This window comes from Nitratidesulfovibrio termitidis HI1, from assembly GCF_000504305.1.
GTDB lineage: Bacteria > Desulfobacterota > Desulfovibrionia > Desulfovibrionales > Desulfovibrionaceae > Cupidesulfovibrio > Cupidesulfovibrio termitidis.
Genome location: NZ_KI632512.1, coordinates 27,307 through 253,513 on the forward strand (window position 1 = coordinate 27,307; position 226,207 = coordinate 253,513).

General features: G+C 65.3%; 210 protein-coding genes, 11 tRNA genes and 2 pseudogenes (1 of these 223 cut by a window edge). 141 read left to right on the top strand and 82 right to left on the bottom strand.

All coding sequences use genetic code 11. The features are described 5' to 3' along the window. From DESTE_RS00165 to DESTE_RS00195, 9 genes are all read left to right on the top strand, one after another. The coding region (locus DESTE_RS00165) for a DUF2586 family protein (protein ID WP_035063805.1) at positions 1–389 on the top strand (389 nt) is incomplete at its 5' end. Between the two features lie 12 nt (positions 390–401). Further along, positions 402–872: a hypothetical protein gene (locus tag DESTE_RS00170; RefSeq protein WP_035063807.1), complete on the top strand. Its 471-nt coding sequence runs from the start codon at positions 402–404 to the stop codon at positions 870–872. Between the two features lie 191 nt (positions 873–1,063). Further along, a complete protein-coding gene (locus DESTE_RS17815) occupies positions 1,064–2,362 on the top strand; it encodes a hypothetical protein (protein WP_156925218.1) in 1,299 nt (432 codons plus the stop codon). A 151-nt stretch (positions 2,363–2,513) separates the two neighbouring features. Continuing rightward, entirely contained in the window at positions 2,514–2,870 is a 357-nt protein-coding gene (locus tag DESTE_RS00175) for a DUF6848 family protein (protein ID WP_035063810.1), read from the top strand. 47 nt (positions 2,871–2,917) lie between these two features. Continuing rightward, the gene (locus DESTE_RS18145) at positions 2,918–3,055 is read left to right on the top strand and encodes a hypothetical protein (protein ID WP_198015302.1); all 138 of its coding nucleotides are present in this window, start codon (positions 2,918–2,920) and stop codon (positions 3,053–3,055) included. Positions 3,056–3,062: 7 nt separating this feature from the next. Further along, the gene (locus tag DESTE_RS00180) at positions 3,063–5,408 is read left to right on the top strand and encodes a phage tail tape measure protein (protein ID WP_035063813.1); all 2,346 of its coding nucleotides are present in this window, start codon (positions 3,063–3,065) and stop codon (positions 5,406–5,408) included. Beyond that, positions 5,405–5,950, top strand: a complete 546-nt coding sequence (locus DESTE_RS00185) for a hypothetical protein (protein ID WP_035063816.1) — start codon at positions 5,405–5,407, stop codon at positions 5,948–5,950. Before DESTE_RS00180 ends, DESTE_RS00185 begins: the two co-directional genes overlap by 4 nt. Further along, the gene (locus tag DESTE_RS00190; protein WP_035063818.1) at positions 5,950–6,750 is read left to right on the top strand and encodes a hypothetical protein; all 801 of its coding nucleotides are present in this window, start codon (positions 5,950–5,952) and stop codon (positions 6,748–6,750) included. Before DESTE_RS00185 ends, DESTE_RS00190 begins: the two co-directional genes overlap by 1 nt. After that, positions 6,737–7,462 (top strand): hypothetical protein, encoded by a 726-nt coding sequence (locus tag DESTE_RS00195; protein ID WP_035063820.1) that lies wholly within the window; start codon positions 6,737–6,739, stop codon positions 7,460–7,462. Before DESTE_RS00190 ends, DESTE_RS00195 begins: the two co-directional genes overlap by 14 nt. 2 nt (positions 7,463–7,464) lie before the next feature. Here DESTE_RS00195 and DESTE_RS17820 read toward each other — a convergent pair whose 3' ends face one another. Beyond that, positions 7,465–7,965 carry a hypothetical protein gene (locus DESTE_RS17820; RefSeq protein ID WP_156925219.1) on the bottom strand — a complete coding sequence of 167 codons (501 nt, stop codon included), beginning with the start codon at positions 7,963–7,965 and terminating at the stop codon, positions 7,465–7,467. Positions 7,966–8,011: 46 nt separating this feature from the next. Here DESTE_RS17820 and DESTE_RS00200 point away from each other — a divergent pair, with 46 nt between their 5' ends. The 7 genes from DESTE_RS00200 (at position 8,012) to DESTE_RS00235 (ending at position 13,322) form a co-directional block, all read left to right on the top strand. Continuing rightward, positions 8,012–8,449 carry a GPW/gp25 family protein gene (locus DESTE_RS00200; RefSeq protein WP_051384243.1) on the top strand — a complete coding sequence of 146 codons (438 nt, stop codon included), beginning with the start codon at positions 8,012–8,014 and terminating at the stop codon, positions 8,447–8,449. Between the two features lie 115 nt (positions 8,450–8,564). Then, positions 8,565–9,677 (top strand): baseplate J/gp47 family protein, encoded by a 1,113-nt coding sequence (locus DESTE_RS00205; protein WP_051384244.1) that lies wholly within the window; start codon positions 8,565–8,567, stop codon positions 9,675–9,677. After that, positions 9,677–10,348 carry a phage tail protein gene (locus DESTE_RS00210; protein ID WP_035063822.1) on the top strand — a complete coding sequence of 224 codons (672 nt, stop codon included), beginning with the start codon at positions 9,677–9,679 and terminating at the stop codon, positions 10,346–10,348. The genes DESTE_RS00205 and DESTE_RS00210 overlap by 1 nt, the downstream gene beginning before the upstream one ends. Beyond that, positions 10,345–11,538, top strand: coding sequence for a phage tail protein (locus tag DESTE_RS18275; RefSeq protein ID WP_051384245.1), 1,194 nt, complete (start codon positions 10,345–10,347; stop codon positions 11,536–11,538). Before DESTE_RS00210 ends, DESTE_RS18275 begins: the two co-directional genes overlap by 4 nt. A 10-nt stretch (positions 11,539–11,548) precedes the next feature. Then, on the top strand, positions 11,549–12,112 hold the full coding sequence (locus DESTE_RS00225; RefSeq protein WP_035063825.1) for a hypothetical protein: 564 nt from the start codon (positions 11,549–11,551) through the stop codon (positions 12,110–12,112). A 261-nt stretch (positions 12,113–12,373) separates the two neighbouring features. Beyond that, positions 12,374–12,583 (top strand): Com family DNA-binding transcriptional regulator, encoded by a 210-nt coding sequence (locus tag DESTE_RS00230; RefSeq protein WP_425411679.1) that lies wholly within the window; start codon positions 12,374–12,376, stop codon positions 12,581–12,583. Then, positions 12,567–13,322 carry a DNA-methyltransferase gene (locus DESTE_RS00235; protein ID WP_035063828.1) on the top strand — a complete coding sequence of 252 codons (756 nt, stop codon included), beginning with the start codon at positions 12,567–12,569 and terminating at the stop codon, positions 13,320–13,322. The genes DESTE_RS00230 and DESTE_RS00235 overlap by 17 nt, the downstream gene beginning before the upstream one ends. Before the next feature lie 66 nt (positions 13,323–13,388). Here the strand turns inward: DESTE_RS00235 and DESTE_RS18715 are convergent, their stop codons facing one another. From DESTE_RS18715 to DESTE_RS00260, 5 genes are all read right to left on the bottom strand, one after another. Continuing rightward, positions 13,389–14,189 carry a DUF4875 domain-containing protein gene (locus tag DESTE_RS18715; RefSeq protein WP_084559286.1) on the bottom strand — a complete coding sequence of 267 codons (801 nt, stop codon included), beginning with the start codon at positions 14,187–14,189 and terminating at the stop codon, positions 13,389–13,391. Positions 14,190–14,479: 290 nt separating this feature from the next. After that, a tRNA-Gly gene (locus tag DESTE_RS00245) sits at positions 14,480–14,554 on the bottom strand. A gap of 57 nt (positions 14,555–14,611) precedes the next feature. Continuing rightward, a tRNA-Gly gene (locus tag DESTE_RS00250) sits at positions 14,612–14,686 on the bottom strand. A gap of 8 nt (positions 14,687–14,694) precedes the next feature. Then, positions 14,695–14,769, bottom strand: a tRNA-Cys gene (locus DESTE_RS00255). 13 nt (positions 14,770–14,782) lie between these two features. Next, positions 14,783–14,857, bottom strand: a tRNA-Gly gene (locus DESTE_RS00260). Positions 14,858–15,311: 454 nt separating this feature from the next. Between DESTE_RS00260 and dksA the strand changes: the two genes are divergently transcribed. From dksA to DESTE_RS00280, 4 genes are all read left to right on the top strand, one after another. Beyond that, positions 15,312–15,674, top strand: a complete 363-nt coding sequence (dksA, locus tag DESTE_RS00265; protein ID WP_035063833.1) for an RNA polymerase-binding protein DksA — start codon at positions 15,312–15,314, stop codon at positions 15,672–15,674. Between the two features lie 174 nt (positions 15,675–15,848). Beyond that, a complete protein-coding gene (locus tag DESTE_RS00270) occupies positions 15,849–17,870 on the top strand; it encodes an NFACT RNA binding domain-containing protein (protein ID WP_035063834.1) in 2,022 nt (673 codons plus the stop codon). Positions 17,871–18,033: 163 nt separating this feature from the next. Next, positions 18,034–19,479: an EAL and HDOD domain-containing protein gene (locus DESTE_RS00275; protein ID WP_084559287.1), complete on the top strand. Its 1,446-nt coding sequence runs from the start codon at positions 18,034–18,036 to the stop codon at positions 19,477–19,479. A gap of 2 nt (positions 19,480–19,481) precedes the next feature. Beyond that, entirely contained in the window at positions 19,482–20,861 is a 1,380-nt protein-coding gene (locus tag DESTE_RS00280; RefSeq protein WP_035063835.1) for an L-serine ammonia-lyase, read from the top strand. A 305-nt stretch (positions 20,862–21,166) separates the two neighbouring features. On the opposite strand, the gene gap is transcribed toward DESTE_RS00280, so the two are convergent. From gap to surE, 3 genes are all read right to left on the bottom strand, one after another. Next, a complete protein-coding gene (gap, locus tag DESTE_RS00285; protein WP_035063838.1) occupies positions 21,167–22,165 on the bottom strand; it encodes a type I glyceraldehyde-3-phosphate dehydrogenase in 999 nt (332 codons plus the stop codon). 21 nt (positions 22,166–22,186) lie between these two features. Further along, positions 22,187–23,110 carry a class II fructose-1,6-bisphosphate aldolase gene (gene fba / locus DESTE_RS00290; RefSeq protein WP_035063841.1) on the bottom strand — a complete coding sequence of 308 codons (924 nt, stop codon included), beginning with the start codon at positions 23,108–23,110 and terminating at the stop codon, positions 22,187–22,189. 332 nt (positions 23,111–23,442) lie between these two features. Further along, positions 23,443–24,258, bottom strand: coding sequence for a 5'/3'-nucleotidase SurE (surE, locus tag DESTE_RS00295; protein WP_035063843.1), 816 nt, complete (start codon positions 24,256–24,258; stop codon positions 23,443–23,445). A 362-nt stretch (positions 24,259–24,620) separates the two neighbouring features. Between surE and DESTE_RS00300 the strand changes: the two genes are divergently transcribed. The 5 genes from DESTE_RS00300 to sucD all read left to right on the top strand — a co-directional run bounded on the left by DESTE_RS00300 (position 24,621) and on the right by sucD (position 31,023). Further along, entirely contained in the window at positions 24,621–25,715 is a 1,095-nt protein-coding gene (locus DESTE_RS00300) for a 3'-5' exoribonuclease YhaM family protein (protein WP_035063846.1), read from the top strand. Between the two features lie 60 nt (positions 25,716–25,775). Further along, positions 25,776–26,438 (top strand): dTMP kinase, encoded by a 663-nt coding sequence (gene tmk / locus DESTE_RS00305; RefSeq protein WP_035063849.1) that lies wholly within the window; start codon positions 25,776–25,778, stop codon positions 26,436–26,438. Between the two features lie 30 nt (positions 26,439–26,468). Beyond that, the gene (locus tag DESTE_RS00310; protein WP_035063852.1) at positions 26,469–27,788 is read left to right on the top strand and encodes a histone deacetylase family protein; all 1,320 of its coding nucleotides are present in this window, start codon (positions 26,469–26,471) and stop codon (positions 27,786–27,788) included. A gap of 204 nt (positions 27,789–27,992) precedes the next feature. Next, positions 27,993–28,667: a lactate utilization protein gene (locus DESTE_RS00315; protein WP_035063855.1), complete on the top strand. Its 675-nt coding sequence runs from the start codon at positions 27,993–27,995 to the stop codon at positions 28,665–28,667. Between the two features lie 235 nt (positions 28,668–28,902). Then, positions 28,903–31,023, top strand: coding sequence for a succinate--CoA ligase subunit alpha (sucD, locus tag DESTE_RS00320; RefSeq protein ID WP_035063857.1), 2,121 nt, complete (start codon positions 28,903–28,905; stop codon positions 31,021–31,023). 129 nt (positions 31,024–31,152) lie between these two features. Here sucD and DESTE_RS17370 read toward each other — a convergent pair whose 3' ends face one another. Both DESTE_RS17370 and modA read right to left on the bottom strand, forming a co-directional pair. Further along, the gene (locus DESTE_RS17370; RefSeq protein WP_084559288.1) at positions 31,153–32,727 is read right to left on the bottom strand and encodes an ABC transporter permease; all 1,575 of its coding nucleotides are present in this window, start codon (positions 32,725–32,727) and stop codon (positions 31,153–31,155) included. Between the two features lie 9 nt (positions 32,728–32,736). Continuing rightward, entirely contained in the window at positions 32,737–33,540 is an 804-nt protein-coding gene (gene modA, locus DESTE_RS00330) for a molybdate ABC transporter substrate-binding protein (RefSeq protein WP_084559289.1), read from the bottom strand. Positions 33,541–33,967: 427 nt separating this feature from the next. Between modA and ipdC the strand changes: the two genes are divergently transcribed. Beyond that, positions 33,968–35,692 carry an indolepyruvate/phenylpyruvate decarboxylase gene (gene ipdC, locus DESTE_RS00335; protein WP_035063859.1) on the top strand — a complete coding sequence of 575 codons (1,725 nt, stop codon included), beginning with the start codon at positions 33,968–33,970 and terminating at the stop codon, positions 35,690–35,692. A gap of 145 nt (positions 35,693–35,837) precedes the next feature. Here the strand turns inward: ipdC and DESTE_RS00340 are convergent, their stop codons facing one another. Both DESTE_RS00340 and DESTE_RS17825 read right to left on the bottom strand, forming a co-directional pair. Beyond that, a complete protein-coding gene (locus DESTE_RS00340) occupies positions 35,838–36,398 on the bottom strand; it encodes an ABC transporter C-terminal domain-containing protein (protein WP_035063861.1) in 561 nt (186 codons plus the stop codon). A 222-nt stretch (positions 36,399–36,620) separates the two neighbouring features. Beyond that, a complete protein-coding gene (locus tag DESTE_RS17825) occupies positions 36,621–37,163 on the bottom strand; it encodes a GNAT family N-acetyltransferase (protein ID WP_156925220.1) in 543 nt (180 codons plus the stop codon). Between the two features lie 1,070 nt (positions 37,164–38,233). On the opposite strand from DESTE_RS17825, the gene DESTE_RS00350 reads away from it, so the two are divergent. Both DESTE_RS00350 and DESTE_RS00355 read left to right on the top strand, forming a co-directional pair. Beyond that, on the top strand, positions 38,234–38,509 hold the full coding sequence (locus DESTE_RS00350; RefSeq protein ID WP_035069256.1) for a hypothetical protein: 276 nt from the start codon (positions 38,234–38,236) through the stop codon (positions 38,507–38,509). A 261-nt stretch (positions 38,510–38,770) separates the two neighbouring features. Continuing rightward, positions 38,771–40,507, top strand: coding sequence for a sensor domain-containing diguanylate cyclase (locus DESTE_RS00355; RefSeq protein WP_035063863.1), 1,737 nt, complete (start codon positions 38,771–38,773; stop codon positions 40,505–40,507). A 114-nt stretch (positions 40,508–40,621) separates the two neighbouring features. Here DESTE_RS00355 and DESTE_RS00360 read toward each other — a convergent pair whose 3' ends face one another. From DESTE_RS00360 to DESTE_RS00380, 5 genes are all read right to left on the bottom strand, one after another. Continuing rightward, positions 40,622–42,046: a sigma-54 interaction domain-containing protein gene (locus DESTE_RS00360; protein WP_035063866.1), complete on the bottom strand. Its 1,425-nt coding sequence runs from the start codon at positions 42,044–42,046 to the stop codon at positions 40,622–40,624. Positions 42,047–42,200: 154 nt separating this feature from the next. Continuing rightward, positions 42,201–43,124, bottom strand: a complete 924-nt coding sequence (gene hpsH, locus DESTE_RS00365; RefSeq protein WP_035063869.1) for a (2S)-3-sulfopropanediol dehydratase activating enzyme — start codon at positions 43,122–43,124, stop codon at positions 42,201–42,203. 145 nt (positions 43,125–43,269) lie between these two features. Next, positions 43,270–45,765: a (2S)-3-sulfopropanediol dehydratase gene (hpsG, locus tag DESTE_RS00370; protein WP_035063873.1), complete on the bottom strand. Its 2,496-nt coding sequence runs from the start codon at positions 45,763–45,765 to the stop codon at positions 43,270–43,272. Between the two features lie 124 nt (positions 45,766–45,889). Continuing rightward, positions 45,890–47,770 (bottom strand): TRAP transporter large permease, encoded by a 1,881-nt coding sequence (locus tag DESTE_RS00375; protein ID WP_035063874.1) that lies wholly within the window; start codon positions 47,768–47,770, stop codon positions 45,890–45,892. Between the two features lie 160 nt (positions 47,771–47,930). Continuing rightward, positions 47,931–48,938, bottom strand: coding sequence for a TRAP transporter substrate-binding protein (locus tag DESTE_RS00380; protein WP_035063877.1), 1,008 nt, complete (start codon positions 48,936–48,938; stop codon positions 47,931–47,933). Between the two features lie 567 nt (positions 48,939–49,505). Here DESTE_RS00380 and DESTE_RS00385 point away from each other — a divergent pair. The 6 genes from DESTE_RS00385 (at position 49,506) to DESTE_RS00410 (ending at position 57,820) form a co-directional block, all read left to right on the top strand. After that, positions 49,506–50,348, top strand: a complete 843-nt coding sequence (locus DESTE_RS00385; RefSeq protein ID WP_035063881.1) for an amidohydrolase family protein — start codon at positions 49,506–49,508, stop codon at positions 50,346–50,348. A 62-nt stretch (positions 50,349–50,410) separates the two neighbouring features. Further along, on the top strand, positions 50,411–51,148 hold the full coding sequence (locus tag DESTE_RS00390) for a sulfite exporter TauE/SafE family protein (protein ID WP_035069259.1): 738 nt from the start codon (positions 50,411–50,413) through the stop codon (positions 51,146–51,148). A gap of 315 nt (positions 51,149–51,463) precedes the next feature. Further along, positions 51,464–52,759 (top strand): homocitrate synthase, encoded by a 1,296-nt coding sequence (nifV, locus tag DESTE_RS00395; protein WP_084559291.1) that lies wholly within the window; start codon positions 51,464–51,466, stop codon positions 52,757–52,759. A gap of 11 nt (positions 52,760–52,770) precedes the next feature. Then, the gene (locus DESTE_RS00400; RefSeq protein WP_245590670.1) at positions 52,771–54,567 is read left to right on the top strand and encodes a sigma-54-dependent Fis family transcriptional regulator; all 1,797 of its coding nucleotides are present in this window, start codon (positions 52,771–52,773) and stop codon (positions 54,565–54,567) included. 92 nt (positions 54,568–54,659) lie between these two features. Further along, on the top strand, positions 54,660–56,102 hold the full coding sequence (locus DESTE_RS00405) for a radical SAM protein (protein ID WP_051384247.1): 1,443 nt from the start codon (positions 54,660–54,662) through the stop codon (positions 56,100–56,102). Between the two features lie 626 nt (positions 56,103–56,728). Further along, positions 56,729–57,820: a type I restriction endonuclease gene (locus tag DESTE_RS00410; RefSeq protein ID WP_035063883.1), complete on the top strand. Its 1,092-nt coding sequence runs from the start codon at positions 56,729–56,731 to the stop codon at positions 57,818–57,820. A gap of 75 nt (positions 57,821–57,895) precedes the next feature. Here DESTE_RS00410 and DESTE_RS00415 read toward each other — a convergent pair whose 3' ends face one another. The 8 genes from DESTE_RS00415 to DESTE_RS00455 form a co-directional block, all read right to left on the bottom strand. Next, on the bottom strand, positions 57,896–58,465 hold the full coding sequence (locus tag DESTE_RS00415) for a gamma-glutamylcyclotransferase family protein (protein WP_035063886.1): 570 nt from the start codon (positions 58,463–58,465) through the stop codon (positions 57,896–57,898). 245 nt (positions 58,466–58,710) lie between these two features. Further along, on the bottom strand, positions 58,711–60,099 hold the full coding sequence (anfK, locus tag DESTE_RS00420; RefSeq protein WP_035063888.1) for a Fe-only nitrogenase subunit beta: 1,389 nt from the start codon (positions 60,097–60,099) through the stop codon (positions 58,711–58,713). Positions 60,100–60,434: 335 nt separating this feature from the next. Further along, a complete protein-coding gene (gene anfG / locus DESTE_RS00425) occupies positions 60,435–60,800 on the bottom strand; it encodes a Fe-only nitrogenase subunit delta (protein WP_245590671.1) in 366 nt (121 codons plus the stop codon). A 25-nt stretch (positions 60,801–60,825) separates the two neighbouring features. Beyond that, the gene (gene anfD / locus DESTE_RS00430; RefSeq protein ID WP_035063889.1) at positions 60,826–62,385 is read right to left on the bottom strand and encodes a nitrogenase iron-iron protein, alpha chain; all 1,560 of its coding nucleotides are present in this window, start codon (positions 62,383–62,385) and stop codon (positions 60,826–60,828) included. A gap of 76 nt (positions 62,386–62,461) precedes the next feature. Next, entirely contained in the window at positions 62,462–62,833 is a 372-nt protein-coding gene (locus DESTE_RS00435; RefSeq protein ID WP_035063890.1) for a P-II family nitrogen regulator, read from the bottom strand. A 37-nt stretch (positions 62,834–62,870) separates the two neighbouring features. Next, positions 62,871–63,164, bottom strand: a complete 294-nt coding sequence (locus tag DESTE_RS00440; RefSeq protein WP_245590672.1) for a P-II family nitrogen regulator — start codon at positions 63,162–63,164, stop codon at positions 62,871–62,873. Between the two features lie 292 nt (positions 63,165–63,456). Continuing rightward, the gene (gene nifH / locus DESTE_RS00445; protein WP_035063892.1) at positions 63,457–64,284 is read right to left on the bottom strand and encodes a nitrogenase iron protein; all 828 of its coding nucleotides are present in this window, start codon (positions 64,282–64,284) and stop codon (positions 63,457–63,459) included. A gap of 533 nt (positions 64,285–64,817) precedes the next feature. Continuing rightward, a tRNA-Thr gene (locus DESTE_RS00455) sits at positions 64,818–64,893 on the bottom strand. 306 nt (positions 64,894–65,199) lie between these two features. On the opposite strand from DESTE_RS00455, the gene DESTE_RS00460 reads away from it, so the two are divergent. Further along, the gene (locus tag DESTE_RS00460; protein ID WP_035063895.1) at positions 65,200–66,522 is read left to right on the top strand and encodes a MerR family transcriptional regulator; all 1,323 of its coding nucleotides are present in this window, start codon (positions 65,200–65,202) and stop codon (positions 66,520–66,522) included. Positions 66,523–66,653: 131 nt separating this feature from the next. Here DESTE_RS00460 and DESTE_RS00465 read toward each other — a convergent pair whose 3' ends face one another. Further along, positions 66,654–67,544 (bottom strand): UPF0280 family protein, encoded by an 891-nt coding sequence (locus DESTE_RS00465; protein WP_245590673.1) that lies wholly within the window; start codon positions 67,542–67,544, stop codon positions 66,654–66,656. A 255-nt stretch (positions 67,545–67,799) separates the two neighbouring features. On the opposite strand from DESTE_RS00465, the gene argF reads away from it, so the two are divergent. The 5 genes from argF (at position 67,800) to DESTE_RS00490 (ending at position 72,870) form a co-directional block, all read left to right on the top strand. Further along, complete coding sequence (gene argF / locus DESTE_RS00470) at positions 67,800–68,702, top strand: ornithine carbamoyltransferase (RefSeq protein ID WP_035063896.1); 903 nt, start codon at positions 67,800–67,802, stop codon at positions 68,700–68,702. Positions 68,703–68,770: 68 nt separating this feature from the next. Then, complete coding sequence (locus DESTE_RS00475) at positions 68,771–69,976, top strand: argininosuccinate synthase (protein WP_035063897.1); 1,206 nt, start codon at positions 68,771–68,773, stop codon at positions 69,974–69,976. Between the two features lie 162 nt (positions 69,977–70,138). After that, positions 70,139–71,521: an argininosuccinate lyase gene (gene argH / locus DESTE_RS00480; protein WP_035063898.1), complete on the top strand. Its 1,383-nt coding sequence runs from the start codon at positions 70,139–70,141 to the stop codon at positions 71,519–71,521. 165 nt (positions 71,522–71,686) lie between these two features. After that, on the top strand, positions 71,687–72,325 hold the full coding sequence (locus DESTE_RS00485; protein ID WP_035063899.1) for a hypothetical protein: 639 nt from the start codon (positions 71,687–71,689) through the stop codon (positions 72,323–72,325). 278 nt (positions 72,326–72,603) lie between these two features. Beyond that, on the top strand, positions 72,604–72,870 hold the full coding sequence (locus DESTE_RS00490) for an RNA recognition motif domain-containing protein (RefSeq protein WP_012611219.1): 267 nt from the start codon (positions 72,604–72,606) through the stop codon (positions 72,868–72,870). 221 nt (positions 72,871–73,091) lie between these two features. Here DESTE_RS00490 and DESTE_RS00495 read toward each other — a convergent pair whose 3' ends face one another. Together DESTE_RS00495 and DESTE_RS00500 are read right to left on the bottom strand one after the other, a co-directional pair. Further along, on the bottom strand, positions 73,092–73,967 hold the full coding sequence (locus tag DESTE_RS00495) for a substrate-binding periplasmic protein (protein ID WP_084559292.1): 876 nt from the start codon (positions 73,965–73,967) through the stop codon (positions 73,092–73,094). 434 nt (positions 73,968–74,401) lie between these two features. Then, positions 74,402–74,495 (bottom strand) — tRNA-Sec (locus tag DESTE_RS00500). 349 nt (positions 74,496–74,844) lie between these two features. Between DESTE_RS00500 and ftsH the strand changes: the two genes are divergently transcribed. The 11 genes from ftsH to DESTE_RS00550 all read left to right on the top strand — a co-directional run bounded on the left by ftsH (position 74,845) and on the right by DESTE_RS00550 (position 89,442). Next, on the top strand, positions 74,845–76,869 hold the full coding sequence (ftsH, locus tag DESTE_RS00505; protein ID WP_035063902.1) for an ATP-dependent zinc metalloprotease FtsH: 2,025 nt from the start codon (positions 74,845–74,847) through the stop codon (positions 76,867–76,869). Then, the gene (folP, locus tag DESTE_RS00510) at positions 76,866–77,888 is read left to right on the top strand and encodes a dihydropteroate synthase (RefSeq protein ID WP_035063904.1); all 1,023 of its coding nucleotides are present in this window, start codon (positions 76,866–76,868) and stop codon (positions 77,886–77,888) included. Before ftsH ends, folP begins: the two co-directional genes overlap by 4 nt. Further along, positions 77,888–78,631 (top strand): diadenylate cyclase CdaA, encoded by a 744-nt coding sequence (cdaA, locus tag DESTE_RS00515; RefSeq protein ID WP_035063907.1) that lies wholly within the window; start codon positions 77,888–77,890, stop codon positions 78,629–78,631. The genes folP and cdaA overlap by 1 nt, the downstream gene beginning before the upstream one ends. Before the next feature lie 2 nt (positions 78,632–78,633). Beyond that, positions 78,634–79,533 carry a CdaR family protein gene (locus tag DESTE_RS00520; RefSeq protein ID WP_035063909.1) on the top strand — a complete coding sequence of 300 codons (900 nt, stop codon included), beginning with the start codon at positions 78,634–78,636 and terminating at the stop codon, positions 79,531–79,533. A gap of 428 nt (positions 79,534–79,961) precedes the next feature. Then, positions 79,962–81,314: a phosphoglucosamine mutase gene (gene glmM / locus DESTE_RS00525; protein WP_035069281.1), complete on the top strand. Its 1,353-nt coding sequence runs from the start codon at positions 79,962–79,964 to the stop codon at positions 81,312–81,314. A 404-nt stretch (positions 81,315–81,718) separates the two neighbouring features. Further along, positions 81,719–82,594 (top strand): UTP--glucose-1-phosphate uridylyltransferase GalU, encoded by an 876-nt coding sequence (galU, locus tag DESTE_RS00530; protein WP_035063912.1) that lies wholly within the window; start codon positions 81,719–81,721, stop codon positions 82,592–82,594. Positions 82,595–82,696: 102 nt separating this feature from the next. Beyond that, complete coding sequence (priA, locus tag DESTE_RS00535; RefSeq protein ID WP_035063914.1) at positions 82,697–85,117, top strand: replication restart helicase PriA; 2,421 nt, start codon at positions 82,697–82,699, stop codon at positions 85,115–85,117. A gap of 33 nt (positions 85,118–85,150) precedes the next feature. Further along, the gene (locus DESTE_RS18155; RefSeq protein WP_196609137.1) at positions 85,151–85,318 is read left to right on the top strand and encodes a hypothetical protein; all 168 of its coding nucleotides are present in this window, start codon (positions 85,151–85,153) and stop codon (positions 85,316–85,318) included. A 173-nt stretch (positions 85,319–85,491) separates the two neighbouring features. Further along, positions 85,492–85,884 (top strand): response regulator, encoded by a 393-nt coding sequence (locus DESTE_RS00540; RefSeq protein ID WP_035063917.1) that lies wholly within the window; start codon positions 85,492–85,494, stop codon positions 85,882–85,884. Next, complete coding sequence (locus DESTE_RS00545) at positions 85,881–87,659, top strand: response regulator (RefSeq protein WP_035063919.1); 1,779 nt, start codon at positions 85,881–85,883, stop codon at positions 87,657–87,659. Before DESTE_RS00540 ends, DESTE_RS00545 begins: the two co-directional genes overlap by 4 nt. 493 nt (positions 87,660–88,152) lie before the next feature. Beyond that, the gene (locus DESTE_RS00550) at positions 88,153–89,442 is read left to right on the top strand and encodes an OmpP1/FadL family transporter (protein ID WP_035063922.1); all 1,290 of its coding nucleotides are present in this window, start codon (positions 88,153–88,155) and stop codon (positions 89,440–89,442) included. Positions 89,443–89,980: 538 nt separating this feature from the next. Here the strand turns inward: DESTE_RS00550 and dsrP are convergent. From dsrP to DESTE_RS00585, 7 genes are all read right to left on the bottom strand, one after another. Then, entirely contained in the window at positions 89,981–91,144 is a 1,164-nt protein-coding gene (gene dsrP, locus DESTE_RS00555; protein WP_035063925.1) for a sulfate reduction electron transfer complex DsrMKJOP subunit DsrP, read from the bottom strand. A gap of 11 nt (positions 91,145–91,155) precedes the next feature. Further along, positions 91,156–91,935 carry a sulfate reduction electron transfer complex DsrMKJOP subunit DsrO gene (gene dsrO, locus DESTE_RS00560; protein WP_035063928.1) on the bottom strand — a complete coding sequence of 260 codons (780 nt, stop codon included), beginning with the start codon at positions 91,933–91,935 and terminating at the stop codon, positions 91,156–91,158. Continuing rightward, positions 91,935–92,315, bottom strand: a complete 381-nt coding sequence (gene dsrJ, locus DESTE_RS00565) for a sulfate reduction electron transfer complex DsrMKJOP subunit DsrJ (protein ID WP_035063930.1) — start codon at positions 92,313–92,315, stop codon at positions 91,935–91,937. Before dsrJ ends, dsrO begins: the two co-directional genes overlap by 1 nt. Positions 92,316–92,317: 2 nt before the next feature. After that, complete coding sequence (dsrK, locus tag DESTE_RS00570) at positions 92,318–93,928, bottom strand: sulfate reduction electron transfer complex DsrMKJOP subunit DsrK (protein ID WP_035063933.1); 1,611 nt, start codon at positions 93,926–93,928, stop codon at positions 92,318–92,320. Between the two features lie 9 nt (positions 93,929–93,937). Next, positions 93,938–94,945 (bottom strand): sulfate reduction electron transfer complex DsrMKJOP subunit DsrM, encoded by a 1,008-nt coding sequence (gene dsrM, locus DESTE_RS00575; RefSeq protein ID WP_035063934.1) that lies wholly within the window; start codon positions 94,943–94,945, stop codon positions 93,938–93,940. 15 nt (positions 94,946–94,960) lie between these two features. Further along, the gene (locus DESTE_RS00580) at positions 94,961–95,506 is read right to left on the bottom strand and encodes an RsbRD N-terminal domain-containing protein (RefSeq protein WP_035063936.1); all 546 of its coding nucleotides are present in this window, start codon (positions 95,504–95,506) and stop codon (positions 94,961–94,963) included. Positions 95,507–95,923: 417 nt separating this feature from the next. Further along, positions 95,924–97,000, bottom strand: a complete 1,077-nt coding sequence (locus DESTE_RS00585; protein ID WP_035063939.1) for a hypothetical protein — start codon at positions 96,998–97,000, stop codon at positions 95,924–95,926. A gap of 338 nt (positions 97,001–97,338) precedes the next feature. Here DESTE_RS00585 and DESTE_RS00590 point away from each other — a divergent pair, with 338 nt between their 5' ends. Then, positions 97,339–98,166, top strand: coding sequence for a M48 family metallopeptidase (locus DESTE_RS00590; protein WP_035063940.1), 828 nt, complete (start codon positions 97,339–97,341; stop codon positions 98,164–98,166). 283 nt (positions 98,167–98,449) lie between these two features. Here DESTE_RS00590 and sat read toward each other — a convergent pair whose 3' ends face one another. Next, complete coding sequence (sat, locus tag DESTE_RS00595; protein ID WP_035063942.1) at positions 98,450–99,736, bottom strand: sulfate adenylyltransferase; 1,287 nt, start codon at positions 99,734–99,736, stop codon at positions 98,450–98,452. A gap of 1,049 nt (positions 99,737–100,785) precedes the next feature. Here sat and rpsL point away from each other — a divergent pair. The 32 genes from rpsL to rplQ all read left to right on the top strand — a co-directional run bounded on the left by rpsL (position 100,786) and on the right by rplQ (position 118,663). Continuing rightward, positions 100,786–101,157, top strand: coding sequence for a 30S ribosomal protein S12 (gene rpsL / locus DESTE_RS00600; RefSeq protein WP_007521010.1), 372 nt, complete (start codon positions 100,786–100,788; stop codon positions 101,155–101,157). Positions 101,158–101,172: 15 nt separating this feature from the next. Next, positions 101,173–101,643 (top strand): 30S ribosomal protein S7, encoded by a 471-nt coding sequence (gene rpsG / locus DESTE_RS00605; protein ID WP_035063946.1) that lies wholly within the window; start codon positions 101,173–101,175, stop codon positions 101,641–101,643. An 18-nt stretch (positions 101,644–101,661) separates the two neighbouring features. Then, positions 101,662–103,737 carry an elongation factor G gene (fusA, locus tag DESTE_RS00610; protein ID WP_035063947.1) on the top strand — a complete coding sequence of 692 codons (2,076 nt, stop codon included), beginning with the start codon at positions 101,662–101,664 and terminating at the stop codon, positions 103,735–103,737. Between the two features lie 785 nt (positions 103,738–104,522). Further along, a complete protein-coding gene (rpsJ, locus tag DESTE_RS00615; RefSeq protein ID WP_007521013.1) occupies positions 104,523–104,840 on the top strand; it encodes a 30S ribosomal protein S10 in 318 nt (105 codons plus the stop codon). A gap of 12 nt (positions 104,841–104,852) precedes the next feature. Then, complete coding sequence (gene rplC / locus DESTE_RS00620) at positions 104,853–105,482, top strand: 50S ribosomal protein L3 (RefSeq protein ID WP_035063949.1); 630 nt, start codon at positions 104,853–104,855, stop codon at positions 105,480–105,482. 18 nt (positions 105,483–105,500) lie between these two features. Next, positions 105,501–106,121: a 50S ribosomal protein L4 gene (gene rplD, locus DESTE_RS00625; protein ID WP_035063951.1), complete on the top strand. Its 621-nt coding sequence runs from the start codon at positions 105,501–105,503 to the stop codon at positions 106,119–106,121. An 11-nt stretch (positions 106,122–106,132) separates the two neighbouring features. Next, positions 106,133–106,423, top strand: coding sequence for a 50S ribosomal protein L23 (gene rplW / locus DESTE_RS00630; protein ID WP_012611248.1), 291 nt, complete (start codon positions 106,133–106,135; stop codon positions 106,421–106,423). 3 nt (positions 106,424–106,426) lie between these two features. Next, positions 106,427–107,257: a 50S ribosomal protein L2 gene (gene rplB, locus DESTE_RS00635; protein ID WP_012611249.1), complete on the top strand. Its 831-nt coding sequence runs from the start codon at positions 106,427–106,429 to the stop codon at positions 107,255–107,257. Between the two features lie 9 nt (positions 107,258–107,266). Continuing rightward, entirely contained in the window at positions 107,267–107,548 is a 282-nt protein-coding gene (gene rpsS, locus DESTE_RS00640; protein WP_035063953.1) for a 30S ribosomal protein S19, read from the top strand. A gap of 12 nt (positions 107,549–107,560) precedes the next feature. Next, a complete protein-coding gene (gene rplV, locus DESTE_RS00645) occupies positions 107,561–107,899 on the top strand; it encodes a 50S ribosomal protein L22 (RefSeq protein ID WP_035063955.1) in 339 nt (112 codons plus the stop codon). Positions 107,900–107,902: 3 nt separating this feature from the next. Beyond that, positions 107,903–108,544 (top strand): 30S ribosomal protein S3, encoded by a 642-nt coding sequence (rpsC, locus tag DESTE_RS00650; protein WP_007521024.1) that lies wholly within the window; start codon positions 107,903–107,905, stop codon positions 108,542–108,544. Further along, positions 108,544–108,957, top strand: coding sequence for a 50S ribosomal protein L16 (gene rplP / locus DESTE_RS00655; protein ID WP_012611251.1), 414 nt, complete (start codon positions 108,544–108,546; stop codon positions 108,955–108,957). The genes rpsC and rplP overlap by 1 nt, the downstream gene beginning before the upstream one ends. Position 108,958: 1 nt before the next feature. Continuing rightward, the gene (rpmC, locus tag DESTE_RS00660) at positions 108,959–109,144 is read left to right on the top strand and encodes a 50S ribosomal protein L29 (RefSeq protein WP_007521028.1); all 186 of its coding nucleotides are present in this window, start codon (positions 108,959–108,961) and stop codon (positions 109,142–109,144) included. Between the two features lie 4 nt (positions 109,145–109,148). After that, the gene (rpsQ, locus tag DESTE_RS00665) at positions 109,149–109,415 is read left to right on the top strand and encodes a 30S ribosomal protein S17 (RefSeq protein WP_007521031.1); all 267 of its coding nucleotides are present in this window, start codon (positions 109,149–109,151) and stop codon (positions 109,413–109,415) included. Positions 109,416–109,424: 9 nt separating this feature from the next. Continuing rightward, positions 109,425–109,793, top strand: coding sequence for a 50S ribosomal protein L14 (gene rplN / locus DESTE_RS00670; RefSeq protein WP_007521033.1), 369 nt, complete (start codon positions 109,425–109,427; stop codon positions 109,791–109,793). Between the two features lie 10 nt (positions 109,794–109,803). Then, positions 109,804–110,127, top strand: coding sequence for a 50S ribosomal protein L24 (gene rplX, locus DESTE_RS00675; RefSeq protein ID WP_012611253.1), 324 nt, complete (start codon positions 109,804–109,806; stop codon positions 110,125–110,127). A gap of 11 nt (positions 110,128–110,138) precedes the next feature. Continuing rightward, positions 110,139–110,678, top strand: a complete 540-nt coding sequence (rplE, locus tag DESTE_RS00680; protein ID WP_035063959.1) for a 50S ribosomal protein L5 — start codon at positions 110,139–110,141, stop codon at positions 110,676–110,678. 12 nt (positions 110,679–110,690) lie between these two features. Beyond that, entirely contained in the window at positions 110,691–110,876 is a 186-nt protein-coding gene (locus DESTE_RS00685; RefSeq protein WP_007521040.1) for a type Z 30S ribosomal protein S14, read from the top strand. Positions 110,877–110,894: 18 nt separating this feature from the next. Beyond that, positions 110,895–111,275 (top strand): 30S ribosomal protein S8, encoded by a 381-nt coding sequence (rpsH, locus tag DESTE_RS00690; protein ID WP_012611254.1) that lies wholly within the window; start codon positions 110,895–110,897, stop codon positions 111,273–111,275. A gap of 9 nt (positions 111,276–111,284) precedes the next feature. Beyond that, positions 111,285–111,821, top strand: coding sequence for a 50S ribosomal protein L6 (gene rplF / locus DESTE_RS00695; RefSeq protein WP_035063962.1), 537 nt, complete (start codon positions 111,285–111,287; stop codon positions 111,819–111,821). A 14-nt stretch (positions 111,822–111,835) separates the two neighbouring features. Further along, positions 111,836–112,195, top strand: coding sequence for a 50S ribosomal protein L18 (rplR, locus tag DESTE_RS00700; protein WP_035063964.1), 360 nt, complete (start codon positions 111,836–111,838; stop codon positions 112,193–112,195). A gap of 18 nt (positions 112,196–112,213) precedes the next feature. After that, the gene (gene rpsE / locus DESTE_RS00705; protein WP_035063966.1) at positions 112,214–112,705 is read left to right on the top strand and encodes a 30S ribosomal protein S5; all 492 of its coding nucleotides are present in this window, start codon (positions 112,214–112,216) and stop codon (positions 112,703–112,705) included. Between the two features lie 9 nt (positions 112,706–112,714). Beyond that, positions 112,715–112,885, top strand: a complete 171-nt coding sequence (gene rpmD, locus DESTE_RS00710; RefSeq protein ID WP_035063968.1) for a 50S ribosomal protein L30 — start codon at positions 112,715–112,717, stop codon at positions 112,883–112,885. Beyond that, positions 112,885–113,334, top strand: coding sequence for a 50S ribosomal protein L15 (rplO, locus tag DESTE_RS00715; RefSeq protein ID WP_012611257.1), 450 nt, complete (start codon positions 112,885–112,887; stop codon positions 113,332–113,334). The genes rpmD and rplO overlap by 1 nt, the downstream gene beginning before the upstream one ends. A gap of 3 nt (positions 113,335–113,337) precedes the next feature. After that, positions 113,338–114,651 (top strand): preprotein translocase subunit SecY, encoded by a 1,314-nt coding sequence (gene secY / locus DESTE_RS00720; protein WP_035063971.1) that lies wholly within the window; start codon positions 113,338–113,340, stop codon positions 114,649–114,651. A 1-nt stretch (position 114,652) separates the two neighbouring features. Further along, entirely contained in the window at positions 114,653–115,447 is a 795-nt protein-coding gene (gene map, locus DESTE_RS00725) for a type I methionyl aminopeptidase (RefSeq protein WP_035063974.1), read from the top strand. An 85-nt stretch (positions 115,448–115,532) separates the two neighbouring features. Beyond that, positions 115,533–115,646 (top strand): 50S ribosomal protein L36, encoded by a 114-nt coding sequence (gene rpmJ, locus DESTE_RS00730; protein WP_007521055.1) that lies wholly within the window; start codon positions 115,533–115,535, stop codon positions 115,644–115,646. A 17-nt stretch (positions 115,647–115,663) separates the two neighbouring features. Continuing rightward, positions 115,664–116,032: a 30S ribosomal protein S13 gene (gene rpsM / locus DESTE_RS00735; RefSeq protein ID WP_012611260.1), complete on the top strand. Its 369-nt coding sequence runs from the start codon at positions 115,664–115,666 to the stop codon at positions 116,030–116,032. Between the two features lie 151 nt (positions 116,033–116,183). Continuing rightward, a complete protein-coding gene (gene rpsK / locus DESTE_RS00740; RefSeq protein WP_007521058.1) occupies positions 116,184–116,573 on the top strand; it encodes a 30S ribosomal protein S11 in 390 nt (129 codons plus the stop codon). 16 nt (positions 116,574–116,589) lie between these two features. After that, positions 116,590–117,216, top strand: coding sequence for a 30S ribosomal protein S4 (gene rpsD, locus DESTE_RS00745; protein ID WP_035063976.1), 627 nt, complete (start codon positions 116,590–116,592; stop codon positions 117,214–117,216). 12 nt (positions 117,217–117,228) lie between these two features. Further along, positions 117,229–118,272 carry a DNA-directed RNA polymerase subunit alpha gene (locus DESTE_RS00750; protein WP_035063978.1) on the top strand — a complete coding sequence of 348 codons (1,044 nt, stop codon included), beginning with the start codon at positions 117,229–117,231 and terminating at the stop codon, positions 118,270–118,272. Next, on the top strand, positions 118,262–118,663 hold the full coding sequence (gene rplQ / locus DESTE_RS00755) for a 50S ribosomal protein L17 (RefSeq protein WP_035063981.1): 402 nt from the start codon (positions 118,262–118,264) through the stop codon (positions 118,661–118,663). The genes DESTE_RS00750 and rplQ overlap by 11 nt, the downstream gene beginning before the upstream one ends. 464 nt (positions 118,664–119,127) lie before the next feature. On the opposite strand, the gene selD is transcribed toward rplQ, so the two are convergent. Continuing rightward, the gene (selD, locus tag DESTE_RS00760) at positions 119,128–120,180 is read right to left on the bottom strand and encodes a selenide, water dikinase SelD (protein ID WP_084559293.1); all 1,053 of its coding nucleotides are present in this window, start codon (positions 120,178–120,180) and stop codon (positions 119,128–119,130) included. Next, complete coding sequence (locus DESTE_RS00765) at positions 120,177–121,139, bottom strand: selenium metabolism-associated LysR family transcriptional regulator (RefSeq protein ID WP_035063986.1); 963 nt, start codon at positions 121,137–121,139, stop codon at positions 120,177–120,179. The genes selD and DESTE_RS00765 overlap by 4 nt, the downstream gene beginning before the upstream one ends. 306 nt (positions 121,140–121,445) lie before the next feature. Here DESTE_RS00765 and DESTE_RS00770 point away from each other — a divergent pair. The 5 genes and pseudogenes from DESTE_RS00770 (at position 121,446) to lon (ending at position 128,204) form a co-directional block, all read left to right on the top strand. Continuing rightward, positions 121,446–121,530: transfer RNA gene (locus DESTE_RS00770), tRNA-Leu, on the top strand. Between the two features lie 81 nt (positions 121,531–121,611). Continuing rightward, positions 121,612–122,910, top strand: coding sequence for a trigger factor (tig, locus tag DESTE_RS00775; protein ID WP_035063988.1), 1,299 nt, complete (start codon positions 121,612–121,614; stop codon positions 122,908–122,910). Between the two features lie 602 nt (positions 122,911–123,512). Beyond that, positions 123,513–124,121, top strand: a pseudogene (gene clpP / locus DESTE_RS00780) (ATP-dependent Clp endopeptidase proteolytic subunit ClpP); the annotation flags it as partial. Positions 124,122–124,128: 7 nt separating this feature from the next. Further along, positions 124,129–125,382, top strand: a complete 1,254-nt coding sequence (gene clpX / locus DESTE_RS00785; RefSeq protein ID WP_035063993.1) for an ATP-dependent Clp protease ATP-binding subunit ClpX — start codon at positions 124,129–124,131, stop codon at positions 125,380–125,382. Positions 125,383–125,744: 362 nt separating this feature from the next. Then, a complete protein-coding gene (gene lon / locus DESTE_RS00790; RefSeq protein WP_035063995.1) occupies positions 125,745–128,204 on the top strand; it encodes an endopeptidase La in 2,460 nt (819 codons plus the stop codon). Between the two features lie 283 nt (positions 128,205–128,487). Here lon and DESTE_RS00795 read toward each other — a convergent pair whose 3' ends face one another. The 3 genes from DESTE_RS00795 to DESTE_RS00805 are packed head-to-tail and all read right to left on the bottom strand — an operon-like array spanning position 128,488 to position 130,305. After that, entirely contained in the window at positions 128,488–129,063 is a 576-nt protein-coding gene (locus tag DESTE_RS00795; RefSeq protein WP_035063998.1) for a FlgO family outer membrane protein, read from the bottom strand. 22 nt (positions 129,064–129,085) lie between these two features. Next, on the bottom strand, positions 129,086–129,367 hold the full coding sequence (locus DESTE_RS00800) for a YfgM family protein (RefSeq protein WP_245590674.1): 282 nt from the start codon (positions 129,365–129,367) through the stop codon (positions 129,086–129,088). 2 nt (positions 129,368–129,369) lie between these two features. After that, positions 129,370–130,305: a FlgO family outer membrane protein gene (locus DESTE_RS00805; protein WP_035064000.1), complete on the bottom strand. Its 936-nt coding sequence runs from the start codon at positions 130,303–130,305 to the stop codon at positions 129,370–129,372. 681 nt (positions 130,306–130,986) lie between these two features. Here DESTE_RS00805 and DESTE_RS00810 point away from each other — a divergent pair. The 7 genes from DESTE_RS00810 (at position 130,987) to DESTE_RS00840 (ending at position 138,386) form a co-directional block, all read left to right on the top strand. After that, positions 130,987–131,256 (top strand): TM1266 family iron-only hydrogenase system putative regulator, encoded by a 270-nt coding sequence (locus DESTE_RS00810; RefSeq protein WP_035064003.1) that lies wholly within the window; start codon positions 130,987–130,989, stop codon positions 131,254–131,256. Between the two features lie 33 nt (positions 131,257–131,289). After that, positions 131,290–132,699, top strand: a complete 1,410-nt coding sequence (gene hydG / locus DESTE_RS00815; protein WP_035064005.1) for a [FeFe] hydrogenase H-cluster radical SAM maturase HydG — start codon at positions 131,290–131,292, stop codon at positions 132,697–132,699. 127 nt (positions 132,700–132,826) lie between these two features. Continuing rightward, positions 132,827–134,398 (top strand): aspartate ammonia-lyase, encoded by a 1,572-nt coding sequence (locus tag DESTE_RS00820; protein ID WP_084559294.1) that lies wholly within the window; start codon positions 132,827–132,829, stop codon positions 134,396–134,398. Beyond that, positions 134,395–135,438 (top strand): [FeFe] hydrogenase H-cluster radical SAM maturase HydE, encoded by a 1,044-nt coding sequence (gene hydE, locus DESTE_RS00825; RefSeq protein WP_245590675.1) that lies wholly within the window; start codon positions 134,395–134,397, stop codon positions 135,436–135,438. The genes DESTE_RS00820 and hydE overlap by 4 nt, the downstream gene beginning before the upstream one ends. Beyond that, positions 135,360–136,610, top strand: coding sequence for a [FeFe] hydrogenase H-cluster maturation GTPase HydF (gene hydF, locus DESTE_RS00830; RefSeq protein ID WP_035064007.1), 1,251 nt, complete (start codon positions 135,360–135,362; stop codon positions 136,608–136,610). Before hydE ends, hydF begins: the two co-directional genes overlap by 79 nt. Positions 136,611–136,734: 124 nt before the next feature. Next, complete coding sequence (locus DESTE_RS00835; RefSeq protein WP_035064009.1) at positions 136,735–138,000, top strand: [FeFe] hydrogenase, group A; 1,266 nt, start codon at positions 136,735–136,737, stop codon at positions 137,998–138,000. An 11-nt stretch (positions 138,001–138,011) separates the two neighbouring features. Then, positions 138,012–138,386: an iron hydrogenase small subunit gene (locus DESTE_RS00840; protein ID WP_035064012.1), complete on the top strand. Its 375-nt coding sequence runs from the start codon at positions 138,012–138,014 to the stop codon at positions 138,384–138,386. Between the two features lie 323 nt (positions 138,387–138,709). Here the strand turns inward: DESTE_RS00840 and DESTE_RS00845 are convergent, their stop codons facing one another. From DESTE_RS00845 to DESTE_RS00860, 4 genes are read right to left on the bottom strand one after another with little or no spacing between them, the layout of a single operon-like run. Beyond that, positions 138,710–139,177: a Fur family transcriptional regulator gene (locus DESTE_RS00845; RefSeq protein WP_084559296.1), complete on the bottom strand. Its 468-nt coding sequence runs from the start codon at positions 139,175–139,177 to the stop codon at positions 138,710–138,712. Continuing rightward, entirely contained in the window at positions 139,174–140,025 is an 852-nt protein-coding gene (locus tag DESTE_RS00850) for a metal ABC transporter permease (protein WP_035064014.1), read from the bottom strand. The genes DESTE_RS00845 and DESTE_RS00850 overlap by 4 nt, the downstream gene beginning before the upstream one ends. Then, positions 140,025–140,945, bottom strand: a complete 921-nt coding sequence (locus tag DESTE_RS00855) for a metal ABC transporter ATP-binding protein (RefSeq protein ID WP_084559297.1) — start codon at positions 140,943–140,945, stop codon at positions 140,025–140,027. Before DESTE_RS00855 ends, DESTE_RS00850 begins: the two co-directional genes overlap by 1 nt. Before the next feature lie 6 nt (positions 140,946–140,951). Further along, complete coding sequence (locus DESTE_RS00860) at positions 140,952–142,001, bottom strand: metal ABC transporter solute-binding protein, Zn/Mn family (RefSeq protein WP_035064015.1); 1,050 nt, start codon at positions 141,999–142,001, stop codon at positions 140,952–140,954. A 364-nt stretch (positions 142,002–142,365) separates the two neighbouring features. On the opposite strand from DESTE_RS00860, the gene ispG reads away from it, so the two are divergent. The 7 genes from ispG to dxs all read left to right on the top strand — a co-directional run bounded on the left by ispG (position 142,366) and on the right by dxs (position 151,238). Next, positions 142,366–143,457 (top strand): flavodoxin-dependent (E)-4-hydroxy-3-methylbut-2-enyl-diphosphate synthase, encoded by a 1,092-nt coding sequence (gene ispG / locus DESTE_RS00865; protein WP_035064016.1) that lies wholly within the window; start codon positions 142,366–142,368, stop codon positions 143,455–143,457. Further along, positions 143,457–145,193, top strand: coding sequence for a proline--tRNA ligase (locus DESTE_RS00870; protein ID WP_035064018.1), 1,737 nt, complete (start codon positions 143,457–143,459; stop codon positions 145,191–145,193). The genes ispG and DESTE_RS00870 overlap by 1 nt, the downstream gene beginning before the upstream one ends. Before the next feature lie 223 nt (positions 145,194–145,416). Next, positions 145,417–146,916, top strand: coding sequence for an exodeoxyribonuclease VII large subunit (gene xseA / locus DESTE_RS00875; RefSeq protein WP_035064019.1), 1,500 nt, complete (start codon positions 145,417–145,419; stop codon positions 146,914–146,916). A 107-nt stretch (positions 146,917–147,023) separates the two neighbouring features. Next, complete coding sequence (locus DESTE_RS00880) at positions 147,024–147,965, top strand: M23 family metallopeptidase (RefSeq protein ID WP_245590676.1); 942 nt, start codon at positions 147,024–147,026, stop codon at positions 147,963–147,965. Positions 147,966–148,037: 72 nt separating this feature from the next. After that, positions 148,038–148,280: an exodeoxyribonuclease VII small subunit gene (locus DESTE_RS00885; RefSeq protein ID WP_035064023.1), complete on the top strand. Its 243-nt coding sequence runs from the start codon at positions 148,038–148,040 to the stop codon at positions 148,278–148,280. Next, positions 148,264–149,199, top strand: a complete 936-nt coding sequence (locus DESTE_RS00890; protein ID WP_035064026.1) for a polyprenyl synthetase family protein — start codon at positions 148,264–148,266, stop codon at positions 149,197–149,199. The genes DESTE_RS00885 and DESTE_RS00890 overlap by 17 nt, the downstream gene beginning before the upstream one ends. 86 nt (positions 149,200–149,285) lie before the next feature. Next, positions 149,286–151,238: a 1-deoxy-D-xylulose-5-phosphate synthase gene (dxs, locus tag DESTE_RS00895; RefSeq protein WP_245590677.1), complete on the top strand. Its 1,953-nt coding sequence runs from the start codon at positions 149,286–149,288 to the stop codon at positions 151,236–151,238. Positions 151,239–151,398: 160 nt separating this feature from the next. Here dxs and DESTE_RS00900 read toward each other — a convergent pair whose 3' ends face one another. The 7 genes from DESTE_RS00900 to dnaE form a co-directional block, all read right to left on the bottom strand. Continuing rightward, positions 151,399–152,679: a TRAP transporter large permease gene (locus DESTE_RS00900; RefSeq protein WP_035064029.1), complete on the bottom strand. Its 1,281-nt coding sequence runs from the start codon at positions 152,677–152,679 to the stop codon at positions 151,399–151,401. 4 nt (positions 152,680–152,683) lie between these two features. Continuing rightward, complete coding sequence (locus DESTE_RS00905; RefSeq protein WP_051384248.1) at positions 152,684–153,235, bottom strand: TRAP transporter small permease; 552 nt, start codon at positions 153,233–153,235, stop codon at positions 152,684–152,686. 106 nt (positions 153,236–153,341) lie between these two features. Beyond that, positions 153,342–154,334 (bottom strand): TRAP transporter substrate-binding protein, encoded by a 993-nt coding sequence (locus DESTE_RS00910; RefSeq protein ID WP_035064031.1) that lies wholly within the window; start codon positions 154,332–154,334, stop codon positions 153,342–153,344. A 523-nt stretch (positions 154,335–154,857) separates the two neighbouring features. Beyond that, on the bottom strand, positions 154,858–157,173 hold the full coding sequence (locus DESTE_RS00915) for a methyl-accepting chemotaxis protein (RefSeq protein ID WP_035069305.1): 2,316 nt from the start codon (positions 157,171–157,173) through the stop codon (positions 154,858–154,860). A gap of 177 nt (positions 157,174–157,350) precedes the next feature. Next, positions 157,351–157,968 carry a MarC family protein gene (locus DESTE_RS00920; protein ID WP_035064034.1) on the bottom strand — a complete coding sequence of 206 codons (618 nt, stop codon included), beginning with the start codon at positions 157,966–157,968 and terminating at the stop codon, positions 157,351–157,353. 179 nt (positions 157,969–158,147) lie between these two features. After that, complete coding sequence (queD, locus tag DESTE_RS00925) at positions 158,148–158,540, bottom strand: 6-carboxytetrahydropterin synthase QueD (RefSeq protein WP_035064037.1); 393 nt, start codon at positions 158,538–158,540, stop codon at positions 158,148–158,150. Between the two features lie 79 nt (positions 158,541–158,619). Next, a complete protein-coding gene (dnaE, locus tag DESTE_RS00930) occupies positions 158,620–162,144 on the bottom strand; it encodes a DNA polymerase III subunit alpha (protein ID WP_035064040.1) in 3,525 nt (1,174 codons plus the stop codon). Positions 162,145–162,514: 370 nt separating this feature from the next. On the opposite strand from dnaE, the gene DESTE_RS17085 reads away from it, so the two are divergent. From DESTE_RS17085 to DESTE_RS00945, 3 genes are all read left to right on the top strand, one after another. Continuing rightward, the gene (locus DESTE_RS17085) at positions 162,515–162,880 is read left to right on the top strand and encodes a hypothetical protein (protein WP_051384249.1); all 366 of its coding nucleotides are present in this window, start codon (positions 162,515–162,517) and stop codon (positions 162,878–162,880) included. 2 nt (positions 162,881–162,882) lie between these two features. Next, complete coding sequence (locus tag DESTE_RS00940) at positions 162,883–163,752, top strand: HD domain-containing protein (RefSeq protein WP_035064042.1); 870 nt, start codon at positions 162,883–162,885, stop codon at positions 163,750–163,752. 88 nt (positions 163,753–163,840) lie between these two features. Further along, on the top strand, positions 163,841–164,494 hold the full coding sequence (locus DESTE_RS00945) for a class I SAM-dependent methyltransferase (protein ID WP_084559299.1): 654 nt from the start codon (positions 163,841–163,843) through the stop codon (positions 164,492–164,494). A 188-nt stretch (positions 164,495–164,682) separates the two neighbouring features. Here DESTE_RS00945 and DESTE_RS00950 read toward each other — a convergent pair whose 3' ends face one another. The 3 genes from DESTE_RS00950 to DESTE_RS00960 form a co-directional block, all read right to left on the bottom strand. Next, a complete protein-coding gene (locus DESTE_RS00950) occupies positions 164,683–165,222 on the bottom strand; it encodes a hypothetical protein (RefSeq protein WP_035064048.1) in 540 nt (179 codons plus the stop codon). Positions 165,223–165,335: 113 nt separating this feature from the next. Beyond that, a complete protein-coding gene (locus DESTE_RS00955) occupies positions 165,336–166,058 on the bottom strand; it encodes an HAD family hydrolase (RefSeq protein ID WP_051384250.1) in 723 nt (240 codons plus the stop codon). Further along, positions 166,058–167,323 (bottom strand): DUF3179 domain-containing protein, encoded by a 1,266-nt coding sequence (locus tag DESTE_RS00960; protein ID WP_035064051.1) that lies wholly within the window; start codon positions 167,321–167,323, stop codon positions 166,058–166,060. The genes DESTE_RS00955 and DESTE_RS00960 overlap by 1 nt, the downstream gene beginning before the upstream one ends. A 230-nt stretch (positions 167,324–167,553) precedes the next feature. Between DESTE_RS00960 and galE the strand changes: the two genes are divergently transcribed. After that, positions 167,554–168,609 carry a UDP-glucose 4-epimerase GalE gene (gene galE / locus DESTE_RS00965; protein WP_035064054.1) on the top strand — a complete coding sequence of 352 codons (1,056 nt, stop codon included), beginning with the start codon at positions 167,554–167,556 and terminating at the stop codon, positions 168,607–168,609. Between the two features lie 136 nt (positions 168,610–168,745). Here the strand turns inward: galE and lpxB are convergent, their stop codons facing one another. From lpxB to rfbB, 4 genes are all read right to left on the bottom strand, one after another. Continuing rightward, positions 168,746–169,975 (bottom strand): lipid-A-disaccharide synthase, encoded by a 1,230-nt coding sequence (gene lpxB, locus DESTE_RS00970; RefSeq protein ID WP_084559300.1) that lies wholly within the window; start codon positions 169,973–169,975, stop codon positions 168,746–168,748. 10 nt (positions 169,976–169,985) lie between these two features. Beyond that, positions 169,986–170,969, bottom strand: a complete 984-nt coding sequence (locus tag DESTE_RS00975; RefSeq protein ID WP_035064056.1) for a hypothetical protein — start codon at positions 170,967–170,969, stop codon at positions 169,986–169,988. Positions 170,970–171,036: 67 nt separating this feature from the next. Continuing rightward, complete coding sequence (gene rfbD / locus DESTE_RS00980) at positions 171,037–171,918, bottom strand: dTDP-4-dehydrorhamnose reductase (RefSeq protein WP_035064058.1); 882 nt, start codon at positions 171,916–171,918, stop codon at positions 171,037–171,039. After that, positions 171,915–172,937 (bottom strand): dTDP-glucose 4,6-dehydratase, encoded by a 1,023-nt coding sequence (gene rfbB / locus DESTE_RS00985; protein WP_035064060.1) that lies wholly within the window; start codon positions 172,935–172,937, stop codon positions 171,915–171,917. The genes rfbD and rfbB overlap by 4 nt, the downstream gene beginning before the upstream one ends. 620 nt (positions 172,938–173,557) lie before the next feature. On the opposite strand from rfbB, the gene DESTE_RS00990 reads away from it, so the two are divergent. Then, positions 173,558–174,400, top strand: a complete 843-nt coding sequence (locus tag DESTE_RS00990; protein ID WP_035064063.1) for a sirohydrochlorin cobaltochelatase — start codon at positions 173,558–173,560, stop codon at positions 174,398–174,400. Between the two features lie 380 nt (positions 174,401–174,780). Continuing rightward, complete coding sequence (locus tag DESTE_RS00995) at positions 174,781–175,689, top strand: hypothetical protein (RefSeq protein ID WP_245590678.1); 909 nt, start codon at positions 174,781–174,783, stop codon at positions 175,687–175,689. 72 nt (positions 175,690–175,761) lie between these two features. Here DESTE_RS00995 and DESTE_RS01000 read toward each other — a convergent pair whose 3' ends face one another. Further along, positions 175,762–175,965: a twin-arginine translocase TatA/TatE family subunit gene (locus DESTE_RS01000; RefSeq protein WP_035064065.1), complete on the bottom strand. Its 204-nt coding sequence runs from the start codon at positions 175,963–175,965 to the stop codon at positions 175,762–175,764. Positions 175,966–176,090: 125 nt separating this feature from the next. Between DESTE_RS01000 and DESTE_RS01005 the strand changes: the two genes are divergently transcribed. The 12 genes from DESTE_RS01005 to DESTE_RS01060 all read left to right on the top strand — a co-directional run bounded on the left by DESTE_RS01005 (position 176,091) and on the right by DESTE_RS01060 (position 186,462). Next, positions 176,091–177,983 (top strand): FAD-dependent oxidoreductase, encoded by a 1,893-nt coding sequence (locus tag DESTE_RS01005; RefSeq protein WP_035064067.1) that lies wholly within the window; start codon positions 176,091–176,093, stop codon positions 177,981–177,983. After that, positions 177,980–178,486 carry a hypothetical protein gene (locus tag DESTE_RS01010; RefSeq protein WP_051384252.1) on the top strand — a complete coding sequence of 169 codons (507 nt, stop codon included), beginning with the start codon at positions 177,980–177,982 and terminating at the stop codon, positions 178,484–178,486. Before DESTE_RS01005 ends, DESTE_RS01010 begins: the two co-directional genes overlap by 4 nt. Positions 178,487–178,553: 67 nt before the next feature. Continuing rightward, positions 178,554–179,495, top strand: a complete 942-nt coding sequence (locus tag DESTE_RS01015; protein ID WP_245590679.1) for a hypothetical protein — start codon at positions 178,554–178,556, stop codon at positions 179,493–179,495. 293 nt (positions 179,496–179,788) lie between these two features. Continuing rightward, positions 179,789–180,529: an HAD family hydrolase gene (locus DESTE_RS01020; protein ID WP_035064069.1), complete on the top strand. Its 741-nt coding sequence runs from the start codon at positions 179,789–179,791 to the stop codon at positions 180,527–180,529. A gap of 144 nt (positions 180,530–180,673) precedes the next feature. After that, positions 180,674–180,976 (top strand): YggT family protein, encoded by a 303-nt coding sequence (locus tag DESTE_RS01025; protein ID WP_035064072.1) that lies wholly within the window; start codon positions 180,674–180,676, stop codon positions 180,974–180,976. 9 nt (positions 180,977–180,985) lie between these two features. Further along, the gene (locus tag DESTE_RS01030) at positions 180,986–181,495 is read left to right on the top strand and encodes a DivIVA domain-containing protein (protein WP_035064075.1); all 510 of its coding nucleotides are present in this window, start codon (positions 180,986–180,988) and stop codon (positions 181,493–181,495) included. Further along, a complete protein-coding gene (locus DESTE_RS01035; RefSeq protein WP_035064078.1) occupies positions 181,482–181,820 on the top strand; it encodes a DUF167 domain-containing protein in 339 nt (112 codons plus the stop codon). Before DESTE_RS01030 ends, DESTE_RS01035 begins: the two co-directional genes overlap by 14 nt. Positions 181,821–181,832: 12 nt before the next feature. Beyond that, complete coding sequence (locus DESTE_RS01040) at positions 181,833–182,063, top strand: hypothetical protein (protein WP_035064080.1); 231 nt, start codon at positions 181,833–181,835, stop codon at positions 182,061–182,063. Continuing rightward, a complete protein-coding gene (ilvB, locus tag DESTE_RS01045; protein WP_035064082.1) occupies positions 182,064–183,752 on the top strand; it encodes a biosynthetic-type acetolactate synthase large subunit in 1,689 nt (562 codons plus the stop codon). Positions 183,753–183,764: 12 nt separating this feature from the next. Then, positions 183,765–184,256 (top strand): acetolactate synthase small subunit, encoded by a 492-nt coding sequence (ilvN, locus tag DESTE_RS01050; protein ID WP_035064085.1) that lies wholly within the window; start codon positions 183,765–183,767, stop codon positions 184,254–184,256. Between the two features lie 335 nt (positions 184,257–184,591). Continuing rightward, positions 184,592–185,584, top strand: coding sequence for a ketol-acid reductoisomerase (gene ilvC, locus DESTE_RS01055; RefSeq protein ID WP_035064087.1), 993 nt, complete (start codon positions 184,592–184,594; stop codon positions 185,582–185,584). Positions 185,585–185,895: 311 nt separating this feature from the next. Beyond that, complete coding sequence (locus tag DESTE_RS01060; RefSeq protein ID WP_035064089.1) at positions 185,896–186,462, top strand: NADPH-dependent FMN reductase; 567 nt, start codon at positions 185,896–185,898, stop codon at positions 186,460–186,462. A gap of 223 nt (positions 186,463–186,685) precedes the next feature. Here the strand turns inward: DESTE_RS01060 and DESTE_RS01065 are convergent, their stop codons facing one another. The 3 genes from DESTE_RS01065 to DESTE_RS01080 all read right to left on the bottom strand — a co-directional run bounded on the left by DESTE_RS01065 (position 186,686) and on the right by DESTE_RS01080 (position 187,965). Next, complete coding sequence (locus tag DESTE_RS01065; protein WP_012611313.1) at positions 186,686–186,901, bottom strand: hypothetical protein; 216 nt, start codon at positions 186,899–186,901, stop codon at positions 186,686–186,688. Between the two features lie 206 nt (positions 186,902–187,107). Then, positions 187,108–187,428 carry an IscA/HesB family protein gene (locus DESTE_RS17380; RefSeq protein WP_084559301.1) on the bottom strand — a complete coding sequence of 107 codons (321 nt, stop codon included), beginning with the start codon at positions 187,426–187,428 and terminating at the stop codon, positions 187,108–187,110. 243 nt (positions 187,429–187,671) lie between these two features. Beyond that, positions 187,672–187,965: an adhesin gene (locus DESTE_RS01080; protein ID WP_035064099.1), complete on the bottom strand. Its 294-nt coding sequence runs from the start codon at positions 187,963–187,965 to the stop codon at positions 187,672–187,674. Between the two features lie 228 nt (positions 187,966–188,193). On the opposite strand from DESTE_RS01080, the gene pyrR reads away from it, so the two are divergent. Then, positions 188,194–188,727, top strand: coding sequence for a bifunctional pyr operon transcriptional regulator/uracil phosphoribosyltransferase PyrR (pyrR, locus tag DESTE_RS01085; RefSeq protein WP_035064100.1), 534 nt, complete (start codon positions 188,194–188,196; stop codon positions 188,725–188,727). Between the two features lie 261 nt (positions 188,728–188,988). Here the strand turns inward: pyrR and DESTE_RS01090 are convergent, their stop codons facing one another. Then, positions 188,989–190,716: a putative bifunctional lysylphosphatidylglycerol flippase/synthetase gene (locus DESTE_RS01090; protein ID WP_035064102.1), complete on the bottom strand. Its 1,728-nt coding sequence runs from the start codon at positions 190,714–190,716 to the stop codon at positions 188,989–188,991. An 821-nt stretch (positions 190,717–191,537) separates the two neighbouring features. On the opposite strand from DESTE_RS01090, the gene DESTE_RS01095 reads away from it, so the two are divergent. Next, the gene (locus tag DESTE_RS01095) at positions 191,538–192,788 is read left to right on the top strand and encodes a DUF4910 domain-containing protein (RefSeq protein ID WP_245590680.1); all 1,251 of its coding nucleotides are present in this window, start codon (positions 191,538–191,540) and stop codon (positions 192,786–192,788) included. A 219-nt stretch (positions 192,789–193,007) separates the two neighbouring features. Here the strand turns inward: DESTE_RS01095 and DESTE_RS01100 are convergent, their stop codons facing one another. The 4 genes from DESTE_RS01100 to DESTE_RS01115 all read right to left on the bottom strand — a co-directional run bounded on the left by DESTE_RS01100 (position 193,008) and on the right by DESTE_RS01115 (position 195,666). Then, positions 193,008–193,571 (bottom strand): heme-binding protein, encoded by a 564-nt coding sequence (locus tag DESTE_RS01100; protein ID WP_156925222.1) that lies wholly within the window; start codon positions 193,569–193,571, stop codon positions 193,008–193,010. A gap of 268 nt (positions 193,572–193,839) precedes the next feature. After that, complete coding sequence (locus tag DESTE_RS01105; protein WP_084559302.1) at positions 193,840–194,880, bottom strand: IS3 family transposase; 1,041 nt, start codon at positions 194,878–194,880, stop codon at positions 193,840–193,842. Between the two features lie 96 nt (positions 194,881–194,976). Next, positions 194,977–195,465, bottom strand: coding sequence for a hypothetical protein (locus DESTE_RS01110; protein ID WP_035064106.1), 489 nt, complete (start codon positions 195,463–195,465; stop codon positions 194,977–194,979). A gap of 107 nt (positions 195,466–195,572) precedes the next feature. Then, a tRNA-Ser gene (locus DESTE_RS01115) sits at positions 195,573–195,666 on the bottom strand. Between the two features lie 273 nt (positions 195,667–195,939). On the opposite strand from DESTE_RS01115, the gene DESTE_RS17385 reads away from it, so the two are divergent. Next, on the top strand, positions 195,940–198,045 hold the full coding sequence (locus DESTE_RS17385; RefSeq protein ID WP_084559304.1) for an ATP-binding protein: 2,106 nt from the start codon (positions 195,940–195,942) through the stop codon (positions 198,043–198,045). Positions 198,046–198,119: 74 nt separating this feature from the next. Here DESTE_RS17385 and tadA read toward each other — a convergent pair whose 3' ends face one another. Both tadA and DESTE_RS01125 read right to left on the bottom strand, forming a co-directional pair. Beyond that, positions 198,120–198,551 carry a tRNA adenosine(34) deaminase TadA gene (gene tadA / locus DESTE_RS01120; protein ID WP_051384546.1) on the bottom strand — a complete coding sequence of 144 codons (432 nt, stop codon included), beginning with the start codon at positions 198,549–198,551 and terminating at the stop codon, positions 198,120–198,122. A gap of 402 nt (positions 198,552–198,953) precedes the next feature. Beyond that, complete coding sequence (locus tag DESTE_RS01125; RefSeq protein WP_035064108.1) at positions 198,954–199,610, bottom strand: LOG family protein; 657 nt, start codon at positions 199,608–199,610, stop codon at positions 198,954–198,956. A 426-nt stretch (positions 199,611–200,036) separates the two neighbouring features. On the opposite strand from DESTE_RS01125, the gene DESTE_RS01130 reads away from it, so the two are divergent. From DESTE_RS01130 to DESTE_RS01165, 8 genes and pseudogenes are all read left to right on the top strand, one after another. Beyond that, positions 200,037–201,647: an MBL fold metallo-hydrolase RNA specificity domain-containing protein gene (locus DESTE_RS01130; RefSeq protein ID WP_035064111.1), complete on the top strand. Its 1,611-nt coding sequence runs from the start codon at positions 200,037–200,039 to the stop codon at positions 201,645–201,647. Between the two features lie 109 nt (positions 201,648–201,756). Then, positions 201,757–202,329, top strand: a complete 573-nt coding sequence (rsmD, locus tag DESTE_RS01135) for a 16S rRNA (guanine(966)-N(2))-methyltransferase RsmD (RefSeq protein ID WP_035064112.1) — start codon at positions 201,757–201,759, stop codon at positions 202,327–202,329. Continuing rightward, a pseudogene (gene coaD / locus DESTE_RS01140) lies at positions 202,305–202,835 on the top strand (pantetheine-phosphate adenylyltransferase); the annotation flags it as partial. The gene rsmD and the pseudogene coaD, both read left to right, overlap by 25 nt. 272 nt (positions 202,836–203,107) lie before the next feature. After that, positions 203,108–204,040, top strand: coding sequence for a tRNA (adenosine(37)-N6)-dimethylallyltransferase MiaA (miaA, locus tag DESTE_RS01145; protein ID WP_035069332.1), 933 nt, complete (start codon positions 203,108–203,110; stop codon positions 204,038–204,040). Between the two features lie 175 nt (positions 204,041–204,215). Then, positions 204,216–204,731 carry a YeeE/YedE thiosulfate transporter family protein gene (locus DESTE_RS01150; protein ID WP_035069335.1) on the top strand — a complete coding sequence of 172 codons (516 nt, stop codon included), beginning with the start codon at positions 204,216–204,218 and terminating at the stop codon, positions 204,729–204,731. 2 nt (positions 204,732–204,733) lie between these two features. Beyond that, positions 204,734–205,258, top strand: a complete 525-nt coding sequence (locus tag DESTE_RS01155) for a DUF6691 family protein (protein WP_035064117.1) — start codon at positions 204,734–204,736, stop codon at positions 205,256–205,258. Positions 205,259–205,741: 483 nt separating this feature from the next. Further along, positions 205,742–207,049 carry a transglycosylase SLT domain-containing protein gene (locus DESTE_RS01160; protein ID WP_035064120.1) on the top strand — a complete coding sequence of 436 codons (1,308 nt, stop codon included), beginning with the start codon at positions 205,742–205,744 and terminating at the stop codon, positions 207,047–207,049. Between the two features lie 167 nt (positions 207,050–207,216). Next, positions 207,217–207,726, top strand: a complete 510-nt coding sequence (locus tag DESTE_RS01165) for an OmpH family outer membrane protein (protein ID WP_035064122.1) — start codon at positions 207,217–207,219, stop codon at positions 207,724–207,726. Between the two features lie 174 nt (positions 207,727–207,900). Here DESTE_RS01165 and DESTE_RS01170 read toward each other — a convergent pair whose 3' ends face one another. The 5 genes from DESTE_RS01170 to DESTE_RS01190 all read right to left on the bottom strand — a co-directional run bounded on the left by DESTE_RS01170 (position 207,901) and on the right by DESTE_RS01190 (position 210,534). Next, positions 207,901–208,752, bottom strand: coding sequence for a substrate-binding periplasmic protein (locus DESTE_RS01170; RefSeq protein WP_035064125.1), 852 nt, complete (start codon positions 208,750–208,752; stop codon positions 207,901–207,903). 292 nt (positions 208,753–209,044) lie between these two features. Beyond that, positions 209,045–209,911: a substrate-binding periplasmic protein gene (locus tag DESTE_RS01175; protein WP_035064128.1), complete on the bottom strand. Its 867-nt coding sequence runs from the start codon at positions 209,909–209,911 to the stop codon at positions 209,045–209,047. 254 nt (positions 209,912–210,165) lie between these two features. Further along, a tRNA-Arg gene (locus DESTE_RS01180) sits at positions 210,166–210,242 on the bottom strand. A 77-nt stretch (positions 210,243–210,319) separates the two neighbouring features. Next, positions 210,320–210,396 (bottom strand) — tRNA-Arg (locus tag DESTE_RS01185). A 61-nt stretch (positions 210,397–210,457) separates the two neighbouring features. Then, positions 210,458–210,534, bottom strand: a tRNA-Arg gene (locus DESTE_RS01190). A gap of 492 nt (positions 210,535–211,026) precedes the next feature. Here DESTE_RS01190 and DESTE_RS01195 point away from each other — a divergent pair. Beyond that, on the top strand, positions 211,027–211,719 hold the full coding sequence (locus DESTE_RS01195; RefSeq protein WP_035064131.1) for a phosphoadenosine phosphosulfate reductase family protein: 693 nt from the start codon (positions 211,027–211,029) through the stop codon (positions 211,717–211,719). Positions 211,720–211,878: 159 nt separating this feature from the next. On the opposite strand, the gene DESTE_RS01200 is transcribed toward DESTE_RS01195, so the two are convergent. Continuing rightward, complete coding sequence (locus DESTE_RS01200; RefSeq protein WP_035064132.1) at positions 211,879–212,097, bottom strand: dual CXXC motif small (seleno)protein; 219 nt, start codon at positions 212,095–212,097, stop codon at positions 211,879–211,881. A 256-nt stretch (positions 212,098–212,353) separates the two neighbouring features. On the opposite strand from DESTE_RS01200, the gene DESTE_RS01205 reads away from it, so the two are divergent. The 4 genes from DESTE_RS01205 to DESTE_RS01220 all read left to right on the top strand — a co-directional run bounded on the left by DESTE_RS01205 (position 212,354) and on the right by DESTE_RS01220 (position 216,297). Continuing rightward, complete coding sequence (locus tag DESTE_RS01205) at positions 212,354–212,869, top strand: ferritin (RefSeq protein ID WP_035064135.1); 516 nt, start codon at positions 212,354–212,356, stop codon at positions 212,867–212,869. 130 nt (positions 212,870–212,999) lie between these two features. Further along, positions 213,000–214,691, top strand: a complete 1,692-nt coding sequence (locus DESTE_RS01210; RefSeq protein WP_035064137.1) for a 2-oxoacid:acceptor oxidoreductase subunit alpha — start codon at positions 213,000–213,002, stop codon at positions 214,689–214,691. A gap of 271 nt (positions 214,692–214,962) precedes the next feature. Next, a complete protein-coding gene (locus tag DESTE_RS01215) occupies positions 214,963–215,814 on the top strand; it encodes a 2-oxoacid:ferredoxin oxidoreductase subunit beta (protein ID WP_035064140.1) in 852 nt (283 codons plus the stop codon). Positions 215,815–215,949: 135 nt separating this feature from the next. Next, positions 215,950–216,297 carry a hypothetical protein gene (locus DESTE_RS01220; protein WP_035064141.1) on the top strand — a complete coding sequence of 116 codons (348 nt, stop codon included), beginning with the start codon at positions 215,950–215,952 and terminating at the stop codon, positions 216,295–216,297. A 241-nt stretch (positions 216,298–216,538) separates the two neighbouring features. On the opposite strand, the gene DESTE_RS01225 is transcribed toward DESTE_RS01220, so the two are convergent. The 5 genes from DESTE_RS01225 to DESTE_RS01245 form a co-directional block, all read right to left on the bottom strand. Next, entirely contained in the window at positions 216,539–217,018 is a 480-nt protein-coding gene (locus DESTE_RS01225) for a hypothetical protein (RefSeq protein ID WP_051384255.1), read from the bottom strand. 351 nt (positions 217,019–217,369) lie between these two features. Next, positions 217,370–218,353 (bottom strand): class II fructose-bisphosphatase, encoded by a 984-nt coding sequence (gene glpX, locus DESTE_RS01230; protein WP_012611343.1) that lies wholly within the window; start codon positions 218,351–218,353, stop codon positions 217,370–217,372. Positions 218,354–218,719: 366 nt separating this feature from the next. Next, positions 218,720–219,574: a formyltetrahydrofolate deformylase gene (purU, locus tag DESTE_RS01235; protein ID WP_035064146.1), complete on the bottom strand. Its 855-nt coding sequence runs from the start codon at positions 219,572–219,574 to the stop codon at positions 218,720–218,722. Between the two features lie 186 nt (positions 219,575–219,760). Next, positions 219,761–220,165: a hypothetical protein gene (locus DESTE_RS01240; RefSeq protein WP_035064149.1), complete on the bottom strand. Its 405-nt coding sequence runs from the start codon at positions 220,163–220,165 to the stop codon at positions 219,761–219,763. A 169-nt stretch (positions 220,166–220,334) separates the two neighbouring features. Further along, positions 220,335–220,574, bottom strand: coding sequence for a hypothetical protein (locus DESTE_RS01245; RefSeq protein WP_035064152.1), 240 nt, complete (start codon positions 220,572–220,574; stop codon positions 220,335–220,337). A gap of 514 nt (positions 220,575–221,088) precedes the next feature. Here DESTE_RS01245 and hrpB point away from each other — a divergent pair. The 4 genes from hrpB to DESTE_RS17390 all read left to right on the top strand — a co-directional run. Next, positions 221,089–223,947, top strand: a complete 2,859-nt coding sequence (gene hrpB / locus DESTE_RS01250; protein ID WP_084559306.1) for an ATP-dependent helicase HrpB — start codon at positions 221,089–221,091, stop codon at positions 223,945–223,947. Between the two features lie 188 nt (positions 223,948–224,135). Then, positions 224,136–224,834, top strand: a complete 699-nt coding sequence (locus DESTE_RS01255) for a hypothetical protein (protein ID WP_156925223.1) — start codon at positions 224,136–224,138, stop codon at positions 224,832–224,834. Between the two features lie 591 nt (positions 224,835–225,425). Next, positions 225,426–226,070, top strand: coding sequence for a YczE/YyaS/YitT family protein (locus DESTE_RS01260; RefSeq protein WP_035064154.1), 645 nt, complete (start codon positions 225,426–225,428; stop codon positions 226,068–226,070). Positions 226,071–226,201: 131 nt separating this feature from the next. Further along, a protein-coding gene (locus DESTE_RS17390) for a methyl-accepting chemotaxis protein (RefSeq protein WP_084559307.1) crosses the window boundary here: on the top strand, positions 226,202–226,207 show its 5' portion. It continues 402 nt past the right edge of the window; 6 of the gene's 408 nt are visible here — the first part of the coding sequence; its start codon is at positions 226,202–226,204; its stop codon lies off the right edge, out of view.

Here is a 226,207-nt window from a genome sequence, read left to right on the forward strand (position 1 = left end):
GCGATTCGCGCACCATGGCCGAGGTGACCAGCGACTTCCAGTACGAGGAAGTGCTGCGCGTGGTGTTCAAGGCCGTGCGCAAGCTGCGCATCGCGGCGCTGAAATCCATGTACGACGAACTGGGCGACCCGCTGGTGCCGGAAAACGCGGGCGGGCTGGAATACCTGCGCACCAACCTTGAAACCGCGCTGACCACCATGACCGCCGCCGTGCCGCCGGAGCTGGCCGCCTACGTGGTGGCCATCCCGCCGGGGCAGGACTACGTGAACAACGGGGTGGCCGTGGAAACCACGCTCATCGGCATCCCCATCATCCGGCAGATCAAGCTGTTCGCCAACTACGCCTACGCGGGCAGTTCGTTCGACCCGCGCCTGACGGCTACTGCCTAGGAGGCATGCACCATGGCCATCAACGGCAAGAACTACGACTGGGAAGACATCACCGTGCGCCTGCCGCAGGGCGAAACGGTGGGCATTACCGACATCAGCTACAAGGACGGCCAGGGCGTGGAGCCGCGCTACGGGCGCGGAGCCACCCCGCGCGGCTATGGCCGCAAGAACTACGAGGCGTCGGGATCGTTCACGCTGGACCGCGACGAGTTCGAGCGGCTGAAGAAGGAACTGGCCAGCTCCGGCGCGGGCGGCATCTACGACCACACGCCGTTCCCGGTGGTGGTCAGCTACGCCAACAGCGACCAGCCCACCATCGTGGACACCCTGCCTGCGTGCAAGGTGACCAGCCACGACACCTCGTCCGCCCAGGGCGACGACAACGCCGGGCAGGTGAAGTGCGAGATCACCATCCTTTCGCCCATCCTGTGGAACGGGGTGCCCGCCAAGGTGGACCGGAAGGTGAGCAGTTTGACGGGGTAAGAGGAGAAGAAAAGAGGGAAAAGAGAAAGGCCGGGGAAACCCGGCCTGCGTTTGTTCGGCAGCTTATTAAATGATTCTGACATTAATAGAATATGCGAATAACTATCTTGCTTTTTATTTGGAGTAGTGCTTTTAAATGAACAATAATGTTCAAAAACTACACTTAAGAATAATCTGTCGTGGAGGCTGCTATGTCTTTTGAAATTAAAGAGTTTGCTAAAAGCTTTTCAGTTTTTGAGGCTGGCGTTAAAGCACAGGTTGGCAACGATGCGTACAACAAGCGAATCTCGGATATTATTGAATATTTACTGGGGTCTTCCGCAGTATTTCGCGAGTGCAACGACAGGCTGTTTTTGTATTTGGTTTTTGGGAGAGCGTTGATCGAGGAAAACTATATTTTTTACAATCTATTTGAAGGCGCTCGAGTAATCCCAATGCTTTTCAAGTTGTCATCTAATTGGAATTCAATAGAAAGTATTGCAAATTTTGAGGCAAAGTTGGAAGACTTGTGCAGAGTTACAAATAGAGATGTTGATGCAGTAATTTTTGAATTGCTTGTTGCCTCTGCATATAAGAATTCCGGATATACGGTTTCATTCATTCCTGAGGCTCCGCCGGATAGAACTCCAGACATCATGATAGAAAAGGATGGAGTTACAAGATATGTTGAATGTAAAAAAATGCAGCGCGGAAGTGACTATTCGTACAAAGAGATGGATAGGTGGTACGATATTGCTGACATTGTACGCGACATCATATTAGAGAGCAAAATATCTGCTCATTTCCATTTTAAGTTTAAATCCGAACTGCTTGATATAAATCCAAAGCGTATCATTAGAAAAATACGAAAAAAGATTGAAACATGCAAAAACATATCAACACAATTTCACATTACAAAGAATGAAGATTTTACGATCAAATTCAAACCGATCGACAAATCAAAATTTAATACCGAACTCGACCCCATGAGAAATTTCGGTGGTCCATCGTTTGCTGAATACCTAACAGGTTCGTATAAAAATGAATACGGTTATAAAATAATAGGGGATGTCAAAATTGAAGAGCCACCTTTTGTATCGATTGTAAATCATGCATCTGTTATGTCGCATCAATTTGTGGGAAGCAGAGCCGCATACAAAAAAGCTGTACACGCAAAAAGAAAGCTCATTGACGCATCAGGCCAACTTACATCAACAATGCCAGGCAATATACACATTTTGGTAGAAGATTGTCAGGGCCTGACTGTTCACGAAAGTCGCGCAATGAGAAATATTATTGAGATATCTAACTTTACGGACACAAACGGAGGTGTTGAAAACATACACCTTCATGTGTGCAAATACGTAACACCTCTCAATGAATTATTTGATGTCGAGGAGACTGTAATAAGTTTCCACGCACCGAACTGTGTGCCGCAGGTAATCCCCCCTGTGTGGTTCCATACAGAACAAATCGAAGAAGGATTTGGAACCCTGTTACAAGAGCACTAAGAAATTAGAAAATCAGTTTTCAGCCGCCCACCGGGGCGGCTTTTCATTTCCCCGCATATCTCCCACTGCCTCCGGCCCCGCCTTCCGGCCTCCGCTAGGGTAGCGGCGTAGCAGGTTCACCTGCCCAAACGCCAACCCGCATGGAGGCATCATGTCCGACCCCGCCAATACCTCGCAGGCCATTTCCGCCACCCCGGCAGACGCCGAAGGGGCCGCCCCTTCCGGTCGCGCCTACGCCGCGTTCGAGCACAGCTGGACCGACCGCTGGGCCGACACGGAAGTGTCCGTGTCCTACCGTTTCGCCAAGCCCTCTCCCACGCACATCAAGCGGTTGCAGTCCACGGCGGCGCGCAACCCCGCGCAGGCGTCGCGCGCGCTGATCCTGGACGTGATCCACCCCGACGACCGCGAACGCTTTCTTGCCGATGCGGACCGCTACCCCGGCCTTGTCACCACCATGAGCAGCGCGCTCATCAAGGCGGTGGGCCTCGGCGACCTGGGAAACTGATCGACGCCGCCCGCCAGCGGCTCGGCGGGCTCGGGCAGTATGACGCCATGATCCGTCACTGGCTGCATGCCGAGCCCGCCGACGACTGGGAAGTCTGGGCCGGGCAGGTCGCGCAGGCCCTGTTCCTCGAAGAACGCCACATCAAGACCCTCGCCCACATCATGGGCGCAAGGGCAAAAGCATAGGCCCGCCATGGAAGTGTTCAACGTCTTTGCCACCATGTCGCTCATGGACATGATTTCCGGCCCGCTCGGCTCCATTGCTTCACGCATGGACATGCTGAAGCAGCGGGCCGTGGGGCTGGGCGACCGCATGGGCAAGCTGGCGGTGGCCATGGCTCCTGTGGCGCTGGCCGCCGCCGTGCTGCTGGCCACGCTGGGCCTTGCCGCACGCGAAGCCATCGCCTTCGAAAGTTCCATGGCCGACGTGGCCAAGGTGGTGACCTTCGAAAGCGCGGGCGAGCTGCAATCCATGTCCGACGCCATCCTGGAGATGAGCACCCGCATTCCCATGGCGGCGGACGGGCTGGCGGCTATCGTGGCTGCCGCCGCGCAAAGCGGCGTGGCCAAGGCCGACCTGACGGAGTTCGCCGAGCAGGCCGCCAAGATGGGCGTGGCCTTCGACCTGACCGGAGACCAGGCGGGCAAGATGATGGCGGCTTGGCGGGCGGGTATGGGGCTAACCTTGCCGCGCGTCTACGCACTGGCGGACGCCGTGAACCACCTGTCCAACAGCATGAATGCCGAGGCCCCTGCGCTGGGCGAGGTGATCCAGCGCGTGGGTGCGCTTGGAATGGCGGCGGGCCTGACGGAAACGCAGGTAGCGGCGCTGGGTGCGGCGTTCCTTTCCGCCGGTAGTTCGCCAGAGGTGGCGGCCACGGCATTGAAGACCTTCACATCCACGCTGGTGCAAGGCGTGGCCATGAGCAAGGACGCGCAGGCGGCCTTCGGATCGTTGGGCCTCTCGGTCACGCAGATGGCCAAGGACATGCAGACCGACGCGCAGGGAACCATCTTCCGCGTGTTGCAGGCTCTGGCCGACAAGCCCAGGGAATTGCAGATGTCGCTGCTCACGGAAATGTTCGGGACGGGAGCACTGGATAGTATTGCCCCGCTTTTGCAGAACATGGGCAACCTGACGCAGGCGTTCGAGCTGGTGGGCGATGCCTCGGCCTATGCGGGCAGCATGCAGGCGGAATTCGACACCCGCAGCAAGACCACGGCCAACACCCTGATCCTGCTGGGCAACAAGATGAAGGCGCTGATGATCGTGGCGGGCAGCTACTTTCTGCCGGTCATCGCGCGGGTTGCCGAAGGCATGGGCGGCTTCGTGGACGTGCTGCGCGGCGCGGCGCAGACCGTGGCCGGGGAATTCGCGCTCAAGCTGCTGGCGGGCATCGCCACCGCCGTGGTGGCCGCCACGGCCCTGTCCGGGGCCATCTGGCTGTTGTCCGCCGCCGGTCCCATGCTGACCAAGGCCCTTGGCCCGCTCAAGGCGGCGCTGCTGGGCCTGTCGTGGCCCATGTGGGCGCTCATCGCCGTGGGCGCGGCGCTGTACGTGGCCTATCGCACCAATTTCGGCGGCATGGCCGACACCATTGACAGTTGGTGGTCGCGCATCTCGCTGGTGTTCCGGGGCGTGGCCGCCGTGTTCGCCACCCTTACCGACGGCGTGGGCGAGATTCGCGGCCAGTTGGCCACGGACATTCGCGCCGCCGGGCTGGAAGGGCTGGTTGCCGCCGTGGCCCGCGTGGTGTTCCGCATCCGCGAGTTCTTCACCGGCATGGTGGATGGAGTGGCCCCGGTGGGCCAGCGCATGGCGGACATCCTTGGGCCGTCGTTTTCGGCCATTGCCGCCACGCTGGGCCGGGTCTTCGACGCGCTGGGCCGGGTTGCCGTTGCCCTGTTCGGAGCCGGGGCCGCCACCGATGCATCCGGCTGGCAGCGCTTCGGCGAGGTGCTGGGCACCTTCGTGGCCGGTGCCGCCGAAGGGGTGGCCATTGCCGTGCGCGCGCTCATCGCGCCCATCGAAATGGCGGCGGGCGTGGTGCAGTTCTTCCTCGACATCATCAACGGGGTGAGCCTGTTCGACGCCGGGGCGGCGCTGCTGGGCACGTTTGCCGACGGCATCAAATCCATGCTGGCCGTGCCCATGGAAGCCGTGCGCGGGGCTATGGATCTTATTGCCAAACTGCTGCCGCATTCGGATGCCGACGCGGGGCCGCTGTCCACGCTGACCGCATCCGGTCGGGCCACCCTGACCACCATGGGCGAGGGCATGCAGGCCGCCGCGCCGGATCTTAACGCCGCACTGGATGACGCCCTGGGCGCGGCGGTGCCCCCCGGCACGCTGGAAGCCATGGCCGAGGTGGGCGTAACGCCCGCCAAGGGCCGCGAGGGTCGCACCGGCGGGCGCGGGGTGACCATCCACATCGGCAGCGTGAGCCTGCCGGGCGTATCCGACGCGCAGGGCTTCGTGTCCGAGTTGCAGGCCCTTGTGGCCGAATACGACGGCGTGCCGGAAGGGGGCATGGCATGAGCATGCTGACCTTCGAGGACGGCGTGGTGCGCCTTGGCGGGGTGGCCCTGCCGGGCATCCTGCGTGCCCAGCGCGTGGCCTGCGCCGTGCGCTTCGACGAGCAGAAGGTGGACGGCGTGTCCGGCAAGCGAAAGACCCCCCTCGGGTGGGAAGACGCCGAGATCACGCTGACCCTCGACCTGCTCACCGACGACGACGCCACCTGTTACGACCGGCTGGAAACCATCAACGGGGCCTTCCGGGGCACGGACAGCCGCACGAACCCCAAGGTACTGGAGGTGGCCAATCGCCATCTGCTGGCGCGGGGCATCCGGCGGGTGGTGTTCAGCCGCCTTGAAAGCGAGGAAACGGACGCCGACGACACCCTGCGGGCCACGCTGGCCTTCGTGGAGCATGTGCCGCCCATCGTGCGGGTGGAACAGGCCGGGGCCAAGACCCCGCGCGCGGCAGAGGCCGCCGCGCAGGGCAGCAGCGCCGCGCCGCAGCAGGAGGCATCGCTGCTGGTGGACGTGTCCGGCAGGAAAGCCAGGGGGAACCGCTGATGGACATCACCGGCGTGGACATCATCGTGCGGGTGGGCGGGCTGGAAGTGCTGCGCTCCCCCCGGGCCGAGGTGGTCAGCCGCCGCCGCGCGGTCATCACGCGGGCCGAGGTGGAACTGCCCGACCCGGACGGCTCGGTGCGGGCCGCCCTGGCTGTGGGCCAGCCCGTCTCGCTGGGCTTCGGCTACCGGGGCGGCCCCATGCAGCAGTTCACCGGCACGGTGGACGGCTTTCGCCCGGCAGGGCCGGATGCTGTGGCCGTGCTGGCTGCCGGGCAGGAACTGGCCCTGTCGCGCACCACCATCACCGAATCCTTCCATGGCGAACCCGCCGATGCGGTGGCCCGGCGTATCCTGTCCCGCAGCGGGCTGGCCGTGGCCGCCGTGGAAATACCGGACGTGACCCTGCCGCACATGGTGTTCGCCACCGTGCCGCTGTGGCGCGCGGTGCGGCAACTGGCGGAATCCATCCAGCGCGGGAACGGGCACGACCTTTCGCGCCACGCCCTGTGGCTGGGGGCCGACGGCCTGCGCTGGAGCGCGGGCGACGAACCCGGCCCCCTGTACACGGTGGCCACCGGCGAAAACCTCATCAATCACGAGGTGGCCACCACGCCGGGCGCGCTGGCCGAGGTGGAATCGGTACTGCTGGCGGGCCTTGCCCACTCCATGCCGTTCCGGCTGGAGGACACGCGGCGCGGCATCAGCGGGCAGTTTCGCGCGCAGGAGGTGCGCCACGTGCTTACGCCCGGCGGCAACAGGACGTTCATCCGGTACGGGGCGGACCATGGCTGGGGGTAACGGCGGCGCGAACAGCGCCAACCTGCTGCAACTCATCCGCCGGGCGGTGGAGCTGTGCATGCCGGACCTGCGCCACTACTACCGCGTGACCCGCAAGGCGCGGGTAGTAGCGGCCTACGCCAGCGACGGGGCCTACTACGCCGACGTGCAGCCCCTGCGCAACGACGAGACCGACGACCCCGCCGAGCCGGTGGTGCCGCGCGTGGAACTGCCGGTGCTGTGGGGCGGCCCGGACCGTGGCGTGGTGTGCCCGCCCGTGGTGGGCACCCTGTGCGACCTTTCCTACTACGATGGCGACCCCAACTACCCGCGCATCAGCAACATCCGCTGGCAGGGGCACGGCGCGCCGCTGGCCGCAGTGGGCGAATTCGTCATTCAACTTGAGAAGGGCGTGGAGATCCGCATCGACACCGGCAAACGCATCGTGTCCACGACCCCGGCGGACTGGCTGGTGCAGGTGGGCGGCAACGCCACCGTGGAGGCGGCGGGCTCCATCACCTTGCAGGCCCCGGAAATCATCCAGCGCGGCAACGTGACGGGCGAGGGCCACGACGGCGGCAAGGGCACGGTGAGCGAGCACGCGGACCGCACCATCACCGGCAGCCTGACCATCAATGGCCCGGTGGCCATCAAGGGCGGGCTGTCGGTGGATGGTGACAGTACGGTGAGCGGCAACAGCCACGCGGGCAGCCGCAGCGGGGGGACGGTGTGAGGCTAGAAGGGCAAGCCTGACTTTACAGCGGCATGAACTCCAATTTTTATCAATTCTTGAAGTGCCGTTTTCAAAGAATCTCCTGTCAGGTTGAGCAGTGCTTTGGTTTTTGATTCTTTCTCTGAAGATGTGAGGGATGATCCTGATATGCAATCCTCAACGATTTTTTTAATGGTCTCTTCGCTGAATTTAATAGTCACCACATTGAGCTCTGCAGTAAGTCCACCGTCAGGCTCTAGGTAGTCGCGCCCGTCCGCTGTGATTTCTAAAATTCTTGAATTTTTATGTCTGACTGGAGTTTCAGATCGTATAAGTCCCTTCTCCATAAGGTGCTGTAATTCCCTGACTGCTGCATGATTAATAATGCCTTGCTCATCATGAATTTTCTCGCCCGAATGAATATGGAAATCTGGGAAGGACTTTTCATTAAAATCCAAAACACCTGTCTTGCTATTTTCTAGCGTTTCGAGAATATACCGCTGCAAAATTCTATTGGTAGCCATATGCACCTCCTTGAAATTCTACAACTAGCATGTTGAGGACTTTAATGTGTCCGCAGAATTAATAAATCTATGGGGTCAAGATATTGCCATCGACGATACAGGCCAAGCCCTCGTCGCCGCAAGCGGCGAGTTCATCCTGACCGAAGGTGTGGAAACGGGCCTTCAGGACATCCGCCTGCGCCTGTTCACCCGGCTGGGTTCGCTCTTCTACGACCAGGGTTGGGGCAGCCTGATCCACGACTGGATTTTCGAGGAGAACACCGAGGGTGCCCGCATCGCCTTCGAGGCGGAGGTGACCCTGCGGGTGGAACTGGATCCGCGCGTGCAGGTGGGCAGCGTGCGCACCACGGTCTTCACGTGGGACGAGCGCACCGTGCAGGCCGAGGTGTCGTGGACGTTCATCGGCGAGGACCAACCCTCAAACCTCATCCTGCGCGCCGACAAGTCCGTGCGCGAACTGGTGGTTCAAGATGTCAGCCTATGACACGGGGGGCGCTGCCCCCCAGACCCCCCAGAGTTCCGGCGAAGGCGTACTTCGCCGGTCCTCCCTGCGTCTCTCTAAATCGCTGGAGCAGATCCGCGGGGAACTCTACGCCCGCATGGAAGCCGTGCAGGACGAGTACGCCGCGCAGGGCTGGCTGCCGCAGCGCCTGAACCTGAACAAGGGCATTGCGCGCGGCCTCATTGAACTGTTCGCGTGGGGGTTGTGGCAGCTCTACCAGTTGCTTGAGCAGGTGTTCCAGCAGGCCGTGCCCGCCAACGCCACCGGCGACTTCCTCGACCTGCACGCGGAGCAGATCGAACTGGCCCGCAAGCAGGCCACGCAGGCGCGGGGCACGGTGACCTTCCACCGGGCGGCCACGTCGGCCAGCGGCGGAACGGACACGCCCAACGTGCGCATCCCCGCCGGGCGCATCGTGCGCACGCTGCCGGATGGCCGGGGCATGGTCTACCGCTACGTCACCGAGGCCGACGCGGTGCTGCCCGCCGGGGCCGGTGCGGTGGCCGTCATGGCGCGGGCCGAGGAATACGGAGCGGCGGCCAATGCGGCCCCCGGCCAGATCGTGGAACTGGCCACGCCGGTGCCCGGCATCGGCGCGGTAAGCAACGCGGCGGGCTGGCTGGCCGAGGAAGGGGCCGACGCGGAATCCGATTCCCTGCTGCGCCGCCGGTACGCGCTGGCGTGGCAGGCGCGCGCGGGCATCACCAGCGCCGCGTACAAGGCGGCGGCCCTGTCCGTGACCGGCGTGGTGGACGTGTACGTGGACGACCAGCACCCGCGCGGCGAAGGCACCGTGGACGTGGTGGTCAAGGGCGCGGCGGGCCAGCCCACCGAGCAGTTGTTGCAGGCGGTGCGCGCCGCCATCGCCGCGCAGATCCGCATCAACCACGACATGGTGGTGAAGGCCCCCACGCCGGTGGGCGTGGACGTGGCCATGGAACTGGAACTGCTTTCCGGGGACGCGGACGCCACGGTGCTGGCCGCCCGCGCGTGGGTGGAGGCGCTGTTCAAGGGCGACCAGCCGGAGGTGCCCGCCTTCGGCATCGGGCACGACGTGGTGCGTGACCGCATGGCGGCGGGCATCGTCTCCATTGCCGGGGTGAAGCGCATCAGCTGGGCAAGCCCGGTTGGCGACATGGACATTCCCGCCGACGGGCTGGCCACCCTGAACAGCCTGACCGTGACCGCCCGCTGGGTGACGGAGGCATGATGTCGGGCCTGTTCTGGTCATACTTTCGCGAGCGGCTGGCGTGGCCGTGGATCTTCCGTCCGGGGCCGCTGGCCGTCATCGCGCGCGGGCTGGCCGACTACCTGGACACCGTGCGCGAGGACATCCGCTGGACGCGCGACCAGTGGATCGTGACCACGGCGGAACAGGCGCTGATGCAGGGCTACGGCGCATCGCGCGGCGCGCCGCGCACCCGGCACGATGACGACACCCGTCACCGCCGCCGGGTGGAGCGGGCCTACGCCTGGCACGCCATGGGCGGCACCGTGGAAGGGCTGCCGCGCATTCTGGAAGAGTACGGCTACCCCGGCGGCAGGGTGCGCAACCTGCGCGACCACGACGCCGAGCTGTGGGCGCACTTCGACGTGGAGCTGCTGAACCCGCCCGCGCTGTTCGGGCAGGCCGACATCGAGGCCGTGCTGGATCTGGTCAACGAATACAAGCCCGCGCGCTCGGTGGTGGGGCTGGTGCAGTTCACCGGTCGGGGCGCGGCACCGCTGACGCTGGGGGCCGTGCTGACCACATCGGTGGTGGTCGAGCACGTGGTGGCCACCGGCTCCGAAGCGCCGTTCCCGCCCGCCCCGCTGCAAGCCGGGGTGGTGGCCGTGCAATACATTTTCGTCCGACACGAAGTACGCGAGGTTACGTCATGAGCGATGAGCTGAAAGGCATCTGGACCGCGAAGGGGTTGGAAAAGCTGGCGGCGGCCTACGCCGGGGGCGCGCCCCTGGTGCTGCGGCAGATTGCCGTGGGCGACGGCGGGGGCAGCGTGCCCGCGCCCGCGCCCAGTTGGACCGGCCTTGCGGCAGAGAAGTGGCGCGGCAACGTCAACGCCGTCATGGTCAACCCCGACGCCCCCACCGAGGTGGTGGCCGACGTGGTGCTGCCCTTCAACGTGGGCGGGTTCTTCATCCGCGAATGGGGCCTGTTCGACGAGGCGGGCGACATGGTGGCCGTGGGGCCGCACGCGGAAACCTACAAGCCGCTGATAGCCGAGGGCACGGCGGTGGAGGTGACCGAACGCATCCGCCTGCCGCTGACCAACACCTCCGCCGTGACGCTGGCCATCGCCAGCGCGGCCATGGCCACCCAACAGTACGTGCGCCAGTACGTGACGCAGGTGGTGGAAGGGCATGATGCGGATGGGGACGCGCACGCCGGGCGGCTGGATGCGCTGGCGGAGGCGCTGGCCACCCACGGGCATGCCTATGCCACGGAGGAAACGCCGGGCTTCGTGCGCCGGGCCACGGATGAGGAGGTCGAGGCGAGAACCGGCAACGGGTATGTTTCGCCGTCCCAGTTGGGCGAGGCGCTGGAATCTGTCGATGTGGCGGCAGCCATGCGCGACATGCTGGCCGGTGACATCGTGATGTGGGGGAACGAGGTCATCCCCGTGCTGGCCGACGGATTGCCCAAGGGGCTGGAGCTGAATGGCGACGTGGTGTCGCTGGAAACATTTCCCCGCCTGTTGCGCAAGTGGTGCGGCGCGACGGCAAACGCCACGGCCGAGGCGTTCTACCGTTGCACGGATGCCGGGGTGCGGGAAGTGGCGGGCAACCACATGCGCTTGCTGGACATGCGCGGCGTCGCGCCGCGTGGGTGGGACCATGGCAGGGGCATGGATGCCGACCGCGTGCTGGGCAGCTTTCAGGCCGACGAATTCGCCAGCCACGTGCACACCCAAAGCCGGAACAGTGCCAGCGGCTCTCTGGGCAACAAAGGTTGCCAGGGCACGGACACGAACAACAACGGCTACAGCTCGGGATCCAACGGCACGGGTGCCACCGGCGGCACCGAAACCCGCATGAAGAACGCCGCCGTCATGTTCATCATCTACGTCTAGGGAGCAACACATGCCCATCATCCATATCCATGACAGGCAGACGCGCGAGTACCTGCGCACCGAGGACTGGACCCAGACCGCGCCGTGGGTGGCGCTTCCGGCCGATGCCGTGTCCGCCGAGACCGTGCCGTTGCCCCCCGCGCGCGCGGGATTCGCGCGCGTGCTGACCATCACGGGCGACGCATGGGAGTACGTCGAGGACCACCGGGGCAAGCAGGGCTGGCGGGATGATGGCACCCCGCAGGTTGTGGAAACGCTGGGGCCGCTGCCGGACGGCTGGAGCGGCACCGCGCCCGTGCCTGCGCTGGAGGCAGTTCATGCCGCCAAGCAGGCCGAGATCCGCGCGGGATATGATACGGCCCTCGCGGGCGTGCTGGCCGGGGCGGAAGCGACCGCCACCGGAGTGGCCGTTGGCTCGGCCCTGATGGCCGTCACGGATCCCGACGGACTGGAATATCTGGTGGAGCGGCTGACCGCGCGCCGGGTGGAACTGGAACAGGGGCTGGCGGCCGCGCAGGTTGTCGCCGATCCCGTGGCCGCCGTGCTGGCCATCGTGGTGAGTTACCCCACGTAGCGCGGCCCCCGGTAGGACGGGCTCGTTCACTGACAATCGAATAGGGACGGAAAGGAAAGGCCCGGTCGCGTCAGCTGCAAGAGGCGGCGCGACCGGGCACGAAGCCGAGAGGAACAGGCGGGGGCGTTGGCGCGCCCCCACTGGACCGGCGCAGGCACGCCGGACCACGGCCCCCGGAGGGTAGCAGCCCGCCGGTTCGTTCCGCTGCTCCATGGTCCCTCGTCCGAAAGACAAGGGGGGCCACGGTTGTAGCAGGGGCGAATGGCCATCACCACCAGGCACGACATGACGGGACACACGCAACGGGAAGTGCGCTGCGGCAACTGCCGCCGCCTGCTGGCCAAGGGAGAGGCCATCGACCTCACCATCAAATGCCCGCGCTGCGGGTGCATGAACCACGTGAGGGGCACGACCCCCGGCACGGAAGGCCAGCGAGCCTCGAAGGAGACTTCGCATGGACCGACCGATTGAACGCATTGGCGACGTGGCTACCATCATCCAGGGCGATGCCCTTACCGTGCTGCGGGATCTGCCCGGTGAAAGCGTGGACGCCGTGGTCACCGACCCGCCGTATTCCAGCGGGGGGATGACCCTGACGGCCCGGCAGGCCGACCCGGCGACCAAGTACCAGACCAGTGGCACAAAACGCAGCTACCCGGCCATGCTGGGCGACAACAAGGACCAGCGCAGCTTCACCACGTGGGCCACCCTCTGGCTGACCGAATGCTGGCGCATGGCCCGCGACGGTGCGCCGCTGCTGGTCTTCACGGACTGGCGGCAACTTCCGTCCACCACCGACGCGGTGCAGGCCGCCGGGTGGCTTTGGCGAGGGCTGGTGGTCTGGCACAAGCCGTCCGCCCGGCCCCTGCTGGGGGAATTCCGACGTGATGCCGAATTCCTCGTTTATGCGGTGAAGCGCAAGGCCAACCCGGCCACGCGCAACTGCCTGCCGGGCGTGATGAGGCACAGCGTGAACCCGGCAGAGAAGGTCCACCTGACCGGCAAGCCCGTGGCCCTGCTGCGCGACCTGCTGGCCGTGACGCAGCCCGGCGGCCTTGTGCTCGACCCGTTCACCGGGGGCGGCACCACCGGCATGGCCTGCATGGCCACCGGGAGGCGGTTCCTCGGCGTCGAGCTGTCGCCCGAATACCACCGTATCGCTGCCGACCGCATCGCGGCGGCCCACCACGACACGCTGGCCACAGAATAGAACGCAAAGCCCCCGGCAGGGGAGAACTTGCCGGGGGCTGTCGGGCTAATGGATGGGGAGTGAAAACTACCGTGCGGGTCCGGTGGGCGGGACTGCCACAAGTTGATCGGGCGAAAGGGGCACCGGTTCCGCCAGAACGGCTGCCAGGGTCACTTCGCGGACAGATATCCCCATGCGCTTGGCGATGGCGGCGCGTAGCGCATCTTCGTCGGTAAAGCCGTCCTTCTGGTAATGGCCGCGCATCTCGGCCCACATGCTGGCCATCTCGCGTTCCTGCGGCGTAAGACCCCGATTGCCCGCCACAACGCTCCAGACCTTGCCGGTTTCGCCGCCAGCGCCCTTGCCGTCAGGCGAATACTCCGCCCGCGCAAGCTGGGTTGCGGCATGTGGCCGCCGGTCGGCCTGCGATTCCAGAATGACCTGAACGAGGGCGGCCCCGCCCGTCTCAGCGTAGTGCTTGGCGGCGGCAATGACCGTGGCCGCCATGTTCTGTCGCGAAAGCTCGGACTGGTCGGCATCCGCAGGCACGATGCGATACCGCCAGCGCTTGCGGGATCCGCCGGACATGTCCTCTGACGACACCAGCATGTACGGCACAGGAGCAGGAAGCGCCGCCACAACACTGGCCGGTGCCGAAGATACGGGGGCGGATGCAACGCTATGCGACGATGCCGGGATAGGCGACGGCTGCGGCGGTGCATCGATACCCATCGACAGCACGGCCATCAATCCGAAATACACCAGAAACGCCTTCACGCGCGTGGGCTTGCCCCACCGCATGACCCACGCAGGCTTGAATAGTCCCACCAGCGCGGCAAACATCGCCGCCCCGGCCAACAGTGTGAATACGGCAGACACAGTGGACATGGCTCCTCCCCGTTGCGCATTGGATATAATTACCAATACATACACAACGAAAAGGGGCCAAGGCAACCCTGCCCAAGCCCCAACCCACGCGCCCGCGCGTAGCAACCACGATGCCTGTCACCCAACTTGAGAACCGACCATTCTCAACTCACGTGGCGAAATTTCTCAACTATGGCGACGACTCACACGGAGTCGGTGCGTACTGGCCGGTAGGTCGGCAATATGAGGGCGGCCTTTGCGGTCGCGCAGCAAAAAAAGCCCCCGCGCATAGGCACGGGGGCGATGTGTTCTGGAGCGGGAAACGGGATTTGAACCCGCAACCTTCAGCTTGGGAAGCTGACACTCTACCGTTGAGTTATTCCCGCTAATGGTGGGGTATCACTAGGGTTTTCCGCGCTGGGCGGTACACCCGGAGAAAACGGTGGAGCGGGAGACGGGATTTGAACCCGCGACTTCAACCTTGGCAAGGTTGCACTCTACCACTGAGTTACTCCCGCACCGATGCTGGAGGCGGCATCCGGATTTGAACCGGAGAATGGAGGTTTTGCAGACCTCTGCCTTACCACTTGGCTATGCCGCCTCATCGGTTTCGTTGGAGCGGGAGACGGGATTTGAACCCGCGACTTCAACCTTGGCAAGGTTGCACTCTACCACTGAGTTACTCCCGCTCAACGAGGAGAGCCTTCTACGTCACAGCCCCGCTCCCTGTCAAGCGAGGTTTCCGAAAAAACACGACGGATTCCCGCAAGATGTTGGGGGGTGCGGATTTTCGGGTGCGATACGGTCAATGAGACGGCTCTTGCCCGTCCCGGCCAGCCTGGTCCTTGCCCCGTCGCTCCGCCCGCCCGGTCCCGGCTCGCCAGTCTGGCCCCTCTGGCCGCAAGGAAGAAGGCTTGCGCCGGTGCATCCCTGCGTTCCGCGCCATCCGTGACTTTGGGGGGCGTCAGTCGGCGCCCACCAACGTTCCGCGCACTCCGTCCGTGTTTCCGCGAGCGGAAATCAGTCCTCGCCCCTTTACTTTTATCGGCCGGATGATTTATGGCAGTTGCCTTGCAAGCGACAGCCCCACCCGGCACGCGTGCCGCCAGGCGGCGGTGCGCTGCGTACCGCGAGGAGGTTCCCATGGATCAGAAGGATATCGAGTACTTCCGCGTATTGCTGACCCAGATGTTGGAAGAAGCCACGCAAAAGGGCGACCTCACGCTGGAAGACATGACGGATAACAACGAGGTCTTCGCCGATCCGGCGGACCGCGCCACCATGGAATCGGACCGCGCCTTCACCCTGCGCATCCGCGACCGCGAGCGGCGGCTGATCAAGAAAATTCAGGCGGCGCTGGGCCGCATAGAGGACGGCTCGTTCGGCATCTGCGACGAATGCGGCGAGGACATCGGCGTGCCGCGCCTGAAGGCGCGACCCGTGACCAAGCTGTGCATCAACTGCAAGAGCAAGCAGGAAGACGACGAGCGCGTCCGAGGCGATTAAAGCCCACCACGGCCCCTCACCCCTTCCGGGATGAGGGGCCGTTTTTTGTGCCGTGCCCCAGGGCTGGCCGCCTGTGGCTGCCGACAGGCGCATCCGCTGCCTGTCCGGGGTTGCCTGGGGCTGTTGTCGGTCTGCCTGGGCCTGTTCTCGGGCGACGTAACCAGGGAAACGACGATGGACGCCCATCTGTTCCGCCGCGTCTGCCGGGCGCTGGTTCCGCTGCTGGCCGGGTGCCGCATCGAAAAGATCCACGCGCCCGCGCCGGACATTCACTCCCTCACCATCTTCGTCGCCGGGCGCAAACAGGTGCTGGTGCTGCGCCACGGTCGCCGCGCGCCGTTGCTGTACCTGGCCGCGCACAAGCCGCCCAATCCTGCCCGGCCCGACGCCCAGGTCATGCTGCTGCGCAAGCATCTGGCAGGGCGCCGCGTGGTCTGGGCCGGGTGCGACTGGCCCCGGCGCAGGCTGGCCCTGCGCATGGCGCCGCCAGTTGGCCCGACGAATGGCCTGGCGCATGGCCTGACGAATGGCCCGGTGAATGGCCCGGTGAATGGACAGACGAGCGGCCCGACGAATGTGCAGACGAGCGGGCTGGCGGACGGGCAGGGCGCCCTGGTGCTGCTGGACCTGCGCGAGGGCATGCACCTCGTGGATGCGTTGCCCCACGATTTCGGTATGGACCCTGTCTGGCCGCAATTGCCGCCTCCTTCGCAGCCGGACGCGCTGCGGGCGGCCCTGCGTGCGTTGTGCGACGGTGCCGCCACCGGGGCCGACCCGGTGCTCACCCCGGCCCTGCGGCGCACCCTGACCGCGCTCGTGGGCGATGGGCAGCCTTGCACCCCCCCCGACAACTCCCCGGCTCCCTTCTCCGATGCATTCGCCAACGCCCCGGAAGACGGCATGCTTGACGCCTGCGCCTTGCTGGTGGACCTGGATTCCGGCGAGGGCGACGTCTTCCTGTACCGCCAGGCCAACGAATCGCCAGACGGGGGCGACGGGGCCGACGGGCCGGGCGAACCCGACGAGCTTTCCGCCTGGCCTCTGCCCGCATCCCTGCGCGGCAACCGGACGGAGGAAGTGCACGAATCCGCGCTGGATGGAGCCGCCATTCTGGGCGAAGCCGCCGCGTTCACCGGCCTTGCCGATACCGCGCGCACGGAGGCCGCAACCCCGTTCAAGACGGAAGCCAAGCGGCTGCGCCGCCTGCTGGCCAAACTGGACGACGAGGAGCGCCGTCTGCGTGGCCTGCTGGACCAGCGGGCCGATGGCATGGCCCTGCAAGCGGTGCTCTATCGATACGCACCGGATGCCCGCCTGCCGGAGGTGACGGTGCCCGACGGGAACTTGTCCGAGACGGCAGGGGGGAAGGAGATGGATGGCGGGACATCGCCCTCGGCGGGTGGCCACGACGAGGACTCCAGCTGTGCCTTGCGCACCATTCGGCTCGACCCGCTGCTGACCGTGCGCGAGAACATGGCCGCCATGTTCCACCGGTCCGACCGGGGGGCACGCGGCCTTGCCATCCTAAAGCGCCGCCGGGCGGACGTTGCCCGCGACCTGGCGACCGCCGAGCAGGCCGCAGCCATGCCCCCCGGTGGCGGGCTGCCTCCGGTGCAGTCCCGTTTCGCGCCCGCGCCTGGCCTTCCTGGCCCCGGCGGCAAGAAGGGCAAGGCCGACAAGTCCACCTCCGGTTCCCGCAGGCACCCCCGCGACGCCGGAACCGGCAGCGACGTGCAGCGCTTTCGCAGTTCCGACGGCTTTCTGCTGCTGCGGGGGCGGTGCGCCGCAGGCAACGCGGAACTGCTGCGCATTGCCTCGCCCTTCGACTGGTGGCTGCATGCCGAGGACGGCCCCAGCGCGCACCTGATCATCCGGCGCGACCACCCGGCGCACCAGGTGCCGGAACGCACCCTGGCCGAGGCCGCCACGCTGGTGGCGGTGAAAAGCTGGCAGCGCAACGCCGCTCATGCCCGGATCATGGTGGCCCTGGTGCGTGACGTGCGCGCCGTGAAGGGTGCCGCTCCCGGTGCGGTGCGGGTCGACGCGGTTGCCCGGTCCCTTTCCGTGGAACCCGATGCGGCGCTGGAAGGCTCCCTGCGTCTGGACCCCGGTGAGGTTCGCGGCGGAGACGACCCGTCCCCCGCCCCAAAGCCTTTCCGTGCCGCCTCCGGCAAGGGGCGCGGCGGGCGGCGCTGAGCCGCCATCCTTCGGTTTTTCCCCATGCCTGTCCGGCTGTATCGCCGTGTTGACCGAGGTACGGCATACCGCATACAGTCCGCCACGACCTTGCGGAGGTCCACGGGGTGTCCGTGCCGCTGGCGCGGGGTTGTGGGAACAGCGGGGGGAAGGGATTTCGCACATGCTCAGGCGCATGCGGTCTTTGCTCGGCCTTGCGGAGGAAGGCGACCAGTCTTCCCGCGCTCCGTCGGCGGCAAGCGGACAAGTGGCGGGAACGTCGGCGTCCGACGTGCCGCGCGGCACCTCCGCGCAGGGAGCCTCGCCATCCGTGCAGGAGGGCACGCCCTGCGGCCCGGCGCTGCTGGTGGCCCGACAGCCGGTGTTCGACGCCTCGGGAGAGGTGTGGGGCTATGAACTGCTGTTCCGCTGTCCCGATTCCCCCGAACATTGCGGCAGTGACGTGGACGCCAGCGTGGCCACCGCGTCGGTCATCGCCGACGGCTTCGCCATGACCCGTCCGGCCCTTGGGCAGGGCCAGCGCCTGCTGGTGAATTTCGCCGAGGACATGCTGCTGGCGGGCACGCCGCGCATTCTGCCCGCCGACGTGTGCGGGGTGGAGGTGCTGGAAACGGTGTCCGCCACCGAGGCCATGCAGCAGGTTCTTTCCGACCTCAAGGCAGAGGGCTACCTGATCGTGGTGGACGACTACGCGGGCCAGCCCGACATGGACGCGCTGCTGGATATCGCGGACATCGTCAAGGTCGACGTGCTGGGCCGTCCGTTGGCGGACCTGGCCCGTGACGTGGCCGCCCTGCGCCCCCGCCAGTGTCTGATGCTGGCGGAAAAGGTGGAAGACCTTGCCACGCACAGGCAGTGCGAGGCCCTGGGCTTTTCGCTGTTCCAGGGATTCTTTTTCAGCAGGCCGGAACTGGTGCACGGCAGGCGGCTGGACAGTTCGCAGGCGGCCAAGATGCGCCTGTTGGCCACGCTGGCCCGCGAGGACGTGAACATCAAGGCCGCCGCCGAGGTGATCCGGTCTGACGCGGCCCTTTCGTACAAGCTGCTGCGCTACATCAATTCCGTGCACTTCGGGCTGCCGGTCAAGGTCACGTCCATCCAGCACGGCATCTCGCTGCTGGGCACGCGCAACCTGGTGCAATGGTTGTGCGTCACCGTGCTTTCCGAATTCGATACCGGGCCCATGGCGCGCGAACTCATCGCCGTTTCCGCCCTGCGCGCCAAGTTTCTGGAACTGTGTGCGACCCGGGCCCTGTTGCGGGCGGGACAAGCAGGAGCAGGGGCGTTGGGCCCGGGACAGGCCCAGCCCGTTCCGCAATCGGGGGCGCTGTTCATGCTCGGGCTGTTCTCGCTGCTGGAACCCCTGTTGTGCCTGCCGCTGGCGGAACTGCTGCGTTCCCTGCCGCTGGTGGACGACCTGACCGAGGCCCTTGCCACGCACACCGGCCCCTATGCGCCGTGGCTGGAGTTGATGGAACATTACGAACGGGGCCGCTGGGATGATGTGCTGGCCAGCGGTGCGGCCATGGGCCTTACCCAGGCGGACCTGGCCGTGGCCTATGCGGGTGCGCTGGAATGGAGCGCCTTCTTTCACGACAGCCGGGAGTAGGAATGCAACCCCTGGTCGCCACCATAGAAACGTCGCTGTTCGACATGTTCGAGGCCGGTCCCGGTCCGTCCAGTTCCCATACAATCGGCCCCATGAAGGCCGGGCACGACTTCCGCACCCTGTGCGCGGCCCTGCCGCCAGAGATGCTGGCGCGCGCGGCGGACATCCGGGTGCGCCTGTTCGGATCGCTGAGCGCCACCGGCATGGGCCACGGCACCACCGGCGCGGTGCTGGCCGGACTGCTGGGCCACCGGCCCGCCACCTGCCCGCCGGGGCTGCTGGAATCCTTGCCCGCGCTGCCGGAAGGGGAACGCACCCTGCGCCTGGGCCCGGCGGCTCTGGTGCTTGCCGAAGGCACGGTGCGGCGCGACGCGGTGCAGCATGCCCATCCCTTCAGCAACACGCTGGTCATGGAACTGCTGGACGCGCACGGCGCGGTGCTGTGCGAGCGCGAATACTATTCCGTGGGCGGCGGGTTCATCCAGTGGAAGGGCTGGCAGCCCGAAGAACGCGGCAGGCCCGCGCACCCTTACCGCAGCATGGCGCAACTGCGCGCGCGGCTGGTGGAAACCGGGCTGACCATCCACGAACTGATCCTGGAAAACGAAATGGCGGTCACCGGCGTGGGCCGCGCCGCCATTCTGGACCGGCTTGCCGCCATCATCGAACTGATGGAGGCCAGCGTGCGGCGCGGCATAGAGGACGGGGGCCCGTTGCCGGGCACCCTGGGGGTGCACCGCAAGGCCCGCGTGTTGCTGATGCGCGCCGAGCGCCTGCCCAACGAGGTGGACGCCTTTCTGGGGCGGCTGAACGCCTACGCCTTTGCCGCCGCCGAAGAGAACGCGTCGGGCGGGGTCATCGTCACCGCGCCCACCTGCGGCGCGGCAGGGGTGATGCCCGCGCTGCTCTATGCCATGCGCCACGACCTTGCCATCGGCGACCGGGCCGTGCGCGAGGGGGTGCTGGCATCGGCGGCGGTGGGCTTTCTGGCCAAGCACAACGCGGGCATTGCCGGGGCAGAGGTTGGCTGCCAGGGCGAGGTGGGCGTGGCGTCCGCCATGGCCGCCGCCATGCTGGCCCACGCGCGCGGCAACCCGGTGCACGTGGTGGAGAACGCGGCGGAAATCGCCCTGGAACACCACCTGGGGCTGACCTGCGACCCGGTGGGCGGCTACGTGCAGATTCCCTGCATCGAACGCAACGCCGTGGGCGCGGTGAAGGCCTACAACGCCTGCCTGCTGGCCACCTGCGAAGACCCGCGCCACCACCGGGTGACCCTGGACAGCGTCATCGCGGCCATGGCCGAGATAGGGCGCGACATGAACGCCAAGTTCAAGGAAACGTCCTCCGGCGGGCTTGCGGTCAGCGTTGTGGAGTGCTGACCGGGTATTTGTTTCCGGCATCCGAAAAGAGAGCGGCGTCCATCCCCTGAAGGATGGACGCCGCTTTTATTCACGCTGCTGGCAGCAGCCTAAGGGCTGCTCGCAAAATTAGGATTTTTGTTCGCTGGCGAGGAAAACGAGCCTGCCATGAGGGAGTATACTCTTATCGTATTCGACCGACATGGCAGGCGAAGTTTGACCGCGTTGCGCACGATGTCCGTAGGGCTCGCAAGCTCGCCCAACGGCCACGCTTCGCGCCCTTCGGGTCGGACGCCAGCGGGCAAAAGGACAATTTTGCGTCAGGCCTACAGGTCCTTGCCGACCATGCGCAGCAGCCGCACCAACTGGTTGGTGAAGCCCGCTTCGTTGTCGTACCAGATGATCAGCTTCAGCATGGTGCCGCCGATCACGCTGGTGCACAGCGCGTCCACCACGCCGCCGTAAGTGGAGCCCATGTAGTCCACGGACACCAGCGGCTCTTCGGTGTAGCCCATGTTGCCCAGCAGCGGACCCTCGGCCGCGGCCTTCAGCAGGGCGTTCACCTCTGCCACGCTGGTGGGGCGTTCCAGTTCGCAGGTCAGGTCCACCAGCGACACGTTGGGGGTGGGCACGCGCACGGCCATGCCGTCCAGCTTGCCCGCCAGCGCGGGAATGACCAGCGTGGTGGCCTTGGCCGCCCCGGTGGTGGTGGGGATCATGGACAGCGCGGCGGCACGGGCGCGGCGCGGATCCTTGTGCGAACCGTCCAGGATGCGCTGGCTCATGGTGTACGAGTGCACCGTGGTCATCAGGCCGTGCTTGATGCCGAATGCCTCGTGGATGGTCTTGGCGGCAGGAGCCAGACAGTTGGTGGTGCACGAGGCGGCGGAGATCACGTCGTGCTTCGCCGGGTCGTAGTCGCCATGGTTCACGCCCATGACCACGGTGACGTCGGCGTCCTTGGCCGGGGCGCTGATGACGGACTTCTTCGCGCCGCAGGCCAGGTGCTGCGCAAGGCCCGCGCGGTCCTTGATGGTGCCGGTGGTTTCCACCGAGATGTCGATGCCGAGGTCCTTCCACTTCCAGTCGCCCGCGCGTTCGCGGGTGACGGTGATGCGGCGGCCGTTGACGATGAGCCCGGCGTCGTCGTGGGCCACTTCGCCCCGGAAGGTGCCATGGCACGAATCGTACTTGAACAGGCGCGCCAGCGAGGCGTTGTCGGCGCGAGCATTGATGGCCACCACGCCAAGGTCGTCGGTATCGGCCAGCAGTCTGACGAGGTAGCGGCCAATGCGGCCGAAACCGTTCATCCCAAGCTTGATCATGAGTCCGTTCCCCTGAGACGGTTAGATCTTGTTCGAGCAGCCCAGCACGTTGCGAATCTTGTGCTGCACCATGTTCTTTACGGCGTCGCGCGCGGGCTTCAGGTACGCGCGCGGGTCGAAGTCAGCCGGTTTTTCCATGAAATGCTTGCGGATGGTGGCGGTCATGGCCAGGCGGATGTCGGTGTCGATGTTGATCTTGCACACGCCGAAGGTGGCCGCCTTGCGCAGCAGGTCCTCGGGCACGCCCTTGGCGCTGCCCACCTTGCCGCCGTAGGTGTTGGCCATGTCCACGAATTCCTGCGGCACGCTGGAGGCGCCATGCAGCACCAGCGGGTAGCCGGGCAGCATGCTGGTGATCTTTTCCAGCCGCGCGAAGTCCAGCCTGGCCTCGCCCGTGAATTTGTAGGCCCCGTGGCTGGTGCCGATGGCGATGGCCAGCGAATCGCAGCCGGTGCGCTTCACGAAGTCCACGGCCTGGTCGGGGTCGGTGTACACCGAATGTTCGGCGGACACTTCGTCCTCCACGCCCGCCAACTGGCCCAGTTCCGCTTCCACCCACACGCCGCGCGCGTGGGCGTATTCGACGACCTGCTTCGTGACGGCGATGTTCTCTTCGTACGGCAGATGCGAGCCGTCGTACATGACCGAGGTGAAGCCGCCGTCGATGCAGTCCTTGCAGATGTTGAAGTCCTGGCCGTGGTCAAGGTGCAGCACCACCGGCAGGTCGGTGTCCAGCAGGGCCGCCTCGATGAGCTTCACGATGTAGTTCTGCCCGGCGTACTTGCGGGCGCCGGCGGAAACCTGAAGGATCAGTGGGGCCTTTTCTTCACCGGCCGCCTGCATGATGCCCTGGATGATTTCCATGTTGTTCACGTTGAAGGCGCCGATGGCGTACCCTTCCTTGTAGGCCCGCTCGAACATCTGCTTGGGACCGGTCAGCGGCATGGATTCCTCCTGCTGCGCCGGACGGGCGTGATGCCTGCTGGTCCGGCGGTGGAAATGATTTCGTCGGTCGCGTCCCGCCGGAGGGGCCCTGCGGGTGTGGCGCGCGCGATCCGGGCTGCCTTCGGAAGGCCCGTCCGTGAACCTGTCCGGGGCCTGTCCGTAAAGACGCAGCCGCGCATGATGCCATGGCGCAGGGGGCGGGGGTGGCCTCTCGACGAAGGCGCGGGAAAGATACCCGAATCCGTGAAAAAAATAAAGATGGGCCGCGCAAGGCGGCCCGTCCTTCACGCGAAAGGGAGCAAAAGAGGGGGAGTGGCCCTGCGCGGGGCCGCTTACGCCTCGCCGCCGCCAGCCCCGCTGCCCGTCTCGTTGCCGGTCCCGTTACCGCCAGCCCCGTCGCCCTGCACCCTGGACAGCACGTCCATGGCGGCGTGGTCGGTGAAGTCGAAGCGCAGCGGGGTAAGGGTGATCCACCCTTCGGTCAACAGGGCGCGGTCTGTGCCGGGGGCCACGGTTTCCGGCGGAATGACGCCGTTCAGCCACCAGTACGAGCCGCCGCGCGGGTCCGTCCGGTGGTCGTACCAGTCCTTCCACACCGCGCGGGTCTGGGGGCAGGCGCGCACGCCCTTCACCTCGGTCATGGGCAGGGCGGGGTAGTTCAGGTTCACCACGCAGCGGGCGGGCAGGGACTGCCAGTCCAGCGTGGCCAGCAGCCCGGCGGCGTGGGCGGCCTGGCCGGAAAGGTCGGCGGGCCGGAACGAGTCGTAGGACACGGCCAGGGCGGGGTAGCCCATGTGCGCCGCCTCGGTGGCGGCGGACACCGTGCCGGAGTACAGGATGTCCGGCCCCACGTTGGCCCCGGCGTTGATGCCGGACACCACCACGTCGGGCTTCTTGTCCAGCAGGCACGACAGGCCCAGCTTCACGCAGTCGGTGGGGGTGCCGTACACACCGCGCCCGCGAAAGCCGTTTTCGTGAAATTCCTTCACCCGCAGGGGCAGACTGATGGTCACGGCGTGGCCCACGGCGGACTGTTCGGTGACCGGGGCCACCACGTGCACCTCGTGCCCGGCGTCCAGCAGGGCCTTGTACATGGCGCGCAGGCCGGGGGCCTGGATGCCGTCGTCGTTGGTCAGGGCGATGATCATGGGGTATCCTTTCTTCCGGGGCGGCATGATGCAGCCCGCCCCGTGATGCTGTTGCGTGATGTTTCGGTGCCGTGATGTGCGTCCTGCACGGGTAGGGCGGCGGCCCGAAGGCGGCTGCACGACGGGTGCGTTGCGACAAATCGCTGTCTGCCATGCTCTGGCATGCTCCGGCATGCTTCATGCTGACAGCGTGCGGGCGCGCACCAGCCGCGTGTCCGGCATGTCTGCGCATTGACAACGTGGCCGAAAAGCAGGCACCTTGCGGCAAATTGGCCGTCCCCGCGCGGGCGTTTTTCCGCCTGCGTCCCCGGTGTTTTCAATGCCGCCGGGGCAAAGGGCATGGCCGCTTCCTTACGACGCACATGGAAAAAAGACAAACCATACGAGATATCGCCGCCAACGATGAGGTAAGCGGGCTGTTCCTGCTCGGTTCGGCCACCCTGCAACAGTCGCGCAACGGCCCCTTCTGGCGGCTGGAACTGCGCGACGCCACCGGCAGCATGGAGGCCAAGATCTGGAGCCCCCAGAGCCAGGCCTATCCGGACCTGGCCGCCGGGCAGATCGTGGACGTGGAGGGCCGCTCCGGCACCTACCGCGACAAGGTCGAGGTGACCATTGGTCGTCTGCGCGTGCTGGACGACACCGAGCAGGCCGGGCTGGACCTTGGTCTGTTCCTGCCCGCCAGCCCGCGCCCCGCGCAGGAAATGCTGGATGAACTGATTGCCCTGTGCAAGGCGGAATTCACCCACGCGCCGTGGCGCAAGTTCGTGCTGGCCGTGCTGCGCGACGAGGACATCGCCCCGCGCCTGCTGGCCGCGCCCGCCGCCAAGTCGGTGCACCACGCCTACGTGGGCGGCCTTGTGGAGCACATGCTGTCCGTTACCGGGCTGGCCCTGCGCATTGCCGACCATTACCCGGAACTGGACCGCCAGGCCCTGCTGGCCGGGGCGCTGTTCCACGACATCGGCAAGGTGTGGGAACTTACCGGCGGTCTTGCCAACGACTATTCCGACGAGGGCCGCCTGCTGGGGCACATCCACATCGGGCTGGAACGCATCGAACCGCACCTGCGCAAGTCCGGCCTTGCGCCGGAACTGGTGACCCATTTCAAGCACCTGATCCTCAGCCACCACGGCGAGTACGAATTCGGTTCGCCCCGGCGACCCAAGACGGCGGAAGCCATGGCCCTGCACTACGCGGACAATCTGGACGCCAAGATGGCCCAGTTCCGGGGGCTGTTCGCCAACTACGAAGAAGACGCCACCGGCTGGACGCCGTTCCAGCCCACGCTGGGGCGCTTTCTGTACCGCCCGGCCCGTTCGCCCGAGGAACCCCGCCCCGTTCGTAAGGATGGCCCCGCCCACAAGGGCGCTGGCGCCACCCGCAAGGCGGCCACGGACGGCGCGGAAGACACCGCCAAGTCCGGGCCGCAGAGCGTGCAGGCATCGTTGCTGTAGACCACGGCGGCAGTGCCCTGCCGCCCCTCAACCCGCAGGCCCTTTTTTCAGGAACCCGCAATGTTCATCACCTTTGAAGGAATGGAAGGCTCCGGCAAGAGCACGGCCTTGAACCGCGTGCAGCAGGCGCTGCTGGACGAAGGGCACGGAGTGCTGCTGACGCGCGAGCCGGGCGGCAGCCGTCTGGGGCGCACGCTGCGCTCCATCCTGCTGGACCTTGCCAATGACGACATCGTGTCCGAGGCGGAGCTGTTCCTGTACCTGGCCGACCGTGCCCAGCACGTGGGGCAGGTGATCCGCCCGGCCCTGGCCGAAGGCGTGGTGGTGCTGTCCGACCGCTACGCCGACTCCACCGTGGTCTATCAGGGCTACGGGCGCGGGCTGGACCCGGAACGGCTGCGCGAACTGAACGACATGGCCGTGGGCGGACTGTGGCCCGACCTGACCCTGGTGTTCGACCTGCCGCCGGAAGAAGGCCTGCGCCGGGCCATGTCGCGCAACCTGCGCGAGGGCACCAGCGTTTCCGAAGGGCGGTTCGAGGCGGAGCACCTTGCCTTTCACGCCCGGGTGCGCGAAGGCTATCTGACGTGGGCCGCGCTGCATCCGGCGCGGTTCCGGGTGGTGGATGCCACCCGCACGCCCGACGAGGTGTTCGAGGACGTCATGCGCGCCGTGCGGTCCGTCCTGGCGGCCTCTCCGGCAACCGCTCCGGCGCACGTCTAACTGCGGGCAAGCCCCGCGAAGGACATTCCCATGCTGGAAGCAAAGAACCGGCTGGGCATCATCTTCTTTCCGGCCTTCGACTGGGCCATCAGCGCCACCCATCCGGAACGCGAGGAACGGCTGCTCTACACGCAGGACCAACTGCGCGAGGAAGGGCTGTTCGATATCGCGGGCATCACCGAGTACAAGCCGGAAATCGCCACCCGCGAAGACGTGGAGCGCGTGCACTTCTGCATTCCCGGCGTGGAGAGCGTGTGCACCAAGTCGCACCTCATCTCCGCCGGGGGGGCCATCACCGCCGGGCGACTGGTGATGGAGAAGGAGGAGGAAAAGGCCTTCGCGCTGGTGCGTCCGCCGGGTCACCACGCCATGAAGGTGGTGCACGGCAACCGGGGGTTCTGCAACATCAACATCGAAGCCGTGATGCTCGAACACATCCGCGAGCACTACGGCCCGTTGCGCGTGGCCATCGTGGACACCGACTGCCACCACGGCGACGGCACGCAGGACATCTACTGGAACGACCGCGACACCCTGTTCATCTCGCTGCATCAGGATGGCCGTACCCTGTACCCCGGCACCGGCTTTCCGCACGAACTGGGCGGCCCCAACGCCATGGGCCGCACCCTGAACATTCCGTTGCCGCCCGGCACCTCCGACAAGGGCTTCCTGCACGTCATCGACAACCTGGTGCTGCCGGTGCTGGAAGACTTCAAGCCCGACCTGATCATCAATTCCGCCGGGCAGGACAACCACTTTTCCGACCCCATCACCAACATGAACTTCTCGGCCCGGGGCTACGCCATGCTGAACAGGCGGCTGAACCCCGACATCGCCGTGCTGGAAGGCGGCTACGCCATTCAGGGCGCATTGCCGTACGTCAATCTGGGCATCTGCCTGGCCATGGCCGGGCTGGATTTCGACGGGGTGCGCGAGCCGGAATTCGATCCGGCGGCCATCGCCCAGTCGGACCAGGTGAGCGCGTACATCGAGCGGCTGTGCGACGAGATGCTGAAGGTGTGGCGCAAGCCCCCGGCCCTGCCCAAGCAGGGCGAACGCTCCGGCGACTGGTGGGTGCGCACCAAGGATATCTACTACGATACCGACTCCATCAGCGAGAGCCAGGTGGAGTCGGTGCTGCTGTGCCCGGACTGTTCGGGCACGGTGAAGATAGAGACGTGGTCCACGGTGAACCCGCTCAGCGTGGGCATCGAGATTCCCATCAGCGCCTGCGACAGGTGCGCGGGCATTGGCCGTCGCCTGCTGGAGGAGGCCCACCTGAAGGGCAATTACCGCTACGTGCAGTGCATTGATAGAAAAGCAAAGAGATACACGCGTTACGGGTTTTAGCGTTATGCCCGCAAACTGTCCTTTTCCCCGCTGGATGCGTCAAACTTCGCCTGCCATATCGGTCGAATACGATAAGAGTATACTCCCTCATGGCAGGCTTGTTTTCCTTGCCAGCGGGAAAAAATCCTAGTTTGCGCAGGTCGCGCGCCACAAGCATCTTGCGCGCGTCCAATGTTGCTTAATCCATTCAAAGAGAGACACGCCATGAGCAAGACCGCCACCCCGCCTGCGAATCCGGTAGACACCTTCTGGACCATCCGCCTTGCCACCACCAAGGAAGCCCTTGAAGCCAACAACTTCGAGGTGTCCATGGCCGAAAACCTGGCCGACGCGGCCCGCATCTTTCTGCAAGACATCCTGCCCGCATCGGGCGCGAAGTCCGTGTCCTTCGGCGGCTCCATGAGCGTGGGCAAGAGCGGGGTGCCCGAGGCCCTGCGCTCCATGGATTCCATCGAACTGCTGGACACCATGAACTACAAGCTGCCCGCGGCGGAAATGTACGAACTGCGCCGTCAGGCCCTGCTGGTGGACCTGTTCCTGTCCAGCACCAACGCCCTTACCGTGGACGGCAAGCTGGTGAACCTGGACATGATCGGCAACCGGGTGGGCGGCATCAACTTCGGCCCCAGGAAGGTTGTGCTGTTCGTGGGCCGCAACAAGGTGGTGGACAGCGTGGAAGACGGCATGCGCCGCATCAAGGAATTCTCCGCGCCCACCAACGCCATCCGCCTTGCCAAGAAGACCCCGTGCACCAAGGTGGCGGAGTGCATGGATTGCAAGAGCCCCGATCGTATCTGTAACGTCTGGACCATCACGGAAAAGGCCTTCCCGGCCAAGCGCATTCATGTCGTCCTGATCAACGAGGACACCGGGCTGTAGCCAATCCCCGGATTGTGCATTCAAGGGGGCGGAAAAACACGCCGCCCCCATTCCCTTGCGCGTCTGTTTCCGGCATGTTGGGGCGACTCACCTCGTCGGATGACCCGGAGCGGCGCAGCCATCGGCAACGGCAGCGCGATGCGCCCCAGGCAGGGCCGACACGGGCCGGACCGGGGCGCGCGGCGTCCCCGGCAGCTGGCGGCCCGCGCACCGCACGCCGCACGCAGGGGGACGGATGTTCCTGAACGAACACCAGAGCAAGAAGCTGTTCGCCGCGGCGGGGATTGCCGTCCCCGCCGGGGATTGTCTGGGGCCGGAAGACGTGGACGCGTATGCGCCGCCGTTTCCCGGCCCCTGGTACGTCAAGGCCCAGGTGCTTACCGGCGGGCGCGGCAAGGCGGGCGGCGTGCTGCGGGCCGACACCTCCGATGCGTTGCGCGCCACCGCGCGGACCATCCTGGGCATGACCATCAAGGGCCACGCCGTGCCCTTCGTGCGGGTGGAACCGGCCACGGACATCCGCAAGGAATGCTACCTGTCGTTCATGCTTTCGCGCCAGCGGCGCGAGATGCTGCTGACCACCAGCCACCGGGGCGGCATGGAGGTGGAGGCCACGGCGGATGCCCGCAAGCCGCTGGTGCAGCGGGTACCGCTGGACGCGGGCCTGCGCGAACACCATCTGCGGGCTGCGTTCTTCGAACTGGGGGCGGACCCGGCAGGCTGGGCAGGCTTTCGCGAGTTGGCCGAGCGCCTTTTCCGCGCCGTGCGCGACGACGGCCTGCTACTGGCGGAAATCAACCCGCTGGTGTTCACCGGGGCCGGGCAGTGGGTGGCCCTGGACGGCAAGGTGGAACTGGATGACAACGTGGTGGACCTGCGGCCAGACTTGCAGGGCTACTACACGCCGGAGCATCAGGGCGCGGAGGAAAACGCCGCGCGTGATGCCGGGCTGAGCTACGTGGGCCTTTCCGGCTGGGTGGGCCTGCTGGTCAATGGCGCGGGCCTTGCCATGGCCACCATGGACCTGCTGAACTTTTCCGGCCTGCCCGCCGCCAACTTCATGGACCTTGGCGGCGCGGCGGATGGCGCGCGCATGCGCCGGGCGCTGGATCTGCTGTTTGCCAATCCGCAGGTGCGGGCGGTGTTCATCAACCTGTTCGGGGGCATCGTTTCCTGCGCCGGGGTGGCCCGCGCGCTGATGGAGGCGCTGGGTACGGAACGCGCCGCCCAGCCTGTGGTGGTGCGCATGGCCGGGCACGAATCGGCGGAAGGCCGCGCACTGCTGCGGGCCTTCGCACATCCGGACGTGATCATTGCCGATGAAGTTGCCGACGCGCTGGACGCCCTGCGCCGGATCAACGAGGCCAATCGTGCTGCGGGCACGGCCCCTGCCGTGCCGCCCGTAGCGTACCCCCTCACCGACGAGGCGTGGCCGCTGTCGCCCGCCGTCCGCAAGGGCTACCGGCGTTCCGGCAGGCGCGGCGTGCCGTGGCTGGGGCCGGATACCCAGGTGCTGGTGCAGGGCATCACCGGCAAGGTGGCCCAGCGCCACGTGCAGCTGATGCAGGAATACGGCACGCGCATCGTGGCCGGGGTTACCCCGTTCAAGGGTGGGCAGAGCGTGCTGGGCGTGCCGGTGTACGATTCGGTGCACGAGGCGTGCAGGCACCACCGCATCGATGCCTCCATCATCTTCGTGCCCGCGCCCTTCGCGCCCGATGCGGTCATGGAAGCTGCGGCAGAGGAAATTCCCTGGGCGGTGTGCATTACCGAGGGCATCCCGCAGCGGGCCATGCTTTCCGCGCTGAAGAACGTGCCGCCGTCGCCCACGCGGGTCATCGGCCCCAACACGCCGGGCATCATCGTGCCGGGGGCCACCAAGATCGGCATCATGCCGGGCTACGTGTTCACGCCGGGGCCGGTGGCCATCTTCTCGCGCTCGGGTACGCTGACCTACGAGGCGGCGGCCCGGCTTTCTGCGGCGGGCATCGGCCAGTCGTTCTGCGCCGGGGTGGGGGGCGATTCGTTCATCGGCAGCGACTTCATTGCGCTGTTCGAATGCATCCGCGACGACGACGCCACCGAGGCGGTGCTGGTGCTGGGCGAGGTGGGCGGCACGGCGGAAGAGGACCTGGCCCGCTGGGTAACCGCCACCGGCTTCGCCAAGCCGGTGCTGGGCTTCATCGCCGCGCGCACGGCCCCTCCGGGCCGCCGCATGGGCCACGCCGGGGCCATTCTGGACGAGGCCACCGGCGGGGTGGATGGCAAGTTGCAGGCCATGCGCGACGCGGGCTTTGCCGTGTGCCCCGACCTGGCCAGCCTGCCGGAACGGGTGGCCCGCGCGCTGGGGCGGTAATGACGCACTGTCCGGGCGTAGGCCTTCAGGGCGCGACAGAACCGCTGAAAGTTGTTGGATAGGTAAAACACACGGGGGCTTGCCGCAGGTTGGCAGGCCCCCGATTTTTTTCGCGGGTGGGGGGATGCGTCAGTCCGCCAGTCTGCCGCCGCGCAGGGTGATGCGCGCGTCCGCCAGCGCGTCCAGCTCACGCGGTTCGTGCGAGACCAACAGCATGGTCACGCCGTAGGCGGCGCGAATGTCCCGCAGCACGTCCCACAGCCGTTCCCGCAACTCCCAGTCAAGGCTGGAGAACGGTTCGTCCAGCAGGAGCAGGCGGGGGGCACCCACCACGGCCCGCGCCAGCGCCGCCCGCTGCTGCTCGCCGCCGGATATCTGCCGGGGCAGGCGGCCCGCCAGGTGCGCTATCCCCATGCGGTCCAGCACCCCGACCCGGCGCGCCGGGGCGTCGGGCTGCCCCGCCGCGTACTGGGCAAGGCGCAGGTTGCCGTCTACCGTCAGGTAGGGGAACAGGTACAGCCGTTGGTCCAGACGGCGAAAGGGCCGTTGCCACGGGGGCAGTCCGGTGATGTCGCGGCCCGCGTATTCCGTTCGTCCGCCGTGGGGCAGGGTGCCCGCGATGATGCGCAGCAAGGTGGTCTTGCCGCTGCCGGAAGGGCCGCCCACGCCCAGGCACGCCCCGTCAGGAATGTCCAGCGAGACGTCGCGTAGCAGGCCGCCGGAGATGTCGGTCAGCCGCAGCAGGGGCACTTTCGGAGCGTGCGTTGTGGGAAGGGGCGTTGACGTTGCAATCACGTCCGTCTGGGGGGCGTGACTCTCGAGCGTTCCATTCGGCGGCATGAAGACGGTATTCGTGGTGCCGCTGGCGTCCTCGCTTCCGCCCCTGTTTCCGTCCTTCTCTTCGCTTCCGTCCGTGGCCCGGTCGCGCCCCTGCACCGCATGCAGGGCCAGCAGCAGCACGCAGGCAATGACGATGAGCAGCGCGGCGCAGGCGATGGCCTTGGTGAAGTCGCCGCTGGCGATGTTCAGGAATACCGCCATGGGCAGGGTTTCCGTCTTCAGGCGGGTGGCCCCGGCCAGCATCAGCGTGGCCCCGAACTCGCCAAGGGCGCGCGACAGGGCCAGGATGCAGCCGCCGGTCAGCGGTCGCCAGCACAGGGGAATTTCCACCAGCACAAAGGCCTTCCACGGTGAAAGGCCCAGTCCGTGCGCCGCATGCACGTATTCCCGGTCCACGGCGGAAAGGGCCGACGCCGCGCTGCGCACCAGAATGGCGCAGGCCACGTAGGTCTGGGCGATGATGACCCCCAGCGGCGAGAACAGGTTGCGGGCAAGCGCCGGAAATGCCGCTCCCACCGGCCCGGTCTGGCCCAGCAGCAACAGCAGGCCCATGCCCGTGACCAGCGGCGGGGTGACCATGGGCAGGTCCAGCGCCAGGTTCGCCAGCCGGTACGGCAGACGCCCGCCCCCGATGGAGCAAACGGCGCCGCGCGTCAGCGCCCACGCGGCGGGTACGGCAATGCACACGGCCAGCAGCAGCGAGGTCAGCGCCGTGCACATGGACATGACGATGGCGAAGCGAATTTCCGGGTCGGTCAGGATGCCCGCCACGGTGGGCGCGTCCAGCCGCGCCAGCAGGGCCGCAATGGACCCCAGCACCACCGCCAGCAGCAGCCCCAGCGGGATGAGCGCTGTTTTCGCCATGACGGCGGGCTACTTTGTGGGAAGCGGCAGGAACCCGTGATCCACGAACATCTTGATGCTTTCCGGTTCCGCGAAGAACGCGGCCAGCTTTTTCGCCAGTTCGGGATGTGCGCTGGTGGACAGCGCGGCGATCACGCTGATTTCCTGCGGCGTGCCCTGCGGCGTGGGCAGGATGACCAGCGAGGCCGCGTTGGCCACGGCGTCGGACCTGCCAATGACGGCGGCGTCCACATCGCCGTTGGTCAGGTACAGCAGCACCTGCTTGATGGTCGTGCCGCGCACGGTCACCTTGCTGCGCAGCGCCTCGCCGTGGCCGCTGGCGTCCAGCAGCTTTTCGCCGCTCTTGCCAAGGGCGATGGCCTGCGGGTCGCCCATGGCGATGCGCAGGTTGCTGGCGGCCAGGTCCGCCAGCGTGGCGATGCCCGCCGCCTTGTCCTTGCGCACGGCCATGACCGGGGTGTGCAGCACCAGCTTGTGCTCGGTCAGCACCTTGCCCGCCGTGGCCAGTTCGCGCACGTACTGCTCGCCGCCGGAAAGGAACACGTCGCCCGTGCCCGTGGCGTTGAACCGGGTGAGCAACTGGCCCATGCCGCCGTATTCCACCACCACCTTCACGCCGGTGCGCTGCTCGAAGGTGCGCAGGACTGCTTCGGCGGGCACGCGCAGCCCCGCGCCCGCGTACATGTGCAGTTCCACTGGGTCCTGCGCTGCCTGGGCCGAGTGCGGTGCGGCGGGCAGGATGCAGGACAGGGCCAGCAGCAGGGCGGCAGAGAGCGTCAGGAGCGACGGAAGGCAGCGACTGCGCAGTGTCATGGTGGTTCTCCCTTGGTAATCGGGGTGTGGAGGCGATACTGTTGCCTGCCGTCCGGTGATGGCCTGCGGCGGCTGCGCCTTGCGTCGGAAACCCTACCCCAGCGTTTTCGGGAAACCCATGCGGTCACGGGTGCGCCTTGTTGCGTGACTGGGCGGGGTGGTGAACTATTGATCGGGCTGTCCTGCTCGACGGGGTGACTGGATGGCTAGACGCTCGCGTGACAGGGTGACAGGGTGACAGGGTGACAGGGGGAGGGGGGCGTTGCCGTCCGTAGGCGGTCGCGGTATGCAGCCTGCGGACGCGCGTAACGTACCAGTGATCGCCCGTTTCCTATCTGCTCACACATCGCCCGCATCCCGCAACCACCGGGGGCGGCATCGCAATATCCGGCATGCCCCTGTACGGCACCCGGACCGGGAGACACGCATGAATATTACCGAAGCACTGCTGCACGCCCTGAAGGAACGCGGCGCGCGCGAGGTCTGGGGTATTCCCGGCGATTTCGCGCTGCCCTATTTCAAGATCATCGAGCAGACCGGCATCCTGCCACTGGTCACCCTGACCCACGAGCCGGGCCTGGGTTTTGCCGCCGACGCCGCCGCGCGCATCCGCCGGGGGCTCAGCGTTGCCGCCGTCACCTACGGGGCCGGGGCCATCAACATGCTGAACGCCGTGGCCCAGGCCTTTGCGGAAAAGTCGCCGCTGGTGGTCATTTCCGGCGCGCCGGGCACGGCAGAGCGGGCGCGCGGTCTTTTGCTGCACCATCAGGTGAAGACCGTGGGTTCGCAGTTCCGCATGTATCAGGAAGTCACCTGCGACCAGGGCATTCTGGACGACCCGGCCACCGCGCCCGCCATCATCGAGCGGGTGCTGCGCAACTGCCTGGAGCACTCGCGCCCGGTGTACCTGGAAATTCCGCGCGACATGCCCGCCGTGGCCTGCGGGCCGGTGGCCCCGCACATGGCCACTCCCTGCGACGAAGAGGCGGTGGCTGCCTGCGCGGCGGAAGTGCTGGCCCGGCTGCGCGCCGCCAGCCGCCCGGTGCTGATGGTGGGGGTGGAGGTGCGCCGTTACGGCCTTGAGGACCGCGTGGCCGAACTGGCCGACCGGCTGGGCGTGCCCGTGGTCACCAGCTTCATGGGGCGCGGGTTGCTGGCGGGCAAGGCCTGCCTGCAGGGCACCTACATGGGCGTGGCTGGGGACGCTGCCATTACCGGTGCGGTGGAAGGCTCCGACGGCTTGTTGCTGTTGGGAGTGATCATGTCCGACACCAACTTCGGGGTGTCGTCCAGCCTTATCGACCACCGCCGCCTGATGCACGCCGAGGACCGCCAGGTGCGCATGGGCTTCCATACCTATCACGACATTCCGCTGGAAAGACTGGTGGATGCGCTGCTGGCGGCCCTTCCTGAAGGCGCGCAGGCCTGTGCCGTTCCGGCAGGTCTGGACGGCGACGCCGGGGCGCTTGGCCGTAACGTGGTGTACAGGCGCGGCTTTGTGGCGGACGATGCCCCGGTGACGCCCGACGACATCGCCGTGCTGCTCAACGACTTTTATGACGGCGTGGCGGCGGGGCGCGGCCCCGTTGCCACCGCCAGCGCCGGGCCTGACCCGTTCCCGTGGCCGTTTGGCGGGCATCCCTGGCCGCTGGCCTGCGACATAGGCGATTGCCTGTTCACCGCGCTGTCGGTGCGTCCCGTGCCCATGGTGGGGCCGGGGTACTACGCCAGCATGGGCTTTGGCGTGCCTGCGGGCATGGGTTTGCAGATCACCACCGGCCAGCGTTCGCTGACCCTGGTGGGCGACGGGGCCTTTCAGATGACCGGCATGGAGCTTGGCAACTGCACGCGGCTCGGCATCGACCCGGTGGTGATGGTGTTCAACAACGCCTCGTGGGAGATGTTGCGGGTGTTCCAGCCGGAAACCTCGTACAGCGCCATCAACACCCTGGACTTCGCCGCCTTTGCCGATGCACTGGGCGGGCGCGGCCACCGCGTGACCACCCGGCGCGAACTGGCGGCGGCCTTCGCTGCGGCCACCACGGAGCGCGGGCGTTTCCAGCTTATCGACGTGCGGCTGGAAAGGGGCGCCATCTCCGACACGCTGGCCAACTTCGTGGCCGGGGTGAAGCGGGTGTCCGGCGTGAAGTAGCCGGGAGGACATTCGGGTTTCTTCATGTGACAAGGCCGGGAAGAACCCGGCGCAAGCTGCCAATGAAAGCGGGGCGCGGTCTGAAAGACCGCGCCCCGCATGCGTTCGATGTAGGGGAGGAGAGGAACAGGCACCTCGGTGCTGCCTACTTTCCCGACTTGCCCAGGGAAGCATAGGACACCGCGCTGCCCCCGCCCCCGCCCGAGGCCTGTTTGGCTGCCTGGGCCTGCAATTCGTTGATCTGCTGCTGCAACTCGTTGATCTGCTGGTACAGCGGGCGGGTGACCGACTCCTTCACTCCGTCGGGTGACGATCCCTGTTCCACCTGCGAAATCTGCTGCTGCAACTGCTCGATCTTCTTTTGCAGTTCCTCGATCTGTTTGGACGTGGAATCGCCGCCCGAATCGCCACCACCGCCTGCGGCAGCTGCGGAAGAAGACGAGGCCGACGCATCGGCATCGTCGTCGTTTGCCATGCCTGCTCCGGTCAGGGTGCCTGCTTCCTGCGCGGCGTCCGCCTCGGCCTGCTGGCGCGCGGCCAGCATCTCACGGGCAAGGCGCATGGCTTCCTCGGATATGGACACCCGGTCGCCCGACTGCGTGGTGGCAACACTTTGCGTGGCGCGCCGGGTGGAGGAAATGCCCGAGATGTAGTCGGTGGACGACACCCCGTAGCCCTGCATCAGTTCCATTGTCCAATCGCTCATGCCCGCACCCTCCGTGCCTGGTTTGCGGCCGCCCGTCCCGGCAGGCTGCTCCCGATTGCATCGGGATGTTCCGGGGTGCGAGCGGCATCCGGCAGGACCTGCCGCCCGCTCCGGCGTGTGCAAAGGCATGCAAAAGGCGTGTAAAGGGAAAACGTTTCCCTGTGGGTACGGCATGTGGCTCGGGGCGGCCCGGTGCAGGCGCGCCGTCGTGAGCATGGCGGATCAGGCCGTGCCTGCGGAGCGGGAAAGGCGGGTGGGGGAATAGATGATGCCGTTCATGGCGCTGTCCGGAATGCGCCGGAAGCCGAAGCCCAGATACCACGCGGTCAGCGTGCGCTGGTCCAGGCAGTCGTTGCCGTGGGCCAGGGGCAGCGCATTGGCCACGATGTGCAGGCCGTGACGTTCGGCAATGCCTACCAGCAGGGCCATGGCCTGCGAGCCGTGCCCGGCGCGGCGGGCATCGGAATGAATTTGCAGCAGCGACATGCGGTCCTGCCAGAAGCACACCAGCATGCGCACCGGACCCAGTTGCCGGAAGCCGGACCGGCTGCCCGGCACGGGCGCTGTGTGGCGCAGGTAGCACTGGCGTGCGGCCAGGGTGGCCGATGGCAGGCCTGCCGGTGCGGGGGGCGGCGTTGCTGCCGGGGATGCTTGCCGCGCCGGGGCGAGGCGCCTTTGGGGGCCATGGGAGCCGGGGGCGTCCGCAGCATCGGTAATGTCCGGATATCTCGGGGCGTCTGGCGCATTGGGGACGTTTGGAACCATGGGCCGCGAGGGAGGGGGCACCGGGGGGATGACGGAATGTGGGACGGAATCCTTGCGGGAAGGGCGGACGGCGTCGTGCAAGGATGTTTGCCTGGGATGCGGCATGGGAGGATACCTCGTGACGTTGACGGGGGTAGGAGGGAGGCGGGTGGAGGGCGGACGACGCAAAAGTCCCCCCTTCCTGTTGCGGAGAAAGGGGGGACATCCGTGGCCGGAATGGCCGAGGTAATCAGGATTACCCCCCGTGCGCCTCGCGGGCGGCACGGAGGAAGGGGCCGCACGGGGCGGCGGTGGAGCGAAGGGCCCCGGAACCCGAACCACGGGTATGCGTGGCGAACCGAAGTCGCCGTGCATTGGCGCCGATGAAGGTGCCTTTCGTGGTGTTCTGCTGCTGCATGGGTAGGATGAAATCGTGTGTGTCTTGAGTTGTTGTGTATGGTAATCTGAAATCCTTTTTTAGGATTACACGGATGGTGATGGAAGTCAAGCCGGTTTGCGAAAATTCATGCCAGCTGTGATTTGTGTGGAGTGTTATGTTGCATATATGTATTTTTTGATGTTGAATGCTGTAGAAAAATTGTATTGTATTGTTTGTTTTGTAGGTGTTGCGTGCAAAAACACTGCAAAATGTGATTGGAGCAGTATGCAGAACACCGCGATTGAGTTGTCCACGGCGTCAGCGGTAAGCGTGCGGGAAGCCGGGGCAGGAGCCATTCGGGGGGCGTGCGCGGGGATGTCTTGACGGCTGGCCATGCAGCCGATGCGCCGGGCTTGCACGCATCCTGCCGGATGGTCGCGGCAGAGGGCGGGCCTGGTCTCGTGGATGGCGACTGTCTGCCATGAGAATGCCCGCAACGCGCTCGGGTGGGCCAAAGATGCCATGCGGGCCGTTTTTCCGCAGAAACACGGACATGGCTTGTTGCCAGCGGGATGCGCCGGGTGTATCGGCAGGGCAGTCGGCGGCTACGTCGCATGGCGGACCATATTCGCACCCTGCCGCAGGTGCGGTGCGCCGCGCGTGCCGCCCCAACCAGACGCAACGCAACGCATTTCCCGGAGGTATGCCTTTCATGTCACAGATCTCGCAGACGGATCCCGATGGCCTTGAAATCCATGACGTTGACTTCATCCAGACCGACGGCATGACGGAAGGGACGGGGACGCTGGTCATCGAGATGACCCTCGACGACGAACGCGAGGTGACGCGCATCCATCGGAATGTGCCCGAACATCTTTACGAGGCATGGGAGCAGCACGACTTCGACCCCGAAATGTACGTGGCCGAGATAGAGGACGCCTTTCCCTTCGACGAGGAAGAGGAAGACGAGGCCGATCTGGCTGATTAGCATGCGTGCCCCGCGCGTTTCCGGCGCGGCATGCCATTGCGGATGCAACGCCCCGGCGGCTATGGTCGCCGGGGCGTTTTGCGTGTGCCGGTCATGGTGATTGCCTGCTCCGGCCTGGTGCGGTTATCGTGTGGTACGGAAGTTCGCATGCGGAGTGCGCGTCCAGCCGTCCAGGGGGGGGACAGGTGGGCGCAACCCGTTCGGGCGCGTCCCATTTCGGGCACGTGCCGGTCGGCATACGTCGGTGGCCTGGGAGGGGGCATGGCAATGTTCGAGCGTCATCGAAACACGCCCATCATGGGGGTGCGCGGTTGGCTGCTGTTGCTTGCCCTGGTTGCAGGTCTGCCCACCACCATCTTTTCCGTGTTCGCCATGGTCGAGCACATGCGCGCGCAGCAGGAGAAGACCGACACGGAACTGCGGCGGCAGGTGCTGAACGTGGCCCAGGCAGTGGATGCGGAACTGTCGGCCAAGGCGGCCATGCTGCACGCCCTGGCAGCCTCGCAGGATACGGAAAGAATGGATGTCGCGCAGTTGTACCGTCAGGCCAGGGGGGTGGGCAGCGTGCACCGCGAGGTGCAGTCGCTGGCTCTGGTGGCCCATGACGGCAGCCAGGTTTTCAGCACGTGGGAACCGTTGGGCACCATCCTGCCGCCCACGGGCGACCTGGCGTCGGCCCGGCGTGTCCTGGATGAGGATCGGCCCGTGGTGTCCGATCTGTTCCAGGGCAGCATCACGAACCGGCTGATCACGGCGCTGGGTGTGCCGATCCGTGTGGGGCGCAGCCACAGGTACGCATTGCGCATGTACATCGGAGCAGAGGCTTACGCCCGCTTGCTGGGGGAACAGCACATGCCCGCGGGGTGGGTGGGGGGGCTGGTGGATGCCAATGGCGTCATCCTTGCCCGGACGCTGTTGCCGGAGTCGGCCGTAGGCCAGTCCGTCGGCCCGCGTCTGCGTGATGTGCTTCATTCTTCCGAAGTGATGGAAGCGGAGAATCGTGAAGGCGTTCCCGTACGCTTCGCCGTGGCGCCGGTGGGGGACTGGGGCTGGCACGCGGTCGTGCAGGTGCCCGTGGCCACGTTGCGGACAGCCATGCACGGGTATCTGTTGCGCCTGGCGGGCATCGGGGGGGCCTGCATCATCATGGGGTTTGCCGGGGCATGGCTGCTGTCGCGCCGCTTCGTGGCCGAGGTGGAACTGGCGGCCCGCTCGTGCCTTTTGCCCGGACCGGGCGACGGCCCGGTGCGGCCCACGCTGGTGCGTGAACTGCGCCAGGTGGGTGATGAACTGGCCGCTTCCCGCGAGCGCGAGGAAATGGCCCTGCGCGACAGCCTGACCGGTCTGGCGGGGCGGACCCTGTTCCTGCGGCATGCCCGGCGCCTGCTGGAAACCAGCCGCCACGAGGCGTCATTGCGCTTGTCCGTCATGTTCATCGACCTCGACGGGTTCAAGCAGATCAACGACCAGTATGGCCACGCCGAAGGGGATATGGTGTTGCGCCGCACGGCCCGGGTGCTGGAAAGCGCGGTGCGTTCGTCGGACGTCGTGGGCCGCCTGGGCGGGGACGAGTTCGTGCTGTGCCTGGCCCTGCAGGCCGATACGGCCTGTGAGGTGGCCCGCAGTGTGGCTGCGCGCGTGGTGTCCGGGGTGGCCCAGATAGGGTTGGGCGTCGGTTGCAGCGTGGGCATTGCGCTGGGCAAGGTTGGCGAATATCCCGAACTGTCGGAACAAGACGCGCCCGCAGACCTGCCGGGCGATGGGACGGATGACGGACAGGCCGCAGCGCGTCCGGATGGAGCGGGCGGAGGAGGTGGTGGCGGAAGTGGCGGGGCAGCTGCCCCTGCGGACGCTGGCGCCCGTGCCATCGACGCTGCGTTGCCCGGTGCGCCCGCCCCCCTGCGCGCCCTGCTGGAAGACGCCGACAAGGCCATGTACATGGCCAAGCAGGCGGGCAAGAACAGTTATCATCTGCTGGATGCGTCCACCTGCGAATAAGGCCTTCGGGGCAGGAAGCCGACAGAACGCGCCCCTCGGGGGGAATGGGGGGCGGCTCGGTGGCCAGCCGCCTTGCGCCGTTCGGCGGCGATTTTCCGATCCGGTTTCCGGGGGCTATCCGTCCATTCCGCCTGCTCCTTCCTGGCCCTCCGGTTCGTTGCCGGGGGGCTGGTCGCGCAGCTTGCGGAAAATGGTGGTGCGGCTGACCTTGAACAGGCGCGCCACCTTGTTCACGGAACCGTGCCGGGTGATGGCCCGTTCCAGGATTTCGCGTTCTATTTCATCCATGATTTCGCGCAGGGCACGCGGTTCCTGCATTTCCGGCATGGTATAGGCCAATCCCGGGCGGCATTCTTCCGCCATGTGCGGGGGCAGGTCTGAACAGGTGATGGTGGGGCGGTCGCCGGTGACCACCATGCCCTGGATGAAGTTCTGCATTTCGCGCACGTTGCCCGGCCAGCTGTAGCTTTCCAGCGCTTCCAGCGTCGATTCGGCGATCTCCATGGAACGGCGGTACTTGGAGGCGTAGCGCTCCAGAAAGTGGCGGGCCAGGGGGGCGATGTCCTCGCGCCGTTCGCGCAGCGGCGGGATTTGCAATACCGCCACGCTCAGGCGGTAGAACAGGTCGCTGCGGAACTTGCCGGTGCGCACATCGTCGCCAAGGTCGCGGTTGGTGGCGGCAATGATGCGCACGTCCACCTTGCGGGGCTGGGTGGCGCCCACGCGGGTGACCTCCTGGTCCTGCAGCACCCGCAACAGTTTGGTCTGCATGGGCAGGGGCAGTTCGCCTATCTCGTCCAGAAACACGGTGCCGCCTTCCGCCATCTCGAAATAACCGGCCTTGCCCTTGGCATTGGCGCCGGAAAATGCGCCCGGCACGTATCCGAACAGTTCCGACTCGATGAGATTCGGTGCGATGCTGCCGCAGTCTATCTTCAGGAACATGTGCTCGTTGCGCGGGCTGTGCTCGTGCGCCAGGCGGGCCAGCACGTCCTTGCCGACCCCGGTCTCGCCCAGCAGCAGAAGCGTGGCGTCCGTTCCCGCCACACGTTGCAGCCGCGCCACCAGCGACAGCATGGCCTCGCTGAGGAAAATGGGCTGTGCGGAGGACACCCCCGTCTGGATCATGCTTTCCAGACGTTCATGGAATTCGTCGATGAGCTGTTTCTGCTGGGCGATCTGGTCGCGGAACTGGGTGATCATGGTGATGTCACGCGCGAAGGTGACCACCAGGCACACCTCGCCCGTTTCATCCAGCACGGGGTAGCCACGCAGGATGATCTTCTTTTCGCCCCGCACGTTCTGCACCGAGGTGGACGGGCGCTTGGAGCGCACGATTTCCGGGTTCAGGATGCGGTCGAAGACGCCTTCCTCGACCAGTGCGTTGACGTTGCGACCGCGCAGTTCATCCTGTCGCAGCCCGGTCAGCTTCTCGTACATCCGGTTTACCAGCAGGGTGGTGCCGTCACGGTCCGAGATGTAGATACCGTCACTGAAAATATCGATTATATTTCTGAAATTCTTTAGGATTTTTTCCATTGTGTGGTCTTGCGACCCGACGTGGGGCGGGGCTTGCGATCTTCGCGGTGATGGCACCCCGAAAGGTCGGGCCGCGAAGTGCCCAACCCTACGGCAGGAAGAAACGGCACGCAAGGCGGCCCCGCCGTTCTCGGGCGGAGCCGCCACAAGGGGCTCATCCACGGCGGGCGGCGACCAGGCGCGACAGGGTCGCCATGCGCTCGTCGTCCAGCTTCGCCTCGCCCATGGGGGCTTCGCGCCCCAGGAAATGGTACTTCTGGGTGCCCAGCCGATGGTAGGGAAGCAGGCTGTATTCAACATGGGGGTAGGGCGCAAGGACGTCGAGGATGGCTGAAATGGCCGCTTCGTCGTCGTTGAACCCGGGTATGACCGGGGTGCGCACCATCACGTGCAGCCTGGGGTGGTGCTCCATCACCCGAAGGAAATTTTCCAGAATCAGCGTGCTGGGCACGCCGGTTCCGGCCTCGTGCCGGACCGGGTCCACGTGTTTCAGGTCGAACAGCAGGGTGCGCGTCAGGCGGCAGGCCTCGTCCAGGGTTTCCCACTGCACGTGGCCGCAGGTTTCCACGGCGGCGCCGATGCGGCGTTTGCGCGCTTCGCGCAGCAGGGCCAGGGCAAACTCGCCCTGCATCAGCGGCTCGCCGCCGGAAAGGGTCATGCCGCCGCCGGAACGGGCATAGAACAGGCTGTCCTGTTCCACCGTGCGCAGCACCTCCCGCACCGTGCGCCGCGCCCCGTAGGTGATCAGCGCATTGGAAGGACAGACGGAGGTGCAGTCGCGCGTGCATTCCGCGCACAAGGCCCTGTCGATGACGATACGGTCGTCCTGGCCGCGCGATATGGCGCCGGACAGGCACATTTCCACGCAGCGTACGCATTGCGAAAGGCCGAGGCATCTCCCGGTGTTGTAAGCCAGCTGGATGCGCGTGGCCTGCGATTCCGGGTTGGAGCACCAGTCACACCGCAGTGGACACCCTTTCAGGAAGACCACGGTGCGGATGCCAGGCCCATCGTGTACGGAATATTTCTGGATGTTGAAGACGATGCCGCTGACGTTCATGTCATCCGTGGGAGTCATGCGAGGTTCCGGTGCGGCCCGCGGGGCGGGGTTTTCGCGCTGCTGGCGTGTGCCCGCGCGGGATGGATGTGGGGCGCCTTGCTCCGTGCCTTCGGGAGAAAGGCGCCCCGGAAACCGGGCGGGCACGGCCCGCCCGTGCGTCACGCTACATGGTCCCGTGTTCGGTACGGGCGATCAGATCGTTCTGCAGGTCGGGCGACAGGTCCACGAAGTAGGCGCTGTACCCCGCGATGCGCACGATGAGGTTGCGGTACTTCTCGGGGTCGCGCTGGGCGGCGAGAAGGGTTTCGCGGTTGATGACGTTGAACTGCACGTGCCACAGCTTCAGGTCGCAGAAGGTGCGGATGAACGAAACCAGCTTCTGGGTGCCGTCATCGCCTTCCAGGCACTTGGGTGTGAACTTGATGTTCAGCATGCGTGCCGCGCGCGAACGGTAGCCGTAGTTCTTGGAACTGAAGTTGGACAGCAGCACCGCCGTGGGGCCGTTGACGTCGGCCCCGTGCGAGGCGGACGAGCCGTCGGACAGCGGGGACCACGCCTTGCGCCCGTTGGGGGTGGCGCTGACCACCTTGCCGAACGGCACGTGCGAGGTGAAGGGCACGTAGCGCACGTCGTTGTGCATGCCGAGATCCTTGGAGTAGCGGGCCCCGTATTCCACGGACAACTGGTCGATGTCGCGGGCGATGGTGTCGGCGTAGTCGTCGTTGTTGCCGTAGCAGGGGGCGTTCCGCAGGATCTGGCGCACGTCTTCCTTGCCCTCGAAGTTGCATTCCAGGGCTTCGATGACTTCCGCCATGGTCAGGGTCTTGTCTTCAAAGACCACCTTCTTCAGCGCCGCCAGCGAGTCCACCACGGTGCCGTAGCCGATGTATTCGAAGTAGCCGAGGTTGATGCCCTCGGGAATCTGCGGGGTATGCAGGTCGAGGCAGTGCTTCATGCACAGGTCGTGCAGGGTGGAGCCCATGGGCTGCGCAAAGTGGCGGGCACGCAGGTTGTTGATGATGTGCTGCTGCATGAAGGCCGTCTTCAGGAACAGCTTGTGCTGGGCCACGTAGGCGTTCCACAGGTCGTCCCAGCTCTTGAATTCGCAGGGGTCGCCGGTGTGCTCGCCAAGGTCCGCCTCGCCGTATTTCTTCATGCGGCCGTTGTAGAGCACCATTTCCAGCGCGGCGGCGAAGTTGATGTAGGCGCCGCCAGAGGTGTAGGTGTCGCGGTTGGGCATGCGCGCTTCGGTGCAGCCCGACACGGCGTAGTCGTACGCTTCTTCGAAGGTGGCCCCCTTGGAGACGTACAGCGGCACGATTTCCTCATCGTTGATCAGCTTGGGAAAGCCCGAGCCGTCCTTGATGGTTTCCGCCACTTCCCACAGGTAGCGTTCCGGCGCACGCGAGTGGATGCGCGCCGCAAGGTCGGGGTAGTGCAGCGGGAATTCGCGCTTGGACTTCAGGAACAGATAGGTCAGGTCGTTGGTGGCGTCCTGGCCGTCGGTGGTCTGGCCGCCCACGGTCACCGCTTCCCAGTGGGCATAGCCTTCGTTGAAGGCGCCGCCGGTGGGCGAGATGTACAGGTCGATGAACTGGGCCATGCCCACCCACATGCACTCGATGAGCTCAAGAGCGGACTCTTCGGTCAGGCGGCCTTCGGCCATGTCCTTTTCGTAGAACGGGTAGAAGTACTGGTCCATACGCCCGTTGGAGACGATGGTGCCGGTCTTCTGCTCGATGCGCGAGAACATCTGGGTGAACCACTGCGACTGCACGGCCTCGCGGAAGGTGCGGGCGGGGTGTTCGGGCACGCGTTCGCAGATGTCGGCCATGGTCAGCAGTTCGGCCTTGCGGGGGGCGTTGGTTTCCACGGCGGCCTTTTCGCGCGCAAGAGCGGCATGACGCCTGGCCCAGATGACCATGGCGTCGCACACGATGGTCACGGCTTCAAGGAAGGGGCGCTTTTCGCAGTTGTCGGCGGGGCTCAGCGGGTCGAGGGCGGCCAGCTTCTCCAGGGCTTCCTGCTTCAGGCCGCCAAAGCCCTTGTTGAGCACCTTTTCGTAGTCGTGTACCCACTGGATGGAAGAGCGGAACGACGAGGTTTCATTGACGATGAAGCGCGAGTGCAGGCCTTCGGAATCGTCGTAGGTCAGCTTGTGCACATCGGCGGGCAGGGCCAGGTTGAGGCTTTCGTGGTAGGTCTTGCCCTTCCAGAACGGTGCGATCTCGTCCACGACCACGCGGGCGTCTTCCGGGGTGATGGTGAAGGGCGATTCGGTGCGCTTGGGCAGGTCTTCGATGGCAAGGCCCAGGAAGTCGCCGTCCAGTTCCGGGTACAGGATGCCGTAGCGCCCCTGCGCACCGGCGCGGCCCGCCAGCAGCTGGTGGTCGTCGATGTACACGGTGATGTTTTCGGCGATGTGCTTCATGGCCTTGGCCCAGCGCAGCACCAGCGGCTGCCCTTCGGTGGCGCGCATGGATTCGGTGAAGTACTTGGCGCGTTCGACGTCGATGCGCGGGCGCAGGCCCTCGAACGATTCGAGGATGGTGAATACCCGGCTGTGGCCTGCGCGGAAGCGGTCTTCCTTGCCTTCCATCTTGTCGAACAGGCGCTGCTCGTGCGGGGTCATGACCTCGCAGCATTCGGGATTGCGCATGATGATTCTCCTTTGACTGGGCTGTTGGTTCGCTGAGGTTCTCAATGGTCCGGTCGGCCCGGTGGCGGGCCGCCCCGAGGTCGCATCGGGGCGGCCTGTGCCGGGCATTCTCGTTTCCGGGGTGCTACCTGGTAAGAATCAGGGACACGTCGGGAACGTAGGTGATCAGAAGCAGGATGCCGATCATCACCAGCAGCAGCGGCAGGGCCACGCGCGCCAGTGGTTCCAGCTTGCAGCGGGCGATGCCGCTGGCCACGAAGAGGTTCACCCCCACCGGCGGCGTGACGAAGCCGAGGGCCAGGTTGACCACCATCACGATGCCGAAGTGCAACGGATCAACCCCCACCTTGATCACGATGGGCAGCAGGATGGGCGTAAGGATCACGATGGCCGCCAGGGCTTCCATGAAGGTGCCCACCCACAGCAGCAGCAGGTTGATCAGCAGCAGGATGAGGAACTTGTTTTCGGTCAGGCTCAGCATGGCCTCGGCGATGCGGGTGGGCACCTGCTCGATGGTCATGATGTTGCCGAAGATGGTGGCCATGGACATCAGGATGATGACGATGGCCGAGGTGCTGCACGATTCCATGAAGCACCGCATCAGGTTGCGCAGCTTGATCTCGCGGTACACGAACAGCCCCACGATCAACCCGTAGAGCGCCGCCACGGCCGCTGCTTCGGTGGGGGTCATGATGCCGCCGTAGATGCCGCCAAGGATGATCACCGGCACCATCAGGGCCCATTTGGCCTCCCAGGCCGCGCGGGCAAAGGTGGACAGGTTGCGGGTGCGCGCCTCGCCGTGCCAGCCGCGCTTCTTCGAGTAGAAGTAGGCGTAGGCCATGAGCGCAAAGCCGGTAAGCATGCCGGGCACGATGCCGCCCAGAAACAGCTTGCCGATGGAGACCTGCGCGGAGATGCCGTAGACCACAAAGGGGTTGCTGGGGGGAATCATGACCCCGATGGCCCCGGCGCAGGCCACCACGGCGGCGGAGAACAGCTTGTCGTAGCCGCGCTCCACCATGGCCGGGATGGTCAGCGAGCCGATGGCCGCCACCGTGGCCGGGCCGGAGCCGCTGATGGCCGCGAAGAACATGCAGGTGGCGATGGTGGCCAGGGCCATGCCGCCGGGCAACGCGCCCACCATTTCGTCGGCCAGGGCCAGCAGGCGGCGCGAAAGGCCGCCCGCACCCATGAACACGCCCGCCGCGATAAAGAACGGGATGGCCATGATGGGAAAGCTGTCGATGGAGGTGAAGGCCACCTGCGCCACGTAGTCGATGGGCAGGGTGCCCGCACCGATGACGGTGGCCAGCGCCGACAGGCCGAGGCTGATGGCGATGGGTACCCCCACCACCAGGAACAGCAGAAAGTAGCCGAACAGCAGGGTGAGCGCGCTGAAATCGGTGTCCAGCAGCACCGGAGCGGCCATGGCGGCGCAGAACGCGAACGCGAGAAGGGTGTCCTTCAGCCCGATTTCCTGGGCCTGGCTGAACAGGTCCTGCAACAGGCGCACGGCCATCAGGCCGAACCCCACGGGCAGGATCAGGTACGGAATGGCGTAGGGTATCTGAAGGGCGGGCGTGGTCTGCGGAAACTCCAGCATCATGGAGATGTGGTTGGTGCCCATGTACAGCACCACCGCCGTCAGCACCAGGAAGCAGACGTCCACCACCACCCAGCTCATCTTCTGCAGGCGGGGGGACAGGCGATCGTACACGATGTCCACGCGGATGTTCGTACGGTCGCGGATGGCCAGCGGAATGGCCAGGTACGAAATCCAGATGAAGATGAAGCGGGCCAGTTCCTCGGTCCACACAGCCGCACCGGACCCCGAATACATGTGGGTGATGATGTAGCGGTAGGCGGTCTGAAACGAGATGATCAGGATGATCGCCAGCATTCCCGCGAACAGGAACGGCTTTTCGAAATTCTCATCCAGTTTCTTCAGAAGTCCCGCCCGGCTTGCGGGGGGGGCTTCCGTGATGGCCGCGGAAAGTTCGTTCATTGTCGTTGCCTCTTGTTGCTTGGCATGCCGCACCCGGCGGCCAGGTGATGTCCGTCGCGGCGTCGACCGCGGGCAAGGACACGGAAAGTGTCTGCATGTACCGGCAGGCGGGGAAGGCCTGCGACTTCCCCGCCCCCGGTCGGGCGATCAGGCGGACCGGCTACTTCTGGGTGGCCAGCACGAGGTTGAGCAGGTGCTTGGGAATGCGATCGGCAAACTGGTCCCACACCGGGCGGGTCAGCTTGACGTATTCGGCGCGTTCCTCGGCGGTGAGGGTGTGCACCTTGATGCCGCCCTCGATGAACTTCTGCCTGGCCTTTTCTTCCAGTTCGTTGGTGATGCCGCGCTGGTAGACCAGGGTTTCCTTGCCGGCATCCACCAGCAGTTGCTGCACGTCGGCGGGCAGGCCGGCAAAGACCTTGGCGTTGATCATGAGAATGTGCATGCTGTAGTTGTGCGCGGAATCGTTGGCGAACTTCAGCACTTCGTTGTGCTTGGCGTCGTAGAGCAGCGAGAAGGTGTTGCCTTCGCCGTCCACGGTGCCCTGCTGCAGGGCGGTGTACACCTCGCCCCAGGCGATGGGCGCGGGGTTCATGGTCAGGGCCTTGGCCACGGCCACTTCCACGGGGGAATCGGTGGTGCGCACCTTCATGTTGGCAAGGCTGGCAACGTTGGTCACCGGCGCGGTGCGGCTGACGAAGTTACGGTAGCCGTATTCGCTGAACATGATGGGCTTCAGGCCGATCTTTTCACTTTCGGCGGACAGGTACTTGCCCAGTTCGCCGTTATCCAGCGCGTCGTACAGGTTCTTCTGGTGCGTGGGGCTGGTGATGTAGGGCAGGTCGAAAACCATGAACATGGGCGAGAAGTTGGCCATGTTCGGCGAGGAACTGGAGGCCATTTCCAGTGTGCCGCGTTGCACCGCTTCCATGGTCACGCGGTCGCTGCCCAGCATGCAGTTGCCGAAGAGCTGGATCCTGACCTTGCCTTCGGACTTCTTTTCCACGATTTCCTTGAACTTTTCATAGCCGAGCGTGACGTTGTTGCCCGGGGCCATGGGGTGGGCAAGGCGCAGGGTGATGGCCTTGGCCTGGGCGATGCCGCTGGTGGACAGCAGGGTCACCATGGCCAGCAGGGCGACGAGAAGGGCCGTTACTCGGTTGCGCATGTGAATCCTCCGTACGTGTGTGTGTTTGATCCGATTCCGGAGCGTCCGGATTGCGTGCGTATGCCCCGGTAGTGCAGCAGACGTGCCAACCCGTGGTGGCGGGGGGGGAGGGTGCTTGTTCCGCGCGGTACAAGCGGAAAGCGTGACTGGTTTCGCACCGCATGCGATGGTGAGGAACGTTCATTTTGGATTCATTTTCGCAACACCTTGAGGATAAGGTGAGTAATTACATAATGTTGATGTGAAAACGTCCATGGTTGCAAGTCTGCAACCATGATACAGGGATGCAACACTCGCACGGTGTTTTTTGTACGGGGATAATTTCACATGATGCGGTTTGCGGGGCCGAGGCGTGGCGGAATGCCCGTGGGGTGGCTGTGTCCGCGCGTGGCTGGAGACCCTGCGAGCACGTTGTGTCAGGCGTCATGCTGGTTTTTCAGGCTGTTGTGTGGCGCGGGAGGAGACGGGGCGGCGTGCGGCAGCATGTGGCGTTTCGTCACTAGCCAGGCCCGGGCGGCATGGCTCTTGCTCACTTGGGGCGCCATTTCACGTCACAAGGAGAGACTCATGGCTATCATCGATTTCCGTTTTCGCCCCAACACCCCGGAAACCATTACCGGCATTGCCACCAGCGCCATGTTCAAGGCCGCCTGCGAGGCCATCGGCTTCGAACGCCGCAAGCCCCAGCCGCTGGACGAAATCGTGGCTGGCCTGGACGCACGCGGCGTCGACCTGTGCGTGATCACAGGGCGCGACAGCGAAACCACCTACGGCTCGCCTTCCAACAATCCCGGCGTGCTGTCTTTCGTGCGGGCATACCCCACGCGGTTCATCGGCTTCTGGGGCGTGGATCCGCACAAGGGCATGGCCGCCGTGCGCGACCTGCGCCATGCGGTGACCGAACTCGGCATGCGCGGCGCCTCCATCGATCCGTACCTGGCGCACATCAGGCCCAACGAGGCGCGCTACTACCCCATCTATGCCGCCTGCTGCGACCTTGGCATTCCGGTGGTCATCACCACCGCGCCCCCGCCTCAGGTGGCCGGGGCGGTGATGGACTATACCGACCCGCGCCATGTGGATGTCGTGGCCCGCGACTTTCCGGACCTGACCATCGTCATGAGCCACGGCGGCTACCCGTTCGTGAACGAGGCCATCTTCACCTGCCTGCGCAACGCCAACGTGTACATGGACTGCTCGGAATACGAGCTTGCGCCCATGGCCGATGCCTATGTACAGGCAATGTCCTCGTTCATTCCCGACAAGGTGGTCTTTGCCAGTGCGCACCCGTTCATCGAACAGGCCGACGCGCTGGACGTATACGCAAAGATGCCCCTGTCGGACGAGGTGCGTCACAAGATCATGTACGGGAATGCGCTGCGCATTCTCGGCGGCATCCTTCCCTCCTAGCGTGCCAGCGGTGGCCGACTGCCATGGTGCGGTCGGCCACCGACAACGACCCCCGGAGCATCATGACCGAAGGACTTCTCATTGCCATGTTGGGCTGGTGGCTTGGCGGCTTCATCAACAACATCGTCGGATTCGGTGCCGCGCTGGTGGCGCTGCCCGTGGTGGCCCTGGGCAACGAGATGGCCGTCGCCGTTCCCGGTTCGGCACTCATCGTGCTGGCCCTCAACATGCAGCTGGCCTGGAGCTACCGCCAGCATCTGGAGCGCGGCCTCGGCCTGTGGCCCCTTATCCTGGGGGGGCTGCCGGGCGCCCTGGCGGGGGTGCTGATGTTGCGGCACATTCCCGATGCCGGTTTGCGGCTGGGCCTTGGCGTGCTGCTTGTCGGGTACGCCCTGTGGGGGCTGCTGCGCGCAAGGCCCGGCCGCAGGGCGCTGCACCGCGCATGGGGAGCGGTGGCCGGCTTCTTTTCCACCAGTCTCGGCACGGCCTACGGCATCAATGGACCGGCACTGGCCATCTACCTGTCGTTCCGGGGGAGCACCCCGCAGGAGACCAAGGCCGCGCTGGGGGTGTTCTTCATCGTCAGCGGCGTCATCATAGTGGTCGCGCAGACTCTGGCGGGGGTGCAGTCTGCGGCAACGGTGCTGCAGTTCGCCGCGTCGCTGCCGTCGGTGATGCTGGGTGGCTGGGCGGGCATCGCGGTGTCCCGGCGTCTGCCCGACGGCAACCTGCATGGCGCGCTGTTCGTGATGTTGCTGCTCATGGGGGCCAACCTCGTCCGGCAGGGCATGGGATTCTGATCCTTCCCGCCGGAGCGTCACCGGAAAGCTGCCCCGCACGTCCGGCATCCGCGCTGCCGCCCGAACCGCATGCGGGGGCACTGTCGCGCCGCAACCGGTGAAATGTACCGAATGGTACGCAGTGACGCCCAAAATGTATCCAGCTACCAAGTGGCCCCGTAGCCCCGCTGGCACGCACGTGTCGGCGGGGTTTCTGTATTTTTTGTAACATCATGCAATTAAAGACTTCTGGTCCGGATTTGTCGCGCTCTTCCGGTGTGAAAATGCGTGGCATATGCTTTGCTGTTATGCCTCCGCAAGCATAAAGGAGGCGGCATGAGCGCGGCCTGTGTGCCATCCCCCGGGGACACCCCGGCGGTAGCCGGAACCCGGCAGGTCATCATCAACGACACCACCCTGCGCGACGGCGAGCAGACGGCGGGCGTGGCCTTCACGCTCGGGGAGCGCCTGGCCGTGGCCCGTTCCCTGGACGCCGCCGGAGTGCCGGAGATGGAAGTGGGCATCCCGGCCATGGGCCCGCGCGAGGTGGACGAGATCCGCGCCATAGCGGCCCTTGGCCTTGCGGCCCGGCCCATCGTGTGGTGCCGCATGCACGAGGCCGATCTGGCCGCCGCGCGCACCACGGGCGTTGCCACGGTAAACCTGTCCATTCCCGTCTCCGACCAGCAGATCACCCGCAAGATCGGGCGCGACCGGGCCTGGGTGCTGCGGCGCATAGAGGCCATGACCGGCGCCGCGCTGGACATGGGCTTTGCCGTGTGCATCGGCGGCGAGGACAGCAGCCGGGCCGATCCGGACTTTCTGGCCATGGTGCTGGAAGTGGCGGAACGCTGCGGCGCGTGTCGTTTCCGCTTCGCCGACACCATGGGCGTGCTGGATCCCTTCGCCACCCATGCGCGGTTTCTGGCCATGCGCGCCCGCAGCGGCCTGGAACTGGAAATTCACGCCCATGACGACCTGGGCCTGGCCACGGCCAATACCCTTGCCGCCGTGCGCGGCGGGGCCACCCACGCCAACACCACGGTCAACGGCTTGGGCGAGCGGGCGGGCAATGCCCCGCTGGAAGAGGTGGTCATGGCCCTGCATCTGTTGCACGGCCAGCCTACCGGGGTGCGGCCCTCGCTGTTGCCGGGGGTGTCCGCCCTGGTGGCCGCCGCGTCGGGCCGCCCGGTGCCGCCGGGCAAGTCCATCGTGGGCGCAAACGTGTTCACCCACGAATCGGGCATCCACGTCAGCGGCCTGTTGCGCGACCCGGCCAACTACCAGCACATCGACCCGCGCGAACTGGGCCGCGATCACCGGCTGGTGCTGGGCAAGCATTCCGGCTCGGCGGCGGTGCGCTGGGCCTACGGGCGGATGGGCATCCGGCTGGATGACGAGGCCGCGCGGGCCGTGCTGCCCCTGCTGCGCGAGCATGCCGCCCACACCAAGCGTCCGCCGGAGCAGCACGATCTGCTGCGTTTTCTGGATGCGACTCGCTACGACGGAGCGCCGGGACATGCCGGTGATTCCGTGCACGGCAACCCGCTCAGCGTGCGGTCTGGCATGTGCGGGGATAATGCCTCTGCCGCCCCCCGCGTCGCCTGTTCCTCGGAATGTCTGCCTGAATGATGGAGGTGCATATGCGGCCCGCCCCGTTCATGGAACCCACCGATGGGGTGGAGGTGTGCTCCGGCCTGGCGCGGGGCGTCGCGTCCCCCGGCGGCGATGGTCCCGGTGGCGTCGGCAGTGACGCTTTCGACGCAACCGGCAGTGACGCCGATGCAGCGGGCGTTGCCTATCTTTCTCGTGTCCCGTCAATTTCCGCACCGGTGAGGCCCATGACCTGCGAAAAGAAACACAGCGACGAGGCGCGCACCTGCGGCGGCGGGGTGTGCCGGGGCGGCATAGTGCCCCTGCTGCACGAGATAGGGCGCATGCTGTCCGGCCCGGAAGACTTCTGCGCAGCGCTGGACCGCATCCTGGGCTACATGCACTCCGAAATGGGTGTGCGGCGCGGCATGATCAGCCTGCACCACCGCGAGTCGGGGCGCATTTTCGTGCACCGCAGCATCGGCCTGACGCCGGAGGAGCAGGAACGCGGCGTGTACAATCTGGGCGAGGGCATCACCGGACGGGTGGTGGAGACGGCACAGCCCATCATCGTGCCCCGCATCGGCGACGAGCCCGCCTTCCTCAATCGTACTCGCAGCCTTTCCGGCGGGCCGGATCTGGAGCTTTCGTTCATGTGCGTGCCCATCCTGCGCGGCAGCAAGGTGCTGGGCACCATCAGCGCCGAGCGGCTCTACGAGGACCGGCGCTTTCTGGACCGCCACGTGGACGTGCTGACGGTGATGTCCCACATGCTGGCCCACGCCGTGGAGTTGTACCTGGTCGAGAAGGTGGACCTGGCCCGCTGGGAACAGCGCACCCGACGGCTGGTGGACCGGCTGAAGGAGCGTTTTCACCCCGCCAGCATCATTGGCGCATCTGCCCCCATGCGCGAGGTGTACGCCCTGATGCGCAAGGTGTCCCAGACCCGCACCACCGTGCTGCTGCTGGGCGAAAGCGGTGTGGGCAAGGAGATGATCGCCAACGCCCTGCACTATGACGGCCCCAACCCGGAAGGACCGCTGGTGAAGTTCAACTGTGCGGCGCTGCCGGAAAACTTGGTGGAAAGCGAACTGTTCGGCCACGAGAGGGGTGCGTTCACCGGGGCGGTGCAGACCCGCAGGGGCCGCTTCGAGGATGCCGACGGCGGCACCATCTTTCTGGACGAAGTGGGCGAACTTTCCCCGGCCATGCAGGCCAAACTGCTGCGGGTGTTGCAGGAACGGCGCTTCGAGCGGGTGGGCGGCAACCAGAGCATTACCGTGAACATCCGCATCATCGCCGCCACCAATCGCAACCTTCAGGACATGGTGGCCCAGGGCACCTTTCGCGAGGACCTGTACTACCGGTTCAACGTGTTTCCCATCATGGTGCCGCCGCTGCGCGAGCGCGGCAGCGACATCGTGACCCTGGCCGAGCACTTCATGGCCCACTACGCCCGCGAGACGGAAAAGAACGTTGCCTCCATCGCCACATCGGCCCTGAACATGCTGGTGCAGCACGACTGGCCGGGCAACGTGCGCGAACTGGAAAACGTCATCCACCGCGCGGTGATCCTGACAGAGGACGACACCATCCACGCCCACGACCTGCCCTTGTCGTTGCAGGCGGACATGGTGCCGGACACAGGCGCGCCGTGTGGGCTGGAAGCGCGCCTGGCCTGCGTGGAATACGAGATGCTGGTGGAAGCCCTGCGCGCCCACCGGGGCAACACCACCGAGGCGGCGCGGGCGCTGGGCCTTACCCGGCGCATCATGGGCCTGCGCATGAAGCGCTTCAAGCTGACCTATCAGCAGTTTCGCAAGGGGGAGGGGGCGACTCAGGGATAGCTCCACATGACGTACTCTCGCCCCCTTCCATGTCGCTGCCATTTCCTTTCGTTCACTCCAACCGTCCACCGCACCGTGAGAAAGGAGCCGCCATGAACGCCACCGAAACCGCCGCAACCCCGCGCGACGCCTCGAAGCATCCCTGCTTCAACAAGGCCGCGTCCGGCACCTGCGGCCGTGTGCACCTGCCGGTGGCCCCCGGCTGCAACATCCAGTGCAACTACTGCGACCGGCAGTACGATTGCGCCAACGAGTCGCGCCCCGGCGTGACCAGCGCGGTGCTGAAGCCCCGCCAGGCTCTGGAATACATGCACAGGGTGCTGGAGGCGGAGCCGCGCATCACCGTTGCGGGCATTGCCGGGCCGGGCGACCCCATGGCCAACCCGGAAGCCACGCTGGAAACCATGCGCCTGCTGCGCGAGGCATACCCCCACCTGCTGTTCTGCCTGTCGTCCAACGGCCTTGCCATGCCCGCCCATCTGGACGACCTGGCGGCCTTCGGCGTTACCCACGCCACGGTCACCTGCAATGCGGCAGACCCGGCCATCGGCGCGTCCATCTATGCCTGGGTGCGCGACGGCCGGACCACCCTGCGCGGGCAGGACGCCGCGGAACTGCTGCTGCACCGCCAGAAGCAGGCCATCGCGGGGCTGAAGGCGCGGGGGATTGCCGTGAAGGTGAACACCATCGTCATTCCCGGCATCAACGACACCCACGTGACAGCCGTGGCCGAAATGGCCCGTTCGCTGGGCGCCGACCTGCACAACCTGATGCCCCTGCACCCGAACCCCGGCACCCCGTTCGCCGACGTGGCGGAACCCACGCCCGCGTTCATGGAAACCCTGCGTCTGGCCGGGGCGGCCCTGTTGCCCCAGATGACCCACTGTCGCCGCTGCCGGGCTGACGCCGTGGGGCTGCTGTGCGAGGACCGTTCCGGCGAACTGGCCCCGGTGCTGGCAGCTTGCGGTGGTCTGACCCCGGCGGGACCGGGCAAGGTGGGCGAGCCCGCGCGCAAGAAGCGGTGTGGCGGCGGTGACGGCAGCGGCGGGGGGTGTGGCGGCGGATGCGGTGGCGGCGGCATGCTGCGGCGCACCACCGGCGCGGCACACCCGGAACCGGTGCGCGCAACCGCCCTGGACGGCGATGCGCGGCCCTACGTGGCCGTGGCTTCGCGCGGTGGTTTGCGGGTAAACCTGCACCTTGGCAAGGCCCAGACCCTGCACATCTGGGAACCGCTGGAAGGCGGCGGCTTCCGGATGGTGGAGGAACGCATCCTGCCCGCACCGGACAGCCCCGGCCGCTGGGAACAACTGGCGCGCGGCCTGCACGACTGCCGCGCCCTGCTGGTGGAAGCTTTGGGCGACGTGCCGCGCGCGGTGCTGACCTCGCACGGGGTCAACACCGTGGCCTGCTCCGGCATGGTGCTGGACATGCTGCGCGCCGTGTACGGCGAGGACGGGGCCAGCCTGAACGACCTGCCCATGACCGCCACGGGGTGCCAGTGCGGCACGGATGCGGGGTGTCAGCCTGTGTAGTGCTGATCCTGTCAGGTACTCTTTCAAGTTCAAAGGCCGCCCCCGGATGGTTCCGGAGGCGGCCTTTTACGGTGCGCCGGGATGGCGGAAGGTGTGAGATGTGCATGGCTCGTGTCTGGCTCGTGACTGGTGCGGCGCCGGAACCGGACATGAGGGCGCGCATGCGGGCCATGTACGGCCTGCTGGCGAAACAGTACGGAGTGTACCGCGATGCCCGGCGTTATGCCTGGAAAAGCCGGGATAGGGGGAGTTTATCAAGCGTTGTCAGATCGTCGTCATCGTCTGACAGATTTCGACGGCATGGCGCTGGTGTCTTTTACGCCATTGGAGACTAATGGTGAGAGCCCGGCGTAAACGGCAAACGGTGGATGAATCCGGTAACTTTTTGACGGAAGAGTTTGTTTTGTGATATCGAAGTGGTATGGGAAGAGTGTTTCCGCGTCTGTAGGGATTAACCGAGGTTGCGAACACCCGCCTCGTCCGGACAAAAGAAGGGTCCCTCGGATAACCGGGGCCTTTCCTTTTTCGCGTGCCCTTATTTTACCATTGCAAGGGATCTGTCAGGGCGGGTGGGGTTATAGGGGAACAGGAACGCGCATCGGCCACGAAACCAGGAGGTACCCGCGATGGACTTTTCAGAATCCATAAAAGCCCTGTCGGACAGGGCACAAAAGGTGAAATGCAACCTTGCGACGGAAGAGGCGACCAAAACCAGTCTGGTCATGCCATTCATCCGTGCCTTGGGGTACGACGTGTTCAACCCTCTGGAAGTTGTACCTGAGTTCATTGCGGATATCGCAGGGAAGAAGGGAGAGAAGGTTGACTACGCCATCATGCATGATGGGAAGCCAATCATGCTCATCGAGTGCAAATGCTGTGGGGCAAACATGAATGACGCGAACAGGGACCAGCTGCACAGATATTTTCTTACGTTGGATTCGTATATAGGAATTCTTACTGACGGAATACGCTATAGATTTTTTTCCGCAGCTGACGATGGGAAGAACATGGACGCCACCCCGTTCATGGAGTTCGACCTTGAAAATCCAGACCCCACGCTGCTCCCCGAATTGCGCAAACTGTGCAAGGGGAAATTCGATCTTCAAAATACGCTCGATGCTGTAAGTCAGCTAAAATTCAACCGTCAGGTCAAGATGGTGCTGGCTCAAAACTTGGAGGACCCGGATGAGGAATTTGTTAAATTCTTCATTCGTACTGCGGGGAAAGTCGCATACAAGAACACAATTTTGCAACACGCCGCGTGGGTAAAGCGGGCGATGGAAGAGTTTATCGCGGAGCAGATTGACGCCAGGCTGAAGACTGCGCTTGCAGCGACACCTAAGAAAGAAGAACTGGCGCAGGATGTAGAATGTCCTAGCGATGTCCCCAGCGTGGTCACCACGGAAGAGGAGTGGCAGGCGTTTTATCTGGTCAAGTCAATCCTCATGGGGGTCGTGCCCCCGGAGAGTGTTTTCATCCGCGACGGCGTGAATTTTTGCAACATTCTGTTCGAAGACACACTACGGCAACCCCTCCTCCGACTTTTTTTCAATAACCCGGAAAAATTGGCGGTCGAACTGGTTGTCGGAATGACCGGCGAAAAAAAGGAATTTTCCAAGCACCAGATAACAGGCATAGACGACATCCTGCAATACTCCGATGCTATTCGGGAGACGGTGCGGATGTACTTGGCGAAGAAGGGACAGAAAGAAAGGTAGCCCCCTTGGCAGTGTTCCCCGCACCTGCGGGGATGCATCGGCCACGGATGCGCAGATCGCACGCATCCGGAAGCGTTACCCGTCACCCCCGCCGCAGGTATCGCACGAGACGTTGGCCAGCAGCCCCCGGTCGAAATGGGGATGGCGGGGCGCAGGGTACGAGGCCGGGCGGCTGTCCATGGCGCGCAGCCGGGCAAGGTAGTCGACGGGCAGGCCACGCTCTTCCGCGCCGTGCGCGATGAAGCCGAGGTATTCACGGCTGGGGGGCACGGGGGTGCCCTGCACGTCCTTCTTGTACAGCAGCACGTGGTGGACGCCGCCTTCGGCGTCGGTCACCGTGGCCGGATAGTGGAAGTAGCTGCCCGCGCCGTCCAGCCGTGCGTCCTGCCAGGCATCCAACCGTCCCAGGTCGGTGAAGGTCAGTTCCAGCACCACTCCCCACACCTTTTCGCCGGGCGCGGCGGCTACCGTTTCCAGTCCGCCGTCCCAGATGCGGGTGTGCCCGTGGAAGGACAGCCGATGGTCGCTCAGCCGGGCCACGGCCACCACGCGGGGCAGTGTGGAGCAGCGGGTGCGCAGCTGCGCCGGGTTCATGTTGGAACCGTAGGCGAACAGGTAGGCCCGGTCCGGCCTGCCGTAGCTCATGACCGCTTGTGTCGCCTGACGCATCCGGTCCGCCTGTCCTGCCTGTTTTGTCCGTTCCGTTCGGGCCGGGTCCGATGTGATCTGTCGTACGTCTGGCGCGACGTCTGGCGCGCCGCCTGAAAACTTCATGGTGCCACTCATGGGGCCTCCCGTGGGTTGCCGATGAAGAAAACGGCGGAACCGCCGCGCCCCCGCTGGGTGGTCGGGTGCGGCGGCGGTTCCGTGGGCGTGCCGTGCGGGCGGCATCACCACATGTTGAGCACCCATTCCTTGTTTTTCTTGTATTCCATGTCCGAGAACAGGGTGTTGGCCATCTGCTCGGCCAGCCAGGTGGCCCCGGCGTAACCCACCACGGGGTGGCGGTGCATGCCCGCCCGGTCATAGGTGGGAAAGCCCACGCGGAACATGGGGATGTTGTAGTCGATGGAGATGAAGCGGCCCTTGGAGTGGCCCAGGATCAGGTCCAGTTCCAGCCCCTTGTTCTTGATGCGGTCTTCCAGTTCCCAGAAGTCCGCGTTGGTCACGATCTCCATGTCGTGATCCACGTTCTCCTGCAGGGCCTTGACGCGCGGGTCGGTCTTGTAGTTGGGGTTGTCGTCGCCCAGAAGCAGCAGGGTGGGCTTCATTTCCAGGTCCAGACAGAACTCCGCCAGGCCGATGACCAGGTCCGGGTTGCCGTAGATGGCCACGCGCTTGTCCGCAAAGAACATGTGCGTCAGGTCGGTGATGGCGTCCAGCGCGATGCCGCGTTCGCGCACCAGCGATTCCGGAATGGGCTTGCCGGTCAGCGTCTGCAGGTTCTTCAGGAAGGTATCCGTGTTGCGGATGCCGATGGGCGTTGGCCCGATGATGGTCGGGATGTCGAATTCCTGTTGCAGGTACTTGGCCGCCCTGCCGCCCTCGTACGGGTTGAGGGCGATGGTGCCCATGGCGTTGGCCGTGCCGCGCAGGTCGTCCATGGTGGTGGTGCCGTGGGCCACGTGGTTGCCGTGAGGCATCAGCGGCGCGTCGAAGCTTTCGATTTCGAACAGCACGGTGGCGTCGATGCCCATGGCCGAAACCAGGTGCTTCAGCTCGGTCACGTCGCCGGGGTTCACCCAGCCGGTGAGCAGGTTCAGCTTGCCGTTGGGTTCGGTTTTGGTGGCAAAGTGGCTGACGAAGTCCTTTACCGCCACGTCGTACCCGCTGACCATGCTGCCCACGAAGCTGGGGGTGTGGATGGGGATCAGGTGCACCTCGCGGTCGGGGTACTTTTCCTTCAGCAGCCCGGCGTTCAGCTTGGTGACCACGCCGTCGATGTCGTCGCCGATGACTTCGGTGGAGCAGGTGGAGATGATGGGCACCACCTTCACGTCGGGGTAGCGCATCAGCAGCACGTCCACGGCCTGCTCGACGCGGCCGCAGGCCCCGAACACCGCGCCGTCCTCGTGCACCGAGGAGGAAGCGATTTCGAAACTCTCCTTGAAGTGCTGCGAGAAGATCAGGCGCACGAACATCACGCAGCCCTGGCCGCCATGCACGATGCCGATGCATTCCTTGATGCCGATACTGGCGAACTGCGCCCCCGCCGGCTGGCAGGTGAAGATGGGGTTGATGCACCCCGGCCGTTCTTTTTCCTTTATTTCACAGGCCATGGCGGTCTTCCTCTTGGGACTGGGTAGTGGGGGTTGCGCCCCGTGGCGGGCGGCGCTGGCGCCGCCGGAGTACTTTTAGCTGGTCTTTCAGGGCTGGATTTTGAATGAGGATTTTCGTTCGTTGGCAAGGAAAACGAGCCTGCCATGAGGGAGTGCGGCAGCCGTTAGGCGAGGTTGCGAGCCTTACGGATGGCGACCACAACGCATACTCTTTGCGTATTCGACCGAGCCTCAGCCGTTGGCGAGTCTTCGAGCCTTACGGATGAGGACAGCAAGGCCATGGCAGGCGAAGTTTGACGACGCCAACGGGCGAAAAGACCGTTCAGAATCCAGTCCTAGTACTTCTGGTCGGTCAGTTCGAGATTGAGCGACCCCGTAACGGTCAGGTACTCGATGCGTTCGTGCAGCCCCTGCATGAGCACGGCAATCTCGTCCTTGCTCATATCCGCCAGCCACGCGTAGCGGGCGCGGAAGGCGTCTGCCAGGCACACGGCGTCCACCCAGTAGCAGCGGGCATCCGGGGTGGAGATGTCCACCGGCTCGTCGCACAGAAGCTGCCTGGTCCTGGTCAGGATGCCCTCGTTCTGGCGGGTTCTGTCCCAGGCACGGGAGTGGAACTGCCACAGGCATTTCTTCATGATGTAATCGACAAGCTGCTCGATGCGGTCCTTCATCACGTCATCCTTCATTGCGTCGCCCATGTGGTGGTCTCCGTGTCGCACCGCGTCACACCGCGACGGCTTGCGGCTCGAAGGTGGGGTAGGTCTTGCCCCGCAGGTCCACGAGGCTGTCGTACTTGCCGGAGTAAGGCCGCAGGTTCGGGTCGTTGCGCACCTCGTCGGGCAGGTTGGCGTCCGAGAGCATGCGCCGGGTGACGAAGCCCTTGTCGGTGGGAATTTCGTCCTTGCTGATGTCCAGCTTGGACAGCTCGTGAATGGGCGAGTAGATGGCGTTGTAGATGTCGCGCGCAAAACGCACCCAGCCTTCAAAGCCCTTCCACGGGCCGTTGTGGTAGGCGTGGGCGTTCAGGTAGGGCACGCGCACCTTCTTGGCCACCTCGCCGGGACGCTTGCCGGTAAAGATGATGTCCGGCTGCAACATGTCCATGGCTTCCAGCCCTTCCAGTTCGTTGGGGTCGTCGATGGCGAGAGCCCCTTCCTCGCAGCGGGCGATGCCCTTTTCCATGTCCCCCTGGTGGCCGAACTTGGTGTACACCGACACCACGTCCACGCCCATTTCGTCGTGGATGACATGCGCCCAGTGCCACAGCTTGGAGCCGCCGGGCCACAGGCACACCTTCTTGCCGGTAAGGCGGGCCCGGTACCATTCCAGTTCCGGCTTCCAGCGGGCGGTTTCTTCCTCGATGATGGTCTGGGCGCGGTCTTCTATGCCGAAGAACAGTCCGATCTTGCGCAGCGAGTTGCCCAGCGGCTCGAAGCCGAAGCCGTCGATGTCCAGGCGCGGCGTGCCGTAGCGCTGGCGCAGTTCGTTGCAGATGTATTCCGCAGAACGGGCGCATTCCAGCACGTTCAGGTGGGCCAGGTGCATGCCGCGCAGGCCGTCGTACGACCCGTTGCCGGTGAAGGTGGACAGCACCTGGATGCCCATGCGCTTGAAGTAGTCCTGCATGACCTCCTGGTCGCCCTGGATGTTGTATTCACCCACGTAGTTGATCACGTAGTCGCTGGTGATCTCCGGCTCGAAGGTGCCCACCTTCTGGTTGATCCAGGCGATGTTGATCTTGTGGTGCCCGCCCGACTGGCTGGGGCCGCCAAAGCCCGGCGAGTTGCACACGAAGATGTCCACGTCGGGCATTTCGTCCATCACTTCCTGCGCGATGGCGTTGATGTCGTCGCCGATGAGGGCGGACGCGCAGGTCTGGTAGATGGTCATGTGCTTGATGTGCGGCACGGCCTTGAAGCTGTCGATGATGGTCTGCTTCAGCAGCTTTTCCGCCCCGAACACGATGTGCTTTTCCTTCATGTCTGTGGCGAAGGTGTACTTGAGCTGGAAGTTGTCGTTGTCGCTGATGTAGCGCTTGGTCTGCCACGTGTCGTAGGTGCAGCCCACGGGGCCGTGGCTGAGGTGGATGACGTCCTTCATGGGCGTGCCGATGACGTGCTTTGCGCCGCAGTAGGCGCAGCCGCGCTCGGATATGGTGCCCGGAATGGTGTTCAGGTAGCCGAGGGGCAGCGCATCGGCCAGCGTTTCGCCGGGGCTCTTGATGACGGCGTGCTTTTCGCGCTCGGGTATGCATTCGCTGCATTTGAAAAGATGGTACGGCATGTCTCGTTCCTCTCCGGGGATGGGCAATCGTTACGCGCGATGGGCGTTGCGGGGTGCGGTGGGCGCTACGGACGCGCTACAGGATGGCGCTTTCGCCGTGTTCGTCGGTACGTACGCGCATGGCGTCTTCCACGGGACAGATGAAGATCCTGCCGTCGCCGATCTGCTCGGTGCGGTTCACCGTCACTATGGCGTCGATGACGGCGTCCACGCTGGCACCGGGCACCACCAGCGAAATCATGCGCTTGGGGATGTACTTCATCTTGCGGAACTTGCCCTGCTCCAGCACCCTGGGGTTGATTTCCGTGCCGATCTCGCCAGCCAGGCCCTGCTGCTTGCCCCGGCCCAGCACGGGCACGGCGGTCAGGCAGGGGAAGCCCAGCTTGTCCAGCGCTTCCTTGGTGGCGCCCATCTTCTTGGGGCGGATGATGGCGATGATCTCCTTCATGGCGCCACCTACAGGCCCTTCACGCCGGTGCGCACGGTCAGCGCGTCCTCGACGGCGAGACGAACACCTTGCCGTCGCCGAAATTGCCCGTGTACGCCTTGCATTTGATGAGCGTGAGGATTTCCTCGACGCTGGCTTCCTCCACCACCATGACCAGCATGGTGCGGGGCAGTTCGTCGTAGTGCACGCTGCCCACGGTGATGCCCTTCTGCTTGCCGCGCCCGAAGGCGTGGATCATGGTCATGGAGGCGAAACCCGCCTCGGCGAGGCCGTCGGCCACGGTGTCCGCGGCTTCTGGCCGCACGATCGCCTTGATCATCTTGAGAGCCATGGAATCGCTCCTTGCGGTCTGTGTGGGGCGGGTTGCGCCGGTATGGATTGGTGTGGCGGCTGTCCCTGAGGGCCATTTCCAAGTGGACGCGGCCCCGGGGGGTGTTTCTAAATTAGGATTTTCGTTCGTTGGCAAGGAAAACGAGCCTGTCGTGAGGGAGTATACTCTTGTCGTATTTGACCGAGCCTTAGCCGTTAGGTGAGCTTGCGAACCTTACGGATAAGGACAGCAGAGCTATGGCAGGCGAAGTTTGACGTAGCCAACGGGCGAAAGGACTATTTGGAAACAGCCCCTAGTCGGCGATGCCGTACTTGATGACCATCGCTTCCAGCTCGTCCATGGTGAGGGGCTTGGGGATGACGAAGTTGGTGTTCTCGATGATCTTCTGACCGAGTATGCTGTATTCCAGGGCCTGGTTTTCGGCGTCGTCGTACTCCGTCACGGTCTTCTTGTTGAATTCCGCCTTCTGCACGATGTTGTCGCGCGGCACGAAGTGGATCATCTGGGTGCCGATGGCGGCGGTGAATTCTTCCAGAAACTCGCGTTCGCGGTCCACCTTGCGGCTGTTGCAGATGACGCCGCCAAGGCGCACGCCGCTCTGCTTGGCATACTTCAGCAGGCCCTTGCAGATGTTGTTGGCGGCGTAGATGGCCATCATTTCGCCGGACGCCACGATGTAGACTTCCTGCGCCTTGCCGTCGCGGATGGGCATGGCGAAGCCGCCGCACACCACGTCGCCCAGAACGTCGAAGAACACGTAGTCCAGGTCTTCGGTATACGCGCCAAGGCTTTCCATGAGGTCGATGGCGGTGATGACGCCGCGCCCCGCACAGCCCACGCCCGGTTCCGGACCGCCGGATTCCACGCAGCGGATGTTCTTGAAGCCGCTCTTCACCACCTTGTCGATGGTCACCTTTTCAGCGCCCTGCTCGCGCAGCACGTCCATCAGGGTTTCCTGCGGCTTGCCGCCCAGGATGAGCCGGGTGGAGTCGGCCTTGGGGTCGCAACCGTGGATGAAGATCTTCTGGTTGTGGAAGTGCGCCATGGCGGCGGCGGTGTTCTGCGTGGTGGTGGACTTGCCGATGCCGCCCTTGCCGTAGATAGCGATCTTTCTGGTCATGGTGGGCCTCCGTTTCGGGGATGCGCTGCGGTTGCGATGCGTGGGGATTGCGCATCGGATATGCCGCCCATATTGCATGGGGTGTGCCATGCATGCGGAGTGCGCCAGGATCGGAGGATGGGTATGGCCGTAGGGGTAGATAAATGCGGAAGGGAAGGCGGATATGGTGCGGTGTGGTACGTTATGCAGGGGCGTGGTGATGCGAAAGTACGTTGGCGTACGAAGTGTGGTTGAGCGGGGTGGAGTGGCGATGTGCGGAGGAGTGTACGCTGTGGTGCATTTTGGGGTGGCGGGTGTTCGCGAAGGTGCGGATGGAGAAGGGGCGGTTGTACAAGGCGGGCGGTTTGGTGATGATTGGAGATGCCAAGTCCAGGGAGCCTGGTGAGGGGAAGGCGAGAATCCGCGCTATAGCATGATGCTCGCGTGGTCCGCATTTGGTCCGTTTAATGCGGCCCAAATGGCTATTTCGGGGGGCTTCGCCCGGTACGCAGAAAAGGCCGGACAAGGGTAATCCCTTGTCCGGCCTTGACATCTGGAGCCAGCATGGAGACTTGAACTCCAGACCTGCTGATTACGAATCAGCTGCTCTACCAACTGAGCTATGCTGGCTTGCGGGCTGCTGGCGGATGGCTCCGCCGGAAGCGAGAAGTGCTTGATATGGAAGTTGGCAGGTGAAGTCAAGCGGGTTGTGGGGCGGCGGAGGGTGGTGCATGCCGGCAGGGGCGAGGGTGGGCGGGTGCCGCATGCTTCTGCCTGATGTTTTCATGCAGTTCGTCCAGCCCTCATCATGCTATTGTTCCATCCAGCTGTCTTTGGTTGTTGGACAATTTTCTAGACAATATTTTTATGCGGATTTCTTGACAAAATGCTTCCAGTCGCGCAACTGTGCAACAACAAGAACTGGAGCACCTCCTCATGATCCGCGAACTGCTGACCCTCCGCGAAATCGCCCGCCGCCTCGATGTGCCCCCCTCCAGTATCGCCTATTACAAGGACAGGTTCGCGCGCTTCCTGCCCGCCGGAGAAGGGCGGGGCAGGCGGCTGCGCTATCCCGTGCATGTGCTGGACATCTTCAGGGAGATCAGGAGCATGTACACGCGCAACGTGGCGGCGGAGCAGATCGAGGAACGACTGGAAGAACTGGTGGCCGCGCTGTCCGCTCCAGCGGGGCAGCATGGCCAGGCGGGCGAATCGCCCCGCGCCGGTCAGCCGGTGGGGCAATCGGGCGGGCAGCCGGGTGCCAGATCGGGTGCGCGAGCATCCGGCACCGGGGCAGAGCCGCATCGGTGGGAACGCTTCCATGCCTCCGACGGCATGGCGGGCCCAGGGCACTCACCGGAATATTCAGCGGATGCCGCACCGCACGCAGCTAGTCCAGAGCCTGCGGACCCCGCCGTGGAAGGGCTGCCCGGCATGCTCGACCGCATGGCCACGCTGCTTCAGGTGCAGGGGCACATGCTGGCGGAGCTTTCCAGTCTGCGCCGTCAGGTGGAGGAACTGCGCGCCGACCGCGACGCCCTGCTTTCCGCCTTTGACGAGCGTGCCGCCCGGCTGGACGAGGCGCTGGACCTGCTGCGCCGTGAACGCGCAGAAGCGGTCACCCGCCTCGTGGACGATTACTACTCGGTAGTGTCGGGACCAGCGGATACCGGTGATGCCGCGGCCAAAGCGGACGCAGGCGCAACCGGTGGGCCGGAACACGGGGCTGCCGATGGCGCCGGGGCCAGCCGGAATACCACGGATCAGGACGCATCCGGTGCTGACGCGCGGGAGGGCAAGACCTCGTCCTCGGGGGCTTCCGAGTCCGCATCGCAGGCAACGTCCGAGCAGGCCAGGTCCGGCAAGGAATCCGCCACCACGCCGCCCGCAACCCTGTTCGACAGGCCGCTGGTCATCCGGCGCAACGGCGAATATCTGGGGGTGTCAGGCCGTGACAAGGCGTTCACCCTGCGTGAACTGCTGGCGCTGGTGGACCGCCACGCCGCCCGGCGGCATCGCGTCACCCTGGGCTGGAGCCGATCCGGCGCATCCTGGGTGCTGCGCCTGACCACCGACGAACCCGCCAGCGGCAGGCAGGGCGGCAGCCGCACCCATGAACTGACCCTGCAGCCGGTCACCACGCCCAGCGGCAACCACGTCACCCGGCTTTCGCGTCTTGCCATCAACGGGGACACGGTGCCGGACCGTTTTCTTCTGGAATTGTTCCGGAATATCAAGGAAAGCTACGAATCGCGGTAGCAGACGGCGGTTGGCGTCGTCCCCCGCCTGGCGCCTCTGAGTCCCGGCCTCCGGGCTTCCCCCAGGCATCGCCGGGTGTCCCCGAACATCCCCGGCGTCGCGCGGCTCCCGCCAGCCTCATGCGCCGCTGGTCATGCCACGGCCAGTTCCATGTTCCCCCAAATGCCCACGCGTCCGCTGCACTGGGCGTACACGCCCTCTATGCCCAGATGGGCCATGGCGGCGGCGCGTTCGGTCACGCGGGCCACGTCGTCCGCCCCCCGCAGCATGTTGCCGAACAGGGTGGCCGCCGCGTCGGCCAGGCTGGCATCGCGCGCCCGCACCGCCGCTATGTCGCCAACGCCAAGGCTCAGCGAATGGCCGATGGTGGCCGACGACGAGCATAGCGAGACGGGGCAGTCCGCCGCCTTCACCACCACACCGATCATCTCGCCGCTGGCCGGGTCGGGCAGCAGGCCCACCACCCGGTCGCGCTGCGAACAGATGTAGATGTCGCCGCCGTTCTCCACGATGATGTCCGGCGACACCGGGGCAAAGCGTTCCGCCACCATCTGGGCCACGGTGCCCGCCACGGCGGCAAAGGGGCCCACCCCGGCCAGGTCGGCCCCGTGCGCCATGCGCCGGGCAACCTCCGGGGCGCTGGCGGGAGTGGGCACGGGCGCCAGACTGGTGCGAAAGTCCGGCGCAAGCAGCATCCACGCCTTTAGCTGGCCGCGCAGTTCGGTGACATAGGCGGCGATGGCGTCCGGCAGATCGGGCAGGTCCGGCAGATCGGGCAGGTCTGGCAGGTCCGGCTGTACGGGCAGGCCGGGCAGGCCTGACAAGCTCGACAAGCTCGACCGGGCGGTCACCCACAGGTCGGTTTCTTCCACCACCACCTGAAAGACCACCTCGTCCGGGTGACGGGCGGTACGCTTGCGATAGCCGCGCACATGGTCGGTGTGCACGTTGAGGGCATCCGGCGTGGTGGGTGCGGAGTGACTGCGCGCGTTGTTGCGGGGGGTGTTGCGTCTGGTGTTCATGGGGCGGTTTCACCACAGGGGCGGGCGGGCGTCAATTGCCGTCGGCTTGTCCCGCCTGTCTTCCCACGGTCTCTCCTGCCGCCATCCCTGGCGTCATCCCTGGTGTGGTTCACGCCGTCGCCCGGCATTCATCCTGCCTACCGCCGTGTTCTCCGGCCCCACGCAGGGCCGCATTCTTTACAAGCGGCGGGCTTTGAGGCTAGGAAACCCTTTTCCGCATCACGTTTCGCAGTGCCGCAACACAAGGATGGAGCCATGCCCAGACATTTCAAGCGAATCAGGGACCTCGGCTACGAGGGGGCCTGGAAGCTGCTGCAACGCGCCAAGGAAATGAAGGACACCGCCCATCGGGGCAAGATCATGGAAGGCAAGACTGCCATCCTCATCTTCGAAAAGGCGTCCACCCGCACGCGCGTGTCCTTCGAGATGGCGGTGCGCCACCTTGGCGGCTCCACCATCTTCATGACCCCGGCGGAAAGTCAGCTGGGCCGCTCCGAACCCCTGCGCGACACCGCCCGCGTGCTTTCGCGCTACGCCGACTGCATGGTGGTGCGCACCTTCGGGCAGTCGAAGATAGACGAACTGGCCGAATACGGTTCCATCCCCGTGGTCAACGCCCTGACCGACGAAGGGCACCCCTGCCAGGTCATGGGCGACGTGCTGACCATGTTCGAGCGCACCCCCGACCTGTCCACGGTGCGCGTGGCCTGGGTGGGCGACGGCAACAACATGGCCAATTCGTGGATCGAAGCCGCCATCTACTTCCCGTTCGAACTGTTCATGGCCTTTCCCGAAGGCTACGAGCCCGACCGCGAACTGCTGGGCTACGCCCTGAACGCCGGGGCCAAGATATTCCTGACTCATGATCCGCGCATGGCGGTTGAGGGCGCACACTACGTGAACACCGACGTGTGGGCCTCCATGGGCCAGGAAGAAGAACAGAAGAAGCGCGAGGCCGCCTTCAAGGGCTACTGCATCGATACCGACATGATGGCCCTTGCCGCGCCCGACGCCAAGTTCATGCACTGCCTGCCCGCCCACCGGGGCGAGGAAGTGACCGACGAGGTCATGGAAAGCCCGGCTTCCATCATCTTCGACCAGGCAGAAAACCGCCTGCACATCCAGAAAGCCATTCTGGAATGGGCGCTTTCGGAATAACACCGCGCCACGGCACGCGCCGCGCGACGCATACCGCACAACATATCGCATAACGGGGCTGAAACGACATGGCCAAGGCTATCAAGAAGGTCGTGCTCGCCTATTCCGGCGGGCTGGATACGTCGGTGATCCTGAAGTGGATCGCCGTCACCTATGGTTGCGAGGTGGTGACCCTTACCGCCGACCTGGGGCAGGAAGAGGACCTGGACGGCGTTGACGCCAAGGCCCTGCGCACCGGCGCCAGCCGCGCCTACGTGGAAGACCTGCGCGAGGAATTCGCGCGCGACTTCATCTTTCCCATGATGCGCTCCGGCGCGGTGTACGAGGGGCGCTACCTGCTGGGCACCTCCATCGCCCGTCCGCTCATCGCCAAGCGCCTGGTGGACATCGCCCGCGCCGAAGGCGCGCAGGCCGTGGCCCATGGCGCCACCGGCAAGGGCAACGACCAGGTGCGCTTCGAGCTTGCCGTCAACGCCCTGGCTCCGGACCTGGACGTGATCGCACCGTGGCGCATCTGGGACCTGCGTTCGCGCACCGACCTGACCGCCTTTGCGGAACAGCACGGCATCCCGCTATCCACCTCGTCCAAGCAGTACAGCATGGACCGCAACATGCTGCATTGCAGCTTCGAGGGCGGCGAACTGGAAGACCCGTGGTGCGAACCCGGCCCCAACAGCCATGTCATGGCCGTGCCCGTGGAACAGGCCCCGGACACCCCGGAATACATCACCATCGAATTCAAGAAGGGTGATGCGGTTGCCGTCAACGGCGAAGCCATGAGCCCGGCCACCATCGTGCGCACCCTGAACACCATTGCGGGTCGGCACGGCATCGGCCGCCTGGACATGGTGGAAAACCGCTTTGTGGGCATCAAGTCGCGTGGGGTGTATGAAACCCCCGGCGGCACCGTGCTGCACATCGCCCACCGCGACCTGGAAGGCATCTGCATGGACCGCGAATCCATGCACCTGCGCGACCAGCTGATTCCGCGCTACTCCGAGGCCGTGTACAACGGCTTCTGGTTTGCGCCGGAACGCGAGGCCATGCAGGCGTTCATCGACAAGACGCAGGAAACCGTCAACGGCACCGTGCGCCTCAAGCTGTACAAGGGCAATGCCTACCCCGTGGGCCGTACCTCGCCCAACACCCTGTACTGCCACGACCTTGCCACCTTTGAAGACTGCGCCACCTACGACCACGCCGACGCCGCGGGCTTCATCAAGCTGCAGGGCCTGCGCGTGCGCGGGTACGCGCAGCGGGTGAAGAAGGACTAGGCGACGCCGGTAGCGAGTGGGGACACTGTCCTCGTCCCGAGCCTGCACGCCCCGTAATGAAAAGTTTGGGGGGATGGGGGCCCGGGGGAAGGCGACCCTTTTCAAAGGGTCCCTTCCCCCGGTACCTCTTCCCCCTCATCTCTAAACAAGGGTCTCCCAGCAATGGCCGAAAAGAAGATGTGGGGGGGGCGGTTCCGTCAGGCCACCGCCGCCCTGGTCGAGGAATACACCCAGTCCGTTTCGTTCGACCGCGCCCTGTACGCGCAGGACATCGCGGGTTCCAAGGCGCATGCGCGCATGCTGGCGAAGCAGGGCGTGCTGACGGCGGACGAGGGCGCGCGCATAGTCGAGGGGCTGGACATGGTGCTGGCCGAGATTGAAGGCGGCACCTTTGTCTGGCGGCGCGAGTTGGAAGACGTGCACATGAATATCGAAAGCCGCCTCACCGAACTGGTGGGCGACGTGGGCAAGAAGCTGCACACCGGTCGCAGCCGCAACGACCAGGTGGCGCTGGACTTCCGTCTGTTCGTGTCCGACCGCATCCGTGCCTGGCGCGGCCTTGCGCGCGATCTGGTGGGCGTGCTGGCAGAGCGCGCGGGCGAACACGCGGATACGCTGCTGCCCGGCTGCACCCACATGCAGCCCGCCCAGCCGGTGAGCCTTGGCCACCATCTGCTGGCCTATGCGTGGATGCTGCGCCGCGACGCCGAGCGCCTGGCCGACTGCGACCGCCGGGCGCGGGTATGCCCGCTGGGCGCGGCGGCGCTGGCGGGCACTACCTACCCGCTGGACCCGGCCTACGTGGCCGAGCAGCTGGACATGTACGGCACCTTCCGCAACAGCATGGACGCCGTGTCCGACCGCGACTTCGTGCTGGAATCGCTGTTCTGCGGGGCCACCATCATGGCCCACCTGTCGCGCCTGTGCGAGGAAATCATCATCTGGGCCAACCCGGCCTTCGGCTTCGTGCGGCTGCCCGACGCCTACGCCACCGGTTCGTCCATCATGCCGCAGAAGAAGAACCCCGACGTGGCCGAGATCATGCGCGGCAAGACGGGCCGCGTGTACGGCGCACTGACCGCCATGCTGACCACGGTGAAGGGCCTGCCCATGACCTACAACCGCGACATGCAGGAGGACAAGGAACCGTTCCTCGACTGCGACCGCACCGTGTCTGCGTCGCTGGAGATCATGGCGGGCATGCTGCGCGAACTGGGCTTCAACGAAGGGCGCATGCGCGCCGCCCTGCGCGCGGGCTTCCTGAACGCCACCGAACTTGCCGACTACCTGGTGGGCAAGGGCATTCCCTTCCGCGAGGCGCACCACCTGACCGGGGCCGCCGTGGCCCTGGCGGAAGAACGGTCCATCACGCTGGAAGAGCTGCCCCTGGCCGACCTGCAAGCCATCTGCGAGCGTATCGGCGACGATGTGTACGCCGTTCTCGACCCGGCGGCGGCGGTGGCCCGGCGCGAGATGCCCGGCGGCACCGGCCCCTCGTCCGTGGCGGCGCAGCTTGCCGAACTGGCCGACTGGCTGGAAGACTAGAACCATGCTCTTGGGCCGTTCGTCGTCATGGCGTAAACAGACCCTAAGACCGCCCTGGCCAGATTGCCGATAAACTGTCTGAAAACGGGCCGCCTTCCGGCAGGGGGGCGGCCCGAAGCAAATGATCAGGCTGGCCGCGCCACGGCAGAGCGCACAAGGAATCCAATGCACCGCAACAAGAAGCTCATTCCGGCCCTGCTGCTGGCCGTGCTGTTCAGTTGGGCGCTGTACAACCTGCTTTCCGTCTCGGGCATGCTGCCCGGCAGCGGCCAGGTGATGGAGCAGGGGGACGACGGATCGGCCCTGCTGCCCGCCGAACTCAAGGCCGAAGTGACGGCCCTGAACACGGCGGACGAGACGGCGTCCGACAACGAATGGATGGCCATGGTCACCCAGGCGGCCAGCGGGGTGTTCTACAAGGACGCGCGCGACCGCTCGCTGACGCTGGCCGCCTCGCGGGCGCTGGAGGCGGGCAAGTTCGCCGTGGCCATCACCGCCGCCGAGGTCATGTACCACCCCGAACCGCGCGAGGACGTGCTGCGGGTGGTGGTGCAGGAGGCGGCCAAGACCCGCGCCACCATCAAGTATTCCGTGCGTGCGGCGCGCAACCTGTCGAAGCTTGGCCAGCGGCGCGAAGCCTATGCCCATATCCTGCAAGCCTGGGCGGACCTGGCCGGGAACGGGCAGCCCCGGACCGATGATGGCGCGGCCCCCGGAAATGGCAGCGCGCCTGTCGCGCCCGTCGCGCCAGCCGCGCCCGGCGCCGCCGTGCTTACGGTTGGCCCCGCCGGAGTGGGGCAGTAGCGCGGTCGGGCGATGGTCGGGCAGATATAGGGTTCGGGTAGCTGTGCCATGAACAAGCGTTTTCGGGCGGAATTGCGATAGATTCTACTTGACCGCTTGAGAAACTCCGACTAATTCTCCAATCATGTCGGTCGATGCTCCGGGTGTGCCGTGCGTCGGGATCGGCATGGGCTTGTGGCAAGAGTTTCGGCGAGTCGATAGGCATCCCACCTACAGAGTTTCTGCCCGATCTTTCGCACGAGCGAACCCCCTCATTTTCCCTGCAAGGAGTTTTCCTGATGTCCAAGTCTCTGTATGTGGGCAACCTGCCTTTCTCCGCCTCTGAAGACGAAATCCGCGACCTGTTCTCCCAGCACGGCCAGGTGCTCAGCGTGAAGCTGATCTCTGACCGCGAAACCGGCCGTCCCCGTGGCTTCGGCTTTGTCGAAATGGAAGCCGCCGACGCCAACAGCGCCGTGGAAGCCCTGAACGGCTACTCCTTCGGTGGCCGCGCCCTGAAGGTCAACGAAGCCCAGCCCCGCGCTCCCCGTCCGCCCCGCTGGTAGTTTCGGCGCGGCAGCACCAGCCGTGAGCGCCTCGTGCGCCATGTGCCGGTGACCACGCGGATACGCAGCAATCACAAGGCCCGCCTGCCGGATGTCCGGTCAGGCGGGCCTTTTTCTTCTCGTGCGGAAAATGGGGTGCGTCGGGTGCGGCAGGCGCCGCGAAAGGGCAGGGTGCGCGGCGGCCCATGGCGGGGCCGTGGCGCGCACCGCCATGCAGGCCGTCAGCGCGTCCGGGCCGTTTCAGGAACCAGAATGCGTTGCAGGGTGCCGTCCGCGCGCATTCGCCCGATCTCGGCGTCGATTTCAGCCAGGCGTCCGGCCAGCGGCGAGTTGCGGGAAAAGGCCATGTACAGCGGGTAGCTGCGCACCGGGCGTTCCGCCTTGCCCACCGAGGACCGCAGGTCCGGCTGGCTGTTCAGGTAGGCTTCGGCCACCAGGTCGTTGCTCAGGCACAGGTCCACGCGGCCACTGCGCAACTTGGCGAAGTTGCTCTCGTCCGAGGGGGCGTATTCCACGGACAGCCCAAGCCGCGCCACGGCGGCCAGGAATTTTTGGGAATACGTGTAGCCCTGCACCAGGCCGATGCGGTAGGGGCGCAGGTCTTCGTAGTGCTGCCAGGCAAAACCGTCATGAGCGGGGTAGGCATAGTAGAAGGACTGGTGCGCCTCGGCCACCGGCACGGTAAACGCCATGGTCGTCTCGCGTTCGGGAGAGTGGGCCAGCATGCTCACCCCGTCGGCCGCGCCGTCCTCGGCCATGCGCAGCGCGCGGTTCCATGGCAACAACCGCTGCCGTACGGGAAGGGCCAGCCTGCGGAACAGTTCGTCTACAAGGGCGGTGGCCGTGCCGCTTGCGCTGCCGTCTTCAAGCGCGAAGGTGTAGGGCGGGTACACGGTGTTCACCATCAGGAAGGCGCCATCGCGGGTGTCGTCGACCGGGGGGGCCGTGCCGCCGCTGGCCAGCGCCGAGGTTGTGCCGATGATGGCCGACCCCGCCAGGCCCGCTGGGCCCGTCAGGCCCGCCAGTTCAGGAAGGCCAGGCAGGCCCGTCAGGAAAACCGTGATCGTCAGAATGAATACGGCCAGACGCGCAAGCATGGGCCGGATGGCGCGGGAACGCCGAAGGCGTGGAGCACATCCGGGGCGGGGGTGGCGTGGCTGGTGGCGGAAAAGGACCGGGACTGACGGCATGGCGGGCCTGCTGATGAACGGTACGGTGTATTCGGGCTGATCGGGCATCCGGATTGCTGGCGCTCGCAGGCCCAAGGGTATCGGCGGGCCGATGGCGCGCTGGCGGCGTGTCATAGCAGATGCGCCGCAAATGACAATGCCCCTCCAGAGGGGCGGGATTTTGCGCGTGATGCCGTGATGGCAGTCGGCACAACATGGCGTGGATATGGCGAAAGGCGTTTTGCTATAATGCCGGTTCGCCGCGTGCGCCTGAGGTGCGGACCGGGCAGAACCTTCGGCGCACGGGGCGGAGCCGGATCTATCCAATGAAAAAAGCCCCGGAAAACGGGGCCTTGTGTGCGTGGCGGAAGCGTATAGGAGTCGAACCTACCATGGACATCTCTGCCCACCACCGGTTTTGAAGACCGGGCGCCACACCGGTGACGAAACGCTTCCACGAGGGTTCGGCGTATCTAGCAGAATCGGTGTGGCACGGCAAGACGGGGATGCGTGCCAGTGTCATGGGAGGGTAAGGCGCCCGGGTGACGGGGCGCCGATGTCCGGGGGAATGGGGGGCGCCGATCTGGCCTGCTGCCGATCTGGTTTGCTGCCGATCTGGCCTGCTGCCGATCTGGCCTGACGCCTGGTTGAAGCGCATGCCGGGGCGCCGGATCGGGGATACCTTGCCCGACAGCCCGAAAAGGCGGGGAAAGTGCGCCCGCGCGCATTGTCAAATAGTTCCCGACGACTTAAAAAGGAGAAATCGTCCGCACGACGGACGTTCACTTCCGCACGGAGGCCAGACTTGAACCAGTTTTCGCGCAATCTGATTCTCTGGGCGATCATATCGTTGCTGATGGTCGTCCTGTTCAACATGTTCAATCAGCCACAGGGGACGCAGGCGCGTCTTACCTATACGGAATTCCTCCAGAAGGTCGAACGCGGCGAAGTGCTGCGCGTGACCATCCAGGGCCAGAAGCTGACGGGTGAAAGCTCCGAGGGCAAGGCGTTCCAGACCTATGCCCCGCAAGATCCCGAACTGGTCAGCCGTCTTATCTCCCAGAAGGTCGAGGTGAAGGCGGAACCGCAGGAAGAAGCCCCCTGGTACATGACCCTGCTGGTTTCCTGGTTCCCCATGCTGCTGCTGATCGGCGTGTGGATATTCTTCATGCGCCAGATGCAGGGGGGCGGGGGCAAGGCCATGTCGTTCGGGCGTTCGCGCGCCCGCATGATCACGCCGGAATCGGCCCGGGTCACCTTCGAGGACGTGGCTGGCGTGGATGAAGCCAAGGAAGAACTGAGCGAAGTGGTGGAATTCCTGTCCAACCCGCGCAAGTTCACCCGCCTTGGCGGTCGCATTCCCAAGGGCGTGCTGCTGGTCGGCCCTCCCGGCACCGGCAAGACCCTGCTGGCCCGTGCCGTGGCGGGCGAGGCGGGCGTGCCGTTCTTTTCCATTTCCGGTTCCGACTTCGTGGAAATGTTCGTGGGCGTGGGCGCATCGCGCGTGCGCGACCTGTTCATGCAGGGCAAGAAGAGCGCCCCCTGCCTGATCTTTATCGATGAAATCGACGCCGTGGGCCGCCAGCGTGGCGCGGGCCTTGGCGGCGGACACGACGAGCGCGAGCAGACCCTGAACCAGCTGCTGGTGGAAATGGACGGCTTCGAATCCAACGAAGGCGTCATCCTCATCGCCGCCACCAACCGCCCCGACGTGCTGGACCCGGCGTTGCTGCGCCCCGGCCGTTTCGACCGCCAGGTGGTGGTGCCCACCCCCGACGTGCGCGGGCGCAAGCGCATCCTTGAAGTGCACACCCGCCGCACGCCCCTGGCCACCGGCGTGGCCCTGGACATCATCGCCAAGGGTACGCCCGGCTTTTCGGGCGCGGACCTGGAGAACCTGGTCAACGAGGCCGCCCTGCAGGCCGCCAAGGTGGGCAAGGACACCGTGGACATGGGCGACTTCGAGTACGCCAAGGACAAGGTGCTCATGGGCAAGGAGCGCCGCAGCCTCATCCTGAGCGACGAGGAAAAGCGCATCACCGCCTACCACGAGGCGGGCCACGCCCTGGCCGCCAAGCTGCTGCCCGGCTCCGACCCGGTGCACAAGGTGACCATCATCCCGCGTGGCCGCGCCCTTGGCGTGACCATGCAGCTGCCGGAAGGCGACCGCCACGGCTACTCGCGTTCGTACCTGCTGAACAACCTCGTGCTGCTGCTGGGGGGCCGCGTGGCAGAAGAGGTGGTGTTCAACGACATCACCACCGGCGCGGGCAACGACATCGAGCGCGCCACCAAGATGGCCCGCAAGATGGTCTGCGAGTGGGGCATGAGCGAGGCCATTGGCCCCATGAACATCGGCGAGCAGGGCGAAGAGGTGTTCATCGGGCGCGAATGGGCGCATTCCCGCAACTTCAGCGAAGAAACCGCCCGCCTGGTGGATGCCGAGGTCAAGCGCATCATCGAGGAAGCCCGGCAGCGCTGCCGCACCCTGCTCGACGAGAACCTCGACTCGCTGCATGCCATCGCCGGCGCCCTGCTGGAGCGTGAAACCATCAGCGGCGACGACATCGACATCCTGATGCGCGGCGAACAGCTGCCGCCGGAAAAGCCCAACAACCGCCCAGGCCCCGCCCGCGCGGGGGAGCAGCCCGCGTCCGGCAGAAGCGCCGGAGCGCCCTCGGCCTCCGCCGCACAGACCGGCTCCGCTAACGCGGAATCCGACGCCGCCAGCCGTGACGAGTTCACCCTGGAGGCCGACGACGCCGCCGAGCGCGGCCCCGGTGGCTCCGGCGGTGCCGACGACCCCAACGGCGGTGCGGGGCGTAGATGACGACGGCTTGCGGCCACGCGCAACAGGCCAGCTGGACCGTAAGGGGGGGAAGGGCGGTGACGCCCGCCCCCCCTCATCCCTTTGTGGTGTTCGGCATCGTCAACGTCACGCCGGATTCGTTCCATGACGGCGGGCGCTACACCACCCACGAGGCGGCGGTAACCCATGCTCTGCGCCTTGCGGCGGAAGGGGCGAGCGTGCTGGACATCGGCGGTGAGTCGTCGCGTCCCTATGCAGAGGCGGTGCCGCTGGAAGAGGAACTGGCGCGGGTGCTGCCCGTGGTGCGCGGAATCCGGGACGGGTATGCGGCCCATATGGCCGAGCGTGCCGCAACGCATGACCAAGCCCGTGCTCCAGGCCAAGCCGCATCCCAGGCCGCATCCCAAGTCGCAGTCGATGCCGATACGGCCCCGCAGGCCGTGTTCCCCCGCCCCGGCGGCGCGCCGCTGCTTTCCGTCGACACCTACAAGGCGGGCACGGCGGCGGCGGTGCTGGACGAAGGCGTGGACATCATCAACGACATTTCCGCCTGCGCCTACGACCCCGGTCTGCTCGACGTGGTGGCCCACTATCAGCCCGGCTACGTGCTGATGCACAGCCCGGGCAGACCGGAAACCATGCAGGACGCCCCGGCCTACGCCAACGTGGTGGACGCGCTGCTGGACTTCTTTCACGAAAAGATGGACATGCTCGTGCGTGCCGGGCTGCCGGAATCACGCATCCTGCTGGACCCCGGCATCGGGTTCGGCAAGCTGACGGAGCACAACTTCGAGATACTGCGCCATATCGAACGGTTCGATTCGCTGGGCCGCCCCGTGCTGATGGGGCTTTCCAACAAGTCGCTGTTCGGCGGGCTGCTGGACCTTGGCCATGGGCAGCGGGCGGGCGCCACCCAGGTGGCCACGGCCCTGCTGGCCGCACGCGGGGTGTTGTGCCACCGCGTGCACGACGTGGCGGAAACCGTACGCACCCTGCGCCTCACCCAAGCCATGGCCCCCGCGCCACGCACGGAGAACTGATGCTGGGCCTGGAGAACGTCACCGCCAGCTGGCGCGATCTGCTGGACATCGCGCTGGTCACCGCGCTGTTCTACCGCATCATCGTCATGGTCAAGGACACGCGCGCCGTGTCGGCCATTTACGGGCTGCTGCTGCTGGTGGTCACCTACTTCGTCTCGCGCGAACTGGGGCTGTACACGCTAGGGTGGCTGCTGGAGAGCTTCTTCGGTTCGTTGTTCCTGGTGATCATCGTGCTGTTCCAGCGCGACATCCGCCAGGCCCTCACGGACATGGGGGCGCGCAGCTTCTTCCGCAAGAAGACCACTGCCGACGACGCCCTGAACGAGATCATCGGCGCCGCGCTGTATCTTGCCCAGCGCAAGATCGGCGCGCTCATCGTCATCGAGCGCAACGTGGCCCTGGGCGACATGATCGAACGCGGGGTGAAGCTGGGGGCGGCGCTCTCGCGCGAGTTGCTCATCACCATCTTCTTTCCCAAGACGCCCCTGCATGACGGCGCGGTGATCATCCGCAAGGGCGAGGTGGCGGCGGCGGCGTGCATCCTGCCCCTGGCCACCGTGGACCGGCAGGACTTCGGCACCCGGCATCGCGCGGCGCTCGGCATTACCGAGGAAAGCGACGCGGTGGCCGTGGTGGTTTCCGAAGAACGCGGGGCCGTCACCGTGGCCGTGGGCGGCAAGCTGACCACCAGCCTCGACGCCACGCGCCTGAAGCGCGTGCTCAAGAACATCCTGGAGAAGTAACGGTGCGTTCCAACTGGCAGTACGCCGTCATGGCCTTCGTCATGGCCGTCACCCTGTGGTACATGGTCACCGGGCGCGAACGGGTGGAAGTTGTGGGCGAGGTGCGGCTGGAATTCAAGGGCATCCCCCAGAACCTCGTGGTGCGCGAAGGGCTGGTCAACAAGGTCAGCGTGCGCGTGCGCGGCCCCAAGGGGCTGGTGCGCGTCATGACCGCGCGCGACATGAGCTACGCCATCGACCTCAGCAACCTGAAGCGCGGCACCAACATCGTGCCCTTGACGGCGGAAAAGCTGCCCGAGGCGCGCGCCTTCGAGGTGGTGGAGATAACCCCCTCGCGGCTGACGCTGGAGGTGGACGCCATCGTCGAAAAGGATGTGCCCGTGGCCGTGGACATCAACGGCACCATTCCCGTGGACATGCGCATCGACAAGACCGAGGTGACCCCCCCCAGGGTGCATCTGCGCGGGCCTGAATCGCTGGTGTCCCGCATCGACAAGGTGAAGGTGGTCGTGGCTGCCCCCGTGCTGGATCAGGCGGGCACGGTGGAGGTGCAGGCCACGCCCACCCTGCCCGAGGCCACGGAATCGGCGCCGCCCACCGTTTCCGTGCGGCTGGCCACCGCCCTGCGCATGAAGGAAACCACCCTCAAGCGCGAGGTGGCCGTGCAGCCGCCGCACGGGCTGCGGGCCCGGGTGTCGCCGCGCACGGTCACGCTGCTGCTGGAAATGCCCGCCTCCGTCGCCGCGGACGCCGAGGCGCTGCGCGACATCAAGGTGTACGCCGAAGTGCCCGAGGACGTCGCCCCGGGGCAGGAGAAACTGCCCGTGCGGGTGGACCTGCCGGACAAGGTGCGGCTGAAGGACATTTCGCCCGACACGGTGAACGTGACCTTCCGCAAGTAGTCTTTAGGGGCAGTCTCTACATTGTCTTTTTGTCCGTTGGCAGCGCCAGACTTCGCCTTCCATGGCTTTGCTGTCCTTATCCGTAAGACTCGCGCTGCGCGCTCGCCTAACGGCTAAGGCCCGGTCGAATACGGCAAGAGTACGCGTTGCGGTCGCCATCCGTAAGGCTCGCAAGCTCACCTGACGGCTAGGGCACTCCCTCATGGCCGTCTCGCTTTTCTTGCCAACGAACAAAATCCTGATTTGGAGCCAACCCCTGAGCGCGGGGGGGCGCGTCCGCGCCTGCCCCGGACACCGTGACCGCCCGTTTCCGGTCCGGCGCACACCGTCCGCAGCCTGTGCGGACCATTGAACAACCCCCGCAAATGCTGTACTCAGGCGCACTGGCGGCGCTGGCCGCCAACGCACAATCCAGAGAGGATTCGCAGATGGGCAAACGCCTGTTCGGTACCGACGGCCTGCGCGGCCAGGTGAACATCTATCCCATGACCGCCGACGTGGCCCTGCGTCTGGGCCTTGCGGCAGGCACACATTTCCGCAATGGCCATCGTCGCCACCGGGTGGTCATCGGCAAGGACACCCGTCTTTCCGGCTACGTGTTCGAATCGGCCCTGACGGCGGGTCTGTGCGCCGCGGGCATGGACGTCTACCTGGTCGGGCCGCTGCCCACCCCCGCCATCGCCTTTCTTACCCGCAACATGCGGGCGGACCTTGGCGTGGTCATATCCGCCTCGCACAACCCGTTCATGGACAACGGCATCAAGTTCTTCGACAAGGACGGCTTCAAGCTGCCCGACGAGATGGAGAACAAGATTACCGATATGGTGCTGGACCCCGACTGGCAGTGGGATTACCCCGTGCCCGAACGCGTGGGCCGCGCCGCCAAGATCGAGGACTCTCCGGGCCGGTACATCGTCTACCTGAAGAACAGCTTTCCCGCGCACCTTACCCTGGACGGCATGCGCGTGGTGCTCGACTGCGCCAACGGCGCCAACTACAAGGTGGCCCCCCTGGCGCTCGAGGAACTGGGCGCAGAGGTCATCAAGATCGGCACCGAGCCCAACGGCCTGAACATCAATCACCAGTGCGGTTCGCTGTACCCCGGCGTGGCCGCGGGCAAGGTGCTGGAAACCCGCGCCGACGTGGGCCTGGCCCTGGACGGCGACGCCGACCGGCTCATCGTGGTGGACGAGAAGGGCACCGTGCTCGACGGCGACCAGATCATGGCCCTGTGCGCGGACGACATGCTGCGGCGCGGCGCATTGCGCAACAACACGCTTGTGGCCACGGTCATGAGCAACATGGCGCTGGAAGTGTACATGAAGGAGCGCGGCTGCAAGCTGCTGCGCACCCCGGTGGGCGACCGCTACGTGGTCGAGGCCATGCGCCGCGAGGGCGCAAACCTGGGGGGCGAGCAGTCCGGCCACCTCATCTTCATGGACCACGGCACCACCGGTGACGGCCTGATGGCCGCCCTGCAGATTTTGCGCATCATGCGCGAGCGCGACCGGCCACTGTCCGAACTGGCGGGCCAGTTGCAGCTTTTCCCGCAGGAGCTTATCAATGTTCATGTGGAGCGGAAGATTCCCTTCGAGCAATGCCAGCCTGTTCTGGACGGGGTGGCCAAGGTCGAGGCGGAACTGGGCGACAGGGGCCGCGTGCTGCTGCGCTACTCGGGCACCGAGGCCGTCTGCCGCGTGATGGTGGAGGGCGAGGACCCCGAGCAGGTGAAGCGGCTGGCCGGGCTGCTGGCGGAGACGGTGCAGAAGCACCTGCGCTAGTTTGCAAATGGGCCTTTCGCCCGTTGGCGTCCGACCCGAAGGGCGCGAAGCGTGGCCGTTGGGCGAGCTTGCGAGCCCTACGGACATCGTGCGCAACGAGGTCAAACATTCCTGCCATGGCTTTGCTGTCCTCACCCGTAAGGCTCGAAGACTCGCCAACGGCTGAGGCTCGGTCGAATACAGGAAGAGCGCGCTGCGGTCGCCATCCGTAATGCTCGAAGACTCGCATAACGGCTGCCGCATGCTCCCTCATGGCAGGATTGTTTTCCTTGCCAACGAACGAAAATCCTCATTTGAGAATGGTTGCCGCCCCGGTTGTCTGGCGGTGATGGCGCAGACCGCCCTTCAGTCCTTGCCTTTCCGACGCAGGCCGACCCGACGACACATTCCAAAGGAGACCCCTCATGAACATCCGCAAGGTCGTCATTCCCGTCGCCGGCTGGGGTACCCGTTCGCTTCCCGCCACCAAGAACATCCCGAAGGAAATGCTGCCGGTCTACAACAAGCCGGTGGTGCAGTACGTCGTGGAAGAGGCCATGCGCTCGGGCATCGGCGACGTGGTCTTCGTCACCAACCGCGACAAGAAGATCATCGAGGACCACTTCGACCACAACCTGCAACTGGAAGGGGTGCTGGAGCGCGCCGGAAAGACCGAGATGCTGCGGCAGGTGCGCGAGGTGGCCGAGATGGTCAACATCATCTCCATCCGCCAGAAGCAGCAGCTGGGCCTTGGCCACGCGGTGCTGTGCGCCCGTGACGTGGTGCGCGACGAAACCTTTGCCGTCATGGTGGGCGACGACCTGATGTTCGGCATGACGCCGGGCATCAAGCAGCTCATCGACGTGGCCGCCTCCGAGCGGCTGCCCGTCATCGGGGTGATGGAAGTGCCCGCCGACAAGGTGAACCGCTACGGCATCATCTCCGGCGAGGAATTCGCCCCCGGCATCTTCAAGGTCAACAAGCTGGTGGAAAAGCCCAAGCTGGGCGAGGTGCCTTCGCGCCTGGCCATCGTGGGCCGCTACGTGCTCACCCCGGACATCTTCCGCTGTCTGGAGCAGATGAAGCCCGGCCACGGCGGCGAAATCCAGCTTACCGACGCCCTGCAGATGCTGGCCGACGACAGGGGCCTGCTGGCCGTGAAGATTCGCGGCATGCGCTTCGACGCGGGCGACTGGGCCGAATACCTTACCGCCAACATATACTTCGCCCTGCAGGACGAAGAACTGCGCGACGAACTGGTGCGCCAGCTCAAGCCGTTGCTGCCGTACAGCGGCACGTAATCCCCGGATATTCCGGAATGTCGTGAACGAAGGCCGGGGGGAGGAGTTTCCGCCCCCCGGTTCTCTTCTTGTGTTTGTCCCCCTCTCTGGTACCCCTTGCGCATGCCCACCAACGCCGTCCCATCGCTTCGCGCCGTCGCGCTGCTCAGTCCGCCGTACGCCACGCTGACGTACGCCGTGCCGCCATGGCTGCCGCCGCAGGCATGGCGGCGGGGTACGCGGGTGGCGGTGCCGCTGGGCAACGGCGCGGTTCGCGTGGGCGTCCTGCTGGATGACGAGGCGCACACGGCGGCAAGCGCGGGAGCGCTGCCGGAAGGCGTGGTGCCCCGGCCCATGCTGTGGCCGCTGGAGCGCGAGCCGCTGCTGGACGCCGGGTACCTGGACATGGTGCGCCAGTTGGCGCTGCGGCAGGCGGTGAGCGAGGGGCAGATACTGGGCAACTTTCTGCCAGTGGGATTGCGCACCACGCAGGTGCGGCTGCGCTTTTTCGAGGACGGTCGGGCGCGCACGTTGAAGTTTCGCGACCTTGTGCCCCTTGCGGACAAGGATCCTTCCGCCCTGCACCGCCTGGGTCAGGCCTGGCTGGATGGCCGGGGCGAGGTGCTGGACAAGGCAGAGGACGCCGCCGACGCCGAATTGTGTGCGGTGACGGCGGACCCGCCATGGCCGGTGCGGCCTTCCGCCGTGCGTCAGGTGCAACTGCTGGAATACCTGTGGGACAAGGGCTCGGCCAGTCGCCGCGCGGTGCTGCGTGACCTTGGCGCCGCATCGGCCACGGCGCTGGAGGGGCTGCTGAAGCGCGGGCTGGTGGCGGTGACCCGGCGCGACGACGGCGAATGCGCCTGCGACGAAGCTGCCGAGGGCGAAGGCCCGGCCTGCCTGTACGGTCCGCCGGATGCTTCGTTCGAGCTGAACGCGAACCAGCGCACGGCCCTGGACGACTTTCTGGCCGCGCTGGACGGCCCGCGCGCAGAGCATCGCCTGCTGTACGGCGTGACCGGCAGCGGCAAGACGGCGGTGTACCTGGACCTTGCGCGTGAATGCCTGGCGCGGGGCCGTTCGGTGATGCTGCTGGCGCCGGAGGTGGCCCTGGCCTGCAAGCTGCGCCGCGACGTCAACGAACGCCTTCCCGGCGCGCCGCTGTTCTTTTTTCACGGGTATCAGGGCCCATCCCAGCGCGAACGCACCTTTCGCGCGCTGGCGGCCCGGCGCGAGCCGTGCCTGGTGGTGGGAACCCGCTCGGCCCTGTTCCTGCCCGCGCCCGACCTTGGTGTGGTGGTGCTGGACGAGGAGCACGACACCTCGTTCAAACAGGACGAGGGGTTGGCCTATCAGGCCAAGGAAGTGGCCTGGTTCCGGGTGGGGCAGGGCGCGGGGTTGCTGGTGCTGGGATCTGCCACCCCGGACGTGAAGACCTTCCACGCTATGCACGAGGGACGCCTGCCCATGGCCACCCTGCCCGAGCGGGCCGGTGGCGGCACCCTGCCGGACGTGGAACTGGTGGACATCAAGGATCTTGCCTCCACCGATTCGGTGCTGGCCGCCCAGAGCGGCGCGGCCCTGCGCGAGACGGTGGAACGCGGCGAGCAGGCCGTGATCCTGCTGAACCGGCGCGGCTACGCCCCGCTGATGTACTGCCTGGACTGCGGCGCCGTGGCCCGCTGCCCGCATTGCGACATCGGCCTTACCTACCACAAGGGGCGCGAGCGGCTGGTGTGTCACTACTGCGGCCATTCGGTGCCGTATCCGACCACCTGCCCCAACTGCAAGTGCATGCATTACCTGCCCATGGGCGAAGGCACGGAAAAGCTGGAGGAAACCCTGGCGGCGCATCTGCCTGCCGGGGGCAAGGTGCTGCGGCTGGACCGCGACTCCACCCGAAGGCCGGGCCGGATGGAGGAAATCCTGGGGGCCTTTGCCCGGCGAGAGGCGCAGGTGCTGGTGGGCACCCAGATGCTGTCCAAGGGACACCACTTTCCGGACGTGACCCTGGCCGTGGTGGCTGACGGCGATCTTGGCCTGAATCTGCCCGATTACAGGGCGGCGGAGCGCACCTTCCAGTTGCTGGTGCAGTCCGCCGGACGGGCCGGGCGCGGCGAAAAGCCGGGGCGGGTGTTCATCCAGACCCGCGACCCTTCCCACTATTGCTGGAATTTCGTGCGCACGGCAGATTACGAGGGCTTTTATGCCCACGAGATTGCCATCCGCCAGCGGCGCAGGTACCCTCCATTCGTGCGGCTGGCGCTGGTGCGCATCAGCTATCCCATGGATTTCGCGGGCGGGGCCGAGGAACTGGCCCGCTTTGCCACTGCGGTGCGCGCCCAGGGGCGCGAACGCGGCGTACAGGTGCTGGGGCCAGCCCCGTCGCCGCTGCCGTTGCTGCGCGGACGCAAACGCTTCCAGTGCCTGCTGAAGGCCGAGGACTGGCCGAGCATCCGTTCGCTGTTCGGCGCGACGGGCGCCACACCCGGCATCGGCCACCTGCGCATCTCGCTCGATCTGGATCCGGTCAACATGATGTAACCCGCGCCAGCGCGCGGAACCAAGGATACCACCATGATCATCGTCGTCCGCAAGTGCAGCGACTGTCCCTTCTGCAGCCAGGGCGAACCCGCACGCTGCAACCTTTCCACTCCCAAGCACCGCCCGCTGGACATCGCGCTGGATCGCCCCACGTGGTGCCCGCTGCGGCGTGAGCAGGCCATCGTCCGCGAGGCATCGTAACCCTTCAGGGCAGTACTGGCGCCGCGCCTGCTGTCGGACGCGCATTCCGGCGTTGCACGCAGTGCCGCGTCTGGCATATGATGTATCCGGCGACCAGTCAGCCTGACAACGGTCGCGTATTCCACGAAGGGGCGCACCGGGCGGGGGAAGCATCGGGGCAGTACGGGGTAGTTATGAACAATGCCGACATCCTCATACTTGTGGTGGATGACGAAGAGATGGTGCGCGAAAACCTCGAGGCATACCTTGAGGACGAAGGGTTCCGGGTGGTTACGGCGGGCAGCGGTGAAGACGCGCTGAATCTGCTGGAACGCCATCGCCCGGACGTGGGCATCATCGACATGCGTCTGCCGGGAATGAGCGGCAACGACTTCATCATCCGGGCTCATCAGGCGCTGCCCACGCTGCGCTATCTCATCCACACCGGCTCGACCAATTACAAGCTGCCGTCTGAGCTTCTCGCCATAGGCGTGCAACGGTCCGACGTGTACATCAAGCCGTTGCAGAACATGGACGATCTGGTGCAAGGCATCTTCCGCCGTCTTTCCGCGCCGGAGAGGGCATGAGCTCCGCCAGCGGCCTACCCGCCTCATCCCCTTCCGGCCCGACCACCTCGTCTGGCGCGCCCACGTTGGTCGTCATCGACGACGACACGATGGTGCGGCGCAGCATTACCGCCTATCTCGAAGACCTGGGCTACATCGTGCACGAGGGGACGGATGGCCGCACCGGCCTTGATCTGGTGCGCGCGGTGCAGCCCGATGCCGTGCTGGTGGACCTGCGCATGCCCGGCCTTGACGGCCTGGACGTGCTGCGCGAACTGGCGGCCGAGCGGCCGGACATGCCCACCATCGTGGTGTCCGGCACCGGGGTCATGCAGGACGCCATAGAGGCGGTGCGCCGGGGCGCCTGGGATTTCATCCTCAAGCCCATCATGGACCTTGAGGTGTTGGGCCACCGGGTGCGCCTGGCCATCGAGCAGGGGCGGTTGCGCGCGGAAAACCGTCGCTACCACAAGAACCTCGCCGCCGAGGTGGCCGTGCGCACGCGCGAACTGGAACAGGCCAGGGTGGAGGCGGAATCCGCCAACCGCGCCAAGACCCAGTTTCTCGCCAACATCAGCCATGAACTGCGCACCCCGCTCAACGGCATCATCGGGCTGACCGAGTTGCTGCTGGCCGCCGGTCCCGCAGGTGAACAGGAAGAATGTCTGGGCATGGTGCGCCAGGCCGGGCTGGATCTGCTGGCCATCGTCAACAACCTGCTGGACATGTCCAGCATTGAGGCCGGGCGCATCGCCCTTAACGAGGCCCCGTTCAATCTGCGCGAGACAGTGAACGATCTGGTCCGCGTGCTGGACGTGCAGGCCCGCTGGAAGAACCTGACCCTTGTCTGCGAGGTGTCGCCCGACGTGCCCGACCGCCTGGTGGGCGACGCCGCGCGGTTGCGCCAGGTGCTGACCAATCTGGTCATCAACGGCATCAAGTACACCGAGATGGGCGGCGTTTCGCTGTCGGTGGCGCTGGACGGCACTCCTCCTCAGGTGTCCGGAGACGGGCGGGAGGCGCAGGCGGCCCACTCGGGGAGCACGGTGGGGTTGCGTGTCACCGTTGAGGACACCGGGGTGGGCATTGCCTCGGAAAAGTGGGAACGCATCTTCGAGCCGTTTACCCTGGCCGAGAATTTCCTGACCAAGAAGTACGGCGGCGCCGGGCTTGGCCTTGCCATCTCGCGTGAGATCGCGCGGATGATGGGCGGCGACATCACGGTGCGCAGCCAGGAAGGAGCGGGCAGCACCTTTGTGCTGACCATGCGCTTTACCCAGGGCGAATCCACGGTCCCGCGCCCGCGTGAGGCCAGCCTGCCGGTGATCCGGGGCGTGAAGCGGCGGCTGCGCATCATGGTGGCCGAAGACGACGTGATCAACCGCAAGCTGGCGGTGTACTTCTTCGAACGCATGGGGCACGACGTGATCACCGTGTCCAGCGGCATAGAGGTGCTGGCCGGGCTGGAACGCGAACCCTGCGACCTCTTGCTGATGGACATCCAGATGCCTGAAATGGACGGCCTGGAAACGATACGCGCGTTGCGCGGCCGCATGGGCATGCCGTCGCGGGTGCCGGTCATCGCCATGACGGCCCATGCCATGGCCGGGGACCGGGAGCGCTTTCTGGCGGAGGGCATGGACGGCTACGTCTCCAAACCCGTGGATTTCGGCTGCCTGGTGACCGAGATAGAGACCGTGCTGGGCGCGCGGGGCCTGCTGGACGAGCCTTTGGATGCTCGGCGGAATGGGGCGCAGGCCGGGCATGCGAATCGGGAAACACCCGCACCAGAATAGTGAAAGAATGCGGACGCCGCACAGGAGCGTGCGGCACGTCGGGGCGCCGGGGACGGACCATGGGTTCGATTCCGGCGCCCCGATGCGTTGTGGGCGGGGCAAGGGGGGCGGCGTTTGTTGCCCACGGCATCGGGCAGCCGGGGCGTGTCTCGCGGCACTTGCCGGATCGGTGCGGTTCCTGATGTGCGCGGGAGTGTTCCGGCGGCGTGCGCGAGTATTACTTTTTTCGTGTTTCCGAGGTGTTTCCGAATGGTTGCAAATCGTTGACGAATCGGATAGCTACATCCGATTGTGCTTAAGGGGTGCCGTGCCCCGGTACGTGCGTTCGGCCATTGGCCGAGAGGGAACGCGCGGGGGAGCGGCAATCGTCATTCTGCCTGAAAAAGTCGGAACGTTCCGTGTGTTCTCCCTTGGACGCCAAGCCGCGCCGGGGGACTCTCTTCGCGCGTGCGCATCGTTCGGCGGCAGGCATACAAAAACCTAGGGGAGATCCATGAAGCGACTGAAATCGTTGGCTGTGTCGTGCCTGTTGGTGTGCACCGCCCTGGCGGGCACCGCGCAGGCCGAGGGCTTTGCCCTGTACGAATGGGGCGCGCGCGGCAACGCGCTGGGCGGCACCCTGGTGGCCCGCAAGCCCGATGCCTCTGCCGTGGCCTACAACCCGGCCCTGATGACTCAGCTGGAAGGCACCCAGGTGATGGCCGGGTTCAGCGCCATCGTCCCCAGCGCCAAGGTTGATGTGAACTACGGCGGCAATACCTACACCGGTGAAGGCGCCGATAACGTCTGGTTGCCCCCGCACGGGTACATGACCACCCAGCTCAGGGACAACCTGTGGCTGGGCATGGGCATCTATACCCGCTTCGGCCTGGGCACCGAATATGACGACGAGCGCTGGGCTGGCCGCTACAACATCTATAACGCCGAAATCCAGACCATCTCCTACAATCCCAACATCGCGTTCAAGATCACCGACAAGCTGTCCGCCGCCGTGGGCGTCGAGTTCATGACCCTGAAGCTGAACATGGACAAGAAGAGCGACCCCACCGGCGCCAACAACCCCATGACCCCCTCCGCCGCCGAGGTGGATTCGAATCTCGAGGCCGACAGCTACGGCTGGGGCCTCACCGCCGGCCTGCACTACCAGTTCAACGACCAGTGGGCCGCTGGCGTGAGCTACAAGAGCCAGATTGAACAGGAAGCCCGTGGCGAGAATGACTTCACCATCGGTTCCGCGCTGACCGGTATTCCTGCTGTGGTCGGCACCTACAGGGACTGTGATGTGAAGGGCTCGGTGACCATGCCCGACATGCTTGCTTTTGGCGTGTCCTATTCGCCGATTCCCGAGCTGAGCATCGAAGTCGGCGCCCTGCTGACCCGCTGGTCGCTGTATGACAACCTGGCCATCTACCACGAGTCTCCCTTTGCCGGCGGTGCTGGTGCCCTGGTCAACCAGGAGAAGGACTGGAATGATGCCTGGCGCTACAGCATTGGTGTCGAGTACGCCGCCACTCCGTGGATGGATTTGCGCGCGGGTTACGTTTATGACGAGTCGCCCGCTCCCGGTAACAAGATCGACTACCTGATCCCCACCGACGACCGCCAGTTGTACAGCGTGGGTACCGGCTTCCACTGGGACAGCTACACCGTGGACCTTTCGTACACCTACATCGTGGCCGAAGACGCCGACTACGACACCCGCAGCAGTTCGGGCATCTACGACGGTTCCTCGCGCGATGGTCGTACCCACGTGTTCGGCCTTTCGGTGGGCTACAAGTTCTAGTCCCTGCCTTTCTCTGTATGCATGGGGCCGCACCTTCGGGTGCGGCCCTTTTGCGTTGAGGGGAGAGAGAGGACGCTGGAACCAACGTGTGCAGAGCGGAGACGGCATCGCCCTCTGCCGGTGTTGTGCGGGCGGTCCGGATCGAAGACGTCATAGGGCGGGGCAAGGCTCGACGAAGGCGTTTGCCGGGGGCGCAGGGAGCGTCCAAGCCCCCATGGCATATCGCGTGTTCGCCTGCCGAAGCCGTGTGCGAGGCAGAGCCATGCTGGCCCTGTGCTCCCCTGGCCTGTCAGGCAACCCGGTGCGGGGGGCTGGCCCGGCTGGCGCCTGGGGCCCTGGCATGGCCGATTGCGTGCTGTCCGGCGTATGAAAAGGATGGCGGGGGGCTGGCAAGCACTGCCGCCAAGCGACGCAGCCGGGGACATGGACGGGGGGGGCGGCAGTCCCGCGCGGCGGAGCTGCCTGCACACATGCAGAAGGGCCCGTGCCGATGCGGCACGGGCCCTTTGCGATCGAATCACGCCAAGTCAGGCAGCGGCTAGAAGGTGCCCGCTTCCTTCTTCACGTCGAGGGCGATCTTCCACAGCACCGAAAGCACCATCAGGCCGATGGCGTAAACGCCGACGGTCACGAGGATTTCCGGGAAGCTGGGGGTGTAGATGGTCACCGTCTCGAAGGGGTTGGGGGTAAAGCCGCCGATCAGGAGGCCAAGGCCCTTGTCGATCCAGCTGGCGATGACCAGAATGCCCAGCGCCCACGGCAGCACGCGTTCGTTGTCGCGGATCTGCGGGGGAATGAGCAGGCACAGCGACAGCAGGGCCAGCACGGCGGCCGTCCACATCCAGCCCACCACCCACGAGGCGTGGCCGTCGTGGCCCACGAACAGGAAGGTGAGCGGATGCTGGTGACCCGGCATGCCGCTGTAGAAGGCCGTGAACACTTCCAGCAGGAAGAAGAACACGTTGATGGCCATGGCGTAGGTGATGATCTTGGTCAGGGTCTGGATGGCTTCGCGGCCCGGATCGAACCCGGTCAGGCGGCGCAGCGCGATGACCAGCAGCAGCAGGATGGCCGGACCGGAGGCAAAGGCCGAGGACAGGAAGCGGGCAGCCATGATGGCCGTCAGCCAGTAGTGGCGACCGGGCAGGCCCGCGTACAGGAAGGCGGTGACGGTGTGGATGGAGAACGCCCACACCACCGACAGGTAGATGAAGAACTTGATCCACTTGGGCGGGTCAACATCGTGGCGCTCGGCTTCCAGGGTAACCCAGCCGACCAGCGCGTTGATGAACAGGTACCCCATGAGCACCATCATGTCGTAGAACATGATGGAGTTCGGCGTGGGGTGCAGGATGACGTTCAGCATGCGCTGCGGCTGCCCCATGTCGGTGACGATGAAGAGCATGCACATCAGCACGGCCGAGATCGCCATGAACTCGCCGAGGATGATCATCTTCTTGAACTTTTTGTAGTGATGGAAGTAGGCGGGCAGCACCAGCATGACGGCCGAGGCCGCCACGCCGACGAAGTAGGTGAACTGCGAGATGTACAGCCCCCACGAAACGTCGCGGCTCATGCCGGTGATGGTCAGCCCGTAGTTCAGCTGGAAGATGTACGCGAAGACGCCCAGGCTCGCGATGCCGCCAAGAAACAGCAACCAGATGTAGAACGCCGGGGAGCCTTTCAGAACCTTCTCGATCATGGCTTCTCCTCCTACACGATGTAGTAGACGCCGGGCTGGGTCCCGATGGAGGGCTTGCGGCGAATGCTGAAGTTCTCGGCAAGGGCCTTGCGAACCGGCGAATTCGGGTCGTCGAGGTCGCCGAACAGGATGGCCCCGTTCGAGGCTTCGACGCAGGCGGGCAGCAGGCCCACCTCAAGCCGTTCGGAGCAGAAGGTGCACTTTTCCACAACGCCGCGCATGCGGGTGGGGAAGGTGGGGTTCACGTCCTTCAGGTAGGGGCGCGGATCGCCGAAGTTGAAGCTGCGCGCGCCGTACGGACACCCGGCCATGCAGAAGCGGCAGCCGATGCAGCGGTGGTAGTCCATCACCACGATGCCGTCGGCGCGCTTGAAGGTGGCCTTGGTGGGGCACACGCGCACGCAGGGCGGGTTTTCGCAGTGGTTGCACAGCAGCAGGTAGTCCTTTTCGCGCACGGCGGGGGACAGGTGCTCGCTCATGTCGTCGGTGAAGACATGGTCGTACTTGTCGGTCCAGATCCACTTGATTTCCTGCTTGGTGGGAATCGAAGGGACGTTGTGGACCGAATGGCAGGCGTGGATGATGCGATCGAAGTCCTCGCGCGATTCCAGCTTGCGGGTGTCGATGACCATGGCCCAGCGCTTGGCGGCAAGGTGCTTGCCGCCCACGTCGTACTTGGCGCCCGGCATGTCCTTGGCGACGGCGTCAGCCGCGTCCAGCGCGGTCGAAGTGCCAAGGCCGAAGGCGGCGAGCCCGGCGATCTTCAGGAATTGTCTTCTGGTGGTGCTCATTACTGGTTCCCCCTCGGCGCCACATGGCAATCCCAGCAGTAGGGGTTCACGCTGTTGGAGTTGTGGCACTTGTCGCAGAAATCGGCCTTGTTGGTGTGACACTTCATGCAGGTGTTCTGCAGGCTGATGTCCCAGACCTTGCCGTTGGAGGCGACATAGGCGCGCTTGCCTTCGCGCAGGGCCTGGTCGCGCCACACGTCGAGAATGTGCATGTGCTCGGCGCGCATGTATTCGGCCGGTTCGATGCATTCCTTCTGGCCCGCGGGCAGGGCCAGCTGCGGACGCTCGTACTTGGGCGTCAGCAGGTTGGACCAGAAGGGAAAGGTGAACAGCCCGACGAAAATCACGATGCCGGGGATGATGTATTTGCCGTTATACATGGTTATTCATCCTCCATACCGGGCAGTTCTTCCTGCCGCAGGTCCATGGTGCGCTTCTGTTCGCCGCGCATCACGAGGGCGTTGGCCACCAGCTCGTGGGTACCGTAGACCGTGACGCCGGGGGCCCAGTAGTTGGCCAGCGGGGGCAGGGTGGCCCGGTCGATGGCGCAGATGCAGGCCATGGTGTTCACGCCGTGCTTCTGCTGCACGTACCGCAGGGCATTGCCGCGGGGCAGGCCGCCGCGCATGCGGATTTCCATGATTTCGTCGGTGTTCAGGCCGGAACCGCCGCCGCAGCAGAAGGTCTGCTCGCGGATGGTGTTCTCGGGCATGTCCACGTAGTTGTTGCACACGTTCTGGATCACGTAGCGGGGTTCATCCAGCAGGCCCATGCCGCGCGCCGGGTTGCACGAGTCGTGGAAGGTCACGGTCAGGTGGTCGTTGCGGCTGGGGTCGAGGCGCAGCTTGTTGTGCTTGATGAGGTCGGCCGTGAACTCGGCGATGTGCACCATCTTGGTGGACGCCGCGTTCTTGAACACCGTGCCGGTGATGGGCGACCTGGGCACTTCCATCTTGGGCGGGGTGGGGCCGTTGAAGGTGTCCATGTACTGGTGCACCACGCGCCACATGTGGCCGCATTCGCCACCCAGGATCCACTTGGAGCCAAGGCGCTCGGCTTCGGCGTACATCTTGGCGTTCAGCTTCTTCGCCATGTCGAAGGTGGTGAACGAGCCGAAGTTGCCGCCTTCCGATGCGTAGGTGGACAGGGTGTAGTCCAGCCCGATTTCGTGGAACAGCATCAGGTAGCCCATGAACGTGTAGATGCCGGGGTCGGCGAACACGTCACCCGAGGGCGTGATGAACACGATCTCGTGGCCCTTTTCGTTGAAGGGCGGGTTGATCTTGATGCCGGTCACCGTCTCGATGTCCTCGCAGAGGAACTCGACGATTTCCTTGAAGGCGTGCGGCTGGATGCCAAGGTGGTTGCCGGTGCGGTTGCAGTTGAACACCGGTTCCATGATCCAGTGGATGCCAAGGCCAAGCTCGTGCAAGAGCTCACGCGCGATGGCGGTGATTTCCGCGGTGTCGATGCCGTAGGGGCAGAACAGCGAGCAGCGGCGGCATTCGGTGCACTGGTAGAAGTAGTAGAACCACTCCTTGATGACGTCCTTGTCCAGCTTGCGGGCGCCAGCCAGCTTGCCCAGCAGCTTGCCAGCCGTGGTGAAGTCGCGGCGGTACACCGAGCGCAGCAACTCGGCGCGCAGCACGGGCATGTTCTTGGGGTCGCCCGTGCCGATGAAGAAGTGACACTTGTCGGCGCAGGCGCCGCAGCGCACGCAGATGTCCATGAAGACCTTCAGCGAGCGGTGCTTGGCCAGGCGCTGCTTGAGGCCTTCGTAGATGATCTCTTCCCAGTTCTCCGGCAGGTTCCAGTCTTCCTGATCGGCCGACCACTCGTGCGGGTTCGGCATGCCGAGGGCCTTCATGTTGTCGACCTTGGCCGGATAGCACCACGTGCCGGGCTTGAAGTCCGGCTTGGTGTCCATCCATCCTTCCATGGGGAAGGTGGGGATGGTCGCGATCAGCTTGTCGGGAGTTGGCAGTTTGGACATGTCGGCTCCTTACTCGGCGGCAGCGGCTTCTTCAGAGGTTTTGTCGACAGGCAGCCCCGCCTCTTCCATCAGTTCCCGGAACTCGTCTTCGTATTCCGCGTAGGTGCGGTACTTCTTGGGCGGGTTCCAGGGGTTCACGTGGCGCACCGCGCGCGTGTTGTTGGGCAGGTTGCGCGTGGGGCTCAGGAAGACGCCGCCCATGTGCATCAGCTTGCTGAACGGGAAGTACGCAAGCAGGCACGAGAGCAGGAAGATGTGGATGAAGAACGCCGCGCCAATGCCTTCGGGCAGTACGGGATTCATGGTCACGAGGCCCATGGTCAGCACCTTGACCGCGGCGATGTCCACCTTGGCGAAGTAGCGCATCCAGATGCCGCTGCCCACGAGGCCAAGCAGCAGGAACAACGGAAAGTAGTCGTTGGCCAGCGAGATGTAGCGCACCTTCTCGTTGAACAGGCGGCGGGCAAGCAGAAAGCCGAGGGCCGCGACGACGAGCACGTCGGTCATGAACATGCGGGGCACGCCGATCTGCATGATGCCGTCAACGAACTCGATGGCCGTCAGGGCAAAGGGCACCGGTTCGAGGAAGAACCGGAAGTGCCGGATGAAGATCAGCAGGAAACAGTAGTGGAACAGCAGCGCGAAAAGCCACAGCCACTTGGCCGAATAGTAGACCACGCGGGGGCCTTTCTGGATTTCGACCGAAGTGTTCCGGAAAAGCGACCGGAACAGCAGCACTTCGAGAAGCATGCGCCCCACGGTGCCAGCGGTGGTGAAGGGGCTGTCGAGCCGGGCGGGCTTGATCCAGTCCAGCGATTTCTGCTGGCCGCCCGTGGTCGGGATGCGGAAGGGCACGGGCGACTTGGCCCAATCCACCATCCGCCAGACGAAACCGCCGATGAACACGAGCACCGCGGCATACGGCAACACCACCCCGATAAGGTACTGGAAGCCTGAGGCCGCTCCCAGCCAGGCGATGCAACCCAGCGCAATGACCGCTAAAAGTGAAATGAACATTCCGTTACCTCGCTGCTAGGCTATCGGTTTCTGCGTGTCCGGTTCCCCTACCGGCTTGTCCAATATACGTTCAGCCCTGCGCAGGAGCTGGGCGTATCCACGTTTGAAGTCGTCCACCTTCATCATGTGCAGGCGTTCGCGGCAGGCGGCATACTTGCCGAAGGCCAGGAGCGCCACGGTGTCGATGCGCGATTCCACCTCCAGCTGCTCGTCGTGCAACCCGTGCTGCACGATGGCGGACCGCAGTATCTGGCGGAGCACCGTCTTCAGCACGAACAGCACGCCCACGGCCTGCTCGGGGGTGAAATTCTGGATGGCCCGGATGCGGATGACATCCTCTATGGCCTCGGAAAGATGGGCCTCGTCCACGTCGTCGCCTGCGATGGCGTCGAAGATGACCACGGCGGATGCCGCAGTGGTGTGGCCCACGGGATTGGAGAACTGGTCCCTGCTGCTGCGCAGGAAACCCACGGTGTCAAACGGATAGGTGCCATACATGGCGTCTATCCATTTGTGGATGATGGCGTCCTTGTGCTCGGCGAGCAGGTCCCTGATGGTCATGTGAACTCTTTGCCATTGCGGTTAGCGGGCGCGCCTCTTGCGGCGCACCCCCCTATACGGCGTTTCTTTCGCTTTGTCCAAGCGAAAAGGGGGGATGCGTCGCCTCCCCGGACAAACCCCGCGCACGGGGCGCGCGAGTGTGATGCCTGAAAAAATGATTTTTTTCACATAGTCTGAAACACCCGAAAGGTCAACAAATCTTGCGTGTTCTGATTGGTTGATCAATTCGCGGGTGTGGCAGGGGGCGAGGGGCGGCTCGCCCCTCCGATGATTGTCGGATGGCCGTGGCTCGGGGGGGCTTGGCGGGTTCACACCCGGGCCTTTAGCGGGTCCGCATCGGGATGTCGGGGAAGGGGAAGGCTTCGGAGGTAGTGGGGCGCAGGTGATGGCGCGGGGCGTCATGGCCCCGCGCGTGGTCTAGTCGCAGGTCGCGTTGCTGTTGGGTGTTTGCGCGCACCCGGCGAAGTCGTTGGTCAGGAACGGCAGGGAGGCGTCCTGGCCCGTGGGGGCAGGGGCGGGCTTGCCCGTCTGGCCCTGCGCCGGGCTCTGTACCGTCCCTGGCGCCGGAGAGAAGGGCCCTTGCTGCTGTGCGGCGGAGCGAGGGAGCTGCGAAGGGGGCGTGCCCGCGCCAGGCGCGGCGCCGTCCGCACCGTGGCCGAAAGGAAGCCGGGGCATGCCCGCCATCAGCATCACCGGCAGCCTGTCCGCACCGGAGGACAGCACGCGGGCCTTGTTGCGCAGCAACTTCCAGCGCAGCCGGACCTGTTCGAACAGGGACATTGCGGGACCCGGCGAGGCAGTCGGGGCATCCACCGCCGTGCGCAGGGCATCGGCCACGGACGCCCCCTGTTCGACGGCGCGCCGCATCTGCTCGATGGACAGGATGTCATCGTCGTTTTCGGCCACCGGGCGGTAGGCCACGGTGTCCGGTGCGGCCCCGGCAAGGGCGGCGATGGCCTGGCGGCAGGCCGGGCACGACGGCGAGAAATACAGGGTGACGGGGGCGCTGTCCGGTCCCTGAAGGTTCCAGGCGCCCATGCGTTCGGTGGCCAGGGCCGTGCCGTTGGCGAAGAACAGGCCGCCCCACACCAGGAGCAGGATGGAAATGCGCAGTTGCCTGTCGCGGCGCGGTTCGCCGGGAATGGCCACGAAGGCCCCCGCGATGAGCGCGGCCACCACAAGGCAGGCCGCACAGGGGGCGGTGAGGGCCATCAGCGCCAGCAGTGCCGTGTCGGCGGCCAGCATCAGCCAGACGAACCCGCGCGCGGCGCCCTGCTTGCCGAAGATGCAGAACAGGGCTAGGAGCGAGAACGCGCCCGTGCCGTACCACCACAGGGGCAGGCCCCAGATGGTCAGGTTGCGGTACAGCGAACAGCCGGTGCTGACGCACAGCGACTCGGACGGGGCAATGGCGGCCCAGGCGCAGAAGGCCGCGCCCAGCGTGGCGAGCAGAAAGCCGCCCCAGAGGGAGGCGGAACGGTTTGACGCGAGCATGTCTCGAATCTCCAGTGCGGGTCTTGCGTAAAGGCCAGCCCGAGGCGACGCGATACTATGCGCTAAACAGGCACAGGTAAAGCCCCGTACACATGAGCCCAACGAACCCCCTGAAAGATTTGTTGCGACGGTTTGCCGGAATCCGATCCGGATGGCCGGAAGCAGGGCCGGATGGCGCGAATGCCGGCGGCCCCGATGCCGGAACTGATGCCGGAACTGATGCCGGAACTGACGCCGCACCCGATGCCGGGACATACGCCAGGCGTGACACCGTGCGTCAAGCCGGGTCAGATACCGTTTCGGGCATCGGGCCTGGCGGCGGGGAGGGCTGTGTCCCCATGCCCGGCGACGTTGCCTGGCCGCCCCGACACGACGTGCGCACCAGCCCCCGTGCCCGGCGGGTGCGCTTGCGCATCGTGCCACGACGCGGGCTGGAGGTGGTGATACCGCCCGGTTTCAGCGCCACGCGCATTCCGGAGGTGCTGGAACGGCACCGCACGTGGATCGTGCGGGCTCTGTTGCGGGCCGGTCTGGCCGAGCCGGTACCCGGCGTGAAGGGGGGGAATGGTGCGGTGCCCGGGGGGACGGACGGGCCGGGTGCTGGCGCAACCCCTTCCGTCTTTCCCGGCGGTGGGGCGTTCCTGGGGCCGGACGGCATCCGCAGTGTCCCCGGCGAGGTGGTCCTGCCTGCGGTGCAGGCGCGCTATGCCGTGATCCGCGCCCCCCTTGCGCCGGGCATGCGCCCGGAACTGCGCGAAGTGGACACCGCCCTGCGCCTGCGCGTGCCGGACGGAGGGGCGGGCGACGGCGTGGCCGTGGATCTGCTGCGCGACTGGCTGCGCGCCGTGGCCAAGCGGCGTCTGGCCCCGTGGTTGCACGGGCTGGCCGTGGAGCACGGCTTTCGCTACCAGCGCTGCGTGGTGCGCATGCAGCAGACCCGCTGGGGCAGTTGCTCCGCGCGGGGCACCATCAGTTGCAATGCCAGCCTGCTGTTCCTGCCGCGCGAACTGGCCCGTCACGTGTTGCTGCACGAGCTTTGCCACACCGTGCACCTGGACCATTCGCCACGCTTCCATGCCCTGCTGGACGAGGTGGATCCCGATGCCGCGCGTTGGCGCGAAGGGCTGCGCTCCGGCTGGTCACATGTGCCGTGGTGGGCACGCTAGGGACTGTTTCCAATCCGTCCTTGTCATTATTGATGCACATGGGCGCGGCTCCCGGCTGGGACCGCGCCCATGTTGTTGGCAACGTCTGTTTTTGTAGGCCTCCGGCGGCCAAGGGGCTGCCGCCCCTTGGAACCCCGTATTTTGTGTTTTTGTAATACTATGGAAAAGCAGGTGATTTTTTTAAGGGGCGGCGTTGAGGCCGTACCAACCCGCAAGTTCACGCAAAAAAGGGAGGCACCTTGCGGCGCCTCCCCGATGTAGCGAGCGTTGAAGTGGCCGGGGCCTACTTCATCACGGAGCCGGAAGCGGCCTGCTGCATCTTGACTTCGACCTTTTCGGTCAGGCCTTCGTAGTAGGCGCGCAGGATTTCCAGCACTTCGTCGCGGCCGAAGTGGTCGGCAACGGGGGCGCCGTCGGACAGGGCCTTGCGCAGCTTGGTGCCGGACAGGATGACGCGGTCTTCCTTGCCGTGCGGGCAGGTGCGCAGAGAGGCCATGCCGTCGCACTTGTAGCAGTAGAAGGTCCAGTCGATCTTCAGCGGGGTGCAGATCAGGGCCTTGCCGGGCTCGGGGCAGGCTTCGTTGACGTAGGGGATCTTGTCGAAGATGGTCTGGGCTTCGAACATGCCGTAGAAGTCGCCCACGCCGGCGTGGTCACGGCCGATGATCATGCGGTTGATGCCGTAGTTCTGGCGGAAGGTGGCGTGCAGCAGGCCTTCGCGGGGACCGGCGTAACGCATGTCCAGGGGGTAGCCGGCCTGGATGACGTTCTGCTTCACGAAGTACTTTTCGACCAGGGTGTCGATGCACTTCACGCGCACTTCGGCGGGGATGTCGCCGGGCTTCAGGGCGCCCACCAGGGAGTGGATGACCACGCCGTCGCACACTTCGATGGCGATCTTGGCCAGGAATTCGTGCGAACGGTGCATGGGGTTGCGCAGCTGCAGGGCGGCAACGTTGGCCCAGCCGCGTTCTTCCATTTCGGCGCGCAGTTCGGCGGGGCGCTTGTACACGCCGGCGAACTTGGTGGGGAAGTCACCTTCGGACAGCACCTTGACGGTACCGGCGACGTTGAATTCCTTCTGTTCCATGACCATCTTCACGCCGGGGTGGTCTTCGAGCGCCACTTCCCAGAACTTCTGGGAGTCGGGGCCGTCGCCCTTGAAGACGAGCTCGCATTCCCACTTCTTGTCGGCTTCGGTCATTTCGTAGATTTCTTCGACCTTCATGGTGGCGAAGGTTTCACCCTTGCGCACCAGGGCCACTTCGTCGCCCACCTTCACGGCAGCGGCGTCTTCCTTGGAGATGTCCATGGTCACCGGCACGGGCCAGAAGGTGCCGTCGGCGGTGGTCATCTTTTCGCAGACGCTCTTCCAGTCGGCCTTCTTCATGAAGCCGTTCAGCGGAGAAAAGCCGCCGATGCCCATCATGATGAGGTCGCCCTTGGTGCGCGAGCTGATTTCGATCTGCTTCAGGCCAGCGGCCTTCTTGAGTTCGGCTTCGCGGGCGGCACCTTCGAGCAGGCAGCAGACGAGGCCCTTACCACCATGAGGGGGAACCAGCTTGGACATACCTTCCATCCTCCAAATGAATGTGTTGTTGCCATGGCGCGCCGCTTCGGGGCGGCGGCGTACGAAAAAAGCTGTTCTCGTGCGAGAAGCATGCGGGAGCGGCGGTGCATTCGGGAGTGCATCTCGCCGTCCACGCATCCCTCTTGTGAAATATTTTACATAATGTCAAGCGGCAAATGGGAGAAAAGCGTCAGCCCGCTGATTTTGCCTCGGTCCGGGCGCGCCCCGTGCGGCACACGGGCGGCGGGGAATAGGCGGCGCCGTGGCATGGGCAGCCGTGCCGGTGTTGGAATGGCGCGCAATGTGGCGCCGGGGCGGAAGGCGGTGCGCCCCTGTATCGGAGGATGGCGGTTGATGCGTGGTGCGACCATGCCAGCGGACGGCCTGTGTGCTGTTGTTGATTTACCGTAATTTTAGACGGTTGACGGCAGCGCGCCACTGTGCATGCAGGGGGCGGCGGCACGTTGTTCCGGGCAGGGTGCCTGCCAGTGTCACCTGCCGGACGTGACGATTGTCCACCAATTTGGTTGTGATAAAATGACCAAGGGGTGCCGGCGCACGACCTTTGCGGTCGGAAGGGGCGCGGCAGGGGCGCACCATGACAACCGGAGTTCGGGGCAGGGGCGGGGGCGGGCGCGTGACTGCATGGGATGCATCATACATATATATGTCCCCGGAGCATGGGCCCGCCGGGTTTCTGTGGCTGATAGAGGGCGTGCCTGCGGAGCGCCAGGGGGATGCGCGCAGGGTGCATGCGTGGGATGCTGTGCCGGGGTGTGGAAAAAACTTGTCCATCAGAAGGAAAAGGGGTACAGAAGTTGGGTTCAGGACCATGGTGGGCGATTTTGCGGGGACGCTGGCTGCTGGAACCCCGCCCCACCGGAGCGCTTGCGGCGCGTCCGGTAGCCCGTGTGACCGTGCGTTCGGCGTGAACCTGCCCGTAGGTGATGGGCGGGTTCCGTATCATGTTGCTTGACAACGGTCAGGCGCTGGGCTATGCCCATGCGCCTTTACCGATTGTTTCCGATCCACTTTCACGGAGGAGCAGAATGCCCACTATCAACCAGCTCATTCGCAAAGAGCGCAAGGCAGTGCTGAAGCGGAAGAAGACCCCCGCTCTCCAGGCCTGCCCGCAGCGCCGTGGCGTGTGCACCCGCGTGTACACCACCACCCCGAAGAAGCCCAACTCCGCCTTGCGTAAGGTTGCCCGCGTGCGCCTCACCAACGGTATCGAAGTTACCGCCTACATTCCCGGTGAAGGCCACAACCTGCAGGAACACTCGGTCGTCATGATCCGCGGCGGCCGCGTGAAAGACTTGCCCGGTGTCCGCTACCACATCGTGCGCGGCACCCTCGACACTGCCGGTGTGCAGGATCGTCGCCAGGGCCGTTCCAAGTACGGCGCCAAGCGTCCCAAATAGCAAGGGAGTATTTCGATGCCTCGTAAAGGTCCCGTCCCCAGACGTGAAATTCTGCCCGATCCGGTGTACAACAGCCGGCTGGCCGCCCGTTTCATCAATCGCCTGATGTACGACGGCAAGAAGGGTGTGGCAGAACGTTTATTCTACAAGTCGCTCGAAACCCTGGGCGAAAAGACCGGCGAAGAGCCCCTGAAGGCGTTCGAACGCGCCGTCGAGTCCGTGAAGCCGCACCTTGAAGTGAAGGCCCGCCGCGTGGGCGGCGCCACCTATCAGGTGCCCATGGACGTGCGGCCCGATCGCCAGGTTTCCCTGGCCATCCGCTGGCTGATCAACTATGCCCGCTCGCGTGGCGAGAAGGGCATGTCCGCGAAGCTTTCCGCCGAGCTCATCGATGCCTTCAACAGTCGCGGCGGCGCCGTGAAGAAGAAGGAAGACACCCACCGCATGGCCGAAGCCAACAAGGCCTTCGCCCATTACCGCTGGTAGGGCGCCGGAGTACCCATCGTGTCCAGAACCGTCCCCCTCGAACGGCAGAGGAACATCGGGATCATGGCCCACATTGATGCGGGCAAGACCACGACCACCGAGCGCATCCTCTATTACACCGGCGTTTCCCACAAGATCGGCGAAGTTCATGATGGCGCTGCCACCATGGACTGGATGGAGCAGGAGCAGGAACGCGGCATCACCATCACTTCCGCTGCCACCACGTGCAGTTGGAAGGATCACACCATCAACATCATCGACACGCCCGGCCACGTGGACTTCACCATCGAAGTCGAACGTTCGTTGCGCGTGCTTGACGGTGCCGTGGCCGTGTTCGACGCCGTTGCCGGCGTCGAGCCGCAGTCGGAAACGGTGTGGCGCCAGGCCAACCGTTACGGCGTTCCGCGCATCTGCTTCGTCAACAAGATGGACCGCATCGGCGCCAACTTCTTCCGTTGCGTCGACATGATGGTCGAGCGCCTGCGCGCCAAGCCCATCCCCATCCAGTTGCCCATCGGCAGCGAAGACAAGTTCGAAGGCGTGGTCGACCTGATCACCGGCAAGGCCATCAAGTTCGACAAGTCCAGCAAGGGCGTGGAGTTCACGGAAGAAGACGTGCCCGCCGACATGATGGACCTGTACCAGGAAAAGCGCCTCGCCATGGTCGAAGCCGTGGCCGAAGAGGACGAAGCCCTGCTCGAGAAGTACCTGGGCGGCGAAGAGCTGACCGAGGAAGAAATCATCTCGTGCGTGCGCAAGGCCACCATTGCCCGCAACATCGTTCCGGTGTTCTGCGGCTCGGCCTTCCGCAACATGGGCGTGCAGCCGCTGCTTGACGCGGTGGTCGCCTTCCTGCCTTCGCCCCTGGACATCGAGCAGATGAAGGGCATGAACCCCGACAACGAAGAGGAAACCATCGTCTGCCCCTGCAGCGACAAGGAGCCTCTGGCCGGTCTGGTGTTCAAGCTGTTCTCCGACCCGTACATCGGGCACCTGTCCTTCTTCCGCATCTACTCCGGTTTCATCGAGTCCGGCATGACCGTGCTGAACTCGACCACCGGCAAGAAGGAACGCGTCGGCCGCCTGCTGCGCATGCACGCCAACAAGCGTGAAGAGATCAAGTGGGCGGGCGCTGGCGACATCGTGGCCGTGGTGGGCCTGAAGCAGGCCTCCACCGGTGATACCATGTGCGACGAAAAGCGCCCCGTTGTGCTCGAATCGCTGGATATCCCCGAGCCGGTCATCGAAGTGGCCATCGAGCCCAAGACCAAGGCCGACCGCGATGCGCTGTCCGCCGCCCTCGCCAAGCTGGCCAAGGAAGACCCGTCGTTCCGCGTGAAGGGCGACGAGGAAACCGGCCAGACCCTGATCGCGGGCATGGGCGAACTGCACCTCGAGATCATCGTCGACCGCCTGACCCGCGAGTTCAGCGTCAACGCCAACGTGGGCAAGCCCCAGGTTGCGTACCGCGAAACCATCACGTCTTCGTCCAAGTCGGATACGAAGCACGTGAAGCAGTCGGGTGGCCGTGGCCAGTACGGTCACGCGGTCATCGAGATCGAACCGAACCCCGGCAAGGGGTACGAGTTCGTCAACTCGATCACCGGCGGCGTCATCCCCAAGGAATACATCGCCCCGGTGGACAAGGGTATCCAGGACGCCCTGAAGAGCGGCGTGCTGGCGGGCTTCCCCACCGTGGACATCAAGGTCAACCTGGTGTTCGGTTCGTACCACGACGTCGACTCTTCGGAGCAGGCGTTCTACGTGACCGGCTCCATGGCCATCAAGGACGCCATCCACAAGGCCTCGCCGGTTCTGCTTGAACCGATCATGGACGTGGAAGTGGTGACCCCCGACGAATACCTCGGCGACGTCATGGGCGACCTGAACGGCCGCCGCGGTCGCGTGCAGAACATGGAAGCCCGCGTGGGCTCCCAGGCAGTGCGCGCCCAGGTGCCGTTGTCCGAGATGTTCGGCTACGCCACCGACCTGCGTTCCAAGACGCAGGGCCGCGCCACCTTCTCCATGCAGTTCCATCACTACGAGCGGGTTCCGGCCCAGCTTGCCGAAGAAGTGATCAAGAAGAAGGGCTAGTCCTTCCTCTCGTGGAGAAGCGGAGCCGTCGGTAAAGGACTCCGTAGAAAGCAGAGCCCCGGGTGTTTGCCCGGGGCTCTTTTTTTTCGAAAATTCTTGACGGGGGAGGGGCGCTGGGGTAATGAATTGCCTCGCGCCGGTTCTCCGGTGTGAAAAACGTGATCCCCGAAGCTTCGGGGGCCCCTGTAACGGCAGGGGAAGGGCGGGTCGAGCCTGTCCTGATGCGTTTGGCGCAAGCCAAGCTTTGACAATTGCAGGCGTTACCGAATGCCGCAATTATGTCATGCCGTTCCAGTCCGTCGTTAACCCCTTGTTGGCGGGCTGTAAGGTACTGTACGTGCGGGGCGCTTCGTGCCCCCATTCGGTGACCCCTGTGGACCACCTGCACTCGCCGGAGCATGCTCCGGCCAGGGCCAGGCTGGCGACAACATGGGTGATCTTCCCGGACGGATGCTGTGAATGCGGCTCCGCGAGGCGATGAGAAGGCCTTTGGGTGTGCCAGCCGGCTCCCCCTCCAGTCTTTCTCTCCATCGCTCCAAATCCTCGAAGATCACGGCACCCCGTCCCCCGCCGGACGGCAAGCCGCCATGGCGTCACATGCCACCTGTGCCCACGTCGCGGAAGCGGCGTCCGGGTATCGCGTAGCTCCGGATGCTTATGGCGGGTCTCGGTGTGCCGCCACCGAACGTGAGGAACTCTGCAGCCTACGGCACCTGCCTCTCACCTCATGGCAGTCAGGCGTCGGACGGCAAGGGTACGTTTGCCAGATAACGGAGTAATCAACAATGACGACAGTTAGCAGTGATCGTATCAGAATCAAGCTGAAAGCTTACGATTACCGCATCCTCGACAAGGCTGTGGCGGAAATCGTGGATACGGCGCGCAACACGGGCGCCGGGGTGGCTGGTCCCATCCCCCTGCCCACCAACATTCACAAGTACACCGTCAACCGGAGCGTGCACGTCGACAAGAAGTCGCGCGAGCAGTTCGAAATGCGCATCCACAAGCGGCTCATGGACATCCTCGAGCCTACGCAGCAGACCGTGGACGCACTGGGCAAGCTGAGCCTGCCCGCCGGTGTGGACGTCGAAATCAAGCTCTAGTGAGAGGAAGTCATGGCTGAGAAATTGGGTATCCTGGGTCGCAAGGTCGGCATGACCCGCATTTTCGCCAGTGATGGTTCCGCCGTGGCTGTTACGGTCATCCAGGCCGGTCCCTGTCCGGTCATCCAGGTTCGCAACGGCGAAACCGACGGCTACGACGCCGTGCAGATCGCCTTTGAGGAAGCCAAGGAAAAGCACGTGACCAAGCCCGCCCGTGGCCACTTCGCCAAGGCCGGCAAGGGTCTTTTCCGCAACCTCCGCGAAATTCGCCTGGAAGCGCCTGCCGAATTCGAAGTCGGCCAGGAACTCACCGTGTCCCTGTTCGCCGCCGGCGAAAAGGTGAGGGTGACCGGCACCAGCATAGGCAAGGGGTACCAGGGCGTCATGCGCCGCTGGAACTTCGCCGGCTCCAAGGACACGCACGGCTGCGAAAAGGTGCATCGTTCCGGTGGTTCCATCGGTAACAACACCTTCCCGGGCCACGTGTTCAAGGGCAAGAAGATGGCCGGCCACTGGGGTGACGAGCGCGTGACGGTCAAGAATCTCGAGATCGTCGACATCCGCGCCGAAGACAACGTCATTCTGGTGAAGGGTGCCGTTCCCGGCCCCAAGAACGGCCTGGTCCTGGTGCGCAAGCAGTAACGAAATGAGGATGATCACATGGCTGTGGTGAAAGTATACGATCAGAACAAGAAGGAAGCCGGCGAACTGACGCTCGCTCCCGAGGTGTTCGAGGTCGAGGTGAAGCCTGAGATTCTCAATCTCGTGGTCCGTGCGCACCGCGCCGGGCTGCGCTCCGGCACCCATGCCACCAAGACCCGCGCCTTCGTCTCTGGCGGCGGTGCAAAGCCCTGGCGCCAGAAAGGCACCGGCCGCGCCCGTTCCGGTTCGAACCGCTCGCCTATCTGGCGTGGCGGGGCCATCATTTTCGGCCCCCAGCCCCGCGAGTACGGCTTCAAGGTGAACAAGAAGGTCCGCCAGCTGGCCCTGAAGATGGCGCTCAGCTCGCGGCTTGCCGGCGAGAACCTGATGGTGGTCAAGGGCATCGAACTGCCCGAGATCAAGACCAAGCTGTTCGCCAAGGTGGCCGGCGCCCTGGGCCTTGAGAAGGCCCTGGTCATCACCGCCGAAGCGGATGCCAACCTCGCCCTTTCGGCCCGCAACATTCCCGGCATTACCCTGATCACCGCCGACCAGCTCAGCGTCTACGAGATTCTGAAGCACCCGACGCTGGTGATGTTCGAGGGCGCCGTCGAATCCGTCCAGGCCAGGCTGAAGTAGGGAGGTTGGTCATGGATTATACACAGATTCTCGTGAAGCCCCTGGTGTCCGAAAAGGCCACCTTCGTGAAGGAACAGGCCCAGCAGGTCGTGTTCTTCGTGAACCCCCGGGCCAACAAGATCGAAATCAAGAAGGCCGTCGAAGCCGCCTTCAAGGTCAAGGTGACCGACGTCAACGTCATCACCAAGAAGCCTTCCGACAAGGTCCGTCAGGGCCGCGTCGTGGGCCGGATCTCCGGCTGCAAGAAGGCCTATGTGACCCTGGCTCCCGGCGAAAAAATCGAATTCTTCGAGGGAGTGTAAGCAATGGCTGTTCGCAAGCTGAAACCGACATCTCCCGGTCGCCGCTTCCAGACCGTCTCGGATTTCGAGGAAGTCACCAGGAGCACGCCCGAGAAGTCCCTTACCGAGGGGCTGACCAAAAAGAGCGGTCGCAACAACAATGGCCGCGTGACCATGCGCCGTCGCGGCGGCGGTCACAAGCGCCTGTACCGCATCATCGACTTCCGTCGTAACAAGCTCGGCATCGCGGCCACCGTCGCGCATATCGAGTACGACCCCAACCGTACCGCCCGCATCGCGCTGCTGCACTACGCGGATGGCGAGAAGCGCTACATCCTCGCCCCGCTCGGCATCAAGCAGGGCGATATGGTGCAGGCCGGCGAAGGCGCGGACATCAAGCCTGGCAACGCCATGCCCATGGCCCGCATCCCCGTCGGCACCGTGCTGCACAACATCGAGCTCTACCCCGGTCGTGGCGGCCAGTTCTGCCGCGCCGCCGGTACCTACGCCCAGCTGGTGGCCAAGGAAGGCAAGTACGCCCTCCTGCGCATGCCTTCGGGCGAAGTGCGCAAGGTGCTTGCCGCCTGCTGCGCCACCATCGGCCAGGTCGGCAACGTGAACCACGAGAACATCTCGTTGGGCAAGGCGGGCCGCAATCGCTGGCTCGGCCGTCGTCCCAAGGTCCGCGGCGTCGCCATGAACCCCATCGACCACCCGTTGGGTGGTGGTGAAGGCCGCAGCTCCGGTGGTCGCCATCCGGTGACCCCGTGGGGCGTGCCCACCAAGGGGTACAAGACCCGCGATCGCAAGAAGGCTTCCACGAAGCTCATCGTCAAGCGTCGCGGTCAGAAGTAGGAGTAGAGCATGCCCAGATCCCTGAAGAAAGGTCCGTTCATCGACGACCATCTGATCAAGAAAGTGGAATTGGCCGTGTCGAACAGCGACCGCCGCGTCATCAAGACGTGGTCTCGTCGGTCCACCATCGCTCCCGAGATGGTCGGCCTGACGTTCGCGGTCCACAATGGGAAGAAGTTCATTCCCGTGTTCGTCACCGAGAACATGGTGGGTCACAAGATGGGCGAATTCGCCCCGACCCGCACGTTCTACGGGCATGCCGCGGACAAGAAGAGCAAAGCAAAGAAGTAGTGGGTGAATCCGATGGAATCGAGAGCCACCGCGAAATTCATGCGTGTGTCGCCGCGTAAGGCCCGCCTGGTTGCCCAGAACGTGAAGGGGCTGCCTGTCGAAGACGCCATGAATATCCTGAAGTTCACGCCCAACAAGCCCGCTGACATCATCTTCGGCGTGCTTCGTTCCGCCCTCGCCAACGCCGAGCAGCTGCCCGGCATCGACGTGGACGCCATGGTCGTGAAGCAGATCGTTATCAACGAAGGCCCCACCTGGAAGCGGTTTCTTCCGCGTGCGCAGGGTCGCGCCACCAAGATTCGGAAGCGTACCAGCCACATCACCGTGATTCTCGCAGAAGGGCAGGAATAGGTTATGGGTCAGAAAGTACATCCTTACGGCTTCCGGCTGGGGTACAACAAGAACTGGCAGTCGCGCTGGTTCAGCAAGAAGGAATACCCCGGCTTCGTCTTCGAGGATCACAACATCCGCAAGTTCGTGAAGAAGACGCTGTACCATGCCGGTCTTTCCAAGATCGAAATCGAACGCGCCGGCGGCAAGGTGCGTCTGATCCTCTCCACCGCGCGTCCGGGCATCGTCATTGGCCGCAAGGGCGTGGAAATCGAAAAGCTTCGTGGCGACCTGCGCAAGAAGTTCAAGCGCGAGTTCTCCATCGAGGTGAACGAAATCCGTCGCCCCGAAGTGGAAGCCCAGCTCGTTGCCGAAAACATCGCGCTGCAGCTTGAACGCCGCGTGGCCTTCCGTCGCGCCATGAAGCGCACGGTGTCCATGTCGCGCAAGTTCGGCGCCGAAGGCATCAAGGTGACCTGTTCCGGCCGCCTCGCCGGGGCCGAAATCGCCCGTACCGAATGGTACCGCGATGGTCGGGTGCCCCTGCAGACCCTGCGTGCCGACATCGACTTCGGTTTTGCCGAGGCCCGCACCACCTACGGGGTGATCGGCGTCAAGGTCTGGATTTTCAAGGGTGAAATTCTGGACAACGAGGTAGAACAGTAATGCTGAGCCCCAGAAAGGTTAAATTCCGCAAGTGGCAGAAGGGCCGTCTGCGTGGCATGGCCACCCGCGGCGCCACTGTCTCCTTCGGTGATATCGGTCTTAAGGCAGTAGAACACGGCAAGCTGTCCAGCCAGCAGATCGAGGCCGCCCGTATCGCCATGATGCGCCACATCAAGCGCGGCGGCAAGGTCTGGATCCGCATCTTCCCCGACCATCCGGTCACCGCCAAGCCCCTCGAAACTCGCCAGGGTTCCGGTAAGGGCGCCCCGGTGGGCTGGTGCGCTCCGGTGAAGCCGGGCCGCGTGCTTTACGAAATCAAGGGCGTCAGCCTGGAGCTTGCCAAGGAAGCTCTGACGCGCGCCGCCCACAAGCTCCCCATCAAGACGACCATTGTCGTGCGGGAGGGCCTCTAGAATGAACGCCGCAGAACTGAGAAAGCTCAGCGCTGAACAGCTCAAGGACAAGTTGGCCGAATCCCGCAAGGAACTGTTCGATCTGCGCTTCCGCCACGCCACCGCGCAGTTGGAGAAGACCTCCAACCTCCCGGCGACCAAGCGCGAGATCGCCCGGATTCTGACCATCCTGAAGGAAAAGGGGTAAGCCCATGTCCGAAGAACTGATGAACCGCAAGGGCAGGGTGCTCACCGGGATCGTCGTCAGCGACAAGAACGACAAGACCATCGTCGTTCGCGTCGAGACGCTGGTGCAGCATCCCCTGCTGAAGAAGTATGTGCGCCGCCGCAACAAGTTCACCGCTCACGATCCCCAGAACGAGTGCGGCATCGGCGACAAGGTGAAGATCATCGAGTACCGTCCGCTCAGCCGCAACAAGCGCTGGCATCTGGTCTCCATTCTCGAAAAAGCCGTGTAGGGGTTTGCGATGATCCAGGTAGAATCCACGCTGCAGGTGGCGGACAATTCCGGTGCGAAGAAAGTCGCGTGCATCAAGGTGCTCGGCGGCTCCAAGCGCCGCTACGCCACCGTGGGCGACATCGTCGTCGTTTCCGTGAAGGAAGCCCTGCCGCACTGCAAGGTGAAGAAGGGCGACGTGATGCAGGCCGTCATCGTGCGCACCCGCAAGGAAGTCCGCCGCGTCGACGGTTCGTACATCAAGTTCGATTCCAATGCGGCCGTTCTGCTGAACAAGCAGGGCGAGCCGGTGGGCACCCGCATCTTCGGCCCTGTTGCCCGCGAACTGCGCGGCAAGAACTTCATGAAGATCGTCTCGCTGGCGCCCGAAGTGCTCTAGGAGCCCACAAATGAAACAGTTCCGCATCCGCAAGGACGACAAAGTGGTCGTCATCGCCGGCAAGGACAAGGGCAAGATCGGCAAGGTGCTGAAGGTTCTTCCCAAGAAGGACGGAGTGCTTGTCGAGAAGGTCAACATGGTCAAGCGCCACATGCGCGCCAATCCGTACCGGCAGCAGCCGGGCGGCATCATCGAGAAGGAGATGCCTCTTGACATCTCCAACGTGATGGTGATGTGCGATGCGTGCGCCAAGGCCACCAAGGTGGGCTACCGCTACACCGAGGACGGCAAGAAAGTTCGCTTCTGCAAGAAGTGCAACGAAATCATTGGATAGGGTGAGAGACGATGACGCGTCTTGAACAGATATACCGCGAGAAAGTGGTTCCGGTATTGCAGAAGGAGTTCAACTACACTTCTTCGATGCAGGTTCCCGGGATTGAGAAAGTCTCTCTGAATATCGGCCTTGGCGCCGCGAGCCAGAACAACAAGTTGATGGAAGAAGCCATCAAGGAGTTGACCGCCATCGCCGGGCAGAAGGCCGTCGTGACCCGCGCCAAGAAGTCCATCGCGTCGTTCAAGCTGCGCGAAGGCATGCCCATCGGCTGCCGCGTGACGCTGCGCAAGGAACGCATGTGGGACTTTCTGGACAAGCTGGTGAACTTCGCGCTGCCCCGCGTGCGCGACTTCAGAGGGATTCCGGACCGTGGCTTCGATGGCCGGGGCAATTTTACCCTGGGCATCAAGGAACACACCATTTTCCCCGAGCTGGAAGTGGATCGCGTTGACAACCCCAAGGGGATGAACATCACGATCGTTACCACTGCCCAGACGGACAAGGAAGGCAAGCTGCTGCTCGACCAGCTCGGCATGCCTTTCAAGAAGTAAGGAGAAACGGCTTTGTCTCGTACATCGCTTGAAGTGAAGGCGCAGCGCAAGCCCAAGTTCTCCGCCCGCGCCTACAACCGTTGTCCGGTCTGCGGCCGCCCGCGTGCCTACATGCGCAAGTTCGGTCTTTGCCGTATCTGCTTCCGCAACATGGCCCTGCGCGGCGAACTGCCCGGCGTTCGCAAGTCGAGCTGGTAAGTCACCAAGGAGTAAGGAATGCTGACTGATCCTATTGCTGATATGCTTACGCGTATCCGCAACGCACACTTGGCCCTGCACAAGGAAGTGAGTGTGCCGCGCTCGAAGATCAAGGAATCCATCGCCGCCATCCTGAAGCAGGAAGGTTACATCGAAGATGTGGCGACGGAAGAGGCCGAGATCAAGATCTCCCTCAAGTATTTCAAAGGCAAGCCGGTCATTTCCGGCCTGAAGCGGGTGAGCAAGCCCGGCCGCCGGGTGTATGTCGGTTCCACCGACATCCCCAAGGTCCAGAACGGCCTTGGCATCTGCATTCTGTCCACCTCCAGCGGTGTCCTTGCGGGCACGCAGGCCCGCGACCGCAAGGTCGGCGGCGAACTGCTCTGCGAAATCTGGTAGGGTACGGACATGTCGCGAATCGGTAAACTCCCCATCGCCATTCCTTCCGGCGTCGAAGTGAAGGTCGGGACCGAAGCCGTCGAGGTCAAGGGCCCGAAGGGCGTGCTTGTCACCCCCACCCACGCGGAACTGAACTACGCGGTTGAAGACGGCCATGTCGTCATCACCCGCGCCACCGAAACCCGCACCGCCCGTGCCCAGCACGGTCTGCGCCGCACCCTGCTTGCCAACTGCATCCAGGGCGTGACCAAGGGCTTCTCCAAGACCCTGGAAGTCATCGGCGTCGGCTATAAGGTTGCCGTGAAGGGCAACCTGGTGGAACTCGCGGTCGGTTTCTCGCACCCGGTGATCATGGAAATGCCCGAAGGCGTCGAAGCCAAGGTGGAAGGCCAGAAGCTGACCATCTCGGGCAACAGCAAGGAAGTGGTCGGCGAGATCGCCGCACGCATCCGCCGCGTGCGTAAGCCTGAACCCTACAAGGGCAAGGGCATCAAGTACGACAACGAGCAGATTCGCCGCAAGGCCGGCAAGTCTGGTGGCAAATAGGCAGGTATGAGAAAATGACGATGACCAAGAACGATGCCAGAAAGCGGCGCAAAGTCCGCATTCGCAAGAAGATCGCCGGGAGCACCGAGCGTCCCCGGCTGGTTGTCTACCGCTCGAACCTGCACGTCTACGCCCAGATCGTGGACGACGCCACCGGTGCCACGCTTGTTGCCACCTCCACCCTTGCCATCGGCAAGGCCCAGGCCGGAGCGCACTGCAACAGGGCCGGGGCGGAACTGGTGGGCAAGGAAATCGCGCGTCTTGCTGGCGAAAAGAGCATCAAGCGCGTGGTGTTCGACCGTAACGGCTACCTGTATCACGGGCGCATCAAGGCTGTTGCCGACGGTGCCCGTGAGGGCGGCCTGGAATTCTAACGGGTGGTAGGTACTGGCATGGAACAGAATGAGTTCGGGTTGGTAGAGAAGATCGTCTACCTTAACCGAGTTGCCAAGGTTGTGAAGGGCGGCCGCCGCTTCAGCTTCAGCGCCCTCGTTGTCGTGGGCGACGGCAAGGGCGCCGTGGGCTTCGGCCTCGGCAAGGCCCAGGAAGTGCCGGAAGCCCTGCGCAAGGCCACCGAACGCGCGAAGAAGGACATGGTCCAGATTCCGCTGGTGGACGGCACCCTTCCGTACGAAATCCTGGGCGAGTTCGGCGCTGGCTGCGTCATGCTGAAGCCCGCCTCCAAGGGTACCGGCATCATCGCCGGTGGTGCGGTGCGCGCCGTCATGGAAGCCGTGGGCGTGACCGACGTGCTTGCCAAGGCCATCGGCACCAACAACCCGCACAACGTGCTGCGCGCAACCATGGCGGGGCTTACCTCGCTGCGCAGCGCCGAGTACGTGAGCCAGCTTCGCGGCATGAAGCTCGAAGCGCCCAGAAAGTAGGACGCAATCATGATCAAGGTGAAGCTCGTACGCAGCTGGATCGGCTGCAACCCCAAGCAGCGCAAGGTTCTTGACGCGCTTGGCCTGCGAAAGATCCGTTGCGAGAAGTCGTTTGAGGACAATGCCGCCATTCGCGGCATGATCGCCGAAGTCAAGCACCTGGTCGAGGTCAGTGAATAATGAGACTGCACGAACTCTATCCGTTCGCCGAGGAACGGGCATCGCGCAAGCGCGTGGGCCGCGGTTCCGGTTCGGGGCTCGGCTGCACCTCCGGCAAAGGTAACAAGGGTCAGAATGCCCGCGCTGGTGGCGGCGTACGCCCCGGTTTCGAAGGCGGCCAGATGCCGCTGCAGCGTCGTCTGCCCAAGCGCGGCTTCAAGAACGCCCCCTTCAAGGCCACCTACGAAGTGATCAACCTCGATCGCCTCGTGGCGTCCTTCGAGGGCAAGACCGACATCACGCTGGAAGACATCTACGCGCGCGGCCTGTGCAAGGCCGGCGCCTCGGTGAAGATCCTCGGCGTGGGCGAAGTCAGCGTGGCCCTTACGGTGGAAGCGCACAAGTTCAGCGCCTCCGCCGCCGAAAAGATCCGCAACGCCGGTGGCGAAGCCAAGGCACTGGAAGGGTAAGCCGTGGCGCTTAGTGGTGTAGAAAACCTGGCGCGTCTGCCGGAGCTTCGCAAGAAGCTCTTCTGGACGTTCCTGTTGCTGGCCGCATACCGCATCGGGGTTCACGTCCCGGTTCCCGGGGTGGATTCCGGAGCGCTGGCCGACTTCTTCGCCAGCGTCCAGAACACCCTTTTCGGCCTCTTCGACATGTTCTCCGGGGGCGGGCTCCGCAATCTGTCGGTGTTCGCCCTCGGCATCATGCCCTACATCTCTGCCTCCATCATTATCCAGCTTCTGCAGGTCGTAAGCCCTGAACTGAAGCGGATGTCCAAGGAGGAGGGGGCGGCGGGCCGCCGCAAGATCACCCAGTACACCCGGTATGCCACGGTGCTGATCACCGTGATTCAGGGCTTCGGCATCGCCGTGGGCCTTGAAAGCATGCACAGCCCCGCGGGCGCGCCCGTGGTGCTGGATGCGGGCTGGGGTTTCCGGATGATCACCATCGCAACCCTGACCGCCGGTACCGTGCTGATCATGTGGCTTGGCGAACAGATTACCGAGAAGGGTATCGGCAACGGTATCTCGCTGATCATCTTCTCGGGCATCGTCGCCGGCATTCCCGGCGGCATCGTCAAGTCGGCCCAGCTCATCAAGGCTGGCGACATGAGCCTGTTCACGGCTCTGGTGGTGATAGTGGTGATGGTGGTGGTGCTTGGCTGCATCGTGTTCATGGAACGCGGGCAGCGGCGCATCCCCATCCATTACGCCAAACGACAGGTTGGCCGTAAGATGTTCGGCGGGCAGAGCACGCATCTGCCGCTGCGCATCAACACGGCGGGCGTCATTCCGCCCATCTTCGCCTCGTCGCTGCTGCTGTTCCCCGCGACCATCGCCAGCTTCTCGGCCAACGAGACGCTGAAACAGGTGGCCTCGTGGTTCGCGCCGCACACGGTGATGTACAACATCCTGTTCATCAGCCTCATCGTGTTCTTCTGCTTCTTCTACACGGCGATCATCTTCGATCCGAAGGACATCGCCGAGAACCTGAAGAAGGGCGGCGGGTTCATCCCCGGCATCCGCCCCGGGGACAAGACCCGGCAGTACATCGACAGGGTGCTTACCCGGATGACCATCTGGGGTGCCATCTACATCTCCGCGATTTGCGTCCTGCCCATGATCCTCATTGCGCAGTTCAACGTGCCGTTCTACTTCGGCGGCACCAGCGTGCTGATTCTCGTGGGCGTGGCCATGGACTTCATGTCCCAGGTGGAATCCCACCTGATCTCACGGCAGTACGAGGGTCTCATGAACAAGACCCGCATCAAGGGACGGCAGTGAGTTGAAGAAGTTCCGCGGTGTCTTCATCAAGAATGACAACGAGATTGGCCTCCTCCGGGAGGCCAATCGAATCGTTGCCGCGATACTGGACGTTCTGGGCGAACACGTTCGCCCGGGCGTTTCGACGATGCATTTCGAAGAGCTGGCCCAGGCGGAGTGCCGCAAGCACGGCGTCCGCCCGGCCTTTCAGGGCTACCACGGGTTTCCGTTTGCCCTGTGCTGCTCGGTGAACGAAGAGGTGGTGCACGGCTTTCCTTCGGCGAAGCGGATTCTCCAGGAAGGGGACATCGTCAGCTTCGACATGGGCGTCGTGTTCGACGGCTTCTACGGCGACTCCGCCCGCACCTATCCGGTGGGGACGGTGAGCGACGAGGCCGCGCACCTCATCCGCGTGACGCGCGAATCGCTCTTCGAGGGCATCGCCGAAGCGCGGGTGGGCAACACCCTGTACGACATCTCGGCGGCCGTGCAACGGCACGTCGAGGCGGCCGGTTTCGGGGTGGTGCGCAGGTTCGTGGGGCACGGCATTGGCCGTTCGCTGCACGAAAAGCCCGAGATACCCAACTTCGTGCCGCGCGGCATGCCGGGCGTGCCCCTGAAGCCGGGCATGGTGCTGGCCATCGAACCCATGGTCACGGTGGGTACGTACGAGGTCGAAATCCTCGCCGACAACTGGACCGCGGTCACCCGTGACCGCAAGCTGTCGGCCCACTTCGAACACAGCGTGGCCATCACGCCGGACGGGCCGATCATTCTCAGCCTGTCGCAGGCAGAGGCGGTGCGACTTGCCGGTTGACGGACGCCGGTGGGGGTGATATCCACCCCTGTTCCGACGTTGCTCTTCCGTCATGTCGGGCCAAAGACAAACAACGGAGTCGAACATGAAAGTCAGGCCTTCCGTCAAGAAGATGTGCCCCAAGTGCAAGGTTATCCGCCGCCGGGGCATTCTCAGGGTCATTTGCGACAACCCCCGGCACAAGCAGCGCCAGGGCTAAGCCGTCAGGAGTAAACAGTGGCCAGAATTGCAGGTGTCGATCTGCCCCGTGGCAAGCGCGTTGACATCGCCCTTACCTATATCTACGGTATCGGGCGCACTACCGCGCTTCAGATTCTGGATGTTACCGGTGTCGACTGGAGCCGGAACATCGACGACCTGAGCGCCGACGAAGTCAACGAAATCCGTAAGGAACTCGAGCAGAACCACAAGGTTGAGGGCGATCTCCGTCGCGAGATTTCCAGCAACATCAAGCGTCTGATGGACATCGGCTGCTACCGCGGCCTGCGCCATCGTCGTGGTCTGCCGGTTCACGGTCAGCGCACCCATACCAACGCCCGCACCCGCAAGGGACCGCGTCGCGGCGCTGTCGGCAAGAAGAAGTAATCCAAGGCTAGCACAAAGGCGTGGAATCTCACCTGAGTCGCCAGGGCAAGCAAATTTCCCGGTGGCCAGCGCGGCACGGCTCTGTCATGACTGAGCTCGTTTTGAGGTTCCGGCTGCAAGCCCCCTAATTCTAGTCCGCAGAGAGTAAGTCATGGCAAGACCCAAGCGTACGGTCAAAAAGAAAGAGAAGAAGAACGTCCCGGTCGGGATTGTTCACATTCAGGCGACGTTCAACAACACCATCGTGACCTTCACGGACACACGGGGAAACACCATCAGCTGGGCCAGCGCCGGGCAGAGCGGTTTCAAGGGCTCGCGCAAGAGCACCCCGTTTGCCGCGCAGGTGGCCGCCGAACAGGCCGCCAAGCGCGCCCAGGATCACGGCATGCGCACCGTGGGCATCTACGTCAAGGGCCCCGGCTCCGGCCGTGAAGCCGCCATGCGCGCCGTCAACGCCGCAGGCTTCAAGGTCGCCTTCATCCGTGACATCACCCCGATTCCCCACAACGGCTGCCGTCCGCCCAAGCGGCGCCGCGTCTAGTTAGGAGGATCCAGCCTTGGCTAAGTACAATGACGCAAAGTGCCGGATGTGCCGGCGTGAAGGCACCAAGCTTTTCCTCAAGGGCGACCGCTGCTACACCGACAAGTGCGCCTACGACCGTCGTCCCTACGCGCCCGGCCAGCATGGCCGTGCCCGCAAGAAGGTGAGCGACTACGCCGTCCAGCTGCGCGAGAAGCAGAAGGTCCGTCGCGTGTATGGCGTTCTTGAACGCCAGTTCCGCGGTTACTTCCACAAGGCCGACATGGCCAAGGGCGTGACCGGCGCCAACCTGCTGGCCATTCTCGAACGCCGTCTCGACAACGTGATCTACCGTCTCGGCTTCGCCAACTCGCGCCAGCAGGCGCGCCAGCTGGTCCGCCACGGCATCTTCACGCTGAATGGCCGCAAGGCGAACATTCCTTCGATGCAGGTGCGCGTTGGCGACATCATCGAAGTGCCCGAAGCCAGCCGCAAGATCCCCGTGATCGCCGAGGCCCAGGAAGTCATCGCTCGTCGCGGCTGCCCCTCGTGGCTGGAAGTGGACGGTCCGAACTTCAAGGGCATGGTCAAGGCCCTGCCGCAGCGCGAAGACATTCAGTTCCCGATCAACGAACACCTGATTGTCGAGCTTTACTCCAAATAAGCGGGTGTGAGCATGCTCATCAAACAAGGCGACAGGCTTATCAACACCCGGAACTGGTCGGAGCTGGTGAAGCCCGAACAGATCACCCGGGACAGCGACCCGGCCGATGCCATGTACGGCAAGTTCGTGTGCGAACCGCTGGAACGTGGCTACGGCACCACCATCGGCAACGCGTTGCGTCGGGTTCTGCTGTCGTCGCTTCAGGGCGCGGCGTTCGTCTCGGTGAAGGTCTCGGGCGTTCAGCACGAGTTCACCACCATTCCCGGCGTGCTCGAGGACGTGACCGACATCGTCCTCAACCTGAAGCAGGTGCGTCTTGCCATGGACACGGACGAGCCCCAGTTCCTGGAGCTTTCCGTGAACAAGAAGGGCGCGGTGAAGGCCGGCGACATCAAGACCAACCAGCACGTGATGGTCCTCAACCCCGATCTGCACATCGCCACGCTGACCGAAGACCTGGAACTCACCTTCGAGTTCGAGGTGCGCATGGGCAAGGGCTACGTGCCCGCGGACATGCACGAAGGCCTCAGCGAAGAGATCGGGCTGATCAAGCTGGACTCCAGCTTCGCCCCGGTCCGCAAGGTCGCCTACACGGTGGAGCAGGCTCGCGTCGGCCAGATGACCAACTACGACAAGCTCATCATCGAGGTCTGGACCGATGGGTCCGTGACTCCTGAAGATGCGATTGCCTACAGCGCGAAGATCATCAAGGACCAGATATCCGTCTTCATCAACTTCGATGAGCGCATTTCGGGCGAAAGTTCCGGCAATTCGTCGGGCAGCAGCGACCTTAACGAGAACCTGTTCAAGGGGATCGACGAGCTTGAACTGTCCGTGCGCGCCACCAACTGCCTGAAGAGCGCCAACATCACCCTGGTGGGCGAACTGGTTCAGAAGTCAGAGAACGAAATGCTGAAGACCAAGAACTTCGGTCGCAAGTCGCTGGATGAAATCAAGCGGGTGTTGTGCGACATGAGCCTGGACTTCGGCATGAAGGTCGACGGCTTCGAGAAGAAATACCAGGAATGGAAGAGGAAGCAGCAAAATGAGGCATAGCAATTCCGGCAAGAAGCTGGGCAGAACGCCGTCCCACCGGAAGGCCCTGTTCCGCAACATGGCCAAGGCCCTGCTGACTTACGGCAAGATCCGCACGACCGAGACCAAGGCCAAGGAACTGCGCCGCATCGTCGAACCGCTGATCACCCTGGCCCTGCGCAACGACCTGCACTCCCGCCGTCTGGCGTACGACGTGCTGGGTTCGCACCAGCTGGTCAAGCGCCTGTTCGACGACATCGGCCCCGCCTTTGTCGGCGTGTCCGGCGGCTTCACCCGCGTGGTGAAGCTGGGCCTGCCCCGCAAGGGCGACAACGCCCCGCTGGCGGTCATCGAACTGACCCACCAGCCCGCCGCCGAAGCTGCGGCGGAAGAGAAGAAGGCCGCCGAGTAATCGGCACGCCTTGGCATCGCGCAATTCAACGGGGCGGACCGCATGGTCCGCCCCGTTTTATATTTAGCGTAGTTAGCGACAGTCCTATTGGTGCTTTATAATGCACTTGTAATTTTATATAGATGACATATGAGTATTTTTTGTTAATATTAATCAGGGGGTAATATGAGAAATTATTCACCAAACTATCAGTTCTGGGTTTTGCGCGCGAATTTACTCATGGCGTCGAAAGACAGTGTTAGCTGCACTCTAGCAGATGGAGCGAAAGTGGAGATAACACCCGTTGGCGGGCGGTCAGTTAATATACGAATCGATGATCGGTGGATTGGAGCAGCTGGAGTTGGAGAGGGGTTGGTTGATCGTTTGCTACAGCATATGGAAAATAAGGATTATGACGTCATCGCGTGCGCTTCTGCAATGGAAATAGTATTAGACGGCTATTATCCTGAATAAGCGCCGTTTATTCAGCGCAGCAGCAAGCGCAGGCCGCCCGGCAGCTGTTCCAGCACTTCGCCCACGGGGTAGGCGGGGTCGCCGGTTTCGGCCAGCAGTGCCGTCGCCCGGTCCACCTGGGCCTGCGGCACGGCCAGCACCATGCCGCCCGAGGTCTGGGCATCGAAGGCCACGTCGGCCAGGACGGGGCTTACGCCCGGTTCTATCCGTACGTGCTTGTGGCAGTATGCGCGATTGGCGTGGCTGCCTTCCGGCACCAGCCCCATGCCGGCCAGGTCGAGCACGCCGGGCAGCACGGGCAGGGCGCCAGTGTCCAGGGCCACGGTGACCCCGGAGGCTCCGGCCATTTCCATGCAGTGCCCGCCAAGGCCGAAGCCGGTGACGTCGGTGGCGGCCTTTAGCCGCAACTCGCGAATGACCCGGCCTGCGCCCTTGTTCAGGCGCGAGGCCCAGTGAAACAGGTTTTCCTCGTACTCGTCGCAACCGGGCCAGTTGGCCTTGACGGCGGTGGCCAGGATGCCGGTGCCCAGCGGCTTGGTGAGCAGCAGGCGGTCGCCGGGGCGCAATCCGGCGTTGGAGGCGATGACATTCGGATCGATGAGGCCCGTGACGGACAGGCCGTACTTGATCTCGTCGTCTTCCACGCTGTGGCCGCCGACCAGCGCAGCGCCCGCCTCGCGCAATGCGTCGGACCCGCCGCGCAGGATGTCGGCCAGGATGGATTCCGGCAGCCGCTTTACCGGAAAGCAGACGATGTTCATGGCGCACCACGGCTCACCGCCCATGGCGTAGACGTCGGACAGGGCGTTGGCCGCGGCAATGCGCCCGAAGCGGTACGGGTCGTTGACGATGGGCGTGAAGAAGTCCAACGTCTGCACGATGGATTGTCCACCGGGCAGACGCACGACGGCTGCGTCCTCGTTGTGACGCGTGCCCACGATGACCCTGTCTTCAACGGACGGGTCGCGCGGCAGTCCCGCCAGGATGCGCTCCAGGTCCCCCGGAGCCACCTTGGCGGCTCAACCGGCGGCCTTGACCGAATCGACCAGACGGATGCGGCTCATGCCTTGTCCTTGTGGCGTCCCTTGTTGTTGGCTGCTTCAGCGCCCGGTGCCTGGCCGTTGCGCAGGTGGCGGGTATGTTCGCCGAGGAAGGCGGCAAAGGCCACCGCCGCCGGGAACTGATGCCGCCGTGCATGGCGCACGGAGTGGAATTGCCGCGCCGGACGGCAGTCGTCCAGTTGCAGTTCCACCAGTTCGCCCCGGGCGATGCTTTCGGCCACGGCCAGGCGCGAGGTGGCGCTGACCCCAAGGCCCGCGCGCACGTACTGCACCACGGCCTGGGTACTGTCCACCACCAGGGCTACCGGCAACCGCCGCACGTCCATGCCTGCGGCGGCCAGCGCCTCGGCAAAGGTGCGCCGCGTGCCGGACCCGGCCTCGCGCATGATCCACGGCCATTGGGCCAGTTCCTCGACCTGCACGTGGCGCCTGCCGCCCGCCAGTTCCGGCGTGGCCACCACCACCAGTTCATCGTCCACCAGCGGTTCGAACACCAGGTCGGGGTGCTGTTCCACCGCGCCCACCAGGCCCAGCATCAGTTCTCCGTCCGTGACGCGCTGCACGATGTCCGCCGTGTCGCCCACGCGCAGGTGCACGCGCACCGAAGGGTAGGCGCGCACGAACCCGGCAATGATCTCCGGCAGGACATGATGCGCGGGTATGGTGCTGCCGCCGACCACCAGATCGCCGCTGACCTCGTCGCGCAACTGGCCGATCTCGGCCTCTGCGGCGGCAAGGCTGGCAAACGCCTCCGACGCGCGCCGGTAGAGCACCTCTCCGGCGGGCGTGGGCAGCACCTGCCGACCCATGCGGTCCAGCAGGCGCACGCCCAGTTCCTTTTCCAGTGCAAGGACGTGCGCGCTGATGGTGGGTTGGGACAGGAACAGGTCCGCCCCGGCCCGAGAGAAGCTGCGCAGTTCGTAGACCTTGCAGAATGCTTCGAGTCTTCTGAAATCCAGCATGCTGATTGTGTATATTGATGAAAACGATACGTCAAGAAAGCTGGCGGGTTGGAATCCATCTTTCTCATGCGTGCCGGGGGTTGCCAGGCGAAGGCGGGCTCACGCGGCACGGTCCCCGGTGCGCGTGCGTGCGTCCGTCCGGAGCGTCGCCACTGTCCCGGCACGGGCTTGCGCTCCGTGGGCACAAATGGTAAAGGAGCGGGCTTTCCGAAGCGTTGTCGAACCGTCGCCGGACCGCCTTCCGCCATGCGCACAGCCGCATGGGGGCGCCGCCGGGCTGGCGGCTTCGGATCGCGCCGTCGCACTGCCGGGGTGGCGGAACTGGTATACGCGCTGGTCTTAGAAGCCAGTGGTTCACACCATGCGGGTTCAATCCCCGCCCCCGGCACCAGCGCCGCCGCGCCGCTTTCCCGCAACGGGGCAGGGCCGGGGCGCCGGGCACCAATCAGACTTTCACAAGGAGCGCTGCACCATGGAATATACCGTCGAAGATCTTTCCCCGGTCAAGAAAAAGGTCAACATCTCGGTGCCGGTCGAAGAGGTGGAGGCCGCCCTGTCCGCCGCCATCGCCATGTACCGCACCAACATGAGCCTCGACGGGTTCCGCAAGGGCAAGGTGCCCGCGAATCTGGTCGAAAGCCGCTTCCGCAAGGAAATCTACGGCGAGGCCACCCAGGACCTCGTCAACGTGCATATCAACGAAGTGATGACCGCGCTGGACGCCAACCCCATCTCGCGCATCGATTTCGACGGCGGCCAGCTGGAACGCGGCACCCCGTTCGAATACAGCATCTCCTTCGAAGTGCTGCCCGAATTCGACCTGCCCGACTACGACGGCTTTGCCGTGGAGCAGGAAAAGGCCGTGGTGGACGAGAAGGAAGTGGACGAGGTCATCACCCGCATCCGCACCAACATGGCCGAACTGGTGCCCGTGGCCGAAGCGCGCCCCGGCAATGACGGCGACGTGGTGGTGCTGGACTTCGCCGCGTTCGAGAACGGCGAGCCGGTGGAAGGCATCAGCGCCGAGAACTTCCAGATGAACCTTGGCGACCGCCAGGCCCTGGAAGACTTCGAGAACCTGGTGAAGACCCTGGCCCCCGGCCAGGAGGGCGAAGGCCCCCTGAACTTCCCGGCGGACTTCATCAACCCCGACTTCGCGGGCAAGAGCCTGACCGTCAAGGTCAAGGTGCATGCCGTGAAGGAACGCCGCCTGCCCGAGGCCAACGACGACCTGGCCCAGAAGGCCGGTGGCTTCGAGTCCATGGACAAGATGCGCGAGGCGGTCACCTCTTCCTACATGCAGAGCCGCACCCAACTGGTGAAGGCCACCGCCCAGAAGACCATGCTGGACAAACTGCTGAAGATGGTGGACTTCCCCCTGCCCGAATCCATGGTGGACATGTACGTCGGCCACCTGCTGGACGACATGCGCTCCAAGCTGGAACGCCAGGGCAAGAGCATGGAGTCCCTGGGCAAGAAGCCCGAGGAACTGCGCGCCGAAGTGCGTCCCGAAGCCGAGCAGGTGACCCGCACCCAGATCTTCCTGCTGCGCGCCGCCCGCAAGGAAAGCGTGGAAGTGAACGAGCAGGAGATCGACGCCCAGCTCCAGCAGATCGCCATGCGCTCCGGCCAGGACTACAATGCCCTGAAGGACTACTACATCAAGAACAACCTGATCTTCTCGTTGCGCGACCGCATGCTGGCCGACAAGGCCATGGACGCCATCTACGAGAAGGCCACCGTGACCGAGGTGGAGCCCGCCGCGAAGTAGCGGCCGCTTTGCCCGCGCACGCGAACCGGCCCGCCCGGTTCATGAACGCACGTTCGGAGCAGGGGGGGTGCACCCGCACCTTCCCTGCCCTTGTTTTCGCGGGTGTTTCGTAAAGCATCGCGACTTTCGGCCGACAAGACGGGGGAAGGGCGCAAGGTGACGGGCGTTCCCGTCCACGGAATACGGGGCACGGCCTTGCCGTCGGCGACTCCCCGCATCCGCGTGCAGATGGCCGGGAGGCCGGTCCGCCACAGCCGCCTTGTGGTGCGGGGCGGTCTTCTGCTATCCTTCGGGCAACGAGTCAGTTCCGCACCGGCCACGCGCGCCCAGCGGCCGTTCCGGCCATGTCCGGTCATGTCCGGCCAGTCCGGTCATGTTCGGTCACCTCCGGACGCGGTGTGGCTGTGCCGGTGCCGGGTGCGCGTCAGCCCATGCATCAGGCCGTCAGGGCATCTGGTGGCGGGATCCGGAATCCAGAGTCCGGAGTCTGGAACCCGCTGATCGTCCGGACCCGGAATCACCAAACGCATACGGCGGCACGCGGCGGCACGCGGCAGCACGCGGCAGCACGCGGCAGTTCACGCCGATACACGCAGGAGAGGCACATGCCAGTTCCCATAGTCATCGAGACCTCGGGCCGTTCCGAACGCGCCTACGACATCTATTCGCGCCTGCTGAAGGACCGCATCATCCTGCTCGGCACCCCCATCGACGACCAGATCGCCTCGCTCATCTGCGCGCAGCTGCTGTTCCTCGAATCGGAAAACCCCGAGAAGGAAATCTACCTGTACATCAACTCGCCGGGCGGCGCGGTGACGGCGGGCATGGCCATCTACGACACCATGCAGTACATCACCTCGCCCGTGGCCACCCTGTGCCTGGGCCAGGCCGCCAGCATGGGCGCGCTGCTGCTGGCCGCCGGAGCCCCCGGCATGCGCCACGCGCTGCCCAACAGCCGCATCATGATCCACCAGCCCTCGGGCGGCTTCTCCGGGCAGGCCAGCGACATCGACATTCATGCCCGCGAAGTGCTGCGCATGAAGGCCAACCTGAACGAAATCATGGCCCGCCACACCGGCCAGCCCGTGGAACGGGTTGCCGACGACACCGAGCGTGATTACTTCATGGGACCCGCCGAGGCCAAGGAATACGGCATTATCGACAGCATCCTCACCTCGCGGCGGGATGCCACGCAGAACCAAGCGAAGTAGGTACATCATGGCCAATACCAAGGGCGGCTCGGAACGCGAGCTGCGTTGTTCCTTCTGCGGCAAGGGGCAGGACGCCGTGCAGCGCCTCATTGCCGGGCCCGGCGTCTACATCTGCGACGAATGCGTCTCGCTCTGCAACGAGATCATCGCGCAGGAGCACATCACCGAAACGGTGGAAGAGGGCAAGCTGCTCACTCCCGCCGAGATCAAGGCCAAGCTCGACGAGTACGTGATCGGCCAGCACCAGGCCAAGAAGATCCTGTCCGTGGCGGTGCACAACCACTACAAGCGGGTCTTTTTCGCCAGCGCCCTCGGCGGCGAGGTGGAACTGGAAAAGAGCAACATCCTGCTCATCGGTCCTTCCGGCAGCGGCAAGACCCTGCTGGCCAAGACCCTGGCCCGCGTGCTGAAGGTGCCCTTCGCCATTGCCGACGCCACCACCCTGACCGAAGCCGGCTACGTGGGCGAAGACGTGGAAAACATCCTCGTCCAGCTGCTCCAGAATGCCGACTACGACATCGAGGCGGCGTCCAAGGGCATCATCTACATCGATGAAATCGACAAGATCTCCCGCAAGGGCGACGGTCCCTCCATCACCCGCGACGTGTCGGGCGAAGGGGTGCAGCAGGCCCTCCTGAAGATCATCGAAGGCACCGAGGCCAACATCCCGCCCAAGGGCGGGCGCAAGCACCCGCAGCAGGAATTCATCAGGATGGACACCTCGAACATCCTGTTCATCCTTGGCGGGGCGTTCATCGGGCTGGACAAGCTGATCGGGCAGCGCATCGGCGGCGGGGCCATGGGCTTCGGCGCCAAGGTCGCCACCCGCAAGGATCTGCCCTTTGGCGAACTGCTGGGCCAGGTGCATCCCAACGACCTCGTGAAGTTCGGCCTGATTCCCGAATTCGTGGGTCGTATCCCCGTGGTGACCCACGTGGAGGAACTGAGCGAGGACGACCTGGTGCGCATCCTCACCGAGCCCAAGAACGCGCTGGTGCGCCAGTACCAGAAGCTGTTCGAACTGGACAAGGTGAGCCTGCGCTTCACCGCCAACGCGCTGAAGAGCATCGCCAGCCAGGCCATCGAGCGCAAGACCGGCGCGCGCGGCCTGCGCAACGTCATGGAATCGGTGATGCTCGACATCATGTACAAGCTGCCCTCGCAGCAGGACATCAAGGAGTGCGTCATCAACCGCGCCGTGGTGGAGAAAAGCCGCGAACCGGTGATGATCTACCACACCGAGGCCAAGACCGGCTCCTAGTGAATGCAACGGCGCGGTCCGCAAGGGCCGCGCCGTTATGGTTTCGCCCCACGCGCCTGCGGGGGGGGGCCTCATCGGCCTTCCGTAGGCTGCCTCCGCTCCCCTTCCTCCATATCCGGTGGGAACTTTTACGGGGGGCGCCCGTGCACGGGGCATCCGGCATGGCGCCAGCGGTGGATTTCCGCATGGTATCCCCCAAGATACCATGACGATTCCCACGGTGCCCCTGCGGTGGATGCGTTGACAACGGGAATCGGGACACTAGTTTGTGAGCATTGCGCCCCGTCTCGCACGCGGGGCTCCCGCGCCCCCTTCCGGCGCGCGGGCACCCGGCGGCCCTTGCCGCCGTTCTGGAGGAATGAATGAGCGATTTCGACGTTGATGGCGAAAAGGCCCGTCCCGTTCTGGACCTGCCGCTGATGTCGCTGCGCGAGGTGGTGATGTTCCCGCGCTCCATCGTGCCCCTGTTCGTGGGGCGCGAGGCGTCCATACGGGCCATCGAGAACGCCATCTCCGATTACGGCAAGAAGATATTCCTGGTGGCCCAGCGCGAGCCCGAAGTGGAAAAGCCCGGCGGCGAAGACCTGTTCGAGGTCGGCACCGTCAGCAAGATACTGCAACTGCTGCGCCTGCCCGACGGCACCATCAAGGTGCTGTTCGAAGGCCTGTACCGTGCCCGCTGGGAAGCCCTTGGCGAAGAAGGCGAGGGCGACTTTCCCCGCGCCTCCATCCTGCCCCTGCGCGAATCCGACGCCCTGACCGCAGAGTCCGAGGCTTTGGTGCGCGCCACGCAGGAAGCGCTGGAGGAATACAGCAAGATCAACAAGAAGCTGGCGCAGGAAACCCTGCTTGCCATCACCGCCATCAACACGGCGGGCCGTCTCGCCGACGCGGTGATGCCCCACCTGAAGGTGGACTACCGCAAGAAGCAGGAAGTGCTGGAACTGGAAGACCCGGTGGTGCGCCTTGAAAAGGTGTACGAGCTGCTCCAGGGCGAGATTGCCATCTCGTCCATGGAAAAGCGCATCAAGAACCGCGTCAAGAACCAGATGGAGCGCAACCAGCGCGAGTACTACCTGAACGAGCAGATCAAGGCCATCCACAAGGAAATGGGTCGCGAGGAAGACCCCCAGGCCGAGGTCAACGAGCTTGAACAGCGCCTGGCGGAAAAGAACATGCCCGACGAGGCGCGCGAGAAGGCCCTGCGCGAGATGAAGAAGCTGCGCCAGATGCCGCCTTCGTCCGCAGAGTACACCGTGGTGCGCAACTACGTGGACTGGATTCTCGACCTGCCGTGGAACACCCTGAAGGAAACCGAGATCGACATCGAGAAGGCCCGCACGGTTCTCGACGCCGATCACTACGGCCTGGAAAAGCCCAAGGAACGCATCCTTGAGTATCTGGCAGTCCAGAAGCTGGTGAACCGCCTGAAGGGCCCCATCCTGTGCCTGGTCGGCCCCCCCGGCGTGGGCAAGACCTCGCTGGCCAAGTCCGTGGCCAAGGCCACGGGCCGCGAGTTCGTGCGCCTGTCCCTGGGCGGCGTGCGCGACGAGGCCGAAATCCGCGGTCACCGGCGCACCTACGTGGGTGCGTTGCCCGGCAAGATCATCCAGTCGCTGAAGCGGGTGAAGTTCAACAACCCCCTGTTCTGCCTGGACGAAATCGACAAGATGAGCATGGACTTCCGGGGCGACCCTTCCGCCGCCCTGCTGGAAGTGCTGGACCCCGAGCAGAACAACACCTTCAACGACCACTACCTGGACATGGACTACGACCTGTCGCAGGTGTTCTTCATCACCACGGCCAACAGCCTGCATTCCATCCCCCTGCCGTTGCAGGACCGCATGGAAATCATCCGGCTGCCCGGCTACCTCGAAACGGAAAAGCGCCGCATCGCGCGCGAATTCCTGCTGCCCAAGCAGATCGAGGCGCACGGCATCAAGCCCGAGAACCTGAAGATGTCGGACAACGCCGTGCTGGAGATGATCCGCACCTACACCCGCGAGGCGGGGGTGCGTAACCTCGAGCGCGAACTGGCGGGGATATGCCGCAAGGTGGCCATGCAGATCGTCGAGGCCGATGACCTGGACAAGACGGTCACCGTCACCCGGCAGAACCTGTCCCAGTTGCTGGGCGTGAAGAAGTTCCGCTATGGCGAGCGCGAGGCCAACGCGCAGGTTGGCGTGACCACCGGCCTTGCCTGGACCGAACTTGGCGGCGAACTGCTGATGGTGGAAACCGCCCTCATGCCCGGCACCGGCAAGGTGGTCATCACCGGCAAGCTCGGCGACGTCATGACCGAATCGGCCAAGGCCGCCCTGTCCTATGTGCGCTCGCGGTCCAACATGTTCGGCCTGCGCAGCGACTTCCACAAGGACATCGACATCCATGTGCACGTGCCCGAAGGCGCCACCCCCAAGGACGGCCCCTCCGCCGGCATCACCCTGGCCACCTCGCTGGTCTCCGCGCTGCTTGGCATACCCGTGCGCAACGACGTGGCCATGACCGGCGAGATCACCCTGCGCGGTCGCGTGCTGCCCATCGGCGGCCTGCGCGAGAAGCTGCTGGCCGCCCACCGGGGCCTGATCACCAAGGTGCTCGTGCCGCGCGACAACAAGAAGGACCTCAAGGACGTCCCCGACGAAATCCTCAAGGACCTGACCATCACCTTCGTGGATCACGTGGACGAAGTGCTGCCCCTGGCCCTCGAAAGCGAGGCCGAAGCCATCTTCTCCGGACGCGCCGAAGGCCTGCCGCTCTTCCGCACCCTGCGCGAAGGCGCGGGCTGCGACGTGACCCCGCCCGTGCCCACCGCGCACTAGGCGAAATGAATGTGAGAGCGCCGGGGAGGGGACCCTTTGAAAAGGGTCTCCCTCCCCGGACCCCTCCCCCCCAAACTTTTCAATTGGCTTGGTGAACCCCCGTCGCGGAAACGCGACGGGGGCTCTTTGTTTGCGAAGTGATGCTGGGGAGAGGGGAGGATTTCGGTGCGTCAAATAGGAGCCGCCCCGTCCTGAACGGCAGGGCGGGGCGGTCCGTATCCTGGGCGTGGTGCCCGGGCCCTGGCCCTGCTGGCGCGCAGGGCTGGGCGTCGGAATTTGTAGGTCAGCGCAGGCTGGTGCCCACGCTGGGCCGGATGGGGCCAATGCGCGAGGCGTCCACCAGCAGTGGGCGCAGTTCCTCGGAAACCGGCACCGTGGCCGTGCCCATGGCCAGCACCTCGTTGGTGGGGGTGTGGATGAGCCGCATGTTGAAGCGCACGGCCTTGGGGGTGATGGTGTAGGTGCCCGCCAGAATGGCCACGCTGGCCACGTTCTGGGTGCCCAGCAGTTCCGTCTTGCGGGTCAGCAGCAGTTCGCCCGTTTCCGGCTGGAACAGGATGGTGCGGCCCTTGCGGATTTCCTGCACCCGGTAGCCCGCCTGCACGAACCAGCGGGACATTTCCTCGGCCATCTGGCGGGCCAGCCCGTTGGCGCCTTCCAGGTCGCCAAGGTCCACCGGGGTGGTGACCATGATGCTGATGCCCTTGGCGGGCGGGGCTTCCTGCCCCAGTTTGCGGGCCATCTGCACGTCCATGGCCGCAGCCATGGCGTCGGCGGCTTCGGGCACGCTGGCGGCGGCCGCCGCCAGGGGCAGCAGCAGGCCTATGGTCAGCACGAGCAGGGCGAGTATGCGCTTCATGGGATGCTCCGGAATCGCCGCGTCAGCGCAGCGTCTTTATCTGGCGGTCCACCACGTCCACTTCGCGGGCCAGGGCGTCGCGCACATCGTCCGAGCGCGCGGCGGCCAGCGCCAGCAGGTAGTGTTCGCGGGCCAGTTCGTAGCGGCCCTGAGCCTGATAGGTGCGGCCCTGATGCCAGTTGTATAGGGCCTCGTCGCTGTCCGGTACGGAGGCCACCTGCCTGCCGCATCCGCCAAGGGCGGGCAGGGCAAGGCTGGCCAGCAGCAGAAGTATGGCAGGGATGCGCATGATGGGTGCCCTCACGGCTATTTCCGGGTAGTCCGGTCGAAATCGCCGATGTTCATGGAACCGCCCGTCAACTTGCGCCCGGTGTTGGCCAGCATGCGGCCCAGCAGCCCGTTGGCGGGTGTCACCAGTTCCGCCGTGCGCAGCACCAGGCCGTCCGCCGCGCGGATCAGCCGTGCGTTGATGAACACGCTGTACTTGTCGCGGTAGTAGGTGCCCGCCACGAACACGGCCCAGCCTTCGCGCGCGGGCAGCACGCCCACGTTGCGCGACAGCAGGAATTCGCCTTCGCCCTCGCGCGGGCGCAGGGTGCCGGGCAGGCGGTATTCGCGCACGGGAAAACCGCGCTGGTTGAATTCGTAGAACAGTTGTTCCGCAATGTAGCGGCCAAGCGACGACGATTCGTCAAAGTCGTCCTGATTCACAAACGACGTTGGCAGGGCAATGTACCCCATCAGCGCGTCGTTGGGCACGGTGGCCAGCAACTGGTCCACCAGTTCACGCACCTTCAGCTTCAGTTCGCGGGCTTCCATGTAGTTGGGGTCCGCCTGGGGGCGCGGCGCGCCCTTGCTCCAGAACATGCCGCCCTGATTGTCGGGCACCATGAAGCCGTTGTCGTGGGTGACCACCGTGGACAGGGGCATGGTTTGCCCGTTCACGTTGGCCTCGCCCGATTCCCTGGCCTCCAGCGGGGCGCCGGGGTCAGCGCCGAGACGCGGCGGATGGGGCGCCATGGAGGATGGCTGCGGCGGGACGCCCTGCGACTGGCGCATCTCGGCCCCGGCGGATGTACCGCCGGGGGGCAGCAGGGGCAGGGCGGCAAGGGCCAGCCCGGTCAGGACGATACCCGTGCGGGCCAGCGCCGCAACGCCCGTGCCTGCCGTCTTGTCCTGCCCCTTGGCGGGGGTCTTCTGCGGAATATGTGACTCGCGGGGTACGCGGGATTCACGGGACATGGGTTGCCTCCGGGGGTATCCGCGCGGCGCCGGGCCGCGCGCTGCATGCCATGGGAAGGAGCGTTGACCGGCAATGGTCCTGGCGCTTCCCTCGGGATGCTTCGTTGCTCGTCCTATCGGCGGAAACACGAAAAGCTTGAGGTTGCAATCCGCACGGTCGGGGTGTTCATCGGCATGTCGCAAGCGGGCGACGGCAAGGGGGTGTGCGAAGGGGGCAATGTTTGCGGCATGCGCCAGCGGCAGGTGGTGGTGCACGCAACATTGCCCACGCCGGTGTATTGTTTGATGACACAACCCGGAATGTCGCCATTGATGAAATCTATTTTCATGATAGGCAACGTACACGAAAAATGTAGCACGAAATTGACATAGGTAACACATGAGGGTAATCGCAATAAAAAACATAACACGCAGGTCGTAACGTGCGACGCACGCTGGTGTGCGACGGACAGGGCGGCTTCGCGTGCAGGCTCGCGGTTGTTGCGGGATTACGCAGCCCGCGTGGCGGTGGCATGCCATCCGGTGCGCCGTGCACCGTCTGGCTCTCTGCCCTGCCATGTCAGGCATTCCGGGCCGTGCCCTGCCATGCCGTATCGGGCAGTATCGGGCGGATGGCGGGATGGGGACCGGCGAAATTGGTGCGGCTGGCATGACCGGCGAGCCTGGGGAGACCGGGTGGGGATGCAAGCCAACGGACAATGCAAGCGCGTGGGCGTGGTGGCGCTGCTGGTCAGCAACCGCGAGGCCTGCGCGGACAAGGTCAATGCCGTGATCAGCGAGTTCGGTTCGCTGGTCATCGGACGCATGGGGGTGCCGTACCGGGAGCGCGGAGTGGGCGTCATTTCGCTGATCGTGGACGGCACCACCGACGAACTGGGGGCGATGACGGGCAGGCTGGGGGCCATCCCCGGCGTGCGCATCAAGACGCTTCTGCTTACCGACGCGGCATGAGCCGCGCCGCCATACCGTGGAAGGAGCAGGACCATGGGCAAGGCAACGGATGCCGACAGGGACGTTTCGTGGCTTGACGACGGCTTCATCGCGGACACGCTGGCCCGCAACACCACCGAGGACGCGGGCAAGATCCGCGAGGTGCTGGCCAAGGCCCGCGAACTGGAAGGGCTGGACCACGACGACGTGGCCGCGCTGATGCACGTGCAAAGCCCCGGCCTTGTCGATGAACTGTTCGACACGGCCCGCCGGGTCAAGGAAGAGATTTACGGCAACCGGCTGGTCATGTTCGCGCCGCTGTACATCTCCAACCTGTGCGCCAACGAATGTCTGTACTGTGCGTTTCGCGCCACCAACAGGGATCTGGACCGCCGTGCCCTGTCCATGGACGAGGTGGCCGCGGAAACCCGCGTGCTGGTGCGCCAGGGCCACAAGCGGGTGCTGCTGGTGGCGGGCGAATCGTACCCCGGCGAGGGCTTCGAGTACGTGCTGAAGGCCATCGACGCGGTGTACTCGGTGCATGAGGAAAGCGGCGAGATCCGGCGGGTCAACGTCAACGTGGCCCCGCTGACGGTGGAAGACTTCACCCGGCTGAAGGAACGCGGCATCGGCACCTACCAGCTGTTCCAGGAAACCTACCATCGGCCCACCTACACCCGCGTGCATGTGGGCGGCCTGAAGCGCGACTTCGACTGGCGCGCCTCGGCCATGGACCGTGCCATGCGCGCGGGCATCGACGACGTGGGCCTGGGCGTGCTGTACGGGCTGGCCGACTGGCGGTTCGACACCCTGGCGCTGATGAGCCACATCCGCCATCTGGAAGACCGCTTCGGCGTGGGCTGCCACACCATCAGCGTGCCGCGCATCGAGCCCGCCGTGGGTTCCGAGATGGCCAGCTGTCCGCCGCAGGCCGTGACCGACGACGAATTCCGCAAGCTGGTGGCCATCCTGCGGCTGGCCGTGCCCTACACCGGGCTGATCATGTCCACGCGAGAGAACGCAGAGGTGCGCCACGCCACCCTGGCCCTTGGCGTGTCGCAGATATCGGCGGGCAGCCGCACCAACCCCGGCGGCTACACCGAGGCGGAAAAGTTCGAATCCAGCCAGTTCCAGCTCGGCGACCACCGCAGTCTTTCCGAGGTCGTGGCCGACATCGGACGCATGGGCTACATCCCCTCGTTCTGTACCGCCTGCTACCGGTTGGGCCGCACCGGGCAGGACTTCATGGACCTGGCCAAGCCCGGCCTGATCAAGGAAAAGTGCGCCCCCAACGCACTGTCCACCTTCCTCGAATACCTCATCGACTACGGCAGCCCCATGGAGCGCGAGGTGGGACAGGGCGTCATAGCCGCCGAACTCGGCTGCATGGACGACCGTACCCGCCGCGTGGCCGAACGCATGCTGGGCAAGGTGCAGGAAGGGCGCAGGGATGTCTTCTGCTGAACCCGTTGCATATGCAGGGCAGGGCACGGTGGCCGGATCGTCCGCACCTTCCGCGCCCTCCGTCCCGCTCGTGCCGTCCGGTACGAACGGGGCGGCCGTGACGCCGTCCACCGCCGGAATCCCCGGCATGGGCGGTACGATCGGCATCGCCAACCTGCCCTCGGATACCTGCGGGACGTGCAACCGCGCGGCGTACGCACCCGTCCGCGCGGAACACGACCTGCTGGGCGAAATGTCCGTGCCCGCGGATGCCTACCACGGCATCCATACCCTGCGGGCACTGGACAACTTCGCCGTTGCCGGGCGGCGCCTCCACCCGGGACTCGTGGAGGCGCTTGCCCTGGTCAAGAAGGCCTGCGCCCGCGCCAACGCCGAACTGGGCCATCTGGAGCCCCGCGTGGCCGATGCCGTATGCGCCGCCTGCGACGAGATGCTGCACGGCGATCTGGGCGCGCACGTGCTGGTTGATGCCTTGCAGGGGGGCGCGGGCACCTCGGCCAACATGAACGTCAACGAGGTGCTGGCCAACCGGGCGGAAGAATTCATGGGCGGCACGCGCGGCGCGTACCGGCTGGCGCACCCGCTGGACCACGTCAACCTGCACCAGTCCACAAATGACGTCTTTCCCACGGCGCTGCGGGTGGCGGCCATGCGCGGCCTGCGCGAACTGGAGCGGGCCGTGGCCGCGCTGCAACGCGCCTTTCAGGACCGCGAACGCGACTTCGCCGGGGTGGTCAAGCTGGGCCGTACGCAGTTGCAGGACGCCGTGCCCATGACCCTGGGGGCGGAATGCTCCGCCTGGGCGGAAGCCCTTTCGCGCGACCGCTGGCGCATCTTCAAGTGCGAGGAGCGGCTGCGCGTGGTCAACCTGGGCGGCACGGCGGTGGGCACGGGCATCACCGCCCCGCGCGACTACATCTTTCTGGTGGTGGAGCGGCTGCGCGAGGTGACCGGCCTTGGCCTGGCCCGTGCCGAGAATCTGGTGGACGCCACCCAGAACGCCGACGTGTTCGTGGAGGTTTCCGGCATCCTGAAGGCGCACGCGGTGAACCTGCTGAAGATTTCCGCCGACCTGCGGCTGCTGGCCTCCGGCCCGCGCGGTGGGCTGGGCGAACTGGCGCTGCCCGCCGTGCAGGCCGGGTCCAGCCTGATGCCCGGCAAGGTCAACCCGGTGATCTGCGAGGCTGTGGCCCAGGCGGCCATGCGCGCCCTGGGCAACGACGCGGCCCTGACCCTGGCCGCGCAGGCCGGGCAACTGGAACTGAACGCGTTCCTGCCGCTGGTGGCGGATGCGCTGCTGGACACCATTTCCATTCTCACCCGCGCCTGCGTCATGTTTCGCACCCGCTGCGTGGAAGGCATGCGGGCGGACGCGGCGGCCTGCGCGCGCCACGTGGACGATTCGTGGGGCACGGTGACCGCGCTGGTGCCGGTGCTGGGCTACGAGGGGGCCACCCGGCTGGTCGGCGTCATGCGCGAGCGCGGCTGCGGCCTGCGCGAGGCCGCGCGCCACACCGGCCTGCTGGACGAGGCCGCGCTGGAAGCGCTGCTGTCGCCCGAGGCCATGGCCCGGCTGGGAAGGCCGACAGGGCAGGCGATGCGCTCCGGCGTCCTCCGAAACGGTCGGGACAGTAGCCCTGACAATGCCCCTGGCAATGGCCGCGACGACGACCACGGCAACGGGCAGGGACGGCCATGATGCACCGCGACGAGATTCTCGGCCTGCTGTTCGAAACACCCTTCGACCAGCTTGCGGCCCGCGCCGACGCGGTTCGCCGCGAAGTTAAAGGCGACGTGGTGCACGTGCGCGGCATCGTGGAATTTTCCAATCATTGCATCCGCAATTGCGTGTACTGCGGGCTGCGCCGCGACAACGCGCAGGCGCGCCGCTACCGGCTGACCCTGCCGGAGGTGCTGACGGCGGCGGGCGAGGCTGCCGCAGCCGGGGCGGACACCGTGGTGCTGCAATCGGGCGACGATTACGGCATGGCCCCGCGCGCCCTTGCCGACATGGTGGAGGTGGTGAAGACCCGGCTGGGTCTTGCCGTCACCCTGAGCGTGGGCGAACGCCCGGCACGGGATTACGCCCTGTGGCGTGCCGCCGGGGCGGACCGCTTTCTGATGAAGCACGAGACGGCGGACGCCGCCCTGTACGCCCGTCTGCATCCCGGCAAGACGCTGGCCCAGCGGCTTGCGGCCCTGCGCCACCTGCGCGACGCGGGCTACGAGGTGGGCAGCGGGTTCATCGTGGGGGTGCCGGGGCAGCGCCCCGAATCGCTGGCCGACGACGTGCTGCTGGTGTGCGAACTGGCGGCGGACATGTGCGGGGCCGGTCCTTTCGTGCCCAACAGCGCAACCCCGCTGGCCGGGGCGGCGCACGGCCCGGTGGAACTGACCCTGCGCTGCATGGCCGCGCTGCGCATCGCCCGTCCCGGCCTGAACCTGCCCGCCACCACCGCCCTGGCCACCCTGGCCCCGCAGGACGGGCAGCTTGCCGGTCTGCACGCGGGCGGCAATGTGCTGATGCCGGGCTTCACCCCCGCAGCCCGCCGGGCGGACTACCACATTTACGACCACAAGCGGCGCGTGGACATGGACGACGCGCTGGACACCATCCGCCGGGCCGGGCGCGTGCCCGCAGCGGCGCAAGGAGCAAGGGCATGCAGGATACCCCAAGGGGACTGCGGCTGCACATCGGCATCTACGGACGCCGCAACGTCGGCAAGTCGTCGCTGCTGAACGGGCTGGTGGGGCAGGGCGCGTCCATCGTTTCGGACACGCCGGGCACCACTACCGACCCCGTGGAAAAGACGCTGGAGCTCGACCCGGTGGGCCCCGTGGTGTTCATAGACACGGCGGGCATCGACGACGAGGGGGCGCTGGGCGCGCTGCGCCGCGAACGCTCGGAGCGCGCGCTGGACCGCACCGACGTGGCCCTGCTGGTCACCGACGGCGCGTGGGGCCGCGACGAGGAGGCGCTGGCGGAGGCCTTTGCCGCGCGCAAGCTGCCGTACTTCGTGGTGGCCAACAAGGCGGACCTTGCGGACGGCACGCCCGGCGGGGCGCTGTACCCGACCGTGCGCGATGCGCTTGCCGGGCGCGGCATCCCCGTGGTGGCGGCCTCGGCCCTGCTGGGCCAGGGGCTGGACGCCGTGCGCGAGCGCATCGCCATGCTGGCCCCGGAACACGCCATCGCCCAACCGCACATGTTGTCCGACCTGGTGCCGCCGGGGGGACTCGTGGTGCTGGTGGCGCCCATCGACCTCGGCGCGCCCAGGGGGCGGCTGATCCTGCCGCAGGTGCAGGCCATCCGCGACCTGCTGGACGGCGACCAGATGTGCCTGGTGGTCAAGGAGCGCGAACTGCGCGCCGCGCTGGATCGCCTGTCCGCGCCGCCGGACCTTGTGGTGTGCGACTCGCAGGTGGTGCTGAAGGCGGCGGCGGATACCCCGCCCGGCGTGCCCCTGACCACCTTTTCCATTCTGATGGCCCGGCTGAAGGGCGACCTGGTGGAACTGGCGCGCGGGGCTGCGGCCATCGAACGGCTGGGGCCCGGCGACCGGGTGCTGATAGCCGAGGCCTGCACCCACCACCCCCTGGCCGACGACATAGGTCGGGTCAAGATTCCCCGCTGGCTGCGCCAGTATGCGGGCGGCGACATCGAAATCGACGTCGCCGCGGGCAAGGAACTTTCCGAGGACATGGCCGCTTATGCGCTGGTGGTGCATTGCGGCGGCTGCGTCATCAACCGGGGCAACATGCTGGCCCGGCTGCGCGCGGCGCGGCGGGCGGGGGTGCCCATGACCAATTACGGGCTGGCCATTTCGCTGACGCAAGGGGTGCTGCCCCGCGCGCTGGGACCGTTCCCGGCGGCGCTGGACGCCTTCCGCGCGGCGGCGAAGGACGCCTGACGCCACCCCGGTGGCGGCGGGCGGTGTCGGACCGGTACAAGGCGGCGCGGTACAAGGAGGTGTTCGGACGGCGTCGCGGGTGCCAACGACGTGATCGCAACCTACAACCACAGGAGACGTGCAGATGAGCCGTATCGAAATGGAGAAGATCTTCTACGAAGATCATTCTCCGGACCCCAAGACGGATCCCGACAAGCTCTTCTTCATCCAGATCGATGAATCGAAGTGCATCGGGTGCGACACCTGCCAGCAGTACTGCCCCACGGGCGCCATTTTCGGCGACACGGGCGACGCGCACAAGATTCCCCACGAGGAACTGTGCATCAACTGCGGCCAGTGTCTGACCCACTGCCCCGTGGGCGCCATCTACGAATCGCAGTCGTGGGTGACCGAGATCGACAAGCAGATCAAGGCCAAGGACGTCAAGGTCATCGCCATGCCCGCGCCCGCCGTGCGCTACGCCCTGGGCGACGCCTTCGGCCTGCCCGTGGGCGCCGTGACCACCGGCAAGATGTTCTCGGCGCTCAAGGAACTGGGCTTCGACCACTGCTGGGACAACGAATTCACCGCCGACGTGACCATCTGGGAAGAAGGCACCGAATTCGTGCAGCGCCTGACCAAGAAGCTGGACAAGCCGCTGCCCCAGTTCACCTCGTGCTGCCCCGGCTGGCACAAGTACGTGGAATCGCTGTATCCGGACCTGTTCCCGCACATGTCGTCGTGCAAGTCGCCCATCGGCATGCTGGGCACGCTGGCCAAGACCTACGGCGCGGACCGCATGAAGTACGACCGTTCCAAGGTGTACACCGTGTCCATCATGCCCTGCACCGCCAAGAAGTACGAAGGCATGCGCCCGCAGCTGTGGGACAGTGGCTACAAGGACATCGACGCCACCATCGACACCCGCGAACTGGCGTACATGATCAAGAAGGCCAAGATCGACTTCACCAAGCTGCCCGACGGCAAGCGCGACACCCTGATGGGTGAATCCACCGGCGGCGCGACCCTGTTCGGCGTTACCGGCGGCGTCATGGAAGCGGCCCTGCGCTACGCCTACCAGGCCGTCACCGGCAAGAAGCCGGAAAGCCTGGACTTCAAGGGCGTGCGCGGGTTGCAGGGCGTGAAGGAGGCCACGGTGAACGTGGGCGGCGTAGACGTGAAGGTGGCCGTGGTGCACGGGGCCAAGCGCTTCCATGACGTGTGCGAACTGGTGAAGGCGGGCAAGGCCCCGTGGCACTTCATCGAGTTCATGGCCTGCCCCGGCGGTTGCGTGTGCGGCGGCGGCCAGCCGGTGATGCCCGGCGTGCTCGAAGCAGCGGACCGGCGGGTTACGAAGATGTACGCGGGTCTCAAGAAGCGCTTGGCCATGGCCAGCGCCAGCCGGGCATAGGAGGAACCACCATGCAGATCGTCAACCTTACCCGGCGCGGCTTTCTGAAGGCCGCCTGCGTCGTCACCGGCGGCGCCCTGATCAGCATCCGCATGACCGGCAAGGCCGCGGCCGCCACCAAGCAGCTGAAGGACTACATGATGGACCGCATCAACGCGGTCTACGGGGCGGACGCCAGGTTCCCGGTGCGCGCCTCTCAGGACAACAAGCAGGTGCAGGAACTGTACAAGACCTTCCTTGAGCACCCCATGGGGCACAAGGCGGAGCAACTGCTGCACACCCACTGGGTGGACCGCTCCAAGGCCATCGAGCGCATGAAGGCCGAAGGGGCCTACCCCAACCCGCGCGCCAAGGAATTCGCGGGCAACACCTACCCCTACGAATAGCGGCGGGGGTGCCGCGCTGGCGTGGTGCCAGACACGACGCCCTGACGCGGGCATTGGCCCGCACCCGTGCATGATCCGACGGCCCGCCTGCGACGAGGGGAGAAAACCCCTGACACCAAGGGCGAGGTCACGGAACGAAGCGAAGATGCAGATGCATGACGGCGCAAGGGCCGGGCATCCGGATGGTTCCGGGTGCCCGGCCCTTGCGCCGTGTGTTGGGAAATGTGGCAGGAAGGTTTGGCGGCGCGGGTAAGGGAAGGGTGCGCCGCGCGCGGCGGGGGGATGTCAGGAACGGTTGCCCAGTGGAATCGGATCGAGCGGAATCAGTCCCTGCGGCACCGCCTGCACACACCGTCCAGGCGCACTTCCACGTGCTCCACGGTAACCCCGGCGGGCAGCAGGGTGGCCGCGTCCAGCGCCTTGGGCAGCGGGGGCAGGCAGGTCATCACCCCGCAACGGGTGCACTGGAAATGGCCGTGCGGCGCGTTTTCCCCCGCCGGGGCCATACAGTGCCGGAAGGCGCCGTCGGCCCCGCTGTGGCGTTGCAGGATGCCCGCTTCCACCAGCAGGTCCAGGGTGCGGTACAGGGTCACCTTGTCCATGCGGGTGGTGCGGCGCACCGCGTCCAGCAGTTCCTGCGCGGCGGGGGCATGGGGCAGGGCGGCCAGGGCCTCCAGCACGGCGATGCGGCGGGGGGTGGCTTCCAGCCCGGCGTGTTCCAGCCGGGCGCGGGCGTCGGGCTCGGCAGGGGCGTGCGGGGCGGTGGCGTGGTGATGCGCGGTGTTGGTCATGAAGCAACCTTGGCTTGCGCCCGTCGGGCGGTCTTGCGGGCCATGATGCGGCGCAGCATACCCGCGCCGGACACGGCCATGAACCCTGCCGAGGCCACGGCGATGATGGCCGCGCCGGATGTCACGTCCCAGCGGTAGGCCAGGGCCAGCCCGCCCACGCAGAACACGGTGCTCCACGCGGTGGCGGCAGCCATCATGGAGGGCAGCGAGCGGGCCGAGCGCGCCGCGATGAACGGCGGGATGGTCAGCAGGGCCATGACCAGCACCAGCCCCACCACGCGGATCAGCATCACCACGCCCACCGCCGTCATGCCCACCACCAGGTAGTGCGCGGTGCGCACCGGCAGGCCGCGCGCCTCGGCGAATTCGCGGTCGAAGGATGTCACCAGCAGGGTCTGGTGGCACAGGGCCACCACGGCCAGCAGTACGGCATCCAGCGCGGCCATCAGGTACAGGTCGGTGGCCGGCACGGCCAGGATGGACCCGAACAGAAAGCTCATCAGGTCGGCCTTGTAGCCGGGGGTAAGGTCTATGAGGATGATCCCGAAGGCCATGCCCGCCGCCCACAGCACGCCGATGGCCGTATCCGCCTTTTCGGGCCGCTTCAGCGCCACCCCGGCCATGAGCATGGACGAGGCCACGGAAAAGCCGATGGCGCTGGGCAGCACCGGCCAGCCGTAATGGAAGGCCAGCCCCACGCCACCGTAGGCCGCGTGCGACACGCCGCCAGCCAGAAACACCAGCCGGTTCACCACCACCAGGGTGCCGATGACCCCGCAGGCAATGCTGGCCAGCAAGGATGCGGCCAGGGCCTGCTGCATGAAGTCGTAGGAGAGCGCGTCGAGCATCAGGCGTCCTTTGCGGCGGGGGAGGTCTGCGAGGTGGAGGCGGTCGTGGAATCGGTGGGCGCGGCGGCGGCGGAGGGCGGCATGTCGCCCATACGCGGCAGCACCGGAAACAGCCCGGACACGGAGGAGATGAACGCCCCCATGGGGCAGGTCTTTTCGTGGTGGCCATAGAGCATGCTCAGCATGTCCGGGGTCAGCCCCGCGCCCCGGCTGTGCACCAGGGTGCGGTTGACGAAGGCCACGTTGGAGAAGGTGGACGTGGCGATGGACAGGTCGTGGCTGACCACCACCAGGGTGTGCGGGCCGCGCAGGGTGCCCAGAAATTCGAAGAAGCAGAACGAGCCCTGCGGGTCGATGGAGGCGGTGGGCTCGTCCAGCAACAGCAGTTCCGGCTGGGCCATCAGGGCGCGCGCCACCACGGCCCGCTGTCGCTGCCCGCCGGAAAGCTCGCCCACCATGCGCCGCTCCATGCCGGAAAGGCCCACCTGGTCCAACGCCTCGCGGGCGCGGTCGATGGACGCGGCATCACGTGACCAGTGGCGGCCCAGCAGGCCGCGCCGGGTGCCCGCAAGGCCCATCAGCACCACGTCCAGCACGGTGACGGGAAAGTCCAGCCGGGCCGTGGAATACTGCGGCACGTAGCCGATGCGCGGCAGCGCAGCCTGTGGTGCGCCGCCAAACAGCGTGACGCTGCCGGAACGCGGGGCCAGCAGGCCCAGCAGCAGTTTGAGCAGGGTGGTCTTGCCGCCGCCGTTGGGCCCGAGCACGGCCAGGAATTCGCCGCGCTCGACGGTAAGGTCCACGTGGTCCAGCACCGGTTCATCGCCATAGGCGAAGCACAGGTCGCGCACGGCGATGACCGGTTCGTGCGGTGTATGCGGTGCGCCCGGCATGCCGGGCGCACTGGCGGACATGTGCATGCGTGCCTACTTGTTCAGGGTTTTGGCCATGGCCTCGGCCACGCGGCGAATGTTGGCGGCCCAGTCTTCGGCCAGCGGATCGGCCTCGATGAGCGTGGCGCCCACGTTGCGGGCGATGGTTTCCGCGCCGCGTTTGGAGAACTGCGGCTGGACGAAGATGGTTTCGATCTTCTCCTTCTTGGCGAACTCCACGATGCGGGTCAACTGCTTCGGCCCCGGTTCGCGTCCCTCCACCTCTATGGCCACTTCGCGCAGGTTGTAGTTGTGGGCAAAGTAGCTCCACGCCGGGTGAAAGACCATGAAGCGGCGACGGTTTTCGGGCACGTTCTCGAACAGGCCGTTGATATGCAGGTCCAGGTCGTCCAGTTCGCGCACGAAGGCGTCGTGGTTGGCGCGGTACAGGGCGGCATGGGCCGGGTCGGCCTTGACCAGCGCGGCCTTGATGGAACCGGCCAGCACCTTCACCAGCGCGGGAGACAGCCAGATGTGCGGGTCGCCGCCTTCGTGGTGATGGTGATGACCTTCGGCGGCCTCGCCGTCATGGTGGTCGTGGTCTGCGTCATGGTCACCGTCATGATCGTGGTCATGCATTGCGTCGTGGTCATGGTCCTCGTCCATGGCGTGTTCTTCTGCCGGGGCGTGTTCTTCTTCCGGCAAAAGGTCGATGCCCTTTTCCAGGCGCACCAGGGTCATGTCCTTGCCGCCCGCCGCCGTGATGCGGTCCAGCCAGGCCTTTTCGAAGGGCACGCCGATGGTCATGTACAGTCTGGCAGCCGCCAGCCCGCGCATCTGGCTGGGTTTCGGCTCGTAGGTGTGCGGGTCTGCGCCGGGGGGCACCATCACCGTCACCTCGGCCAGGTCACCCGCGATGCGCTGGACGAAATACTTCTGCGGCAGGATGCTGACCGCCACCTGCACGGCGGCAGCGGCGCTGGCGGGCGCAACGGCGGGGGAACCGGGCACGGCAAGCAGGCCGGACAGCAGGAACAGGGAGAGCAGGGCGAATCGGGCAACCCGGGTCGGGATGGCTTTCGGAAGGGCAAAGGAGATGTTCATGGCGCCTCCGGAGGAACGGGATGAAGGGTTGAAAATGCAACTCGGTTGCATTTGAGCCATGTAGCCCTCCGTCCGTATGCTGTCAACGCAAAGGCGTGCAACGTGACGGTTCATCTTCCGGGTGCGGGGCTGGCAGGCATGTTCGCCGGTTGCCTTTTGTCGCTTTCTGGCGTCCCCCAGCCGCATGCCCTTGCCGCCGTCCCCCGTCTGCCTGCCTGCCCGTCTGTCTGCCTGTCTGGCGCGCTGTCCCGGCGGCTGGCGTGCCCTTGGCGAGCAGGGGGAAATGCAGTATGAACCATCAATTCGGCCCGCGCCTTCCGAGCACCCAGGGTGCCGCCGGGCCGTCCATTTTCAGGGACCATTCATGACCATAGAACGCAGGCGGACCCGCGAGGTCCGCATCGGCTCCGTGCGCATCGGGGGGGACAACCCCGTGGTGGTGCAGAGCATGGCCAACACCGACACCCGCGACGTGGACGCCACCGTGGCGCAAATCCGCGCGCTGTCCGCCGTGGGGTGCGAGGTGGTGCGGCTTGCCGTGCTGAACGAGGCGGCGGCTGCGGCCATCGGCCCCATTCGCGCCGCATCGCCCGTGCCGCTGGTGGCGGACATCCATTTCGATCATCGCCTGGCCGTGGCCGCGCTGGAAGCGGGCGTGGATGCCCTGCGCATCAACCCCGGCAACATCGGGGGCGAGGCCAACGTGGCCCGCGTGGTGGATGCGGCCCGCGCGCGCGGCGCGTGCATCCGGGTGGGGGTCAATTCCGGCTCGGTGGAAAGGCACCTGCTGGAACGCTTTGGCGGGCCGACGCCCGAAGCCATGGTGGAAAGCGCCCTCGGCCATGTGCGCATGCTGGAGGACCGGGGATTCGGCGACATCAAGATATCGCTCAAGTCCTCGTCGGTGCTGCACACCATAGACGCCTACCGCATGCTGGCCGAACGGTGCGATTACCCCCTGCACATCGGGGTGACAGAGGCGGGCACCATGATGCGCGGGTCGGTCAAGTCGTCCGTGGGGCTTGGCGTGCTGCTGTGGCTGGGCATTGGCGACACGCTGCGCGTTTCGCTGACCAGCGACCCGATGGAGGAAATCCCCGTGGCGTGGGAAATCCTGCGTTCGCTGGGGCTGCGCAACCGGGGGCCGGAAATCATTTCCTGTCCGACCTGCGGGCGGACGGAGATCGGCCTGATCAGCCTTGCGCAGGAGGTGGAGCGCCGCCTTGCGGGCGAGACGGAAAACTTCAAGGTGGCCGTCATGGGCTGCGCCGTGAACGGCCCCGGCGAGGCGCGCGAGGCCGACATCGGCATTGCGGGCGGGCGCGACAAAGGCATCATCTTCCGCAAGGGAGAGATCATACGAACAGTCAAGGGCGGCGCGAACCTGCTCGCCGCCTTCATGGAAGAACTCGATACGTTCCTTGCCGAACGCAAGGCAGCCAGAAAGGACAGCTGATGCGCTGGAGCAATTGCTACATCCCCACCCTGAAGGAAGCCCCGGCAGACGCCGAGGTGGTCAGCCACAAGCTGCTCACCCGCGCGGGCATGATCCGCAAGCTTACCTCGGGCATTTACATCTACATGCCGCTCGGCCTGAAGGCCATCGAGAAGACTGCCGCCATCGTGCGCGAGGAAATGAACCGCGCGGGCGCGCTGGAACTTTCCATGCCCATGGTGCAGCCCGCCGACCTGTGGCAGGAATCGGGCCGCTGGGAATTCTACGGCAAGGAACTGCTGCGCTTTCAGGACCGCAACGGGCGCGACTACTGCCTTGGACCCACGCACGAGGAAGTCATCACCGATCTCGTGCGCGGCGAGGTGCGCTCGTACCGCCAGTTGCCCATCAACCTGTACCAGATCCAGACCAAGTTCCGCGACGAGATTCGCCCGCGCTTCGGCCTGATGCGCGGCCGCGAATTCATCATGAAGGACGCCTACTCCTTCGACCGTGACGAGGCAGGGGCCGACAAGAGCTACTGGGCCATGTACGAGGCCTATCAGCAGGTGTTCAAGCGCCTTGGCCTGCGCTTCCGCGCGGTGGAGGCGGATTCCGGCTCCATCGGCGGCAGCTTCTCGCACGAGTTCATGGTGCTGGCCGATACCGGCGAGGACACCATTGCCGCCTGCACCGGCTGCCAGTACGCCGCCAACGTGGAACGCGCCGAGGTGGCCGCGCCCCCCCTGTCCGGGGGCACCGCCACGTTGCCCGCCGTGGGCGCCATCGAAGAAGTGCCCACCCCCGGCAAGCACACCGTGGAAGAGGTGTGCGCGTTCCTTGGCGTGCCGCAGTCCGCGCTGGTCAAGACGCTGATCCTGGTGGCCGACGGCAAGCCCGTGGCCGCCCTGGTGCGCGGCGACCGCGAACTGAACGACGTGAAGCTGAAGAACCTGCTGAAGTGCGACGAACTGGAACTGGCCGCGCCCGAACTGGTGCAGCAGGTTACCGGCGCGCCCGTGGGCTTTGCCGGGCCGGTGGGCCTGAACGTGGAACGCGTCTTTGCCGACCATGAACTGCTGGCCTCCGACGGCTGGATCACCGGGGCCAACAAGGGCGACACCCACCTGCGCAACGTCAGCCTGCCACGCGACGCCAAGGTCGAACGCTACGCCGACCTGCGCGTGATCACCCCCGCCGATGCCTGCCCGCGTTGCGGCCAGCCCATCGAGCTGACGCGCGGCATCGAGGTGGGCCACGTGTTCAAGCTGGGCACCAAGTACAGCGAACCCCTGAAGTGCACCTTCCTTGACGAGGACGGCAAGGAAAAGGTCATGATCATGGGCTGCTACGGCATCGGCGTGTCGCGCGTGGTGGCCTCGTGCATCGAGCAGAACCACGACGCCGACGGCATCGTGTTCCCGCCGCCCATCGCCCCGTTCGAAGCCGTGTTGTGCTGTCTGGACCCCAAGAACGGCGAAACCCTTGGCAAGGCCGAGGAATTCTACGCTGAACTCAAGGCTCAGGGCGTGGACGTCATTCTGGACGACCGCGACGAACGCCCCGGCGTCAAGTTCAAGGACGCCGACCTCGTGGGCATGCCCCTGCAACTGGTGGTCGGCGGCAAGGGCCTGGCACGCGGCATCGTGGAAGCCAAGGACCGCCGCACCGGCGAAAAGACCGAACTGCCCGTGGAAGGCTTTGCCGAAGCCTTCCGCACCTGGCGCGCCGCCGTGCGCGCGGGCTGGGGGCTGTAAGGTTATCAGACTATGAAGAGTTACCGGGGAGGGGACCCTTTAACGCTCTGCGGTCCTCATCCGTAAGGTTCGCGCGTTGCGCTTACCTAACGGCTGAGGCAAAGGGTCTCCCTCCCCGGACCCCACCCCCCCCAAATTTTTTAATTGGCCCATCGCACCCGAAAGGGGGTGCAGGGGGCAGCGCCCCCTGCCCGCCGGAGGCGCATAAAAAACCTCGCGCGCCATGAGCACCATCTACACCGTGGGTGAATTGACCCGGGCCATCCGGGCCGCCATTGAGGGCGGATTTCCCTTCGTGTGGGTGCGCGGGCAGGTGAGCAACCTGTCGCGCCCGGCCTCGGGGCATTGCTATTTCGCGCTCAAGGACGAGGACGCGGTGCTGAACTGCGTGTGGTTCCGGGGCAACCAGCGCGACGCGGAACATTTCGATCCCATGACCGGCGAGGTGTTCGAGGACGGGCCACGGCCCGGCTTGGCGCGCACCATGGCCAACGGGCAGGAACTGCTGTGCGCGGGGCGGCTGACGGTGTACCCGCCGCGCGGCGGGTACCAGTTGGTGGTCGAGATGGCGCAGGACGCGGGCCTGGGGCGGCTGCACGCCCAGTTCGAGGCGCTGAAGGCCCGCCTTGCCGAGCGGGGATATTTCGACGCGGCGCGCAAGCGACCGCTGCCGCGCCATCCCAGGCGGGTGGCGGTGATCACGGCTTCCAGCGGTGCGGCGGTGCGCGACTTTCTGCGCATGGCGGACGAGCGCGGCTGGGGCTGCGAGATACGCATCCACCCGGTGCCGGTGCAGGGCGACGAGGCCCCCCCGCGCATCGCGGCGGCGCTGGCCGAGGTGGCCGCGCAGGGCTGGGCGCAGGTGGCGGTGCTGATTCGCGGCGGCGGTTCGCTGGAAGACCTGTGGGCCTTCAACGACGAGCGGGTGGCCACTGCGGTGTTCGGCAGCCCCTTGCCGGTGCTGGCGGGCATCGGCCACGAGGTGGACCACACCATGGCCGACATGACCGCCGACGTGCGCGCGGCCACGCCCACCCACGCGGCGCAGTTGCTGTGGCCGGAGCGGCGTGAACTGGCGCAGCGCGTGGACGAACTGGAAATGGCCCTGACGCGGGGCATGGAACGGCGCTTCGCCCGGCTGGACGAACAGTTGGGTGCGCTGGTGCGCGGGCTGGCCTGGCTGTCGCCGGAACGGGCGCTGGCCCGGCTGGATGAACGCTTTGCCGACGCGGCGGCCCGCCTGGGCCGGGCGTGGGATGCGCTGGCGCTGCGCGATGCGGCGCGGCTGGACGCGGCGGACGCGGCCTTGGCCCGCAGGCTGGGGCCGGAGACGTGGGAGCGCCGTGAACGCGCCGTGGACGCGCTGGAAGCGCGCCTGCATTGGGCAGGCGAACGTGCGGTGACCGGGCGTGAGCATGAGTTGGAACGTCACGCCCTGCGGCTGGACGCACTGGACCCGCTGCGCCCGCTGGAGCGTGGCTACAGCCTGGTGCGTCGGGCCGACGGCGGCTTTTTGCGCAGCGTGGCTGAGGTGGCACCCGGCGATGCGCTGGCCGTGCTGGTGCGCGACGGCGAGGTGGACGTGACCGTGCGCGGGGCGCGGCCCGGAGAGATGCTGGAGCCGGGCGGCGCGACCGATGCTGGCCGCACTGCGGGAAACGGCGATAACGGCGAGAATGCCGGAAAGGGCGCCACGGAGCGGGACGCCGGAGATATTTCGTGATGCAACGGTTTTTGTTTTTCGGGTTGGGGGGATATAGTGGACGATGTGGTCTCGGGGTCGCTCGCCTGCTGTTGATGTCAGCGGTTAGCTGGTGTCTGGCCGTTCCCTTGGTTCTGCTGCCGGCGCTGCTGCCCGTTGCTTCGGCCACACCCGCACAGGCGGCGGTGCTGTCGCTGGATGCGCCGGAATCCACCGGCGACGGCAAGCCCTTTGTGGTCACGGTAACGGCGGATGCGCCGGGCGACGTGGTGCTGGACTGGCGCGGCCAGACTCTCACCGTGCCCGTGGCGTCCACTACTGCTGGCGCTGTCACCGGGGCCACTGCCGGAGCCTCGGCCCCCGCCCGCTGGACTGGCCAGGCCATCCTGGCCGTGCCGCTGGATGCAAAGCCGGGTACGGAAACGCTGCGCGCCCGCGTAGCCGGGCAGCCCAAGGCAGTGCCCGCCGTCACCCGCGCCATCGCCGTGGTCCGCGCCGCCTATCCGGAGCAGCGCCTGACCGTGGAGGGCAAGTACGTCAACCCGGACAAGGCCGCGCTGGAACGCCACGAGGCGGAACGCGCCCGCATCAAGGCCGCGTTGGCCCTGCGCACCCCGGAGCGGCTGTGGGCGCTGCCCATGACGCGTCCCGTGCCGGGCGACGTGTCCAGCCTGTTCGGCCTGCGCCGGGTGTTCAACGGCGAGCCGCGCGCGCCGCATCGCGGGCTGGACCTGCGCGGTGAGGCGGGTGAATCGGTGGCCGCCTGCGCGTCGGGCCGGGTGGTTCTGGCAGAGAATCATTATTTCGCAGGCAATTCCGTGTACATCGACCACGGCATGGGAGTGCTGAGCATGTATTTTCATCTGTCCGCCATGGACGTGACCCCCGGCCAGATGGTGGAACGGGGGCAGGTCATCGGCAGGGTGGGCAGTACGGGCCGGGTTACCGGGCCGCACCTGCATTTCGGCATGGCGGTGCTTGGCGACATGGTGGACCCTCAGGTATTGCTGGACCCTCAGGTATCGTTGGACAGGGCGTCCGCCAACACGGGCGCGCCCACACGGGAGTGACGCATGGCCGCGCGCACACGAAGGAATGCGGGGGCAAAGGCCCCCGTCGGTGGTGACGGTGTTGATGGTGTTGTGGAAAAGGCCGAGGCGACGGTGGATTACGAAGCCGCCATGGCCCGTCTGCAAGAGGTTGTGGCCGCGCTGGAGGCGGGCGACCTGCCGCTGGAGCGCAGCGTGGCCCTGTACAAGGAAGGCCTTGGCCTGTCCCGCGCCTGCCGCGACCGGCTGCGCACGGCCCGCAACGAGATACGCCTGTTCACCGAAGGCGGCGTAACGGATTTTGAAGGGGTGGGGGACGATGCTGACGCCGAGTGAGATCAAGGCCCGCCTGCGCGATGCTGCCGCCGGGGTGGAGCGCTACCTGGCCGCGTGCCTGGCCAACCGGGGCATTCCCGCGCGGCTGCGCGCGTCCATGGAATACAGCCTGAACGCGGGCGGCAAGCGGGTGCGACCGGTGCTGTGCCTGACCGCCGCCGCGCTGTTCGGCCTGCCTGCGGAACGGGTGATGCCCTTTGCCGCCGCCATCGAGATGATCCACACCTATTCGCTCATCCATGACGATCTGCCCGCCATGGACGACGACGACCTGCGGCGCGGCAAGCCCTCGAACCACAAGATGTTCGACGAGGCCACGGCCATTCTGGCCGGTGACGGCCTGCTCACCGATGCCTTCGATTTCATGGCTGGCGTCGGGGCGGGCGTGGGGGGCAGCGCCGCAGACGGTGACACCGCCGCCATCCCCGCCGCCAACGTGCTTGCCGCCCTGCGCGCCGTTGCCCGCGCCGCCGGTGCCCCCGGCATGGTAGGCGGGCAGGCGCTGGACATGGAGTATACGGGCCGCACGGGCGTGACCCTGGACGAAATGGCTGCCATGCACGCCATGAAGACCGGGGCGCTGCTGCGCGCGTCATGCCTGTCCGGCGCATTGCTGGCAGGTGCCGACGCCGACGCGCAGGCCCGAATCGGCGATTATGGCGCGCACATCGGCGCGGCCTTCCAGATCGTGGATGATATCCTCGACGAGGTCGGCGACGAGGCGGAAATCGGCAAGCCCGTGGGCAGCGACGCGGAGCAGGGCAAGACCACCTACCCGTCGTTGCTGGGCGTGGAGCGCAGCCGCACCCTGGCCCGTGAACGGGCCGACGCGGCCATAGAGCGGCTTTCGCCCTACACCGGGCCGGACGCCGATTTCCTGCGCAGCCTGGCCAGCTATATCGTGGATCGCGCTTCCTGACGCCGCGCGAGAGCAATGTACGGCACGACAACAACGCCTTGCCTCACCGGGCGCGCCCCGCGCGGCCCGATAACGGATACCCACGCATGACCGGACAGCTACCGCCCTCGCTTTTTCCTTCGGGACATCCCCAAGGGCAATTCGCTGACACGCCCCTTCTGGATTCCCTCGCCAGCCCGCGCGACGTGGCCGGTCTGGCCCCCGAGTTTGTCCCGCAACTGGCCGACGAACTGCGTCAGCGCATCATCGCCACCGTGTCCCGTAACGGCGGACATCTTGCTCCCTCGCTGGGCGTGGTGGAACTGACCATCGCGCTGCTGACCTCGTTCGACGTCGAGCGGGACAAGGTCGTCTGGGACGTGGGGCATCAGGCGTACGCCTGGAAGCTGCTGACGGGACGCGCCGCCAGCTTCCACACCCTGCGGCGCGGCGGCGGCATCAGCGGCTTTCCCAAGATGACGGAAAGCCCGTACGACCACTTCGGGGTGGGGCATTCCTCCACGTCCATTTCCGCAGCGCTGGGCATGGCCATGGCGCGCGACCTGGCCGGGGGCGACAGCAATGTCGTGGCCGTCATCGGCGACGGCTCCATGACCGCGGGTCTTGCCTTCGAAGGGCTGAACCAGGCCGGGGCCATGGACCGCAAGCTCATCGTCGTGCTGAACGACAACGAGATGTCCATTTCCAAGAACGTGGGCGCGCTGTCGCTGTTCCTCAGCCGCAACCTGTCCAAGCGCTGGGTGCGCCGCATGAAGAAGGATATGGAAACCTTCATGCGTTCCATCCCCGGCATCGGCGAGGACATGCTGGGCTACGCCAAGCGCAGCGAACACAGCCTGAAGGGGTTCTTCACGCCGGGCATGCTGTTCGAGGCGTTCGGGTTCAACTACATCGGTCCGGTGAACGGCCACGACGTCAAGGCGCTTACCCGCACCTTCGACATGGCCCGCACCCTGGATGAGCCGGTGTTGCTGCACGTGCTGACCCGCAAGGGCAAGGGTTACGCCCCGGCGGAAACCAACCCCACCCATTTCCACGGGGTGGGCCGCTTCGAGCCGGAAACGGGCAGGGCCGCCAAGCTGGCCGACGCCCCGGCGCTGCCCAGTTTCACCGACGTGTTCGGCGAAACGCTGTGCATGCTGGCCGACGAGGACAAGCGGGTCATAGCCATTACCGCCGCCATGCCGGAAGGCACCGGCACCAGCTGTTTCTGTACGCGTCACCCCGAGCGGTTCGTGGATGTGGGCATCTGCGAGCAGCACGCGGTGACCTTTGCCGCGGGCCTTGCCACGCAGGGGCTGCGGCCGTTCGTGGCCATCTATTCCACCTTCCTGCAACGCTCGTACGATCAGGTGGTGCACGACGTGTGCATCCAGAACCTGCCGGTGGTGTTCTGCGTGGACCGCGCCGGTCTGGTGGGCGAGGACGGCCCCACTCACCACGGGGTGTTCGACCTGTCGTACCTGCGACACATCCCCAACATGCACATTCTGGCCCCGCGCGACGAGGCGCAACTGCGCCACGCCATGCGCACCGCCCTGGCTTTGAACGCGCCGATGGCCATACGCTACCCGCGCGGCGTGGGCACGGGGGCCGCGTTGCCCCCGCGCGGCGAAGTGCAGCCCCTTGGCCGGGGCGAGGTGTTGAAGCAGGGTCGGGGGGTGGCCGTCATTGCCTGCGGCAGCCGGGTGGCCCCGGCGCTGGAGGCGGCGGAACGGGTGGCCGAGGAATCGGGCCGTCAGGTCACCGTGTTTGACGCCGTATGGGTAAAGCCGTTGCCGGAAGCGCAATTGCTGGAACTGGCCGCCACCCATGATGCGCTGCTGTTGCTGGAGGAGAACGCCCTGGCGGGCGGATTCACCTCTGCCGTGCTGGAATGTCTGGCCGACCACGGCGCGCTGCGCGGGCAGGCCATCCGCAGGCTGGGCGTGCCCGACCACTTCGTGGAGCATGGCAGCCAGAAGGAACTGCGGGCCAAGCTGGGCCTGTGCGTGGACGGCATTGAAGAGGCTCTGCGGAGCATGCTGGGGCTGGAGTAAGCCTGGCAGACGTTTCCGGTTGCGGAATCTCATGCAATGAACGCGGCGGCGGGAATATCTTCCCGCCGCCGTTCGCGTTGTCCGGGCGGTCGACGCAAAAGGGGCACGCGGACGAGAGTCCGCGTGCCCCGTGTGTTTGCGGGCAGCCGGGTATCGTGCGCTACATCAGCCAGCGCAGCGGAATCAGGGACAGCTTGGGGAAAAGCACCAGCAGGAACAATACCACGACCTCGATGAGGATGAACGGCAGCATCTTGAGCACCAGTTCGCTCAGCTTGATGTTGCCGATGCCGCACACCACGTACAGTACCGTGCCCACTGGCGGGGTGATGACCCCGATGCCCAGGTTCAGCACGAACAGCAGGCCGAAGTGGTACGGGTCGATGCCGGCCTGCTGGATCAGCGGGTAGAACACGGGGGCGAAGATCAGGATGTTCGGCGTAAGGTCCATGACCATGCCCGCCACCAGCAGGAAGCACATGATGATCAACAGCAGCAGCGTGGGGCTGTCGATGAACGGCGCGAACAGGTTGGTGATGTGCATGGGGATCTGGGCCAGGGTGATGAAGTAGCCCACGGCGGATGCCGTGGCCACGATGAGCATCACCACGGCCGTGGTGCGCGCTGCCGCCGCGCTGACGCGCAGCAACTGCCGCAGGGTCAGTTCGCGGTAGTAGGCCATGCACACGAAGATGGCGAACACCGCCGCAACGGCGCCGCCCTCGGTGGGGGTGAACACGCCGAAGCGGATGCCGCCCAGCAGCAGCAGGGGCAGCATGAAGGCGGGGCTGGCGTCCTTGAGGATGGCCAGCTTTTCCGCGCGGGTGAAGTGGATGGTTTCGGTGTATCCATCCTTGCGCACCACGAACCACCACATGACCAGCAGGCCCAGGCCCAGCATCAGGCCCGGGAACAGGCCGACCATGAACAGCTTGGTGATGGACAGGCTGACGGTGGACCCCAGGATGATGAAGTTGGTGCTGGGCGGAATGATGGGGCCGAGGATGGCGCCAGAGGCGATGATGCCCCCTGCGCGGCCCTTGTTGTAGCCCACCTGCTGCATCATGGGCAGCAGCAGGCCGCCCAGGGCGGCAGCCTCGCCCACCGAACTGCCCATGAGCCCGGCAAAGATGATGCTGGCGACGATGGCCGCGTAGCCAAGGCCGCCCTTTACCCCGCCGATCATCAACTGGGCCAGTTGCACCACCCGTTTGGACAGGCCGCCCACGGCCATGATCTCGCCCGCGAAGACGAAGAACGGAATGGCCATCAGCGGGTAGTTGTTGGCGCCGTCCAGCATGATGTTGGGGATGGTCATGGCATCCCACATGCCGGAATTCCACATCAGCACGATGGAGCACAGCACCAGCACCATGGAGATGGGAATGCCAAGGCACAGGAAGACGGCCAGGCTGCCGAAGAAGTAATAAAGCTGTTCCACGGCGTTACTCCTTGGTCTTCTGCATGGCTTCTTCAAGCATGTCGGGGCGGACGAATTCGCTGGCCGGCTTCTTCAGCAGGCGGATGAAATCGGGAAGCTTGATGAGTATGGCGGCGGCGGCCATGATCGGCAGGGTGCCGTTGATGAACGCCATGTTCACGTTGGTGGCCACGGAGTTGGTGTCCATGGTCTGCTGCACCAGGATGATGCCGCCCCACAACAGCAGGCCCAACGTGGCCAGGGTGAGCGATTGCGCGATGATGTCGATGCACTTGCGCAGCATGCCGCTGGTGAGGTTGGTGAACATGTCCACCGCGATGTGCCGGTTGCGGTAGAATGCTTCGATGGCCCCGAAGAAGGTGATGTAGATGAACAGGAAACGGGCCCATTCCTCGCTGGGGGCGAAGCTGGATCCGAACACGTAGCGGAGGAAGGCGTTGTAGAACACAAGGCCGATCATCCCGAGGAAGATGACGGCGCAAAAAACCTCGAACGCGAACTCACCCTTGCTCGTGGTCGGCGGGATGGCCACGTTCGGCGTGGTGTCGTGGGTCATGGATGTCTCCACAGCGGTTACGGTACTCCGGGGCGGGGTGCCGCCCCGGATGCCGAAAAAAAGGGAACCCCTTGCAGGCAAAGGGTTCCCCTCGTCGTTACGACGGCTACTTGTACGATTCGGCGCTTTCCAGGATTTCCTTGGCGTTGGGCACGGTGTCGTAGAACAGCTTCCAGCTGCGCTTGCCCGCGGCCTTCATGGCGTCGTGGAATTCGGGGGTGGGGGTGGAGACGGTGCCCTTGTTTTCCTCGATGGTCTTCACGGCGTTCTTTTCAAGCTGGGCCATCAGGTTCCACACGTAGTCGGCGGATTCCTTGGCGGCCTGGTTCACCCAGCCCTTTTCCTGCTCGGAAAGGCCCTGGTAGAACTTTTCGTTGATGTACAGCGAGTGGATGACCAGGATGTGCCCGCTCAGGGTGATCTGGGGGGCGATTTCGTACATCTTCAGGGCGATGATGTCGGCGAAGGGGCTGTCGCCGCCGTCGATGACGCCCTGGTCCAGGGCGCTGGGCACTTCGGCGAACGGCATGGGCTGGCCGCTGATGCCGCATTCCTTGGCGAAGTTCAGGTACAGCGGAATGTTGGGCACGCGCAGGCGCAGGCCCTTCAGGTCGTCCATGTTTTTCAGGGGCTTCTTGGTGTAGAAGTGGCGGAAGCCCAGGGGGAAGGCGTTCAGGGTGCGCAGGCCCGACTTTTCGGTGAAGCCCTGGTTGATCAGCTCAAAGGTCTTGCCTTCCATGGCCCGGCGGGCGTGGGCCAGGTTGTCGAACAGCATGGGCGTTTCCAGCATGGCCATGGCCGGGTGCAGGGCCGAGGTCTGGGTGCCGGTGGCGCACATCTGGATCATGCCGCGGCGGGTGTTGGCGATGTAGGCGTCTTCCTTGCCCAGTTGGCTGTTGGGAAACACCTGCACGGTGAACTTGCCGCCGGACAGCTTGGCGAGGATTTCGCCGAACTTGTGCATGCCCAGGGTTTCCGGCTCGCCCTCGGGCTTCATGCCGGCGATCTTGATGACCACCTGGTCGGCGGCGGAAGCGGTGGCAACCATGCCGCAGGCGAATACGGCCAGCGCGAGGAGGATAGCGAGAGATTTCTTCATCATGTGCTCCTTCTGTATCCTGGTGGGTGTACGAACCAGGGCGGCCCGGCGGACCGCCCCAACAGGCGTTGGAGCGCAACGTCGGTTCGCCCGCCACAAGGGTACGGGAGGGCAGGGACGCAGCGCTTTCCGGACGGGATGACAGGCAGGGGACAAGCCGTGCGCGCAGGCAATGCGCAGGCAAGCGCGCATGGCATGCGGAGCGCGTGCATGGAAACAACCCCTCGACCATCCCGCGCTCAGATAGCAATAGAAAATTTTTCAGAATACTGGAAGTTGGAAACGGTCATGTTACGAAACAATGACAAATTTGAGACAAAACTGTGACCTGGATGATAATGTTCGTAAATACAGATAATTGCATGTATCGGGCGGTGTGGATAGCGGAGAATGTGGCGGGGACAGGCCTGCGATGTGCGGAGTGGGGAGCGGCGGGGGGCGTTGTGTGTGGGATGGCAGGGGCAGGCAAAGGACAGGGAGCGGGGGGGGCGGAACAATATCCGCCCCCGTCCGGTGATGGGTGTCAGGCGCGCATTTCCGCGATGATGGATTTCAGCTCCACGGCCAGCCGGGCCAGTTCGGTGACGGCCTGCGACGACTGACCCATGGCTTCCGCCGTTTCCGAGGCGATGCGGTTGATGTCTTCCGTGCCGCGCCCCACCTCTTCGCTGGCGGCGGACTGCTGCTCGCTGGCCGCCGCTATGGCGCGCACGTTGTCCGAGGTGCGTTCCACCAGCCCCACGATGCTGCGCAGCGAATCGCCGGAAAGGTTGGCGGTGCGGGTGCAGTCCACGATGGCGGCGGTGGTGTTTTCCGTGCTCTGGATGTTGGCCCGCGCGCTTTGCTGCACCGAGCGGATGTAGCCGCCCACCTGGGTGGTGGCGGTCATCGTCTTTTCGGCCAGCTTGCGCACCTCGTCGGCCACCACGGCAAAACCGCGCCCGGCGTCGCCGGCCCGCGCGGCCTCGATGGCGGCGTTCAGCGCCAGCAGGTTGGTCTGGTCGGCAATGTCGGCGATGACCGTCATGATCTGGCCGATGCCGTCGGCCTGGCGGCCCAACTCGGTCATGTCGGCCTTCAGGCTTTCCGCCTGGCCGTTGATGGCGTTGATGGTGTTCACCACCGATTCCACAAGGCGCGCCCCCTCCTGGGCCTGCGAGCGGGCGGAATCGGCAAGGTCCGCCGTTTCCGCGGCGTTGCGCGCAACGCTCATGGATGCGGCATTCATTTCCTCCACGGCGGCGGCTGCCTCTGCCGTGCGGCCCCGCTGCTCGTCGCTGCCGCGGGAAGACTGTTCGATCTGCGCGGCCAGTTGCTCGGACGCCGAGGCCAGCATGTTGGCCACTTCATCGGCCTTTACCGCGGCATGGGCGATGCGTTCGTTCTGCTGCTCTATGCGGGCGTGCTGGGTCTTGATGTCCGTCTGGTCCGAAATCAGGGCAAACCCGGCAATGAGCGTGCCGTCCAGGTCATACATGGGGGCTGCGTCCACGCTGGCGTGCAACCGCGCGCCCTTGCGCCCTGTCAGTTCCGTCTGCACGCCGCGCTGGGCGCGGCGCTCGGCCATGCAGGCGCCGATGACCGTGGCATGGTTGTCGTCGCCGTGGAAGATGCGCCCCACAGGCACCCCCATGAAGGACTGCGGGTCGCCGTCGATCTGCATGTAGTCGAGAGTGGCGCGGTTGACGAACAGCACCCGCTGGTCGGGCCCGGCCACCACGCAGGGCAGGGTGATGCCGTCCAGCAGCCCCTGCGCGAAACCCAGCTTGTTCTTGAGCTCGCCCACCATGGCGCGCACGTTGTCGCCCAGGCTGCGGAATTCGTACTTGAAGTTCTGGTGCAGGTCGGCGTGCAGGTTGCCCCCGGCCACGGCGCGGGTGAATGCCTCGATGTCCGCCACCGGACGGGCCACCAGCCGCCGCACCAGCAGCGAGATCACCCCCGCCAGCACCAGCAGCGCCGCCGCGCCGATGCCCAGCAGGGTGTTGCGCTGGGCGATGGCGGTGCCCGCCAGTTCGTCGGTGTAGGCGCTCATGCACACCAGCCAGCCGGTTGTCGGTTCGGTGGCGACGGTCATGTATTTGCGCCCGTCCTGCCAGTCATAGAAGGCGTTGCCGTTTTTCATGGACAGGGCGGTGCGCACGAATTCGTGCCCGGTCAGGTCCTTGAGCATCATGTTCTTGTCGGGGTGGGCGATGATGTGGCCGCTGCCGTCCAGCATGAAACCGTAGCCGCGCTGGCCGAAACGCAGCCCGCTGACGAAGGTGGAGGTGAAATTTTCCCAACGCGGGAAGATGCCCACCCCGCCGATGACCCGGCCATCGGCATCGCGGATGGCCTTCACCGCCACGAAGATGAACATGTTGCCGCCGCCGGACCTAGCGGTGATGATGGACTTGCCGATAAAGCTGTCCTGCCCGGCCATGACGGCCCTGAAGTAGTCGCGGTCGCCGCGCTTGCCGCCGGTCAGGTCTTCCATGTCGGCGTTGATTCCCGCACGGATGATGCCCTTGTCGTCGAAGACGAGGGCCGACCAGATGTTGGGATCGTTGCGCACGATGTCCTTCAGGCGGCCCTGGGCAATGGCGGCATCGCCGGTCAGGGCTTCCAGCACGAGCCGCTGCCTGGAAAGCGCGTTGATGGTGCCGATGAAGTTTTGCACGTACAGCGCCAGCGCATCGCGCGCGCTTTCGCCTGCCTGTTCCATGGCGTGCTGTTCCAGTTCCAGCGCCATGCGGTACGAGGAACCCGTCACGTAGTATATGATGCCGCCGAATGCCGCTATGACGGCCACCATGACGGAAACGATGAACACCGGTGCGACGCTTTTCGCTTTCATGAACACCCCTGGCTGCTGCGATTTTACTCTTGTACAAGAATTAGACGCATGATGCATGGAGTGTCAAGGAATGCGGGTACTACCTTGAGTATGGGGGGAAGGAGAAGGGAAGCGTCCTGCCTGCAGTATGCATTACCCCATACGGGGCGGGATGCTGTCGGCAGCATTGCATCGCCGTTACAATGACGTGACGAAAAGGCGTATGCCGTTTTCCAGCATCTGTACGGCCATCATGATCAGCACGAGGCCCATCAGCCGCTCCATGGCGCGCATGGTGCGCGGGCCCAGCAGGCGGGCGATGTCCGGGGTGAAGGCCATGATGGCGGCGGTGGCCGCCCAGGCCATCAGGATGCCCGCCAGCACGTTGACCTGGGCCATCATGCCGCCCTGGGCCTGTCGGGCAAAGACCATCACCGCCGCCAGCAGCGATGGCCCGGCGATGAGCGGCACGGCAATGGGCACGATGAACGGATCGTGGGCCACGGCTTCGGTGTCGCCCTCCTGCGGCGGAAAGACCATCTTCATGGAAATGATGAACAGGATCAGCCCGCCGGACAGGCGCAGGGTGGACTGTTCTATTTCCAGCATGCCCAGCAGTGCATCGCCCAGCACGTGAAAGCCCAGGATGATGCCGAGGGCGAACAGCAGTTCGCGCCGCAGTATGGCGCGCTGCCGGGCCTCGCCGTGCTCGCGCAGCATGCCGAGGCAGGCGGCGGCGTTGCCCACCGGGTCCATGATCAGGAACAGCGGCAGGGCGATCTCGAAGGCGGTGCGGAAGTTGAAGGCGTCGAACATGAGGTGATCCGTGTAGTGAGGATGGTCCGTTTTATCGGGGGGCCATTCTGGCCCGTGTGGTGGCGCGGGGTTCCGGTTCCGGCGTGACAGGTCGGACGAAATGGTGCGCCCGGCGGGGCCGCGCTATCGCGGGTGCCGCCGGGCGGAAACTGTCGGGGCGGCGCCGCCGCGCTATACGGCTATTCGTCGATTTCCATGTAGGTGGCCGACTGGGCGGCCTTTTCCGACACGGTCACGGCGTGCAGGCGTACCCCGTGCGGGGCCAGGCGCGGCGCAAGCTGCTGCCAGATGTGCCGCGAAAGGTTTTCGGACGAGGGATTGATGGTGTCGAACGGCGCAACGTCGTTCAGGTTCTTGTGGTCCAGGGTGTCGAGCACTGCGTTCAGTTCACGCTTCAGCACCTTGAAGTCCAGCACGATTTCTGTGTCGCCGGTCAGGCGGTCACCCTCTGCCACCATTTCCACGGCAAAGTTGTGGCCGTGCATGGATTCGCATTTGCCTTCGTAATGGCGCAGCGCGTGCGAGGCGCAGAACTCCGAGCGCACGGTCAGCCGCCAGATGGATTTTTTCACGGTGTGTCTCCTGAGCGATGAGGCCAGAAAAAACGAAAGGTACAGGTGCGTTCAGGGCTGTTGCCGACAGGGTGCGGCGCTATTCGGGCCCTTCGGTCCAATGGGCAATATCGGTTTCGAACGCCGGGCCGGGCTGCACCATCCACTGCGGGCCGAACTGCAGCAGGCACTCGGACTCGTCCACCACCAGCCGCACGTTCACCGGCACCGGGCCGCGGTGCCGCTCCAGTATGGCGCGCAGGGCGGCAAGGCTGGCCGGCTCCACGCGGGGCAGGGGCATGTCGATGGTCACGGGCTGGTCGCTGGCGCCGCAGGCCCGGGCCAGCGGAATGACCTTGTCGCCCAGCAGCTTGATTTCGCGCGGTATGTCGTCGTCTTCTTCAGGCATGCCCCCTGCGCCGGACATGCCGTCGCCGCCCCCGTTGCCGTTCCTGCCGCCGTCGTCGTTCTGCTGCTTGCTGATGGTGGCCTCCAGCAGCAGCGGCTGGTCCGACTTCAGCAGTTCGCGGAATTCCGCATACGGTTCGGGAAAGAACACGCATTCACCGGACGCGGTCAGGTCTTCCACCTGCAGAAAGGCCATGCGCGCGCCCTTCTTGGTCATGTGCTCCTTGATGCCGGTGACCAGCACGGCGGTCTTCAGCGACATGCCGGGGGCCATGTCCCGCGTTTCGTCCAGCGGGGTAAGGCGCAGGCGGAACAGTTCCTTGCGGTAGGGCTGCAGCGGGTGGCTGGTCAGAAAGAAGCCCAGCGCCTCCTTTTCGAAGCGCAGCTTCTGGTCGTCGTCCCATTCTTGGGCCTGCTGCTCCTCGCAGTCAAAGCCGATGCCGGGGCACACGGCGGGCTCTTCCGGCACCATGGTGAACAGCGAGACCTGGTTGGATTCCTTGTCCTTCAGGCGCTTCTGGGCCTTGCTGACCACGTTGTCCAGCGCGGCCAGCATGCCCGCGCGGGTGCAGCCCAGGCAATCGCACGCGCCGCCCTTGATCAGGCTTTCCAGTACGCGCTTGGTCACCTTGCGCAGGTTCACGCGCATGCACAGGTCCAGCAGCGAGGCGAACACCCCGCCTTCCTCGCGGGCCTCCACTATTTCGCGGATGGCTTCGTCGCCCACGTTCTTGATGCCGCCAAGGCCGAAGACGATGGCCCCCTCGTGCACGGTGAACTCGCGGCGGCTGGCCTGCACGTTGGGCTGCAATACGGCAATGCCCATGTCCTTGCACGCGGCCACGTACTTCAGCAGCTTGTCCTGGTTGCCCATTTCGGACGTGAGCAGGGCGGCCATGAACTCGGTGGGAAAGTGCACCTTCAGGAACGCGGTGTAGTACGAGATGAGCGCATAGGCCGCGCTGTGCGACTTGTTGAAGCCGTACTCCGCGAACTTTTCCATCAGGTCGAAGATTTCGTCGGCCTTGGCCTTGGGAACCTCGTTCTTCTGCGCGCCCTCCACGAACTTGATGCGCTGCTGGCCCATTTCCTCGGCGTTCTTCTTGCCCATGGCGCGGCGCAGAAGGTCGGCGCCGCCCAGGGTGTAGCCCGCCGCGATCTGGGCGATCTGCATCACCTGTTCCTGGTACACGATGACGCCGTAGGTATCGCGCAGGCAGTCTTCAAGCGAGGGCAGGGGGTAGGTGACGGGCACCTCGCCGTGCTTGCGCTTGATGAATTCGTCCACCATGCCCGAGCCCAGCGGGCCGGGCCGGTACAGGGCCAGCATGGCGATGACGTCGTCGAAGCAGGAGGGCTTGAGCATGCGCAGGTACTGGCGCATGCCCGAGCTTTCCACCTGGAAGATGCCGTCGGTGTCCCCGCGCGAGTACAGCTCGTAGGTTTCCGGGTCGTCCAGGGCCAGGTTGTCGAGGTCGGGCGGGGTCTTGCCCTGCCGGGCGATCTCGTCCAGCGAATCCTGCACCAGGGTCATGGTGCGCAGGCCCAGAAAGTCGAACTTCACCAGCCCGACCTTCTCGACCATCTTCATGTCGAACTGGGTGACTATTTCACCCTTCTTTCCCCGGTACAGCGGCAGGTACTCGCGCATGGGCTTGTCGGACACCACGACCCCCGCCGCGTGGGTGGAAGCGTGGCGCGACAGCCCTTCGAGCCGCATGGAAACGTCCAGCAGCTTGCGGATCTGCGTATCGGTCTTGTACAGCGCGGCCAGGTCCGGTTCCGCGTCGATAGCCTTCTTGACCGTCATCTTCAGGTCTTCGGGCACCAGCTTGGCGATGCGGTCGGTCTCGGCAAAGGTCATGCCCAGGGCACGGCCCACGTCGCGCACCACCGCTTTCGCCTTCATCTTCCCGAAGGTGGTGATCTGCGCCACCATGTCTTCGCCGTACTTCTCGCCCACGTACCTGATGACCTCGGTACGGCGGCGTTCGCAGAAGTCCACGTCGATATCGGGCATGGACACGCGTTCGATGTTCAGGAAGCGTTCGAACAGCAGGTTGTACGGGATGGGATCGAGGTTGGTGATGCGTAGCGACCACGCCACCAGCGAACCGGCGGCGGAACCGCGCCCCGGACCCACGGGGATGCCGTTGTCCTTGGCCCAGTTGATGAAGTCCTGCACGATGAGGAAGTAACCGGGAAAGCCCATCTGGCCGATGACGTCCAGTTCCAGCTCAAGGCGCTTCCAGTACAGGTCGTGGTCGATGGTGTCGCGGTTGGGGTGGCGTTCCAGGCGGCGCTTCAGCCCTTCGCGCGAGAGGCGGCGGAACTCGTCCTCCAGGGTCATGCCCTCGGGCAGGGCGTACACGGGAAAGACGTACTTGCCGAATTCGAACTTCACCGCGCACTGCTCGGCGATGCGACCGGTGTTGGCCACGGCGTCGGGCACGTGGGCGAACGCCTTCGCCATTTCCTCCGGCGACTTGTAGTACAGTTCCTTGGTCTCGAAGCGCATCCGGCGCTCGTCGTCCACCTTGGCCTGGGTCTGGATGCACAGCAGCACGTCGTGGGCTTCCACGTCGCTGGCTTCCAGATAGTGGCAGTCGTTGGTGGCCACCAGGGGCAGCTTGGTGTGGTCGGCCAGTTCCAGCAGCTTCTCGTTCAGCTCGTCCTGTTCCTTCAGGCCGTTGGACTGCAATTCCAGATAGAAGTTGCCGGGGTAGATGGCCTCGTATTCGCGGGCGATGCGGATGGCGTCGTCCATGCCGCTGCGCAAGAGCGCGCGCGGCACCTGCCCGGCCAGGCAGGCGGAAAGGGCGGTGATGCCGCCCGAATACTGACGCAGCAGGTCCATGTCCACGCGCGGCTTGTAGTGAAAACCGTGCAGAAAGCCGTGCGACACCAGCTTGACCAGGTTGTGGTAGCCTTCGTTGTCACGCGCCAGCAGCACCAGGTGATGGCGCACGCGGGCCAGTTCCGAGGTCTTGTCCGTGTGGTCGTTGGCCACGTAGACTTCGCAGCCGATGATGGGCTTTATGCCGAACTGCTTGCAGGTATTGTAAAAGTACACGGCGCCGTAGAGGTTGCCGTGGTCGGTGATGGCGGCGGCGGGCATGCCGAAGTCCACCGCCTTGGCGCACAGGTCCTTAAGGCGGATGGCCCCGTCGAGCAGGCTGTATTCGGTGTGGCAATGCAGATGGACGAAATCGGACATGGACGTTGGACGTGTTCCCGACAGGGCGGCGCAGGCCGGGCCGCGCGGGGGCGGCGCCTGGTCGTCTGTCTGTTCGCGTGTGAATCCGGATGGTTGCCGCTCTGAAAGCCGCCCAGCGGGGCGGCGGCGGTGCCGTGACGGGGATGGCACACCCTAGCAGAAGGGGGGCGCACCCACAACGCCGGAGTGGGGGGCTGTGCGGGACGGGCGGGACATGTGGCGTCGGAATCATCGGTCGGGTGCGGGGTTCTTGCGCGTGGCTTGCCCGGCAGATGGGGAATGCGTACAACCACGGCTGCCGCCGCAGCCAGCGGACGGCACAGAAGCCAGCGGACGGCACAGGAGCCAGCCGACGGCACAGGAGGTTGACGTGTTCGATGTGACCATGGCCCATGCGGCCACCGCAGCCACCGTGGCAACGGACGCGGGGCTGGGGGGGCTGATTCTGGAAAAGGCGGGACAGTATGTTCTGATCATTGCCTTTTTCGGGTCCATCATCTGGTTTCTGCGTTTTCTGTACGGGCCCAAGGGCATATTCCGCGACCCGACCTGGGACCGCTGGAACGACCAGGCCCGGCGCGAGGCGGAGCTTGCGGCACGCGACGCCGAGGCACAGGCGCAGGCTGCGGGTTCGCACACGGCTGCCCATGTCGCTTCCCCCACGGTTCCCCCTGTCGCCCCCCATTTTGCACAGTCCACCGGGGCGGCTGCGCCTTCCGACGGGGAACGGCGGTAGCCATGGACGCCGCACGCGACATTTCCCGGCACGAGGCCTGGTTCGGCCAGTACGTGGACCGCTTTCTGACCGGCGATGCGGCGCATGACGCGCACATCGAACTCAAGCGCGAACATTCCCTGCTGGTGCTGGGCAATGCCCGCGTCATCGTGGCCGAGGCCGTGGCGGCGGGGAGCATGGACGTGGTCTGCGCCCGCGCGGCGTTGCTGGGCGCGCTGTACCACGACATCGGGCGGTTCCGGCAGTATCGGCGCTGGCAGACCTTCAGCGATGCGCGTTCGGTCAACCACGGCCTGCTGGGCGGGTGCGTCCTGAACGACGAACGCCCCCTGCGCGACGAGGCCCCGGCCGTGCGGCATCTGGCCGCCTGCGCAGTGGTGCTGCACAACCGCTTTGCCATTCCGGCGGGCGTTTCCATGCGCGCCCGTCAGGTGACCCGCGTGGTGCGCGATGCCGACAAACTGGACATCTTTCGGGTGCTGGCCGCCCACATGGAACCCGGCGGCCCCCGCGACGACGTGGTGGTGATGCACCTGCCGGAAGTGCAGGGGGCGTGGACCCCCGCCGTGCTGGACGCGGTGCGCGCCGGGCGTCTGGCCAGTTATGCGGACATGCGCTGCCTGAACGATTTCCGCATCCTGCTGTGCGGCTGGTGTTTCGACCTGGGGTTTGCCGCCTCGCGCAGGCTGCTGCGCGAATCCGGTCGGGTGGAACAGTTGCTGGCGTGGCTGCCCGCGCCGGACGAGGTGCCGGAAATGGCCGAACTGCGCTGCCGGGTGCTGGCGGCCCTGCACGATGAAAGCGACATGTCGGATTGCCGCGCCGACATGGCAGGCACTGCCGTGGAAAATTCGGAATCCGTAACCCCGTAATCACGCGACCATGTGATGGTTGATGGGCACGCTTGCCCGCCCCGTACCTTGCGGGTGTCGCCCCATGCCCCAAACCCCGGAAAACTCCATGACCGCCGACCCGTATGCCCGCATCGCGGCGTGGTATGACACGCTGCTGAACCCCGTGCTGGACGGGGTACGCCGGGCCGTGGCCGACGTCTGCCGCGCCGAGCGGCTGTTGCGGGTGCTGGACGCCTGCTGCGGCACCGGGCGGCAATGCGCGGTGCTGCGCGGCGCGGGCGTGACCTGCGTGGGTACGGACCTTTCCCCGGCCATGCTGGGCGCGGCGCGAGCGGTGTCAGTTTCCGCAACGTCACCCCTGTTTTCTTCTCCTTCGCTTGCATTGTCGCGCGCCGATGCGCGCGCGCTGCCCTTTGCAGACAATGCCTTCGACGCGGTGGTGTTGTCGCTGGCCCTGCACGAAATGCCGGAAGCCATGGGCAACGCGGCCCTGACCGAGGCCCTGCGCGTGGCCCCGCGCGTACTGCTGGCCGACTACCGACTGGCGGAGCGCAACCTGGATCTGCCCGCCGCCCTGTTCGTGCACCTGCCGGAGCGGCTGGCCGGGGCGGAGCACTATCGCAACTTCCGGGGGTTCATGGCCCGTGGCGGTGTGGAGGGGCTGGCGCACCGGGCGGGGTTGTCGGTCATCCGCCGCGAACGGTTGTTCGGCGGAGCCGGGGCGTTGCTGCTGGCAGAGCGGAACAACAAAGCGAGATGACGACACGCGCCGACGGGTGCAGTGACGGGCGCGATGCCTGCACCATGCCTCCCGTACCTGCTTCGTACATGCTCCATGCTTGGCGCGCACACCATGTTCCTGTTCGCCCATAACGCGAAACGCCCGGTTCAAGCCGGGCGTTTCGCGTTCAAGGACGGCAAGGCCGCCATACGGGCAGAGCCGGTGCGTCACTGTTTCGCCGTTCCCTCTCCGGTGGCGGCAGCGGGCACGGCGGCCACCAGGTCCAGGGTTGGCTGGGTCACCCGGCCCTCGGCCAGCAGGCGCTGGCGGGCGTCGGCCACGCGCAGGATGGACAGCGGCGTTGCCAGCAGCGGCACCAGGCCGGAGGTCAGGGCGTCGCGGTAGTAAGCGGTGTCCTCGTGCTTGCCCAGGAACTCGCGCAGGGTGGCGTCGAGGGAATAGCCCTCTTCCCTGAAGGCATCGTCAAAGGCGCGGTACATGTCCAGCCGCAAGCCTTCCCCGGTGAATTTCGGGCCGGTGGCCGTGCCGGTCAGCGCGCCCAGCAGCCCTTGCACCACGGCCTGCTGCCCGGCGCTGACGGCCTTGTTCTGCACCCGTTCGAACACCGGTTTGGTGCAGCTTTCACGCGGGGGGCAGACCCGCCCGGCACAGGCGGCGCACAGGGCAACTGCAACCAGCAGCACGAGGACGGCGGCTTTCGGAAGGGCGGCGCGGGTGGGGAATGCGCTGTCGGGCGTGAAGGGCATGGCACGGTCTCCTGCGTGACGTTGATGGCCAAGGGCGTATCTTTCAATAGGCCGTGGGGCGTGCCGATGCAACCGGTCGGAGCAGGAACGGATGGTGATTGCGGGGCAGGGGGCTAGCCCGGCGCGGCGGGATTCGTCCAGGTGAACCCCAGGCGGACCATCAGCGCCGCGCAGTCGTCGGCCACCACATGCGCCCCGGCTTCGTGCAGGGCACGGGCCGGGCTTTCGCCGCTGGCCACCCCGGCGGTCAGGGTGCCCGCGCGGTGACCGGTCAGGATGTCCATGGGGTGGTCGCCCACCATCAACGCCTCGCCGGGGGCACGGCCCAGCATGCCCAGCGCACGCAACAGATGGTCCGGGTCGGGCTTTACGCTGGGCACGTCGTCGCGGGTAAGCAGGCAGGGGCACAGGGCGTCCACGTCGGGAAACACGGCCCGCACCGCCTCCGGGCAGTTGCGGGTGACGATGCCCACGGGCACGTCCAGTGCGGCAAGACCCGCCAGCATGGGCCGCGTGAACGGGAACAGGCTGCCTCGCGCGGCGGCCTCCACTTCCACCCGGCGGATGGCGGCATGGGCATCGGCATGCAGGGCGGCGGCGTCGGCACTGCGGCCATGCTGTTCCAGCAGGTCCGCCACGTGGGCGATCCACTCCATCACCGGCAGGTCGGCGCGGTGTGGCGGTTCCTGATGGCTGGTCAGATGTACCCGCATGGCCTCTGCCACGGCACGGCGCATCACGCCGAAGTCCAGCGTGGGCGCGGCAAGGGTGCCGTCGAAGTCGAAGACCACGGCGCGTACGGACACCCCGGCGCAATGCAGCGTGCGTCCGGGCATCACTGGAACGGGGCCAGCCCCGGCACGTTCAATTGGGGCTGGGGTTGGGAAGGGGCGGGCCATGCGTCGTTGGTCGGCACCACCAGCGTTGCCGGATGAAAGCTGGACCAGGCGAACCACATGGCGTTGACGGGGATCAGTTCGTTCAGCACGGCGCCCTTCATGGGACCAGCCTCGGCCTTGCCGTCGATGGACCATTCGCTGCCGCTTTCGGTGTCCACAAGACGGTTGGGGCTGCCCTTCTTGAGCGCGAAGGTGGCGGGTTTGCCCCATACCGTGCGGTCGTACACCCGGATCACGTCCAGCCGCCGGTCCACCACGGCCAGCAGCGGCATGGGCCCTTGGTCGATGTTGGCCACGCCGTCCTTATGCACCGTAGCGGTGTCGATGGCCAGTTGTTGGCCCTGCACGTCCAGCCCGAGGATGCGTGTCTTGGGTTTCATGCGCCTGTCCAGCCTGGGCACGGCGTACATGATGCGGTCGTCGTCGTAGTAGGTGCCGGGCAGCAGGTAGGAACCGTACGGGTCCTTGCCGTACGAACGGCGGATGCCGCTGGGGGTGGCCAGCACCTTGGCGTCGGGCATGGCGTCGCGCGCCACGCCCCAGGTGGTCCACCAGGCGGGAATGCGTTGCAGCACCTTGCCGCGCAGGGGGCCGTCAATGGCAATGCCCAGCAGTTGCGACCACAGGCTGCCGGTGGCCCTGTCGAACAGCACGGTGTTGTTGTACAGCAGGCGGCCATCCACGCCGAAGGTGGTCATGAACCGGCCCGCCTGGCCCTTGTAGGCGGCCAGCACCCCGGTGAGCGGGCTGTAGCTGATGCAGTAGGTGGCGTCGCCCACCACCTCGTTGACCGCCTCGTGCCAGACCATGATGCGCTGGGGATAGATGCGCGGGCCATCGGGCAGGCGCACCACGAAGACCGGTTCCGGGTCTTCCAGGCTGAGGGCGGCGCTGATGGTGGAGGTGTATTCCGGGCGGTACAGGGCAGGAATGGCGTCGGGCTTGATCTTGGTTTCCAGCAGGCTGGCGGTCAGTTGCTTCAGGTCGTCGTCGTTGCGGGGGCCCGCAAGGGCGGAGACCGCCGCCGACAGGAACAGCACGGCGGCAAGGCAGGCCAGCGAAAGTCCCGCAAGCGGGCGCAGTCGGGGATTGTGCGCAACACGACCGTGCGGCGTGTGGCCGGGGCGTGCGGGGATGTGCCGTGCCCGCACGGAGCAGTGGAGCGGGAATGTTGCGCCGTGTGGTTGCATCCGTTGCCGCATGTGTTAGGTTCTCCTTGGCTGACGGCATGTTGCGGGGGCAATGCGTCCCCTGCCCGTCATGCTGTCATGCGTGCCGTGCGCAGCGTGCGCGCCGGAAGCGGGTGCATCGGAAGCAGGTACCCATGACCGATGCCCAGCATCTGGACAAGAATAGAGAAAACGGCGGCATGGGGCAAGGATGCCCGCAACCGCCACGGCTCCGTTTTCCGGACGCCATCTCAGGAGGAACCATGGGCGAAACACCCATCTGCAACGTGCTGGTCTGCGGCGGGGCGGGCTACATCGGCTCGCACATGGTGCGGGCGCTGGTGGCGCGCGGCTGCACGCCCGTGATTTTCGACAATCTTTCCACCGGCCATGCCGATGCCGTGGATGCCGCCGCCCCCGACTGCGACCTGGTGCGCGGCGACCTGCTGGATCGCCAGGCCCTGCGCCGACTGTTCGCCGAGCACTGCTTTGACGCGGTAATGCACTTTTCCGCCCGCAGCCTGGTGGGCGAGTCGGTGCGCGAACCCGCACTGTACTACGCCAACAACGTCACCGGCACCCTGAACCTGCTGGACGCCATGCGCGAGGCAGGCGTGCTGCGGCTGGTGTTCTCGTCCACGGCGGCGGTGTACGGCAACCCGGTTACCGAACGCATCGCCGAGACGCATCCGCTGGCCCCGGTGAACCCCTACGGCGCGTCCAAGCTGATGGTGGAACGCATGCTGGCGGACCACGCCACGGCCTACGGGCTGCGTTCGGTGGCCCTGCGCTATTTCAACGCCGCCGGGGCGGACCGGGCGGGGGGCATAGGCGAATCGCATGCGCCGGAAACGCACCTTATTCCCAACATCCTGCGCGCGGTGCTGGGCACGGGGCCAGCGCTCACCGTGTTCGGCAGCGACTACGACACCCCGGACGGCACCTGCGTGCGCGACTACATCCACGTCAACGACCTGTGCGAGGCGCATCTGGCCGCGCTGGACAGGCTGCTGGCCGCACCCGTGGGCACGGCGGCCCTGAAGGACGAGGTGGCGGCAGAACCAGGCGGGAAGGGCGCCCTGCACTACAACCTGGGCAACGGGCTGGGGTTCACCGTGCGGCAGGTCATCGACGCGGCGGCGCGGGTGACCGGGCGCGAGGTGCCCTTTACCGTGGGGCCGCGCCGCGATGGCGACCCGGCCCGGCTGGTGGCCGACAGCACGCTGGCGGGCAGGGAACTGGGCTGGACCCCGAAGGTTACGGATATCCGCGAGATCATCGAGACCGCCTGGGCCTGGCACAGCGACCAGAAGTACTGAGCGGGAAGGGACTGGACAGAGCAGAAAATATCCGGGGGGAAGGGGGCTTTGCGCTCTGCGGTCGCCATCCGTAAGGTTCGCAAGCTCACCTAACGGCTGCCGCAAAAGGTGGTTCCTCCCTCCCCCGGTTCTGTTTCTATGCCATATCGTCCAGGATGATCTTCGCTGCGGCGTCCGCCGCTCCGGGTGGCCCGCAGCGGCGGCGCAGGTCGGCCAGGTCGGCGCGCACGCGGTCCAGTTCGCCGGGCGTGCCCAGCCAGCGCAGGGCATGATGGGCCAGCACCGCGCCGTCGGCGTTTTCCTGCAACAGTTCGGGAAACACCTCGCGGTTCAGCACAAGGTTGGGCAGGCTGACCCATTTGACCTTCACCAGCCGCTTGCCCAGCCAGTACGAGAACGGCGACACGCGATAGGCCACCAGCGTGGGCACGCCCAGCAGGGCCGTTTCCAGCGTGGCCGTGCCGGATGCGGCCAGCAGCAACTGGCAGGTGCGCAGGGTGGCGTAGCGGTCGTCCGGCGATTCGACGGTCAGGGGGATGTCCGCGGGCCACAGGGCGCGCAGGGCGTCTTCGGTCACGTTGGGGGCGCGCACGCAGTGAAAGGACAGGCCGGGGCGGCTTTCCAGCAGCAGGCGGGCGGCCTTGCCGTATTCCGGCATCAGCGCCTCTGTCTCCTTGCGGCGGCTGCCGGGCATCAGGCCGATGCGCCCCGGCACGGGAGCGATGGCGTCCAGCCGCTGCCAGTCCATCATGTCCAGCAGCGGGTTGCCCACGTAGTCCACGTCCATGCCGTGGCGGCGGTAGAATTCCACCTCGAAGGGCAGGATGCAGATCATCCGGCGGATGTGGCGGCGGATGAAGTTGACCCGCCCGGTGCGCCACGCCCATATCTTGGGGCTGATGTAGTAATGCACCGGAATGCCCAGCGCTTGGGCGGCCTTGGCGATGCGGAAGTTGAATTCCGGCGCGTCGATGAGCACCACCGCGTCGGGCCTGCGCGCGGCCAGCTCCGCCTTGATGCGGCGCAGCATGCCGAGGATGCGCGGCAGGTAGCCCAGCACCTCGGTAATGCCCATGACGGACAGGTCTTCCACCCGCAGCAGGGCGTCCTGTCCGGCCTCGCGCAGGTGCGGCCCGCCCATGCCGATGCAGCACAGCGACGGGTCGCGGCGGCGCAGGGCTTCCAGCAGGCGTCCGCCGTGCATGTCGCCGGAGAGTTCACCGGCGTTGATCCACACGGTGCGCGGCGGGGTGGTGGGCGTCGTGGTGTTCGTCACCGTGGTGCCCGTTTCGGGGGTGCCCGTCGCGGGAGTGCCGGATGCGGCAGCGTCGGCCTGTTGCGTGGTCGGCTGGGGGGTGTCCGTCATGCCCTGCCGCCTACACGCCCATGCTCGCCGTGGTGACCGGCGACGGCGTGGGCCGCAGCCGGTCGTACAGCCGGATGAGCAGCATCACCACCACCATGGAGAAGATCAGCCGCGCCCACAGCGTGCCGCCAAGGTGCGCCCCGATAAGGGTCATCAGCAGGGTGTCCTCGATGAGCGCGTGCGACAGGCCCATCAGCGACAGCGAACTGAACACGTCGCGCGGGGGCACCTTGCCGCCCTGCACCTCGTGCACGATAAGCCCGCCGCCGTAGGCGATGCCAAGGCTGAGGCCCACGATGGTGATGGTGGCGGCGTTGTCGCCGATGCCCATCAGCCGCAGCACCGGGCGCAGGCAGGCGTTGAGCAGTTTGGTGATGCCCACGGCGTCCAGCACGCGCATCAGGCCCATCAGCACCAGCACGATGCCGAACACGGAGAGAAGGTTGCGCGCTTCGTTCAGGGCCCAGGCGGCCAGGGTGGCCGGGGCCTCGCGCGGGGCCCACAGCATGGTGGCGGGCTCGGAAAGGTAGCCGGTGGCGTCGAAGAAGGCGCGCATCAGCATGCCGCACAGCAGCGCCCCGCCAAAACGCAGCGCGATCTGGGTGGTCATGTTCAGGCCGCACTGCTGGGCAATGCGCCCTTCCACCAGCACGTTGTGGGCGATGAGGGTCATGGTGGCAAAGGTGGTCACCTGGGCCACGCTCAGCTGTTCCATGCCCGGCAGCAGCCCGGCGTACACGAACAGGCCGCTGTAGATGTTCACCAGCATGCTGGTGGCCCACGACAGGCCGAGGTCCGCGGGCAGGCCCACAAGACCCATGACGGGCGACAGCGGCAGGGCCAGGTAGCGCACCAGGTCCAGCTCGGTCAGCACCTTGACCACGATGATGATGGGCACCATCACCTTGACCAGCGTGAGCCAGACGTGGAAGGCATCCCTGGTGGTGCCACGCGCGGCGCGTGCGAGTGTGCGAAGGTTTTCGGCGGGCGGCATGTCGTTTCCCTTGGGATTTTCTGATCGTTGATGGCCGCTGGCCGAAGTGCGGTCTGCCCGCGCGACGTCAGGCGTCGTGCATGGCGGGCAGGCATTCCTTGTAGATATAGTCGCGCAGGGCCTGCGGCCACGGGCGCGGGGTGATGCCTGTCACCTGGGTGAAGCGGGCGGTGTCCAGCACCGAAAAGGGCGGGCGCTGGGCCTTTTGCGGGTAATCGCGCGATGGTATCGCGTGCACCTTGCAGGGCAGCCCGGCCAGGTTCACGGCTTCGGACGCCAGTTCGCACCAACTGGCCTGCCCGGCGTTGGCCACGTGGAAGATGCCGGTGGCCCGCAGTTCGGCCAGCTTCACGCTGCCCGCCGCCAGGTCCAGGGTGTAGGTGGGCGAGCCGATCTGGTCGTGCACCACGCGGGCCTCGCCCTTGTCGTGGCAGATGTCCAGGATGACCTTGACGAAATTGCGACGGCCCGGCCCGAACAGCCAGGATGTGCGCACCACGCAGGCGTTGTCCGGGCACTGTTGCAGCACGGCCTGTTCACCGGCCAGCTTGCTTGCGCCGTAGACGGACGCCGGGTCCGGCGTGTCTTCCGGCGTGTAGGGCGCGCCCTTCTTGCCGCTGAACACGAAATCGGTGCTGAAGTGCACAAGGTGCATGGACGTGCCGCGCACCATGCGCGCGAGGCAGGTGGGCAGTTGCCGGTTGAGGCGGGTGGCTTCTTCCTCGCGCTCTTCGGCCAGGTCCACCTGGGTCCAGGCCACGGTGTTGAAGATCACGGTGGGTTCTGCGCGTTCGATGAACGAGGCCAGCGCCCCGGAATCGAGCACGTTCACGTCGTCGCGCCCGGTGGGCAGGGCGTCCCAGCCCGATTCGCGTAGCGTGCGCACCAGGGCCTGGCCGAGCAGCCCGCTCCTGCCGCCGAGCACCAGCGCCTTGGGGCGCGGGCTCACAGTCGTTCTCCGTACCAGCGTTGCATGAATTCCCTGTACGCCCCCGAGGCCACGCTTTCAAGCCATGCCGCGTTATCCCGGTACCAGGCCACGGTTTCGGCCAGGCCCCGCTCGAAGTCGTATTCCGGCGCATAGCCAAGCTCTTGCGCCGCCAGCGAAAAATCCATGGCGTAGCGGCGGTCGTGGCCGGGACGGTCGGTAACGTGGCGGATCAGGCTTTCCGGCTTGCCCACCAGGCGCAGGATGGCGCGCACCACCTCTATGTTGGGGCGTTCCGCCGCGCCGCCGAAGTTGTAGACCGCGCTGGGGCGGCCCTTTTCCAGGGCCAGCAGCACCCCCCGGCAGTGGTCGCCCACGTGAATCCAGTCGCGCACGTTCATGCCGTCGCCGTAGACGGGCAGTGTCTCGTCGCGCCCGGCCCGGCCGATCATCAGCGGGATGAGCTTTTCGGGGAACTGGTAGGGGCCGTAGTTGTTGGAGCAGCGGGTGATGACCACCGGATAGCCGTAGGTCTCGAACCAGGCGCGGGCCATCAGGTCGCCCGACGCCTTGGAGGCGGAGTAGGGGCTGTTGGGGGCCAGCGGGGTGGATTCGGTGAAGCGGCCCTCCGGGCCCAGGGTGCCGTATACTTCGTCGGTGGAAACATGGACGAAGCGGGCCACGCCAGCCGCGCGCGCGGCGGTGAGCAGGGTTTGCGTGCCCAGCACGTTGGTGACCACGAAGGGCGCGGGGTCGTCGATGGAACGGTCCACGTGGGTTTCTGCCGCAAAGTTGACCACCGCGTCGATGCGGTGCTGCGTAAGGATGCGGCGCACCGCGTCCGCGTCTGCGATGTCGGCGTGTTCGAAGAAATAGCGGGCGCCGCCGTGGGTCTTCTCCACGTCGGCGAGATTCAGCGGGTTGCCCGCATAGGTCAGCTTGTCGAGGTTGACCACCGTGATGTCGGGACGGCGATCTATGATGAGACGGACGAAGTTGGTGCCGATGAAGCCGCAACCGCCCGTTACGAGTAAGCGCATCGTGTCTCCGTGAAGGTGACGGGTGTGCAAGGAGCTGCCTCTAATTTGTCTTTTCGCCCGTTGGCATCCGACCCGAAGGGCGCGAAGCGTGCCCGTTAGGCGAGCTTGCGAGCTTTACGGGCATCGTGCGCAGAGCGGTCAAGCTTCACCTGCCATAGCTCTGCTGTCCTTATCCGTAAGGTTCGCAAGCTCACCTAACGGCTAAGGCTCGGTCGAATACGAGAAGAGTATACTCCCTCATGGCAGGCTCGTTTTCCTTGCCAACGAACGAAAATCCTAATTTAGAGACAGCCCCTAGGAATGAAAACCGGGAGGCAAGGCCCGGCGAGGCCCGGTGCCCATGCTCGGGCCAGGCTCTGCAAGGCCCGGATGGTACAGGCAGCGGCGGGGCAAGGTCAATATGGCGCGGTGGGCGGGGGTGGCGCATGGAGTGCGGCGCATCGTGCAGAAATAACTTGCAATATCACATTGTCGCAGGTAGCGTGCATCATGGTGCTTCACGTCGCTGCGCCGCCGGGCGTGGCGGCGTGGAGCTGAGAGCGCCTGGGCGCTCCGCACGCGGAACATCCGCGCCGCCTGACGCACGCGCATTTCGCATACGGTTCTTACGGCACCCGCAAATGAAAAAAGGCATCCTTCTCGCCGCATTCGGCTCCGGCACCCCGCAGGGGCAGTCCACCCTTCGTCTGTTCGACGAACGGGTGCGCGCGCTGTTTCCCGACGTGCCGGTGCGCTGGGCGTTCACCTCGGTTGTCATGCGCAACCGGCTGGCAGCCGCGCGCAAGAAGACCGATTCCGTGCAGAAGGCCCTGCGCAAGATGTGGTTCGAAAAGTACACCCATGTCGCCGTGCAGTCGCTGCATTCCATCCCCGGCGCGGAGTATGCCGACCTGCTGGCCGACGTGGAGGGTATGCGCGCGACGGAAGGCAGGCAGGAAGGCTTCGTGCGGGCCAGCGTGGGCGCTCCCCTGCTGGATTCCGACGAGGACATCCGCCGCGCCACCGCCGCGCTGCTGACCCATCTGCCGCCGGAGCGCGCCCCCGGCGAGGCCTGCGTGTTCATGGGGCACGGCACCTGGCACGAGGGCGAATCGCGCTACGGGGTGCTGTCCGCCCAGGTGCGCCAGCGCGACCCGTTGGTGCACATTGGCACCATGGACGGCGATTGCACCATCGACGACATCCTGCCCCGCCTCGTGGAGGCCGGGGTGCGCCGGGTGTGGCTGCTGCCGCTGCTTTCCGTGGTGGGGCGGCATGCCATGCTGGACATGGCCGGTGACGCGCCGGATTCGTGGCGGTCGCGCATCGTGGCGGCGGGCATGGACTGCGTGCCCGTGCTGCGCGGCACGGCGGAATATGGCGGCTTCGTCGACATCTGGCTGGACCATCTGGGCGTGGCCTTGGGTGCGCTGGACGCGGAAGGGGGCGCTGATGTGGATGAGGGCGGGGTGTCGACCCGATAGAGCCTGACGCCGCAAATTTTCCATCGCCTGACAGCACAGCGTTATCTGCCGCGCCAGATTCTCCTGACACGCGGGACAACCCGAGGGCCGAGCGGGCCGACGTGCCCGTCGCCCGATTTCCTGTCCCCGCATTCTCGCGGGCAGCTTCCCCTTCAACCCGTTCCTGCTCCCCGTTCCCCGTCCCGCTCCCCCGCCCGCGCTGGCGTTCGGAGGCGAAATCGGCTACAACGCCACGGAACGACACCATTTTGCAGAACTCCGGAGTATTCATGATGTTCCGTTGTCCCAGCCGCCGCACGCGCGGCCACGGGGCGGCTCCGTCCCCCCGCCATACAGCGTCCCACGGGATGCTTTCCTGCCTTGCGTCCGGCGTGTCTGGCGTGTTTGGCGCGTCTGGGTCGCCGTGGCGACTCTTGTGCGGCCTTGCCGTCGCGCTCGCCGTGCTGTGCCAGGCCGTGCCGGGCCATGCCCGCCGTGCCGAAGCCGTATGGGGTGAAGGGCAGGCCTCCAAGACCCGCGCCCAGGCCCAGGGCGAGGCCTTTACTTCTGCCGTCACCGACGAGGCCCTGGACATCCTGCGCGCGCCCCTTTCCGAGGCGCGCCGCGCCGCGCTGCGCGAGTACCTGTCCACCGTCACCGGCGAGGTGGTGCGCGGCTACAGCGAACTGGGCATGACCCAGGTGCAGGGCGGCACCCGACTTGCCGTGGATGTGGACGTGAACCGCGACATGCTCAAGGAACGCCTGCGCCAGATCGGCGCCTACTATACCGCCGAAGAGCCCGTGCCCATGGTGTTGCAGCTTTCCGGCGCTTCGCCGGAGGTGGCGGAGCGGGTGAGCAGGCTGCAACTGTTGTACGGGGTGGAGCAGCGCGCCGGGGCCCCGGTACGTATCGCCCTGCGGCCGCAGAACCCGCAGAGCAAGGGCTGGTACGGCACGCTGGACGCGCCCGAGGGGTCCACATCCGCGGATGGGGCCAGCGCGGACGACGTGTGGCGCGGGTTGTGGGCGTGGTATTTCTCGCACCGTCAGGTGGCCGGGGCGGCGGCGGGCCAGCAGGCCGTGCTGCGGGTTTCCGGCTGGCTCACCGCCGACAGCGTGGAATCCTTCGACCGTGCCCTGCGCGACTGGGACCGCGCCCTGCAGAGCGCGCAGTTGCAGGACGTGACCATGCGGCCCGGCGGGCTGGTGGCCACGTGGAAGCTGGTGCTGGTGAACCGGGTGGAACTGGACCGGCGTCTGGACGAGTATCTTGCGCCGCGCAAGCTGACGCGCGAGGTGCTTCCGTAACGCGGAAACAAGGAAACCCGGCGGGCATGCCGCGCCGGGTTTCGAAAAATGTCGGTCGGGCGCGTGGCCCGGTTATGCCTGCTTGTCGTCCTTGTCGATCTTGCCGTTCTTCTTGCCCGGAGTGATGTCGATTTCATCGGGCTCGCTGGTGGCCCGCTTGAAGTTCCGGATGGCACGCCCGAGCCCGCCGCCGATTTCGGGCAGCTTGTTGGCCCCGAACACCAGCAGGACCAGAACGAGAACGACCAACAATTCCTGAATGCCGATACCGAACATATGCATGCCTCCGTTAGTGGTGTCATGCATATACACATCGGGTACACCCCGGTCAAGGCGCGCAACGCCGGGGGATGGCCTGTGTTCCAAGGTGGTTGCGCACACTTCAATGAATGGAGCGATACATGCGACGCATCGTTGTCATAGGTTCCGGTGTGGGGGCGGGCAAGCTTGCCGCGCGCGTCAAGCGGCTGCTGCCGGGGTGCGAGGTGAACATGATCATGCCCGAGGCGGGAGCCGAAGGCAGCGGTCCGTTTTCCGCGTGCATTGCGGGGCGGCGCGCCTCGCGCGTGCTGCTGGCCGCCCGTGAGGTGGGCGTGCTGGATGCCTCCGAACTTTCCGTGGACCTCGACGCCAATACCGTCATCACCGGCTCCAGCCGGGGCAGGCTGGCCGTGCGCTACGATCAGCTGGCCATGGAAATCGACGCCACCCCGCGCATTCCCCGCGCCCTGCGCGGCGCGCCCAACGTGTTCGCCTGGCCCTGCGCCGACGCCACGGGCCTTGATGCCCTGCTGGCAGAGCGCGTGGCTGCCGGTGCCTGCCGGGCCGTGGTGGTGGGGCAGGGGGCCGAGGCGCTGGAAGCCCTGCGCCTTGCCCGCGCCGCCGGGGCCACCCCGGTGTGGGTGCGCACCCGCGCCGCAGTTGGCGACGCCGCCAACGCAGTGGATGCCGACATGTGGCGCCACGCGGCGCGCATGGCCCGCCGCAACGGCGTGGAAACGGTGAACTGGACCGGCGTGGCCATGGAACGCATGGGCGCGCTGCCCGCCGAAGGCGGCGGTTTTGCCGGGCTGGTGGCCGTTGCCCCCGAACGTGCAGAAGGGGCAGGCGGTTCCGAACTGCGCGTGGAAGGCGACCTGTTCATCTGGACCGCCCCCATGGTGGTGCAGAATCCTGCCCTGACCCTGGACGGCATCAGCCTTGACGACACCGGGCGCATCGACGTGGACGGCTGCCTGCGCACCGGCGCGCCCGGCGTGTACGTGTTCGGCACCGGCGTCGGCGTCGAGCGCATGGCCCCGGACGGCAGCGTGGAGCAGGCCGCCGCCGTGCCTGCGGAGGTGCCGGGCCTTGTCCGCGCCCTGGCCGACCATCTGGCCTCCATCGACGGCAGCGGTGTCAGCGTGGCCCCCGCGCGGGGCGTGGCTGCCTGCCCCGCAGGTGAACTGGCGGCGGAACTGGCCCGGTCCGATGCTGCGGCCGTCGCGGGCGTGGCCGATGATCAGGCTGCCGATCTGGCTGCCGATCTGGCCATGGCGCTGGGCGACTGCCCCTGCCGCCTGCCCGCCCTGGGCGCCGTGCACGGCGAAGGCCCCGGCGTCACCGTGTCCGCCGTGGGGCTGGGCTCTGCCGCCTGCGTCCGGGCCGAGGTGGAAACCGAGTTTTCCGTGTACGCAACGCCCGCCGTGCAGGGTGGGGCTGGCCGGAACGCCTCTGGTGAAGAGGCGGACGATGCCGCCGCCTGGGGCGGTCTGCCCGCAGGGCATGCCGTGAAGTTGCTGGCCGCCAGGTCCGGCGGCGCGCTGCTGGGTGCGCAGGTGGTCGGGCGCGACGCCGAACTGTGCGCCGCCGTGGTGTCCGCCGCGTCGCTTGCGCTGCGCGCGGGCATGCGCGTGGCCGATCTTGCCCAGGCGGAACTGCCCGGCGGGGCCGGTGAACTGCTGCGCCGCGCCGCGGCCGTGCTGGCCAACAAGCTGGCGGGCCGCTACTTCGGCATCACCGCTGACGAATTCATCGCCTCGCGCGAGACCGGGGCGGAATTCTTCACCCTGGACCTGCGCAGCGCGCCAGACTGGCGTGCGGGCCACCTGCCCGACGCGTACAACATCCCGCACACCCAGTTGCGCAAGCGGTTGCAGGACGAAGTGCCGCGCTTCACGCCCATCGTGCTGGTGGCGGCAACCTCCGACGCGGCATGGAGCGTGGCGTGCATGCTGGGCGGCCTTGGGGCCACCGACCTCTACGTGCTGGACGGCGGCATGGCCTTCTGGCCCCACGCGCTGGAGACGGCATGACCTTTGAGAAAAACGGCAATAAGCCCGGCAAGGGTGGATGTCCACCCGCCGGGCCGTTGGCTTCCGGCAGGCCGGATGCCAGCGGCTCCCCCGCCACCGGCGGGCGGGGTCGCCTCATGCGCCTGCCCGGCATCAACTGCCGCTTTCACGAGGCCGGGCACTGCGCCGTGGACGAAACCATGAACCCCGGCCTGAACGAGGACTGGCGCTGCGGCGAGGAACAGCGCATCGTCCGCGCCTACGACCATTTCCTCGAACAGGCGGAAACCTTCGACCTGTCTTCGGAGCAGGCCACGGCGCTGTGGGAGCGCCGTCTGGCCACCATTCCGCCGCCCGGCGGACTGTGCGCCGACTACACGCCGCCCGCCCGCTGCCCGTCCTGTACGGGCGACGGTTGCGGCGGCGAGACGGACTGGCTGGATTGCACCCACTTCCGCGAGGGGGTGTGCGTGTTGCTGCTGCCCCGTTGCGACGGCATCTGCGAACGGTTCCAGGGGGCGTGAACGGTCGTGGCGCACGACGCCCCGTTCACGCGGTTTCAGAGACTTCAAGCCCTTACCGATGGTGACCATGCACAACGCTTCCGAACATCCCGTGCTCTACATTCCGCTGCTGCACCGTGAGCTGGCCCCCGCCTGTCTGCCCGAAGGCGTGGAGTTCCTGTCCGCCGGCCTGCCCGCCGCTCCTTCCGTGGCTGGCGGCGCATCGCAAGCCCCTGCAACCCCTTCCGCCGCTGCCCCGTGGCGGTCGCCCCTGTTGCCCCTGTCCGAGGCGGAGGCGCGCGCCTGCCTGGCCGAACTGCTGGACTTCGGCATGAACGTGGGTTCCGGCCCGCACGGCGACCTGGCCGCCATGGTGGCCGCGCTGGAAAGCGCGCAGGACGAGGCCCCCTTCTCTCTGGGCCGCTCCGAGTTGGCCGCGCTGGAAAGCTTTGCCGCCGAAGGTGCCGTGGCCGGTTCTCCTGCCGGTTCCCCCGCGAGCGACCCTGCTCAGGCTGACCGCAACCGGCGCATCGCCGCGCAGAAGACCCTGATCCTGGCCTGGCATCTGGAAGAGCGCGTGCGCGAACTGGATGCCCTGAAGGAAAAGTTTTCGCGCAGCCGCGAAAGCCTGGCCGACATCCTGGGCGTGGAAACGGATGAGGAACTGCGCGAAATGCCCGCACTCGATCCGTATTCCGCCATGCTGCCCGGCAGCGGCGCGGACATCATCGGCCCTTCGTGGCGGGTCATCGTGGAGAACATGGCACCCTTCCTGCCCGATGGCGCGGTGCTGTTCACCTGCGATGCCGGGATTTCCGCCACCCTGCGCGACGGCGGGGCCGCCTTCGCCCCCGTCACCGCCGAACAGGCCGCCCGCCTGTGCCCCGCCTGGGGCGACAAGGTGGCCAAACTGGTGGTGCACGCCCGTCTGCCCCTGTGGCAGGTGGCGGGGCGCCCCGGCCCCGACGCCGCGCGCCCGTGGCTGGACCGCGTGTTCGACGTGGTCTGTTGCGGCAAGTGTGCCCGGTAGGGAAACCGTTTTTGTACGCCTCCGGCGGGCAGGACGGCAGCTGTTATGCGAGCGCAACGCGCGAGCATTACAGATGGCGATAGCAGAGCTGGCTACGGCGCGTTGCGATCGCCATCCGTAATGCTCGAAGACTCGCATAACGGCTGCCGTCCCCTGCACCCCCTTTTTCTCATGTCCGCAATACGGAGGGGCACGGCCATCGTCGTTGCCCCCGATGCAGGGCATGACCGGTCTTCGTGGTCATCCTGTCCTCCGGGATGTGAAAACCGGCCAGCCTTTCCTTCGGAGTCATCGTGTATCCAACGGTTCATCGCCTTCAGCAGCTGTTTCCCAGGGGCCTCAAGGGCATCATCTTCGATTGCGACGGCGTGCTGTTCGACTCGCGCGCGTCCAACATCCAGTACTACAACCTCATCCTTGGCGCGCTGGGCCAGCCGCCCATGTCGCGCGCGGACGAGGACTACACCCACATGGCCTCGGTGGGGCAGTCGCTGGCGCGCATCGTGCCGCCCGCGCTCATGTCGAAACTGCCCGAGGCGCGCAAGCGCATCGTCTACCGGCGCGACATCCTGCCCCTGCTGGAGCCGGAACCGGGCCTGATGGCTCTGTTGCGCTGGCTGCGCGATGCGGGCCTGCGCCGGGGCATCTGCACCAACCGCACCACCACCATGGAATACGTGCTCGACCACTTCGGCATGACCGAGCTGTTCTTTCCGGTCATGACGGCGTCGCGCGTGCGGGCCAAACCCCACCCGGAGGGCATCTGCGCCACCCTGGACGCCTGGGGCCTTGCCCGCGACGAGGTGGCCTTCATGGGCGACACCATCGCCGACGAGGAAACCGCCCGCATGGCCGGGGTGTGCTTTTGGGCCTATCGCAGCCCGTCGCTGACCGCGCGCCTGCATCTGGACGACTTCTGGACGCTGCGCCGGGTGCTGGCGGAGTATGTCAGGCAAGAGCGGGGGCAAGAGCGTGGGCAGGGTTGCGCGTGGATGAACGGCGGAAACGCCGCGTCCGGCTGCTTCCGCCGCTAGGGCGCAACCGGTGGCATCCGGCTGGCGGCGTCATGCGCCCGGTGCAGGAGTAACCACTTTTTGCTTGATTCTTGTGGCGGGTAAGTGGAAGTATCGGTGTTACGGTCGCCCCTCAATTCCGGGGTGCGCTTAACCGGAGGATTCATGTTCGTTTTCTCGAATCTCATTTTCGGCGTGGCGCGCGTGCTGGATGCCGTGCTGAACCTGTATTTCTGGATCGTCATTGTTTCGGCGGTCCTCTCGTGGGTCAATCCGGATCCCTACAATCCCATCGTGCGCATTCTGCGCAACCTGACGGAGCCGGTGTTCTACCGGGTCCGCAAGTGGATTCCGTTCACCTACCTGGGGGGGCTGGACCTGTCCCCGGTGGTGGTGTTGCTGGCCATCCAGTTCATCAGCGCCGTGCTTGTCCAGTCGTTGTACCAGTTCGCCGTCACCATGCGATAGGGGCGTCACATGTCCGTGAGCCGCATAGATCTGCTGAACCACAGCTTTTCCAAGTCCCTGCGAGGCTACACCACCGAAGAGGTGGACAGGATGATGCAGGAGGCTGCGGATGCCATTGGCCGCCTGAGCGAGGAAAAGGCCGCGCTGGCCGGGCAGGTGGCGCGGCTTGAAGAACGCCTGGCAGAATTCAGGGAGCGGGAATCGACGTTGCGAGACACGTTGATGACCACCCAGAGGGTTACCGCCGACCTCAAGGCAAGTGCCCAGAGGGAGGCGCAGCTGATCATCGACGCTGCCCATTCCAAGGCGGAGAACCTCATCAATCAGGGGCAGCTCCGCCTTGCGCGCATTCAGGAGGACATAGCCGAGGCCCGCAAGGTCAAGGCGCAGTTCGAGATGAAGGTGCGCGCCGTGGTGCAGCAGCACCTGCGCATGCTGGACATGGCCCGCGAGGACGACGAGGAACTGGAGGCCGCCGCGGCGCGTATTGCCGGGCGGCAGAAGGGTGGCCAAGCCTGATCCCGTCCGCCCCGAATGGGCGGCCCCTGCCGGGGAAGGGCAATGGGCGGTGCTGGTGCGGGCGGTGCCCGGTGCGCGCAAAAGCGGGTGCGAGGGCACGGCGGACGGAAGGCTGAAGGTGCGCCTGGCCGCACCGGCCGTGGACAACAAGGCCAACAAGGCGCTGGAGGAATTCGTGGCCTCCGCGCTGGGAATGCGCCGCAACCGCGTGCGCCTGGTATCCGGCCACACGAGCCGGTTGAAGAAACTGATCGTCGAATCGGATGTGGAGCCCAGCTGGGGCCTGCTTGGCACGTGTGGGAAAGAACAACCCTCAACGCCATAGGAGTAAAGTTCCATGGAACCGAAAGACAACGCGCTCATCGAGAAGTACGCCGTCACGGACCCCGAACTGAAGGCGCTATGGGACGAGCATATTCTGTTCGAGAAACAGTTGGAGAAGATCGAATCCAAGTCGTTCCTGACCCCCGCTGAAGAAAAGCAGGCCAAGGAACTGAAGAAACAGAAACTCGACGGAAAGACCCGGCTCCACGCCATACTGGACCGGTACCGCGCCTTGGAGGGCTAGATGGAACTGAACGGGGCCCGGATTCTGCTGGAATGCCTCAAACGGGAAGGCGTGGACGTACTGTTCGGCTACCCCGGCGGGGCCGTCATAGATATTTATGACGAACTGCCCCGGCACGATATCCGGCACATATTGGTCCGGCACGAACAGGCGGCGGTGCACGCCGCCGACGGTTTTGCCCGCGCATCGGGCAAGGTGGGCGTCTGTCTGGTCACTTCCGGACCGGGCGCCACCAATACCGTGACCGGCATCGCCACGGCCTATGCCGACTCCATTCCCATGGTCGTGCTGACGGGGCAGGTACCCACCCCCCTCATCGGCAACGACGCCTTCCAGGAAGTGGACATCGTCGGCATCACCCGCCCGTGCACCAAGCACAACTATCTGGTGAAGGACGTGCGCGACCTTGCCCGCGTGCTGCGGCAGGCCTTTTATCTGGCCCGCTCCGGCAGGCCGGGTCCCGTTCTTGTCGATCTGCCCAAGGACGTCATGCAGGCGAAGACCGAATTCGCCTGGCCAGAGGACGTCAAGATGCGCAGCTACAATCCCACCTACCGGCCCAACCTGAACCAGTTGCGCCGCGCGGTGGAGGCCCTTATCGAGGCCAGGCGCCCGCTGTTCTTCGCGGGGGGCGGCGTGGTCATGTCCGACGCCAGCGAAGAGCTTGGCTGGCTGGCCCGCACCCTGAGCATTCCGGTAACCTCCACCCTGATGGGCCTTGGCGCCTTTCCGGGCGACGACCCGCTGTGGCTGGGCATGATCGGCATGCACGGCACCTACGCGGGCAACAAGGCCGTGAACAACGCCGACTGCATCGTGGCCGTGGGCGCGCGCTTCGACGACCGGGTGACCGGACGCCTTTCCGCGTTTGCCTCGGGCGCGCGCATCATCCACATCGACATCGACCCCACGTCCATCCGCAAGAACGTGCAGGTGGACATTCCCGTGGTGGGCGACTGCCGCAAGGCGCTGGCGGGCATCCGCGAGATAGCCACCACCCGCCTGGCCGAAAAGGACTGGGCAACGGCGCACGAGCCGTGGCTGACCCAGGTTACCACCTGGCGCACCGAACAGCCCCTGACCTACGTGCAGAATGGCTCCATCAAGCCGCAGCAGGTGGTGGAAACCATCTTCTCCATCACCCGGGGCGACGCCATCGTCACCACCGAGGTGGGCCAGAACCAGATGTGGACGGCCCAGTTCTTCACCTTCCGCAAGCCGCGCACGCTGCTTACCTCCGGCGGGCTCGGCACCATGGGCTACGGCTTTCCGGCCGCCATCGGCGCGCAGTTCGCCTTTCCGGACAAGCTGGTCATCGACATGGCGGGCGACGGTTCCATCCAGATGAACATCCAGGAACTGGCCACCGCCGTGTGCAACAAGCTGCCCATCAAGATCGTGATCCTGAACAACGGCTACCTCGGCATGGTACGCCAGTGGCAGGAACTGTTCTACCAGCGCAACTACTGCTCCACCTGCATGGAGGCGCAGCCCGACTTCGTGAAGCTGGCCGAGGCCTACGGGGCCGAAGGCTACCGCATTACCGAGCCGGGCGAGCTGGAATCCACGCTGCGCGCGGCCTTCGCCTCGCCTCACACCGCCGTCATCGACGTGCGGGTGGAACGCGAGGAGAACGTGTACCCCATGGTGCCCGCTGGCGCGGCCCTGGACGAAATGCTGCTGGTCTAGGGAGGGCAGCCCATGCGACATGTGCTTTCCGTTCTCGTGGAGAACGAACCGGGCGTGCTGTCCCGGGTGGCGGGGCTGTTCAGCGGACGCGGTTTCAACATCGAATCGCTGAACGTGGCCCCCACGCTGGAAGAGGGCGTTTCGCTCATGACCATCACCACCAGCGGCGAGGAGCAGATCATCGAGCAGATCGTCAAGCAGCTGCGCAAGCTGGTGACGGTGATCAAGGTGGTGGACTTCATCGACGTGTCCGCCGTGGAACGCGAGATGATGATGGTCAAGGTGCAGGCCGACGACGCCCGCCGGGCCGAGGTGCTGCGCATTGCCGACATCTTTCGCTGCAAGGTGGTGGATGTCAGCCTGAACGACCTGACCCTGGAAGCCACCGGCGACCACGGAAAGATCCAGGCCATCCTGAGCCTGCTGGCGCGTTTCGGCATCAAGGAAATCGCCCGCACCGGCACCGTGGCCATGCGGCGGTCCATGCAGCCGGAAACGACCTGACACCAGCGGGTCTCGGATAGCGGAGCTTTCAGCCGGAATGTTTCGGGATATTCACGCGCGGCGGCGGGCAGACAATGCCTTTCGCCGCGCGTCCCGCAACGCGGGGTATTACGGCGCTGATTGAACAAATATTCAGTCCGTCGAGTTTCGGTACCCCCCAAGGGGTAGCCTTCCGCCGCCGAATCCGGTATCGCAATCCATTGCGGCAGCGCTTTCGCTGCTTACGGTGGCAAACCCGCAAGGGTGCCGGGGCCACTCCTGGCACCGCGCGGGGTCTTCATACACCGCAACCGTCATTTGAGGACGCCGCACCCATGTGCGGCAGGGAGTAGATGATGAAGGTCTATTACGAACAGGATGCGACACTGGAGGTCCTGAAGGACAAGACCGTGGCCATCATCGGCTACGGCAGTCAGGGCCACGCGCACGCTCAGAACCTGCGCGACTCCGGGATCAACGTCGTTGTCGGGCAGCGTCCCGGCGGGGCCAACTACGAACTCGCCAAGGAACACGGCTTTGCGCCGCTACCCGTGGCCGAGGCCGCAGCCAAGGCCGACCTCATCATGATCCTACTCCCCGACCAGGTACAGGCTGCGATCTACGAAGCGGAAATCAAGCCGAACCTGAAGCCGGGCAACGCACTGTTGTTCGCCCACGGGTTCAACATCCACTTCGGCCAGATCGAGCCCCCGAAGGACGTCGACGTCTTCATGATCGCCCCCAAGGGGCCGGGCCATCTCGTTCGCCGCACCTACACCGAGGGGGGCGGCGTCCCCTGCCTCGTCGCCATCCACCAAGATGCGACCGGCAAGGCCATGGAGAAGGCTCTGGCGTACGCCAAGGGCGTTGGTGGTGCGCGTTCCGGCGTCATCGAAACCACCTTCAAGGAAGAAACCGAGACCGACCTGTTCGGTGAACAGGCGGTGCTGTGCGGCGGTCTTTCGTCGCTCATCAAGGCCGGTTTCGAAACCCTGGTCGAAGCGGGCTACCAGCCCGAAATCGCCTACTTCGAGTGCCTGCATGAAGTGAAGCTCATCGTCGACCTCATCTACGAGGGCGGCCTTGCCAAGATGCGCCACTCCATCAGCGACACCGCAGAATACGGCGACTACGTCACCGGCCGCCGCATCGTGACCGAGGAAACGAAGAAGGAAATGAAGAAGGTGCTCCAGGAAATCCAGGAAGGCACCTTCGCCCGCAACTTCATCCTCGAGGCCAAGGCCGGGTACCCCGGCTTCAAGGCCACCCGCCGCATCGAAGCCGACCACCAGATCGAAAAGGTGGGCGGCAAGCTGCGCGGCATGATGCCCTGGCTGCACAGGAAGTAGCCGCCAGCCTCATTGTCTTGCCTGTCAGACAGGGGCCGCTCCGTAAGGGGCGGCCCCTTTTGCGTGCGCGGTGGAAAAGGGCAGGGAGTGGGCGTGGGAAGGCAACCAGCGCGTACCAGGGGCCTGGCGGGCTGCGCGCGGCGCGCGGGTGTGCCCCATGGACGCACTGTGTGAGCGAAGACGTGAAAAATTGCGAGTGGGCGTTGCCCTGGCGGCGTTCCGGTAGTATTCTACGGGTAACGTCGTTTCTCCCCCCGGCTGGCGTACCCGCCGGGAACACGGCGATACCTGAAACCACAGGAGAGACACTCATGAGCACCATATTCAACGTCGCCGTCATCGTGGGCAGCCTGCGCAAGGATTCGCTGAACCGCAAGATGGCCAAGGCCCTGGTGGAACTGGCCCCGCCTGCGTTGCGCCTCGAATTCGTGGAGGTGGGCAGCCTGCCGCTGTACAATCAGGATCTGGACGACGAAGGCACCCCGCCTGCCGCCTGGGGTGATTTTCGCAAGACCCTCAAGGGGATGGACGCCGTATTGTTTCTGACGCCGGAATACAACCGCTCCATGCCGGCCACCATCAAGAACGCGCTGGACGTAGGTTCGCGCCCGTACGGCAGCAGCGTGTGGAACGGCAAGCCCGCTGCCGTCGTCAGCGTGTCGCCGGGCAACATCGGCGGCTTCGGCGCCAACCATCACCTGCGCCAGTCGCTGGTGTTCCTGAACATGCCCCCGTTGCAGCAGCCGGAAGCGTACATCGGCGGCGCGGACAAGCTGTTCGGTCCCGATGGCGCCCTTACCGATGCTTCCATGCGCGAGTTCGGCGCCAAGTTCATGAACGCCTTTGCGGGGTGGGTGGCCACCAACGTCAAGCGCTGACGAAGAGTTTTGGCATGGGGTGAACTGCCCTGATGCCGTGCGCCGCGACCGCGTGACCTGACGAAACGACGGCCCGCGCTCCTTTTGAGGGGCGCGGGCCGTCATGCGTTTGCGGGTATTCTTCACCCCGCACGGGCAGTACAGGAAGTGGCGATGTGGCTGTGGACTGCGGCGTCCGAAGGCGAGGCAGGGCGGACGGGGTTGCAGCCGCGCCATGCTTCGCTCAGGCCCCTTCGGCCACCAGCCTGGCGTACAGGTCTTCGTGTTCCGGGTACTTCAGCCCTGCGCCGGTCACGATGACGCTGGGGCGCAACTGGTCGGAGCGGGCATCGGTGATGGGCACGATCTCCCAGCGTCCGTCCTCGCGGCCGACGACCAGTTCCTGCTGCTGCCGGTGGGCAAGCTTGATGGCGAGGATGACGGTTTCCTTGAAGGTCATGGTGGCTCCGTGGCGTTCCTGGGTGCGTGATGCGCGAAGATGCCCGTGCACCCGGCATCGCGTCAAGTACGGCAGGCGTGGAAACAGGGAGAATCCGGCGGCACGCTGCCGCGCCTGTGCCTCAGTGCAGGCCGGTTGTCCTGCAGCAAATGAAAACGGCCCTCCGAAGAGGGCCGTTCGTATGCGTATGACTGGATTCCGAGAGGTTACGAACCGCAGCTGCCAGCGCTGCCGCAGCCGCCGCAGCTGCTGCCGCCGCCAAGCGGCTTGCCGGATTCCACCGAGAACCCCATGTAGCTGATGTCGATGCGGATGGATTCCGCCATGGTCAGAAGTTCGGCGTTCACGCAGAAGGTGTAGCCGCCTTCTTCGAAGACGTTGTCGGTATCGTTAGGCTCATCCAGAGCCAGGGCCAGCCGGGGACCGCTTCAGCCGCCGGGGGCAAGGTAGACCCGGATGGGGTTCTTCTGCTTGTCCGCAAAGTAGGCATCAAGCTCCTTGCGGGCGTTTTCGGTGATTTCGAACATGTGTCCTCCACTGTTGGATGTGCGGAGAGCAACAAGTACGTATCCGAGGTGTGTTTGTCAATGAACAGGCCTTAGGTCCATAGTGATTATCTATGGAACGCTGGGGGCAACGCGAAATCTGGCTCGGCGTTCGCGCGTGAAAAAGGGGCTGCATAGCGTGCAACCCCTTGAATTCGTGCGTATGAGAATGGAGCAGGCGTGCCCGGAGCACGGCAGTTGGTGGTGGGCGTCGGCGGGCCAGTCTCAGGATGCTTCGGATGTGCGTGCGCTGAGGGGGCGTTCGCAAATCACTTCGAATCCGGCGTTGCGCGCCTTGATGCGCACGGCGCCTACCTGCTGGGCCAGTCGCTGGCTGATGCAGAAGGTGTAGCCTTCCACCTGCACCACGTGGTCGCGTTCCGTGGGGGCGTCGGGTCCCAGTACGAGGTGCGGTCCCTTGCTGCCGCGCGGCGAAACGTAGATGCGGATGGGGCTTTGGGGGTTCTCCGAAAAGTATTCTTCCAGAATGCCCCGCGCGTCGTGTTCGAGGGTGATCATGTCCGTTTCCTTGCGGCCAGTGGCGACGTTAAGGCATACCCTACCGCAGAACTGGTGAAAAGGCCAACCGAATGACCGCGCAATGACCGCGCATGGCATGCGGCGCCACAGGAGGGCGTAACAGGGGCATGCCGTTGCCCCAAAGGGGGCCATGGACGGTTTGCCAAGCCGTCGGAAACCGGTTAGCAATGAAGATAGCTACCAATTCGCACCGGACGGGTGAACCCGATGGAACAGACCATTCTGCTGACGGACGAGGAAATGCGCCGGGCGCTGGAGCGCTTGGCCTATCAGGTGCTGGAACGCCACGGCGATTGCGCTGGCCTTGTGCTGGTGGGTATCCAGCGGCGTGGCGCCGACATCGCCGTGCGCCTTGGGCGCATCATTGCCGAACGCCTTGGCTGCGCATTGCCCTCGGGCGCGCTGGACATCAACCTGTATCGCGACGACTGGACCACCCTGTCCGCCAAGCCCGCCATCGGGCCGTCGGACATTCCCGTGGATCTGGACGGGCGCGACGTGCTGCTGGTGGACGACGTGCTGTTCACCGGGCGCACCATTCGCGCCGCGCTGGAAGCCCTGCTGGACTACGGCAGACCCCGCCGCGTGGAACTGCTGGTGCTGGTGGACCGGGGGCACCGCGAACTGCCCATCCACGCCGACTACGTGGGCCGCACCGTGAACACGGGCCGCAACGAGCAGGTGGACGTGCTGCTGCGCGAGCGCGACGGACGGGACCAGGTGTTGCTTTCGTCACACTAGGGGCTGTTTCTAACTTGTCCTTTCGCCCGTTGGCATCGTCAAACTTCACCTGCCATATCGGTCGAATACGATAAGAGTATGCTCCCTTATGGCAGGCTTGTTTTCCTTGCCAACGAACGAAAATCCTAAGTTAGAAACAGCCCCTAGGGGCGTCGAGTTTTTACAGTTCCGCGCCGCCTGCGTGCGGTGCACGAAAAACGGGGCGATGCCGGTACGGCATCGCCCCGTTGTCGCGTCGTGCGCGGGAAATGTACGGGGAGCCTAGACGCTCCCGGGCTTTCCGGTCTGGTGCGTCTGCCCCGGCCTCTTGCGGCGCAGGGCGTTTTCGCGGATGCGCTGTGCCGCGCGGTAGATGCGCCGGAACCGTTCGCGCCGCGCTGCCGTGAACACGCCGAATCGCCCGTGCAGCGGGAAGGCCAGCCGACGGATCATGAACACCGCCAGCACCACGGCGATGCCGCCAAAGGCGCGCAGCAGGCGGGCGGCATCATTTTCCGCGGCGAACGTCCACCACAATTCGTTGGTGTAGGGCACGCGGCCGTGCACGAACAGCCCCAGCAGCAGGGCGCAGCCCACCACCAGCAGCACCGCCACCATCCAGCGTGCGGTAAACCGCTCGCGCAGCAGCGAGGTGCGGCGGAAAAAACGCCGCCGGGTCACGCACAGCGAGGCCAGCACCAGCGCCAGCAGGATGGCTTCCTGCCAGTCCAGGCCCTTCAGCACGCAACTGCCGATGCCCAGCACCACCAGTGCCGTCACCAGCCGCCAGGCCGAGGCCAGGCGGCGTTGCAGCCCGCGTGAAAGCAGCAGCAGGCCGACACCAGCAACGCCCCCCAGGAAGTGGGCCGACTCCATGGCCCACAGCGGCACGCTGGCCATGAGCACTGCGCGGTTGTCCGCCGCCAGGGGGATGGCGCTGGAAAACAGCAGGATCAGCCCTGCGGCAAAGGCCAGATAGGCCATCAATGTGTGCGAAAGGGCGTCGGTCCAGTGGCCCGCCTCGTCCAGCATCCGTTCCGCCTCGTGGCGGCGCAGGTGCAGTTCGTGGCCGCCCAGAAGCACGGCGGCAAAGAGCAGCGGCAGCAGGTAGTAGATGAACCGGAAGCAGATCAGCGCGGCAATGACCGTTTGCGGCGAACTGGTGTGCGACAGGCTGAGAATGACCAGTTCGAACACGCCCGCACCGCCGGGCACGTGGCTGAGCACCACGGCCACGATGGCCATCAGGTACACGGACAGGAACTGGACAAAGTCCAGCCCGAGGTCGGCGGGCATCAGCACGTACAGGCAGGCCGCCGCCACTACCAGGTCCAGCCCGGCCACCATGGTCTGCATGATGGCCAGCCGGAAGGGCGGCAGCGCGAATTCCTTGCCCATGATCCGGATGGGGTGCTTCGCCACCAGCGTCAGGATGTGGTAGCCGACGGTCAGCCCCAGCAGCACCACGCCCAGCAGGCGCACGTCGCGCATGGGGATGTCGAGCGATTCGGGCACCGGCAGCGGCTGGATGATGAACACGGCCCCGGCCACGCCCAGCGCGCCCACCCAGAAGGTGATGGCCAGCATGACCACCAGGCGCACCACGTCCACCACGGAAAATCCCCAAGCCGAATAGAATCGGTAGCGCACCGAACTGCCGCCCAGCAGCGCCCCGAAGTTGTAGCTGGTCACGCAGCCAACGAACGAGACAAGGGCGGTGCGGGCCATGGACAGCGGCTTGTTGATGGCGCGCAGGGCCAGCGCGTCGTATCCCACCAGCACCATGTAGTTGAACACCATCAGCACCATGGAGGCCACGATGCTGGTCATGGGCATCTGGCGCATGCTCTCGCGGATTTCGTCGATGTGGTATTTGCTGACTTCGTTGTACAGCAGCCACACGGCCCCGCAGAAAACGGCGAACACCGCAACCTTGCCCAGTGAACGCAGGTGCTTCTTCCACGGTGAAGGATGGTTGGGGGCGGCGGATTCGACGTCTGTGTGCTTCATGCGGAGATGGTGCCGTCAGGGATGAAGGTGTTTGCGTGTGCCGCGTTGCCACACCTGTTGGCGCGGCGGAACGCAGCCTACACTGGAGACCCGGTTACGGCAAGGCGGTGAAGCATGAATTCCCGTGCGGGGCATGTCGTTGTCGCAGGGGGAAGGACGCGGCTTTGCGCGCGGTGCGTGCGGCTGAACATGCGGGACTGGCTGCGGGGACAGGTTCCGTACGCGGTTTCCGTTTTATCGGCGAGAGGGGTGCGGAACTGGCCGCGTGGCTGCCGCCATGCCGCAGGGCGGGCGACGCGGTTGGCGGATCGGCAGGGTGTTGCATATGGACCGTGAACCCCATGTTTCAGTTGCGAGGTCTGTTCCGCATGTTTCACGGTTTCGGGAAACGTGGCGCATCCCGCCTATCCATGGGTGGTGCATGAATATTTTCTCCTGTCGCATGGGTGTGTTGTGCCAAGAAGTCGGTTCAGTAGCATTTCTGTCACTTGAACACGTTTCAACGGTGCAGTAGAAGGACGTTCCGCAGGGGGACTGTGCCCCGGCTGCATGGCGCCTTGCATGTGCGAGGCGCCCGTTTGGCGTGTCCGCAGCCGTAGTGCGGACAGACGCGCGCCGCATTCGGCAAGGGGTTGCCCGGGGGCGTCGCGTCGGTACCTTTTCATGCCGCATCGCGCTGCCGCAGTGTGTCGGGGGCGATGCCGGGCGGGGGGCCTTTGACGGCGCAGGAGGATGGTGTCAGGCGTCACCACCCGATATGTCGTGCGGGCCGAAGGAAGAACATGCACACAGTGAGTGTTGGGCAGGAGATGTACCGCTGGATGACGGACCTCTTTCCCATCTGCAGAAGCCTTACCGGTGACGGGGTGCGCGAGACGCTGGGCTATCTGGGCGGGTTGCTGCCGGGCCTGCGCCTGCACGAGGTGTCCAGCGGCACGCAGTGTTTCGACTGGACCGTGCCGGACGAATGGAACATCCGCGACGCCTACGTGGCCGACATGCAGGGCAACCGGCTGATCGACTTCAAGGCCAGCAACCTGCACGTGGTGGGCTATTCCGAGCCGGTGGACGCCGTAGTGACCCGCGAGGAACTGGATTCCCGGCTCTATTCGCTGCCCGATCAGCCGGACGCCATTCCCTACGTCACCTCGTACTACAAGCGCACCTGGGGTTTCTGCATCGCGCACGACAAGCGCGAGGCGCTTGGCCCCGGCCCGTTCCGGGTGGTGATAGATTCCACCCTGGCCCCCGGCCACATGACCTGCGCCGACCTGTTCCTGCCTGGCCGTTCGGAAAAGACGGTGGTGCTGTCCACCTACGTCTGCCATCCTTCCATGGCCAACAACGAGCTTTCCGGCCCGGTGCTGCAAACGGCCATGGCCCGCCACCTGATGCAGCGCGACCGCGAACTGTCGTACCTGCTGGTGTTCGTGCCGGAAACCATCGGCACCATCTGGTATCTCAGCCAGCATCTGGCCGAAATGCAGCGCAACGTGGTGGCCGGTTTCGTGCTGAGCTGTACGGGCGACGACCGGGAATGGTCGTACCTGCCCTCGCGCCAGGGCAACACGTTGTCCGACCGCGCACTGCTGCACGTGCTGGGCGCCTACCACCCCGATTTCAAACGCTACACCTTTCTGGACCGGGCCAGCGACGAGCGCCAGTACAACAGCCCCGGCGTGGACCTGCCCATCATTCCCTTTGCGCGCAGCCTGTACCGGCACTATCCGGAGTACCACACCTCTCTGGACGATCTTTCCGTGGTGTCGCCCGCAGGGCTGGACAATTCGTTCACCACGCTGGCGCGCTGTCTGGACATCATCGAGAACAACCGCACCTGGCGCGCCAACTGTCTGTGCGAGCCGCAACTGGGCAAGCGCGGCCTGTACCCCACCACGTCGATGAAGAACGGGTACTGCAACAAGGTGAACATCATCATCGACTACCTGGCCTACGCCGACGGCACGCTGGACCTTGTGCAGATTGCCGACCGCATCGGCGTGCCCGCCGACGAGTGCATCCCCGTGGTGCGCGAACTGGTGGCGGCGGGCGTGCTGGCCCCGGTGGACTAAGGCTGGGGTAGTGCCGTGAAGGGCGGGCGGGGGTATCGGAAGATGCGTCCCGTGCCTGCAGCATGGGCTGGATCGGTGCGCGGCGGCTGCCGGTAGCCCCGCGCCGGAGTTGCCCACTCCGCCAGCTTTCGTCCGATGCAAACCCAAATTCCCACGAACAACGAGGCCCCCGGCACAACGCCGGGGGCCTTTTGCATGCTGTGATGAGTGTGCGCGGCGCTAGTTCAGCCCGGCCACACCAGCCTTGGCGACCGCCATGTCGTTTTCCACCGAGCTGCCGCTGACGCCCACGGCCCCGATGATGGTGCCGTCCTTGGCGCGCAGCAGTTCACCCCCGCCGAAGATGACCAGATTGCCGTTGGTCACCTCTATGCCGTACAGCGGCTGGCCCGGCTGGGCCGCGTCCCCCAGTTCCTTGGTGGACATGTTGAAGAAGCGCGCCGTGCGGGCCTTGCCGATGGAAATGTCGATGCTGCCCAGGAACGCCCCTTCCATGCGGGCGAAGGCCTTCAGGTTGCCCCCGGCGTCCACCACGGCGATGTTCATCAGCGTGCCCTGTTCCACGGCCCTGGCCTGCGCGGCGGCAATGACCTTCTGCGCCTGGGCCAGGGTGATGTCGCCGGGCAGAACCAGCTTGGCCGCGTCCGCCGGTGCCGCCTGCGCGGGAGCGGCCACGGCCATGCAGCAGCCCACGGCCAGCAGGGCCGCCAGCAGCAGCCCGCCGATGCACCGGATGTTCACGCTGTTCCGGAAATTCACGGTGCCCCGAGTGTCGTGTGTCATTGCAGCCTCCTTGTCGGTCACGCCAAGCGTGAGTGCTTGCCGTTATAGGCTTTGGTGCCGCATAGCATATTTTTCGTGACTGTACACGTGCGCGATGGGGCCCGGCGGCCCAAGGACGGGGGGGCGGTGCTGGTCAGCGCATGGGGGGAGGGCAGGGGCCAGCGGGCGGCGGCAGATGGCGATAGGGGGGAGAGGGAGACGGGACAGCGATGCGGTGAAAGGATGTGGAGAGCGGCAATGGAAAAGGGGGTGTAATGCCCCCCTTAAATCAAGCGGCCTTTAAGGGAGAATTCCTCCAGGTTTTGTTTGCCTGCTGATGGACGCCTTGCGGAGTCTTCCAGCCAAGCGCCGAATGCAGGTATGTGGTGTTGAAGTTTTCTATCCAGTCAGAGAGGGCGCGGTCGAGGTGTTCCAGGCTACGCCATTCGTGCAGCCAGAAGAGCTCTTCCTTGATCGTACGCATTGTCCGCTCGGTATCCGCGTTCCCTTTGGGATTGTTGTAGCTGGTAAACGCCTGCGTGATGCCGAGAGTCGCGCAGTCGCGCATAAAAGCCGTTCCTGTCGGTTGGCAGCCGTTGTCGCTCATCAGGCTCAGGCCGTGCCCCCGGACGCCTCCGGGAAAGTGCGTCTGGATAGCCGTATCCAGAGCTTGCAGCCACTCATGGCTCCGGCTCCGGTAGTCGGCATGGTGGCCCACGATCTTCTTTGGAAACCAGTCCACCACCAGCACGATATACACCCAGCCGCCTTCCGTCATGACCTTGGTCATGTCGATGCCCCACCACTGACACGGGCGGACGGGGCGCGGCTTGCTTCCGGAAGGGGTGCGCTTTGCCCGCAAGGCTGCGCGCTTCACCCCAAGGCCATGCAGACGCATCAGGCGTGCCACTCGTTTGACGTTGATGATCAGGCCGTTTTTATACCGAAGGGTGGCCCATACGCGGCGATAGCCCCAAAAGGGATGTTCCATTTTCAGGGACTCGATCAACGGCAAGAGTTCGGCATCGCGCTGAAGCTGGGCCTGGCCGGATCGGCGCTTGCCGCTTACCAGTCGTTTTTTTAACTCCAGCGTCAGTTCGCCAACGGCTTGCTTGAGTTTTTGGTTCTCTGTCGCAAGGCGTTCTTCTCGTCGGTTAGTGGCGCCCACCTCAAAAGCCAGGGCGGCATTGGCCAACAACGTGTCGCGCCAGCGGTAATACATACCCTGAGTGATTTGATACTCACTGCAAATGCTTGCCACAGAGCGACCCTGCAATCCCTCAAGCACAATGCGGGCCTTGCTTTTGCTGTCCCAGACTCGGCGTTTCATGCTTCCTCCAAGGATGGAAGAAAACTACCTTAACAGGGCCACCTTGTTAATGGGGGGCAGTATAGGGGCACGACCCCCCTTCGCGTTCTGGTGAAATCAGTCCAGTTCCTCGTCTTCCATGTCTTCGCCAAAGCCGTGGTAGTCGGCAAGGCGGCGCGCCTTTTTCAGGGCTTCCGCGCATTCCTTGGCGATGGCCTGAATACCCTTGGCGGACACGGCATCGGGCTTGGGGGCTTCGGCCTGTTGAGCGACGTCGTCCTGATCCGCGCCGTCCCCCATATCCGTGTCGGCACTGCCCATGGCGTTGGCGCGCATGGCGTCGGTGAAAATCCAGACGCGGTTGGTGAGGTAGCGGCTGTCACCCGCCGTCCACGTAGCGCTGCCGCTCTTGCACGCGGCGGGAATGATGCCGCGCGTGCCCGGCCTGTCCGTGAAGCACTGGACGTACAGGCTGTAGTCCGCTTCGCGCCGCACCTCCACGAAGGCGCACAGGGCGTGCTCGTCCTCTTTGTCCATGCCCTTGGAGGTGGTGGGAATGGCCCCTTCTTCGAGAAGATCGTGTGGTGTAAGGTGGAAGACGTTCATGGTGGCTCCGGCTTATCTTTGGGGGGAGGGGCCGCAATCGGCCTCGCTTTCGCTGGCTGGCATCATAACGAAAGAAGGGGCCGGACTGTGTCCAACCCCTTGAAATATGGCGGAGAGGGTGGGATTCGAACCCACGTACCGGCTACTAACCGATAACTCGATTTCGAGTCGAGCGCGTTACGGCCACTTCGCTACCTCTCCGCGTGCCAATCGGGGCTTGCCCGTGGCGGAGTGACCTTTTAGGAAATTTCGGAAAGGAAAGCAAGCCCAAAGAGGGGGACTGGAGGACGGGGCGTGCGGCTTCGGCTGTAGGGATAGTTCTTGAGGCTTCGCACCTGTCTCGTTATAATATTAATTGGGTTCAAAAAGTACCTGCGTTGATTTTTCATAACTGCGGTATCCTCGCGTGGTTAGCGAGTAGAAATGGGCATCCAGTCGGATAGTTCGCTCAACGATTAAAAAGATAGGGCGCAGATGAGTCTAACAACCAACCTGTCGGGAAGATTAAGGAATACTACTCTTCCTAGAACTCATGCCTTATTGCCTCTCTTTGAAGCGGTTGTAAACTCTATACACGCGTGCGAAGACCTGCCTGGAAAGAGCATTACAGATGGGTCGATATGTGTACATATTCTGCGTGAGCCTAAGTCTGAAGAGCAAACAAACTTGCTTGGCGATGACGGTGCAAAAAAAACTGGCCCGGAAGCTTTGCCAGAAATTGTGGGCTTCAAAATTGATGATAACGGGGTAGGGTTCAATGATGAAAATATGATGTCTTTCAAGGAGCTTGATAGCGACTACAAAGAAGAGAAAGGCTGCCGTGGTATCGGACGTCTGCTCTGGCTAAAGGCGTTTAAAGATGTCAGCGTGAAGAGTAGTTATTTCTCTAAAGATGGAAAAATTTTTCAGCGGGTTTTTACGTTTGACAAACAAAATGGAGTGAAACCGGGATCTCCCGAAGGAAAGATCGGGTCGCATATAAGAGAGCCTCAGACTGAAGTCGTGTTGTCTGGATTTGTTCCCGGGTATCGAAAGTATGCTCCGAAAACTATTAATAAAATAGCACATAGCATGCTTGAACATTGTCTCTGGTACTTTATCCGCGAAGGGGGCAGGCCAAGGATTAGCCTCGTTGACGGAGACAATGCTGTTTTTTTGGATGATTTGTTTGACGGGTTTACTTTGGGGAATATTGAGCATGAGTCGATAAATATTAAAGGATGCAAATTTGAACTTACATATATAAAAGCAAGAAATCCCAGTCTGAGTAGTCATGAAGTGTGTTATTGCGCTGCTGATAGATTGGTTAGAAAAGAGAATATTACAAATAAAATTCCTGGATTGTATCGGAGGATATCAGACGCCTCCGGTCAATTCGCATATCTCTGCTTTGTTGTTTCCCCCTTTTTAAACGAGCGGGTTCGTTCTGAAAGGACAGGGTTTGACATTGAAGAGAGTAAGAATTGTAGCGGAGAGGATGCTGTTAATCAGTTGGGGCTTTTTGATGATAATGCCGATGATGAAATCGTTTTCGACGAAATTAATGATGTTGTGCTGAGGCAAATAGCTACACAGCTAGGTCCTATTCTTGATAAAAACAAAGAAGGCGGACGCAAACGTGTAGATACTTTCGTTTCGACTACTGCTCCAAAATATAAACCAATACTACGTCATTATCCTGAACTGACTGTTGATCCAGACACGTCTGACAAAGAGCTTGACATTATTCTTTACAAAAAGCTGTCAGATCTTGAAGTGAGCATGATATCCACGGGGCATGATTTGTCAAACACTCAGGATGATGAGCCCTTTGGGAATTATAAAAAGAGATTGGGGCAATATCTTGCAGTGGCGAGTGATATAAAAAAGTCGGACTTAGCAAGTTACGTTTCGCATAGAAAAGTGGTGCTAGATTTCTTTGAAGGGGTCATTAAGCGGCATAGAGATGGAAAGTATTCCCAAGAGAATATTGTTCATCAGCTAATCATGCCTATGCAGGTAGAATCCGGCGACATTAGGTTCGATGATGCAAATCTTTGGCTGATAGATGAACGACTTGCTTTTCATAACTTTCTTGCTTCAGATAAAACATTGTTCTCGATGCCAATAACAGGGGCGACGGAGGCTCTTGAGCCAGATATAGCATGCGTTAATATCTACGACAATCCATTGTTGGTTAATGAAGGACAGAAGTTGCCGTTGGCTAGCATAACCGTCATAGAAATTAAACACCCCATGCGTAATGATTTCTCGGAGGGCGAGAAAGATAATCCGATTGAGCAAGCACTGCTGTATGTTCAAAAAATTCGCAAAGGACAAGTTAAAACGTTAGAAGGTAGACCGATTCCTCAGTCGGAACCTATTCCCGCATTTTGTTACATCCTTGCTGACTTAACACCTAAGATGATTGAAAGGGCAGCGTTGATGGCACTGAAACCAACTAGCGATTATATGGGGTACTTTGGGTACAATGATAACTATAAGGCCTACATTGAGGTTGTAGGCTTTGATAGATTGATTTTAGCAGCTAAAGAGCGCAATAGAGCCTTTTTTGACAAGCTTGGGCTTCCCTCTAATTAACTGAATAGGACTTCGTTTATCCAGTATTTTCGGTGGCGAGAGGCAAAGGTAGGTTGTTAGTCTGTGCGCTGCCCCTACCTCCGCTCCCGGAAAAACTCCTGCAACAGCGCCCCGCACTCTGCCGCGCGCACATGGCCCATGTGCCACACCCGGTGGTTGTGGAAGGGCTGGTCCAGCGCGTCCAGGCAGGAGGTAACGGCCCCGGCCTTCAGGTCGGGCGCGCCGTACACCACGCCCGCCACGCGGGCATGCACCATGGCCCCGGCGCACATCAGGCAGGGTTCCAGCGTCACCACTAGCACCGCGCCGTCCAGCCGGTAGTTGCCGGTGGTGCGGCAGGCCTCGCGCAGGGCCATCATTTCCGCGTGGGCGGACGGGTCGTGCGTGGCCACGGGGGTGTTGTGCCCCGTACCGATGATGCGCCCCTGCCGGTCCACCACCACCGCGCCCACGGGCACTTCGCCTAGGCCTGCGGCCTTGCGGGCCTGCGCAAGTGCGGCATCCATCAGCACATCCCACGTCCAGCCGGGCGGGGCAGGGGGGACTGGGCCAGCCGGTCCGCGCAGGGCGTAGGGCGGCAGGATGAAGGCGTCGTCCGTCACGATACTGCTCCGAAAAATATCCGGCCCGGTTGCCGTCTGGTGGCCGGGCCGGTTTCTGTTGCGTCCTTGGCGCGGCGAAGGCCCGCAAGCCTCGTCTGTCGCGCCTTTGGGTGGTGTCGTCACGAGCGGGAATTTTGTTCTCTGCCAAGGAAGAACTATTTTTTATGTAGGGAGTGCGGCAGCCGTTAGGCGAGCCTGTGAGCCATACGGATGGCGACCGCACCGCGTACTCTTTTTGTACTCGACCGAAATAAAAAATGGTTCTGACGCAGGCAGAGGGCAAAAGGACGCTCGTGACGGCACCCCCTAGATGATCACATGCTTCCTTATGTAACTCACCACCTGCTCGGGGGTGTCCAGCACGGTGAAGAGTTCCATTTCTTCTTCGCGGATGAAGTTGTACGAGACCATCTTGTCGCGAATCCAGTCCAGCAGGCCGTTCCAGTAGTCACTTTTGTACAGGATGATGGGGAACGGCTTGATGCGGTGGGTCTGCGTCAGCACAAAGGCCTCGGTCAGTTCGTCCAGCGTGCCCACGCCGCCAGGCATGACCACGTAGGCCATGGCGTACTTGATGAACATCAGCTTGCGCACGAAAAAGTAGCGGAAGTCGCAGCGCGTCTTCACGAACTGGTTGGCGCCCTGTTCCATGGGCAGGTGGATGTGCAGCCCCACGGATGTGCCGCCCGCGTCGGCCGCGCCCTTGTTGCCCGCTTCCATAAGGCCGGGGCCGCCGCCGGTGATGACGCCGTATCCGGCCTCCACCAGCTTGCGGGCAATGGTTTCCGTTTCCGTGTACAGGGGATTGTCGGGCTTCACCCGCGCGGACCCGAAAATGGACACGCAGCGGTCCAGGTCGCTCAGGGTTTCGAAGCCGTCCACCAGTTCGGCCATTATCTTGAAGAGCCGCCACGACTCCTTTATGGACAGGTTGTCAATCACGTACTGCTTGGAAGAACCCATTGCACACTCCTTGAGTTTTGCGCACTATACGGGTTCCGCGCAGCCCGCGCAACGCTTGGAAATCGTTTGCGGGATTGGTATGCGGGGCGGATGGCTCCCGGCTTGGTGCGTTCTGCCGCCCGGCGGGCCTTCCCGCAGTCCTTCCAGGCTGACGGGTTCTTACGGCATGGTGTCGTCCGGTCACGCAGGGGGGCCTGTCACGCCCGTTCCGCCTGTCGCGCCCGTTCCGCCAGTCGCGCGTGCCCAGAGAAACGGTTACACACCCGGCGGCTGGTACCCCCGTCGTGTCCCGCACATTCGCAGCCACTCCAACGCAATCCCGACGCTTCGTTACGCGTTCAACCGCCCCGACTACCCGGCGCTTCCGGCATTTCCGCATCGCACGCCATCCGCGCCTTCACCACTCACCGGAACCAGAGGAACGGCATGAACATACAGTTTCTGGGAGCCGCGCAAACCGTCACCGGCTCGTGCTACATGCTGGAAGCCAACGGCACCCGCTTCGCCGTCGATTGCGGCATGCATCAGGGCAACTCCGAAATCGAAAAACGCAACGCCGATACGGAAATCTATCGCCCCGGCGACATTGCCTTCTTTCTCGTCACTCACGCCCACATCGACCACACCGGCCTTCTGCCGCGCATGACGCGCGAAGGCTTCAAGGGCGACATCTACTGCACCCCGCCTACGCGCGACCTGATGGACATCATGTTGCAGGATTCCGCGCATATCCAGGAAATGGAAGCGGAGTGGGAAACCCGCAAGCAAAGCCGCTTTGGCAAGCGCAAGCCGGTGGAACCCCTGTACACCATGGCCGACGCCCAAAGCGCCGTGCGCAGGCTGCGCCCCGTGGAATACAACGCCCCGTTCGAACCCGCGCCGGGCATCCGCGTAACCTACAAGGACGCCGGGCACATTCTGGGTTCCGCCTTTCTTGAAATAGAGGTGACGGAAAACGGCACCCCCACGCGGCTGGTGTTTTCCGGCGACCTGGGGCGGCCCAACCAGCTTATCGTCAACGACCCCGACCATCCCGCCCGGCCCGACTACCTGTTCATGGAATCCACCTACGGCGACCGTGACCACAAGGATTCCGAAAACAGCCGCGCCGAACTGGCGGAAGCCATCGCCTACAGCCACAGCCACGGCGAAAAGGTAATCATTCCCGCCTTTGCGGTGGAGCGCACCCAGCAGGTGCTGTACACCCTGCACATGCTGTGGAAGGACGGCAAACTGCCCGCCGACATGCCGGTGTACATCGACAGCCCGCTGGCCATCCGCGCCACGGAAATCTTTCGCAAGCACCCGCGTTTCTACGATGACGACCTGAAGGCCGCCTACGCGCGCGGCGATGACCCGCTGTCCCTGCCCAACCTGCGCTACACCCTGAGCAGCCAGGAATCGCAGGCGCTTAACGGCATGAAGGGTTCGGCGGTGATCATTTCCGCCAGCGGCATGTGCAACGCGGGCCGCATCAAGCACCACCTGCGCCACAACCTGTGGCGGCAGGGGGCGGCCATCGTGTTCGTGGGCTATCAGGGCGTGGGCACGCCGGGCCGCAAGATCGTGGACGGCGCGCAGACCATCCGCCTGTTCAACGAAGACGTGGCGGTGAACGCCAAGGTGTTCACCATCGGCGGCTTTTCGGCCCATGCCGGGCAAAGCCACCTGCTCGACTGGGTGGGTGCCTTCCAGCACAAGGACATGGAAGTGTTTCTGGTGCATGGCGAAGAAAAGGCCCAGGCCACCCTTTCGGAAAAGCTGCACGAGCGCTACGGTCTTACCGTGCACATTCCCACCTACATGGAAGAGGTGACGCTGAAGCCGGGCCGTACCATGCTGACCGCGCCCGACGAAAGCCGTGCCCACCCGCGCGTGGACTGGGAGTTTCTGCTGGGCGACACCGAGGCCAAGGTGGCCATGCTGCGCCAGCGTCTGGCCGGGGTGGAAAAGCGCCCGTGGGTGGAGCAGGTGGACATTCGCGACCGGATGGCCGACCTGAATCGGGAGATATTGAGCCTGCTGTCGCAGGTGTAGACTCAAAATTGTCTTTTTGCCCGTTGGCTGTGGGGGCGGGGGGTGCGTTCATACGCACTTCCTGCCTCCCCCCAAGGGCGGATGAACGTTTAGCGGATGCAGGAGTTTCATGCGCATCATCGCAGGTGAATACGGCGGCCGCGTGCTGAAGACGGCCGAAGGGCCGGGCTACAGGCCCGCCATGAGCAGGGTGCGTGAAGCGCTCTTTTCCATGCTGGAATCGCGCGGGGTGGTCTGGCCCGGCCTGCGCGTGCTGGACCTGTTCGCGGGCAGCGGCAGCCTGGCCTTCGAGGCGCTGAGCCGGGGCGCGGCGGAGGCGTGGTTTGTGGAAACCGCCCCCAAGGCGGCGGAACTGATCCGCAAGAACGCCCAGACGCTGGGCATTGCCCAGGAACGCTGGCAGGTGGTGCAGGAAGACTGCAACAAGCTGCTGGCGCGCCGGGCGCGCACCACCTTCGACGTGGTGTTCATAGACCCGCCCTACGGCGCGGGGCAGCTGTCGCCCACGCTGCGCAACGCGGTGCGCAACGGCTGGCTGGCGGACGGGGGTATCGTGGCCGTGGAGGTGGAGGCGCGCCTGCCGCTGGACCCGGAACGGGAAAACGCGGCGCTCGTGCCCATCGTGGACCGGACCTACGGACAGACAAGGATCGTGCTATGGACCACGCGCGAGAACGGGTAGGGCGTCTTGCCATCTATCCCGGCACCTTCGACCCGCTGACCAACGGCCATGTCAGCCTCATCCGCCGGGGCTGCCAGATATTCGACAACGTGGTGGTGGCCGTGGCCGCCGACACGCCGAAAACGCCGCTGTTCTCGCTGGACGAGCGGGTGCGCATGGCGGAGGACGTGTTTGCCGGGCACCCCTCCATCACCGTGGAGCCGTTCACCGGCCTGCTGGTGGACTATGTGGAGCGGCGCGGGGCCAACGTGATTCTGCGCGGGCTGCGCGCGGTGTCCGACTTCGAGTACGAATTCCAGCTGGCCCTGATGAACCGCAAGCTCAAGCGGCACATCCAGACCGTGTTCCTGATGACGGACTACCAGTGGCTGTACATCAGTTCCACCATCATCAAGGCGGCGGCCAGCCTGGGCGGCGACATCAAGGGGCTGGTGCCGGAAAACATCTACCGCAAGCTGCGCGAAAAGTACGGCTATCCCTATCCGCTGGGCGATGACATCGACCTTGGAGTGGGCGGGCCCGGTGGGCCGGGCGGGGCTGGCGGCAGGTCGGGCGGCGTGGGCTCTGCGGGGTCAGCCTTTGGAGCGGGCCTTGGCAACGGGGGCTTTCTGCCGCGCGGCCTGGGCGCGGGCCTGAGCGCCGAGTGTGACGATGCGCTACGCAACGGCGGCCTCGACCCCGACGACGACGGCTATGGGGGCGGGACGCCGCCCATGGCGCCGACTTTTTGAAGATTGCGACCGTGACTGAGCACTCTGTTTTGCATTCGGCGCACGACATCGCCCCCCCCATCCGCGTGATCTGTCTGGTTGGCCCCACGGGGGCGGGCAAGACGGCTGCGGCGCTGCACCTGGCCCGCACCTTCCGGGGCGGGGTGGTCAACGCCGATTCGCGGCAGGTCTACCGCGACTTTCCCATCATCACTGCGCAGCCCTCGCCGGAAGAACGCGCGGTGTGCCCGCACCTGCTGTACGGTTTTCTGCCAAGCACGGAAAAGATCAGCGCGGGGGTGTGGACCGACAAGGCCACGCAAGCCATCAACGACCTACTAGGCGGCGGGCTGCTGCCCCTGCTGGTGGGCGGCACCGGCCTGTACCTGAAGACCCTGCTGGACGGCATTGCCGACATTCCCCGCGTGGACCCGGCCATCGGCGCGCGGCTGGAGCGCGAATGCGACGCGCTGGGCGCGCCTGCCCTGCATGCCCGGCTGGCGGTCATCGATCCGGACTATGCCACGCGCATCCATCCCAATGATCGCCAGCGCGCCGTGCGCGCGCTGGAGGTGCACGAGGGCACCGGGCACACCCTGTCGTGGTGGCACGCCCGGCCAGTGCCGCCGCCGCGTTACGCGGCGCTGCGCATCGGCATGGACATGAACCTCGACGAACTGACGCCCCGGCTCGACCACCGCATCGACCTGATGCTGGCTGCGGGCGCACTGGACGAGGCCCGCGCCGCCCGCGCCGTGTGCGACGACCCCGCCGCGCCCGGCTGGTCAGGCATCGGTTGCGCCGAACTGTACCGCCACCTTGTGGGCGAACTGCCCTGGGCCGAGGCCCGGCTGTTGTGGCTGCGCAACACCCGCGCCTACGCCAAGCGGCAGCTTACGTGGTTCCGGGCCGACAGGCGCATCCACTGGATCAGGCCCGACGACCTCGACGCCATGACCGCGCTGGCCGCCGCCTTTCTGCGCGGCGAGGCAGCGGAGTAGGGCGCACGCTTCCGGCTGCATCGCTACCTCTTCATCCCCTCCTTGCCTCTTCCTCTCGCGGACGCCAGCCGTCTGGCTGTCACGCGCACTGAAAAACAGCCGCGTCAGTTGTCACATACTCACATGCGGTGTAGCATGCGCCAAACCTCAGGGAGGCGTCATGAACGCACAAGATATGGAGAATTCGGGTCGCAAGCCGTGGAGCCCCTATGTGGGCGGCGCGCTGAGCGGCCTTCTGGTGGTGGCCTCGGTGTGGGTGGCGGGCAAGTACTTTGGCGCGTCCACCACCTTTGTTCGATCGGCGGGCTTCGTGGAGCGGGTGTTTTCGCCCGAACGCGTGGCCGCGCTGGATTACTTCATCAAGGAAGTCCCCAAGGTGGACTGGCAGTGGATGTTCGTGGCCGGGATATTCGTGGGGGCGCTGCTGGCGTCGCTGGCCTCCGGCTCCTTTCGCTGGCAGGCGGTGCCGCCCGGCTGGGCTGGGCGTTTCGGTCCGTCACGGCTGCGGCGCGGCGTGACGGCCTTCTGCGGTGGCGTGCTGTCCATGTTCGGCGCGCGCCTGGCCGACGGCTGCCCCAGCGGGCATGGCCTGAGCGGTTCGTTGCAGCTTGCGGCAAGCGGGTTCGTGGCGCTGGCCTGCTTTTTCGCGGGCGGGCTGGTGACGGCATACATCCTGTACAGGGGGAGGTAGCCATGGACCTTACCTACGGGCTCGTCACGGGCATCCTGTTCGGCATCTTCCTGCAACGCTCCGAAGTGCTGCGCTACGACAAGCAACTGGGCGCGCTGCGCCTGCGCGACATGACCATCGTCAAGTTCATGCTTTCCACCGTGGTGGTGGGTATGGTGGGCGTGTACCTGCTGGTGGATCTGGAACTGGCGAAGCTGTCGGTAAAGCCGCTGGTGCTGGGCGGCAACATCGTGGGCGGGCTGGCCTTCGGTCTTGGGTGGGGGCTGCTGGGGTACTGCCCCGGCACCTCGCTGGGCGCGCTGGGCGAAGGGCGCTGGGATGCCCTGTGGGGCATTCTGGGCAGCCTGTGCGGCGCGGCCCTGTACGCAGAAGCCTACCCGAGCATGAAGGCCACCCTGCTGACCTGGGGCGACTACGGAAAGGTCACCCTGCCGCAATTGCTGGGAATCAACCACTGGGTGCTCATCATGCCGCTGGTGGCGGGCGCGCTGCTGCTGTTCCGGTGGTTCGAGCGCAAGGGGCTGTAGATACGGGATGAAATTCGGGCTTCGGGCCGCCGTTCCTGCGCAGGGATGGCGGCCCGCTTCGTTTTTCCGGGGGCGGCGGGCAGCGCGGCATGCGGCCACGCCGTCAGGCGTCTCCGCCCGGAATATGGCCGCAGGACTTGCCCGCCGGGCCGTCACCCCCTATGCTGGGCAAAACGGGGCGTCGGCTTTCCGACTGCGGCGCTCGTCCCGGCTGGCCGTGGTCCGTTTCCGGACGGTTCCGGGCGTGCCGGGACGCCGGGCTGGCGCGCATCGCATGGTCCTTGGCGCGGAATTTGCTTTTTGCCGGGCATGGATCAGCCACGGAAAACGATGCACACGGCAGCATGCACGCATGCAGGGGCGCAAGGGGTGCTCCGCATGGCATGCGAGCCGGGCACGTCATGTGCGCCGAGTGAATCGAGGGAACCGAGTGAGCTGGGCGAGTTGGGCGCGCCTGGGAGCATCGGCAACGGAGGATGGTGGGTGAAGCGCAAACGCACGGCATGCAGCGGCCTGATGGCCGTGGTCGCACTGGCGGTGGGCGTGCTCGGCCTGGTGGCCGGGTTCGTGCCCGACGCGGGCAGCCCGTTCGTGCGCGCCCCGCTGAGCGACAGGGTGCTGCGCGCCAGGCCTGCCGTCGAACGTCCGGTGGCCGTGGGTGAACAGTGGCGCATGCGCGCCACCGTTGCCCGACCCGGCGATGCGCCCCTTGCTGCTGAACCGGCTGAACCGGCCCTGCCCGCGTTGTCGGCCATGCCGTCCGCCATGGTTTCCGCAGATGTCGCGGACGGCGGGGCACAGGCCGTGGCGCTGCCTGCCTCGGTGCATGCGGCGGTGGCCGCCTCGCTGGGCGGGGCTGGTCTCTCCGGCATGTTGAGCGGCACGGCGGAGGAATTCCCGCCTTTTCATGCCGTTCCCTCGGTCAGCTTCGCCGGGGGCGGCGTGGCCGTATCCACCGTGGACGGGCACCGCCCCGTGGATGCCATGGCCGATGCCTCTCCCATGATCCTGCTCGGGCTCGACCCCATGCGTGTCGACGGTGGGCGCGCGGGAGAGCCGACGTTGGTGGCCGAGCCGGCTTTCTACGGCGAGGCCCTGGACCAGACCGGGCGCCCGTTGCGCTGGACGCGCGGCGAAACGACCCAACTGCTGGCCAGGGAATGCGCCGCCACACGTCGTTCCGTCGTGGCAGGGGTACGGCGACCGGTGTACGGCGGCGCCTCGCGCGAGGTGCTGGTGGCCGCGACGCCCGAGCAGATGTTGCTGCGCGCCCGCCAGTACCGTGACATGGTGGACCGCTACGCCCGGCGCTACAACCTTTCCCCGCGCCTGGTGCTGGCCATCATGCATGCCGAGAGCGGCTTCAACCCCAATGCGGTCAGCCCGGCGCAGGCCCTGGGGCTGATGCAGATCGTGCCGGAAACCGCCGGGGGCGAAGTGCACGCCTACCTGCACGGCACGCCCGGCCAGCCGCCGCGCGATGCCCTGTTCGACCCCGGCACCAATATCCGCTACGGCACGGTATACCTGCATCTGCTGGCCAACCGCCATTTCCCCGACATCGTCAACCCCTCCACTCGCGAACTGTGCGTCATCGCCGCCTACAACGGCGGCCCCAACGCCCTGCTGCGCGTGTTCGATGCCGATCGGGACAAGGCCGTGGCCATGATCAACGCCATGACCACCCAGCAGGTGTATGACAAACTGGTGCGTCACATGCCCGCCGACGAGTCGCGCAAGTATGTGGACAAGGTACTTGCCTCGTTGGAGAATTTTTCATCCCTGCATTGATGTGCACCGTCGGGCCCGTGGCGTCTCCCGGCGTTGTATTGCGAACCGAAAGGGCGTAAGGGAGTTTGGCTGCGCCATCCGGCGCGCCGCCATGCCCAGCGGGCACGGCATTTCAGTCCGTGGTCGCCCCCGCGCGGGGCCAACCGTTCCGAACACAGGAGTCGTTCATGAAGAGATATGCCCTCGTACTGCTGGCCCTTGCCGCCGTGGTGGCGCTTGCCGGGTGCAACCAGCCCAAGTCCGGCGGCATCGCCGTGGTGAATACCGCTCGCGTCTATCAGGAAAGCGAGGCGGGCAAAGCCGGGGTGAAGCACCTCGAAACGCTGCACGAGGAAATGCAGAACCAGCTCAACCAGATGCAGGAATCGCTGCAGAAGGACCAGAGCGACGACAACAAGCGCAAGTTCCAGGAAGCCTTTGCCGACTACCAGAAGCGCATGGGCGCCGAACAGCAGCAGGTCATCTCCGTGCTGAACGAGAACCTGCAGAAGGTGCTGGATTCCTACCGCGAAAAGAACGGCCTTGACGTCATCGTGGGCAACGACAACGTGCTCTCCGCCGGTCCCAGCGCCGACGTTACCGGCAACATCGTGGCCGAACTGAACAAGCTGAACATCACCTTCAAGCCTCTTGAAGCGGAAGCCCCGGCCAAGCCGGCGGAAGCTCCCAAGCAGTAGCACTTGCGGGCACAGGGCGTACGCCCGCCATGCCCGCATCCGACAGGTATTCGGTAACGACAGGGACGCTCCGGCAGGCCGGGGCGTCCCTTTTTTGCGCCCGGCATGGGGCAGGGCGGGCACCCGGCGCGGAAGACGGTCGCGCCGGGCGGCGCAGGACCGTTGCGCGGCACGTCATTCGTGGCGCAACGACCGCACAATTTCGCGGTAGCGCGGCGTTTCCGCCAGTTCGCTCAGTGCGGCATCGATGCGTGCGGCCGTGGCGGCATCCACCCCTCGTGCGACCATAAGGTAGCGTGGTTCTGCTGTGGGGTTGCCCGGCACCGGGCGCAAGGTCAGGCTGGAACCAAGGTCGGGGTGGGTGCGCAGCAGGTGGGCCGCCTCTTCGTGGCTCATGAAGGATATGTCGTGGGCGCCGTCCATGATGGATCGCAGCATCCGGGCGTTTTCATCGCGGGTGCGGGTGGGCGAGGTGCCGGTGCGTTCCAGCGCCTGCGCCAGCCAGGCGCCGTACCAGTAGCCGTCGCCCAGCACCACCCGCAGCCCCCCGGCCAGCAGCGAATCGAGAGACCGGGCGGAAGCGGCCAGCCCCGCATCAGTGCGTCGCACGACGATGACCGGCGGCAGTGGAACATACAGGGGGCCGATGAAGCGGGCGAAGGTTTCGCGTTCCGGCGTTCGGTACACGCCGGGCGTGCAGGCGAAGGGCGCACCGGCGCGGAAGGTTGCGAGGATTTCGGTGAAGGTGCTGGTGACAAGGCGGGGCTTAAGGCCCGCGCGCTCCAGTGCGAGCAGGGTCATTTCCACCAGCGGCCCGCCCCGGGTCTCGGGGGTTGCCGTGAAGAACGGTGGCCGGTGGTAGATAAACACCGTGATTTCGCGTGGCGGTGGGGTGGCGGTGGCGGCATGCCCGGCGTGCCACGGTGCGGTGCATGCCGCCAGCACAAGCAGCAGAATGCCCAGCGGGCGCAGGCAGGGACGGACGGTGGTGAGGCAGGCGTGGGGCCGGACGTGAAGCAGGGCCATGGCAACCTCCGGCTGTGGTCGGGGAGTGATACCTGACCACAGGGTGCCGCGATCATGGCTGGTGCTGAATGATTATCACGCAGGCGCGTGCGTCGCGGAACTTCCGGGGCGGATGCGTCCTCGGGAGGCAGTGCGCTCGTGAGGCTGGGTGACAGAGTGCTGGGGATGGGGCATGGCGTCGTGGGATGCGCAGAGGGGGCCGGGCGCGTGGTGCCGGACACATGGTGCCGGGCGCGTGGAACCTGCTCGCTGGGCAGCCCGCCTGCCCCGCCCGTGCGGCCCGCCGCGTCGATCAGGGCGTGGCGGGGGCTGCGTCCGGCAGGGTGGTCGCAGCGTCACCAGGCATGTCCCCCAACACGGCTATGATGGCGTCGTCTATGTGGCGCATGGTGGCATCGTCCACGCCACCCCCGCACATCAGATGGCGGGTCTGGGGGTGGCCCGGCAGCGCATCCTGCCCGGTCAGGGGCACCAGCCGCAGCGCCTGGAGCAGCCGGGGTGATCGGCGCAGCAGTTCGGTCGCCTCTTCCTGTTCCATCAGGGTCATGTCGTAGCGGCCGGATGCCAGCATTTCCAGCAGGGCTGCGTTATCGGCCGTGCTGCGATAGACCGGCGCGCGAGATCGGGCCAGCGCTTCGTCCATGGCCGGGCCGTATGAAAATCCGTCGCGCAGCACCATGCGCAGCCCGGCGGCCAACAGCCCGGTCAGCCCCTTGCCATCGGCCACCCGGTGCGCGGTGTCTGCCCGCAGCACCGCAGCCGGAGGCTGGTTGCGATAAATGGGCACGCTGAACCGGGCGAACTGTTCGCGCTCGCGGGTGCGGTACCAGCCGGGGGAGCATGCGTTCGCCATGGGGTTCTGTTCGAACAGCGCCGTGATGCGCTTGGGCGGCATTTCCGCGACGTGGTACGGAATGCGAGCGGCGTCCAGCACGCGGCGCACGGCATCGATGAGAAACCCTCCGGCCACGCCGTGGTCAAAGGTGTAGTAGGGCGGGCGATGAAAGGCGAGGATGGCCAGCTCGCGTTGCGAAGGCGCTGCCCCCTGCTCGGCTTCGGCGCGCGCAGGCGCGGGCAGGGCCAGCAGGCACCAGAACGTGGCTGCCAGGGCAAGGCCAGTGAACGTCGGAAGGCAAGGTGGGCAATGACTGGCGTGCATGGCTGCCTTTTCGGGTATGGCATGCGGTTGCCCGGCAGGAACTGCGGCAGATCCGGATGGGAAGTGCCGCAGGCAGGCCGCGTGTTCATGGTGGAACGATGGTAGGCGGCACGAGGGAGGACGGTCAAGCGGCAAGGGGGCAACGGAGGTTGCATTGCTTCATGCCGCCGGAATGCAACCCCCTGTCCGTTTGGCGGAGGCCTTTCGGAAATGCAAAAGTCCCCCGAAGCGGTGCTTCGGGGGACTTGCTTGCGTGGCGCGCCAGGAAGGATTCGAACCTCCGACCTACAGGTTCGTAGCCTGTTGCTCTATCCAGCTGGGCTACTGGCGCGCAAGGTGCGCTGTTTCGCGGGCTTTCGCCCGCCACGGAAGCGGCTGCCGTGGCGCATGGTCCGGTGCATGCAAGAGTGGCGCGCCAGGAAGGATTCGAACCTCCGACCTACAGGTTCGTAGCCTGTTGCTCTATCCAGCTGGGCTACTGGCGCGTGTCTCCGGAACACTACCGGAAAGGCGGGCGTATCGTCCTGCCAAATCCGGATTTTTTGCTGGTGCGCCAGGAAGGATTCGAACCTCCGACCTACAGGTTCGTAGCCTGTTGCTCTATCCAGCTGGGCTACTGGCGCAGCGAGAGAAGGCATATATGCCCGATGGGGTCGGATCGTCAAGCGATTTCGTGCGGGAAATGTTCTTCTTTTCCGGCGCGGCGGCAGGTTGCCCGCGAGACCGCGCCGAATGCGGATGAAAGGGGAATGCGTGGCTACAGGAAGGGCAGGTGTAACGTTGTTCCACGTCTACAGGCTACGAACCTGTAGGTTGGAGGTTTTAGTCATTCATTATCATCAGCAAATGTGGTTGGTTATATTTTTGAAAGCGAGCCGCGAAAGAAATTTTCGTCAGCTATTCGTCAACTCGCGCGACATCACGCCAGTTCACGTACGGCAACTGACGAAAATCCGGCGCGACCGTAACCCCGTTGGATAGATCTCGACGCTACGACCTGTGGGCGTTCTCTGCCCGGCAGACCGGTCGTTTCTCTTCCGCCTGTCGGCCACGGTTGCCCCGGCCTCGCGAAAGGGATAGACCGTCCGTCTCCGGCCCTGCCGGATGGAGGACCCATGAGTCTCGATGCCAAGATCGACGCTGCGCGCCAGCTGCTGCGCGAGGTGCTGGCCCAGCATGGGCCGGATCGGGTGGCCATGGCCTGGACCGGCGGCAAGGATTCCACCCTGGCGCTCGCCCTGTGGCGCGGCGTGCTGCACGAAAAGGCACCCGGCGCGCGTCCATTGGCCCTGAACCTGGACACGGGCTGCAAGTTTCCGGAAGTCATCGCCCTGCGCGACAGGCTGGCGGTGGAGTGGGGCGTAACCCTGCGCATCGCCCGACCCGACGTGCCCCCCGGCTATCCCGTGGCCGCGGACCGGACCGCCTGCTGCCGCGACCTGAAGGTGAGCCCGCTGCTGCGCGCACTGCGTGAACTGGACGTGGCCGTGCTGCTCACCGGCATCCGCCGCGACGAGCACCCCGACCGGGCCGCGCGGCCCATGCGCGAGCCCGTGGACGAACCGCCTCATCTGCGGGTGCACCCGGTGCTGGACTTCAGCGAGATGGACGTGTGGGCCGCCACCATGCAACTGGGGCTGCCCCATTGCGAACTGTACGACCGGGGGTACCGCTCGCTGGGCTGCATGCCGTGCACCCTGCCGCCGGAAGGTGTGCAGGGCGCGCAGGGTGTGGGAGCCGAGCGTGCCGGGCGCGCCGCCGACAAGGAGGCCATGCTGGCCTCGCTGCATGCCTTGGGCTATTTTTGAAGGCTTCAGCCCGTCAGGGTTTGACCTGATGGTCTGACATTCTCCCCCCCTGCGCATACGAAAGGGGACGGAAGCCGCGCGGCTTCCGTCCCCTTTTCGCGTGCCCGCCAACTCGGTCGGGTACGGCGGGTAGGGTCGATTTCGATCTGTTACGTCAGGCTATGTCCGGTCGCAGTACACGTTTTCCATGAACGATTCCAGGGCCTCGTCCATCTGGGCTACGTATTCGCCCACGTCGTGGGTGGAGCGGCAGGTGGTGCAGCGCAGGAACACCTCGTGGCAGGTGCGTTCCACGCGCAGCGCGGTGCCGCAGGTGCGGCAGGGAATGGTGGTCTGGGCGGCCCGGGCCTGGCCGAAGCCGTGGTTGGTGCTGTACATGTGGTCTCCTTGCGGCGCGTCCAGGACGTGGTGCCCGTTGAGCCGATGAAGGGCGGCGGGGCGGTCCCGCGCGTTGGCCGCGCAGGCGGGGCATACCGCATCGCGCCGGGACCGGCAATCCCTTTCCGCCTTCTTCCCCTTGCGCAAACCCGCCCTTCGTGTACTGTGGTAAATACTGCCGGTTATTGCGTGAACCGGTGCCCCTGGCCCGGCCCCGGCCCCGGCCCCGGCCAATTCCGCACTCAAGGAGACCACGATGCTTTCCGAACGCATGAACCAGGCCCTGAACGATCAGGTCAAATGGGAAATGTACTCCAGCTACCTGTACCTCTCCATGTCCGCCTACTTCGCGGACATGGGCCTTGCCGGCTTCGCCAACTGGATGCGGGTGCAGGCGCAGGAAGAACTGTTCCACGCCATGAAGTTCTACGACTTCATCAACGAGCGCGGCGGCAGGGTGATCCTGCAACCCATCGACGCGCCCCCCTCGTCGTGGGACGGCGTGCTGGACGCCTTCCAGAAGACCCTGGAGCACGAACGCCACGTCACCGCGCGCATCAACGACCTGGTCAACGTGGCCATCGAAGAGCGCGATCACGCCACCAACATCTTCCTGCAGTGGTTCGTCACCGAACAGGTGGAGGAAGAAGACGGCGTGAACGACCTGCTGCACAAGCTGCGGCTCATCAACGGCGAAGGCCAGGGCATGCTGCTGCTGGACAAGGATCTGGCGACGCGGGTGTTTACCATGCCTGCGGCAGCCACAGCCTAGACGGAAATCACACCGGGCGGGTGAACCGGCGGGGACTCTTCACGGCGTCTCGGGACCGGACGCCCGCCCACGCACGCGGCCAAACGGCGCGGCACAACGACGAGACGGCACACAAGCAAGGAGGTGCGGCGTGAGCCACACGGGCAGAAACATCGTCATCGGCGGCGAGGCCGGACAGGGTCTGGTCACCATCGGCCAGATGCTGACCAAGGCCCTGATCCGCAGCGGCTATGAGGTTGTCGTGTCGCAGGACTACATGTCCCGCGTGCGCGGCGGCCACAACACCTACAGCATCCGCGTGCACGACGCGCCCATCGCCGCCCCTGCGGAAGTCATGGACGTGCTGGTGGCCCTGAACCAGGAAGCCATCAGTCTGCACACGCACGAACTGGCCGAGGGCGGCATCGTCATTCTGGACGCCGGGCTGGACCCCGAAGGGGCCAAGGCTGTGCCCGTGCCGTTCAAGGACCTGTCCCCGCGTCCCATTTTCGAGAACGTGGCCGCGCTGGGCGTGCTGGGGTCGCTGCTGGGCGTGGACCGCCCCACCATGGAAGGGCTGGTGCGCGAAACCTTCGGCAAGAAGGGCGACGAGGTGGTCGGCCAGAACATGAAGGTGCTGGACGACGCCTGGAAATGGGCGGAAACCCACCGCGCCAGTTGCGCCGCCCTGCCCGCGCCCAAGGGGCCCAAGGGCCGCATGATGCTGCACGGCAACGAGGCCATCGCCCTCGGCGCGCTGGCGGCCGGGGTGAAGTTCTGTTCCTTCTACCCCATGACCCCGGCCACCTCGGTGGCGCAGGAGCTGATTTCCAAGGGGCGCAAGCTGGGCGTGGTGGTGGAGCAGGCCGAAGACGAGATTGCCGCCATCAACATGGCCCTGGGGGCCACATACACGGGCGCCAGGGCGCTGGTGCCCACCTCCGGCGGCGGCTTTGCCCTGATGACCGAAGGCGTCAGCCTTGCGGGCGTCATGGAGGCCCCGGTGGTCATCGTGCTGGCCCAGCGGCCCGGCCCGGCCACCGGCCTGCCCACCCGCACCGAACAGGCGGACCTGAACCTGGCCCTGTACGCGGGCCACGGCGAATTCCCCCGCGCCATCCTGGCCCCGGCCACCATCGAGGACTGCTTCCATCTCACCCACGCGGCCTTCGACCTGACCGAGCGCTTCCAGACGCCGGTCTTCGTGCTGACCGACCAGTACCTCTCCGATTCGTACCGCGCGGTGGTTCCTTTTGATCTGGATGCGCTGCCCCCTGTGGCCGAGCCGGACTTCAGCCCCGGCGGCGGCCCGAAGTTCAAGCGCTACAAGCGCTACGAGCTGACCGAAAGCGGCGTGTCGCCCCGCAAGGTGCCGGGCTTTACCGAAACCCTGGTGCTGGCCGACTGCCACGAGCATACCGAGCAGGGCAACATCACCGAGGACGCCGGCCTGCGCACCGCCATGAACGACAAGCGGCTGCGCAAGGGCGAGGGGCTGCACAAACTGGTCATCCCGCCGCGCGTATCCGGCGATGCCAAGCCCGACCTGCTGCTGGTCTGCTGGGGCTCCAGCGAGGGGCCGGTGGCCGAGGCGGCGGAAATGCTGCGCGCCAAGGGCCGCACCGTGGGCGTCATGAGCTTCACCCAGGTCTGGCCGCTGGACCCCGCACAGTTCCTGCCCGCCCTTCGGGCGGCCAAGGAAGTGGTGTGCGTGGAAGGCAACGCCACGGGCCAGTTCGCCCGCCTGCTGCGGCAGGAGACCGGGTTCGAGGTGTCGCGCACGTTGCTGCGCTATGACGGGCGCATCTTTACGCCGAATTGGCTTGCGGAACGCTTGGGCTAGGGGCTGCTCCAAATTGTCCTTTCGCCCGCTGGCGTCGTCAAACGTCACCGGCCATTTCAGTCGAATACGATAAGAGTATACTCCTTCATGGCCGGTTCGTTTTCCTCGCCAGCGAACGAAAATCCTAATTTGGAAACAGCCCCTCCGGAGCGCGGGCTTCACCAAAGTGGGAAAGTATGACCGACTCCCACAGTTCCGAGCAGGAATGGTGACCACCGACCGGACAACAGAATCCCGTAGGGAATTTCACAGGGAATTTCCAGGAGCGATCATGGATATCGAAGTCTACGGCGAATACAAGAAGACCGCGTGGTGCCCCGGCTGCGGCAACCACGACGTGATGAAGGCCGTGCGGCAGGCGCTGGCCGGGCTGGACCTTGCCCCCAACAAGGTGGCGCATGTTGCCGGCATCGGGCAGGCGGCCAAGGCTCCGCACTACATCGACCTCAACGGCTTCAACGGCCTGCACGGGCGCGGACTGCCCCCGGCGCAGGCCATCAAGCTGTGCAACCCGGAGCTGACCGTCATCGCCCAGAGCGGCGACGGCTGCAACTACGGCGAGGGCGGCAACCACTTCCTGGCGGCCATCCGCCGCAACGTGGACATGACCCTGCTGGTGCACGACAACCAGATTTACGGGTTGACCAAGGGGCAGGCCAGCCCCACCACTCCTGAAGGGCAGGTCACCAAAAGCCAGCCCGACGGGGTGCGCAATGCGCCGTTCAACCCCATTGCCGTGGCCGTGGCCATGAAGTGCTCGTTCGTGGCGCGTTCGTTCTCGGGCAACACCCCGCACCTGGTGAAGATGATCCAGCTGGCCATCCAGCACAAGGGCTTTGCGCTTGTGGACCTGTTCTCGCCGTGCGTGTCGTTCAACAAGGTCAATACCTTCGGTTGGTACAAGCAGCGCTGCCAGGAACTGCCGGAAGACTATGACCCCACCGACTGGGCCGCTGCCATGCAGGTGGCCCAGGAATTCGGCGAACGCATTCCCATCGGCGTCATTTACCGCAACGACAGGCCTTCGCTGGATGCCAGCCTGCCCGTGCTGCAAAAGGGGCCGCTGGCCCGCCAGCCCGTTGACAAGGACGGGTTGCGGGCATTGATGCAGTCATACGCGTAAGCCGGATCCGGCTTCCAGATGGCGTGACCGTCTGCACACCCGTGTCGGCCACGTCCAAAAATATGTCGCAACCCGTCTGCCGGGTCGGCCGCCACCGCGCGACCGGCCCGGCAGGATACGCAAGGGAGGGGCGTCATGCACAAGGTCGTGTTGTATGCCATTCAGGGCGAGGTGCCCTGTTTCGTGCACGTGATGCTGAACGCGCTGGACATGCATGCGCGCGGGTGGGACGTGCGCGTGGTTGTGGAAGGGCAGGCCATCAAGGTTGTGCCTGTGGTGGCGGGTACCGGGCACACCATGCGCCCGCTGTTCGAGAAGGCGCGCGACGCCGGGCTGTTCGCCGGGGCCTGCTGGGCCTGCGCAGCCACGCAGCGCATGGCCGAAGAGGTGCAGGCCACCGGGCTTAAGTTCATCGGCGACATGAGCGGCCACCCGGCCATGGGTGACTGGATCGAACGAGGCTACACGGTGATCACCATGTAGATCACCATGTGCGTGGATGTGGTGTGAACACCCGCCTGCCCACCCCCTGTCAGGGCAGCCGGGCTGCACACGCGGCGCGCCCCGTCGGAAGGAGTTCCGGCGGGGCGCGATGCGTTGTCATGGATGTGGCGAGAGCGGCGAGGCAAACGGGGCTGCGGGGTGTCGTCCCGGAGGGACAGGCTACGGGCGGCCCGTAGGGCTATGTGGTGCAGCGCGCGGCGCAAGGAGGGCGCAGCGGCTGCTATTCGCCCATCACGGCGCGCAGCAGCGAGGCCAGCTGACGGCGCACCAGTTCGGTCTCCGTCGGGGTAACCTGCGGCATGTCGACGGGGCGGTTGGCCCCGGCCAGCGCGTCGCCTTCCTCTATGTCGGCCAGCGCCGCCGCCGAGCGGCCCATGATGCAGAAGAACCGTTCCGGCTTCCAGCCCATGCGCTCCACCTCTGCAGCCGTCGCAGGCGAATACTCGAAGCCGGGCAGGCCGTCCGTCCCCACGGCGGGGTGAGGAGCTTCGCCCTTCTGTTTTGTCCAGTCGCGGAAGCGGGGAAAGTCGTCGATGAAGCGGGTCAGTTCTGCATTGTCGAACGGGGGCTGATCGTAGAACCCCGCCGCACGGGCTTCCGGCGCGGCCACCAGAAGCAGCGCAAGGCAGAGGCAGGCAAGGGGCGCGGCCAGGCCGAAGGCGCGGCGGAACGCGACAAGGCGCGATGCATGCGTGAACATGGAAATCCTTTGGTTGCGGTAGGGGGGCGGGGAGTGGCGGCGGATGTGCCAAACTGGCCCGTATATGGGCAGTCTGGCCAGTCTGGGCCAGACGCGTCAGACGCGTCAGGCACCTAGGCACACTCCGGATACACTACCTGTCTACAGGCGGCGCCGGTGAAAGGAAAGCCCGGAGAGGAACCGTTATGATGCAGGTCGTTACGGCGTGCGCCAGGTGTGCCTGTGCGCCGCAGGTCCACGTGTTCAAAACGTCGGCGCGGGAACGAAACGGCCGGTGCGTTGCCGCACCGGCCGGATGGAGCATGGGGACCGCATCGCCCGAGAGCGGGCGGCATGCGGAGGTGCCCGCTGCTAGTCGTACTTCACCGAGCTGATCTTCATCAGGCGGTCCCAGTTGTGGTACGATTCGATGTAGCGGATGGTGCCGGTCTTGCCGCGAATGACCACCGAGTGGGTGATGGCGCCAACGCCCGTGTACTGCACCCCGCGCAGGAAGGTGCCGCCGGAGATGCCCGTGGCGGCAAAGAATACCTCGTCGCTGCGCACCAGGGTGTCCACGGTGTGGATCTCGCGCAGGTCAAGGCCCGCGTCGTGCAGGGCTTCCTTTTCGGGGTAGGACTGCGGGTCCAGGCGGGCCAGCATCTGGCCGCCCACGCCCTTGATGGCGCAGGCCGCCAGCACGCCCTCGGGGGTGCCGCCGGTGCCCATCATCACGTCCACTTCCGAGCGCGGGTCAACGGCCATCAGCGCACCGGCCACGTCGCCGTCGGTGTGCAGCTGGATGCGCGCGCCCGATTCGCGGATGCGCTGGATGAGCTTTTCGTGGCGGGGCTTGTCCAGCACGAAGACCACCAGGTCGTCCACGTCCTTGCCCAGCGCCTTCGCGATCTTCTGAAGATTTTCCTTCACCGGGGCGTCGATGTCGATGACGTCGCGCGCGGCCGGGCCCACCACCAGCTTCTGCATGTAGAAGCTGGGACCGGGGTTGTACATGGTGCCCGCAGGGGCCACGCCCACCACGGAAATGGCGTTGGGGCGGCCATAGGCCAAAAGCTTGGTGCCTTCCACGGGGTCCACGGCAACGTCGATGGCCGGGCCGCGACCGGTGCCCACCTTCTCGCCGTTGTGCAGCATGGGGGCGTGGTCCTTCTCGCCTTCGCCGATGATCACGTGGCCAGCCACGTTCAGCGAATTGAAGGACAGACGCATGGCGTCAACGGCAGCGCCGTCGCCCGCGTCGTTGTTGCCCTTGCCCAGCCAGCGGGCGGATGCCAGCGCGGCGGCTTCGGTGACGCGCACGAGATCGAGGGCGAGATTCTTTTGCGGGGCTTCCATCAACGGTCCTCCAGTGGGGGTGGTGCTTCTTGCTTCGGAAACGCGACGCGCCGCGTGAGCCCGCGCGGCACAAGGCCGTGCGGGGCGCGGGGCTCGGGCTGCCTCCGGCGGTCGAAGGGGTGGCCCGGCAGGGCGACGAAGAGTGCGCGCCGTGCGTCCGGTGGGGACTCTAGCGCAGGCCCTTTGCGGCTTCAAGACAAAACACGGGCCGTTGCGAGACGGCGTGGGGTGGCTCTTGCTGCGGAGGGATAAAACAGGCACCGGGCAAGCACGCAGGAAAACAGGGAGAGAAGGAAAAACGCGCCCGGAGGCGATGGCTTCCGGGCGCGGTGCGTGCAGGGGCGGCGGTGTCCGGAGACGGTGTGTCTACCGGAACACCACGGTCTTGCTGCCGTTGAGCAGCACACGGTGTTCGATGTGAAAGCGTACCGCCCGGGCCAGAGCCAGGCATTCCACGTCGCGGCCCACGGCCACCAGGTCGTCGGGCATGTGCGAATGGTCCACCCGCGCCACTTCCTGCTCGATGATCGGGCCTTCGTCCAGGTTTTCGGTGACGTAGTGGGCGGTGGCGCCGATCAGCTTGACGCCGCGCGCGAAGGCCTGGTGATAGGGCGAGGCCCCCTTGAAGCTGGGCAGGAAGGAGTGGTGGATGTTGATCACCCGGCCCTTGAACCGGGCACAGAATTCCGGCGAGAGAATTTGCATGTACCGGGCCAGCACAACGAGGTCGATGGCCTGCTCCTCGATGATCTTCGCGATGCACTCTTCCTGCTCCGCCTTGTTTTCCTTGGAAATGGGCAGGTAGTGGAAGGGAATGTCGTGCATCTCGGCGATGCGCTGGAAATCATGGTGGTTGGAGACGATGGCCGGAATGGTGGCGTTCAGTGCGCCCGTCTCGCAGCGGAACATGATATCGTTCAGGCAGTGCCCGAAGCGCGAAACCAGCACCAGGATGCGTGCGGTGCTGCCCGCGTCGAACAGCTGCCACTCCATGTCGAAGGTGGCGGCCACGCCCGCGAACAGGCGCTCCAGTTCCGGGCGACCGGGGCCGTCGGCGGGCATTTCGAAATGGATGCGCAGGAAGAAGCGCTTGCTTTCGCGGTCGCCGAACTGGGCGCTGTCCAGAATGTTGCAGCGCTGCACGGCGAGAAAGGTGGAAACCGTGGCCACGATGCCGATGCGGTCGGGGCAGGAGATGGTCAGAATGTACGGAGAGGCCATGCGTGGTCCTTGTGCGACGGTGCCCGGTGCACGGGCGCGATGCGGTTTGGTCTCCTGCGGCTGTGGTGGCTGGTCATGTGGTGTGATGGGTTGCCTTACGACAGAACCGCGCGCGCTTCAACAGGATTGAAGAAGCACACGCGGCTGCGGGGCTGTGGCGCGGCAGGGTGGGGCAGGCTGGCGGCCCTACAGGCAGGTGCCGATGCCGTCCATGTAGAAGCGGGTGACCTGGGGCAGGCTGGCGTGGTCGCCTTCGCGGCGGCGGGCCCAGCGGCGGCGGAACATGCGCGCCGCCTTGCGGAACCGGCCCGATTCGAAGCCCAGCATGTTCAGGGCCATCAGGGCATCGTCTATGGTCAGGCGTCCCTTTTCGATGAAGGCGTCCAGTTGGCGGCACACGGCATAGAAGCACTGCACCCGCCGCCGGGGCGAGAAGAAGCCGATGGAGGGCATGCGCGCACGCAGGGCGTCCACCGCTTCGCGCAGGGCGTCGAAATCGTCGATGCAGCGGATGGCCTCGTGCATGGGCATGCACTTGCGGTTCAGGAACTCCGCGAATTCGTTCAGGGTGCTGAAGCGGCGGCGGGACATGACGCACCTCCCGGCCGGTGAAGGCCCGCGATGAAGGACGTGGATACGACATTCTGCGTCATTTGTCGGCAAAGGACAAGCGCATGCCGTCCACGGCGCGTGCGAAGGGGGCGGACCCCGGAGCTGGAAAAGGGACGGGGCCGGGCAGCACGCCCGGCCCCGTGCGGCCCTACTGGTTCTGGTACTTGCCGGTCTTCTTGGACGCCTTGGCGACCTTGGTCTGCTTCTTGGCGGCGGTCTGCTTGGTGTTCTTCTTTTTCACGGCCGCCTTCTTGGGGGCCTTCTTCTTCTGCGTCTGCTGGGCTTCGATGGTCTGGGGCTTCTTCACCGTGGCGGCTTCGCCAGCGGCGGGCAGGGCCAGAAACGACACGCACAGGGCGGCGAGAAGGGCTTTGGTCAGGGTCTTCATGGTATGCAGCCTCCTGCAAGGGATTGTTTGCGCCTTCTCTGCGCTCATGGCTGTAAAAGTCAACATAAAAATGCCGATGGATTGTGCAACTGTGGATACGTGCAGGAAGAAACGGGAAATATCCCGCAAAGTAGATAGGCATGAAGGGTGAGAAGCATATAGTGGAAGCAGGGGTGTGGTTCAAAATTCTTGCTTGAATTTCAAACTATATGTGCCAAAAGTTGCACTGTGCGCATGTGGCATATCAAGAATGAAGCAAAATGTGACATGCTGAAAGATGATACATGCTATAACTGCTGCTTGATTGCGGCATGACTGGGCGTCACGTGTGAATCCATGCGGAAAGCTGGGTCACGTGCGGCTGGGCGTGCACCATGCCCTGGCATGTGGCCTGTTGCGGCGTGTGCGTTGTCATTGTGGACACTTTTCCATAGCCGTGTCAGACCACGGAGCACCCGCATGCCGCATGCCGTCTGCTTGTAGTGTCATTTGTCACCCCAAACCCCACGAGATCATGTCCGCATCTCCTCCGTCCGGTGCTTCGGAACATCCCGCCTGCCATCCGCTCATCCATCTGCTGGCCACAGGCACGGCGTTGCCTGGCGCGCCGGAACTGCCCCCGCTTCCGGTGGACACCGAACTGCCGCGCTTGCTCGGGGTGCTGGCCGGTGGCATGCGCGCGGTGTTGCAGGCTCCGCCCGGCGCGGGCAAGACCACCCGCGTGCCGCTGGCCTTGCTGGCGGCCCCGTGGCTGGACGGGCGCAAGGTGGTGTTGCTGGAGCCCCGGCGGCTCGCCGCGCGGGCGGCGGCACGGCGCATGGCCGCCACCCTGGGCGAGGCGGCGGGCGAGACGGTTGGCTACCGCATGCGGCTGGATACCCGCGTGGGGCCGCGCACCCGCGTGGAGGTGGTGACCGAAGGCGTGCTGACGCGCATGCTTCAGACCGACCCGGAACTGGCCGACGTGGGCTGCGTGATCTTTGACGAATTTCACGAACGCAGCCTGCATGCGGACCTGGGGCTGGCCTTGTGCCTGGATTGCCAGGAAGGGCTGCGGCCCGACCTGCGGCTGGTGGTCATGTCGGCCACGCTGGATTGCGGCCCGGTGGCCACGCTGCTGGACGACTGTCCGGTCATCGAAAGTGCGGGGCGCGCCTTCCCGGTGGCAACCCGCCACCTGCCCCCCGCGCGCAACTGGCTGCCCTACGAGACAACTCCGCCCGGCGTGCTGGAGGACGCGGTGGCCGACGCCGTGCGCCGCGCCCTGCACGAGGAGCCGGGCAGCCTGCTGGTGTTCCTGCCAGGGACGGGTGAGATACGCCGCACGGCGGAAAGGCTGGCGGGGCTGGCAGGCACGCCGCACGGGGCTGTGACGGTGCATGCCCTGTACGGTGACCTGCACCCGGAGCTTCAGGACGCGGCCATCGCCCCCGCACCGCCCGGTACGCGCAAGGTGGTGCTGGCCACGGCCATTGCCGAAACCAGTCTGACCATTGACGGCGTGCGGGTGGTCATCGACGCCGGGCTGGCGCGGGTGCCGCGCTTCGACCCGCGTTCCGGCATGTCGCGGCTGGTGACCGAGCGGGTGTCGCTGGCCGGGGCGGACCAGCGCCAGGGCCGCGCCGGGCGTACCGGGCCGGGCGTGTGCTGGCGGCTGTGGCGCGAGGGTGAAGAGGCCACGTTGCGCCCCTTTGCCCGCCCGGAGATTCTGGACGCCGACCTTGCGCCGCTTCTGCTGGAACTGGCCCTGTGGGGCGTACCGGATGCGTCGGCCCTGCGTTGGCTGGATGGACCGCCGCAGGCCAACCTGGCCCAGGCGCGTGAGTTGCTGACCCTGCTGGGCGCGCTGGACGCTGCCGGGCGCATCACGCCGCATGGCAGGCGGGTGGCCGCGTTGCCCCTGCATCCTCGTCTGGCGCACATGGTGGTGCGGGCCGGGGAGCTTGGGCTGGGTTCCACTGCCTGCTGCGTGGCGGCCCTGCTGGAAGAGCGCGACCCGCTGCGCGATGCGGACGCGGATCTGCGGCTGCGGGTGGCCCTGCTGGCAAGTGGTGGGGGCGGTACGGGCAACAGGGGTAATGGCCCAATGCTGACCCGCCTGCGCGAGGCGGCCCGCCAGGTGGCCCGTCTGGCCGGTGTAGACCTTGATGCTGCCGCAAGCAGGGGGAAGGAGGCACGTGCGGGAGCTCGTTCGGGGGCACGTCCGGACGCGCGGCCCGACCCGGAGGCCACGGGCGAGGTGCTGGCCCTGGCCTATCCGGACCGGGTGGCCGGGGGGCGCGGGCAGGGTCAGTTCCGTCTGGCCTGCGGGCGCGGGGCGTATCTGCCGCCGGAAGACCCGTTGTCGCGCGAATCCTTTCTGGCCGTGGGCGACATGGACGGCGACGCGGCGCGTGGGCGCATCCGCCGTTGCGCGCCGTTGGCGCGGGCGCACATCGAAGAGGCTTTCGCCGCGTCCATCGTCGAGGGGGCCTTCGTGGTCTGGGACGACCGGGCCGAGGCCGTGGCCGCGCGGCGACAGCGGCGGCTGGGCGCGCTGGTGCTGGACGACGTTCCCCACGACGCGGCGGACCCGGAGGCGGTCACGGCGGCGGTGGTGGCGGGCGTCCGGTCCATCGGGCTGCACTGCCTGCCGTGGACGCCGGAACTGGAGCAATGGCGTGCGCGGGTGAACTTTCTGCGCGGGCTGGAAGCATGCGAGACGGACCGGACGGCGGAGGATGTACCACCCACTCCATCCTTTCCGCGCGAGCCTGTCAGTATGGGCGAGTCTGCCTGCCCGGACCTGTCCATCTGGCCTGACCTGTCCATCTGGCCTGACGTGTCCGATGCGGCCCTGCTGGCCGGGCTGGAGCAATGGCTGGCCCCGTTCCTGTCCGGCATTACCCGGCGTACGCAGTTTTCGCGCATCGACCTTGCGGGCGCGCTGGCGGCCCTGCTGCCGTGGGAACTGGCGCGACGGCTGGATGCCGAGGCGCCGGAGCGCATCGAGGCGCCGTCCGGCTCGCAGGTGCTGGTGGACTACGCGGCGGAAGGCGGCCCGGTGCTGGCGGTGAAGTTGCAGGAAATGTTCGGCGCACGGGAAACGCCCCGCGTGGGCGGGGGGCGCGTGCCGGTGGTGGTGCACCTGCTGTCGCCCGCCGGGCGGTCGTTGCAGGTCACGCGTGACCTGGCCGGGTTCTGGCGCACCGGGTACCCTGCGGTGCGGGCGGAGATGCGTGGCCGCTACCCCAGGCACCCCTGGCCGGAAGACCCCTTGGCCGCACCACCCACCCGGCTGACCACCCGGCGCATGCAGCAGGCGGCCACGGCGGTCGCAACGCCGCGGAACGGCGAAAATGGCGGGGGAAAGGGTGGTGGCCGCACCCGCTGACGGCGGTCCGCCGTCAGCCAGATGAGCGGCATGGCCGGTTGGCGGGCACCGTCCATATGCCCTCGGCAGCCTCGCGGCTGTGCCCCGGTGTCGCCAGTTGTTGCAGGTCGCTCGCAGTTGCCCATGGCTGCCCAAGGTTGCCCAGGCGGGCGCGGGTCTGCTATCGCGGAAAAAAGGAGACACACGAGATGACACATCAACGCCGTGCGCGGTCCGCACCGGATGCCGGGCCTGTCTGCGGGTCCGCCACCTTTTCGGGATTGCTGCCAATCCCGCTGCCGATCCCGCTGTTGATCCTGCTGCTGGCGGCCCTGCTGCTGGGCGGTTGCGGCCCCAAACGCTCCATCACCGGCTTTCCCGGCGAATCCTCGCAAGAGGCGCGGCCAGCCCAGCAACAGGCCGAACCGCAGCGGCCCCGTATCGTTACGTTGAACACTCCGTATGATTCCAAGGAGGCGCGCCGCAAGCTGGCCCCTGGCAGGAACACCATCCGGGGTACGGCTTCGGCCAGGACGCCCGGCGGCGAGGTGGTGACCTGCGCGGGCAAGCCGGTGACGCTGGTGCCGGTGACGGCCTATTCCAGCGAACGCATGTTCGCCATCTACGGCAGCGACGGCAGCCAGGACAGGGGCACCCTGCGCCTGGGGCAGGGGGCGGCTCCGCCGCCGGTCATCACCAACGACGACCCGCGCTACCTTGCCGACCACCCGCAGACGGTGTGCACAGACAGCGGCACCTTCGTCTTCAGGGATATCGCCGACGGACAGTTCTTCATCGTCACCGGGTTCACCTGGCTGACCGACGACAAGAAGCCGCAAGGCGTCGGTCTGATGCAGCGGGTTTCCGTGTCCGGCGGGCAGACGCGCAAGATCGACATGAAGCCGTAGCCGCCGACGGCATGCGGCCCCGTCCGGTCCGCATTCGATTCGCATTCGGTCTGCATCCGATTCGCATCCGATTCGCATCCGATTCGCACCCGGGGCACATTCGATGTGCATTGGGGCCGGTAATGGCTGGGGGGCTCCGCCCGGCGCGTCCCCCCTCCGGCCTTTACATTGCGCTGTTTGCAACTTTTGCCGAAAGGTGGGAAGTTGCCGTTCCGGCAACACATGCAGGTACTGTTACCGGCCAGGGGAAGCGCCATGCGCTTCTCACGGCCGTTTTTGCGTTTTGTGGCCCGCGATGTCTGCTGTATCTCGGCGTCAGTCTTGCGGATTGGGTGGATTGGGCAGATTGGGCCGTGGCGCCTGTGGCGCCTGTGGCGCCAGTCGCGACTGGCGCGACTGGCGCGACTGGCGCACCGGGCATGCCCGCCGTGCGCAGCACCCCGCCCCGTCCGCCCCACCTGGCCTGTCCGGCCCGCTTGGCCCGTCCGCCACCTTCCGGTCCGCTTTGTCGCGTCCGTCAGGCCTGGGCACGCGGATGGAGGCAGGCATCGCATCCGCCGTCCTGGCTCACCTGAACTGATGGAAGTTTTCATGGATAGAACAAAGGCCTTGAAAAGATATCTGGTCTTCGGGGGCTCGCTGTTTCTGTGCGCCTTCGGCATTGCCCTGGTCACCAATGCCCGGTTGGGCACCACGCCCATCACCAGCGTGCCGTACGTGCTCTCGCTGTTGTCGGGCCTGTCGCTGGGCATGCTTACCCTGCTGGTGAACATCGTGTTCGTTGCCCTGCAAATGCTGGTGATGCGTGAAGGGCTGTCGCGCAAGTACCTGGTGCAGATGCCCGTGGTGCTGGTGTTCAGCGTGTTCATCGACATCGCCATGGCCCTGACGAAGTTTCTGCCGCTGGACGGCTATCTGCTGCAGATGGCGGCGGTGGTGGTGGGCAGCGCCGTCCTGGGGCTGGGCATAGCCTTCGAGATCATCTGCCAGGTGGGCATACTGCCCGGAGAAGGGCTGGTGGTGGCCATCGCCTACCGCACGCGGCTGATCGTGGGCAACGTGAAGACCCTGTTCGACTGCGGGCACGTGGTGGTGGCGGTCATCCTCAGCCTGATATTCGCGGGCGTGGTGCTGGGGCTGCGCGAGGGTACGGTGGTGTCTGCCCTGCTGGTGGGCAATTTCGTGCGCCTGAGCGGGCCGCTGGCCCAGCGGTCCACGCGGCTGTGGGAGGGATAAGGGGCCGTTTGGGCGTGTGAACCTGCACGCCCGTGCAAGCAGGATGGGCAGTGCGCGACAGGGGAGCATCAGATGGCGGGTGCTCCCTTGTCATTTGGCGGGGTGCATGAAGGCGAAGCATTGCGGATGCCGTGCTG

What these genes read in the sequence shown, in the direction of transcription:
- DESTE_RS00170 (WP_035063807.1), top strand. Translation starts at nt 402, where the DNA reads ATGGCCATCAACGGCAAGAACTACGACTGGGAAGACATCACCGTGCGC.
- DESTE_RS17815 (WP_156925218.1), top strand. Translation starts at nt 1,064, where the DNA reads ATGTCTTTTGAAATTAAAGAGTTTGCTAAAAGCTTTTCAGTTTTTGAG.
- DESTE_RS00175 (WP_035063810.1), top strand. Translation starts at nt 2,514, where the DNA reads ATGTCCGACCCCGCCAATACCTCGCAGGCCATTTCCGCCACCCCGGCA.
- DESTE_RS18145 (WP_198015302.1), top strand. Translation starts at nt 2,918, where the DNA reads ATGATCCGTCACTGGCTGCATGCCGAGCCCGCCGACGACTGGGAAGTC.
- DESTE_RS00180 (WP_035063813.1), top strand. Translation starts at nt 3,063, where the DNA reads ATGGAAGTGTTCAACGTCTTTGCCACCATGTCGCTCATGGACATGATT.
- DESTE_RS00185 (WP_035063816.1), top strand. Translation starts at nt 5,405, where the DNA reads ATGAGCATGCTGACCTTCGAGGACGGCGTGGTGCGCCTTGGCGGGGTG.
- DESTE_RS00190 (WP_035063818.1), top strand. Translation starts at nt 5,950, where the DNA reads ATGGACATCACCGGCGTGGACATCATCGTGCGGGTGGGCGGGCTGGAA.
- DESTE_RS00195 (WP_035063820.1), top strand. Translation starts at nt 6,737, where the DNA reads ATGGCTGGGGGTAACGGCGGCGCGAACAGCGCCAACCTGCTGCAACTC.
- DESTE_RS17820 (WP_156925219.1), bottom strand. Translation starts at nt 7,965, where the DNA reads ATGGCTACCAATAGAATTTTGCAGCGGTATATTCTCGAAACGCTAGAA.
- DESTE_RS00205 (WP_051384244.1), top strand. Translation starts at nt 8,565, where the DNA reads ATGGAAGCCGTGCAGGACGAGTACGCCGCGCAGGGCTGGCTGCCGCAG.
- DESTE_RS00210 (WP_035063822.1), top strand. Translation starts at nt 9,677, where the DNA reads ATGTCGGGCCTGTTCTGGTCATACTTTCGCGAGCGGCTGGCGTGGCCG.
- DESTE_RS18275 (WP_051384245.1), top strand. Translation starts at nt 10,345, where the DNA reads ATGAGCGATGAGCTGAAAGGCATCTGGACCGCGAAGGGGTTGGAAAAG.
- DESTE_RS00225 (WP_035063825.1), top strand. Translation starts at nt 11,549, where the DNA reads ATGCCCATCATCCATATCCATGACAGGCAGACGCGCGAGTACCTGCGC.
- DESTE_RS00230 (WP_425411679.1), top strand. Translation starts at nt 12,374, where the DNA reads ATGGCCATCACCACCAGGCACGACATGACGGGACACACGCAACGGGAA.
- DESTE_RS00235 (WP_035063828.1), top strand. Translation starts at nt 12,567, where the DNA reads ATGGACCGACCGATTGAACGCATTGGCGACGTGGCTACCATCATCCAG.
- DESTE_RS18715 (WP_084559286.1), bottom strand. Translation starts at nt 14,189, where the DNA reads ATGTCCACTGTGTCTGCCGTATTCACACTGTTGGCCGGGGCGGCGATG.
- dksA (WP_035063833.1), top strand. Translation starts at nt 15,312, where the DNA reads ATGGATCAGAAGGATATCGAGTACTTCCGCGTATTGCTGACCCAGATG.
- DESTE_RS00270 (WP_035063834.1), top strand. Translation starts at nt 15,849, where the DNA reads ATGGACGCCCATCTGTTCCGCCGCGTCTGCCGGGCGCTGGTTCCGCTG.
- DESTE_RS00275 (WP_084559287.1), top strand. Translation starts at nt 18,034, where the DNA reads ATGCTCAGGCGCATGCGGTCTTTGCTCGGCCTTGCGGAGGAAGGCGAC.
- DESTE_RS00280 (WP_035063835.1), top strand. Translation starts at nt 19,482, where the DNA reads ATGCAACCCCTGGTCGCCACCATAGAAACGTCGCTGTTCGACATGTTC.
- gap (WP_035063838.1), bottom strand. Translation starts at nt 22,165, where the DNA reads ATGATCAAGCTTGGGATGAACGGTTTCGGCCGCATTGGCCGCTACCTC.
- fba (WP_035063841.1), bottom strand. Translation starts at nt 23,110, where the DNA reads ATGCCGCTGACCGGTCCCAAGCAGATGTTCGAGCGGGCCTACAAGGAA.
- surE (WP_035063843.1), bottom strand. Translation starts at nt 24,258, where the DNA reads ATGATCATCGCCCTGACCAACGACGACGGCATCCAGGCCCCCGGCCTG.
- DESTE_RS00300 (WP_035063846.1), top strand. Translation starts at nt 24,621, where the DNA reads ATGGAAAAAAGACAAACCATACGAGATATCGCCGCCAACGATGAGGTA.
- tmk (WP_035063849.1), top strand. Translation starts at nt 25,776, where the DNA reads ATGTTCATCACCTTTGAAGGAATGGAAGGCTCCGGCAAGAGCACGGCC.
- DESTE_RS00310 (WP_035063852.1), top strand. Translation starts at nt 26,469, where the DNA reads ATGCTGGAAGCAAAGAACCGGCTGGGCATCATCTTCTTTCCGGCCTTC.
- DESTE_RS00315 (WP_035063855.1), top strand. Translation starts at nt 27,993, where the DNA reads ATGAGCAAGACCGCCACCCCGCCTGCGAATCCGGTAGACACCTTCTGG.
- sucD (WP_035063857.1), top strand. Translation starts at nt 28,903, where the DNA reads ATGTTCCTGAACGAACACCAGAGCAAGAAGCTGTTCGCCGCGGCGGGG.
- DESTE_RS17370 (WP_084559288.1), bottom strand. Translation starts at nt 32,727, where the DNA reads ATGGCGAAAACAGCGCTCATCCCGCTGGGGCTGCTGCTGGCGGTGGTG.
- modA (WP_084559289.1), bottom strand. Translation starts at nt 33,540, where the DNA reads ATGACACTGCGCAGTCGCTGCCTTCCGTCGCTCCTGACGCTCTCTGCC.
- ipdC (WP_035063859.1), top strand. Translation starts at nt 33,968, where the DNA reads ATGAATATTACCGAAGCACTGCTGCACGCCCTGAAGGAACGCGGCGCG.
- DESTE_RS00340 (WP_035063861.1), bottom strand. Translation starts at nt 36,398, where the DNA reads ATGAGCGATTGGACAATGGAACTGATGCAGGGCTACGGGGTGTCGTCC.
- DESTE_RS17825 (WP_156925220.1), bottom strand. Translation starts at nt 37,163, where the DNA reads ATGGTTCCAAACGTCCCCAATGCGCCAGACGCCCCGAGATATCCGGAC.
- DESTE_RS00350 (WP_035069256.1), top strand. Translation starts at nt 38,234, where the DNA reads ATGTCACAGATCTCGCAGACGGATCCCGATGGCCTTGAAATCCATGAC.
- DESTE_RS00355 (WP_035063863.1), top strand. Translation starts at nt 38,771, where the DNA reads ATGGCAATGTTCGAGCGTCATCGAAACACGCCCATCATGGGGGTGCGC.
- DESTE_RS00360 (WP_035063866.1), bottom strand. Translation starts at nt 42,046, where the DNA reads ATGGAAAAAATCCTAAAGAATTTCAGAAATATAATCGATATTTTCAGT.
- hpsH (WP_035063869.1), bottom strand. Translation starts at nt 43,124, where the DNA reads ATGACTCCCACGGATGACATGAACGTCAGCGGCATCGTCTTCAACATC.
- hpsG (WP_035063873.1), bottom strand. Translation starts at nt 45,765, where the DNA reads ATGCGCAATCCCGAATGCTGCGAGGTCATGACCCCGCACGAGCAGCGC.
- DESTE_RS00375 (WP_035063874.1), bottom strand. Translation starts at nt 47,770, where the DNA reads ATGAACGAACTTTCCGCGGCCATCACGGAAGCCCCCCCCGCAAGCCGG.
- DESTE_RS00380 (WP_035063877.1), bottom strand. Translation starts at nt 48,938, where the DNA reads ATGCGCAACCGAGTAACGGCCCTTCTCGTCGCCCTGCTGGCCATGGTG.
- DESTE_RS00385 (WP_035063881.1), top strand. Translation starts at nt 49,506, where the DNA reads ATGGCTATCATCGATTTCCGTTTTCGCCCCAACACCCCGGAAACCATT.
- DESTE_RS00390 (WP_035069259.1), top strand. Translation starts at nt 50,411, where the DNA reads ATGACCGAAGGACTTCTCATTGCCATGTTGGGCTGGTGGCTTGGCGGC.
- nifV (WP_084559291.1), top strand. Translation starts at nt 51,464, where the DNA reads ATGAGCGCGGCCTGTGTGCCATCCCCCGGGGACACCCCGGCGGTAGCC.
- DESTE_RS00400 (WP_245590670.1), top strand. Translation starts at nt 52,771, where the DNA reads ATGCGGCCCGCCCCGTTCATGGAACCCACCGATGGGGTGGAGGTGTGC.
- DESTE_RS00405 (WP_051384247.1), top strand. Translation starts at nt 54,660, where the DNA reads ATGAACGCCACCGAAACCGCCGCAACCCCGCGCGACGCCTCGAAGCAT.
- DESTE_RS00410 (WP_035063883.1), top strand. Translation starts at nt 56,729, where the DNA reads ATGGACTTTTCAGAATCCATAAAAGCCCTGTCGGACAGGGCACAAAAG.
- DESTE_RS00415 (WP_035063886.1), bottom strand. Translation starts at nt 58,465, where the DNA reads ATGAGCTACGGCAGGCCGGACCGGGCCTACCTGTTCGCCTACGGTTCC.
- anfK (WP_035063888.1), bottom strand. Translation starts at nt 60,099, where the DNA reads ATGGCCTGTGAAATAAAGGAAAAAGAACGGCCGGGGTGCATCAACCCC.
- anfG (WP_245590671.1), bottom strand. Translation starts at nt 60,800, where the DNA reads ATGGGCGACGCAATGAAGGATGACGTGATGAAGGACCGCATCGAGCAG.
- anfD (WP_035063889.1), bottom strand. Translation starts at nt 62,385, where the DNA reads ATGCCGTACCATCTTTTCAAATGCAGCGAATGCATACCCGAGCGCGAA.
- DESTE_RS00435 (WP_035063890.1), bottom strand. Translation starts at nt 62,833, where the DNA reads ATGAAGGAGATCATCGCCATCATCCGCCCCAAGAAGATGGGCGCCACC.
- DESTE_RS00440 (WP_245590672.1), bottom strand. Translation starts at nt 63,164, where the DNA reads ATGGCTCTCAAGATGATCAAGGCGATCGTGCGGCCAGAAGCCGCGGAC.
- nifH (WP_035063892.1), bottom strand. Translation starts at nt 64,284, where the DNA reads ATGACCAGAAAGATCGCTATCTACGGCAAGGGCGGCATCGGCAAGTCC.
- DESTE_RS00460 (WP_035063895.1), top strand. Translation starts at nt 65,200, where the DNA reads ATGATCCGCGAACTGCTGACCCTCCGCGAAATCGCCCGCCGCCTCGAT.
- DESTE_RS00465 (WP_245590673.1), bottom strand. Translation starts at nt 67,544, where the DNA reads ATGAACACCAGACGCAACACCCCCCGCAACAACGCGCGCAGTCACTCC.
- argF (WP_035063896.1), top strand. Translation starts at nt 67,800, where the DNA reads ATGCCCAGACATTTCAAGCGAATCAGGGACCTCGGCTACGAGGGGGCC.
- DESTE_RS00475 (WP_035063897.1), top strand. Translation starts at nt 68,771, where the DNA reads ATGGCCAAGGCTATCAAGAAGGTCGTGCTCGCCTATTCCGGCGGGCTG.
- argH (WP_035063898.1), top strand. Translation starts at nt 70,139, where the DNA reads ATGGCCGAAAAGAAGATGTGGGGGGGGCGGTTCCGTCAGGCCACCGCC.
- DESTE_RS00485 (WP_035063899.1), top strand. Translation starts at nt 71,687, where the DNA reads ATGCACCGCAACAAGAAGCTCATTCCGGCCCTGCTGCTGGCCGTGCTG.
- DESTE_RS00490 (WP_012611219.1), top strand. Translation starts at nt 72,604, where the DNA reads ATGTCCAAGTCTCTGTATGTGGGCAACCTGCCTTTCTCCGCCTCTGAA.
- DESTE_RS00495 (WP_084559292.1), bottom strand. Translation starts at nt 73,967, where the DNA reads ATGCTTGCGCGTCTGGCCGTATTCATTCTGACGATCACGGTTTTCCTG.
- folP (WP_035063904.1), top strand. Translation starts at nt 76,866, where the DNA reads ATGACGACGGCTTGCGGCCACGCGCAACAGGCCAGCTGGACCGTAAGG.
- cdaA (WP_035063907.1), top strand. Translation starts at nt 77,888, where the DNA reads ATGCTGGGCCTGGAGAACGTCACCGCCAGCTGGCGCGATCTGCTGGAC.
- glmM (WP_035069281.1), top strand. Translation starts at nt 79,962, where the DNA reads ATGGGCAAACGCCTGTTCGGTACCGACGGCCTGCGCGGCCAGGTGAAC.
- galU (WP_035063912.1), top strand. Translation starts at nt 81,719, where the DNA reads ATGAACATCCGCAAGGTCGTCATTCCCGTCGCCGGCTGGGGTACCCGT.
- priA (WP_035063914.1), top strand. Translation starts at nt 82,697, where the DNA reads ATGCCCACCAACGCCGTCCCATCGCTTCGCGCCGTCGCGCTGCTCAGT.
- DESTE_RS18155 (WP_196609137.1), top strand. Translation starts at nt 85,151, where the DNA reads ATGATCATCGTCGTCCGCAAGTGCAGCGACTGTCCCTTCTGCAGCCAG.
- DESTE_RS00540 (WP_035063917.1), top strand. Translation starts at nt 85,492, where the DNA reads ATGAACAATGCCGACATCCTCATACTTGTGGTGGATGACGAAGAGATG.
- DESTE_RS00545 (WP_035063919.1), top strand. Translation starts at nt 85,881, where the DNA reads ATGAGCTCCGCCAGCGGCCTACCCGCCTCATCCCCTTCCGGCCCGACC.
- DESTE_RS00550 (WP_035063922.1), top strand. Translation starts at nt 88,153, where the DNA reads ATGAAGCGACTGAAATCGTTGGCTGTGTCGTGCCTGTTGGTGTGCACC.
- dsrP (WP_035063925.1), bottom strand. Translation starts at nt 91,144, where the DNA reads ATGATCGAGAAGGTTCTGAAAGGCTCCCCGGCGTTCTACATCTGGTTG.
- dsrO (WP_035063928.1), bottom strand. Translation starts at nt 91,935, where the DNA reads ATGAGCACCACCAGAAGACAATTCCTGAAGATCGCCGGGCTCGCCGCC.
- dsrJ (WP_035063930.1), bottom strand. Translation starts at nt 92,315, where the DNA reads ATGTATAACGGCAAATACATCATCCCCGGCATCGTGATTTTCGTCGGG.
- dsrK (WP_035063933.1), bottom strand. Translation starts at nt 93,928, where the DNA reads ATGTCCAAACTGCCAACTCCCGACAAGCTGATCGCGACCATCCCCACC.
- dsrM (WP_035063934.1), bottom strand. Translation starts at nt 94,945, where the DNA reads ATGTTCATTTCACTTTTAGCGGTCATTGCGCTGGGTTGCATCGCCTGG.
- DESTE_RS00580 (WP_035063936.1), bottom strand. Translation starts at nt 95,506, where the DNA reads ATGACCATCAGGGACCTGCTCGCCGAGCACAAGGACGCCATCATCCAC.
- DESTE_RS00585 (WP_035063939.1), bottom strand. Translation starts at nt 97,000, where the DNA reads ATGCTCGCGTCAAACCGTTCCGCCTCCCTCTGGGGCGGCTTTCTGCTC.
- DESTE_RS00590 (WP_035063940.1), top strand. Translation starts at nt 97,339, where the DNA reads ATGCCCGGCGACGTTGCCTGGCCGCCCCGACACGACGTGCGCACCAGC.
- sat (WP_035063942.1), bottom strand. Translation starts at nt 99,736, where the DNA reads ATGTCCAAGCTGGTTCCCCCTCATGGTGGTAAGGGCCTCGTCTGCTGC.
- rpsL (WP_007521010.1), top strand. Translation starts at nt 100,786, where the DNA reads ATGCCCACTATCAACCAGCTCATTCGCAAAGAGCGCAAGGCAGTGCTG.
- rpsG (WP_035063946.1), top strand. Translation starts at nt 101,173, where the DNA reads ATGCCTCGTAAAGGTCCCGTCCCCAGACGTGAAATTCTGCCCGATCCG.
- rpsJ (WP_007521013.1), top strand. Translation starts at nt 104,523, where the DNA reads ATGACGACAGTTAGCAGTGATCGTATCAGAATCAAGCTGAAAGCTTAC.
- rplC (WP_035063949.1), top strand. Translation starts at nt 104,853, where the DNA reads ATGGCTGAGAAATTGGGTATCCTGGGTCGCAAGGTCGGCATGACCCGC.
- rplD (WP_035063951.1), top strand. Translation starts at nt 105,501, where the DNA reads ATGGCTGTGGTGAAAGTATACGATCAGAACAAGAAGGAAGCCGGCGAA.
- rplW (WP_012611248.1), top strand. Translation starts at nt 106,133, where the DNA reads ATGGATTATACACAGATTCTCGTGAAGCCCCTGGTGTCCGAAAAGGCC.
- rplB (WP_012611249.1), top strand. Translation starts at nt 106,427, where the DNA reads ATGGCTGTTCGCAAGCTGAAACCGACATCTCCCGGTCGCCGCTTCCAG.
- rpsS (WP_035063953.1), top strand. Translation starts at nt 107,267, where the DNA reads ATGCCCAGATCCCTGAAGAAAGGTCCGTTCATCGACGACCATCTGATC.
- rplV (WP_035063955.1), top strand. Translation starts at nt 107,561, where the DNA reads ATGGAATCGAGAGCCACCGCGAAATTCATGCGTGTGTCGCCGCGTAAG.
- rpsC (WP_007521024.1), top strand. Translation starts at nt 107,903, where the DNA reads ATGGGTCAGAAAGTACATCCTTACGGCTTCCGGCTGGGGTACAACAAG.
- rplP (WP_012611251.1), top strand. Translation starts at nt 108,544, where the DNA reads ATGCTGAGCCCCAGAAAGGTTAAATTCCGCAAGTGGCAGAAGGGCCGT.
- rpmC (WP_007521028.1), top strand. Translation starts at nt 108,959, where the DNA reads ATGAACGCCGCAGAACTGAGAAAGCTCAGCGCTGAACAGCTCAAGGAC.
- rpsQ (WP_007521031.1), top strand. Translation starts at nt 109,149, where the DNA reads ATGTCCGAAGAACTGATGAACCGCAAGGGCAGGGTGCTCACCGGGATC.
- rplN (WP_007521033.1), top strand. Translation starts at nt 109,425, where the DNA reads ATGATCCAGGTAGAATCCACGCTGCAGGTGGCGGACAATTCCGGTGCG.
- rplX (WP_012611253.1), top strand. Translation starts at nt 109,804, where the DNA reads ATGAAACAGTTCCGCATCCGCAAGGACGACAAAGTGGTCGTCATCGCC.
- rplE (WP_035063959.1), top strand. Translation starts at nt 110,139, where the DNA reads ATGACGCGTCTTGAACAGATATACCGCGAGAAAGTGGTTCCGGTATTG.
- rpsH (WP_012611254.1), top strand. Translation starts at nt 110,895, where the DNA reads ATGCTGACTGATCCTATTGCTGATATGCTTACGCGTATCCGCAACGCA.
- rplF (WP_035063962.1), top strand. Translation starts at nt 111,285, where the DNA reads ATGTCGCGAATCGGTAAACTCCCCATCGCCATTCCTTCCGGCGTCGAA.
- rplR (WP_035063964.1), top strand. Translation starts at nt 111,836, where the DNA reads ATGACGATGACCAAGAACGATGCCAGAAAGCGGCGCAAAGTCCGCATT.
- rpsE (WP_035063966.1), top strand. Translation starts at nt 112,214, where the DNA reads ATGGAACAGAATGAGTTCGGGTTGGTAGAGAAGATCGTCTACCTTAAC.
- rpmD (WP_035063968.1), top strand. Translation starts at nt 112,715, where the DNA reads ATGATCAAGGTGAAGCTCGTACGCAGCTGGATCGGCTGCAACCCCAAG.
- rplO (WP_012611257.1), top strand. Translation starts at nt 112,885, where the DNA reads ATGAGACTGCACGAACTCTATCCGTTCGCCGAGGAACGGGCATCGCGC.
- rpmJ (WP_007521055.1), top strand. Translation starts at nt 115,533, where the DNA reads ATGAAAGTCAGGCCTTCCGTCAAGAAGATGTGCCCCAAGTGCAAGGTT.
- rpsK (WP_007521058.1), top strand. Translation starts at nt 116,184, where the DNA reads ATGGCAAGACCCAAGCGTACGGTCAAAAAGAAAGAGAAGAAGAACGTC.
- DESTE_RS00750 (WP_035063978.1), top strand. Translation starts at nt 117,229, where the DNA reads ATGCTCATCAAACAAGGCGACAGGCTTATCAACACCCGGAACTGGTCG.
- rplQ (WP_035063981.1), top strand. Translation starts at nt 118,262, where the DNA reads ATGAGGCATAGCAATTCCGGCAAGAAGCTGGGCAGAACGCCGTCCCAC.
- DESTE_RS00765 (WP_035063986.1), bottom strand. Translation starts at nt 121,139, where the DNA reads ATGCTGGATTTCAGAAGACTCGAAGCATTCTGCAAGGTCTACGAACTG.
- tig (WP_035063988.1), top strand. Translation starts at nt 121,612, where the DNA reads ATGGAATATACCGTCGAAGATCTTTCCCCGGTCAAGAAAAAGGTCAAC.
- clpX (WP_035063993.1), top strand. Translation starts at nt 124,129, where the DNA reads ATGGCCAATACCAAGGGCGGCTCGGAACGCGAGCTGCGTTGTTCCTTC.
- lon (WP_035063995.1), top strand. Translation starts at nt 125,745, where the DNA reads ATGAGCGATTTCGACGTTGATGGCGAAAAGGCCCGTCCCGTTCTGGAC.
- DESTE_RS00795 (WP_035063998.1), bottom strand. Translation starts at nt 129,063, where the DNA reads ATGAAGCGCATACTCGCCCTGCTCGTGCTGACCATAGGCCTGCTGCTG.
- DESTE_RS00805 (WP_035064000.1), bottom strand. Translation starts at nt 130,305, where the DNA reads ATGTCCCGTGAATCCCGCGTACCCCGCGAGTCACATATTCCGCAGAAG.
- DESTE_RS00810 (WP_035064003.1), top strand. Translation starts at nt 130,987, where the DNA reads ATGCAAGCCAACGGACAATGCAAGCGCGTGGGCGTGGTGGCGCTGCTG.
- hydG (WP_035064005.1), top strand. Translation starts at nt 131,290, where the DNA reads ATGGGCAAGGCAACGGATGCCGACAGGGACGTTTCGTGGCTTGACGAC.
- DESTE_RS00820 (WP_084559294.1), top strand. Translation starts at nt 132,827, where the DNA reads ATGGGCGGTACGATCGGCATCGCCAACCTGCCCTCGGATACCTGCGGG.
- hydE (WP_245590675.1), top strand. Translation starts at nt 134,395, where the DNA reads ATGATGCACCGCGACGAGATTCTCGGCCTGCTGTTCGAAACACCCTTC.
- hydF (WP_035064007.1), top strand. Translation starts at nt 135,360, where the DNA reads ATGCAGGATACCCCAAGGGGACTGCGGCTGCACATCGGCATCTACGGA.
- DESTE_RS00835 (WP_035064009.1), top strand. Translation starts at nt 136,735, where the DNA reads ATGAGCCGTATCGAAATGGAGAAGATCTTCTACGAAGATCATTCTCCG.
- DESTE_RS00840 (WP_035064012.1), top strand. Translation starts at nt 138,012, where the DNA reads ATGCAGATCGTCAACCTTACCCGGCGCGGCTTTCTGAAGGCCGCCTGC.
- DESTE_RS00845 (WP_084559296.1), bottom strand. Translation starts at nt 139,177, where the DNA reads ATGACCAACACCGCGCATCACCACGCCACCGCCCCGCACGCCCCTGCC.
- DESTE_RS00850 (WP_035064014.1), bottom strand. Translation starts at nt 140,025, where the DNA reads ATGCTCGACGCGCTCTCCTACGACTTCATGCAGCAGGCCCTGGCCGCA.
- DESTE_RS00855 (WP_084559297.1), bottom strand. Translation starts at nt 140,945, where the DNA reads ATGCACATGTCCGCCAGTGCGCCCGGCATGCCGGGCGCACCGCATACA.
- DESTE_RS00860 (WP_035064015.1), bottom strand. Translation starts at nt 142,001, where the DNA reads ATGAACATCTCCTTTGCCCTTCCGAAAGCCATCCCGACCCGGGTTGCC.
- ispG (WP_035064016.1), top strand. Translation starts at nt 142,366, where the DNA reads ATGACCATAGAACGCAGGCGGACCCGCGAGGTCCGCATCGGCTCCGTG.
- DESTE_RS00870 (WP_035064018.1), top strand. Translation starts at nt 143,457, where the DNA reads ATGCGCTGGAGCAATTGCTACATCCCCACCCTGAAGGAAGCCCCGGCA.
- xseA (WP_035064019.1), top strand. Translation starts at nt 145,417, where the DNA reads ATGAGCACCATCTACACCGTGGGTGAATTGACCCGGGCCATCCGGGCC.
- DESTE_RS00890 (WP_035064026.1), top strand. Translation starts at nt 148,264, where the DNA reads ATGCTGACGCCGAGTGAGATCAAGGCCCGCCTGCGCGATGCTGCCGCC.
- dxs (WP_245590677.1), top strand. Translation starts at nt 149,286, where the DNA reads ATGACCGGACAGCTACCGCCCTCGCTTTTTCCTTCGGGACATCCCCAA.
- DESTE_RS00905 (WP_051384248.1), bottom strand. Translation starts at nt 153,235, where the DNA reads ATGACCCACGACACCACGCCGAACGTGGCCATCCCGCCGACCACGAGC.
- DESTE_RS00910 (WP_035064031.1), bottom strand. Translation starts at nt 154,334, where the DNA reads ATGAAGAAATCTCTCGCTATCCTCCTCGCGCTGGCCGTATTCGCCTGC.
- DESTE_RS00915 (WP_035069305.1), bottom strand. Translation starts at nt 157,173, where the DNA reads ATGAAAGCGAAAAGCGTCGCACCGGTGTTCATCGTTTCCGTCATGGTG.
- DESTE_RS00920 (WP_035064034.1), bottom strand. Translation starts at nt 157,968, where the DNA reads ATGTTCGACGCCTTCAACTTCCGCACCGCCTTCGAGATCGCCCTGCCG.
- dnaE (WP_035064040.1), bottom strand. Translation starts at nt 162,144, where the DNA reads ATGTCCGATTTCGTCCATCTGCATTGCCACACCGAATACAGCCTGCTC.
- DESTE_RS00940 (WP_035064042.1), top strand. Translation starts at nt 162,883, where the DNA reads ATGGACGCCGCACGCGACATTTCCCGGCACGAGGCCTGGTTCGGCCAG.
- DESTE_RS00945 (WP_084559299.1), top strand. Translation starts at nt 163,841, where the DNA reads ATGACCGCCGACCCGTATGCCCGCATCGCGGCGTGGTATGACACGCTG.
- DESTE_RS00950 (WP_035064048.1), bottom strand. Translation starts at nt 165,222, where the DNA reads ATGCCCTTCACGCCCGACAGCGCATTCCCCACCCGCGCCGCCCTTCCG.
- DESTE_RS00955 (WP_051384250.1), bottom strand. Translation starts at nt 166,058, where the DNA reads ATGCCCGGACGCACGCTGCATTGCGCCGGGGTGTCCGTACGCGCCGTG.
- DESTE_RS00960 (WP_035064051.1), bottom strand. Translation starts at nt 167,323, where the DNA reads ATGCGGCAACGGATGCAACCACACGGCGCAACATTCCCGCTCCACTGC.
- galE (WP_035064054.1), top strand. Translation starts at nt 167,554, where the DNA reads ATGGGCGAAACACCCATCTGCAACGTGCTGGTCTGCGGCGGGGCGGGC.
- lpxB (WP_084559300.1), bottom strand. Translation starts at nt 169,975, where the DNA reads ATGACGGACACCCCCCAGCCGACCACGCAACAGGCCGACGCTGCCGCA.
- DESTE_RS00975 (WP_035064056.1), bottom strand. Translation starts at nt 170,969, where the DNA reads ATGCCGCCCGCCGAAAACCTTCGCACACTCGCACGCGCCGCGCGTGGC.
- rfbB (WP_035064060.1), bottom strand. Translation starts at nt 172,937, where the DNA reads ATGCGCTTACTCGTAACGGGCGGTTGCGGCTTCATCGGCACCAACTTC.
- DESTE_RS00990 (WP_035064063.1), top strand. Translation starts at nt 173,558, where the DNA reads ATGAAAAAAGGCATCCTTCTCGCCGCATTCGGCTCCGGCACCCCGCAG.
- DESTE_RS01000 (WP_035064065.1), bottom strand. Translation starts at nt 175,965, where the DNA reads ATGTTCGGTATCGGCATTCAGGAATTGTTGGTCGTTCTCGTTCTGGTC.
- DESTE_RS01005 (WP_035064067.1), top strand. Translation starts at nt 176,091, where the DNA reads ATGCGACGCATCGTTGTCATAGGTTCCGGTGTGGGGGCGGGCAAGCTT.
- DESTE_RS01010 (WP_051384252.1), top strand. Translation starts at nt 177,980, where the DNA reads ATGACCTTTGAGAAAAACGGCAATAAGCCCGGCAAGGGTGGATGTCCA.
- DESTE_RS01015 (WP_245590679.1), top strand. Translation starts at nt 178,554, where the DNA reads ATGCACAACGCTTCCGAACATCCCGTGCTCTACATTCCGCTGCTGCAC.
- DESTE_RS01025 (WP_035064072.1), top strand. Translation starts at nt 180,674, where the DNA reads ATGTTCGTTTTCTCGAATCTCATTTTCGGCGTGGCGCGCGTGCTGGAT.
- DESTE_RS01030 (WP_035064075.1), top strand. Translation starts at nt 180,986, where the DNA reads ATGTCCGTGAGCCGCATAGATCTGCTGAACCACAGCTTTTCCAAGTCC.
- DESTE_RS01040 (WP_035064080.1), top strand. Translation starts at nt 181,833, where the DNA reads ATGGAACCGAAAGACAACGCGCTCATCGAGAAGTACGCCGTCACGGAC.
- ilvB (WP_035064082.1), top strand. Translation starts at nt 182,064, where the DNA reads ATGGAACTGAACGGGGCCCGGATTCTGCTGGAATGCCTCAAACGGGAA.
- ilvN (WP_035064085.1), top strand. Translation starts at nt 183,765, where the DNA reads ATGCGACATGTGCTTTCCGTTCTCGTGGAGAACGAACCGGGCGTGCTG.
- ilvC (WP_035064087.1), top strand. Translation starts at nt 184,592, where the DNA reads ATGAAGGTCTATTACGAACAGGATGCGACACTGGAGGTCCTGAAGGAC.
- DESTE_RS01060 (WP_035064089.1), top strand. Translation starts at nt 185,896, where the DNA reads ATGAGCACCATATTCAACGTCGCCGTCATCGTGGGCAGCCTGCGCAAG.
- DESTE_RS01065 (WP_012611313.1), bottom strand. Translation starts at nt 186,901, where the DNA reads ATGACCTTCAAGGAAACCGTCATCCTCGCCATCAAGCTTGCCCACCGG.
- DESTE_RS01080 (WP_035064099.1), bottom strand. Translation starts at nt 187,965, where the DNA reads ATGATCACCCTCGAACACGACGCGCGGGGCATTCTGGAAGAATACTTT.
- pyrR (WP_035064100.1), top strand. Translation starts at nt 188,194, where the DNA reads ATGGAACAGACCATTCTGCTGACGGACGAGGAAATGCGCCGGGCGCTG.
- DESTE_RS01090 (WP_035064102.1), bottom strand. Translation starts at nt 190,716, where the DNA reads ATGAAGCACACAGACGTCGAATCCGCCGCCCCCAACCATCCTTCACCG.
- DESTE_RS01095 (WP_245590680.1), top strand. Translation starts at nt 191,538, where the DNA reads ATGACGGACCTCTTTCCCATCTGCAGAAGCCTTACCGGTGACGGGGTG.
- DESTE_RS01100 (WP_156925222.1), bottom strand. Translation starts at nt 193,571, where the DNA reads ATGACACACGACACTCGGGGCACCGTGAATTTCCGGAACAGCGTGAAC.
- DESTE_RS01105 (WP_084559302.1), bottom strand. Translation starts at nt 194,880, where the DNA reads ATGAAACGCCGAGTCTGGGACAGCAAAAGCAAGGCCCGCATTGTGCTT.
- DESTE_RS01110 (WP_035064106.1), bottom strand. Translation starts at nt 195,465, where the DNA reads ATGAACGTCTTCCACCTTACACCACACGATCTTCTCGAAGAAGGGGCC.
- DESTE_RS17385 (WP_084559304.1), top strand. Translation starts at nt 195,940, where the DNA reads ATGAGTCTAACAACCAACCTGTCGGGAAGATTAAGGAATACTACTCTT.
- tadA (WP_051384546.1), bottom strand. Translation starts at nt 198,551, where the DNA reads ATGGATGCCGCACTTGCGCAGGCCCGCAAGGCCGCAGGCCTAGGCGAA.
- DESTE_RS01125 (WP_035064108.1), bottom strand. Translation starts at nt 199,610, where the DNA reads ATGGGTTCTTCCAAGCAGTACGTGATTGACAACCTGTCCATAAAGGAG.
- DESTE_RS01130 (WP_035064111.1), top strand. Translation starts at nt 200,037, where the DNA reads ATGAACATACAGTTTCTGGGAGCCGCGCAAACCGTCACCGGCTCGTGC.
- rsmD (WP_035064112.1), top strand. Translation starts at nt 201,757, where the DNA reads ATGCGCATCATCGCAGGTGAATACGGCGGCCGCGTGCTGAAGACGGCC.
- DESTE_RS01150 (WP_035069335.1), top strand. Translation starts at nt 204,216, where the DNA reads ATGGAGAATTCGGGTCGCAAGCCGTGGAGCCCCTATGTGGGCGGCGCG.
- DESTE_RS01155 (WP_035064117.1), top strand. Translation starts at nt 204,734, where the DNA reads ATGGACCTTACCTACGGGCTCGTCACGGGCATCCTGTTCGGCATCTTC.
- DESTE_RS01165 (WP_035064122.1), top strand. Translation starts at nt 207,217, where the DNA reads ATGAAGAGATATGCCCTCGTACTGCTGGCCCTTGCCGCCGTGGTGGCG.
- DESTE_RS01170 (WP_035064125.1), bottom strand. Translation starts at nt 208,752, where the DNA reads ATGGCCCTGCTTCACGTCCGGCCCCACGCCTGCCTCACCACCGTCCGT.
- DESTE_RS01175 (WP_035064128.1), bottom strand. Translation starts at nt 209,911, where the DNA reads ATGCACGCCAGTCATTGCCCACCTTGCCTTCCGACGTTCACTGGCCTT.
- DESTE_RS01195 (WP_035064131.1), top strand. Translation starts at nt 211,027, where the DNA reads ATGAGTCTCGATGCCAAGATCGACGCTGCGCGCCAGCTGCTGCGCGAG.
- DESTE_RS01200 (WP_035064132.1), bottom strand. Translation starts at nt 212,097, where the DNA reads ATGTACAGCACCAACCACGGCTTCGGCCAGGCCCGGGCCGCCCAGACC.
- DESTE_RS01205 (WP_035064135.1), top strand. Translation starts at nt 212,354, where the DNA reads ATGCTTTCCGAACGCATGAACCAGGCCCTGAACGATCAGGTCAAATGG.
- DESTE_RS01215 (WP_035064140.1), top strand. Translation starts at nt 214,963, where the DNA reads ATGGATATCGAAGTCTACGGCGAATACAAGAAGACCGCGTGGTGCCCC.
- DESTE_RS01220 (WP_035064141.1), top strand. Translation starts at nt 215,950, where the DNA reads ATGCACAAGGTCGTGTTGTATGCCATTCAGGGCGAGGTGCCCTGTTTC.
- DESTE_RS01225 (WP_051384255.1), bottom strand. Translation starts at nt 217,018, where the DNA reads ATGTTCACGCATGCATCGCGCCTTGTCGCGTTCCGCCGCGCCTTCGGC.
- glpX (WP_012611343.1), bottom strand. Translation starts at nt 218,353, where the DNA reads ATGGAAGCCCCGCAAAAGAATCTCGCCCTCGATCTCGTGCGCGTCACC.
- purU (WP_035064146.1), bottom strand. Translation starts at nt 219,574, where the DNA reads ATGGCCTCTCCGTACATTCTGACCATCTCCTGCCCCGACCGCATCGGC.
- DESTE_RS01240 (WP_035064149.1), bottom strand. Translation starts at nt 220,165, where the DNA reads ATGTCCCGCCGCCGCTTCAGCACCCTGAACGAATTCGCGGAGTTCCTG.
- DESTE_RS01245 (WP_035064152.1), bottom strand. Translation starts at nt 220,574, where the DNA reads ATGAAGACCCTGACCAAAGCCCTTCTCGCCGCCCTGTGCGTGTCGTTT.
- hrpB (WP_084559306.1), top strand. Translation starts at nt 221,089, where the DNA reads ATGTCCGCATCTCCTCCGTCCGGTGCTTCGGAACATCCCGCCTGCCAT.
- DESTE_RS01255 (WP_156925223.1), top strand. Translation starts at nt 224,136, where the DNA reads ATGACACATCAACGCCGTGCGCGGTCCGCACCGGATGCCGGGCCTGTC.
- DESTE_RS01260 (WP_035064154.1), top strand. Translation starts at nt 225,426, where the DNA reads ATGGATAGAACAAAGGCCTTGAAAAGATATCTGGTCTTCGGGGGCTCG.